We start from the raw sequence: 164,731 nt of genomic DNA on the forward strand, positions 1-164,731 counted from the left end.
AAATTCAGCTTTTTTTAAAATCTATTACACCTTGTTTCTGAACCTCCAACCACACCATTTCCTCCTTAGCGGTTGCAAATGTAATACCTTTTTTTATTCCTTTACAAACTTTTTAAACCTTTTTTTTGCCAATAATTTGAAGGTGTAAAACAACCTGCTGATTTTAAGTTAGTTATTTTAAAATATTTTTTTGGAGTTTTGTTTCCGAAAAAAGCGGACGACTAAATTAGCAGATTTTTTTTGATTATACAACGTTTTTGTTAAAAATAATTATTGTTTAATCTTTTTTAGGGATCTCGATTGGTTTAGCGCTCAATTCCAGATAATTAAAATTGAGTTTAGAAGGTTGTTCTTCTAAAACACCATCAATAAATGCTCTTTGTAGAATATCTTCAATTAAAAAATCTTCTTTATTATTTTCGGGGTCGTAAGTATCTTTTAAGGATAGTTTAAACAAATTTGCTGTTGTATTGTACCAAAACGCTTTCCATCCACTTCGTAAATCTTTTATTAGATCGAACGCAGTATGGCCCGTTTGCCTGTGTATTAGTTTTATTAAAATCCTTCCTTCTGTTCTGGTAAGTTTTTTTAACTGGTCTGTAAATTCTCCTTCTAAATAATTTTGAATGATTTTGATATATTGTTTCTTTTTTCGTTTAGACTTGATATTTTCGAGTCGTTTATTAAGTTCTTCTAGCCTTTCTGATGCAAGTTTTGCGTAAGGATATGCTTTTAGAGTTTTTTTTCGAAACCAATAATAATATCGTTTATCGTAACCTGAATTGAATTTCAGTTTTTTTAAAAGTTTAACTTCATCAAGTTCTATTAATAAAGTATCACCTTCAAAAACTATATATTGTTCAGTTAATGGTATTGAGTCTGTTTTATTTTTTTCTTGTGAGAATAAAAAATTACACATAAATATTAATGAAACAACTACAATGTATTTATAAATTTTAATCATTCTGTACACATCAATTTATAAGTGTTTCAAAATTACAATATTTTAATATACAATATATATAATATAGTATTGGTTAATGCTATTTTTTGCGTTAGGGGTTGAACGACCTGTTTGAGCTCTTTTTTAAGTGTTGGATAACACTTAAAAAAAGCGAGTAGTGAAAACCCGACCGACAGGGAACGCCCAAATATTTTTTTATAAATGCTAAAAACTTGTGTACATTTGGTGAAATTTTAATTGAACTATGAGTAAAACAAAATCTATATTGAATAAAAAGTCGTTATCTTTTTTAGAAAAATATTTAAACAATGCTTCACCAACAGGTTATGAGAGTGAAGGCCAAAAATTGTGGATGGATTATTTAAAACCTTATGTTGATACTTTTATAACTGATAGTTATGGTACTGCGGTTGGTGTTATTAATCCGGATGCTAAATTTAAAGTTGTTATTGAAGGGCATGCTGATGAAATTTCGTGGTATGTGAATTATATTACTCCTGAAGGTTTGATATATGTGATTAGAAATGGTGGTAGTGATCATTTAATTGCGCCTTCTAAAGTTGTAAACATTCATACCAAAAAAGGTATTGTAAAAGGTGTTTTTGGGTGGCCTGCCATACATACAAGATTAAGAGATAAGGAAGAAACTCCAAAGTTAGATAATATATTTATTGATGTTGGTTGTAAAAAGAAAGAAGAAGTTGAAGCTTTAGGAATACATGTTGGTTGTGTTATTACATATCCTGATGAATTTTTTATTTTGAATAAAAACAATTTTGTTTGTAGAGCTTTAGATAATAGAATGGGTGGTTTTATGATTGCTGAAGTTGCAAGACTTTTAAAAGAAAACAATATTAAATTACCTTTTGGATTGTATATAACAAATTCTGTACAAGAAGAAATTGGCTTGCGTGGCGCTGAAATGATTACACAAACCATTAAGCCGAATATTGCCATTGTTACCGATGTTTGTCATGATACAACTACACCTATGATTGATAAAAAGAAAGAAGGTGAAACAATTTCGGGTAATGGGCCTGTTATAAGTTATGCTCCTGCTGTTCAAAATAAATTGAGAGATTTAATTGTTGACACTGCTGAAGCTAAAAAGATTCCTTTCCAACGTATGGCTTCATCTCGTTCTACAGGAACCGATACAGATGCTTTTGCTTACAGTAATGGTGGAGTTCCTTCAGCCTTAATATCACTGGCATTACGTTATATGCACACAACAGTAGAAATGGTTCATAAAGATGATGTTGAAAATGTGATTAAATTAATTTACGAAACACTGCTAAACATTAAAGAAGGTGAAACTTTTAGCTACTTTAAATAAATTTTAAACAAAGCCCTTTCGTTTGAAAGGGTTTTTTAATAAAAAATAATAATCAATTTGTATTTTTAAAGTCCCAAACAGCTTACTATGAAAAACACTATTGCTGAACGTATTTTAGATTTTTTAAAAGATTATCCTCCTTTTAATTTGATATCGAAAACTACTTTGTTAGAAGTAGCTAAAAATGTGGAAATACTTTATTTTGAAAAAGATCAAATTGTGTTTAATCAAAATGATATTCCTCATGAACATTTTTATATTATTTATGAAGGAGCTGTTAGACTTTATAGATTTGGCGAAGGGAAAAAACACATAGTAGATATTTGTGACGAAGGAGATTTATTTGGTTTACGCCCTTTAATAATGAAAGAGAATTATTTAATGGGTGCTGCCGCTAATGAAGAAGCTATATTATATGGTATACCTATTAGTTTATTTAATGAGATTATTTTAAATTACCCAAAAGTAAGTCAGTTTTTAATTGCAAGTTTTGCTACAAACACACGCGATCCTTTTACCGATAAACATAAAGGAAAATTATTTGCAAACATATCTGCTATCCAAAAAGTAGAAAATAGTTATTCCGAAACACAATCGGCAAAATATAATAAGAATCCTATTACCTGCTCTCCGGAAACTACTGTACAGGAAGCTGCTAAAATAATGACTGAAAAATTAATCAATTCAATTGTAATTGCTGAAAATAAAATTCCGATTGGTATTATTACAGATAAAGACGTTCGTATAAAAATAGGTACTGGTCAATTTAAAATTACAGATAAGGTAAGAGATATTATGACAAGCCCGGTAATTACTTTTCCTGAAAATATTACTGTTGCCGAGGCTCAAATTACTCTTTTAAAACACAAAGTTTCCCATTTATGTATTACAAAAGACGGAACAAACAAATCTGAACTTGTTGGTATTTTAGCTGAACACGATTTGGTTCTAACACAAGGTAACAGCCCTATAATGCTTACCAAAGAAATAAAAAATGCCAAAGATGTTGAAACGTTAAAATATATTAGAACCAAAGCTTCCGACTTAACCAAAGGGTATTTAGAGCAAGAAATACCTATTTATTTTGTTACCAAAGTAATTTCAGAAATAAATACTGCCATTACAAAAAAAGCCATTCAATTATCAATTAATGAAATTGGAGAAAAACCTCCGGTTTCTTATGCTTGGTTAGCTTTAGGAAGCCAAGGACGTAAAGAACAATTATTAATGACCGACCAAGATAATGCCTTGGTTTTTGAAAATGTTGAAGAAGATCAATACGAATTGGTAAAAACCTACTTTTTAACATTAGCCGAAAAAGTAACCGAAAAATTAAATATTGTTGGTTTTGATTATTGCCCTGCCGGCATAATGGCTAGTAATACCAAATGGTGCTTATCATTACGTGAATGGAAAAATCAATTTAAAGAATGGGTAAAAGATCCAATAGCCGAAAAAATTTTATTAAGCATTATCTTTTTTGATTTTGAACTAATTTATGGTAATCAAGAGTTGTATTCTAATATGGCTGATGCTGTTTTTAGATATATTCAAAAAAATAAAATATTCTTAAGCTTTTTGGGTAAAGTTACTTTAGACAACCCGCCTCCATTAGGCTTTTTTAAACAATTTTTAGTAGAACAAGATGGCGAAAACAAAGATAGTTTTGACATAAAAAGCAGAGCTCTAAGACCTTTGGTTGATGCAGCCAGAATTTTTTCATTATTTCATAATTTAAAAATCAACAATACTATTGCCAGATATGAGAAATTGATGGAAGTTGAACCTCAAAACAAAGATTTATTTGAATCGTGCGCCAACGCATTTAAAATTTTACTTCAATTTAGAACTTTACAAGGTTTAACATATAATGACAGTGGTAAATTTGTTGACATAAGAACTTTAAGTAAAGCAGACAGGTTAAAACTAAAAAGTTGCTTTAAACCTATAAAAAATGTACAAGAAGCATTAAAACTTCGTTTCAATACCTCACAAATAACTCAAATATGATACCTTTTTTTTCAAGAAAACAATATCCTAAGTTTTGGAAAGATCATTTAGAGAAAGTGAACGGCAACAAAAAGTATGGTAATTATGAAAATATACGATTTGTTGTTATTGATACCGAAACAACCGGTTTTGATTTTTACAAAGATAGAATACTTTGTATAGGCGGTGTAGCAATTAAAAATAATAAAATATTAATTTCCGATTCTTTCGAGATTTATATTAAACAAGATGTTTTTAATAAGGAAACTGTAAAAATTCATGGTATAAGAAGAAATGGCGATGAAATTAAAGTAACTGAAGAAGAAGCACTTATTCAATTTATCAATTATTTAGATGATGCCGTAATTGTTGCTCATCATACTTCTTTTGATATTGGAATGATAAATCAAGCTTTAAAACGCTTAAATGTTGGTCCGATAAAATCCAGATTGTTAGATACTAATTATTTACATAAAAAATTATCGGGAACAAATCCTTATAAAAAATTGTATAGTTTAGACGATTTATGCGAAATCTATAATGTTAAAATGCACGATAGGCATACTGCTTTGGGCGATGCGCTTCTAACAGCTTATATTTTTTTAAAAATAACAAGTAAATTCAAAAAAAATAAAGCTGTTAACTTAAACGACCTGTTAGCTACCAATTATCAATTAAACAGATAACTGCCATTTTTTTCATTCACAAAATTTTGTAACTTTAATACATATCATTGTTTCAAAATTTTATGAAAAACACTATTGCAGAACGCATATTAGATTTTTTAAAAGACTTCCCTCCTTTTGATGTTTTAGAAAAAGAACAACTTTTTAAAATTGCTGAAAACGTAAAAGTTATTCATCTCGAGAAAGACAACTTCATTTTTAAACAAAACGAAAAACCTCATCTTAACTTTTATGTTGTAAAAGAAGGTGCTATAGGCTTATACCGAACCATGGATAACGATCAAATTTTAGTTGATATTTGTGATGAAGGAGATCTGTTTGGCCTAAGACCTCTTATACAAAACGATCAATACTTAATGAGTGCTAAAGCCAATGAAGAATCTTTATTATATGCCATTTCTGTCGAAATTTTGAAGGAAATAATTAAAACGAATGATAAGATAAATAAGTTTTTAATTGCAAGTTTTGCTACCAATATTAAAACACCTTATGCAAATAAAGATCGTCAATTATTTGATTATGAAGAAATATCTGACTCCAATTTATCTGACATTCAAACTGCCGATTACAGCAAAAACCCTATTACCTGCACAAAAAATACTTCAATAAAAGAAGCCGCTCAAATTATGAGCACTAAAAGAGTTGGTTCCATTTTAATAGTTGAAAATAAAAATCCTATTGGAATAATTACAGACAAAGATTTACGCTTAAAAATAGCTACAGGATTAATTTCTATTGAAGCCAAAGTTACTGAGATTATGAGCTCACCTGTTATAACATTCCCAATAAATATAACAACTGCAGAAGCTCAAATAGCAATGCTTAAACATAAAGTTACACATTTGTGTATTACCAAAAACGGAACACCAAATTCTAAACTTATTGGAGTTTTATCGGAACATGATATTGTTGTACTTCATGGTAATAATCCTTCAGTTTTGGTAAAAGAACTCAAACGATCCAAAAATATAAACACTTTAAAATACATACGAAACAAAACATCTAACCTTCTTAAAAGTTATATTGAACAACATATTCCAATAACATTTATTTCAAAAATAATTTCAGAAATAAATGATGTAATAACTAGTAAAGCAATCGAATTTTCTATTGAAGAAATGAAAAGCGAACCTCCTGTAAAATTTAGTTGGCTAGCTTTGGGCAGCCAGGGACGAAAAGAGCAATTACTTATTACAGATCAAGATAACGCTATTGTTTTTGAAGATGTTCCTGAAGAAAACTACAAAACAACCAAAGATTACTTTATTAAATTGGCAAAAAAAATAACTGAAAAGTTAAATTTTGTTGGTTATGAATATTGCCCTGCTGAAATGATGGCAAGTAACCCAAAATGGTGTTTATCTTTAAATGAATGGAAAAACCAATTTAATACGTGGATTACAAAACCAACAGAAGATGCCGTGATGTTATGCACTATATTTTTTGACTATTCCGTAATTTATGGTGATAAAAATTTAGTACATAAAATGTCTGAAAGCATTTTTAAATCCATCGAAAGCTACGAAATTTTCTTGAATTTTTTAGGCAGAAACGCATTAAGAAATCCGCCGCCGTTAGGATTTTTCCGTCAGTTTTTAGTTGAAAATAACGGAGAACATAAAGATCAGTTCGATATAAAAAGCAGAGCGTTAATGCCTTTGGTTGATGCAGCAAGACTTATAGCTCTTTCGCACAATTTAAAAGATAACAATAATACTATTACACGTTTTGAAGAAATTGCAAATGCCGAGCCTCAAAACAAAGACCTTTACTTAAACTGTGCCGACTCTTTTAAAATATTATTGCACTTTAGAACAAAACAAGGTATAGAAAATAATAGTTCAGGTCGCTATGTAAACCTTAATAAATTAAGCAAATCCGAAAAACTGAAATTAAAAGGATGTTTTAAACCTATTAAAGATATTCAGGATTTACTGAATATTCGTTATAACTTAGCTCAGATGATGTAATGATTTCATGGTTTTCACATAAAAAACATCCTGATTTTTGGAAGCAATATCTTAAAAAGTTCAAAAAAAAACTTCCTAAAAAAATTGAAACAACAAAATTTGTTGTTTTTGATACTGAAACTACCGGTTTAGATATTTCTAAAGACAGAATTTTATCTATTGGAGCAGTTACTGTTTTGAATAATACCATTGATATTGCTGAAAGTTTCGAAATATATGTAAACCAAGAAGAATTTACATCAAAATCAGTTGAAATACATGGCATTTTAAAAGAAGGAAATCTTCAAAAAATAACTGAGGCCGAAGCTATTGAGAAGTTTATTCATTTTATTGGAAACTCCGTACTTATTGCACATCATGCTGCTTTTGATGTTGAAATTATTAATGCAGCACTTAAAAGATTAAATCTTCCAAAACTCAAAAATAAATATTTAGATACCGGTATTTTATATAAAAAATTAGAAGGAAAAAAAGACAATCATTTTAATTTAGATGTTTTGTGTAACGAATTCAATATACCAAAACATGACAGACATACAGCTGCAGGTGACGCTTTTATAACTGCCCAATTATTTTTTAAAATAATAGCAAAATTAAAAACTGAACGTACTGTATATTACTCCGATTTATTTAGAGTGTCTGATAAAAAAGGCTTGATATAATAAACGCTCTCAAAAATTGAGAGCGTTTTTGGGGTTAATCTATTTAACCAATGATCCTTCCTTAATAGCTTCTACTACTTCAGGATTTAATAACGTTGAAATATCACCTAAATTAGAGGTTTCATTCTCAGCAATTTTCCTCAAAATTCTACGCATAATTTTTCCTGAACGGGTTTTAGGCAATCCGGGAACAAACTGAATTTTATCTAACTTGGCAATTGGCCCAATGGTACGTCCAATCAACTCATTGATCTCGTTGCGTAAAAAGTCTTCATTTTCAGGAGTTTCGTACACAATAACATACGCATACAACGCATTACCTTTAATGTTATGAGGATACCCAACAATAGCAGATTCAACCACGTTACTATGCTCATTTATCACATTTTCTATAGGAGCTGTTCCTAAATTATGGCCAGAAACTATCACAACATCATCTACTCTACCGGTAATTCTGTAATTACCTTCTAAATCTCTAAATGAGCCATCTCCTGTAAAATATTTTCCTGAAAAAGCAGAAAAATAAGTGTTTTTATATCTTTTATGATCTCCATAAATAGTACGTGCCATTGATGGCCAAGGATATTTAATACACAATCTTCCTTCTGCTGGATTGGTATTTAACTCTTCTCCTTTTTCATCAACTAAACAAGGTTGAATTCCAGGTAAAGGACGTGTAGCAAAAGTTGGTTTTGTTGGTGTAACACCTGCCAATGGAGAAATCATGATACCTCCTGTTTCTGTTTGCCACCAAGTATCTACAATTGGAGATTTTTGTTCACCAATTTTCTCGTTATACCAGTGCCAAGCTTCTTCATTAATTGGTTCCCCTACAGTTCCAAGAACTTTTATAGAACTTAAGTCGTTTCTTTCAATCAACTCATTTGGTTGAGCTGCTAAAGCTCTAATAGCTGTTGGTGCTGTATAGAACTGATTTACTTTATATTTTTCAACAATTTGCCAAAAACGTCCATAATCAGGATACGATGGAACACCTTCAAACATTAATGTTGTTGCTCCGGCTGCTAAAGGTCCGTAAACAATATAAGAATGACCTGTGATCCAACCAATGTCAGCAGTACAAAAATAAACATCACCATGTTGGTATTGGAATACATTTTTAAAGCTGTAAGCCGTGTGAACCATATAACCTGCGCATGTATGTACCATACCTTTTGGTTTACCTGTTGAACCCGATGTGTATAAAATAAACAACATATCTTCAGCATCCATTTCAACTGCTTTGCAAGTAGCATCCACTTTTTCTAACTCATCATGCCACCAAATATCTCGTCCTTCCTTCATAGTAACATCAGCATTTATTCTGTTTAAAATAATTGAAGTTTCTATAGTTGGGCACGTTTCAAGAGCTTCATCAGCAATGGCTTTTAAATCGATTGGTTTAGCACCTCTGTAAACACCATCGGTTGTTAGTAAAACTTTACACTCGGCATCATTTATTCTTGTTGATAATGCTACCGATGAAAAACCTGCAAAAACAACTGAGTGCACAGCACCAATTCGGGCACAAGCCAATACGGCAATTGCCAACTCAGGAACCATTGGCATATAAATACAAACTCTATCTCCTTTTACAACTCCATTGTTTTTAAGCACATTAGCAAATTTATTTACTTCAGTATGTAATTCGTTATATGTTAAAGTTCTATTTGCTTCATTTGGATCGTTTGGTTCCCATATAATTGCTAAATCATCACCTTTTTTCTCTAAATGACGATCGATACAATTCTCTGTTATATTTAATTTAGCGCCTTTAAACCATTCAAATTTTGGAGTTTCCCAATCGTATTCAACAATTTTATCCCATTTTCTACGCCAAGTAAACGTATTTGCAATTTGAGCCCAAAATCCTTCAGGATCATTCACACTATGTTGATATGATTTATAATATTTAATAAAAGAATCAACTTGTAAATCGTCTAAAGTTTCTTTTTCTTCTTCAGTTACAAATTCAAAAGTTCCAATTTTATGAAGCTTGAATTCGTGTTCAATTTCAGTAATAATTTCAGAATCATCAATAGTTGAAGGAACTGTATACTCAACACCGTCAGCAATATTTCTTAAAAGTTTACGCAGTATTTTTCCCGAACGAGTTTTAGGTAAACGTTTAACTATCAACACCTTTTTTAATGAGGCTACCGCTCCAATTACTTTTCTAATCTCTTGCTTTATATTGTATTCTAATTCGAAACTAGAAACATAATCTCCTGATTTTAATACAACTAAAGCTAAAGGAACTTGTCCTTTTAACTGATCTTCAATACCAAAAACTGCACATTCTGCAACTGAAGGATTAGAAGATACAACCTCTTCCATTTCGGCTGTTGATAACCTGTGACCTGCTACATTTATCACATCATCTACACGACCGGTTATATAGAAATAACCATCATCATCTACATAACCGCCATCACCTGAAAAATAGTAACCGTCATAACGTTTTAAGTATCCTTCAACAAATCTGTCAGTATTCCCCCAAATATTTAAAAGATTTCCGGGAGGTAATGGTAATTTGATAACTACAAAACCTTCTTCATTTGGACCAAGTACTTTTCCTTCTCTATTTAAAATTTGAATATTGTAACCACTAACAGGTTTTGCTGCTGATCCCGGTTTTACAGGCAAAGCTTCAACACCCATCATATTAGACAACATTGGCCAACCTGATTCTGTTTGCCACCAATGATCGATTACCGGAATTTGTAATTTTTCTTCCAACCATTTTAATGTAGCTACATCGCAACGCTCACCGGCTAAAAACTGGTATTTTAAGCAACTTAGATCGTAACCTTCCATCAACTCGCCATCAGGATCTTCTTTTTTGATTGCTCTTATAGCAGTTGGAGCAGTAAACATCACATTTACTTTATACTCACTTATAATTCTCCAAAATGTGCCTGCATCAGGTGTTTTAATTGGTTTTCCTTCAAAAATAACCGTAGTATTTCTGTTAATTAGTGGTCCGTAAACAATATAACTATGTCCTACAACCCAACCAACATCACTCGCTGCCCAATAAGTATCTCCTTCTTCAACTCCATAAATATTTTTCATAGAGTATTTCAGTGCAGTAGCATAACCACCACTGTCACGTAAAATACCTTTTGGTCTTCCTGTGGTTCCTGAAGTATATAAAATATATAATGGATGGTTAGACTCAACCTCTACACAATCGGCAGGTTCTGATTTTTCTACCAATTTTTTATAATCTACAAAGCGGTGCGTTTTTGTTAAAATTGCACCTAACCTACGCTGAAATACAATTACTTTATCGGGTTTGTGAGTTGCTTTTTCAACAGCTTCATCAACCAAAGGTTTATACGGTATCAATCGGTCAAATTCAACACCTGAAGTTGCTGTAATAATTACTTTTGGTTTGCAATCATCAATTCTAATAGCTAATTCATGAGGTGCAAAACCACCAAAAACAACCGAATGTATGGCTCCAATACGTGCACATGCTAACATACTAAATGCTGCATGCGGTATCATAGGCATATAAATAATAACGGTATCGCCTTTTTTTACACCTAAATCTCTAAGTCCACCTGCTAAACGCTCAACTTCACTTTTAACTTCATTATAAGAATAGGTAACTTTTCTTTGAGTTACAGGTGAATCGTAAATTAGTGCTGTTTGACTACCGTAACCATCTTCAATATGTTTATCTACCGCTAAATAACACACATTTAATTTTCCGTCATCAAACCAACGATCAAATCCATTTTCATCTTTTGACAAAATAGTAGTCGGCTGCTTAAACCATTTTATTTCATTGGCCTGTTCACCCCAAAACTGCTCAGGGTTTTCTATGCTGTAATTATAATGTTTTTGATAACTCATTTTATTTAGTTTTTATTTTTTTAAAAGTTCTTTTACCTCTTTTACTAATTTTTTTGTTGAAAATGGTTTAGAGATATATTTGTTTGCACCTAACTGCATTCCTATTTCAACATCTGATATTTTATTTTTTGCTGAAAGAATTATTACTCTAATATCGCTTAATTCTTCGCTTGATTTCAAATAATTAAGCACCTGATAACCATCTACTTTTGGCATCATAATATCTAATAAAATAATATCGGGGATATTATTTTCTGCAATTTCAATAGCTTCTGCGCCATCACGCGCAATAAACACTTCAAAATTCTCTTTCTTAAAAATGTATTCTAATGACATTACAATATTTGGCTCGTCATCAACAATTAAAATCTTTTTCATTATTAATCTGTATTTAATGGTAATGTAAATGTTAGTCTTGCTCCTTGAGGTTTTATATTCTCAGCCCAAATTTTTCCGTTATGACTTTCAATAATTTGTTTACTTATTGCTAATCCTAATCCACTACCTTCAGGCTTTACAATAGTTTGATTTTTAGATTGATAGAATTTATCAAAAATTGAAACAAGATCATCAACTTCAATTCCTTTTCCGTTATCTTCAACAGAAATTTCAATTTTATTTTGATTGATGTATGTAAATACCGAAACTGAACCATTTTCTTTATTTGAAAATTTTATGGCATTCGATAATAAATTAATAATTACCTGCTGAATTCTATCTTCATCATAAATAAGTTCAATATCTTTTACTCCTTCTTTATTAATCTTGATTCCGTTTGTTAAACTCAATTGACTAACTGCATCAATAGATTTTTGAATTGTATTTTTAATTGAATTTTGATTAAGTTCCAGTTTTTCTTTACCGGTAGCCAGTTTTTCTAAATCTAAAATGTTATTTATAAGCCTGCTTATTCGTTTACTTTCGCTTAAAATACTTTTCAAAAATTGTTTTTTTGTAGCTTTTTCAATATCATCGTTATCTAAAAGTATTTCAGAAAGTGCTCTAATTGAGGTTATTGGCGTTTTTAATTCGTGAGAAACTGTGTCTAAAAATTCATCTTTTTGTTTATCTCTCTCTTTTAATTCTTTATTAGATTCTTTGGTTTTTCTCGTTTCATCTAAAATACTTAACACTTCAGTTAAACTTATTTCTTCTTCTTTGGCAACTGATGAAATTAAAATTCTAGCAGAAGCACTTCCTATACTTCCTGTTAATAATTTTTCGGAAAAATTTACCAAACGTGCATCTGCCAATTTGTTTTTTTTATCTACTCCATACTTCATAAAAAACAAATTCAAAGCTCTTTCTGTTCTTTCTTCACCTAAAAAACGTGTTAAAACTTTTCTAATATCACTAACATAAGCCTCTCCCTTCCAAACGTAAGCATCTTCATGTAACGATGCATATTTGCTGCTATCAACAAACATTTCTGCAAAATTTCGTTCTCTATAACTGCTAACAATTCCTACTGATACCAATACGTAAACAATAGTATTAAAAAATAAACTCCAAAATACTGCTGAAGGTACAGGCTCAAAAATTTGTAATCCAAATAACTCATTTGGCTTTAAAAAACTGAGTCCGAACAAACCTTCCTCAACAAATGAAGTAGATATTGATTGAGAATCGATGGTAAATGGAACAACTAAAATATAAAAGGTTATAATAAAACCAATTATAATACCCAATTTAGCTCCAAGTGACGAGCCTCTTCTCCAAAATAATCCTCCAAAAAATGAAGGCGCCAATTGGGCAATTATTACAAAAGAAACTAAACCAATAGATACCAAAGAGTGGTCTAACGTAAAACTTTTATAGAAAAAATAGGCAATAATTATTAATGAAAATATAGCTATACGACGAATTTTTTTAATTGACCCGGTATTTTCTTCAGATTCACCTTCACTAAATTTTCTTAAAAATCCATAAGGTATAATAAGGTTATTACTAAGCATGGTTGACAATGCTAAGGTTGAAATAACCACCATTGATATTGCCGCCGAAAAACCTCCTAAAAAAACCAATAATGCTAAAAATTCATGATTGTTATTAAGTGGTAACATCAACGTAAATAAATCGGCATCAACTTCTTGATTTTCAAAAATTATATTACCGCCCCAGGCTATAAATATTACAAAAATATTGAACAACAGTAAATACAAAGGAAATAACCAAATTACCTTTTTTAAATACTTTTCACGATCATTTTCTACAACTGTAACCTGAAATTGCCTTGGCAAAAGCATTATGGCTATCATAGAAACAAAACTTAGTAAAAACCAATTAAATCCTCCTTCTAAACCATCAATACTTTGTTGAATTTTGAAATTTGGTAAACCTGAAGCTTTATCGTACACATCAGCAGGGCCATTAAACAGATAAAACGTTACATATACACCTATTACAAGAAAGAAAACCAATTTAATAATTGACTCTAAAGCAACTGCGGTTATGATCCCTTTATGACGCTCGGAAGCATCGGTATGCTGTGTGCCAAAAAAAGCAGCAAAAATTGCTAAAAGTATTGCAATATAAAAAGTAGTATCGTTTATAATATAATCTGTTGCAATATTATGATTTGTGATTACATTAAAAGTTTCTGAAATAGCTTTAAGTTGTAATGATATATAAGGTACAATTGCCAAAATACATACAACTGTTACCAAAGCACCTAAAAAGCGGTCGTTTCCATAACGTAACGAAATAAAGTCTGCTAATGATGAAATTTTATTTCCTTTTGAAATTCTAATTATTTTTTTCATTAAAATTATCCAACTTGGTATAATAATAATGGGTCCTATATAAATAGTTAAAAATTGTAAACCAGAGGTAGCTGCTAATCCAACACTCCCATAGTATGTCCATGCTGTACAATAAACTGCTAAAGAAAGTGTATAAACATAAGGATTATTTACCCACTTACTTTTTGAGTTTTTCTCTGCCCAATATGCAACATAAAAAATTAGGGCTAAATAAGCTATTATTATAAAAATCACTAAAAAACTACTCATAATACTTTTTTAGGATTATATATGATACAATAATACTTATTATCCAAATAAAAAAAATATAGAAATATATTAGTGGAAAACCTAAAATATTAAAGCTACTATTAAAAAGTAATATAATTGGAACATTAAATAAACACAATAATAGTAATGAAAGTACAATAAGCTTTTGTTGATGTCTTTTTTTCACTGTATCATAAATTAACCTTAAATATAGTAAAAACAGCACTAGTATATAATAGTGCTGTTTTTTTTTGACTAACTATTACCTAATGGGTCTGTGCATCACCAGCTCCTGATGGGATTCTAATATGTTCTACAATATCTTGTACTTCACTTGGTGGTTCTGCTGTAAATCTTGAAACAACAAATGAAACTATAAAGTTAAATACCATTGCTACTGTTCCAAAACCTTCTGGCGAAATACCAAACCACCATTCGCTTGGCGGAGGTGTTTCTCCAATCCAACCTAATTTAAATTTTGCCATGTAATAGGTCATTAAACCTAAACCTACAATCATACCCGAAATGGCTCCTTCTTTATTCATACGTTTATCAAAAATACCAAGTAGTATTGCCGGAAAAAATGATGCTGCTGCTAAACCAAAGGCTAATGCAACTACTGCCGCAACGAATCCCGGTGGATTGATACCAAAATAGCCTGCAATTAAAACAGCTACGAAAGCACTAACACGGGCCGCAATTAATTCTCCTTTTTCTGAAATATTTGGTTTGATCATTTTCTTTAACAAATCATGAGAAATTGATGAAGCTATTACCAATAATAACCCTGCCGCTGTTGACAAAGCTGCTGCCAAACCTCCTGCACCAACTAAAGCAACAACCCAATTAGGTAATTTGGCTATTTCAGGATTTGCCAATACCATAATATCTCGGTCAATTGTTAATTCATTAATAGAAGTATCTGCAACATATTGCACAACCCCATCACCATTTTTATCATCAAATTTTAACAACCCTGTTTTTTCCCAATTCCCAAACCATTCCGGTAATTCTTCATATTTTGCATTGCTAACAGTTTCAATTAAATTGGTTCTTGCAAAAACAGCTACAGCAGGAACGGTGGTATATAAAATTGCAATAAATAATAAAGCCCAACCTGCAGAAACACGAGCGTCTTTTACTTTTGGTACCGTAAAAAACCGTACAATTACATGAGGTAAACCTGCAGTACCTATCATTAAGGCAGCAGTTATTGCAAATACATCTATCATAGATTTACTCCCTGAAGTATATTCATGAAAACCAAGTTCTTTATGTAATCCATCTAATTTATCCAGTAAATAAACGCCATCTTCACCACTACCACCAAAACCTAATTGCGGTATCGGATTTCCAGTCATTTGAAAAGAGATAAAAATTGCCGGCACCATAAATGCAAATATCAATACACAATATTGTGCAACCTGCGTATAGGTAATTCCCTTCATTCCACCTAAAACTGCATAAAATAATACAATAAACATACCTATATAAACACCGGTATCAATATCAACTTCAAGATATCTTGAAAATACAATTCCAACACCTCTCATTTGTCCTGCTACATATGTAAACGAAACTATAAGTGCTGCTATTACTGCAACAGTTCTAGCTGTGTTAGAATAATATCGATCTCCTATAAAATCAGGCACTGTGAATTTTCCGAATTTTCGTAAATATGGAGCCAATAAAAGTGCTAATAACACATAACCTCCAGTCCATCCCATTATATAAACAGAGCCATCGTAGCCTGTAAAAGAAACAATCCCTGCCAATGAGATAAATGATGCTGCCGACATCCAGTCGGCCCCTGTAGCCATACCGTTTAAAATTGGCGGAACACCTCCACCTGCTACATAAAATTCTTTAGAAGATCCTGCCCTTGCCCATATTGCAATACCTATATACAATGCAAATGTAATTCCAACAAGTATCCATGTCCATGCTAATATTCCCATGATTTAATTATTTTTTAAGTTAAAATTATTCGTCTACTCCATATTTTTTATCCAGTTTATTCATCAACCATACATAGACGAATATTAAGATAACAAACACATACATTGACCCTTGTTGCGCAAACCAAAAACCTAATTTATAACCACCAAGTTTAATTGTATTTAATTGGTCTACTAATAAAATTCCAAATACATAGGAAACTAAAAACCAAATACTTAATAATATTGCTAAATATTTTAGGTTTTCTTTCCAATATGCTTTCATACTTTTTTCTGACATAATGCTAAGTTTTAAAATTTATAAATTGCTGTTGCTAATAATCTGAAATTGTCTACAGAATCTATACCTGTTGAAGATATATCGCCATTATTATCAATAGATCCGTATTGAGCATCGGTATACTCTCCTTCAATACCAATTTTTAAATTACCTGATTTCCAACCAACTCGAGGTGATATTCTAAACGCACTTTCAACAGTTCCTAAAAATCCGTTCACATAGGTTATAGGTTCTCCAAAACCATCGTTTTTTGTATACCCTCCAAATAAACCCCATTCCATAGTTTCAGAAAAATCTCCATTAAATTCTGTCCACATAGAAAACGTATCGTTATTTACATAATCTCCATCAGCTTCACCAAAACCACTTATCATAAGAACATCGGACATGTTTTGACCGTAAGTACCTTCAATTTTCCATGTAGCTTTTCCAAGTTTAGTTCTAAAATATCCTATAAATGCTGTGCTCGATAAGTTATCTTCTCCAAGAGCCGGTCGGGCAGTTTTTAAATTAAAGCCAACACCACCAACCGAATTAGCTACAGACCCAAATTGTAATTGCGCATGAAATTGTGGTATGCCCGACTGACTTACACTGGCTCCTCTGGTTTTAAAATCTCTTTCAGTAAATAACACACCAATAAATTTTACCTTTCCTTTTGTAGTTACACGCAATTGCGGATTTCTGGAAAAAGGTTGAAATGGAACACCTGTATTAAATGAGTAAGTACCTGGAAAAACAGCTGTAACAAACATTGGATGCCAGTATTGTCCCATCAAAATCTCAATTTTATCATTTGATAATTGAACAAAAGCATGTCTTAAACGCAGTTCACCTGTAGAAGCATCAGTATTACCAAAAAAAGCTCCTTCAATTACTCCGGAAGTTTTCATTCCAAAAAAATCAGGCCCGGTAATTGTTCCTTTTAAACGAGTTTGAATTGCCAAAATATTGAAATTGGATTGATCATTTAAATCATCTCCATCAACAATATTTTCGGCTGCCGGTAAAATATTAAAATGACCTTCTCTGGCATAAACTGTTTGACGAGTATCAAACATATAATCTGTTTTTACAAAGCCACTCCACTTTATTCCAAAGTTTTGTGCAGTTCCGTCAGACTGCCCATAACTATAATACGTTAGTCCTAAACAAAGCACTAACACAACTAAAAGTTGATTTTTCATAAGTAAAGTTTATTAATTATTAAGGTTTTTTTGCTAAAACATTAATTTTAAGCCTTTACAATATGAAAAGAAATCAAGTTGAAATAAAATTTAATATATATATATGGTAATTAGTATAGTTAATCTTTAAAACGTTCCCAACGTATCAACATATATTTATCACCAAGTTCGGTAACTATAACTCCTGCCCCGATTAAGTTTTTATTTTCAGAAAAGTATTTTGCAAGCTCTTTTTCATTTAAAATTTTATAAGTAGAATGATACTCAAAGCTATACGGACGTTTAATGTTATATTTTTTTACCCAATTAATAATGCTAACATGTGAAATTCCTAAGATACGCTCTATTTCTCTGTAGCTTAAACCTTCTAAATAAAGTTGCAAAGCTTTATTCACATAATAAGAATCTATTTGCTTACCTATTTTATTCACGGTAAAATAATATCCGCACTTTTTACATTTATATCGCTGTCTTTTTTTAACTACACCACTCTTAACATACTCATTAGAAGAACAATTTGGGCAAGACTCTATTTTCATATATATTTATTTTGCATAAATATACCTTTTTAGCATAATATACCAAAATAATAAAGAATTTTCTACTTATTTACCATCAATTTAGTAACTTTTAATTTTAATAATATTAAATTTTAAACTTAGTTTTTTAATGATTTTATTATTTATAACACAATAATTGTTTTAATATAACAATTATAACGATTTCGTTATTATATAGCATTTTCAACATATTTTTCTATATTTTTGTAAACATTCCTAAATAATTAATTAAAATGATAAAACAAGGTTTATACTTGCCGGAATTTGAAAGAGATAATTGTGGTGCCGGATTTATTTGCAATTTAAAAGGTGAAAAATCTAACAAAATAATTCATGATGCATTAGAAATCCTGATCAAGCTTGAACATAGAGGTGCTGTAAGTGCTGATGGTAAAACAGGTGATGGTGCAGGAATCTTAATTGATATACCTCATGAATTCTTTCATAAAAACACAACATTTGACTTACCCGAGCCTAAAGAGTATGCTGTTGGAATGGTTTTTTTACCAAAAAATGAGAACCAGCTGAATTTCTGTAAAAATATTTTAGAAACAGAAGTGAAAAATATTGGTTTAGAGGTTTTAGGATGGAGAAAGGTTCCTGTAGACAGAACACACTTAGGACAAATAGCCGCAAAAAATGAACCTGCAGTTGAACAAGTTTTTATAGGTAAAAATGGACAAGATTTAGACGAAAACAAATTTAATGCAAAGCTTTTTGCTGCTCGTAAAATAGCAGAACATGCTATTCAAAATTCTAAACTTTCAGATCGAAAAAAATTCTATCTGCCTAGTCTATCTTCAACAACAATAATATATAAAGGGTTATTGATGCCCGAAGATATCAGAAATTATTATACCGATTTATCAAACCCTGATTTGGTTACCAGATTAGCCTTGGTACACCAACGATTTTCTACAAATACATTTCCTTCATGGGATTTAGCACAACCTTTTAGATACATGTGCCATAACGGAGAAATTAATACGTTACGAGGTAATATTAACAGAATGAATGCTCGTGAAGAATTAATGAAAACTGATATTTTTGGTAATGATGTTAAAAAATTATTTCCAATAATTCTAGAAGGTAAATCTGACTCCGCTTCAATGGATATGTCGGTTGAATTATTATTAACAACAGGAAGATCTTTACCTGAAGTTATGATGATGATGGTACCGGAAGCATGGGAAAGAGATGACAAAATGGATGATAACAAAAAGGCTTTTTACGAATACAACTCGTGTATAATGGAACCTTGGGATGGCCCGGCTTCAATCCCATTTACCGACGGAAATTATATTGGCGCTTTATTAGACAGAAACGGATTAAGACCTTCAAGATATACGGTAACAAAAGATGGAAATGTTATCATGTCTTCAGAAACCGGTGTATTAGATATTAAACCTGAAAATGTTGTAAGTCATGGCCGTTTAGAACCGGGAAAAATGTTTTTGGTTGATATGAATGAAGGACGTATTGTAAATGACGAAGAAATAAAACAAAAAATTGTAAATCAAAGACCTTACAGACAATGGTTAAATAAAAACTTATTGCCACTAGCCAAAGTTCCATACACAGGCAATATGTGCCCAATAGAAGAAACTAAATTATTAGCAAGACAAAAAATATTTGGTTATACTATTGAAGAAGTTAAGAAAATTATTACCCCAATGGCATTAACAGGAAAAGAAGCTATTGGCTCAATGGGTAATGATACTCCTTTAGCAGTATTATCCGACCAACCACAATTGCTGTACAACTATTTTAAACAACTTTTTGCGCAAGTTACAAACCCTCCTTTAGATGGTATTCGAGAAGAAATTGTTACAGATTTTAGCTTGGCAATTGGTGGAGACAGAAACATTTTTGATATTTCTGAAGAGCAATGTAAAAAACTTAAAATTCAAAATCCGGTTATTTCTAACGAAGATTTAGATAAGTTAAAACTTATAGATCATCCCGATTTTAAAGCAATTTCTATAGATGCTCTATACGATATCACCAAAGGTTTAAACGGTATTGAGGCTGCATTAAAAAACATGGTGAAAGAAACCTACAAAGCTGTTTCTGAAGGTTGTAACATTGTTATTTTATCCGACAGACATGTAAATAAGCAATATGCACCTATACCAATGCTATTGGCTTGCTCTCATATAAATACACAATTGCATATTCTAAATAAACGCTCAAGTTTTGGTATTATCATAGAATCTGCCGAGCCACGTGAACCACATCATTTTGCAACTTTATTTGGTTATGGTGCAAGTGCCGTTAATCCATATATGATTAACGAAATTATCAGTCAACAGGTTAAAGAGAAAATAATCAAAGGAATTACAGAAGAACAAGCAATCTACAATTTCAATAAAGCAATTGCAAAAGGTGTATTGAAAATTATGAATAAAATTGGCATTTCAACATTACACTCTTACAGGGCTTCTCAAATTTTTGAAATTTTAGGGTTAAGTAGCGAATTTACCAACAAATATTTCCCAAATACTCCTTCAAGAATTGAAGGCGTTGGATTATATGAAATTGAAAAAGAAATCTACTTCCGTCATAGAACGGCCTATCCAAGAACTAAAATTCCACAAAGCCAAAGTTTAAATATTGGTGGTGATTATAGATGGAGAAGAAATGCCGAACGTCACATGTTTAATCCAACAACCGTAGCAAAATTACAACAAGCTGTACGAAGTAATAGCTACGAAAATTACGAAGTTTATGCTAAAAGTATAAATGAGCAAAGTAAAAATTTAATGACACTTCGTGGTTTATTTGAATTTAATAATTATGACCCTATTCCTATTGAAGAAGTTGAGCCTTGGACTGAAATTGTGAAACGTTTTAAAACCGGAGCTATGTCATACGGTTCAATTAGTCAAGAAGCTCATGAAAACTTGGCAATTGCCATGAATCGTATTGGAGGCAAAAGTAACTCCGGCGAAGGTGGCGAAAATAAAAACAGATTTAGAAAAGACTTAAATGGAGACAGCCGTAACAGTGCTATAAAACAAGTTGCATCGGGTAGATTTGGAGTATCCATAAACTACCTAACCAATGCGCAGGAAATTCAAATTAAAATGGCACAAGGTGCCAAACCTGGAGAAGGAGGGCAATTACCTGGTGAAAAAGTATTACCATGGATTGCCGAGTGTAGAAACTCAACCCCTTATGTTGGATTGATTTCTCCTCCACCACATCATGACATTTATTCTATTGAAGATTTAGCACAATTAATTTACGACTTAAAAAATGCAAATAGAAAAGCAAGAATCAACGTAAAACTTGTTTCAAAAGTTGGAGTTGGTACCATAGCTGCCGGTGTTGCAAAAGCGAAAGCCGATGTAATTTTAGTTTCAGGCTACGATGGTGGTACCGGAGCTTCTCCATTAACATCACTAAAACACACTGGTTTACCTTGGGAACTTGGTATAGCTGAAGCTCAACAAACTTTAGTTTTAAACAATTTAAGAAACAGAGTTGTATTAGAGTGCGACGGACAATTAAAGACAGGACGAGATGTTGCAATTGCTTGTTTATTAGGCGCTGAAGAATTTGGTTTTGCCACAGCTCCGCTTGTAGCTTCAGGATGTATTATGATGCGTGCATGCCATTTAAATACGTGTCCGGTTGGAATTGCAACACAAGATCCTGAATTGCGTAAAAACTTTAAAGGCACACCCGAACATGTTATCAATTTCATGTATTTTGTTGCAAAAGAACTGCGTGAAATTATGGCTCTGTTAGGTTTTAGAACTGTTAATGAAATGATAGGTCAATCTCAAAAAATAAATGCTTCTAAAGCAATAAAACATTATAAAGCTAAAGGACTCGATCTATCATCTATTTTACATCAACCAAAAACTGATAAAAAATTATATAATACAGAATCTCAAGACCATTGTTTAGATCATGTATTAGATTTAGACATTATAAGAATTGCGCATCCGGCAATATACCGTAAAGAAAAAATGGAACTAGAATTTCCAATAAGAAATACTGACAGAACTGTTGGGGCAATTTTAAGTAATGAGTTATCAAAAATTTATGGTGAAAACGGGTTACCTGAAGATACGTTAAAATTAAAATTTAAAGGTTCTGCCGGGCAAAGTTTTGGTGCTTTTGCAACCAAAGGTTTAACCTTACAAGTTGATGGTAATACCAACGATTATTTAGGAAAAAGCTTGTCTGGTGCAAAACTTATTATAAAAGCTCCAGACGAAGCAACATTTCCATCGCATGAAAATATAATAGTTGGAAACGTTTCGTTATATGGTGCAATAACAGGTGAAGTTTATATAAACGGTATTGCCGGAGAACGTTTTTGCGTTAGAAATTCTGGAGCAATTGCCATTGTTGAAGGAGTTGGTGATCATGGTTGCGAATATATGACAGGAGGCACCGTAGTTGTTTTAGGTAAAACCGGAAGGAATTTTGCTGCCGGAATGAGCGGTGGAATTGCTTATGTTTTTGATGATAAACAAAAATTTAGAAACGGTTTATGCAATATGGAAATGGTTGAATTTGATGCTATTACCGAAAACGATGAACAAACATTGAAACAACTGGTTAAAAATCATTTCAAGTATACCAATAGCGATTACGCTTATTCTATTTTAAATGATTGGGAAAACAGCCTGAAACATTTTGTAAAAGTAATGCCAACTGACTATAAAAAGGCATTACAAAGACTTGAAGATGAAAAAAATATTACTATAGAAACTGTTGCTTAATTATGGGAAAAATTACAGGTTTTAAAGAATTTGACAGAAAAGATGAAGGATATATTTCTGTAAAAGAAAGGGTTCAGCATTATAATGAATTTACTATATCATTAAAAACTGAAGAAATTGAAAAGCAAGGTTCTCGTTGCATGGATTGCGGTATTCCGTTTTGTCATAGCGGTTGCCCATTAGGAAATTTAATTCCTGATTTTAACGATATGGTTCATTTAGGTGAGTGGAAAAGAGCACTTGAAATTTTACACTCAACCAATAATTTTCCTGAATTTACAGGTAGATTATGCCCTGCTCCTTGTGAACAAGCATGTGTATTAGGTATTATTAAACCACCTATCACAATTGAAAATTTAGAAAAAATGATTGTTGAAAAAGGATTTTCAGAAGGTTGGATAGTTGCAGAACCTCCTATAAAAAGAACCGGAAAAAAAGTAGCAGTTGTTGGTTCAGGACCTTCAGGACTTGCTGCTGCACAACAATTAAACAGAGCCGGTCATTTAGTTACTGTGTTTGAACGAGATGATGCAATTGGAGGACTGTTGCGCTATGGAATTCCAAATTTCAAACTTGAAAAAGAAATTATAGACAGAAGAATTTCAATTTTAGAAGAAGAAGGAATTGAGTTTAAAACCAATATCAACGTTGGTGTTAACTACGCTGTAGAACAATTGAACGAATTTGATGCTGTTGTTTTATGTGGTGGCGCAACACAACGAAGAGAACTTGCAATTCCTGGTTCTAAAAGTAAAGGAGTTGTACAAGCTATGACCTTTTTAAAACAACAAAATAAAAGAAATGCCGGAATAACAATTACAAAAGAAGAAATTTTTGCCACAGATAAAAATGTGATTGTTATTGGCGGTGGAGATACAGGATCAGACTGCGTTGGTACTTCAAATAGACACGGAGCTAAATCTGTGACCAATTTTGAAATTATGCCCAAACCGCCTGTAGATAGAAGTGAGAACACTCCTTGGCCTTATTGGCCTTTAAAATTAAAAACTTCTACCTCACATGAAGAAGGCTGTAATAGAAACTGGCTAATTTCAACCAAAGAATTTATTACTGATGAAAACGGAAATTTAAAAGCCCTAAAAACAGTAGAAGTTGAATGGATTAACAAACCCGGACAAAGACCTGCTTTAAAAGAAGTACCAAACAGCGATAAAATTTGGCCTTGTGAATTGGTTTTATTAGCTCTTGGTTTTACGGGACCTGAAGCTACGTTAAGCGAACAACTTGGTTTAAAAACCGATGTTAGAAGTAATTATGAAGCAACCGATTATCAAACTAATGTACCAAATATATTTACTGCAGGTGATATGCGCAGAGGACAATCTTTAATTGTTTGGGCAATTTCTGAAGGAAGAGAAGCTGCAAGAAAAGTTGATGAATATTTAATGGGTTATACCAATTTACCAACTAAAGGTGACGGAGATTTACCAAGCGTTTAATTTATTACACTTCAAAAAAATAGTACTTCATAGTTAAACATTTCTAAAATCATCTTTTGTTACAAAAAGATGATTTTTGTTTTGTAAATTACATCTGTTTTAAATTACTTCAGAAAATGAAAAACAGAAAATTATTGATGATTCCCGGTCCAATTGAATTTGAACCAAAAGTTTTACAGGCTATGGGTGCAGTAACTACAAGTCATGTTGCCCCAAATTTTATCAACTCTTTTGGAAATTCTATAGAATTGATGCGAAAAGTTTGGTTAAGTCCAAAAGGACAACCTTTTATTGTTGCGGGCTCCGGAACATTGGCTATGGACATGGCTGCTGCAAACTTAATAGAAACGAATGATAATGTTTTGGTTATTTCAACCGGTTATTTTGGTGAACGCTACGCTGAAATTTGTAAAAGATATGGAGCAAATGTTACCATTTTAAAAACTGAAATTGGAGCTACTGTAAGTTTAACTGCTATTGAAAAAGAATTAGCTTCAAAAAAATACAAACTTTTAACTATAACTCATGTTGATACTTCAACCGGAGTAGTTATTAATCCGCAACCAATTGCCAAATTAGCAAAAAAATACAATGTTCTTAGTGTTTTAGATGGTGTTTGCTCTGTTGCAGGCGAAGAAATTAAACAAGACGAATGGGAAATTGATGTGGTTTTGACAGCATCTCAAAAAGCAGTAGGTGTACCTCCCGGACTGGCACTTTTAGTAGCTTCAGAAAAAGCAATGAAAACTTTTAAGAACCGAAAAACACTTGTAGGTAATTACTATGCCGATTTTACCAATTGGTTACCTATAATGAATGCTTATGAAAATAGAAATCCATCTTATTTTGGGACTCCTCCTGTAAATTTAATAGCTGCACTTGAAGTAAGTTTACAGTTTATTATTGAAGAAGGAATTGAAAACCGATTCAAACGTCATCAAAAAATGGCTTTAGCTTTTCGTGAAGCAATGTTAGCGTTAGAATTGCAACTTGTTCCAATTTCAAAAAATAATTCTTCCAATACATTAACTGCCGTTTATTATCCTGAAAATATAAATGGAGGTGATTTCTTAAAAAACATGTCTGATAACAATGTAATAATTGCAGGAGGTTTACTTCCTTCAATTAAAACAAAATACTTTAGAGTTGGACATATGGGAAGTGTTAATAGTAATGATGTTATTGCTACAATTTCAGCTATCGAAAAAAGTTTAAAAACATGTGGTTATCATTTTAGAAATGGTATTGGAATATCTACTGCTCAAGATATTTTAAGTTAAAATTTGATTATAACTGACTTTAATCATCATTTAATAAGAAATACCCTTTTAATTTAGTAAACGTATTGTTTATACAAAACAACTAAAAACCTAAAAATAAAAGTGATGAAAAATATCGTAATAATCTTAGCTATTCTATTTTCTTTTTATGCATGTAAAAAAGAAATAAAAAAAACAGCAGACACACAACAAACTGAAGTATCAGAAAAAATTGATATCCCAACATTAGCACTCAATGAATTTGATTCTAAAGCCGGAGATTTTGTAAATAAACAAGTTCTAGTAAAAGGCATTGTAGATCATGTATGCAAACACGGTGGTAAAAAAATTCTTTTAGTAACTGATGACGGAGATGTACATGTAACTTCCGATGAACGTTTTGATGAAGCATTAATGGGAAGCGAAATTGTTATTAAAGGTGTTGTTCTAGAAGAAAGAATTGATGAAGCTTACTGCTTAAAAATGGAAGACGACAATATAAAAAGCCATTCAGAAGGAAAATCAAACGAAGATCAATTCAAAGCAAAAAAAGAACACATTCAACAATACAGAGACCAAATGAAAGCTGAAAATACCGACCATATTTCAATATATTCTCTAAAATATGTTTCGCATACTGTAGTTGAGTAATTTCTGTTTTTTATGATGAAGAAAATTCGAAAATGGAGTAGAATACTTCATAGAGATATTGGTTTCTTTTTTATTGGAACTACTTTAATTTATGCCATTTCAGGAATTGCTTTAAATCATATAAGTGACTGGAATCCAAATTATTTTGTTGAAATTAAAAAATTTAATACTGATATAGACTTACAAAATTCAACTATTATCAAAGAAAATATCAGTAAGTTTTTAGATGAAATTGACAATAAAAAAAATTATAAACAACATTATTACCCCAACCAAAATACTCTTAAAATATTTTTAAAAGGTGGCTCATCAATTATTGTAAATACAACCACAGGAAATGCAAAAGCAGAATACTTAAAAAGAAGATCTGTTTTTTTTGAAGCAAATTATTTACATTACAATCCCAATAGAGTTTGGACATGGTTTTCTGATATTTTTGCCGGAGCACTCATTTTATTTGCCATAACATCATTATTTATGACTAAAGGAAAAAATGGAGTTATGGGAATGGGAGGTATTTATATGTTGCTCGGAATTATAATACCAATCTTGTTTTTAATCTTTTATATGTAAAACATATTTTAACAATCAGTATGATGAGATTCTGAAATAAGATTCCGACTTCGCTCAGTAACCTTTTAGAATGACGAGTTCTATACTATTTTAGACTTCCTTTTTATTTAACGTGAGTTCTATTTAGAAGCATCTGAGATAATTAATTTAATATGGTTTTGGTTGATTAAGAATCTGTCATTCTCGCTCTTGCAGAAATGACAAAAAAACACAACAACCTTGCCAACATATCAACTATTTTAATTAATATAACTCACGTTATTTAACAACATAAAATCAGCTAAAACCATAGCGGCTAAAGCCTCTACAATAGGCACAGCTCTTGGAACAACACACGGATCGTGACGCCCTTTACCATGCATTTCAACATTATTTCCATCTTTATCAATGGTTTGTTGTGCTTGCATAATGGTTGCTACCGGTTTAAAAGCAACTCTAAAATAAATATCCATTCCATTACTTATTCCTCCTTGAATTCCTCCTGATAAGTTTGTTTTTGTAGTTCCATCAGCATTAAAAATATCGTTATGTTCACTTCCCTTCATTTTAGCACCGCAAAATCCACTTCCGTATTCAAAACCTTTTACTGCATTTATTGAAAGCATAGCTTTCCCTAATTGTGCATGCAATTTATCAAAAATAGGTTCACCCAATCCAACAGGAACATTTTGAATTACACATGTAACTGTACCACCAATAGTATCACCTTGCTTTTTTATTTCAGTTATTTTAGCAATCATTTTTTTTGCAGAAACCTCATCAGGACAACGTACTACATTACTTTCAATCTTTGTAAAATCGACTTCCTGATACGATTTTTCCATAAAAATATCACCTACGGAAGACGTAAATGCATTAATTTTTATTGAAGAAATTACTTGTTTTGCTACTGCTCCTCCAACTACCCAATTTGCTGTTTCACGGGCTGATGTTCTACCTCCACCTCTATAATCTCTCACACCATATTTTTTATCATACGTATAATCGGCATGTGATGGGCGATACGAATCTTTTATATGTGAATAATCATTTGAACGCTGGTGCACATTTTTTATGATAAAACCTATGGAAGCACCTGTAGTTTTTCCTTCAAAAATACCCGATAAAAATTGCACTTCATCAGGTTCTTTACGTTGAGTTACAATTTTAGATTGTCCAGGTTTTCTTCTATTTAATTCATTTTGAATAGCTTCAAAATCTAACTCTATCCCTGCTGGGCAACCATCAATTACACCTCCAATTGCTTCACCATGAGATTCTCCAAAAGTTGTAAGCGTAAATATTTTTCCAAACGAATTTGACATGTCAATAATTTAAGTAACAAATGTAAAAAAAAGAATTTTATTGAAGGTTCTTTTTAATTTTTGAAATAAGTTTAAAAAAGCCACAATTTTATTGCCATAGCTATAACCATAACTATCAGAAATTTTTTCACAAGTGTATCTCCTTTTTTAACCGACCATCTACTTGCAAACCAACCTCCTAAAGAGTTTCCTATTGCTAGAACTAATCCTACTTCCCAGTTAATTTTGTCATTATATGCAAAAACTGCCACAGCAGCAATGGTATAAATTAAAATTACCACCACTTTAATTGCATTACTTTTAACCAATGAAAAATTATTTATTGACGACAAAATCAACAATATAATAAATCCAACACCTGCCTGTATAAAACCACCATAAATACCCACAAAAAAGAAAAGTACAATACTCAACCATAAATACTTACCCTTTACTTTTTCTTCTTTCATAATTTGAGTCGATTTTGGCTTAAAAACCATAAAACCAACAACCAAAATCATAATAACAGCTAAAATTTTATTAAAAGTTTCTCCTTTTATATCTACTGCTATTTGTGCACCTATTATGGAGCCTATTAATGCTGAAATTCCTATATAAATACTAAACGGGAACGTAGAAACACCTTTACTTTTAAAGCCTGCAGTATTTGAAATATTTTGAAATAAAATTGCAATTCTGTTTGTACCGTTGGCAATATTTGGAGGTAAACCTAAAAAAATAAGTATGGGTAATGTTAATAATGAGCCACCTCCGGCTATTGTATTTATCGACCCGGCTATAAAACCAATAAAAATAAGTGCTATTATTTCTAAAATGGAATTCATTTAGTTATTTGATACACAAAAGTACATTAAAATTTATTAGAAATTTTTAGAAAAAAAAGTTAAAAAAGTTTGAGCAAAACAAAAAAGGGTTTTATATTTGCCCTCGCTAAAGGAGAAATGGCAGAGTGGTCGAATGCGGCGGTCTTGAAAACCGTTGAGGGTCACACCTCCGGGGGTTCGAATCCCTCTTTCTCCGCTGAAATTTATTCAATTTCAAACAAAGTCCTGTAAACACTATGTTTACGGGACTTTTTAGTTTCTACAAAACATCAAAAAGTGTATTAAAAACCATTCTGTTGGTGACCTTTTGGGTGACCTTTTTAAAACCTTTTTTAGGTCACTTATTTGTTAATAACTGTTTATAAATCAATTAGTTAAACGCAAAATAAAACCTAATTATTTCGTAAATTAATGTATAATTTTAAAGGTCACCAGAATGAACAAAACATTTGGATTATTATTCTACTTGAAGAAAAGTAAGGTAGATGCACAGGGCAAATGCCCTATTTATCTTCGTATTACCATAGATGGTAAACGTACAGAAATCAGTACAAAACGCAGTATTGAAGTTAATAAATGGAACAGTCAAGGCAATAAAGCAATTGGAAGAACTGAAGACATAAGAGAGCTTAACGCTTATTTAGATTCCCTTACTACAAAAGTATATCAAAGTCAAAGAGACCTAATTCAAGACAATAAAGAGGTCACTACAGAAACCCTAAAGAATAAGTTTTTAGGTATTGAAGAAAAAGAGCGTACACTCATAACCATTTTTGAAAACCATAATACACAAGTAAAAAAGTTAGTAGGTAGAGAATTTTCAGCAGGTACTTTAGAGCGCTACAAAACCGTATGCAAGCATCTTAAAGAATTTATGCAGCATCAGTACAAAGTAAGCGATATAAGTATTAAGCGAGTAAACCACCAATTTATAACAGACTTTGAGTTTTACTTAAAAACCGTTAGAAACTGCGGACACAACAGCACCATTAAATACATAAAGAACTTCAAAAAAATAGTGCGTATTGCTCTGGCTAATGGTTGGATAGCAAAAGACCCATTTTTAAATTACAAAGTACGTTTAAAAGAAGTCGAGCGTCAATTCCTTTCAGAAGAAGAAATACAAACAATGCTCGAAAAAGAATTACACACCAAACGAGTAGAGCAAGTAAGAGACATTTTCATTTTCTGTTGCTTTACTGGTTTAGCCTATAGCGACGTTAAGAAGCTCTCAAAAGATAATTTGGTATTTGGTATTGATGGCGATAAATGGATTAAAACAAAGCGTACTAAAACCGATACACGCAGTAATATTCCACTACTTCCAACAGCTTTAGAGATTATAAAGAAATACGAAAACCATCCAGAGGCAGTAACAAAAGGTGTTTTACTTCCTGTATTAAGCAATCAAAAGTCCAATGCCTATTTAAAAGAGATAGCAGACTTGTGTGGTATTAATAAAAACTTAACCACACATTTAGCTCGTCATACCTTTGCAACTACGGTAACATTGTCTAATGGTGTTCCAATGGAATCAGTTAGTAAAATGTTAGGTCATAAATCACTTAAAACAACCCAACACTATGCTAAAATATTGGATAGAAAGGTGAGTGATGATATGGCTATTTTAAAGCAAAAGTTCGCTAATAAAAGTAATACAGAAGCATCCAAGCGATTAGCTAATTAGGAGATATAAACAATAGCTTTCAAAATTGACTATTAATTCAATACAAAACCCTTGTAAACGCCTATAAAATCAAGGGTTTTTCTGTTAAAATATAGTGCATAAATGTTAATAAGTTTGTTTTAACTAAAGCACAAAATGTAGTAAATTAACACAATATAAATTAGGCGTTTATGCCTTTTAATACGTTTTATTATAAAATGACATTTGAAGTAATTACAAAGGATGATTTAAAGACTCTTAAACAGGAAATCATCACGGAACTGAAGACAATTTTAGGGAGCCAAACGGAGCAAAAAAAGTGGTTAAAATCAGCAGACGTAAGAGAGATGCTTAACATCTCACCAGGTACGCTACAAAATTTACGTGTTAACGGTACATTACCCTTTACCAAAATGGGTAAAACAATGTACTATGAATATGAGGACGTAATCAAAATTTTAACCCAAAACAAAAGTGCCTAATGAGAATATACATACCGGAAAACTTGGATATATTCGAGTTAACGCACAATAACCCACCAAGTTTTAAGCCCTATAAATTAGATAAGCTATGTTATATCTTGCATTTAATAAATGCTATTCCATTGATGGATAAGGATATTCAAAGTGAAGATTTTGTGCCTATCAACGCAAAAAAATTGCAGGATAAAATTCAGAATTACAAAAAGTACCTCAACTATTTAGAACACGATTTGCAAATTATTGAATCTGACAATCACTATGTAGTTGGTGAAAAATCAAAAGGGTTTCGATTTGTTGAGGAATTTAGAACACCTGTAAAGTCTATGCAGGTTGAAGATTTTACCTTTAGAAACAAATTAAAAGCACATAAAAATCGTAAAGTCGAATCGGTTAAACATCTTGACTTTTTAACAAAGTGGTTTAATGATAAACTGCAAATTGATTATGATTATATAAATGACTTTTTAGTTGAAGAGCATAACCTAAAAATGAAAGATAAAGCATTTTGGGAATATGATAGAGTCCGTAAAAAATATAAGCATCCAACAAATCAAATGATACACGCTCAAATGAGTGCGCAGAGATTAAAATGGCAAGATTATAATTTGATGCTGGATGATAACGTGTATCGCTTTCATACCAATTTAACCAATATGCCAAGTAGGATTAGAAATGCTGTAACCTACGATGGCCAAAAATTAATTTCACTAGATATTAAAAATAGCCAACCCTATTTGAGTACTATTTTGTTGAGTCGAGACTTTTGGATTGTGCAAAAATTTGAGCCAAATAAAAACAACTCTTTATCAATTGCTTTTGATGAACCGCAGAGTCACTATTTTTCTTCTTTTAAACAAATAAATAAGGTTTTCAATGAAATAGAGAGTGATAAATTAAATATTTCACAAATAAACATTCATAACAATGATTCTTACATTATGTTAGGAGAAATCCCCCAATCCCTTATAGACAATGAGTTTCAGCATTATATTGATTTAGTAGTATCGGGTAAGCTATATGAGTTTTTAGCGAATGCCTTCAAACAGGAATTGGGTATTGAATTAAAAGACCGTAAAGAAGTTAAGGCAGCAGTATTTCAAGTGTTGTTTACATCTAATCAATTTAAGGGGCAAGCAGAAGCAGCACCAAAACGTTTATTTGAGCAAAAGTTTAAAGAGGTGTATGATTTATTTGCTAAAATTAAGAGTAAAGACAAATCACTACTTCCAAGATTATTACAGAGTATAGAAAGTCATTTAATGATTAACGTCATAGCAAAGCGTATTTCAGAAGAATATCCAGAAGCACCAATATATACCATTCACGATAGTATTTCTACAACCGAAGAATATGTAGATGTTGTTGAGCAGATTATGATGGAAGAATTAACCAAAGCAATAGGTCACCCACCTACAATTAAACAAGAAGTGTGGTGCATAAGTAATATGGTTAAGCATCTTGAAAAGCTAAAACAAAAAGCATTTGCTGTAGCTTCTTAATATAAATTACAAATATTGACTCTAATAAATAAACCCACTGGAAACAGCGGGTTTTTAAATTGTATAAAAATATATCGCATTGCATTATATTAATATCAAGTAAATACAATATATTTAGTGTTTCAATTTTCCCTTATGAATCGCATTAAAGAAGTTTTAGAAGAAAAAGGCATAAAACAAGTCTGGTTAGCTGAAAAACTAGGCAAAAGTTTTAATACGGTAAATGCTTATGTACAGAACCGTACACAGCCAAGTCTGGAAGTGCTGTATGAGATAGCAGAAATTTTAAATGTAAAGGTGGGTGACCTTTTAATAGAAAATTAATAGAAGTAAAATATGTCAAATATAGACCAAACAGACTTAACGTTTTTTACTAATGAAGAAGGTCATAGTTTATTAAGTAGATTCAAATCAACTTTACGTGATACACAGTTATTTGATGTGTTAGTTGGTTATTTCAGGTTAAGTGGTTTTCATAGATTATATGATTCCCTTGAACCATTAGAGAAAATTAGAATACTGGTAGGACTAAATGTAGATAAAGACTCTTACGATATTATTTCACATCACCAAGAAATGGCGATGTTGGATTTAGAATCACATAAGAGAACAAAGAAAGTATATCAAAAAAATCTACTCGAAGAAATTGAAGATACTGAAGAACCTGAAAACAAACTACAAGAGGGTATTGAAAAATTCATAGCGTTTTTAAACGCAGATTGTTCAGATCCCGAAATAGATAAAGCTTATCACGGTAATGGTAAGAAATTAGAAATTCGAGCTTATCCATCTAAAAACATTCACGCTAAAGTGTATATCGGAAAGTTTAAACCAGATGATAGAGACTACGGATTTGTTATTACAGGTTCAAGTAATTTCTCTGAATCAGGTTTAATTGCAAATCGTGAATTTAATGTAGAGTTAAGAACAAAACGAGATGTGTTATTTGCTGAAGACCAATTCAATAAACTATGGGCTGAATCTGTTGATATTTCAGAAGATTTTATAGATACTATTGAAAATAAAACGTGGTTAAGTGAAAATATCACACCTTATGAATTATACCTGAAATTAATTTACGAATATCTTGAAGAAGATATAAATCTAGAAGATGAGTTCGACCCATTTCTACCAGATGGGTTTATGAAACTAAAATACCAAAGTCAAGCAGCCATTCAAGCGAAAAAAATATTAGATAGATACAATGGTGTGTTTTTAGCTGATGTTGTAGGTCTTGGTAAAACATTTATTACAGCTTTATTATTACAACAACTATTAGGTAGAACATTAGTTATCTGTCCACCTGTATTAAAAGAATATTGGAAAGACTCTCTTTTTGATTTTGGTATTAGAAGTTTTGAGGTTGAATCATTAGGAAAGCTAACTCATATTTTAAAAAAGGGAACAGAACGATACGATTATATTGTGGTAGATGAAGCCCATAGGTTTAGAAACGAAGGTACACAAGCTTATGCAGACTTATTAGAAATTTGTAATAACAAAAAAGTGATTCTTGTTACTGCAACACCTCTCAACAATACCATTAACGATATTTTTGCGCAACTTAAATTATTCCAATCACCAAAAAACTCAACTATTCCTGGAGTAGTAAATCTTGAAAAATACTTTGCTGGTTTACGAACTAGATTAAATAAAGTTGATAAAGCAGACCCAGAGTACAAACATCTTATAAAGGAAATATCTGATGATATTCGTAACAATATATTACGCTATGTAATGGTAAGGCGTACACGTAATGATGTTATGACCTACTTTAAAAATGACATGCAAAAACAAGGCTTGGTATTCCCAATCCTTAAAGATCCAAGCAAAATTGTTTATCAATACGAAGGTAATTTAGAAGCCATTTTTAAATCTACCATTCAACAGTTATTAGAGTTTACTTATGCCCGTTATACGCCTTTATTATTTTACAAGGGGAATAAGCAATTAACGGAATTTGAAAAGCAACAACAACGTAACGTTGGTGGTTTTATGAAAGGCATTCTGGTTAAGCGTTTAGAGAGTAGTTTTTTTGCTTTCCGAATGAGTATTAACCGTTTTATTAAGTCCTATGAGAATTTTATCGATATGTACAAATCAGGCACTATCTACATTAGTAAAAAAGTAGATGTGTATGATTTATTGGAAAATGATGATATTGATAAATTAGAAGAATTAGTAAATGAAGATAAGGCTCATAAATACAAATCAGAAGATTTTACACAGAATTATTCGGACTTACTTCAAAAAGACCTCGATATTCTAAAAGGTATAAAAGAGTTATGGTCATCAGTTAATGAGGACCCAAAACTAGAAAAGTTTATACAAGACTTAAAAACAGATAATACACTTAAAAAAAGTAAACTTGTCATCTTTACGGAATCCAAAGAAACAGGAGATTACTTATATGAAGCCTTATTGCAAGAATTTCCTGAAAAAGTAATGTTCTTTTCTAGTAAAGGCGGTAGACATACTAACGATACCTTACTATCTAATCACAATGTGTCAAGAGATATTATCCAATGTAATTTCGACCCTAACCGAAAAAAGAAAGACCAAGTTAATGATATTCAATTTTTAATAACTACAGATGTTTTAGCAGAAGGTATAAACTTACATCGTTCAAATGTATTGGTAAATTACGATTTACCTTGGAACCCAACACGTGTATTACAACGTGCAGGTCGTGTAAATCGTTTAGGTAGTGCATTTGACTTTGTATATATCTACAACTTTTTCCCAACTACACATTCCGATGCGCATTTAGGACTAGAAGTAAATATCACGAATAAAATTCAAATGTTTCACGATATTTTAGGTGAAGATGCTAAATATTTAAGTGATGGTGAAGAGTTTGGTAGTCAAGAGTTATTCAACACCTTGAATAATAAAAAGGCTTATTCAGGAGAAGATGAGGTTGGTGATTCCGAATTAAAATATTTAGAAATTATTAGAAACATCAGAGATAACGAAGCAGACTTATTCGAGCGTATTAAAAAGCTACCAAAAAAGGCTCGTAGTGGTTTTAATAATAATGAAGTTGAATTACAGACAATGCTAACTTTTTTCCGTATTGGCAAACTCAAAAAGTTCTATCAGTTTCAAAGTGGTAAATCCAATGAGGTGACTTTCTTTGATGCTGTTCAAGAATTAGAATGTACACCAAAAACGCCAAGAGTTAAAGTCCCTGAAAACTTCTTTACAATGTTGCAAACCAACAGAGCAAAATTTACGCTCGATACCACATCAAAAGAAGAAACAGGTGGTAATAAAGGACGTTCTAATGCTAAATACATTGAAGACCGCATCATAAAAGATAAGCTATTTAAAAATTTTAAAGGCTTTACGGAAACTGATGAAGAATTTATTGCGGCAGTAAAGGCAACCCTTAAAGAAGGTAAAATGGCAAAGAAAACGGCTCAAATTGTAAAAAAAGAATTGGAAAAAGTGATAGAGCCTTTACAAGTATTGCAAGTATTACGCAAGTATGGTCGTATTCAGTTGGATATTACCAACAAAAACAATAAAAAATTTCAGAAAAGAGAAGTCATTCTTTCAGGATATATTACCAATAAGTAATTATGGATAAAAATTCAGCTATTAACCTAATTGATAAAACGTTTAATAATGCGTTTGATGAAGCACAGTTTACAAACTTCATACAAAACCTATTAAACGACTTTGAAATAAAACCGAATAAATATAGTGGCAATACCATTTGGGAAGACCAACGCGACCACGTAAGCTACTACAAACGCATTGGTAAATACATAGACCCAGAAGGCGAAGCTTTAGATGTCTTGATTGTTCAAGTAAAAAATGTTTCTAAACTAGAAAGAGCAAGAACAGCATTACGAAACTTTGTGATTAAACATCTTAACAATTTTGAGAAAGACTATGCTTTAGTAGCGTTTTACTCTAAAGAAGATGATGGGTTCGACTGGCGTTTTTCTTTTATAAAAATGGAGCATCAATCCTATTTAGATGAAGAAAAGCAAAAAGTAAAAATGCGTAAGGAGTTTACACCTGCAAAACGTTATTCCTTTCTAGTTGGTAAATACGAGAAATCGCATACCGCTAAAACACAATTATTACCGCTTTTACAAAACATTGCGAATAATCCAACCATTTCAGAGTTAGAAAAAGCGTTTAGTATAGAGCGTGTAACCGATGAGTTTTTTGAACAGTACAAAAGCTTGTACATTAAAGTTTATGAGTATTTTGAAAAACAAGATTTATCTATTTTTCAAGACAGCCAATTAGATGCTTCAGGCTTTACCAAAAAACTATTAGGTCAAATCGTATTCTTATACTTTTTGCAGAAAAAAGGTTGGTTGGGTGTGCCTAAAAATGAAAGATGGGGTGCTGGTAAAAGACATTTTCTGCAACAACTTTTTGATGAGTCTTTAGAAAAAAATAAAAACTTCTTTAAAGACTATCTACAATACTTGTTTTATGAAGCATTGGCAAAGGAACGTGATAACGATAATTCGTTTTACCCACGTTTCAACTGTCGTATTCCATTTTTAAATGGAGGGCTTTTTGAAGCACAATACGATTGGAAAAACGCCAACATTTCTATTCCAACCGATTTATTCCGTAATGACGAGAAAAACAAATCTGGAGACATAGGTACAGGTATTCTCGATGTATTTGACCGTTACAATTTTACCATTAAAGAAGACGAGCCTCTTGATAAAGAAGTAGCAGTTGACCCAGAAATGCTAGGGAAAGTCTTCGAAAATATGTTGGAGATTAAAGAACGCAAAAGTAAAGGAGCCTTCTATACACCTCGTGAAATTGTACACTATATGTGTCAAGAAAGTTTAATACATTATTTAGATAATGCTTTAAATGATGACAATAAAACAGTTGTACCCAAAGAAGATATAGAGCAATACATACGCGAAGGGCATTTAGCATTAGAAAACGATGTACGTGTGGCAGAACGTGGCGAAACCAAAACCTATAAGTTTTTATTACCAGAAACTGTACGTAATAATGCCGATGTTATTGATAAGAAACTAACCGAAATACGTATTTGTGACCCTGCTATCGGTTCTGGAGCATTTCCTGTTGGTTTGTTACACGAGTTGGTAACGGCACAATTAATATTAAAACCACATTTAAGTTACAATTACCTAAATAATAAATTAAAGGAATTTGATTTTCACGAACGAGAAAGCGTTAGCGAAAGCCGTTATGTCTACCGCTTAAAAAAACACATCATACAAGAAAGCATTTACGGAGTAGATATAGACCGCTCTGCTATAGATATTGCACGTTTACGTTTATGGCTGTCTTTGGTAGTAGATGAAGACGATTTAGAACCTATAGAAACCTTGCCAAACCTCGATTATAAAATTGTGTGTGGCAACTCTTTAATTGGTATGCCAGATGGTACAATGCGAGATTTAGAGGTTGAAAAAGAGTTAGAAACTTTAAAAGAAGAGTTTTATACGGTTACTAATGAGCAACGTAAAAAAACATTACGCAACAAGATTAACACAAAAATACGAGAGCTACTAGATACAGCCGAAACCTTTGCTGGATATAACATTGACTTTGACTTTAAACTCTTCTTTTCTGAAGTATGGAAGGAAAAAGGTGGTTTTGATGTGGTGATTGGAAATCCGCCTTATGTCAATGTGGAGAAGATTGATAAAAACATAAAGCAAATATCTAAAACTTTTAGAACAGCACATATGAAATATGATTTATATGTTTTATTTTATGAAAAGGGAATAGATATTTTAAAAGAGAAAGGAGTAATAAGTTTTATAACATCAAACAAGTTTTTGTCGCAAGGCTATGGTTTGAAATTAAGAGAGGAATTTTTAAAGCATTCAATAAAAGAAATAATCAATTTCAATTATGATATTTTTAGTACAGCGACTGTAAGAACTGCCATATGCCAAATTATCAAGATAAAACCTCACAAGGATGATATGATCAACATTATTGATGTTCATAGTATTGGTGATTCACAAAAATTTGAAAACTTAATGTATGAACATCTCTTACAAAGGATTTTTACAGAGACTGAAAATTTTAACTTTAGGATAAATCTAAACAAAAGCAAAATAAATGTACTTGAAAGATTAAAAGATAATACTCTTCAACTTGAAGAAATTTTCTCTGTTAATTATGGATTGAGACCAGTGCCTTTAGATAAAACAAAAGGGAAAGATTATTTTATTAAAAACGAATATCAGAAAGGATTGAGTAAATATTTTGAGGGTAAGGATTTAGGGTATTGGTCAATTAAAGAACATAAATATATAAACTATCTTCCTGATGAAATGTACAATCCGATGTTTAAGGGCTTATTCCTTAATGAAAATTTAGTGGGTTTATGTACCTTAAGTGATATTACAAAACTAAGATTTTGTTACACTAAAAATGATTATTTCACTAATCATTCAAATGCTTTATTAACATTTTGGTGGCAGCTAGAAAACGAAAATTATACTACAATTAAAAGAAATATTACTTCTAAAAGAATTAACAATTCTAAAAATTTTCAGTATAAATATGTCCAAGCAATCTTAAATTCAGATGTAATAAAATTTTATTTTAATGAGCTAATGTATGATGGTACACACTTTTATCCTAATCATATGAAAGCTTTACCAATAAGACAATTAGAGTCAAAATATCAAGAAGTTATCTCTTCAATTTCAGAGTACAATTATTATTTAGAATTTTCAGAATTTAAAGATTTATATGATTTTTTCTCTTTGCTGTCAAACTCAATCATTTTTGAAATTTATTTAGACTACGAATTTCAAACTACCGATAAATCCATTCTAAAACACCTTCCAGACCTCAAACCTATCAATGATAGTATGAGTGAAGAAGAAAAATTAGGTATTATACAAAGCGAGTACGAGCGGTTGTACCACCCAGACCATCCTGTACGCTTTGCAATAGAAACCCTAGATAGTATAGAAGAGGTGCGTATAATTAGAGAGGCTTTAAAATCGTAATCAATGAAATCTAAAATCACCTATTACGATTGGATACCTTATTTTAAAGCTATAGCTATTAAAATGTTTGAGATTAGTAAAGACAAGAGTAACCGTGACTCATTGTTACTCAATCTTGCTAATGAACTATTTGAGGAGGGCACAGCAATATTGAATTTTTCAATAACAGATCCGTTTTCAATTATTTATTCTATAGCTCAAAAAAACACAAAAAATCAAAGAAAATATATTTTTGAAAGCATTAAAGCGGTTTGTGGTTTAGAAGAAAATTTACCAACCGATTTTACTTTTCCAACGCCTACTCCTAATACAAAAAGTCTGTTTTTTTTTAATGGGCACTATGTAGATGGCGAAGGGATAGCTATTGGAAATGATTGTTTGTGGAATTTATTTCACCAAGTGTATAATGGGGAAGAAATAAATAACGATGATTTTTTAAAGGTATTAGCGCTTAAAAATGTTGGAGTAACAAAGCTAACACAAGCAATGTTTTTAATAAATCCAAACGAGTATATGCCCTTTGATACTCAAATGAATAAGCTTCCTGTTGATTCATTAGATAATTTAAAATTAATATCCTTACAAATTGAAGAAGATGGCGTATTGCCTTATTATGATGTGTTAAGCATATTAAAAAGTAACTTTCCAGGATGTTATTACTACGAAATTAATTTACTCAACTACCTACTTAATACAACCACAGGAGAGCAGTTAAGGGTTTCGAATACCTATTGTCAAGTAAGCAGTAATGCTCAAGGTCAAAACGAAGGCGATTATTTTGATGATTTTGTAGACAAAAATGGTGTTTATACTGGAAGTGCGTTTTTAAATGAACATACAAAATATCCTTTACAAGATTATAAGCCAGGTGACGTGGTTTTGGTAAGAAGAGGCACTAAACGACTAGGGGGTATTGGTTTAATAGTAAATAATGAGTACTTACCCAATGGCTATGATGACGATTTAATGATTAAAATTATATGGTTAGTTAAAGACAACCGTAAAATTCAATCTACAGCGTTAGGACAATGGGATGGTTTTAGTCATGCAACAGCTAATACTGTTGATAGGTTTAAAGAATGTTACCCCGAAACTTTCAAAATATTAGATTACACAAGAAATAAGCAAAAAACTATGGTAAATCATTCAGCAGTAAAGTTTAAGAATTTAATTCTTCAAGGACCGCCAGGTACAGGAAAAACAAGATTAGCCAAACAAATAGCAGAATGGTTAACTGATGAAACGTCAGATAAAGAAAAATCGATTCTTGAAGCAATCGAAAACAAGATGTTTAGTAAAGAACCAGAAGTTGAAGAAAACCCTTGTGTAGAGGTTATTCAATTTCATCCATCATACACTTATGATGATTTTGTTAGAGGTGTTAAAGTAAATGTTGTTGATGAAAAAATATCTTATGATGTTGAAAATAAAATCCTTGGTCAAATGGCTTTCGAAGCAGCTAAACCAGAAAATCAGGATAAAGCTTTTGTGCTTATTATAGACGAAATCAATAGGGCAAACCTAAACAGTGTGTTAGGTGAGTTAATTTATGCTTTAGAATATAGAGGTAAAATGGTAAACAGTATGTACAAAACAGAACAGGGTTATGGTATAACCATTCCTCATAATTTGTATGTAATTGGTACTATGAATACAGCCGACAGAAGTGTTAGCCATTTAGATTATGCAATACGTAGAAGATTTACCTTTATACCTGTGCCAGTAAATGATGAGGTGATAACTAATGTGGAGTCTAAAAAAGTTTTCAATGTTATTAGAAATATTGTAAAAAATAATATTTCTCCTGAATTTAATGTAGATGATATTCAAGTAGGACATAGTTATTTTTTAGTTGAAGGGAAAGACCTGTATTACAAAACAAAATATGAAGTTATACCATTATTAAATGAATATATTAACGATGGGATTCTGTTACCTTCTGCAGAAGATGAAATAAAGGAGTTATTGTCAAATAATTTTTAATGAATGCTAAAAAAATAAATATTAAAGAGCATTCGTATTCCTACGACTTAAATGAAGAGGAATTAATTGACTTATTAAAAAAACCAAATCAATTAATAGAAGAAATTAATCTTGAAAAAGGGGGTTTTAAAACAGGATATTTTATTGGTATTTCTAGGTTAGGTTCAACTCAAAATATTCTAAATGTAGCACCTAAATTAGACACAGCAACAACTAAAATCAATTACCTGTCCATGTTATCAAAAGGGATGCAACATCCTGAAATGACTAGTTTTGGTAAAGATTTGTTTTTTGTGGATCTGGATGCTAAACCTATAAAAGTTAAACAAGATCAAGATTTAATTACACCGTTAATTATTGTAAGCTTTTTACAGCTGCTTTCTATTATAGTAAAAAAAGGATTGAGGAAGAGTTATTATAAAGTCGAACAAAATATTTACGGAAATGTAAGAGGTAAAATATTGGTGTCTAAAACCATTAAACAAAACCTGTTTAGAATTAAGAATCTATATACCTTTTGTGCATATGAAGAATTTGGTGTTGACAGCCCTGAAAACCGAATTTTAAAAAAAGCATTATTGTTTTCAATTAAGTATTTAAAGTCATTCAACACCCTAGAAAATAAGTTTGAACCATTAATTAATTACATTTCACCAGCATTTAAAACAGTTAATTCAAGTATATCAATATCTGAAATTAAGCACTTTAAAAACGATAATTTTTTTCCGGAATACAATAGAGGTTTAGAATTAGCTAAAATGATTATAAAGAGGTTTGGTTATAATATAAATTCAATCTCTAACAATCAAGACGTAAATGTCTATCCATATTGGATAGATATGCCTAAACTATTTGAGTTTTATGTATTAGGTATATTAAAAGAAGAATTTGGTCGAAAAGATATAGTTTTTCAATTCAGTGCAAATTATGGAGAGTTAGATTATCTACGAATCACAGAAGGTAAAGAACTAGTAATTGATGCAAAATACAAGAATCTATATGTGAATAATAATTATGAAATTGATGATATTAGACAATTAAGTGGTTATGCAAGAGATAAAAAGACATTATCTAAAACCAATATAAAATCGGAGTTCTGGAAGTCAACTTTATTAAATTGTTTAATAGTTTATCCTGATCAAACGAGTGGTATTCTAGAAAGTTTTGAAAGCAAACTTTTTCTCAATCCAATAAGTCAGTTTGAAAATTTCTATAAAGTTGGTGTTAAAATACCAACAAAAGATATAATTCGAAATGAGCCATTATGAATATTAATACCAATCTAAATTACAATTGCAGAGTTTCAATTGATTAATAAAAATAAAATTTAAGCGTATGAAAATACAAAACATAACCATTAACAAATACAAAGCTTTTCAGCGTTCAGAGATACTTGCTATTGGTAGTAAAAATGTATTTATCTATGGTGAAAATGGCAGTGGTAAAAGTTCTGTTTATTACGCGCTTAAAGATTTCTTTCAATCGAGTGTTGAGAATATCAATATGGCAAATTTGCGCAATTTATACTTAACCGATGGGCTAACAGATTGCGCTATTGAAGTGGAATTTGACAATAATACAACTAATTCATTATCTGATTCTGGAAGAGATACAAATATTCCAAGCATAATAGATGCAAATCGTTTAAAAAGTTTCGTGACTTACAAACATCTTTTAGGTGTTCATAACGTAAAGTTGGATAATGAGCTAAATATTTTTGATTTAGTAATAAAAGGGGTATTAAAACATTATAAATCACAAACAGTTACAGGGGGTGTAGAGCTAGGTAAATTGTGGAGTGATTTGTTAGCAGAAAGTAAAATTCCTTATGGGAGTGGTAAATATTATCACGCAACTAAAAAACGTAAAGCTGTTGAAGTAAAAGCTGTTGCTTTCAATAATGCATTAGACAGATTGTTTTTTACAGGAGGTAGTGATTACTTGGGTCCTGTGGTAAATAAAATTTTAAATACTTTAATTCCTGGTTTAGAAATAAATTTTTTAAGACATCGAATAAATGTTGATCAGAAAGGTGAGTTAAGTAAACCTAAAATAGCATTACTAATTTCTTCTAACGGAACTTCTTTAGATACTCATTATCCTCATTTTTCATTAAATGAAGCAAAACTATCAGCTATTGCTATTAGTATATTTTTAGGGGCAATAGTACGTCAATCAAGTTTTTCACAAGACATTAAAATATTGTTTTTAGATGATATTCTTATTGGTTTAGATAATGAACACCGTTTAAAATTGATAAAACTTTTAAAAGAACCAGAGTTTCAAGACTTTCAAATTTTCATCACCACTTATGACAGGCACTGGTATGAAGTAGCAAAGCTTCAATTAACCGATTGGAAGTTTCTGGAGTTTTACAAGGGGGCTAATGGTCCGGCTATAATTGATAATGAAAAAGATGATTTAAAAAGAGCAAAAGATTATTTTGATGCTTATGATTTTCCTGCTGCTGGAAACTATTTAAGAAAGGTTTTAGAAAAAACGTTAAGAGACAAACTTCCTAAAACCTATACGCATAGTGAAGAAAAAAACGGTTCATTAAAGCCCTTAAAATTGGACACTATGATTGATAGGTTAAGATTATATTATTCAGATATTGAAGTAGAAGTTCCAATTCAATTAATTGATAGTATAAAAATTTATAAATCAATTCTATTTAATCCAATGTCGCACGATGATATTAAAAGCCCCATTTATAAAAATGATATAGAAGATGGATTTAAAGTTATTGATGAATTACAAAATCTACAGTTACCAATAAAGGATATTGTACTTGAAAAAAATAAAACATTCCAAATAGACTTACCCGATATTTCTTATACAGCAGAAGTTGTTGTTGTCGAAAACGTTTATAAAGTGGATAATAATAGAACAATTTCCTTTACATCTACGAAGTTCTCATTTAACCTGTGGACTAGAGAAACGATTGATTTTGCCAAAAGTACAGGTGCACCTATCGAGTCGTATAAGCCTGGAGATAGATTGGACAATATTTTAAAAGGACCATATGATTTAGAATGGATATCTAAAGCCATAAATCCAACTTATAAAGAAAAAGGATTAGCAGAGATCAATGTTGAAGATTTAAAAAACGCTATGACTTGTGATGGTAAGACACTAACACAATGGTTGGTATAAAGTATAATAATATCTTAATAGAAACTATTAAATAAAGTATTATAATAAGTAACATAAGAACTCTTTATACAACTCATAATAAAGAAGCTAATTAAATAACTATTAAACCTTTTGGTATAACTATTGCTCTAAATATTAATGTTAATATTCTTTTAAATAGTCATTTAAATACTATTTTATATCTTTGTATTAAGTATATGCTTATATACAAACTATTAAAAGGAAGAATAAAAGAAGTTTTGAATAGAAGAATAGACATATCTAAAGTATTCCCTAAATATGCATTTTGGGATATGGATAGTAGTAAACTATCTCTTAAAAGAGATAAGGATATTATTATTCCAAGAGCTTTATATGCTACTACCAAAGAAACTTTTCCTAAAGATATTAGTGTATTAGAAGCATATTATTCTAAAAAAGAAATTGTAGATATTTTAAAGCACACTAAAGAAAACATTAGTAATCAAGTATGCGAATTGGTAAGTAAACGCTACAATACAAAACCGTTTTACCGCTACGCTGTATAACGATGCAAGCGGTTTCTTCTGCACTTTTAAAAACCATTAAAGAATTACAGGCTTTACCAAGTTTGTCTAAATTTGCTTTGGCAGGTGGTACTAATTTAGCATTACGTTTTAATCATCGCATTTCTGAAGATATTGACCTATTTGCTACTGAAATAATAGGTATAAAAGGCTTTGAAAACATTGAAGCTGAAGTAAAGGCATTCTATGGCAACAATGTTATAAACATAGTATATCCCGTTAAAGAAAACGATCAGTTTGTATTTATACGCTTCTTTATTAAAAAAGGTGATGTCACCATTAAAGTAGATGTTATTCAAAATATGAAAGCACTCTACCCTTTTGAAACCATTAAGGCTGTAAGATGTTATAATGTAAAAGATATTGGTTTGTTCAAATTAGTAAGTTGTTCTAACAGACCTGCCAAAAAAGATATTTACGATTTAGAATACATTACAGAATCTAACAACCTAATTGATTTATATAATATTTTAAAAGAGAAGAAAGCAAAATTCAATAAAGATACTGATAGGAACATCTTTGATTTAGACGAAGACCCAGACCCAATAGACAATCCGCATTTACTACTACTTTTTGATAAAAGAATGGCAACCAAACAAAAAATGCGTCATTCACACGATAACATTTTAAATATTGAAGGTAGTAAATCGTGGCGAGAAGCAAGTATGTATTGGAGAATGAAGGTCAGACGCTTATATGCATCTATAGGAATTGAATATCCCAAGTTGTACACCATTTAAGAAAAACATTGAGAACAGAATTAAAATACATAGAATTAAAGAGCGGATTTTCGGATAATGGAACTGCTTGGATTGGACTCGTTTCATTCTCTAAAAGCGGAAAAACAGTTTATTTTGATGGTAAAGGATTTCAAAGTTTAAATGGAACTGGAGTTTCAGGCGGAAACTATTATGAAATTGAATCTGGAAATGAATACTGGATTTCTGGAGTTAAAAAAAATATGTCTGACCGACACAAATTTGGCGGAGGAAAAATCTTTGTGGAAAAACGGATTTTAAATGATTATCTGCAAACTATCGAAAAAACGGAATTGCCAAAATCTGGTTATGAATTGACCGAAGTAGAAACTGAAAAACCGACTGAAAGAATTAATGAATTAGAAAATTCTCAACTGGAAAAATCAGAAATTGACGAAAGTATTTATACAAAAACACCAAAGAAATTGACAAATTCCGAACTTGAATTTCTTATCGAAGAACTAATCGAAGACGAAAAGAATGCCAAGTATAATAAAGGTAGGAGAATGATTAAAAAAGATAGAATTGAATTAGAAACGGAACTTGAGAAACGTGAATAAAAACGGTGTACAACAATGTATAACCGCAATTGCTGCGGATTTTCCTAAGCGGAAAATCCTCGCGAACGCCAAAGGTTCCTGATTTTTAACTAAATTAGTACCAAAACCAACGCAACTGACGGTTATACGAGACCGTTATAAGTCCCCACAACCCAAAACCCGGATCGAGCGTTTAGAATCTATCCAGTGGATAGATTTAGCGAAGAGGCCAGCTGGCGTGGTGGCAATTAAACTATTTTCTTTTGTAATTCCCCACAACCCAAAATCCAGTTTTCTCGTACCTCAAAACCCTCTGTCTTTTGTGTTGTTCCGCTCACCCCTACAAGTTTAGCGTTTTTTTGTCTTTAAGGTAATAGCATATTACAGCTTTGGTTTTTCATAAAATCAAACCAAACTGCAATAAGCTATAATTTATTATTTTATCATAAAAACCCTAAACTCACCCAAGCTATGTTTACATAATGCGTAGTTATAACAACTGAAGCGTTATAACGGTCATTATGTAAAATATCCGCTTTTGCCCACGCTCAAAACAGAACTAAACAAGAAACATTCGTAAGTTATTTAAACCTCAAAGGATTTTTAATTAGGTAATCAGAAGCCATTTGTTCAATATCATCATTGGTATATTGTTTATGCTTAACTATCCATTCATTTATTTCAGCTTTTTGAAAATATAGACGTTTACCACGTTTAGAGTGAGGTATCTCTTTTGTGCTTGTTAATTTATAAATTGCAGATGGTGTTATACTTAAATAATTAGCAACTTCCTTAACATTCATTATTTCAGGTATGATAACACCTTTAGCTTTAGCGTCTTTAGTAGCATAGATATTTTGTAATAACTTTTCAATTCTATCTAATCTCTCATTAATAATTTCAAAAGGATTTTCCATAATACTATTTTTTATAGTGAAGTATGAAAATAAAAAAAGGTAGCAAATATAGGTAGCTACCTTGTGCCAATGCTCAATGCTATAAAGGTCAAGCCCTCTGGGTTTTGAATAAAACTTTTTAATCAAAATTGGTAAACAAGCATCAAGGTTTTAGCATAAAAAACTTTTATCCAAAAACCTTGACAGCATCACCCACGCTACCAAGACATCAGCTTTCTTTTTTTGTTTTCTTTTAAAAATTAATAGTAAAAGAAAAAGCCCTATGATGCAAAACCATAGGACTCTTTCAGCTTCAAAGGTCAGAATGAAACTTATGCCACTTCTACGATGTTTAAAACGTTATATGCGCCATTTTTAAGCGGATATTGAACACCGTTAATCTCTTGAAAGAACTCAACTAAAAGCAGGTAAATATCGTTTCCTGTACCTGTTGGCACACCTGCTGGAGTTAATGTTTGCGATGCAGAGGTCGAATCAATCGGAATATTTACAGTCGGACTGTATTCAATCGCATTTTCTGTAGTATCAAAATCAACTTTTAAGAAAGCCGATGTAAAACTAACGTGAGTTGCACCACTTGGATAAGAAATGTCGTTAGTAGGCGTTAAATTGGGGATTGAAATTTCACCAGTCAAACTATCTACAGTAAATGGAGCGAATAAAACAGCACTTAAAATAGCTCTATTATTGAAATCAAAGCCTTTTAAAGCAGCTTTACCCTCTGTAGTTGCTAATCCTGTAGCTACATTTCTTTCGCCTCTTATAGAGGTTGTATCGAAGTTCTTAATTTGCGTCATTACTTGCGTAACACGACTTGAAACTCGATTATCTTTTGCTCTAATCATTAAGTTTCTCGCAGAAGTTCTTAACAACTTACCAGAAGATGCAGAACTACCAAATTCAGAACCATTTTCACGAGTACGCTCAAACGCAGGATCGTTTTGAATACGCTCTTTTGAAACACCGCTTTTAGTCTTTACTAAATAGCCTTCTTTACCCTTGTAAAACGTCAAATTATCTAACGTTCCTTCGAGTTTAATAATACCTTTTAACTTTGCCATAACAATACGTTTTTTAATGATGAATAATCAAATATACGTGCTATAAAGCATCAATGTTTATAAGCACTTCCGTACTGTTTACAACTTGCCAAAACTTCCGAAATAGATAGTTTTTTCACTGCGATAATTGTCGTATATTGTATATAAGAGCTTTACAGCTACGGTATAGCTAAAGTATAGTTAGAGTATTAATTTTAAATTTTGAGCCAATGAGCAGAATCTGTATTTACCCTAAAGACGTGCAAGTGGTAACAGGTAAAAGTGAGCGTTATGGTAGAACTATAATCAGCAAGATTAAAGAGCACCTTAACAAAGATTCACACCAATTAGTTACTATAGATGAATTTTGCGACTTTATGGGCTTTGAAATCAGTAAAGTACGAGGATTAATCAAGTAAATTTCGTATCTTTAACACAAGGTTTTAAAGGTGACCTATTAGGTGACCTCATAATGGTACAGGACTGAAACATCAATAAATAAAGGCACTACGAAAGAGGTTCACTTACCTCTTTCTCCGCAAAAGGAAACCCATAATGAAAATTATGGGTTTTTTGTTTTTATCATTCATCTTAATAAAAAAAAATTTCTTAACCTTTATTCAAAATTATTCAAACTGACCAAAATCATTTTAGAATTAACCATTTGATGATAATTTAAACATTGCCAATATAGGTTGTCCTTATGAAGGAAAATAAAGAAGTGCATTGGTTTACATATATAATTACCATTACATTTGTAAGAATAAAATAATTCAAAAAATATCCATACCCATGAAAATAAAAACCATAATCACTCTTTTTATATTTACTATACTCTTCGGTTGTAAAACACAACAATCTCAATCTGAAAGCACTATTTCAGAAATTAAAACTATTCAAATTCCTGTTCGCGAATATTCGGTATTAACCGTACTTTGGCAACAACACGCAGCCGAATACAGGGCTCTTGCATATCAAGCATACAATACCGCTCAGCTTCAATTAGATAATATTTTACGTAACAGGAAAAATTATGAGAAACCACTTGCAATTGTGACCGACATAGATGAAACTGTTTTAAACAACAGTCCTTATAACGGCAAAATGATTGAATTGAATGAAGAATATTCTAATGCACGTTGGATTGAGTGGGGTAAAGAAAAAAAAGCCGAAATTGTTCCGGGATCTCTTGATTTTTTTAAGTATGCTGCAAGTAAAGGTGTAGAAATTTTTTATATCTCTAATCGTTTATTGGTTCAAAAAAGTGAAACTATTGAAAATATGCAAAAGCTTGGGCTTCCGTTTTTAGACGATGCACATTTTTTATTGAGAGAGACTGTTAGCGGTAAAGAACCACGAAGGTTACAAGTACAAAAAACACATGAAATTATAATGTTATTGGGTGATAATTTATCCGATTTTTCGGAAGTCTTTGACAACCAAAATACTGAAACAAGAAATTTTAAAGTAGATAGTTTAAAGGCAGCTTTTGGAAACAAATACATTGTATTGCCAAATCCAATGTATGGAGATTGGGAAACCAAAGGGATTTTAGAAGGGAAATATAACTGGACCGCTTCTCAAAAAGATTCTATCCGACACAGTAAAATAATATCTTATTAATCAAAAAACTCCGAAGTAAATTCGGAGTTTTTTGATATCAATTTTAATAATTTTAACCCGTAAAGTACGATAAAATTACAATTACAATAACAACCAATACTACTGAAAGTATAACATCTATTGCTGTATAGCTACCTTTGGTTTCTTGTTTGTGTTCTGCTGTTAATGTTCCGAATGATAAGCCTTTTATGGTTTCATAATTAGGTGCAGTAGTAGCTAAACTTACTGTAACACATAAAATAACTGAAAAAATAAACATAAAAATTGCCATATGCGCAAAGTTAACACTTGCAAAACCATACAATAAACCTGAAGCAATCTGTTCACCGGTTTCTTTAAAATGCACTATTGCCGGCTGATAATATATTTCTGAACCCAAACGCAGTATTAATAATCCTAAACCTGTTAATAATGTTGTAATAGCAGCAGTTGAATTTACACGTTTCCAAATTATACCCAATAAAAATACCGCTGTTACCGGTGGTGCAATATACGATTGTACATTTTGCAAATATTGATACATTACTCCTCCTCCAATTTTTTGCATTATAGGTATCCAAATTATGCCTAAAATTACAATAATACTTGTTGCTATTTTACCTACGTTTAGCAGTTTTTTTTCAGTTTCAAATGGTCTTAATTTTTTATAAATATCCATAGTAAATATGGTTGAACAAGAATTAAATACCGATGCTAATGAGCTCATTAAAGCAGCCATTAATCCACCTGCTACTAAACCTTTAAGTCCAACAGGTAATAATGTTTTTACCAGCATTGGAAAAGCTCTGTCAGCTTTTGCTACACTAAACACTTCTGGATTTTGCACGCTTAAAGCAAAGGCAATTATACCGGGTATTAAAAATATAAATATGGGCAATAATTTTAAATAAGCACCAAAAATAGCACCTCTACGTCCAATTTTAATATTGTGAGCAGCTAAGGTTCTTTGCACAATATATTGGTCGGTACACCAATACCATACACCTACTATAGTACCTCCAAAAAGTAAACCTGTCCATGGAAAATCAGGATCAGTCATTGGTCTCCACATATTGAAATGTTGCGGACTCGCCTCTCTAACAGTTTCAGTTAATTGTCCCCAGCCGCCTACTTCTTGCAATCCTAAATACGTAATTATAACAGAACCCATTATTAAAATAATTGTTTGCAAGGTTTCTGTATAAATAACGGCTTTCATCCCACCAACAATAGTATAAATTCCGGTAAAAATTACAATTCCGATAGCTCCATACCAAAAAGGAATTCCCAATAATTCAGACACTACAATTCCACCGGCATAAATAGTTACAGAAACTTTTGTAATTACATACCCCACCAATGAAAATAACGATAAAAACCAACGCGATCGGCTATCAAAACGTTTTTCCAAAAATTCGGGCATAGTAAAAGCACCACTACGCATGTAAAATGGTAAAAACAACCAACCTAACAATAAAACTATCCATGCATGTAACTCATAATGTGCCATTGGCATTCCTGTTTCATATCCTGTTCCTGCTAAACCCACAACATGCTCTGACCCAATATTTGAAGCAAAAATGGAAGCACCTATAACAAACCAGCCTACATTACGCCCTGCCAGAAAATAATCTTCTGTATTTTTGTTTTTTTGAAGTACTACCCATACCGCAACTCCTATAAGAGCTAAAAAATAAATACCTAATACAACCCAATCAAAACGTTCTAATACTGACTCCATAATTTTTTATGATTTAAATGCAAAAAACGCCTGAACTATTACTAGCTCAGACGTTTTTCTATATATAATTAAACTAATGAAAACATAATTTTAAATATACTGATTCACAATATTCTCAAACAATTCTTGTTTACCACTTTGCAATTCTAATTCTCCATTTTCCAACGCTATTTTATACAAATCTTTAAAGTCTAATTTTCCTGCTTCAAAATCTTTTCCTTTACCGGCATCAAAAGAACTGTATCTTTTTTCTCTTAAACTGTCGTAAGGTGATGATGTTATAATTTTATCAGCAATTAATAATGCTCTGGCAAAATTATCAGCTCCACCTATATGTCCGTGGAATAAATCTTCCAAATCCGTTGAATTTCTTCTGATTTTAGCATCAAAATTAATACCTCCACCTTGTAAGCCTCCTGCCTTTAAGAATACCAACATAGCTTCAGTTGTTTCTAAAAGATTGTTTGGGAATTGATCAGTATCCCAACCATTTTGGTAATCTCCTCTATTGGCATCAACACTTCCTAACATACCTGCATTTGCAGCAACTTGCAATTCGTGTTGCATTGTGTGTTGAGCTAACGTAGCATGATTTACTTCAATATTTAATTTAAAATCATCTTGTAAACCATATTGATTTAAGAAACCTACTACAGTTGCTGCATCAAAATCATATTGATGTTTTGAAGGCTCCATTGGCTTTGGTTCAATAAAGAAATTTCCTTTAAATCCTTGACTACGTGCATAATCACGAGCCATACCTAAAAAGCGTCCCATATGATCCAACTCACGTTTCATATCGGTATTTAACAACGACATGTAACCTTCTCTACCACCCCAAAAAACATAATTTTCACCATTTAACGCAATAGTTGCATCTAAAGCAATTTTAATTTGCGCTCCTGCTCTTGCAACCACATTAAAATCAGGATTGGTAGAAGCACCATTCATGTATCTAGGATTAGAAAAACAGTTTGCTGTTCCCCATAATAATTTTACACCAGAATCTTTTTGTTTTTGCTTTAAATAATCTACTACGGTTTTAATTCTTTTTTCAGATTCTGTTAACGTTGAAGCTTCATCAACCAAATCAAAATCGTGAAAACAGTAATAATCAAATCCCATTTTAGTGATAAATTCAAAAGCTGCATCAGCTTTATCGTAAGCAGCTTGAATTGGATCTGCAGCTGTTGACCAAGGATACACTTTTGTTCCCGGACCAAAAGGATCACCACCTGTGTTGCATAACGTATGCCAATAAGCTACAGCAAACTTAAAATGCTCTTTCATTGTTTTTCCTGCAACTACTCTATTTTCATCGTAAAATTTAAATGCAAGTGGGTTGTCAGATTCTTTTCCTTCGTATTTTATTTTATCAATACCTTTAAAATACTCTTTGTTACCTATTAGTGCCATTTTATTTTATTTTATTTATTTTATTAATTTATGTATTTGTTTTCTAATTCGTATTTCCATGCTTGATATGCGTCAACATAAGCTTGTTTTTCTTGTAACGGATGGTATGTTTGAACTTTTTCATTATCAGAAAAAGCATCACTCAACGTTTTAAAATCCCCATTACTAACTCCGGCAGCTCTTGCAGCACCAACGGCTCCTGTTGTTGCCAATAAATTTATTTCTGTTTCTACCAAAGTAGCTACAGTACTTGCAAAAATCTCTGAACGGAATAAATTATCATTACCGGCTCTTATGGCAGATAGATTTACGCCATCATTTTTTAAAATACCTATACCATATACAAATGAAAATGCAATTCCTTCAATTGCTGCTCTAAACAAATGTTCTTTTTGATGCAAATTGAAGTTTAAATTTAAAATTTGTGAACCCTTGTTTTGATTATTCAGCATACGTTCAGCTCCGTTACCAAAAGGAATAATTCTTAATCCGTTTGAACCCACCGGAACAGTTTCTGCAAGTGCATTCATTTCATTATAAGAATCTGTTTTATCGGCTATATTTTTTTTCATCCAACTGTACTGGATTCCCGCTCCGTTAATATTTAAAAGTTTTCCTATTCTAGGTTGTTCTTTTGTATAATTTACATGCGCAAAATTGTTGATACGTAAACTTTCGTTTGTTTTAGTACTCTCTGTTATTGCATAAACAACACCCGATGTACCTCCTGTAGCAGCAATTTCTCCCGGATGAAATGCATTTAACGATAATGCATTATTAGGTTGATCACCTGCTCTGTACAGAATTGGAATACCTGCAGGTAAACCTACTTCTTCAGAAGCTTTTTGAGTAATAGTTCCCTGATTTGAAAAAGTAGGAACAATGGTTGGAATTAAATCGGTTGAAATTTCCAGATACTCAAACAGCCAGTTTGCAGGAGTGTTTTGATTAAAATCCCACATAATTCCTTCAGAAAGACCAGAAATTGTGGTTGTTGCTTCTCCTGTAAGTTTTAAGGCTATAAAATCTCCCGGCAATAAAAATTTGTCAATTTTATCATAAATCTCAGGTTCATTTTCTTTTACCCATTTTAATTTTGACAACGTAAAATTTCCTGGAGAATTTAATAAACCAGATACACATTTGTCTTCTCCAACACCTTTAAAAGTTTGGTTTCCTATTTCTACAGCTCTACTATCACACCAAATAATAGATGGTCTTAAAGCATGTTGATTTTTATCTACAACTACCAAACCGTGCATTTGATATGCAATGCCTACTCCTTTCACTTTTTTGGGTGAAATTCCTGTTTTTCCCAATAATTTTTGAGTTACTTTACAAATATAACTCCACCACAAATCAGGATCTTGTTCCGCCCAACCCGGTTTTTCAGAGTGTATGGTCATTTCTTGCTCCGGATATTGTGTAACTCCAATTGATTTTCCTGTATTTGCTTCAACTAAAGCTGCTTTAATTGAAGAACTTCCTAAATCATACCCTATGTAATACATAATTTTATAATAATTCTCTTATAACGATTCTCTTAAAGTTAATTTTGTAGCCACATAACATTGCATCGGCTTTTCTTGTGTAATAAACTCAGCTGCTTTTGTTCCCATTTCTTTAAAATCAGTAGAGATTACTGAAATTCCTTTGTAGATAAATTTTTTCATAGGAGTTTCATTGTACGACAATAAACCTACATCTTCTCCGGGTTCAAAACCTTTATCTCTACATTGCTCTAAAAATGTACCTAAAATCCTATCACTTACACTTATATAAGCAATATCTTTTTGAATATCAAAATCTTTGGGGTTGGTTATTATCTGGTATTTAAAATTGTTTTTTTTACAATACTTTTTAAAATAAGTAACTGTTTCTAAAGGATGGTTTGTATACGTTGGGTATACAAAATTAATTTCTTTATATTTTTTAAATAATTCGGCAGCTTCAATTAAAGAACTGTAAAAGGATTGACCAAAATCTTGGAAAACATAATTATTTTCAGGTTTAGAAAGTACATTCCAATCAATTAACAATAACTTTTCATTACTTATTTTAGCTAATATTGATGGAATTTCTTTATGAGCAAAATTCATTACAACATACTTGTAATATTTACCTACACTGTTATGTATTATGGTTTTAAAATTATCAATATTATAATGATGAAACTGAACATCTGTAATAATATTTTCGGGCAAATTATTGATAAAAGAATGGTATAATACTTCTTTATATGCCTTAAACGTATCTAAAACCAACAATACTTTTTTAGTTTCAGTAGCTACATAATAACCTTTATTTGGGACAGATTCTATAACATTTTGTTCTTTTAAAATAGAATACGCTTTAAAAACAGTATCACGCGATAAATTATGTGTTTTACAAACGCTGTTTACTGAGGGAAGCATATCACCAATATGTAATATATCTTTAGCAATAGCATCATTAATAGCATCTAAAATTTGTTGATACTTTGGGATATCACTGGCATGGTTAATTTTAAATATAAAACTATTTTTAGACATTTTAACGTACTGTTCTGTTCCGGTATGCTAAATTAATAAATTTAAATGTAACAGACTAGTATTATTTTTATTTATTGTAATGAATTTTTTACTTAAAATGTTTGGATGATGTGTACATTGCTAAATAAGTTCCTACAAATCCTTTTGCTTCTTTGGTGCTTAAAAGAGAAGCATCAATATCTTTTGCCAATAACTTCCACTCATCATTTTCAGAAGTTTTATAGTAAAAATCGAAATAACGTGTTTTACCATCAATCCTTAAATACAAATCATCTGAATTTACATCTATATTTTGATTAGCAATAATAATAGGATTGCCTTTGTTTACTTTTAATTCTGCTTTTTCGAGAAAAACTTCAGTTTTACCTTCTGAATTTAAGCGCTTTCCTATAAATAAATACTGTTTTTCATTTTGAAAAGCCACTAATCCGGCAGTTTCGGTAGTATCTTTTAAATGAAAAGTAAGTTTTGTTGAGGCTTCAAAATTCAAATGCTGTTGTCTTCTTCCAATAAAAGAAAAATTAGTTTCTGTATGAATGGTTTCTTTTCTAGGTTTTATTAACAGTTTTCCTTCTTTAAGCTCGTACCATTTTTCTAACGGAGTTCTTATAAAATTCCATTTATAATCCAATTTATCTAAATTAAAATCATCTTTATAAATGTAATTTCCAGTTAATGGAGCTATATTTTCTGTGGAAATTGCCAAATTTGGCCGCTTATTTTTAAAAGGTAATGGTTTGTTTCCATCAACAATTGTTGGCCAACCATTTTTCCAAGCAACAGGCATTAAAAAAGTTTCTCTGCCAATATTGTAAAGGTCGTCTCCATAAGGTCTGCATCCTAAAAATACAGCCCACCAATCGCCATTAGGCAATTCAACAAAATCGGCATGTCCGGCTGTTGTAATTTGATTTTTTCTATTTGGATCTAAATGACGTTGCGTTAAAATTGGGTTATCTTCAAAAACCTCGTATGGTCCATAAACACTTTTACTTCTAAAAACTACTTCAGAATGATTGTAAGCAGTTCCACCTTCAGCACAAATTAAATAGTAAAAACCATCTTTCTTAAAAATATGCGGTGCTTCAATCCAAACCGGTTTTTTAGCCATATCAGTTCCTCCATTAATAATCAATTTAGATTCACTTGCTATTTTCTGATTTTCTAAATCATATTCAAACATATAAATAGCTCTATGCCCGTCGTGTAATGAAATATTATTTGGTGGTGGTCCATTATGAGTTATGTACAATTTTCCATCTTCATCAAAAAATAAATCAGGGTCAATACCATCAACACCCTTTATCCAAATTGGGTCAGACCAAGGCCCTTCAGGATTTTTAGCAGTAACAATAAAATTTCCTCCAGCATCTACATTGGTACAAATCACATAAAAAGTTCCGTTATTATAGCGTATAGTTGGAGCAAACATACCGCGAGAAACTCCCATTCCGCTAAAATCAGCTTGTTCTTTTCGGTCAATTACATGCCCAATTTGTTTCCAATTAACCAAATCAGAACTTTCAAATATGGGTATTCCTGGGAAATAGGTAAATGATGATGTAATTAAATAAAATTTATCACCTGCTCTACAAATACTGGGATCAGGGTAAAATCCTGCTAAAATAGGATTTAAATATTCATCTTTTGTCTTTGAAATAGTATCATAAATTACATCTTTTCCTTCATAATTAAACCACTCAAAAACTGCATTTTTTCCATACGCAACCGATTGCTCATTTTTAGAATTATTTTTACACGAATACGTTAACGTAACCAATAATATTAAAATTATAATATCGTAAATACTTAAATATTTGTTTTTTTGTTGCATTATTACATTTTTTAAAATAAGACAACAATTTACAACAGTTCGTTAAAGACTCAAAACTATTTAAGAAAAATTGTAACTTTTATATAATTTTCAACAAACCTTTAATTTAAGCTCAAAAAAATTCAAATTAAATTTAAAAAACCTTATTTTTGTTTAAAGAATTCTTTTTATAAATGAAAGATAAAAAAGACGTTACCATCTATGACATTGCTGATAAGTTAAAACTTTCAACTTCAACAATCTCAAGAGCATTAAAAGATCACCATAGCATAAGTGAAAAAACCATTAAAAAAGTAAAAAAAACTGCTGAAGAAATGGGGTACAGACCCAATACTTTAGCCGCAAGTTTACGAAGTAATAAAACAAAAACTATTGGAGTTTTGATTTCCAGAATTAACCGACCGTTTATTTCTTCACTCATTAGCGGTATCGAAATTGCAGCTCAAAAAGGTGGTTACAATGTTATTATAACACAGTCTCACGACTCGTACCAAGACGAAGTAAACAATGCTAAAACCCTCTACAACAGTAGAGTAAGCGGGGTTATTTGTTCGCTCGCAATGGAAACCATAGATACATCTCATTTTCAACAATTTATTGATAAAAATATTCCATTGGTTTTTGTAGATCGAGTTCCTAAAGATTTTGATACTTACAGAGTAATGATTGATAATTATTCGGCAGGTTATAAAGCTACAAAACACTTAATTGAGCAAGGCTGTAAAAGAATTGCTCATTTTGCCGGTTCTCAATTCAGAAATATTTACAGCGAGCGTAAAAGAGGTTATATTGATGCTTTAAAACATTATAATTTACCTATTGATGAAAATTTGATTGTTTATTTTACAACTATGAGTTTTCATGAAGGTGAAAAAGCAACCAATAACTTATTGGATATGCAAAATCCGCCTGATGGTATTTTTTCTTCAAACGATACAACAGCTGTAAGTGCAATTCAATATGCTAAAAAAAGAGGCGTTAAAATACCTCAGGAATTAGCAGTAATTGGTTTTAATAACGATCCTATTTCTCAAATTATAGACCCAGGGTTATCTACCATTACACACCCTGCAGTAAAAATGGGACAAACTGCAGCCGAAAAAATATTGAGTCATTTAAAAGATCCTTCCAATAAGGATGAAATAACCGAAATAACCTTTTTAAATACTGAAGTTTTGGTTAGAGAATCATCCAAAAGGATCTAGTTATTTATCATCTAACTCGGGGAAATTAAAATACGATTTTGCATTGTTATAGCAAATATCTTGTATTATTTTACCTATCCATTTTATATCTTTTGGAAGTTCACCGTTTTTAATATCATTCCCAAAAATATTACATAAAATTCGTCTGTAATATTCGTGCCTTGGAAACGACAAAAAACTTCTGCTATCAGTTAACATACCTAACGAGCAAGTTAAAAGTCCCATATTAGACAAACTGTTAATTTGTTTGGTTATACCATCTTTTTGGTCTAAAAACCACCAAGCTGTTCCAAACTGAACTTTTCCTCTAATTCCATTTTCACTAAAATTACCTGCCATTGTTGCAAATACATCGTTATCAGCCGGATTAGAATTGTATATTATAGTTTTTGGAAGAGCTTCTTTGTTATTTAACCTATCTAAAAATTTCGCTAAAGCTTCGGCTTGTTGAAAATCACCAATACTATCTACACCGGCATCAAGACCAACTTTAGTTAAAAGTGAAGTATTTGTATTTCTTATAGGTCCTAAATGCAACTGCATGGTCCAGCTTTTTTCTGCATACATTTTTCCTAAATAATATAATATAGCTGACTTGAATTTTAAAATATCTTCTTTTGTGATTAATTCACCCGATAACTTCTTTTTTACAATTGTATCAATTTCTGAATCAGTAAAATCTTCAGCATAAACATACGACAAACCATGATCGCTAAGTCTGCCTCCATTTTCATGAAAATAATCTATTCGGCTTTGAATAGCTGTTAATAACGACTCTAAATTAGCGATTTTTACTGCTGTTTTTTCAGAAAGTTTTTTAATATATTCTTTAAAATGAGTACTCTCAATATTAATAATACCATCAGGTCTAAAAGAAGGCAATACCCTTGTTGTAAGAGATGAATATGCTATTTCTTTATGATGCTGAAGATCACTTAACGGATCGTCTGTAGTACAAAGAATTTTAACATTCATCTTTTTCAAAAGCCCTTGCGTTGAAAAAGTGTCTTTTTTTAATTGTTTATTGCAAAATTTATATATTTCTGAAGATGTTTCCGGACTCAAAATTTCATCAATTCCAAAATAACGTTGAAGTTCTAAATATGTCCAATGATATAGTGGATTTCTTAATGTATAAGGTATTGTATATGCCCATTTATCAAACTTTTCTTCGTCCGAAGCATTTCCGGTTATATACTTTTCATCAATACCTAAAGTGCGCATTGCTCTCCATTTATAATGATCGCCGTCTAACCAAAGTTTTGTCATATTTTGATAGCTCCTGTCTTCAGCAATTTCATTTGGTGGCAAATGGTTATGATAATCAATTATTGGTTGATTTTTAGCGTACTCATGATAGAGTTCCTGAGCAATTTCTGTTTCTAACAAGAAATTTTCAGTGATAAAACTTTTCATATTGCTTAGTTTGATTAGTTTTTTAAATTTTTTAAGTAAAAACTTAACTTTTGTGCAGAAAAAACATCTAAAACTTTTATCTTAAATTTCAATGTTTTACTTTTACGCAACCGATTGCGAAGTTAGAAAATATTTACTAACTTTACAATAAATTTTAGAATAGATTACACCTAACGTATTTTTAAAATATCAGGTTTTTAAAATTTTTTTGAATACGTATTTTTAATGCTTATGAGATTAACATACAAAAGAAGTTTAATAATTACCCTTCTATTAATTTTTTCTATAAAATTATTAGCAAAAGATGGTTATAATTTATGGTTACAGTATGATAAAATAAAGAATGAAAATGTTTTGTCAGAATATCTTTCAACTATAAAAGAAGTTTCATATTCCGGCGATTCAGAAATTATTAATGCTGCAATATCAGAAATACAACTTGGACTTTCAGGTTTGTTAGGTAAAGAGTTTATTTCTCAAAAAAATAGTGATAGTAATAACTTACTGTTTCTAGGTTCAAAAGAACGTTTAAGCAAAAATCTTACTAAAAATTTAGAAGACGATTTTAAATTAATTAATAATGAAGGTTATATCATAAAAACAATTAACCTTAAAGGAAAAAATAGCATAGTTATTACCGGTAAAACTGATATTGGAGTTTTATACGGTGCATTTAATTTTTTAAAACTTTTACAAACTCAAAAATCAATCTCACAATTAAATATTATCGATTCCCCAAAAATTGATGTTAGAATGTTAAACCATTGGGATAATTTGGATAGAACTGTTGAACGTGGTTATGCCGGATTTTCACTTTGGAATTGGCATACATTACCTGATTATATTGACCAACGCTATATAGACTATGCACGAGCAAATGCTTCTATAGGAATTAATGGTACAGCATTAACAAATGTAAATGCCAATGCACTTATTTTAACACCTCAATATTTAGAAAAAGTTAAAGCTTTAGCAGATGTTTTTAGACCTTACGGTATAAAAGTATATGTAACAGCACGTTTTTCTGCACCTATTGAAATTGGAAATTTGACTACTGCCGACCCTTTAAATGAAGACGTTAAAAATTGGTGGAAACATAAAACTGAAGAAATTTACAAGCTGATTCCAGACTTTGGAGGATTTTTAGTAAAAGCTAATTCTGAAGGACAACCAGGTCCTCAAAATTACGGAAGAAACCATGTTGATGGAGCCAATATGCTAGCTGATGCTGTTGCTCCTTTTGATGGAATTGTAATGTGGAGAGCTTTTGTATATTCTGAACACGACACTACCGATAGAGCTAAACAAGCTTACAGTGAATTTGTACCTTATGATGGAAAATTTAGAGATAACGTTATCATTCAAGTAAAAAACGGTGCTATAGATTTTCAACCACGTGAACCCTTCCACCCAATGTTTGGTGCCATGCCAAATACACCTTTAATGATGGAATTTCAAATTACTCAAGAATATTTAGGCTTTAGTACGCACTTAGTGTATTTACCAAAATTATATGAAGAAGTTTTAGAAGCCGATACCTATAGAAAAGGAAAAGGTTCAACTGTTGCTAAAGTAATTGACGGAACACTTAACCATAAAAAACTAACCGGTATTGCAGGAGTTTCAAATATAGGAAATGATATAAATTGGACAGGACACCCTTTTGCACAAGCAAACTGGTACGGTTTTGGACGTTTAGCATGGAACCCTTATTTAAAATCGGAAACTATTGCCGACGAATGGCTACGCTGTACATTTTCAAATGATAAAAATTTTATACAGCCTATAAAAGAAATGATGCTAAAATCTCGAGAAACGGTTGTAAATTATATGACTCCTCTTGGTTTGCATCACATTATGGATACCGGTCATCATTATGGTCCGGGACCTTGGGTTAGTAATCTTTCTAGGCCGGAATGGAATCCTGTTTACTATCATAATGCCGATGAAAATGGCATCGGATTTAACAGAACAAGTACCGGAAGTTATGCAACAGAGCAATATGCCCCGGAAATTGCAGAAATGTATAACAACATAGAAACGTGCCCTGAAAAAGATTTATTATGGTTTCACCATGTTTCATGGGACTATACTTTAAAAAATGGAAAAACGCTTTGGGACAACATAGCTCTAAAATATCAAGAAGGAGTTAATGATGTTGAATACATGAGTACAACTTGGAATACCATGCAAAATTATGTAGATAAAGAACGCTTCAATCAAGTAAAAATGTTATTAAATATTCAGCTTAAAGAAGCAAAATGGTGGCGTGATGCCTGTTTGTTGTATTTTCAACAATTTTCAAAAAAAGAACTACCTATTGAGGTTAAAAAACCTGAACATACATTAGAATATTTTCAATCTTTGAAATTTCCGTACGCTCCGGGTATTAAACCCCAATGGTAACAAAAACAGATTTACAGATTTAATATAATACCAAATGAATAAAATAGCAATAGTGACCGGTGGTAATGCCGGCCTAGGTTATGCAACAGCAAAAAAATTCTGTGACAACGGAATTAAAACATACGTAATTGGAAGATCAAAAGAAAAGACAGAAAATGCTTGTTTAGAAATGGGAAGCAATGCTGTTCCTGTGATTTTTGATCTAACAAATTTATCGGAAATCCCGCAATTAATTGAATCAATTGGAAAAAAAGGGACAATTGATATTTTAGTAAACAATGCCGGAATAAACTTAAAGAAAGATTTTATAGATGTTACTGACGAAGATTTTTCATCAATAATACACACCAACGTTCAAAGCGTATTTACTATTAGCAGAGAAGTTGTAAAAATTATGAAAAATACAGGTGGAAGCATCATAAATATAAGTTCAATGGCTTCACAATATGGATTGCCAAAAGTAATTGCATATTCTGCAAGTAAAGGAGCAATTGAAGCTATGACACGTGCCATGGCTGTAGACTTAGCCTCTTTTGGAATTAGAGTAAATTGTATTGCTCCCGGTTTTATCGAAACAAAAATGTCTGCCAAAGCTTTAAATAATGATCCTGAAAGAAAAAATAAAGTACTTTCAAGAACTCCAATGGGCATTTTAGGTAAACCATCAGATATAGCTGATGCTGTTTATTATTTTGCGGGCAGTGAATCAAAATTTGTTACAGGTACCATTTTACCTGTAGATGGTGGAAATAGTATAGGATTTTAATTCTTATTTATAAATGATACGAATGCAACAAACAATGCGATGGTACGGAGTGCACGATGCTACATCGCTTATTGATATAAAACAATGTGGAGTTACCGGTATTGTTACAGCTTTACATGAAGTACCTATTGGCGAAATTTGGACAGTAGAAGCTATTAATGAACGTAAGCAAATTATTGAAAAAGTAGGTTTAGAATGGAAAGTAGTTGAAAGCCTTCCTGTACACGAAGATATTAAAAAACGAACAGGAAATTTTCAATTATATATTGAAAATTACAAACAAAGTTTATACAATCTTGCACAATGTGGTATTGAAATAGTTACCTATAATTTTATGCCTATTTTAGATTGGGTTCGTACGCATCACGATTATAAAAATAATGATGGAACAAAATCATTATATTTCCACAAAGATGCATTTGTTTATTTTGATGTTTTTTTATTAAAAAGACCAAATGCGAAAGCTAACTATACGCCAGATCAAATTAATAAAGCAGTTAACTATGGAAAACAACTTAGCAGAGAAGAAAAAAGAAAACTATTTAAAAATGTATTATTAGGACTTCCTGGAAGCGATAAAAATTTTACGTCTAAGAAAGTTCTTCAGCTTTTAGACGAATACCAACATATTGATGATAAAGCGTTACGACAAAATTTAGTCTTATTTCTTCGTGAAGTAGCTCCATTTGCTGAAAAAGTTGGCTTAAAATTAGCCATTCATCCAGACGATCCTCCATATTCTATTTTAGGATTACCACGAATTGTAAGTACACTAGAAGATTTAGATTTCATATTTAATGAAGTTCCTTTGAAAGCTAATGGATTATGCTATTGCACAGGTTCTCTTGGAGCACATCCTTCAAATGATTTACTTGAAATATTAAACAAAACTGCTTCACGAGTTCACTTTTTACATTTAAGAAATGTTGTTAAAGATAAAAATGGAAATTTTAAAGAATCTGAACACCTTTATGGAGATAATCAAATGCCTAAAATTGTAGAAAAAATTATTACTATTATGCAAGAAAGGCAAATTAGTATTCCAATGCGGCCAGACCATGGTTTTTTACACGATGTAGAAAGTCGTAAAAAATTGTATCCGGGCTATTCACTAATAGGTCGTTTAAAAGGACTTTCGGAACTTAGAGGATTAGAACAAGGAATTATATATAAAATAAAGTAAATTTATAAACAATTAAATTCAAATTAAAACCCATGAAAATAAACAAATTCTTAACAATTTTAATTACAACTATTGCTATTAGTTGTGGAGGTGATGGAGATGGTCCAGATCCGGTTGGGCCAATTATTGGAGGACCTACAACAGGTGGAGGAACTACAGGGGGCACAACAGGAGAAACTGAATCTTTAGTATATACACCAACAAAAACCCTAAAAGGAACTGCTGATTTTCCAATAGGAACTGTAGTCTCAGCAAATAAACTTAGTTCCAGCAGTTATTCAACATTCCGAACAATTTTAAACGGTGAATTTAATAGTATTACTGCTGAAAATGATATGAAAATGGCAAGTATGTTTACAGGACCTGATACGTACAATTTTAACAATGGTGATGCCATAGTAACTTATGCTAAAGATAACAGAATGCGTGTGTTTGGCCATACATTAATTTGGCATAGCTCTATACCAAGCTGGTTAAACAGTTATTCTGGTACTGATGAAGAGTTTGAAGCTCAAATTGAAGGTTATATTAAAGCAACGGTTTCTCATTTTGCTGAATTCAAAAACTCAAATGGCGAACCCGTTGTTGCCGGTTGGGATGTAGTTAATGAAGCTTTTACTGATGATGCCAACAACGCAGTATTCAAAAAAAGAATGGGAGCTGATTATGTTGCTAAATGTTTTAAATGGGCAAGAGAAGCAAATGCTGATGTTAAATTATTTTATAACGATTATAATTTAGAAAGCCAAACATCAAAAGTTACAGAAGTTGTAAATATGGTTAACCGATTTAAAAGCGAAAGTGTTCCAATTGACGGAATCGGTTTACAAATGCATATCGATTATAAAGATCCTGATGTAAATACTATTTCAAACAATCTAAATACATTGGTTGATACTGATCTTTTAATTCATTTTTCTGAAATGGACATGACAGTTAATAGAGATAAAGTTTTATCAGAATTAACTTATGAAAGAGCTGTTGAACAACAAAACAGATTTGAAGAAGTTGTTGCATTATACAATACAATACCGAATAATCAAAAATTTGGTATTACACTTTGGGGAATGAGAGACAGTGACAGTTGGTTATTAAATTTCCATAATAACCAAAATGAATGGCCTTTATTATTTAACGCTGATTATGAATACAAAATAGCCCATAAAGGTTTTATTGAAGGATTGTAATAGTAAAAATAACTCAATTTTTAAAAAAACTCTCGCTAAATAGTGAGAGTTTTTTTATTGTCGATACTAAAAAATAGTTATAAATAAACTTAATTTATAGTTATATTTTTTTTACTAATTGAAAACTCAAGTTAACAATTAATAATTTAAACAAGCTTTCAACAAGAGTTCGATGAATTAAAATAGTTAACTGTTAGTATTTATATTATATTTATTTCTACCTTCACAGGAATGACAAATTCTTAATCAGCAAAAAAATCTAATTAATTTATCAGATACTTTTAAATTAAACTCATGTTGCTAATAAAAAACAATTAAATCTTTAATAATTTATCGTTAAAATCAAATACATAGATATTTCCAAATAAGTAAGATTCTTATTACAAAAAAACCGAGAGTATTTACTCTCGGTTTAAATTTAACTTAATTCAAAAAATTTAAAGTAAATTATCAATTTAAATATTATTCACATGCATCATATTCAACAACTGCTACATCATCTACAAAAAATGTTTCTGTAGTAGCTCCCATATCAAATAGTAACCTATATACTCCTGAAGGAACTGCCGCTGCATTTACTATAAATGTGAAATACGTCCAATCTTCAGAAATTTCTAAATCTGATGAATAAAAGAAATCAGATCCATTTCCGTCATATTGAGACATAGAAATTCTAAATACACCATTTGGTCCAGCAGCTTTAGCCCAGAAACTGATTTTATAATCTCTACCTTCTATCATGTCCATAGGATCAGAAGCAATTTGTGTATCCCAAGGGTTACCACCTGCTCCAGTGGCTGTTAAAGATGCACCTCCAGAATGAAATTCAGAAGTAGAAACATCGTGAGTACCATTTAATGATTCCCAACCTGTTAATCCATCTTCAAAACCACCGTTCACATTTAATCCTGTCGGAACTTCATATTCTTTCACACTTATTGCATCTACAAAGAAAGTTTGTACAGTAGCCCCCATATCAAATAGTAATCTATATACACCTGAAGGAACTGCTGCTGCTTCTACAACATGTGAAAAATAGGTCCAATCTTCTGGAATTTCCATATCTGCTGAATAAAAGAAATCAGATCCATTTCCATCATATTGAGACATTGAAATTCTAAATACACCATCTGGTCCAGCTGCTTTAGCCCAGAAACTAATTTCATAAGTTGTACCTTCAACCAAGTCTAAAGGATCTGATGCAATTTGTGTATCCCAAGGATTAGCACCTGCTCCTGTGGCGGTCATAGATGTTGAACCACAATAGAATTCTGAAGTAGAGACATCATGAGATCCATTAAGTGATTCCCATCCAGTCAAACCATCTTCAAAACTTCCATTTACAAGTAATTCTGGAGCTCCTATAGAACCACCTCCTCCAGCAATTAAGGTAATATTATCTACAAAGAAAGTGGTTGTAGTTGCCCCTAAATCTAAAACAAATCTTGTTTCAGGAGAAGTAGCGGTAAATGCCCATTGTACCTGTTGCCATTCAGTACCTATATCATAATTTCCTGAGTATTGTGCTCCAGCAGATTCATTAGTAGAAAAACGCATGTTTCCTCCTGCTGCTTCAGCTTTAATCCACATAAAAGCAGTATATTCAACACCAATAATAGTTTCTACAGGATCACTTACAAACTGAGTTCTCCAAGCGTCTCCCCCAGCACCTATTGCTTTTAAAGATCTACCTACATACACTTCATTTTCACTTGTTGTTGCAGTCATTCCTTCTCCTCCATTCCATTTACCCCAATTTGTAAAATTATCACCATCACCTAATTCAAGTTCTCCATTTAAAATCAAATTCTGTCCTATATAAAAAATTGATTCTGATTTTTCTATACCATGTATCGTTTCAAGTTCTATTTCAGCTAAACTATTCTCAGGTAAACCATCTGGAACAATAAGTTTTAATTCTGAAGCTGTTGAAGACGCTTCAACTTCAGCATCGGATCCGCCTATTTTTGCTGCAACTATATTCCCTAAATTAACACCTTTAATAGTAACAATTTCTCCAGATTGTGCTGCACTTGGGCTAATTTTTTCAAATACAGGTGTTGGTCTTAATAATACTTCAAAATCTACACTTACGCGATAGTTTTCAGCCATTGCTAAAGTAACAGTTGTTATACCTGCCTCCGCTTTTGAAGGAACAACAAAATAAATTGTATCACCATCTAATTGAAATTCTGCTTGTAGATTTCCTACAAATACAAATTGTACTTCATTAAATCCGGTTCCTACAAGTGTAACAGTTTCATTAGGATATTCTGCTCCCGGACTAATACTAGCAATAGAAACATTTCCTGTTCCTTTTCCATTACCAGAAAATTCATCATCATCACAACTAACTATCGTAATCAATGTGAAAACTGCAATGAAACTAAATAAGAGTTTTATATATTTTTTCATAATTAAAATTTTAATAATTAGTTAGTAACCTTCGTTTTGAGAAACTTTAGCCAAATCAACAAAAGATTGAGGAATAGGCCATCTTACATGCTTAGGTTGAATGTTTGGAGCTGCATTTGGATTGTACATTTTTACTCTATCAACTAACAACCCTAAACGTTTTAGCATTGCCCATCTGTGTCCTTCATGTCCTAATTCACGTGCATGTTCTTCTAAAATAGTTTCTTGATCTAAACTTGTCAAATGATGAGTAGAATCACCATAAGCTCTATCTCTTATTGTGTTTATTAACTGTAATGCACGTCCTTCATCTCCATTTCTCCAATGAGCTTCAGCACCAATAATAAAAGCTTCCGCATAACGATATACAATGATATTTCTATAACCTTCTGCTTCACCTACAGTTCTTCCATAAGTACCATCTTCCCAATGTTTAGTTGTAGTTGGTTCAATATATCTACGCTGTATAGCATCAACACCAAATTGTTCAATAACATCTTCATCGGTTACAATATCTCCTAATTGTTTTCCTTCAGGTAAATTAGCTTCATCATCAAAATACCAATGCAGTTTATGCCAAGCTTCTAATCTTCCATCTTCTTCATCAAAAAGTGACCAATAATAATCTGATGGAGAAAGCCTTGACCAAGCTCTACCTCCTTGTTCCATAGTTCTTTGCACTCCACCTATTCTGTCATAAAGTGGTACATACATTTGAGATGTACGTTGAGCTCTATTACTTATTGCAGGGTCGAAAACCCAAGATAAAATAATTTCATTATTGCTTTCTTCTCCGGTTTTTCCTCCATCAGTACCAAAGATATTATCTAAAGGTTGAAGTTCATAAGATCCATCATTTACTACTGCATCAGCGGCTTTAGCTGCTTCAGCCCAATTACCTAAATCCATATATGCTTTAGCTAATAATAAATTAGCCAATCCTTTTGATGGCGCACCTACACCTGTTGTATTTGATCTAGGTTGTAACAATGGTATTGCTGCCTTACAATCTGAAATAATTAAATCATAAATCACAGATTTATCTTCTAAAGGTGCATCTGTAGTTGGCTCTTCGCCTTCAGGAAGTAATTTAGATAATGGAATATTATCCCATCTTTGTACTAATTCTAAATTCAAATAAGCTCTCATTGCGTAGGCTTCACCTATAAATCTTTGAATATTAGCTGCTTCAGCATCATCGTTTGGTACAATTTCGTTACCAATTACTCTATTACAATTAGCTAGTGATGCATAATAAGCATTCCAAATTTCTTCTATTTCACCACTTGAAGCAGATAATCCTGAATTATATTCATTCATACCTAACATACCTCCTGCATTAACGTCTACCAAATTGGTACCACTTTTTACAAGATCAGTTCCACATTGCTTATACATTGAAATTTGCATATTTTCATGTACGGCTCTTGCTCTTTCATATACTTGAAACATTGTTGCTTCCAACCCTTCTATATTGTTTAAAACTAAACTAGCAGGAAGTCCATCTCGTTGCTCAAGATCAAGAATGTCATCTTCACAACTCGAAAGTAGAAAAACTACTGAGAGTGATAATATTATATATTTTGTTAAATTTTTCATTTTACTCTATTGTTTAATTTAATTATTAGAAAGACGCTTTTACTCCAAAAGACCATGTACGAGTAATTGGATATGAACCAATAGAAGACTCTGGTGAGAATGCATCGTCATAATCAGTAAAATACTTTAAGTTATTTCCTCTTATAAATAAAGACAAATCGCTTAAAGGAGTATTGTCAAGATATTTTTTAGGTAATGCATATCCTAAAGAAACGTTTCTTAATGCAACAAATGAAGCATCTTGCACTTTAATTGCATTGGTGTAATTTCCTGAAGACATTGCTCCTCCAGTACCAACTCTAGGAAATTCATTGGAAGGATTGTCCGGTGTCCAATAATTTATATTGATAGCATTGTTTCTACCTGAATAGCCTCCGTAAAAATTATTAACTCTTGTAACTCCCTCAACAACTTCTACTAAAACTGATAATTCAAATCCTTTATATGTAAAAGTGTTGGTAATACCACCATACCAATCCGGTGTTGGATTACCTAAGAAAGTTCTGTCATCAGAATCAATTACATTATCTCCATTAATATCAGCAATTTTAGGGTCTCCAGGTACTGCGCCATATACTGCAGCAGCTTCTTCTTCTCCAAATTGCCAAACTCCTTTATATTTATAATCGTATATTTCTTGGATATCTTGTCCTATAAACCATCCGTTAGCGACGTTATCGATAGGTTTACCATCTTCATTAACATCTGCTCTACTTAATTTTACAATTTTATTTTTATCAGTTGCCCAGTTCACACTTGCATTCCAAGTAAAATCACTTGTTTGGATAATATTACCTTTAAGGTTAATTTCTAACCCTTTATTCTCAGTTTCTCCAATGTTAGATGGATAGAATTCAAAACCGCTGTTTGCTGCCGGTATTATAGTTTCAAATAATAATAAATCAGTTGTGTTAGTTTTATAATAATCAACAGATCCACTTAATCTATTATTAAACAACCCAAAATCAACCCCAACATTAAACTGCTTACTAGCTTCCCATTTTAAATTAGGGTTTGCAGCTCTGGTTCCAACTCCATAACCATTAAATAAAATTTCTTCACCGGTTTCAGGGTCTACTCCTACTCCAATTTGAATATTTTGAGTGCTGGCTCTATAATAATACGCAGGAAAGTTATCATTACCTGTTTCACCATAACTAAGTCTTAATTTTAATAAATTCAGCTTATTGTTTGGTCCCCAGAAATTTTCGTTATGAGCATTCCATGCAAAAGATGCTGATGGAAAGTTACCCCATTGTTTATTTGAACCAAACTTAGAAGAACCATCTCTACGAATTGTAAATGTTGCATTATATCTATTATCAAAGCTATACCCTACTCTTCCAATGTAATAAACTTTTCCACTTTCGTTTGTTTGCCAATCTGTCCTGCTATCACTCGATACTGCATCACCTAATGCATTATAACTTAATAAATTTGTTGGAATATTTTCTGCCTCAGATTGTAATTGCTCGTATTCATATTTTTGAAAACCATACACTAAAGTAACATCTAAATCGTGTTTTCCTAATTCTTTAGTATAATTTACGATATTATCTACTAAATATGAAACATTAGTATTTTTTCTAATTTGTGCAAAACTAGGTTTTTGATCATCGTATAAAGTTGATTGAAATTCACCATAAAATTCATCTCTGTTTTCAGCATAGGTATTTAAAGTATACTTTAAACCTTTCATAATATTGATATCCACATAAGGATTAATATAAGATCTGGTAACGTTTCTATCAATTACAGATTCTTTATATCTATGTAATGGATTTATTTGAAATCTATCATTACGTATAAACTTAGTTAAATTACCATCAGCATCATAAACATCTCCAAGAGGTGTGTTATTGCTTATTGGAATAAATGGCGCAAATCCTCCATCAATATTGAATTCACTAATTACATTACTAGTTTCATCAGCAAAACTTTTGGTTAACTGAACTCTAGCTCCAATTTTTAACCAATCTTTTGCTGAATAATCTCCATTAAAACGTACAGAATATCTCTTATAATCCGATTCAACAACAATACCATCTTCAGTATACATATCTCCACTTAAATAAAAATGGAACTTCTCTGTACCTCCTGAAGCTGTTAAGCTCAAATTATTTGAAATACCTGTTCTTAATAATACATCTTGCCAATCTACATCTTTACCTGCTATATAATTTGCTACTTCATTGGCATCTAATAATGAATTTACTGTCGCTGTAGTATTACCTGCAGCAACTTCAGAATCAAAACGATATTTTAAATATTGCTCACCATTCATCATATTCAGTTCGTTAGCTATATTAATCATCCCTACTGATCCTTTTACAGTAATTTCAGATTTTCCCGTTTTACCACTTTTAGTTGTTATTAAAACAACTCCATTCGCACCACTTGCACCATAAATTGCAGCTGACGCAGCATCTTTTAATATATTTACCGACTCTATATCATCAGGGTTTAATTCGGCTAAATTTCCTCCTACAATAGGTACACCATCAACTACAATAGTAGCTTGGTTAGCTTCGTCAACATTACCTCCTTCGGTAGTACCACCAAATGAGTTTGTCCCACGTATTTTAAAAGAAACTCCTGATCCCGGCTGTCCACTGGTTTTAGTTATACGCAACCCTGAAACCTGACCTCTTAATGCTTCAACAACATTAGGTACTGGAGTTTTCTCAATAGCTTCTACATCTACAGTAGTAATAGCTCCTGTAACGTTACCTCGTTCCATTGTACCATAACCTACAACCACTACTTCTTCTAAAGTTGTTGTTGATAAGTCTAGTTGTACATTAATAGTAGTTTGGTTGTTTACGGCAACTTCTGCAGTATTGTAACCCATAAAACTAAATACCAGAACTCCGCTAGATGGCACATTACTTATTGTGTAATTACCATCAAAATTTGTTGTTGTACCGTTATTAGTACCTTTTAAAACCACATTTACCCCAGGTATAGGCCCATCAGCATCAGAAACACTTCCCGAAACTGTTATTTGAGCATTCATACCTACCGTAAACATTAGAAATAAAATAAAAAACTCTAAACGTTTGAAACGTTTTGATTTACTTTTTATAAATAAATAATGAGTCATAGTTAATTGATTTAAAAAATTAAATTTGAATAATGTTCCTCAATTAGTTAATCGCCAATAATTTTTAAACTACTTCTTTTTTAAATAGCTTAAATAATAGTTTTGATAAAAAACTAATTTCTACAAATTTAAAAAAAATAATAATATGCGCAATCGATTGCGTTAATTTTTTTAAAAAACGAAAACGATTGAAATAGGATTATTTTAAACTAGTCTTATTAAGAGTCTTTAGTATTCTATTTTTTTAGTTTAATACTAAATTAAGTAAATAGTGGCTAAATAATTAAGAACTCATTAAGCAACATAAACCTCTTCACAAATAAAAAATATTTTATCTATTGAACTTAATTTATAGTTTTATGAAGTATTTTTCTAAAATTAGCAACTATAATTTTTAAAAGGGTTATTTATAAAAGTTACATAATCTAAATTCTGACGCTCATGTATATAAAACATACCTATAGTAATTGCATCTTCTTTAGAGGTCTTTTCATCACAATTAACTATTGTAATGTAGTTTTCTCTTCCTCTTCTTAATTCTTTTAAAACAGCAAACGTATTATCATTACTTCCATAATTTACAAAACAAAAGTGGTAATTGTTATTTGTATTTAAAAAAATTTGAAAATCATTATTTAACAATTCATATTCAACATTAAAACATGGTATAACCAATCCTTTTTTATTCCTCTTTAAACTTTGTGACTGATAATTTTTATGTCCATATAGATTTAATTCTTCTATTTTAAGTTTTGGTTTTTGCACTAAAATTTTCATAATTTTTTGCTTAAGTTTTTAAATACACTACTAAAACTATCTTTTTTGGAGTTTTAACTTTATATATTTTGTTAAACAGTACCTTTTTATAGTTAAAATGCTCATTTAATTAGACAAATAAAGTTATCTATCTAAAAATTATTTTCTCTTCTGAAAAAATTTGAGGTTATCTCTTTTTTGTATATTCTACTTAAAATTCAATAATTTTAAAATGATATTATTTAAGTAACTTGCACCGTCAAATACATTTTTGTGGAAAAAAACAACGAAAATTCAGTTAATTTAAATAAATACATCAGTAGTACAGGAATTTGCTCTCGGAGAGAAGCTGAAAAACTGATTATTGAAGGTAAAGTTACAATTAACAACAAACCAACTCAATTGGGAAATAGGGTTTTTGAAGGTGATATTGTTAAAATTAATGGTGAACTTTTAAAAACAAAACCAAAAATACTTTACATTGCTTTTAATAAACCTATTGGAATTGTTTGTACTACCGATAGTAAGGAACGAAAAAATATTATTAGATATATAAATCATTCCGAAAGACTTTTCCCAATTGGTCGTTTAGACAAGCCATCTCAGGGTTTAATTTTTTTAACGAACGATGGAGATATTGTAAATAAAATTTTAAGAGCCGGCAATAAACACGAAAAAGAATATATAGTTACAGTTAATAAAACTATTACAAACGAATTCATTAAAAAAATGAGTAATGGAATTCCCATTTTAAACACCATTACAAAAAAGTGCAACGTAATCCAACTAAATGAATTTACTTTTAAAATAATATTGACCCAAGGTTTGAACAGGCAAATTAGAAGAATGTGTGATTATTTAGATTATGAAGTTACCAAACTAAAACGTGTTAGAATTATGAATGTTAGTTTAGGTAATTTAGAAATTGGCCAATGGAGAGAACTTACTGAAAAAGAAATGCTACAAATAAACAATATGATTATAACTTCTTCCAAAACTGAAGAAGCTTCTAAAGACATTCATAAAAAAGGTAATACTCCTAAAAGAAAAGTTTCATTTCAAAATAAAAGAAAATATAGAAAATAAGTTTTATCATTAACTTTCAGAATTTCATTTCATAAAAATATCTCCATTTCTTAATAAAAATGACTGTAAATTAAACTTATATGGGAATATTATAACTTATTCCTAAAATCATGAAACACTTTATTTGTTAAAACTCCACACCTTTACACTATAGAAATTTAATAACTTTTTAATAGAAAAATTATGAAAACAAAAACTATAGGATTAGTAGCAATTGTAATAGGTATAATTATGATGGTATTTACAAGTATTAATTTTAAAACTAAAGAAGAAGTAGTTGACTTGGGTGCTGTTAAAATTAATAAAGAAAAAAATCACCCTGTAAAATGGTCACCAATTATTGGTGCTGTATTAATAATTGGAGGAATTGTAGTAGTTGCTACAGCTAAAAAAAGCAGTTAGAGTTAGTAAAGATTAACTAAAAATAGGTTATCTAACCTTTTCTTAAATTAATATAAAATCAGCTTTTAAAAAGCTGATTTTTTTTAGCTATTTCAACATAAAAAGATATAAAATTTAAAAAAGAAAAAGAATTAATAAGCTTCTCATATATTTTTTTTCAAACAAAACGTATTCTGTATCTTTGCCGCCTATGCAATTTGAATTAAAAACAACCGATGCTCAAAGCAAGGCAAGAGCTGGAGTAATAACAACTGATCACGGCGCAATTGAAACTCCAATTTTTATGCCTGTTGGTACTGTTGGTACAGTAAAAGGTGTACATCAAACAGAGTTAAAAACCGAAATAAATCCTGATATTATTTTAGGGAATACGTATCATTTATATTTACGTCCACAAACTAATATTTTGGAACAAGCCGGAGGTTTACATAAATTTATGAATTGGGACCGTAATATTTTAACTGATAGTGGTGGTTACCAAGTTTATTCATTATCGGAAAGAAGAAAAATTAACGAAGAAGGTGTTAAATTTAAAAGTCATATAGACGGCTCTTACCATACTTTCACACCGGAAAGTGTAATGGAAATTCAACGTTCCATAGGTGCTGATATAATTATGGCTTTTGATGAATGTACTCCTTATCCTTGTGATTACAGCTATGCAAAACGCTCTATGCACATGACTCATCGTTGGTTAAAGCGTTGTGTTACACATTTAGAAAAAACTCCTTTTAAATATAACTATAGCCAAGCTTTATTTCCTATTGTACAAGGAAGCACTTATAAAGATTTAAGAATACAATCGGCAGAATTTATAGCTTCTGTTGGAGCTGATGGTAATGCCATTGGTGGACTTTCGGTAGGTGAACCTGCTGAAGAAATGTATGAAATGACTGAAATTGTTACAGATATTTTGCCTAAAGACAAACCTCGATATTTAATGGGAGTTGGTACACCTATTAATATTTTAGAAAACATTGCCTTAGGAGTTGATATGTTTGATTGTGTTATGCCAACTCGTAATGCTCGTAACGGAATGTTATTTACAGCACATGGTACTATAAATATAAAAAATAAAAAGTGGGAAAATGATTTCTCTCCTATTGACGAAATGGATATAACTTTTGTTGATACTATGTATTCAAAAGCATATTTACGTCATTTGTTTACATCGAGAGAATTATTAGGTAAACAAATAGCTTCAATTCACAATTTAGGTTTTTATTTGTGGTTGGTTCGTGAAGCCAGAAAGCATATATTAGCAGGAGATTTTACTGAATGGAAAAACAAAATGGTAAAACAAATGGACAAAAGGTTATAATCAACACTTTTTATTTTACATTAATCTATTAATTTGAGAATATTAGATAAATACATATTAAAAAAATATTTAAGCTCTTTTGCCTTAGTATTAACTTTATTAATACCCATTGCCATTGCAATTGATGTATCTGAAAAAGTTGATAGATTTTTACGCCATACAGATTTATCTTTAGGTGAAATTATTCAAGATTATTATTTAAATTTTATAGTAATTTATGGCAACACTTTTATGCCATTGGCTTTGTTTATTGCTGTTATTTTTTTTACATCAAAATTAGCAGGTGATACTGAAATTATTGCAATCCATTCAGCTAAAATTTCATTTACAAGATTTTTAAGACCTTACTTTATTGGTGCAACTCTTGTAACTTTATTTGCTTTAGCCATGAATCATTTTGTTGTGCCAAGAAGTAATAAAATTTTTGATGAATTTGACAGAACCTATTTAAAGAAGAAACAATTAAACACCAGTTATTTAACCAACATCAACCTTCAATTAGGTCCTAACGACTATATTTTCTTTAAAAGTTATAATACTGACAGAGATATTGGCTATAATTTTTCCTATGAAAAGTTTGAAGGAAACAAATTGAAATATAAACTTTTTGCCAATAATATTAGATGGATCGAGAAAGACAGTGTTTTTAAATTAATCAATTATAAAAAAAGAACCCTTTTAGAAGATAAAGATATTATTGAATCTGGCTCAAAATTAGATACAGCTTTTAGTTTTACACCTAAAGATTTAATAAATGTTGATTATTTGGCCAAAGAAATGAATTCTTTTAAATTAAAAGAATATATTGAACAAGCCAAACACAGAGGTATTAGCAATTTAAACGCTTATTTAGTAGAATATTATAAACGAACCAGTTTACCTATTTCATCTTATATATTAACATTTATAGCTGTAACACTATCTTCAAGAAAACGAAGAGGTGGAATGGGAGTTAATTTAGCTATTGGTATTACTTTAATGTTTATTTATGTATTTTTCTTAAAAGTTGCAGAAGTGTTGGGTGCAGGAGCCGAAACAAATGCTTTTATAATGGTTTGGCTGCCTAATTTAGTTTTTGGTGCTTTAGCCATTTATCTATACTTTAAAAATGCCAAAAACTAAACTAAAAAACTACCTACATCTCCATTTATTAGTTTTTATTTGGGGTTTTACAGCAATTTTAGGTGCTTTAATTAGTATTGATGCTATTCCTTTAGTTTGGTATAGAATGCTTTTTGCCGTTATAATTGTTTTTATTTACTTTTTAATAAAGAAAAAATCATTAAAAATTCCACCAAAAGCAATACTGAAATTTTTAATTTCAGGTATAATAATTGCTGTACATTGGATTTTCTTTTTTTTGTCGATTAAAGTTTCTAATGTATCTGTTGCACTTATTGGACTTAGCACAGGAGCCTTATTTACTTCATTTATTGAGCCTTTATTTTTTAAAAGAAGACTTATCTTTTTAGAAATATTTTTTGGTTTAATTGTTATATCGGGCTTATTTATCATCTTTAATGTAGAAAGTGGTTACACATTAGGTATTTTATATTCATTAATAGCCGCTTTTTTATCAGCTTTATTTTCGGTTTTAAATGGCTTATTCATAAGACAACATAACGCGGAACAAATTTCATTTTACCAGTTACTTTTTGGTGTTGGTTTTATTACTATATATGTACTGGCTACTACCGGTTTTACAAATAAAGATTTTACGCTAACCAGCTCAGATATCATCTATTTATTAATTTTAAGTAGTATTTGTACTGCTTATGCATTTATAGTTTCCGTAAAAATTATGAAGTATCTATCGCCTTACACAGTAATGCTAACCGTAAATTTGGAACCCGTTTATGGTATTATTTTAGCGGTTATTATTTTTGGTGAAAAAGAAAAAATGAGTCCACAATTTTATATAGGAGCATTAATTATACTCCTCACAGTTATTATTAATGGAATACTAAAAAATAAAAAAAGTTAATATCTTATCATTAAAAATTGATAAGTTACTATATTTGTAGTTAGATCCAAATTTAAAAAAACATGGAATATTTAGATTTTGAATTACCAATTAAAGAGTTAGAAGAACAACTTGATAAATGTATTTTAATTGGTAAAGAAAGTGAGGTTGATATGACTGAAAGTTGTAAAAACATTGAAAAGAAATTGCTGAAAACAAAAAATGATATTTACAAAAACCTAACAGCATGGCAACGTGTTCAACTTTCGCGTCATCCAAATAGACCGTATACATTAGATCATATAAATGCATTAGCTGGTGATACATTTATGGAGCTACACGGTGATAGAACAGTTAAAGACGATAAAGCCATGGTAGGTGGTTTAGGTAAAATTGGAGACCAATCTTTTATGTTCATCGGTCAACAAAAAGGGTACAATACCAAAACTCGTCAGTACAGAAATTTTGGTATGTCAAATCCTGAAGGTTATCGAAAAGCTTTACGTTTAATGAAAATGGCCGAAAAATTTAGAATTCCGATAGTAACTTTATTAGACACTCCCGGAGCTTATCCAGGATTGGAAGCTGAAGAACGCGGACAAGGTGAAGCTATTGCCCGAAATATTTTTGAAATGACACGCTTAAAAACTCCAATTATTACAGTAGTTATTGGTGAAGGAGCATCAGGTGGTGCAGTGGGTATTGGTGTTGGTGATAGAGTTTATATGATGGAAAATACTTGGTATACAGTTATTTCTCCTGAATCATGCTCTTCAATTTTATGGAGAAGTTGGGAATACAAAGAAGTTGCTGCAGAAGCACTGAAACTTACTGCTGAAGATATGAAAAAGCAAAAGTTGATAGATGGCATCATAAAAGAACCTTTAGGAGGTGCTCATTACGACCGAGAAACTGCCTTTTTAGAGGTTAAAAAAACAATACTTAAAGCTTTTAATGAATTAAAAGATTTATCTGAAGAAGAACTTGTTAAACAGCGTATGGAAAAATACGACAATATGGGTGTTTATAAAGGATAAAAAATTAAATATAACTATTAAACCTCTCAATTTAGAGAGGTTTTTTTATTAATTTTATTGTTATGTATATACTCTCTCCAAAACAAATATCATTAGCTGATAAAGCAACAATAGAAAATAACAATATTGCTTCCATTGATTTAATGGAACATGCCGCAACACTTTGCTTTCAATGGTTACACAATAGGTTACAAGGTCAAAAAATCAAAATACATATTTTTTGTGGTATTGGAAATAATGGCGGTGATGGTTTAGTAATGGCAAGACTTCTTTATCAACACGACTACAATGTACAGTGTAATGTTGTTAATTTTAGCGAAAAACGGACCGAAGAATTTTTAACAAACTACAACAGATTAAAGGAATTAGGAGAATGGCCTAATGTAATTACAAATAAAGAAGAATTTCCTGAAGTTGCTTACGGTGATATTGTGGTTGATGCTATTTTTGGAAATGGATTAACCAGAAAACCTGAAGGTTTTACTAAAGAATTAATTCAGTACTTAAATAATACTGAAGCATTTATTCTTTCCATAGATTTTCCGTCCGGTTTATTTGGTGATAAAACTGTTGTTGATACAGATTCTGTAATTAAATCGAATCATATTTTAACATTTCAATCACCTAAATTGGCTTTTTTACTTCCAGAAAATAAACAATATGTAAATACTTGGGAAGTAATTGATATAGGTTTAGACGCCAATTTCATCAATAGTTTAGAGCCTGAAAATCATTTAGTTACAAAAAATGAAATTTTAGACATTTATCAACCTCGAAATAAATGGAGCCACAAAGGCACTTATGGTCACTCATTAATTATTGGTGGTAGTTTTGGGAAAATTGGAGCAGTTACTTTAGCCACAAAAGGAGCTTTAAAAATTGGAAGCGGATTGGTTTCTACTTACTTACCAAAATGCGGATATGATATTTTACAAATTTCAGTACCTGAAGCAATGGTTGAAGTTGATGATGATACTGCTTTAGAATATTTTAATATTAAAACCAAAGCAACTGTAATTGGTGTTGGACCTGGAATGGGAATTGCCGAAAAAACGGCTTTAGGATTCGAAAATTTTATCAAAGAAAATAAACTTCCTTTGGTTATTGATGCCGATGCAATTAATTTATTGTCACAAAATTTAGATTTAATAAAATATTTGCCAAAAAACTCTATTCTTACTCCACACCCAAAAGAGTTGGAAAGATTATTAGGCACTTGGAAAAACGACTACGATAAAATTGAAAAAGCAACTAACTTCTCGAAAGAAAATGACGTTATTATTGTTATAAAAGGAGCAAATACGCTTATTATTGATGGAGATTATAAATATTTCAATTCAACAGGAAATCCGGCCTTAGCAACCGGTGGCAGCGGAGATGTTTTAACCGGAATTATTACCGGACTAATAGCGCAAGGTTACAAACCCAAAAATGCAGCTATTTTAGGTGTTTACTTACACGGTAAAACGGCTGATATTGCAATTCAGGAAACCGGATACGAAACTTTTACAGCTTCTTCCATTTTAGAGTATTTACCTGATGCTATTTTAGATTTATTCAGACAAGAAAACACAACTCAAACTGATACTCAAAATCAACCTTCACAATAAAAAAATAGAATAAAAAAAGCGTTGAGATTTTCAACGCTTTTTTTATATTCAACTATAGGATTAAACTCCTAATTCGTTTAAAAATTCTTTAAGTTTAGGATCTGAAGGTCTGTAAACATCAGCATCAACAATTTTTCCGTCAGGATCTAATAAAATAAATCTTGGTATAGCATTAATTCCATAAGCAACAATAAAATCCGATTCAAAATTATTATCTGCAAATAATTGAACTCCTTTTAATTCTTTTTCTTTAACCATTTGTTTCCAAGTTTCATAAGCATTATCCTTATCTACCGAAATACTTACGAACTCAATATTTTTTCCATTGAATTCACTTTCCAATTCTTTTAAATAAGGAATTTCAGCTTTACAAGGTGCGCACCATGTTGCCCAAACATCAATATAAACATATTTTCCTTTTAAATCGGATAATGACGTTTTACCTCCTTTAAAATTTTCATAATTTTCAAAAATAGGAGAAACTGTACCTTTAGCCAAACGCTTTAAAGTTTCGTGCATTTTATCGTAATTAGAATCTAAATAACCAAAAAACATTTTTTCATTTCTATCATACATCATTTCAACAATAGAATCTAAATCAACAGCTTTCTCTTTATAACTTGCTAACATAGATTTTGCTTCACTAATTTTGTTATCATATTCCTCTTTATCTAAAATAAAATATGCTTTTGGATCTCCATGATCACCTACAAAAAAAGATCGTTGATTATCCATAAAGTTATTCGTTTCGGCTCCTTCGCCTTCAAAAGAAATACCTTCAGAAATTTTATTTCCTTTAAAATTTAAAACCAAATCGTAACCATTCTTTAAAAATATGTTAGTTCCATCAGCTCCACTTCTTAAAGCATGTAAACCGTCTGTAACTTTTAACGTATCAGAAAAAGTTCCATCGTCATTTACAGCTATTTCTTTTGAAAAACCGTTACTTTGAATGGTTAATTTTTCAATATCAGACGTGTTAAGTTTTCCTTTTAATGTAACATAATCCTTACTTTCATTTTTACATGAAATCATTAAAATTACACAAAAAAATAATATTATTTTTTTCATTGTTATCTATAGATTAATTAATAATTTCCAAAGATAAAATTTATTATACAATAAAATAAAAATAGGTTTACTTTAACAAATTATTTGCATATATTGGTTTGATTATTGAATTTTGAAATTCAAATTTTATACATGAACAACCTACATTATATTGACCATAAATTATTGGATTTCGAAACTTTAAACGAAATCATTTCTACAGGTAAAAAATTAAAGCTTTCAATTGAAGCAATTGAAAAAATTGAAAATTGCAGAAAGTATCTTGATAAAAAGATTAAAAATAACACCTCTCCTATTTATGGTATCAACACAGGTTTTGGCTCTTTATGTAATGTAAAAATTAATAACGAAAATTTACAATTATTACAAGAAAATCTTGTTATGAGCCACGCTTGCGGTACGGGTAGTGAAGTACCTCAAGACATAGTAAAAACAATGTTATTGCTTAAAATTCAATCTTTAAGTTATGGACATTCAGGTGTACAACTTAAAACAGTTGAACGTTTGATCGATTTTTACAATAACAATATTATTCCGGTTGTTTATACACAAGGTTCGTTAGGTGCTTCGGGAGATTTAGCTCCACTAGCCCATTTATCTTTACCTTTAATTGGCAAAGGTGAAGTTTATTATAAAAATAAGAAAACCAGTGGTGAAGCCATTTTAAAAAAATTCAACTGGGAAAAAATTGAATTAAAATCTAAAGAAGGATTGGCTCTTTTAAATGGTACGCAGTTTATGAGTGCTTACGGAGTACATCTTATTTTAAAATCATTAAAACTGTCTTATATGGCAGATTTAATAGGAACCCTTTCTTTGGAAGCTTTTGACGGTAGAATTTCTCCTTTCAATGAATTAATTCACTTTATTAGACCTCATAATGGACAAATTAAAACTGCAAAACGCATTAAAGAATTTTTAGAGGGAAGCGAACTTATAAGCCAGTATAAAGAACACGTTCAAGACCCTTATTCATTTAGGTGTATGCCTCAGGTACATGGAGCCAGTAAAGATGCTTTAGAGTATTGCAAAAAAGTATTTTTAACAGAAATCAATTCAGTAACCGATAATCCAAATATTTTTATTGAAGCCGATGAAATTATTTCGGGAGGCAATTTTCACGGACAACCTTTAGCTTTAGCATTTGACTTTTTAAGCATTGCAATGTCCGAAATTGGTAGTATTTCTGAAAGAAGAACTTTTCAACTTGTATCCGGTCAACGAAACTTACCACCTTTTTTGGTTAAAAATCCAGGATTAAATAGCGGTTTTATGATTCCTCAATATACTGCTGCCAGTATTGTGAGTCAAAACAAACAATTTGCTACTCCGGCTTCTGTTGATTCAATAGTTTCAAGTAACGGACAAGAAGACCATGTAAGCATGGGCGCTAATGGTGCCACAAAAGCTAAACAAATAGTGGATAATATTGAGACCATTTTAGCTATCGAATTGCTAAATGCATCACAGGCTTTACATTTTAGATTACCTGTTAAAACCTCTCCTTTTTTAGAATCATTTTTAAAAATATTTAGAAGTGAGGTTCCTTTTGTTGAAAATGATACCGTTTTAAGTTTAGAAATAAAAAAGACTATTTCATTTTTACAAAATATAAATATTGATGTTGAAGAAATTTTTGGATAAAATTAATTGCTTAATAACTAAAAAGCGATGGGTATGCCCATCGCTTTTTTAATTCAAATAATTTTACAATGTGTTTTGTTTAATCTTATATCTAATATTTTATCAATTATTATTCTTAATTTTTCACAGCTAAAAAATCCAACTTTTATTTAAAGTATTATTGATTTTTTATACTACGAATATACAAAAAACTTCACTTTCTAACAAAATTATAATTATGTATTTAATATTATTTTAACACACAAACAACTAATATTTAAAAAATTGTTAAATTAAAAACCTATTTTTTAACACTTATTTAATATTTATAACAAACAAGTATTAATTACAAGTAAATATTATTTAAAATATTATTCCATTTATAAATCTAAAAAATTAAGTATTTTTATTTTTTACAATAAATATTATGTCCTATGAAAAATTTAATTTACTTCGTTTTATTACTAATTACATTAACAGCTTGTTTTCAACCTAACAAAAACATTTCAAAAACAATTGAAAATGAAAAGAGTTACTATAATGAAGAATTAGCTAAAAAATATGGTGCTGATGAATATGGAATGAAAAAATATGTGATTGCTTTTTTAAAAAGAGGTCCAAACAGAGATCAAGATTCAATAACGAAGGCTAATTTACAAAGAGCACACTTAAACAATATAGAAAAATTAGCTAAAGAAGGTAAACTTGTTTTAGCTGGTCCTTTTTTTGGTAATGACGATTTAAGAGGGATTTATGTTTTTGATGTGCAAACTATTGAAGATGCAAAAAAATTAACTGAAACAGATCCTGCAATACAAGCAGGTTCTTTAATAATGGAATTGAAAGAATGGTATGGATCAGCAGCTTTAATGATGGTAAATGATATTCATAAAAAATTAGCAAAAACTGAAATATAAAAAAGCCGAACTCAATGTTCGGTTTTTTTATTCTATTCAAAAATTAATAAATTCTATATTTTAAACCCAACATAACATTCCCTTTTGGCATTGGCACTAAATTGGTTTCAGTATATTCAGCATTAAAAATATTATTTGCTTTAAGTGAAACTTCGAATTCTTCTTTTAAATTAGCTACAATACTTGCATCAACAACATTATAACTCTCACCATCGGTTCTTTCAACATATTTATAAGAGATATATTGACTTAAAACCGAACTAAACTTAGTACTAAAACCAGAGGTAAATTGATGTTTAATACTATTTAATGAATAACGTGTGTATTCCACATTGTTATCTTTAATATCATCATCAATAAAAGTATATCCAAAATTTAATTTTTGATTGTATTTACCTAAATTAAAATTATATGTAAAGGAAGTTTCAACACCTTGAGTAATTACCTCACTAAAATTTCTTGTTTCCCATTTATCGTCAACATTATCTTTAGTCCAGTCAATTAAATCATCAGATTTTCTATTAAAAGCAGCCACATCAATTTGAAAATTAGTTGAAATATATTTAAATCCTAATTCTTCAGATAATGCTGATTCCGGCTCTAATTCAGAGTTTCCTATTGTTGTTGGACCAACATAATATAGATCTGTAAAAGTTGGCACACGATAGGTATATCCTATATTTCCATATAACTTTATTTTATCGGAAAACTTATAGCCAATATCTAATCCCGGGAATGCTTTTGTGTCAAAATCAGAATAATAACCAATAGCTATACCGGGAGTTATATCTAACTTATTATTAAGTAATTCCAGGCGATGTTCTAAAAACCCTGTAATTGCAGTTCTATTGTGATTTCCTAAATTATTACTTACTAAAAATACTCTGGAAACATCTAAACCAACACCGGTTTTCCCAAGTTTAGAATTCAAAACAATATTAGTTTCTGCTCCTATTTTATTTGAAATATGTAAATTTCGGTAATATGAAGGTTCATCTCTTATAAGTAAATACGTATCTTGATTTCTTCTCCAATATAACCGTGGCTTTATTATGGCATTTGATAATAAATATTTTGAAGATATAGCAACCAAACTGGTTTGCATTTCTTCATATTGATTTTCATAACTAGGACTGGCATAAAAACCATTTGCACCAAATTTACGTTCAGTATATGTTGAAGTTAAATTGTAATTATTAAAATCTGCTTTTATTAAAGTTGAGAAAGTTGAAAAATCGGTATTAAATCTATACCCATCAGATTCCTGATAATTAACTGAAGCTAAAATACTATTTTCGTTAAGCTTTTGAGTAACTATAATTCCTCCTTTCTTATTTTCATAAGAGCCATAATTTAAATTTAAAGCTAAAGAATTTACTTCAACCTTTTTGGTAATTATATTTATTGCTCCAGTAAAAGCATTTTGACCATAAATACGAGCTGCAGGACCTTTAATAATTTCAATTCTTTCTATATTATCAAGTGATAGTATAGCATTCATTGTATGATGTCCTGTTTGAGCATCATCCATTTTAACTCCATCAATTAATAACAAAGTTTGGTCAAAATTACCTCCTCTAATATACAAATCAGACTGCATTCCATCAATTCCTCTTCTTCTTATATCAATTCCTGTAATATTTTGCAACAAATCTGTTGTATTAGTTGCTGCTGATTTAATAATATCATCAGATGTTATAACTGTAATTGTTTTTGAAATTTTTGAAAAAGGTAGTGTAATTCTATTCGATGTTACTAATACTTCTTTTAATTTTATGGTATCATTCTGTGCTTTTACTGATAAATTCAATGTTAATAACACAATAAGTAATTTAAGGCCTAATCTCATTTATTTAAAATCATTTTTAATAAGCCGCAAATCTAAAAAATAAGAATGTAATTTAGGTAGTGTTTGTATAAAAAAAAGCGTTGAACTTAAGTTCAACGCTTTTAATTTTATGCTTCTCCAGCTGGTCCAAAATTCATTGGAATTGGAGGTTGTTCATAGTCTTTTATTTCACCATGACTTTTCTCAAACCTACTTACATTGTCTGCCAAAGCCTTTACCAAGCGTTTTGCATGTTGCGGCGTTAAAATTATTCTTGATTTTACTTTAGCCTTTGGTTGCCCAGGCATAACACTTATAAAATCAATAATAAATTCAGAAACCGAATGGTTAATAATTGCCAAGTTAGAATAAGTTCCTTCAGCAGTTTTATCATCCAATTCAATATTTATTTGCCCTTCGTTTTTAGGTTTTTGATTACTCATAATTATAAATTTGAATCCATTTCTTCTTTAGAACCAACAATAATATTATCGTATATTCTCATTCCTGTACCTGCAGGTATACGTTTACCTACAATTACATTCTCTTTCAATCCTTCTAAATCATCAACTTTACCACTAACTGCAGCTTCATTTAATACTTTAGTAGTTTCCTGGAATGATGCAGCCGAAATAAACGACTTAGTTTGTAATGACGCTCTAGTGATACCTTGTAAAATTTGCTCAGCTGTTGCTGGTTTGGCATCTCTAGCTTCTACTAAAACTTTATCTTCTCTACGTAAAACTGAATTTTCATCACGTAATTGACGAGGAGAAATAATTTGTCCTTCCTTTAAATTTACAGAATCTCCGGCGCTTTCCACAACTTTCATTCCATAAATTTCATCATTTTCTTCAATAAAGTCATTTTTATGAACCAATTGATTTTCTAAGAATAATGTATCTCCAGAATCAATAATTCTAACTTTACGCATCATTTGACGTACTACAACTTCAAAATGCTTATCATTGATTTTTACACCTTGTAAACGGTAAACTTCTTGAATCTCGTTAACTAAATATTCTTGTACTCTTGCAGGTCCTTCAATATTTAATATATCATCTGGCGTAACAGCACCTTCAGATAAAGGCATACCGGCTTTTATAAAGTCGTTTTCCTGAACCAAAATTTGGTTAGAAAGTTTTATTAAATATTTTTTAACTTCACCTAACTTAGACTCAACTATAATTTCTCTATTACCACGCTTAATTTTTCCGAAAGACACAACACCGTCAATTTCAGATACAACCGCTGGGTTTGATGGGTTACGAGCTTCAAATAACTCTGTTACACGTGGTAAACCACCTGTAATATCTCCTGCTTTACCTGATTTACGAGGAATTTTAACAATTACTTTACCAGAAGTAATTTTATCTCCATCTTCAATAATTAAATGAGCTCCTACAGGTAAATTATAAGATCTAATTACATTGTCATTATCATCCTTCAATAATAATGTTGGAATTGTTTTCTTATTTTTAGATTCGATAATAACTTTTTCTTGGAATCCGGTTTGTTCATCAATTTCAACAAGATAATTAACACCTTTTTCAATATTATCAAACTCGATTGTGCCTGCAAATTCAGAAATAATTACACCATTAAAAGGATCCCATTGACAAATTAAATCGTTTCTCTTAAGTTTTTGTCCATCAGCAACAAAAATTGTAGAACCATAAGGAATATTGTTTGTACTTAAAGTAATTCCAGATTTTTCATCAATAATTTTAATTTCAGATGTTCTTGAAATTACAATATCAATATCATTACCATCATTATCCTTACCTTTTACAGTTCTTAAATCTTCAATCACAGCTTTACCTGCAAATTTAGAAATCAAACTGTTATCTTCAGAGATATTACCTGCAACACCACCCACGTGGAACGTTCTTAATGTTAACTGCGTACCCGGCTCTCCAATTGATTGAGCTGCAACAACTCCAACTGCCTCACCAATTTGCACCATTTTTTTACTTGATAAACTTTGTCCGTAACATTTTGCACAAATACCTTTTTTAGCTTCACAAGTCAATGCTGAACGAACTTCTACACTTTCAATCTGAGAATTTTCGATACGTGCAGCAATTTCTCCTGAAATTTCTTGTCCTGAATGTACTAAAACTTCATCTGTTAATGGATCAATTACATCATGTAAAGACACACGCCCTTCAATTCTTTCACTCAAAGTTTCTACAATCTCATCATTCTTTTTAAGTGGTTGTACATTTAAACCTCTTAAAGTACCACAATCATCCTCATTAATAATAACATCTTGAGAAACATCCACTAAACGTCTGGTTAAATATCCTGCATCGGCTGTTTTTAAAGCTGTATCTGCCAAACCTTTACGAGCACCGTGAGTAGAGATAAAGTATTCAAGAATTGATAGTCCTTCTTTAAAGTTCGATAAAATTGGGTTTTCAATAATTTCTCCACCGCCTGCTGTAGATTTTTTTGGTTTTGCCATCAATCCACGCATACCTGTCAACTGTCTAATTTGCTCTTTAGAACCCCTTGCTCCAGAATCTAACATCATAAATACTGAGTTAAATCCTTGTTGGTCTTCACGTAAGCGTTTCATTGAAAGTTCAGTTAAACGGTTGTTAGTAGAACCCCAAATATCAATTACCTGATTGTAACGTTCTTTGTTAGTTAACATACCCATATTATAGTTTGCTATAATAGAGTCAACCTGTTCGTTTGCATCAGCAATCATTTTATGTTTTTCCGGTGGAATAATTATATCACCTAAACTAAATGATAATCCGCCTTGGAATGCAAACTTATATCCCATATCTTTAATATCATCAAGGAATTTACCTGTTGTAGGTACATCAGTAACTTTTAATATTTTACCAATAATATCTCTTAATGATTTTTTATTTAATACCTCATTTATATAACCTGCTTTTTCAGGTACTACTTCATTAAATAAAACTCTACCAACTGTGGTTTCTATTATTTTAGCAACCAATTCACCATCTTCATTAAAATCTTTAGTTCTAACTTTTATACTGGCATTTAAGTCAACCGCTTTTTCATTAAAAGCAATTGTTACTTCTTCAGGTGAATAGAAAGTTAATCCCTCTCCATTTACTTTATGTTCCGGAGTAGATTTACGTTCCTTTGTCATATAGTACAATCCAAGTACCATATCTTGTGAAGGTACTGTAATTGGAGCACCGTTTGCAGGATTCAATATATTATGAGAAGCTAACATTAATAATTGAGCTTCTAAAATTGCCTCTGGTCCTAAAGGTAAATGCACTGCCATTTGGTCACCATCAAAATCGGCATTAAATGCAGTACACACCAATGGGTGTAATTGAATTGCTTTGCCTTCAATTAATTTAGGTTGAAATGCTTGAATACCTAAACGGTGTAATGTAGGAGCACGGTTTAATAGTACTGGATGTCCTTTTAATACATTTTCTAAAATATCCCATACAACCGGTTCTCTTTTATCTATAATTTTCTTTGCAGATTTTACTGTTTTAACAATACCTCTTTCAATTAATTTTCTAATTACAAAAGGTTTGTATAATTCAGCAGCCATATCTTTTGGCAATCCACACTCGTATAATTTTAATTCAGGCCCAACAACAATTACTGAACGTGCAGAATAATCAACACGTTTACCAAGTAAGTTTTGACGGAAACGTCCTTGTTTACCTTTTAATGAATCTGATAATGATTTTAAAGGACGGTTAGATTCTGTTTTTACTGCTGAAGATTTACGCGTGTTGTCAAATAATGAATCAACCGATTCTTGTAACATACGTTTTTCATTACGTAAAATTACTTCAGGAGCTTTAATTTCCATCAATCGTTTTAAACGATTGTTTCTAATAATTACTCTACGATATAAATCATTTAAATCTGAGGTAGCAAATCTACCACCGTCTAATGGAACTAATGGGCGTAATTCTGGTGGTGTTACCGGAATTACCTTCATAATCATCCATTCCGGACGATTTTCTCTATTTTTATTTGCATCTCTAAAAGATTCAACAACGTTTAACCTTTTTAATGCTTCTGTTTTACGTTGCTTAGATGTTTCTGTGTTTGCTTTATGACGAAGTTCATATGATAATTCATCTAAATCTAAACGATTAAATAAATCAATTAAACACTCAGCTCCCATTTTAGCAATAAATTTTTCTGGGTCAGAGTCATCTAAATATTGATTTTCAACCGGGAACGTTTCAAGAATATCCAAATATTCTTCTTCTGTTAAGAAATCCATTTTTTGTAATGGTTCTCCTTCTGCATTTTTAGCTCCTGCTGGTTGAATTACTACGTAACGCTCGTAGTAAATAATCATATCTAATTTTTTTGATGGTAAACCTAAAAGGTATCCCATTTTATTTGGTAATGATTTAAAATACCAAATATGAGCAACAGGTACAACTAAATTAATATGTCCTACTCTATCTCTACGTACTTTTTTCTCTGTTACTTCTACACCACAACGGTCGCAAACTATACCTTTATAACGAATTCTTTTGTATTTACCACAGGCACATTCATAATCTTTTATAGGTCCAAAAATTCGCTCACAAAACAATCCATCTCTTTCAGGTTTATGAGTTCGGTAATTTATAGTTTCCGGTTTTAAAACTTCTCCGTTTGATTTCTCAAGAATTGCTTCTGGAGATGCTAAACCTATTGAAATTTTATTAAATTTTTTTACAGTGTATTTATCGGTTTTTCTTGCCATAATAATATTGATGGATTCGAATTTAAAAATGTAAAAATATATTTATCGAAAGGAGATTTCTCTCCTTTCGATTTTTTTAATTGTTATTCCTCTAATCTAACGTCTAATCCAAGACCTCTAAGTTCATGCATTAATACGTTAAATGATTCTGGTAATCCTGGTTCAGGCATTTCATCACCTTTCACAATAGATTCGTATGTTTTTGCTCTTCCTAAAACATCATCAGATTTTACTGTTAATATTTCACGTAAGGTACTTGATGCACCATAAGCTTCAAGAGCCCAAACCTCCATCTCACCAAAACGTTGACCACCAAATTGTGCTTTACCACCTAATGGTTGTTGAGTAATTAATGAGTAAGGACCTATAGAACGAGCGTGCATTTTGTCGTCAATCATATGTCCTAATTTAATCATATAAATTACACCAACTGTTGCAGGCTGATCAAAACGTTGTCCGGTTCCACCATCATATAAATAAGTATGTCCAAATTCAGGTACACCTGCTTCATTAGTCAATTTAGTAATTTGATCAATAGTTGCACCATCAAAAATAGGTGTTGCAAACTTCTTGTCAAGTTTTTGACCGGCCCAACCTAATACGGTTTCATATATCTGACCAATATTCATACGAGAAGGTACACCTAGTGGATTCAATACAATATCTACAGGAGTTCCATCTTCTAAAAACGGCATATCTTCTTGACGAACTATACGAGCAACAATACCTTTGTTTCCGTGTCGTCCAGCCATTTTATCTCCAACTTTTAATTTACGTTTTTTAGCAATATAAATTTTAGCTAATTTTAAAATCCCTGCAGGTAATTCATCTCCAACCGAAATAGTAAATTTTTCACGTCTTAATGACCCTTGTAAATCGTTTACTTTAATTTTATAGTTATGAATTAACTCAGCAACAAGAACATTAAGATGATCATCAGTAGTCCAAACACCTTTAGTTAAATAACTAAAATCAGGTACAGCATTTAACATTTTTAATGTAAACTTTTTACCTTTTTGAAGAATTTCCTCTCCAAGATCGTTCATAACACCTTGCGATGTTTTTCCACTAATTAGTGTAAACAATTTCTCAATTAATTCGGAGCGTAATTCTTCAAATTTCGCAGTAAACTTACTTTCCAGATTAGCGATACTTACTTTATCTTTTGCTCTCTTAGACTTGTCTTTTACAGCGCGTTCGAATAATTTTTTATCAATAACAACTCCTCTTAATGAAGGTGAAGCTTTCAATGATGCATCTTTTACATCACCGGCTTTATCTCCAAAAATTGCTCTTAATAATTTTTCTTCTGGTGTTGGGTCAGATTCACCTTTAGGTGTAATTTTACCAATTAATATATCACCTGGTTTCACTTCAGCACCAATACGAATCATTCCATTTTCATCTAAATCTTTAGTAGCTTCTTCTGAAACATTTGGTATATCGTTTGTTAATTCTTCAGCACCCAGTTTAGTATCTCTAACTTCAAGAGAATATTCATCAATATGAATTGATGTAAATATATCTTCTCTTACCACTTTTTCAGAAATTACAATCGCATCCTCAAAATTATATCCTTTCCAAGGCATAAAAGCAACTTTCATATTTCTACCTAAAGCTAATTCTCCACTTTGAGTTGCATAGCCTTCACAAAGTACTTGACCTTCTTCAACTCTATCACCTTTTTTTACAATTGGTTTTAGGTTTATTGAAGTTCCTTGATTTGTTTTTCTAAATTTAATTAAGTCATATGTTTTACTATCTCCATCAAAACTCACCATTCTTTCTTCATCAGTTCTATCATACTTAATTATAATGGTGTTTGCATCAACATATTCAACAACTCCTGCTCCTTCTGCATTCATCAAAATACGTGAATCTTTTGCAACTCTACGTTCTAAACCTGTACCTACAATTGGAGACTCTGGTCGTAACAAAGGTACTGCCTGACGCATCATGTTTGATCCCATTAATGCACGGTTTGCATCATCATGCTCTAAGAAAGGTATTAATGATGCTGATATAGATGCTATTTGATTAGGAGCTACATCCATATAATTGACATTTGTAGGTTCAACTACAGGATAATCTGCTTCTTCACGAACAATAACTCTATCACTTGTAAAATTACCTTCATTATCCAAAGGAAGATTCGACTGAGCAAATTTCATTCCTTCTTCTTCTTCAGCACTTAAATATTTTGGTTCATCAGTAATATTAACTTTACCTTCTGTAACTTCTCGATATGGTGTTTCAATAAATCCTAAGTTATTAACTTTTGCAAAAACTGCTAATGAAGATATCAAACCAATGTTTGGACCCTCTGGAGTTTCAATAGGACATAAACGACCGTAGTGAGTGTAGTGAACGTCACGAACCTCAAAACCTGCTCTTTCTCTTGATAGACCCCCTGGTCCTAATGCAGATAATCTACGCTTATGGGTAATCTCTGCTAATGGATTTGTTTGATCCATAAATTGAGATAACTGATTGGTTCCAAAGAATGAGTTTATTACAGATGACAATGTTTTAGCATTAATCAAATCAATAGGTGTAAACACTTCATTATCACGAACATTCATACGTTCACGAATGGTACGAGCCATACGAGATAAACCAACACCAAATTGACTTGCTAATTGTTCACCTACTGTACGTACACGACGGTTAGATAAGTGGTCAATATCATCAACTTCAGCTTTTGAGTTAACTAACTTTATCAAGTTTTTGATAATAGTTATAATATCTTCTTTTGTTAAAACTTTTTCGTCAATACTAACATTTAAGTTTAATTTTTTATTCATTCTGTAACGTCCAACTTCACCTAAGTTATAACGTTGTTCAGAAAAGAATAATTTATCAATAATACCTTTTGCGGTTTCAAAATCTGGCGGTTCAGCATTACGCAACTGTCTGTAAATATGTTCAACAGCCTCTTTTTCAGAGTTTGTTGGATCTTTTTGCAGGGTATTATGAATTATGGCATAATCTGCCATTTGATTATCTTCTTTATGAAGTAAAATAGTTTTTGAACCAGATTCTACAATTTCTTCTATTTGATCTTTTTCTAAAATTGTATCACGGTCAAGTATAATCTCGTTTCTTTCTATAGATACTACTTCTCCAGTATCTTCATCAACAAAATCTTCAAACCATGTTTTTAATACACGTGCAGCTAATTTTCTTCCTAAATATTTTTTTAGCCCACTTTTTGAAACTTTAATCTCTTCTGCAAGATTAAATATTTCAAGAATATCTTTATCTCTTTCATAACCTATTGCTCTAAATAATGTGGTTACAGGTAATTTTTTCTTTCTATCAATATAAGCATACATTACTTGATTGATATCTGTAGCAAATTCAATCCAAGAACCTTTAAAAGGAATTACTCTGGCTGAATATAATTTTGTTCCATTTGCATGGAACGATTGCCCAAAGAACACACCCGGAGAACGGTGTAGTTGAGATACTACAACTCTCTCTGCACCATTAATTACAAAAGTACCGCTATGTGTCATATAAGGAATTGTACCTAGATAAACATCTTGTACTATTGTTTCAAAATCTTCATGTTCCGGATCGGTACAATAAAGTTTTAAACGAGCTTTTAAAGGAACACTATATGTTAATCCTCTTTCAATACATTCTTGAATTGTATATCTTGGTGGGTCAACAAAGTAATCTAAAAACTCAAGTACAAATTGATTTCTAGTATCAGTAATTGGGAAGTTGTCGAGGAAGGTTTTATATAATCCTTCGGTACTTCGTTCGTCAGCTTTGGTTTTTAATTGGAAAAAATCTTGAAACGATTTTACTTGAATATCTAAAAAATCAGGATATTCAGTTATTAATTTAGCTGATGCAAAGTTTATTCTTTCGGTGAATTTTTTTGTGGCCAATGGACAAAAACTTTAGGTTAAAAAAACTATTAAAATATAAGAACGAATATATACGCAAAATGGTTTAGGTCTAAGGATTGTACCCAGACCTAAACCTAAAATTGTTTTAGATATTAAAGCTTACTTAAGCTCAACCTCTGCTCCAGCTTCTTCTAATGAAGCTTTTAATCCTTCTGCTTCGTCTTTAGAAATTCCTTCTTTTATTGGTGCTGGTGCGCTATCTACAATACCTTTAGCTTCTTTTAATCCTAAACCAGTTAATTCTTTAACTAATTTAACAACTGCTAATTTAGATGCTCCTGCTGCTTTTAAAATCACATCAAATTCTGATTTTTCTTCTTCTGCTTCTGCTGCTGCAGCTGGACCTGCAACTGCTACTGCTGCTGCAGCTGGTTCAATACCATATTCTTCTTTTAAAATATTAGCTAACTCGTTTACTTCTTTAACTGTTAAGTTAACAAGTTGTTCTGCGAAATCTTTTAAATCTGCCATTTCTCTTTGTTTAAATTTTATTATTTAGTTTATTAGTGCACTTAATTATTTCTCTGATAATGTTTTAAGAATACCGCTTAATTTATTACCTCCAGACTGTAATGCTGAAACAACATTTTTAGCTGGTGATTGTAATAAAGTAATAACATCTCCAATAAGCTCTTCTTTAGATTTTATATTTACTAAAGCATCTAATTGGTCATCACCAATATAAATTGCCTCTTCAACATAAGCTCCTTTTAATAAAGGTTTCTTAGATTTTTTACGAAATTCTTTAATTAATTTTGCTGGAGCATTCCCTGTTTCTGAAAACATTAAAGAAGTATTTCCTTTTAATGTTGTTGGTAATTCTCCAAAATCTTTATCAGATTTTTTCATTGCTTTTTCAAGCAATGTATTTTTAACAACTGCTAGTTTGATATTTGCTTTAAAACACGCTCTACGTAAATTAGATGTTTCTAATGCATTTAATCCTGATATATCTGCTAAATAGATAATACTACCATCAGTTAACTGCGTTGTTAAAGCTTCTATTACTTGTGATTTTTCTTCTCTCGTCATAATTACTAAGTTTTAACTTTAATTAAACTGATTTTGTATCTACACCTATTCCAGGACTCATTGTACTAGATAAGTAAATACTTTTAATATATGTTCCTTTTGCAGCAGTTGGCTTTAATTTTATTAAAGTCTGTATTAATTCATTTGCATTTTCAGCAATTTTATTAACGTCAAATGATGCTTTTCCAATTGCAGCATGTACTATTCCTGTTTTATCAACTCTAAAGTCAATTTTACCAGCTTTTACATCTTGAACTGCTTTTGCTACATCCATAGTTACCGTACCTGTTTTTGGGTTTGGCATTAAACCTCTTGGCCCTAAAATACGACCTAAAGGACCTAATTTACCCATAACACTAGGCATTGTAATAATTACGTCAACATCTGTCCAACCTTCTTTAATTTTTTGAAGGTATTCATCTAATCCAACATAATCAGCTCCTGCTTCTTTAGCATCTGCTTCTTTATCTGGAGTTACTAATGCTAATACTTTAACATCTTTTCCTGTTCCGTGTGGTAATGTAACCACCCCTCTAACCATTTGATTAGCTTTACGAGGATCTACTCCCAACCTAACAGCTATATCAATAGATGCATCAAAATTTACATTAGTAATTTCTTTTACTAAAGCAGAAGCATCTTTTAAAGAATATGCTTGATTTTTATCAACCTTAGCATGTGCTTCCTTTTGCTTTTTAGTTAATTTTGCCATTTTTAAATAACTGTTTTATTGTTTTACTGGAGCTTCTCCACTCACTTTAATACCCATTGATCTTGCTGTACCTGCCATCATTAACATAGCAGATTCGATAGTAAATGCATTCAAATCTGGCATTTTATCTTCAGCAATTGCTCTCAATTGATCCCAAGTTACTGTAGCTACTTTCTTACGGTTTGGTTCAGATGAACCTTTTTTTACTTTAGCTGCTTCTAAAATTTGAACAGCGGCTGGAGGAGTTTTTACAACAAATTCGAAAGATTTATCTTTATAAACAGTAATTGCTACTGGTAAAACCTTTCCTTGTTTATCTTGAGTTCTTGCATTAAATTGCTTACAGAACTCCATAATATTAACTCCGGCAGCACCTAAAGCAGGTCCAACTGGTGGTGATGGGTTTGCAGCACCTCCACGTACTTGTAATTTTACTACCTTACTTACTTCTTTTGCCATTTTTTAATCTTAAATTAGATATTACACATAAATTGGAAGCAAACATGTAATATCATTTATTATATATGTAACAATTATGAAATCTTTTCTACTTGCATATAACTTAGTTCTAATGGTGTTTTTCTTCCAAAAATCTTAACCATAACTTCAAGTTTACGCTTTTCTTCATTTATCTTTTCTATAGTACCGTCAAAACCATTAAAAGGTCCATCAATTACTTTTACTGTTTCGCCAATTACATAAGGAATAGCAACATTATCATTCTGTACTGATAATTCATCAACCTTACCTAACATTCTGTTGATTTCTGACTTTCTCATTGGCACAGGATCTCCTCCCTTAACTTCACCTAAAAAACCAATAACCCCTGGAATTGCTTTAATTATATGAGGTAATTCGCCACTTAAATTGGCTTCAATCATAACATAACCCGGAAAATAAACACGTTCTTTATGTATTTTTTTTCCGTTACGTACTTGAATAACTTTTTCTGTAGGCACCAATACTCTATCAACATAATCAGTCATACCTAAACGAGCTATTTCATTTTCAATATAAGTTTTAACCTTATTTTCTTGACCTCCAATAGCCCTAACAACATACCATTTTTTTACAGAATCAGTCATATACTTTAATTAAAATAGTTTAAAATATTCACTTAAACCTGTTTGAAAAACTTTATCTACCAAAAAAACTGCTAATGCAAATAATACAGTAAATACAGCAACAACTACCGTAGATTTTTGTGCTTCTTCCCAAGAAATCCAAGATACTTTATTACGCAACTCTTCAAATGAGTCTTTTATATATTTAACTAAATTCATTTTTTCAAATTTTGCACGGGTGGAGAGACTCGAACTCCCGACACCTGGTTTTGGAGACCAGTGCTCTACCAACTGAGCTACACCCGTAAAGACAAGGTGCTCCTCTAAATAAGAAGCACCTATTTTATTATATTATTAGGTGTAAATTAGTCTAACAATTCAGTTACCTGACCAGCACCTACTGTTCTACCACCTTCACGAATTGCAAAACGCAAACCTGCATTTAATGCAATTGGCTGATGTAAATCAACAGTAATTGTTAAGTTATCACCTGGCATTACCATTTCAACTCCTTCAGGTAAGTTAATAGTACCTGTTACGTCAGTTGTACGTACATAGAACTGTGGACGGTAATTGTTATGGAATGGTGTATGACGACCACCCTCTTCTTTTTTAAGAATATAAACCTCAGCTTTAAATTTAGCATGTGGAGTAATAGAACCCGGCTTACAGATTACCATACCTCTTTTAATATCAGTTTTATCAATACCTCTTAATAAAAGACCTACGTTATCTCCTGCTTCACCTCTATCTAATATTTTACGGAACATTTCAACCCCAGTAATAGTAGAAGTTAATTTTTCAGCACCCATACCAATAATATCTACAGCATCACCTGTATTAGCAACACCAGTTTCAATACGTCCTGTAGCTACAGTACCACGACCAGTAATTGAGAATACGTCTTCTACCGGCATTAAGAATGGTTTGTCAACATCACGTTGTGGTAATTCAATCCAAGTATCCACAGCATCCATTAATTCCATTATTTTTTCCATCCATTTAGGTTCTTTATTTAAACCACCTAAAGCAGATCCTTGAATTACAGGTGTATTATCTCCATCATACTCATAGAATGATAATAAATCTCTAATTTCCATTTCTACCAATTCTAATAGCTCTTCATCATCAACCATATCCACTTTATTCATGAATACAACTAATCTAGGAATACCTACTTGACGACCTAATAAGATATGCTCTCTAGTTTGTGGCATTGGACCATCTGTTGCAGCAACAACAATAATAGCTCCGTCCATTTGAGCAGCACCAGTTACCATATTCTTAACATAATCCGCGTGACCTGGACAGTCAACATGAGCATAGTGACGATTAGCTGTTTGATATTCAACGTGAGCAGTATTAATTGTAATACCTCTTTCTTTCTCCTCTGGAGCATTATCTATTTGATCAAAGTCTTTTATTTCTGAAAGACCTTTCTCTGCTAATACAACTGTAATAGCTGCAGTTAAAGTTGTTTTACCGTGGTCTACGTGTCCAATAGTACCAATATTTAAGTGTGGTTTGGAACGATCAAAGATTTCTTTTGCCATGATTATTTAATTTTAATTTTTAAATCTTAGTTATATATAGTGTTAAATTCAATTCTATTTTGAGCCAATGACGGGAATTGAACCCGTGACCTCTTCCTTACCAAGGAAACGCTCTACCCCTGAGCTACACCGGCCAAAAAAAAGAGCGGGAGACCGGGCTCGAACCGGCGACAGTCAGCTTGGAAGGCTGAAGCTCTACCAACTGAGCTACTCCCGCAATATTTTTTTCAATTCCTCGTTAATTTACATTTCTATAAATTAAATTTGTGGTGAGAGGAGGATTCGAACCTCCGAAGCTTGCGCAGCAGATTTACAGTCTGCCCTCGTTGGCCACTTGAGTATCTCACCATTGTTTCAAAGATCTGAGCCGATAGAGGGACTCGAACCCACGACCTGCTGATTACAAATCAGCTGCTCTAGCCAGCTGAGCTACATCGGCAATTTGCTCCACAAAAGAAGCCCGCTATTTCTAACGGACTGCAAATGTATTAAAGTTTTTATTTTTATACAAAACTTTTTTAAGTATTTTTTATTTTTATTTTGCTCTTACTTTTTCTTTTGTTTTAGTTAGTTGTCTTTTTAATGAATCTACAGCCAACATTACACCTTCTTCAAATGTTTTACACTGCTTTTTTACTACCATTTCGTTACCCGGTACATTAATTTTTACATCAACCAATTTATTTTCCTTTTCGCTTGTTTGTTGAACCTTCAAAAACACTTCAGAATCAACTATTTTGTCATAATATTTTTCTAAACCATTTACTTTTTTCTCAATAAATTCAATAAGACCTTTGTCTGCATTAAAATTAACAGATTGCACAAATACTTTCATAATAAATTAGTTTTTTCGGCTCCTTGGGTGAGCTTGGTTATATACTTCTTTTAATTTACCCAAACTACTATGGGTATAAACTTGAGTTGACGCTAAACTAGAATGCCCAAGTAATTCTTTAACGGAGTTTAAATCTGCGCCTTCGTTCAATAAATGAGTCGCAAAAGAATGCCTAATAACATGGGGACTCTTTTTAACTTTTGACGACACTGTACTAAAATAATTATTTATTACTCTATAAACAAGTGTATCGTACATTTTTTTACCTTTTTTTGTAAGTAATAAATATGGTTGATTAGTTTGTATATCAACCCTGTTTCTAATATATATTTTTAAAGTTGATTGAACCGATTTTAATAACGGTATGTATCTTTCTTTATTTCGTTTTCCTAAAACTTTAATTGTTTCATTTCCAAAATCTACATCTATTAATTTAATATTGATTAATTCACTTCTACGCATTCCTGTTGAATATAGTAACTCAACAATTAATTTATTTCTTATGGTTTCAAAGTTACTTTCTTCTTCAATTATATTTAATACACTTAATATTTCTTTTTCAGAAAAAGGAACTTGAACCTGTTTTGCTACTTTTAAAGCTTTATGTTTAGCTAATGGACTTACATCAATCTGCTTTGTTTTTTGCAAAAACTTATAGAACGATTTTAATGAAGATACTTTTCTGTTTATTGAACGGTTTGAAATATTTAAATTAACCAAACTTACTATCCAACTTCTAACTTGAGAATAATTTACGCCTACAATACTTTGATTATTATATTCGTTATTACAAAATTCTTGAAATGAAATTAAATCATTTTTATAAGCAATTGCTGTATGCTTAGAATATTTTTTTTCTAGTACTAGGTAATCTAAAAAAGAATTTATAGGCATAAAAAAACCGTTAGTATACAAACTTACGAATTGTTATTTGTAATTACTAACGGCTAAATTGTTTTTGGCTAAAAATTAACCTTGCTCTTCTTCTGTTCTTAATTTTTGAACATACTGAGCTTTTATATTTTGTGCACGCTTTGAAACTGAAGGTTTTGTGAATTGTTTACGGTCACGTAAAGTCTTCATTGTTTTTGTACGATCGAATTTTCTTTTGTAACGTTTTAACGCTCTATCAATGTTTTCTCCGTCTTTAACTGGTATAATTAACATATTTTAGCACCTCCTTTCAAACTGTTCTATTTTTAAATTTGGACTGCAAAGATACAAATTTATTGATTATCAACAATAAATTATTAAAAAATTATTTTAGTATATCTCTCGCTATAACAAGCTTTTGTATTTCTGTAGTACCTTCTCCAATAGTACATAACTTAGAGTCTCTATAAAACTTCTCTACAGGAAAGTCTTTTGTATAACCATAACCTCCATGTATTTGAATTGCTTCACTTGCAATTTTAACACAAACTTCAGAAGCATACATTTTAGCCATTGCCCCAAGTTTGGTTATTCTTTCTCCTTTATTTTTTAAATACGCAGCTTTATGTAACAATAATTCAGATGCCTCAATTTCTGTTGCCATATCTGCTAATTTAAATGATATAGCTTGAAACTTACTTATTGGTTTTCCAAATTGTTCACGTTCTTTAGAATATTTTAAAGAAGCTTCATACGAGCCTTTTGCAATACCTAACGCTAAAGCTCCAATAGATATTCTTCCACCATCTAAAACTTTTAAAGCTTGTACAAAACCTTCTCCTTCTTCACCTAATAAATTATCTTTATGAATCCTACAGTTGTCAAAAATCATTTCTGCAGTTTCTGAAGCTCTCATCCCTAATTTATTTTCTTTTTTACCGGATGAAAATCCTTTAGTTCCTCTTTCAATTACAAAAGCTGACATTCCATGTGAATCTCCTTTTTCACCTGTACGTGTCATAACAACTGCTATATCGCCACTTTTACCATGCGTTGTGAAATTTTTAGCGCCATTAATAATGTAGTAGTCTCCATCTTTAACTGCTGTAGTGCTCATACCTCCGGCATCAGACCCTGTATTATGTTCTGTTAATCCCCAAGCTCCAATCCATTCTCCTGAAGCTAGTTTTGGTAACCATTTTTGCTTTTGCGCTTCATTACCAAACTCTAATATATGATTTGTGCACAATGAATTATGCGCTGCTACTGATAACCCTATTGATGAATCTATTTTTGAAATTTCATCAAGAATAACAATATAATCATGATAATCTAACTCTGAACCTCCATATTTATGTGGTACTAACACTCCCATAAATCCCATTTCACCTAATTTTCTAAATAATTCAACCGGGAAAGTTTGTTTTTCATCCCAATCCATCATATAAGGTTTAATATGCGTTTCACCAAACTTTTTAATACTTTCCGCAATTAGCTCTTGAGTTTCAGTAATGTCAAAATTCATACGTAATTTATTTAGCCTCCAAATATAAGGCTATTCTATTAAATTTTTCTAGTGGAAATCCATCAATTTTTTTCAATTCTTCAATTGTCTGAATTTCAATAACTTCATTTTTATAATTGAATATCCTCTTGGTAAGCTCATAATCTATATAAGGAATAGCTAAAACTTGTTTAAATGTAGCTTGGTTGATATTAATTTTCTGAATTATAGGAAGATTTTTTACTTCATAGACTTCTAAAATTCTATTTGCAACTTCTTTATCTAAATACCAAACCTCAAAAATTTGATTATTTTCAGAAAATCCTTGCAACTTGGTTCTGTAATTAACAATTCTATTGGCTAATTTCTCACCTACTCCTTTAATTTTTTCGAAATCTTGATTGGTAGCTGTATTAATATCTTGTTTTGCAATTACTTTTTTTGAATAAACTTGTTCTTTACTTTTTAGATTATCCTTCTTTAAATTTACCCAATCAGGAAATTTAAAATAAGGACTAATATTATTTATTAAACTATCACTTACTTGAGTAACATCTTGAAATTGTTTAATAGAATTAATAAATTTTCCTTCTTTACGAAACTTATGTAACCTATCAATTTCTTCAACACTCATCCCTAATTGATACCCTTTAAAATCTGTTATATAATTAGGATTAAAGGAATAAATTTTAAGTTTTGTATTTTCTAATTCCACCGAATTTAATGAATCTATTTCAGAATTAAAAGCCTCAAAATCACTATTAGTAAGAGTTGTTGTTTCTTTTGAAGAAAAATCACTTAAGAAAAAAAATAATTGGAGAGATACAATAATTATAACTAAAAATAAAATCCCACTTCTTTGGCTTTTATTGTACCTGAAATGGGATTTAAATACGTTCATGTCAATAAAAAATCTTAGCTTTTTTTAACTTTTATTGCTTTTAAATATTTGTTAAGTTCTTGTCTAATTTTTGGTGTTAACAACACTGCTCCTATCATATTTGGTACTACCATTGCAAAAATCATAGCATCAGAAAAATCAATTACAGCTCCTAAACTTATACTAGAACCTACAATTACAAAAAATAAGAATAATATTTTATAAACTAAATCGGTAAATTTTCCTTTTCCAAATAAAAATTTCCAGCCTTGCATTCCGTAATAAGACCAAGAAATCATAGTAGAAAAAGCAAATAAAATAACCGCAATTGTAAGTACTATTGAAAAATGAGGTATCACAGAGTCGAAAGCCGTAGCAGTTATTTCTACACCTTGTTTAATTTCTACACCATATTCAAAAAATCCCCCTTTAATATTTGTAATAACTAAAACTAAAGCAGTCATAGTACAAATTACAACTGTGTCAATAAAAGGTTCTAATAAAGCTACTATACCTTCACTAGCCGGATATTTTGTTTTAACCGCCGAGTGTGCAATTGCTGCAGAACCTACACCTGCTTCATTTGAGAAAGTTCCCCTCCTAAATCCTTGGACTAAAACACCTATAAAACCACCTCCAATACCCATTGGAGAAAATGCACCTTCAAGTATTAATTTAAAAGCATCAGGCACCAATTTAAAATCTAGTATTATAATTACTAATGCAGCACCTACATATATAATTGCCATAAATGGAACAATTTTTTCGGTTACAGATGCTATTCTTTTAATTCCTCCAATAATTACAACAGCTACAATAACTGCCATTATAATTCCAAAAAACAAACCGGCATTTTCATTTGTTATAGCAAACAGTTCTACAAATTGAGCAGCAGCTTGATTTGCTTGAAACATATTCCCGCCACCAAAAGAACCTCCTACAACCATAACTGCGAAAAATACTGCTAAAACCTTACCAAAACCACCCATACCTTTTTCTTTTAACCCTTTGGTTAAATAGTACATTGGTCCACCATAAACGGTTCCGTCAGAGTCTACATCACGATATTTAACACCCAACGTACATTCTGCAAATTTTGAGGCCATACCTAACAATCCGGCTAAAATCATCCAAAATGTTGCGCCAGGACCTCCAATAGATAATGCAACTGCTACACCTGCAATATTACCAAGACCAACTGTAGCAGATAAAGCTGCAGTTAATGCCTGAAAATGTGATACTTCACCATGGTGACCTTCAACTTTTATTGTTTCAGGTAAATCTCCATCAATCATAGTTAAATCATCTTCCGATGGATGTACATCCTGAGCGCCCTTCTTATCAATTGTATCATAATCTCCTTTAACTACTTTTATTGATGTTTTTAATAATCTGATTTGTGCAAAATTAAAAGTCAGTGTAAAATAAATTGCTCCCCCAATAAGTACAATTAAAACCCATGGTATTTGAACAGATTCTGTAAATGGTATTGCGTAAAATATTGCTTCAACAAACCAACCCGTATAACTTCTAAATGTTTCATCAATTATTTGAGAAGTACTTTGATTTTGTGCTAAAGTTATAAACGGTGTTGCTAATAATAATAGGAGGAGTTTACTCTTCATAATTTGGATGTTTTATAAAAATCGTCGCAATATGGTGAAAAAATGAGCATACAGCAAGTATTTAACATAAAACTTATTATTTAGTTATCTAAACAAATAATTTATTATGTTATAAAATTTTATGTAATTTTTCTATTTGGTTTGCTCTTCCCAAAATAATCAAATGCGATCCGGGAGTGAGTTTTGTAGTTGATTCAGGATTTATAATATACTCATTATCAATAGTTTTAAATCCTATAACGGTACAACCTGTTTTTTTACGTAAATCTAAATCCAATATAGTTTTATTCAAATATTCTGAAGGTAAATCATCAATAGAAATTTCTTTTAAATTTGTTGATTTTTTATCTGAAATGGTCAATCTTTCTGAAAACTCAACCAAATCCGGAGTTACAACCAATGATGCCATATGAGCTCCCCCTAATTTATCAGGCATTATAACATTAGTTGCTCCTGCAAACTTTAATTTTCCGTATGATGTTTCATTTGAAGCTCTACTTATAATAGTAAAATCTTTATTGTACTGCCTTGCAGTTAATACTACAAATAAATTATCAGCATCAGATGGTAAAGCGGTAATTAAACTTTTAGCCTTATCTAACGATAATTTAGTTAAATCATCATCGTTGGTAGCATCACCTTCTATATACAATATGTTATCCCTTTCTAAATCGGCTATTTCATCTTTTCTTTTTTCAATTACCACACAAGGCTGATTGAATTGTTTGAGTTTTGCTACTGCTTGTTTCCCATTTCTACCATAGCCACATACTATGGTATGATTTTCTAATTGATCAATTCTTTGTTGCACTTTTTTAATTTTTAATTTTTCAAAAAAATCACCGCTTGCTATATATTCGGTTAAAATACTTACAGTAAAACCATAAGTACTAATGCTTATAATAATTAGAAAAATAGTAAATAATTTTTCTACTTCACTTAATGGATGCACTTCACCAAAACCAACAGTTGTCATGGTAATAATTGTCATATATAAAGCATTGATAAATGTATCTCCTGAAAGATACATATAGCCAATAACTCCAATTGCAATTACAATTAGTAATAATACAACTGCTCTGTATAATCTCGGTCTTAAGTATAAATTCATTTATAGATCAAAAACAGATTTTCTTTTAGTATATACCATATCTTTTAAACGCAATAAAAAAGCAAGAGTTAAATATATTCCAAACGAAAAACCTAACGTTACAAAAGATATATAAATAAAAAATAATCGAACATCAGAAGCACTCATTCCTAATCTATCTGCAAATCTGGAAGAAACAGCAAAACCATGTTTTTCAAAAAAATGACGTAAAGAATCTATCAACTTCATAGAGTATTATTTTTAACGCAATATACTAATTTTCAAAATAAGATATTATTCTATATTAAATTTATAGCTACATTTTTTTAACTTTGCAACTTTCCTAAAAACCAATGGCAAAACAAGAAGAGTATATTGAAGTTCTTGGAGCACGAGTTCATAATTTAAAAAATATAGATGTTCGTATTCCAAGAGAAAAATTAGTTGTAATTACAGGTCTAAGCGGAAGCGGTAAATCCTCTTTGGCTTTTGACACTATTTATGCTGAAGGCCAACGAAGATATATTGAAACTTTCTCAGCGTATGCCAGACAATTTTTAGGCGGATTAGAAAGACCTGATGTGGATAAAATTGAAGGATTATCACCGGTTATTTCTATTGAACAAAAAACTACCAATAAAAGTCCAAGGTCTACTGTAGGAACAATTACTGAAATTTATGATTTTTTACGATTATTATATGCGCGTGCTGCCGATGCTTACTCATATAATACGAACGAAAAAATGGTGAATTATAGCGATGAGCAAATTAAAGAGCTTATTTTAAAAGAATTTGATGGTAAAAAAATAGTTGTTTTAGCTCCTGTAATTAAATCGAGAAAAGGGCATTACAGAGAGTTGTTCGAACAAATTTCAAAACAAGGTTTTTTGAGAGTTCGTGTTGATGGCAAGATTAGAGAAATAGAAAAAGGAATGCGACTTGACCGTTATAAAACTCATGATATTGAGATAGTTATAGACCGACTATTAATTAATCAATCTTCAGAAAAAAGGTTAGAAGAAACCATAACAACTACATTATATTCAGGCGATAATATTCTAATGATTTTAGAGCATAATTCAAACTCGCCCAGATATTTTAGTAGAGATTTAATGTGTCCAACAACAGGCATATCTTACCCAAGTCCCGAGCCCAATAGCTTTTCATTCAACTCACCTAAAGGAGCTTGCGAAACATGTAACGGTTTGGGTAAAATTAACAAGGTAAATATTAATAAAATAATTCCTGACACCTCCGTTTCTATCAAAAATGGAGGTATTACACCCATTGGAGAACAAAAAAATAGTTGGATTTTTAAACAATTGCAATTAATTGCAGAAAGATATAAATTTCAATTAAACGACCCTATTTCTAAAATTCCTACTGAAGCTTTAGATATTATTTTAAATGGTGGTAATGAAAAATTTGAAGTTGTTTCAAAAGCTATGGGCATAACCCGCAATTATGAGATTGATTTTGAAGGAATTGTGAATTTCATTGAAAATCAATATAAATCAAACGACTCTACTTCTATAAAACGTTGGGCTAAAGATTTTATGGATGAGATTGATTGTGAAACCTGTCACGGAAAAAGACTAAAAAAAGAAGCTTTATATTTCAAAATAAACAATAAAAATATATCAGAATTAGCTCAGTTTGATATATCAGAACTTGAAAATTGGTTTTCAAAACTTGAAGACAAATTATCAGAAAAACAGCTAAAAATAGCTTCAGAAATACTAAAAGAAATTAGAACAAGAATACAGTTTTTATCAGATGTTGGCTTAAATTATTTAACTCTCGATCGCACATCTAAGTCATTATCAGGTGGCGAAGCGCAACGTATTAGATTAGCCACACAAATTGGCTCGCAATTAGTTGGTGTTCTATATATTTTAGACGAACCGAGTATTGGTTTGCATCAAAGGGACAATCAAAAACTGATAAATTCTTTAATAAATTTAAGAGATGTTGGCAACTCGGTTATTGTTGTTGAACACGATAAGGATATGATTGAACATGCCGATTTTGTACTCGATATTGGTCCGGGAGCCGGTATACATGGAGGTGAAATTGTAAGTGAAGGAACCTACGAAGAGTTAAAAACACATAGCACTTTAACAGCCGATTATTTAAACGGAACCAAAAAGATTGAAATCCCTAAAAAGAGAAGGCAAGGAAACGGCAAAAAAATTGTTTTAAAAGGGGCTACAGGTAATAATTTAAAAAACCTTACCGTTGAATTTCCCTTAGGCAAACTGATTTGTGTTACAGGAGTATCTGGTAGTGGAAAATCAACTTTAATAAACGAAACACTCTATCCTATTTTAAATAAACATATTTATAACGGTGTAAAAAAACCAATGCCTTATAAATCCATTGAAGGATTAGAACATATTGACAAAGTTATTGCTATTGATCAATCACCTATCGGAAGAACTCCTCGTTCAAATCCAGCCACTTATACCGGTGTTTTTGGTGAGATAAGAAGCTTGTATTCAAAAACTAACGAAGCGTCAATTAGAGGTTATAAACCCGGCCGTTTTTCATTCAACGTAAAAGGCGGAAGGTGCAAAACATGTCAAGGCGGTGGAGTTCGTGTTATTGAAATGAATTTTTTACCCGATGTACAAGTTGAATGTGAAACCTGCCAAGGTAAAAGATTTAATAGAGAAACATTAGAAATTAGATATAAAGGAAAGTCAATTTCTGATGTTTTAAATATGACCATTGAAGAAGCTACCCAGTTTTTTGAACATATCCCAAAAATATATCGCAAACTAAAAACAATAAATAATGTTGGTCTAAGTTATATTACATTGGGGCAGCAATCTACAACTCTTTCTGGAGGTGAAGCTCAACGAATTAAGCTGGCATCTGAATTATCTAAACGTGATACAGGAAATACTTTTTATATTCTGGATGAACCAACAACAGGGTTGCATTTTGAAGATATTAGAGTATTAATGCAGGTAATAAATAAACTAACAAATAAAGGCAATACCGTTGTAATTATTGAACATAATTTAGATGTAATAAAATTAGCTGATTATGTTATAGATATTGGGATGGAAGGCGGTAAAAAAGGCGGTGAATTAATTTGTTTTGGCTCTCCGGAAGAAGTAAGTAAGCATAAAAAAAGCTATACTGCACAATTCTTGAAAAAAGAACTAAATTAGCCGACCAGTTTTTCAAAAAACTGATCTTTACTAAATTAATAAAAAAATTATCAAATATAAATGACACCCAACGAAGACAGAAAAATACGAGAAAAATTTAAACAAAAAACTTGGAATGAAATTAAAACAAACGACTCTTGGGCTATATTTAAAATTATGGCAGAGTTTGTTGAAGGTTTTGAACGTTTAAGTAAAATTGGACCTTGTGTAAGTATTTTTGGTTCAGCTCGAACAAAGCCAAACGATGAATATTATAAACTAGCAGAAAATATTGCCTACAAACTAACCAAACATGGATATGGTGTTGTTACCGGAGGCGGTCCCGGTATTATGGAAGCAGGTAATAAAGGAGCGAATAGAGGAAAAGGAACTTCTGTTGGTTTAAATATTGAATTACCATTTGAGCAACATGATAATCCGTATATTGATCCTGATAAAAGTTTAGATTTCGATTACTTTTTTGTTAGAAAAGTAATGTTTGTAAAATATTCTCAAGGTTTTGTAGTAATGCCCGGAGGTTTTGGAACCTTAGATGAATTATTTGAAGCCATAACATTAATCCAAACTAAAAAGATTGGAAAATTCCCAATAGTTTTGGTAGGAAGAAATTATTGGTCCGGATTATTTGATTGGATTACAAATACCTTGCTTAAAGAAGGTAGTATAAGTGAAAAAGATTTAGATTTAATATCATTAGTTGATACAGAAGATGAAGTTTTGGAAGTAATTGATATTTTCTACAAAAAATATAGTTTAAGCCCTAACTTCTAAAAAAATAACTGTTTGAAAAAGTATGTATTTTTATTATTGGTATGCTTATTATTTGTTTCGGCTGTAAACTACAGTCAAACCAACAATATTAAAATATCCGCAATTTTAAATACTGAAAATAATGAACTTAAAATTCAACAAGAAATTGATTTTTTTAATAATTCAAATAAAACACTTAATGAAGTCTATTTTCACAATTGGCCAAACTCTTTCAAAGATAAATACACACCACTAGCTAAACGTTTTGTTGAAAATTACTCCAAAACATTTCATTTTGCCAAAGAAGAAGAAAGAGGTAGCACATATATTTCTAGTATTTCTGCCAACTACGAAATTTCAACATGGGAAATAACCGATAAAAATCCTGATATTTTAAAAGTTAGCCTCAATCAACCTCTAAATCCAAAAGATTCGGTTAAAATAATAGCTACTTATTCGGTCAAAATCCCTAAAGATAAATTTACCAAGTATGGAGTAAATAATACCACTTATAATTTACGTTATTGGTATTTAATCCCGGCTGTAATAGATACCAAATGGCATTTAATGAATAATTTGGACATGGATGATTTGTATGTAGATTTCACAAATTATACTATCGATATAAGTATTCCAAATGATTTTATATTGGCAAGTGATTTAGATACACAAGTTCTTCCTTTCAAAAACTTTAATAAATATACACTCACAGGAAAAAATAAATTTGATATTGAATTACATATTTGTAAACAAAACGATTTTATAGAGTTCAATCCAATTCCGTTCAAAATTATCACAAATTTAGATTCGGATAAACTTGAAATTGATGTAAAAACTGATATACTTAACAGGGAATTGCTGTTTATAGAATCCTATTTAGGTGAATTTCCTTCAGAAAAATTATTAATCAATAAAATTGAATACGACAAAAATCCGGTTTATGGTTTTAACCAATTACCTTCATTTTTAGCCCCTTTTAATGATGCTTTTGAGTGGGACATTAAAATGTTTAAAATTCTTACAAAAAAATATATCGATAATTTATTCTTATACAACCAACGAGAAGATTCTTGGTTAACCAGCGGTTTACAAACCTACTTAATGATTAAATATGTTGAAACATATTATCCTGAAAAAAAGGCAATAGGAGAACTTTCTAAAATTTGGGGTGTAAGAAGTTTTAATTTAGCTAAAATTGATTTTAATGGTAAATATCCTTATGTTTATCAATTTGCCGCTAGAAAAAACTTAGATCAAGCTTTAACCACACCTTTGGATTCATTATCTAACTTTAACCGAAAAATTGTAAATAAATACAAGGCAGGTATCGGATTACGATTTTTAGAAAATTATTTAGAAAAAGATGTTTTAAAAAAGGCTATCGTAAATTTTTCAAAAAACAGTTCAGGAAAAAAAATATACAGCAATTACTTTTTCGATTATTTGGAAACATCAAAAGATTTAACATGGTTTAGAAAAGACTTTGTAAAAACCAATAAAAGAGTTGATTATACTATTAAAAAAGTAGTAAAAAAGAAAGATTCTGTTGATGTTACCATCCTCAATAAAAGGAATATGACTACTCCTATTCAACTCTACGGAATTAATAAAAAAGAAGAAATTATTTTTAAAAAATGGCTGACAAATATTGACTCTTCAAAAACAATAACGGTTCCAAAAAAAGGAGTTGACAGATTATCATTAAATTATGAGTTAGATTTACCCGAATACAATTTAAGAAACAATTGGAAAAATGTAGATAAATTTTTATTTAACAGACCATTACAATTTAAATTTTTTAAAGATATTGAAAACCCTTATTACAACCAGCTGTTTTATACTCCTGTATTTAGATATAATTATTATGATGGTGTTGTTTTGGGAGTTTCATTATCCAACCAACCTATTATAAAAAAGAATTATAATTATAAAATTTCTCCTTCATACAGTACAAAAAGTAGAAGTTTGTCCGGCTCATATTCTTTTGCTTACGAATATTTACCCGAAAATAAAAAAGTGAATTTAATTTCTGCCGGTATAGCAGGAAGTAATTATCACTATGATGAAGATTTAACTTACAGTATGATTACCCCTTTTGCTTTAATTGAATTCAAAAGAAAAAGTTTAAGAGATATAGAAAGCAAAGCAATTTCGGCTTCGTACACAATGGTTAACAAAGAAAAATCTCCTACACAAAAAGAACATCCTGAATCAAATAAATATAAAGTCTTTAATTTAAATTTTGGCTACACAAAACCCGATATTATTGAAGATATCCATTTTTCAACAGGATTACAAATTGCTGATAAGTTTAGTAAAGTTTCACTTACAGGCCGTTACAGAATACTTACCGACAAAAACAACAGACAATTTGATTTTAGGTTTTTTGCTGGCGCATTTATAAATAACAATACAAAAAGTAATTACTTTAGTTTTTCTTTAGACAGACCTACAGATTATTTATTTCAATATGATTATATAGGTAGATCAGAAACCACCGGTTTTTTTAGCCAACAAGTTATTATAAATGAAGGTGGTTTTAAATCAAAATTACCTGTAGCCTACGCAAACCAATGGATGTCTACAATAAACACCAATATTGGATTATGGCGTTGGTTAGAAATTTATAACGATGTTGGATTTGTAAAAAACAGAAATGAAAAAGTTTATTTTGCACATGACAATGGTATACGACTAAATTTTATACAAGATATTTTAGAAGTTTATTTTCCGCTTTATTCAAATAATGGTTGGGAAATTTCTGAACCAAGTTATGCTTCTAGAATCAGATTTGTGTTAGTTATCAAGCCAAAAAAGATCTACAATTTTGTAAAAAGAGGCTTTTATTAATCATTATTTTGATTGAATATTTTAAATAAAATAGTAGAATTTCATCTACCTTTTTATATACCGTATAAATTTATACCTTTGCATAGCTAAAAATTTCGAAAATATGCATGTAAAATCTTCATCTGCAAATCAAGATCAACTTTCATTCGCTCAATTTAAAAAAGAAGTTTTACACGACTTTAAAGTTGCTGTAATAAGTAGAGAATGTAGTTTATTGGGTCGTAGAGAAGTATTAACTGGTAAAGCAAAATTTGGAATTTTTGGTGATGGTAAAGAAGTACCTCAACTTGCCATGGCAAAGGCTTTTAAAAAGGGAGATTTTAGATCGGGTTATTACCGAGATCAAACTTTTATGATGGCAATTGGAGAGCTTACTCCTCAACAATTTTTTGCAGGTTTATACGCTAATCCTGATATCAATGCAGATCCTATGTCGGCAGGCAGACAAATGGGCGGACATTTTGCCACTCACAGTTTGGACGAGAACGGAAAATTCAAAAACCTTACCGAACAATACAATTCGAGCAGCGATATTTCTCCAACAGCCGGGCAAATGCCTCGTATGCTTGGTTTAGCACAAGCTTCAAAATTATTTAGAGAAGTTCCCGAATTTAAAAATCAAAAATTTTCTAATAACGGAAATGAAATTTCATGGGGAACTATTGGAAATGCCAGCACATCAGAAGGTATATTTTTTGAAACATTTAATGCTGCAGGCGTATTACAAGTTCCTTTGGTAATTAGTGTTTGGGATGATGATTATGGCATATCCGTTCCGGCAAAATTTCAAACAACAAAAGAAAATATTTCTGAAATATTAAAAGGATTTCAACGTGATGAAAATGGAAATGGGTACGAAATTTTTGTTGTTAAAGGTTGGGATTATCCGCAATTAATTGATGTTTACAATAAAGCAGCTAAAATTGCTCGTGAAGAGCATGTTCCGGTTTTAATTCATGTTAAAGATTTAACGCAACCTCAAGGTCATTCAACTTCCGGTTCCCACGAACGTTACAAATCTAAAGAACGATTGACTTGGGAAAAACAACACGACTGTATTGCTAAAATGCGCGATTGGATTATTGAGTTTGAATTGACTGGTGAAAATAATAACTCATTACGGTTTGTTGATTCGGAAGAAGAGTTAATTAAAATTGAAAAAGAAGCCAAAAAGGAAGTACATCAGGCAAAAAGAGACGCTTGGAACGCATTTTTAAATCCAATTAAGGATCAAAAAAACAAACTAACTCTTTTACTTGAAAATATAGCATTAAAAAGCCATAACAAAGCTTTTATCATCAAACTGAAAAATGATTTAGCTTCTATTATAGATCCTTCCAGAAAAGATATTCTTGCTATTGCAAGAAGAGCTATTGTGTATACTAGAAATGAAAGTTCAAAAGAAAAAGTTCAACTTCAAAACTGGATTACCGGCTATTTAAATTCTGAACAATCTAAGTACAGTTCTTATCTAAACAGCCAAACCGACAAAAAAGTTAGTCATATAAAAGAAATTTTACCAACTTATAATGAAAATGCTGAATTGGTTGATGGACGAATTATTATTAGAGATAATTTTGACATTCTATTTTCAAAAAACAACAAACTGTTAATTTTTGGAGAAGATTCTGGTAATATTGGTGATGTTAATCAAGGCTTAGTTGGCCTTCAAGATAAATATGGAAAACTTAGAGTTTCCGATACCGGAATTAGAGAAGCAACCATTATAGGACAAGGTATAGGATTGGCATTAAGAGGATTACGCCCTATTGCCGAAATTCAGTATTTAGATTATTTATTGTATGGACTTCAAATTTTAAGTGATGATTTAGCAACACTTCATTATAGAACCGCAGGCAAACAAAAAGCTCCTTTAATTGTTAGAACACGTGGTCACCGTTTAGAAGGTATTTGGCATTCCGGTTCACCTATGGGAGCAATTATTCATTTACTAAGAGGTATTAATATTTTAGTTCCAAGAAATATGACAAAAGCTGCCGGTTTTTATAATACCCTATTAGAATGTGATGAACCGGCGTTGATTGTAGAAAATCTGAACGGATATAGATTAAAAGAAAAACTACCTAACAACTTAGGAGAATTTAAAACACCAATTGGCATTGTAGAAACTATTAAAGAAGGTAGTGATATTACCGTTTTATCATACGGTTCTACTTTAAAAATTGTTCAAGATGTTGTGAATCATTTAAATGAAGTAGATATTGATATTGAAATTATTGATGCACAATCTTTACTACCGTTTGACATTACTAAAGATGTTGTAAAAAGTATTGAAAAAACAAATCGCTTGATTATAATTGATGAAGATGTGCCCGGAGGAGCTTCAGCTTATCTATTAAACGAAATTCTCGAAAAGCAAAATGCATATATGTATTTAGACAGTAAACCTGTTACACTTACAGCTAAAGCCCATCGCCCTGCTTATGGAACTGATGGAGATTATTTCTCAAAACCAAATGCAGAGGATATTTTTGAAACAATTTATAGTATTATGCACGAAGTAAACCCTTCGAAATATAAAAAACTCTATTAAAAATTAAAATAACTTCATCAAAAAACATAAATAAACTCCTGTATTGGCGTCTTTTTATGTGCAACTCTCCTATTACACTAAAATATCTAAAATAAAATGACAATTATCATTAATTGACAATTATCATGCTTTTTATAAAAAAATAGGTTTAACTTTGAGAATAACAGAATTATAAGTTATTAAAAACCTATAAAATTATCAAAATGGCAAAAGTTAAAGGAGCTATCGTAGTAGATACTCAAGCATGTAAGGGTTGCGAAGTATGCATACCTGTATGTCCTGAAGATGTTATTGGCATGACCAAAGAAGTAAATCGAAAAGGATACCACTATGCCTATATGAAAAATCCTGAAGCTTGTACCGGTTGCACCAATTGCGCAATTGTTTGTCCAGACAGAGCAATATCTGTGTACAGAGTTAAAGTTTCAGTATAACTAAATTAAAATATTTGTAATGTCAGAATTAAAATTAATGAAAGGTAACGAAGCATTGGCTGAAGCAGCTATTAGAGCCGGCGCAGATGCTTATTTCGGTTATCCTATCACACCACAATCAGAAGTTATAGAATATTTAATGAGTGAACGCCCGGAACAAAGAACCGGAATGGTTGTTTTACAAGCTGAAAGCGAAATTGCAGCCATTAATATGGTTTATGGAGCTGCCAGTACAGCTAAAAGGGTAATGACCTCATCATCTAGTCCCGGAATTTCACTTAAACTGGAAGGAATATCGTATTTAGCAGGAGCAGAATTACCTGCCGTAATTGTAAATGTTGTTAGAGGTGGACCTGGTTTAGGTACCATACAACCATCACAAGCAGATTATTTTCAATCGGTAAAAGGTGGCGGACATGGAGATTATAAATTATATGTTCTTGCTCCGGCATCGGTACAAGAAATGGCAGATTTTGTTGAAGATGCATTTGAAATGGCTTTTAAATACCGAAATCCGGTATTAATTCTATCAGATGGATTAATTGGTCAAATGATGGAAAAAGTGGTTTTAAAAGATCAGAAAAAAAGATTAACAAACGAAGAGATAATTGAAAAATATGGCAGTTGGGCTGTAACAGGAAAAAAAGGAAGAGAGCGTAATATTATAACATCTTTAGACCTTCAATCTGAAAAAATGGAAGCACGTGTTCATAGATTAATGAAAAAATATGAACAAATGGAAAAAGAAGATCTTCGGTATGAAAAAATACTTTGCGATGATGCCGATTATTTAATTGTAGCCTATGGTTCAAGCGCCCGTATTTCTCAAAAAGCTGTTGAATTAGCTCGAGAAAAAGGCATAAAAGTTGGTCTTTTACGCCCTATAACTTTATTCCCTTATCCTAAAAAACCTTTATTCGAATTAGCAGATCAGGTTAAAGGAATTTTAAGTGTTGAACTGAATGCAGGTCAAATGGTAGAAGATGTAAAATTAGCTGTTGAACACAAAGTACCTGTAGAACATTTTGGTAGAACTGGTGGTATTATTCATACACCTGAAGAAATTTTAGAAGCTTTAGAACAAAAAATTATAAAAAATGGAAGTGTTAGATATCATAAAACCCGAGAATCAAGTATATTGTAAAACTCCATTAATGACGGATGCAACCTTGTCGTATTGCCCCGGTTGCGGCCATGGAACAGCTCATAACTTAACTATGGAAGTTATTGATGAATTAGGTATAGCAGAAGATACTATTGGTGTTGCTCCGGTTGGTTGTTCGGTATTGGCTTATGATTTTATGAATATCGACATGACACAAGCTGCACACGGAAGAGCTCCTGCTGTTGCTACAGCTATTGCAAGAACTTGGCCTGAAAAATATGTTTTTACCTACCAAGGCGACGGAGATTTAGCCGCTATTGGTACCGCAGAAACTATTCACGCTTGTAACAGAGGCGAAAACATTGTAATTATATTTATAAATAACGGTATTTATGGTATGACAGGCGGTCAAATGGCTCCAACTACTTTAGAAGGTATGCGTTCATCAACTTCACCTTACGGAAGAGAAATCAAAACTATGGGATCTCCTATTAAAATGACTGAACTTATCGCAAATCTTCCGGGAGTTTATTACGCAACAAGACAAGCTGTACATACACATAAACATGTGAGAAAAGCAAAAAAAGCAATTAAAACTGCTTTTGAAAATGTAAAAAATAAAAAAGGATTGTCTTTTATTGAAATTGTATCAAACTGTAATTCCGGTTGGAAAATGACACCTAATGATGCAAATATTTGGATGGAAGAAAATATGTTTCCTTATTTTCCTTTAGGTGATATTAAAGTGAACGGAAAACTAAAATAATAAATTATGACAGAAGAAATTATTATAGCAGGCTTTGGCGGACAGGGTGTTCTTTCAATGGGGAAAATTTTAGCATATTCTGGCATAATGCAAAATCAAGAAGTTAGCTGGATGCCCTCTTATGGTCCGGAAATGCGTGGAGGAACTGCAAATGTTACCGTAATTTTAAGTGATGACAGAATTAGTTCTCCTTATTTAAAAGTGTACGATACCGCTATTATTTTGAATCAACAATCAATGGATAAGTTTGAAGCATCGGTTAAGCCCGGCGGTTTATTAATTTACGATCCAAATGGTATTAGCAGTCACCCTAAAAGAACCGACATTAATATTTATCAAATTGAAGGAAATAGATTAGCTGCAGAAATGGGCAATAAAAAAATATTCAATATGATAGTTTTAGGAGCTTTCTTAAAAATAAAACCTATTGTTAAATTAGAAAATGTTATTGAAGGATTGAAAAAATCGTTACCGGAACGTTATCATCATTTAATACCTTTAAACAAAGAAGCTATTACAAAAGGAATGAATAACCCAATTCCTTTTGAAGTGGAAAAAGAAATTTTTCATAATTGATTTAAATCGTTCTTAATTTTAAAAGTTCGGTTATTTTTTAGTATTTTTTACTATTCAATAACCGAATTTTTATATGGCAACAGTTTTAGTAACAGGAGGTACAGGTTTAATAGGCAAAAATCTTTGCAAATTACTTCAAAATAAAGGTTACAAAGTTTTTATCCTCAGCAGAAATAAAAATAATACAAACAAAAATAGTTTTTATTGGAATATTGATAGTGAGTACATTGAGCCGGACGCTATAAAAAATGCTGATTATATTATTCACTTGGCAGGAACAAATATTTCTGAAAAAAGATGGACTAAAAAGCAAAAAGACTTACTTATAAACAGTCGCGTTAAAACAGCAAACCTGTTATTTAAAAACGTTCAAAAATTCAATCCTAATCTTAAAGGGTTTATTGCCGCATCGGGAATTGGTTACTATGGAACAATTACTTCTGATAAAATTTTTAATGAAAATGATAAAGCCGGAGCAGATTTTTTAAGCAAGGTATGTGTTTTATGGGAAAATTCATCACAACAATTCAACTCATTGAACATCAAAACCGTAATTTTTAGAACCGGTGTTGTTTTATCTGAAAAAGGAGGTGCATTAGCTAAAATAAGTAAACCTGTTAAAATGGGATTTGGAAGTCCAATTGGCAGTGGAAACCAATATATGCCATGGATTCACATTAATGATTTATGCGAAATGTATGTAAATGCTATTGAAAAAATAGAAATGAAAGGGATTTACAATGCTGTTGCTCCTGAGCATATAACTAACAAAAATCTTACAAAAACTATTGCTAAAAAACTTAATAAAAGAATTTGGCTTCCAAACACACCTTCATTTGTGTTAAAATTACTATTTGGTGAAATGGCAAGTATTTTATTAGAAGGAAGCAGAGCTTCTTCAGAAAAAATAACTGATACAGGTTTTAAATTTGAATTTAAAACCTTGAATGATGCTTTAAATAATTTATTAAATTAAAGATCCTGACTTGAAAAAGAATCTTTATTTTTTCTTTTAAAAGGCCTTATAATTAAGCGTGTTTCCCTATCAAAACGAATGTAATTATATACCCAATTTAGAAAAACGATGGCTTTATTTCTAAATCCGATAAGTGAAAATAAGTGAACAAACATCCATACAAACCAAGCAAAAAATCCTTGGAAACGGACTTTTTTTAAGTCAACTACTGCTTTATTTCTCCCAATAGTTGCCATAGAGCCTTTATCGGTATATTCAAAAGATTTTAAAGGTTCATTTTCAATAATGGCAATTATATTTTTAGCTAATTGTTTTCCTTGCTGTATTGCCGGTTGTGCCATCATTGGATGTCCTTTTGGATATTGTTCAGTATTCATACAAGCAATATCTCCAATAGCAAAAATATTTTTATACCCTTTTACTTTATTAAATTCATCAACTTTAAAGCGTTCTACACGCTCAATAACACATTCATTTTCTAATCCATTTATTTTTGCTCCCTTTACTCCTGCAGCCCAAATAACAGTTGCTGATTCAAATTTCAAATCTGTTGCGGTACTTACTATTTTACCATCGTAGTTGGTAACCTTAACATTTTTCCATACACTTACACCTGCTTTTATTAAAAAATCTTCTGCTTTTTTTGAGGCAATTTCACTCATACCTTTCAATAAACAATTACCTCCCTGCACTAAGTTAATTTGCATTTTTCGAATATCTAAGTCAGGATAATCTTTTGGTAAAATTTCATTTTTCATTTCAGCTAAAGCTCCTGCCAACTCTACTCCTGTTGGACCTCCACCAACAATCACAAAATTCATAAGTGCATTTCGTTCTTCATAATTAGAGGTAAGTAACGCATCTTCAAAATTTTCAATAATTAAACTTCTGAGATTTAGCGATTGTGGCACCGATTTCATCGCCATACTAAATTTCTCAATATTTGTATTACCAAAATAATTAGTTGTTGAACCTGTTGCAATAACTAAATAATCGTACTTTAAATTACCAATGGTAGTTTCAATAGTATCATTTTTACTATCAATATTGGTAACTTCTGCTAATCTAAAATAAAAGTTAGGTAAATCTGCAATCACTTTTCTAATAGGAAAAGCAATAGAATCAGGTTCTAAACCACCAGTTGCAACTTGATATAATAAAGGTTGAAATGTATGATAGTTATGTTTATCAATTAAAACTACTTGTAGTTCTAAATTTCGTAATCCTTTTACCAAAGTAATTCCGGCAAAACCTCCTCCAATTATAACAACTCTGGGGAAACTTGTAGTAGGTATATTCATATATTAATTTTCTTTTTCCAGTAATATGCGTTGCATAAAAACAACGTCTAACCATGTATTAAATTTATAACCAACTTCCTTTAACCTGCCAACTTCTTTAAAACCAAGTTTTTTATGAAATTCTATGCTTCCTTTATTTTTGGCATCAATACCGGCAATCATTGTATGAAATCCTTTTTTGGTTGCAATTTTTATCAGCTCTTCCAATACTAATTTCCCTACTCCTTTTCCTTGAAAACCTTTAGCAACATATACTGAATGTTCAACTGTATATTTATAACCAATTCTTGGTCTAAAATAATCAAATGTACCATAACCTATCACTTCACTTTCGTATTCAGCAATAATTACCGGCATATTTTTATCCATTTTCTGCTGAAACCATTCTACTTGCTCTTCCTTTGTTTTTATTTCATAATCATAAACTGCAGTTGTATGTAAAATAGCATCATTAATTATGTTTAAAATACTTGAAATATCTTCTAAAGTTGCACCTCTAATTTTCATTTGCTATTTGATAAACGGCTAATTTACAAATTTGAAAATACACTATTACAAAAATGTTTTACATAAAAAAAACCTCCATTTTGGAGGCTTTTTTTATTATTTCAACTAAAAGTTAGTCTTCTTTTACTTCTTCAAAGTCAACATCTTCTACATTATCTCCTTCGCTTTTTGGTTGTGCAGTTTCTGCTTCACCTGTTGGAGCTCCTTGTGCTTGTGCTTCTTGTTGTGCTTTGTACATTTCTTCACTTGCAACTTTCCATGCTTCATTTATCTTTTCCATTGCAGCATCAATTTGTGCAAGATCTTTTGATTCATGAGCCTTTTTAAGTTCTTCAAGTGCAGATTCTATTGGAGCTTTTTTATCAGCTGATAATTTATCTCCAAATTCTTTCAATTGCTTTTCTGTTTGGAAAATCATTGAATCTGCTGCGTTAATTTTTTCAGCAGTTTCTTTAGCTTTTTTATCTGCATCGGCATTTGCTTCAGCATCAGCTTTCATTTTCTTGATTTCATCTTCGGTTAAACCGGAAGAAGCTTCAATTCTGATGTCTTGAGATTTTCCTGTTGCTTTATCACTTGCTGTTACATGAATTATACCGTTTGCATCAATATCAAAAGTTACTTCAATTTGAGGTACACCTCTTGGTGCCGGTGGTATTCCGTCTAAATGGAAACGTCCAATTGTTTTATTATCAGCTGCCATTGCACGTTCACCTTGTAATACGTGTATTTCTACAGAAGGTTGATTATCGGCTGCTGTAGAGAATACTTGTGACTTTTTAGTTGGAATTGTAGTATTAGCTTCAATTAACTTAGTCATTACATTCCCCATAGTTTCAATACCTAATGAAAGTGGTGTAACATCTAACAACAATACATCTTTTACATGACCAGTTAATACACCTCCTTGAATAGCTGCACCTATTGCAACAACTTCATCCGGATTTACACCTTTTGATGGTGCTTTACCAAAGAATTTTTCAACAGCTTCTACTACAGCAGGAATACGAGTTGAACCTCCTACTAAAATAATTTCATCAATGTCAGAAGTTGTTAAACCTGCTGCATCTAGAGCAGTTTTACAAGGTTCAATAGTTCTTTTAATCAAATCATCAATCAATTGCTCAAATTTTGATTTTGATAAGTTACGAACCAAGTGTTTTGGACCACTTGCAGTTGCTGTGATATAAGGTAGGTTAATTTCAGTACTTGCAGAAGATGATAATTCAATTTTTGCTTTTTCAGCGGCTTCTTTTAAACGTTGTAATGCCATAGCATCTTTACGTAAGTCGATACCTTCTTCAGCATTAAATTCTTCAGCCAACCAATCAATAATTTTTTGATCAACATCATCACCACCTAAATGTGTATCACCATCAGTAGACAATACTTCAAATACACCATCACCTAATTCTAAGATTGAAACATCGTGAGTACCACCACCAAAGTCAAAAACAACTATTTTTTGATCGTGTCCTTTTTTATCTAAACCATATGCTAACGCTGCAGCAGTAGGCTCGTTGATAATACGACTTACTTTTAACCCGGCAATTTCTCCGGCTTCTTTAGTTGCCTGACGTTGAGAATCGTTAAAATATGCAGGTACTGTTACAACAGCTTCAGTTACTTCTGTTCCTAAATAATCTTCAGCAGTTTTTTTCATTTTTTGAAGTACCATTGCTGAGATTTCTTGAGGAGTATATAATCTTCCGTCAATATCAACACGTGGTGTATCGTTATCACCTTTAACTACTTTATAAGGTACTCTTTCTGCCTCCATTTTAGATTCAGAATACTTATTACCCATAAAACGCTTAATTGAATAAACTGTTTTTAAAGGGTTAGTAACTGCTTGCCGTTTTGCAGGATCACCAACTTTACGCTCGCCTCCTTCAATAAATGCTACAATAGAAGGAGTAGTTCTTTTTCCTTCAGCATTAGGAATTACAACTGGCTCATTTCCTTCCATCACAGAAACACAAGAGTTGGTTGTTCCTAAATCTATTCCTATAATTTTACTCATAATTATATATTTTATTTTTGTTCTTAATTTTTTTAAACTCTCATGTTCAAATAGTCAATGATTGTGCCATTAGAAAAAATATGTCAAGATGTCATAAATAACAGCACATATCTATTAATTTGTCATTTAAAATATGAATAATTTATTTTAAAAATGAAGTTTCTCTTTTCTCAAAAGCATATATTTATACACTAATTTTTATATAAAAATTTAATGGAGTGTATTTCGGTTTTTGATATGTTGAAAATTGGCATTGGACCTTCAAGTTCACATACTTTGGGACCTTGGCGTGCTGCCGAAAGATGGATAAATCATCTTAAAAAAGAAAATATTTTTGATAGAATTACCGCTGTAAAGGTGGATTTGTACGGTTCACTCTCGTTAACCGGAAAAGGACATGCTACAGATTTAGCCGTAATTTTAGGTTTAGCAGGCACTGATCCGGAAGATATCCCAACAAATGAAATCTCAACTTTAGTCAACTCAATTCAAAAAAGCCATAAAATTAAATTTGGAAATAATCATTTCATAAATTTTAACCCGGAAAATAACATCATTTTTAATAAAGAATTTTTACCATTCCATGCAAATGGTATAAAATTTACCGGATTTAACGATACTGCTGAAATTTCTTCAGATACTTACTACTCTATTGGTGGAGGTTTTGTTGTTAGAGAAGAACTTATTCATGCAAAAGAGAATATAGAAATTCATAAAACATTTCCATACCCTATCCAAAAGGCAAAAGAACTTGAAACCTATTGTACACAAACTAATTTAAAAATATCGGACATAGTACTTGAGAATGAAAAATCGTTAAGAACGGAAAATGAGATTGATTTTCAGCTTCAACGAATTTGGGACACCATGTTAGAGTGCATGTATATTGGCTGCCATACTGAAGGAACTTTACCCGGAGGTTTAAATGTTAGAAGAAGAGCTTTTGATATTCATCAAAAATTAAAAGGAGATCTACCTTATAACTCACCAAATGAATGGTTAAACACCATTAGAAAGACCGAAGTTAAATTTCGTCAAATACTAAAATGGGTAAGTTGTTTTGCTTTAGGTGTAAACGAAGTTAATGCTTCATTAGGCAGAGTTGTAACTGCTCCAACAAATGGAAGCGCAGGTGTTATACCTGCTGTTTTAATGTATTATATGGTTATTGAAAACCATGAAGCAACTTTTAAGCATATCAAACAATTTTTATTGGTTGCCGGTGAAATTGGCAGTATTTTTAAAAAAGGCGCTACTATTTCTGCTGCAATGGGTGGTTGCCAAGCTGAAATTGGAGTTTCATCTGCAATGGCAGCAGGTGCTTTAACGGAATTACTTGGAGGTACACCTGAACAAGTTTTAATGGCTAGCGAAATTGCTATGGAACATCATTTAGGTTTAACTTGTGATCCTATTGCGGGTTTAGTGCAAATACCTTGTATTGAAAGAAATGCTATGGGTGCCATAAAAGCTATTAATGCTGCCGAATTAGCTTTAGAATCTGATATTAAAAATGCTAAAGTTCCTTTAGATAAAGTAATATCAACCATGTGGGAAACTGCAAAGGATATGAACTCTAAATATAAAGAAACCTCCGAAGGCGGTTTAGCTGTTAGTGTAAATATCTCAGATTGTTAAAATAAATTTATTTTAACAAAAAATATTTCTTTATATTTGATACAAAAGAATTATACTAATAATAAAAAAATTCGTTACCTATGAGTAAATTTGATGAAAAAATAGCACTTTACAAAAGTGAAATGGAAAAGTTAGGATTAAGTTATAATGCTGAATTGCTAACAGCTGTAACAAAAGGTTTAGGTCCTTCAATTTACAAAGCTGACGCTGAAACCGTATCTGGTTCAGATGAAAAAGAGCTTGAAACAGTTAAAAAGAATTTTCTAATAAAAAAATTAGGTTTAGCTGATGGACCTAAATTAGATGCTGCTATTAGTTCAGTTATTGAAAAAATTGGAAAATCAAACAGAAATAAATATCGAGCAATTTTTTACTATTTATTAGTTAAAGAATTGGGACAAGAGTCTAAATATTAATTTATCATTCTTACTAAAAAATAAAACCCGCTTAAAGCGGGTTTTATTTTGATTCTACATTTAATTTAATCTTCAATATCTTCGTCTGGTATTTCTTCTAAATCAGCATCATTATCATACACCTCGTCAAAATTATCTTCATCAGCATCATAATCTTCCATAGTCTCTTCCAATTTTAAGCTTATTTTAACTAGGTACACAGTATCATCTGTTCTAACTTCAACAGCTCTAACTGTTTCGTCTTTTGCATTTTTAAATGTAATTATATCTCTATAACCGTAACCATTTGGGTATTTTTCTACTAATAAATTTAATATTTCGCTAGTTAGTTTACTATAGTCTACAATAACTCTTTTCATAATATAATTACATGTTTAATAAATAAGCAAAAATTAGAGGAGCAACAATTGTTGCATCAGATTCAATAATGTATTTTGGTGTATCAATATCTAGTTTACCCCAAGTTATTTTTTCATTTGGAACAGCACCTGAATAGGAGCCATAACTGGTTGTTGAATCTGAAATTTGGCAAAAATAACTCCAAAATGGTGTATCAGTTCTTTCCATATCCTGATATAACATTGGTACTACACATATTGGAAAGTCACCGGCTATACCACCTCCAATTTGGAAAAACCCAATTCCGTTCTCTGAATTTTCGGTATACCAATCAGCTAAAAAGGTCATATATTCAATACCCGATTTCATTGTACTTGCTTTTAACTCACCTTTTAATACATAAGAAGCAAAAATATTTCCCATAGTACTATCTTCCCAACCCGGAACTACCATTGGTAAATTAGCTTCGGCGGCGGCTATCATCCAACTATTTTTAGGATCAATCTCATAGTATTGTTCTAAAACACCCGATAGTAACATTCTGTACATAAACTCATGAGGAAATAACCTTTCACCATTATCTTCTGCATCTTTCCATATTTTGTAAATATGCTTTTGCAAACGACGAAACGCTTCCTCTTCAGGTATACAAGTATCTGTAACTCTATTTAATCCCTTTTCAAGTAGCTCCCACTCTTCTTTAGGTGTTAAATCTCTGTAATTTGGTACTCTTTTATAATGAGAATGAGCTACCAAATTCATTATATCTTCTTCTAAATTAGCACCTGTACATGAAATTATTTGCACTTTATCTTGTCTGATTATCTCGGCAAATATTTTTCCCAATTCTGCTGTACTCATTGCACCAGCAAGTGATACCAACATTTTTGAACCAGAAGCCAACTGATTCTCATATTCTTTAGCTGCATCAACTACTGTTGCAGAATTAAAGTGCAAATAATACTTTTCAATAAATTGGGAGATTGCTCCTTTTTTAGTCATAATCTTCGTCTTGAAATTTTGATGTTTTATTATTAGGCTCTATGTAACCGTCTTCATTTTCATAATCGTCATCTTCACTATTATCAAATTTATAGCTTAACATTTTATAGTATAATTTTGCTGCAAGCAAATCAGATGATTTATCATTTTTATTAGGGCAAAGTTCTGCAATATCAAAACCAACCACATTTTTTTCTTTAAATATTCTCTTTAAAAAATCCAACGTTTCGTACCAGAATAAACCTCCAGGCTCAGGTGTGCCGGTTGACGGTACTATTGACGGATCAAAAGCATCTAAATCTATGGTTATAAACACATTGCTTGTCATTAAATCTATTGCATTATCCATCCAATAATCATCTGTTGCTAAGTCATGAGCAAAGAATACTTTATCGTAGTCCATAATGGTTTTTTCAATACTATCCATACTTCTAATACCAACTTGAATTAGATTTGTAGTTTGACTTGCTTCATATACAGTACATGCATGATTAAATTTTGAACCGTTGTATTCTTTACGTAAATCGGCATGTGCATCAATATGTACAACTGTTAAGTTATTAAAACATTCATTAAATGCTCTAATTGAACCAATTGACATTGAATGTTCACCTCCAAAAAGCGTTACAAATTTATTTTTTTTTATATATGTTTTTGCAATGCTGTGAACTGCTTCTACCATTTTTTCAGGTGATGAATTCTCAGTAATAGCATCAGCCAAATAAATTCCGTTTTTATAAACTTCTGAATCAGTTTCTATGTCGTACATTTCCATATTTTCAGATGCTTCTAAAAAAGCATCCGGACCTTTATCTGCTCCTTTTTGCCAAGTACTTGTTCCGTCATAAGGAACTGGTATTAAAACCACTTTTGAAGTCTCCAGTTTTGTGTATTGATCAGGTATTCCTGCGTAAGTTCTTTTATTCATAACCTAATATTTTTAAAAAATCGCTTGCTATTTGTTTTTCTTTAAATAATTTATATTCTAATTTTCCTTCATTATTTTTTGAAATAATAATATGCTTTGGTTGCGGAATTAAACAGTGCTGCAATCCGCCATAACCACCAATTGTTTCTTGGTATGCTCCTGTATTAAAAAATCCAAGATACAATGGTTTATCTTCTTTATATGTTGGTAAATAAATGGCATTAATATGCTGTTCAGAATTATAATAATCATCACTATCACAAGTTAAACCTCCCAATAATACACGTTCGTATGTGTCATTCCATCTATTTAAAGGTAACAATATAAATCGTTTATTTATTGCCCAACTATCAGGTAATGTAGTAATAAATGACGAATTAATCATATTCCAATTCTCTCTGTCATTTTGTTTCTTTTGATATAAAACTTTATATAAACTACCTCCGCTTTCCCCAACAGTATAACTTCCAAATTCTGTAAAAATATTTGGTGTTTGTACTTCGGCTTCATCACATGCACTTTTAATTTGATATATGATTTCTTCAATCATATATTGATAATCATAATTAAAAGCCAATGAATTTTTTATTGGAAAACCTCCACCAATATTCAAACTGTCTAAAGTTGGACAAATACGTTTTAAATTTATATAAACTTTTAAACATTTATTTAATTCGTTCCAATAATATGCATTGTCTTTAATTCCGGTATTGATAAAGAAATGCAACATTTTTAAACTTACTTTTTTGTTGTCTTTTACTTCTCTTCTATAAAAATCGACAATATTTTTATAACCTATTCCTAATCGAGATGTATAAAATTCAAATTTAGGTTCTTCTTCAGAAGCAATTCGGATACCAATATTTATTTTTTTTCGTAATCCTTTAGTTAATAAATCAATTTCTTCATAATTATCAATTATAGGTATGCAATTTTTATGTCCTTCATTTATTAACCTTTGAATATTTTCAATGTATTCATCTCTTTTAAATCCATTACATAAAACATAGGTTTTATCGGTAATTTTACCTTCTTTTTTAAGACTTTCAACTATATCTATATCAAAAGCTGATGATGTTTCAATATGTATATCATTTTTTAAAGCTTCGTCCAATACATGTTTAAAGTGTGAACTTTTAGTACAATAACAATAGTGGTATTTTCCTTTATACTTATTTTTACGCAATGCTTTAGTAAACATTTCTTTAGCATTTTGTATGTTTTCACTAATCTTAGGTAAGTATGTGAATTTTAAAGGTGTTCCAAATTTTTCTACCAGCTCCATTGTATCTATATCATGGAAATGTAAATTTTTCTTTGAATCAACTTCAAATTCTTCTTGTGGAAAATCAAAAGTTTGATTTATTAAATCAATATATTTTGTGTTCATTTAGTATTAATATGAATAAATTTTAAAATTAAGTGTTCTATTTTATATGGGTCTAAATTTAAGTTAGATCAAACTCTTAATACTAAATAAATATTTTGATTACTTATAACTTTTAGGCTGTTATAAGCATTTAAAATGAAGGTGTTAAAAGAAGTTATTTTTTCTTTAAATTTTTCGGTGTACTTCCGAAGCACTTTATAACTTATAAACCTCTTAACAAATAAGTTATAATCGAAAAAACATATATTTTTCATCGTTAATAAAAAATAACGAGACAAACATATATAAAAAATCAATACAATTTAAAAAAAATTAAAATTTATCGTGTAAAAACTAATTCTTTATCTGTTGAAATGTTGCTATCAAAAGCGTAGCCGTCGTAATTAAAACCTTTTAAATCTTCAATATTCTCAATATTATTATCAATTATATAACGAACCATTAAACCTCTTGCTTTTTTAGCAAAAAAACTGATAATTTTTAGTTTTCCGTTTTTGTAATCTTTAAAAATTGGAGTTATTACAGGTACTTTTAATAATTTAGTATTTACCGCTTTAAAATACTCGTTACTGGCTAAATTCACAAAAACTTCATCACCTGTTAATTCTTCATTTAAAGCTTTCGTAATTTTATCTCCCCAAAATTCATAAAGGTTTTCTTTTTTACCAATGTTAAGTTTGGTTCCCATTTCTAAACGATAGGGCTGCATTAAATCCAGAGGTTTTAAAATACCATATTGACCGGAAAGTATTCTTAATTTATTTTGAAGTTGTTCAATTTTATCAGAAGGTAATGTATTTGCATCTAAACCTATATAAACATCTCCTTTAAATGCATAAACAGCCTGTTTTGCATTTTCTAAAGTGAAAGGCAAACTCCACTCCTGATTTCGTTGCCAATTCAACTCTCCTAATTTATCTGAAATACTCATAAGTTCCGATATTTTTTTTGGAGATTTTTTCTTTAGCACTGTATTTAATTTTTGGGCTTCGTTTAAAAAAATTCCTTCCGTAAATTGCTTCGTTGGAGCACTTGATTCAAAGTCTAAAGATTTTGCCGGAGATATAACTATTTTCATCTTTTATATTTTATTTGATTAACAAATAACGTTAATTCTATTCTTATTTTATGTATGTAAAATTACAATCTTTCACTTAAAAAAACTCTATATTTTAATACTATAAGATTATTTTAAAATAGATAAAATTTATTTTAACTCTAAAATATATTGACGCATTTTATCAAACAATAAAGCAACATGATATCCATCTGCTAAGGCATGATGAGCTTCTATTGAAAAAGGTATTTTTGTAACACCATTTTCATCAAAATATTTACCGAAAACAATTTTAGGAATTCCTGTATCTCGTTCATTTCCTTTACGTGCATGTTTAATTCCTGTAAATGAAATCCAAGGTACTGTAGAGCCATGAATAATTGACAAATCTTTATCATTCGATTCAAACTTTACTCCTTTTTTATGATTTTCAATTACAATTTTACCCACTTTATCAAATTCAAAAATTGAGGTTTGATGATTAAAGTAACAAAATGAAAAAGAGTTGTCTTCATTCAAAATTGTAGAACCTATATGTACCGTATCACATACATATACCTTTCCGTTTTTTATACGTAATTTAAACTCAGTAATTTCATTTATAGCCTTTGTAACAATATATAAACACGCTAATGAAAACGATAAATTATGTTGTTTGCAATAACTTAACAGCTTAGAAACTTCAATATTGGCTGTAATATTAAAAAAAGGATCTTCGTAATTTTTAAAATACTCGTATTGGAATTTTCTGTTCCAATTTTCAACATTAAATTCTTTCATTTAAACTATTTTTTAAGGCCCTAAAAATACAACCAAAAAAAATAAATAGCAGTTTAATAAACTATATAGTTTGCTTTTTAACTTAAAAAAAATGAAATTCGCCTATCAACCTATAAAAACAATTAAACCTAACTTTATCTAAACGTTTATTTTTAAAACATTTGGAAGGTGCCAATTGCTAAAACATGTTAAATTATGAAAAGATATTATAAATTAATTTTAAGTATATTATTGTTATTAATAATTGTTTCAATTGAGCCAATACTAGGTTGGATATCTAAATTTTCTGGAATTGATTTTTCATTTTTAATTGCGCAAAAATCTAATTTGATTTTAGCCAGTATTTCATGGTTAATTATAGTTTTAATACGGTGGATAAAATCAAATATTTTAAAAAGATATGATATTTCTAAGGAAGATAATCTTGAATCCAGAAAATTACATACACAAATTAATATCATAGAAAAGGTAGTTGTATTTATAATTATCCTTACTACCATTGGCTTAATATTACTTTCATTTGAGAATATAAGAAAAATTGGAATTGGAATATTTGCTTCTGCCGGATTAGCTGGAATTATAATTGGTCTTTCTGCTCAAAAAGTTGTGGGCGCTTTATTAGCCGGTATTCAAATTGCAGTTACGCAACCTTTTAGAATTGACGATGCTGTTTTAGTAGAAAATGAATGGGGCTGGATTGAAGAAATAAATTTAACGTATGTTGTGGTTAGACTTTGGGATAAAAGACGCTTAATATTACCTTCTACTTATTTTTTGGAGAAGCCATTTCAAAACTGGACACGAACTAATGCAGATATTATTGGTAGTATTTTTTTATATACTGACTACAGAATTTCATTTGAAGATTTAAGGAACGAATTGACCAGATTATTAAATAATACTGAATTGTGGGATAAAAAGGTAAATGTACTTCAGGTTACTGACTCTAAAGAATCTACTATCGAAATAAGAATACTTGTTAGCGCCAAAAATTCACCAACAGCATGGGATTTAAGAGTTTATATCCGTGAGAAAATGATTGAGTTTATCCAAAATAATTTTCCGGAAAGTTTACCAAAAACAAGAATTATTATTGATCATAATGAAAGTACGAAAGCATAAAACCTCAAATAATAAATTACATATTATCTGAAACTTAGATAATTTAGTTTGCTTTTTTAACTTCAAAACTTGAAATTAGCTTATTATTAATTGATAAACTCAATTAAAATTGACTTTGTCATACTTTAGCTACCATTTGAAAAAGAGATTTGAACATCTCAAAATTTGATTAAAAAGGCTACGAAATTTATTATTTAAACAAAAAAGCAAATTATGCACATTATCGACATTTCAATATTTATAATCTATATGCTTGGCATGCTTGGCGTTGGCATCTATTTTATGAAACGCAATAAATCGCAGGAAGACTATTATGTGGGAGGTAGAGAAATAACTTCCTTTCATATAGGCTTATCTGTTGTTGCCACAGATGTTGGTGGTGGATTTTCTATAGGATTAGGTGGTTTAGGCTTTTTAATCGGTCTATCAGGTAGTTGGATGCTGTTTACAGGCCTAATCGGAGCATGGATTAGTGCTATTTTTCTTATTCCTATTATATACCCTCTGGCAAAAAAACATAATTTTTTGAGTTTTCCTGAAGTTCTTAATCACTTCTACAATAGGAAAGTAGCCATTTTAGCCGGTATCATATCTTTGATTGGTTATATTGGATTTACCAGTTCTCAGGTATTGGCAGGAGCTAAATTAGCTGCAGCAACTTTTCCCTCAATAACTATTGTTGATGCCGTATTATTTATGGGAGTTGTAGTAATTGGCTACACTGTACTTGGTGGGCTTAAGGCTGTTATTTTTACAGATACAATTCAATGGATGATACTCATGGTTGGTTTAATACTAATTGGTATTCCTTTAGGCTTCATAAAAGTTGGAGGGTGGGAAGCTATTCAGGTTTATTTACCGGATAACTTTCAAAGTCTTACCAATATTAGTTTTGTTCAATTTATTAACTGGCTTATTACAATTGTTCCAATTTGGTTTGTTGGTATGACCCTGTATCAAAGAATTTATGCTTCAAAAGATAAAAAAACTGCAAAAAAAGCTTGGTTTATAGCCGGCTTGTTTGAATGGCCTGTAATGGCTTTTATGGGAATTACTTTAGGATTATTGGGCAGAGTTGCCTTTGAACAAGGAATGTTTACTGAATTTGGATATGCTCCCGGAAGTCCTATAGATGCGGAAATTGGCTTACCTTTACTCCTAACGCATATTTTCCCAATTGGCTTGATGGGACTGTTAATGTCATCTTATTTTTCGGCAATAATGTCAACAGCTGATAGTTGTTTGATGGCCGCATCAGGTAATTTTACAACAGATATATTAAGACTTTCAAAACAAAACACCAAAAGTATTCGGTATTCGCAATTAGCTACATTAGTCATTGGAATACTCGCAATTCTTCTGGCAACCAAAATGCAAAATGTACTTGATTTGATGTTATATTCTTATGCCTTTATGGTTTCCGGACTATTTGTTCCTGTTTTGGGTTTTATGTTTTTGGAAAAACCATCTGCAAAAGCAGCAATGTATTCAATGCTTTTTGGAGGAGGAACTACTTTGTTCCTTATTTTAACCGAAATAACATTACCTTTTGGTTTAGATGCTAATTTCTTTGGTATTACATTTTCAGCAATCGTTTTTATAATTATTCAATTGTTACATAAAAATAAAATTTAAGAAAATGCACTCCGGAATATTTTACTTGTATTCTGAATTATCGAATTAATTCAAAAATCCATTGTTCCAGTGGGTAACAGGAATAAATGCTAAAGGAAGAAAATTAAAAATTTGATAGATATAAAGCCTTTCTTTTAAATAACCAAATCCAGACGACATCTGTAAAAATAAGGAAAACCTTTTAAATGAAAACCTACGTTCTGATGAACAGTTTAAATATTAATGCTAAAACTATTTAGTTTGTTTCTTAACTTAAAAAATTTGAAATTAGCTTATCAAACGATAAACTTAATTAAAACTAGTTTTATTTAACTGTTGAGCACAATAAAACAAGGCATTTGTTTAAAATAAGTAACATTGATATGAAAAAAATATTTTACATAATAGGACTGACCTTTGGAATATTAAGTTGTGATACAAATGATGACTTAATTGATTATGATAAGATAGAATTAAAATCATACATCATTGATAATTATTATAATGATGCCAAGCAACTCTATTTTAATGAAATAATTCAAAATAGAAATCACAACAATTTTAACAACCCTATTCTTGACAATAGAGAGATTAATAAAATTCTAAAAATAATTCAAGCGGTATATGATTCTGATTCAACTGAACGAGATATTGTTTTTGATTTTTATCAGATTCATGGGTATTATTGCTATAGTTTTAACTCTATAAGTTTAAAAGTAGAGACAAACAAACCTGAGATTGAAAACTTATCCAAAGGAATTATTCCTACAGGCAAAGCTAAATTAGACAATCTTTTAACTTCTTACGATTTTGACTCGGTAAGAACATCATATAGTTACCCAGATTTTCCATGGTTAACAATTTACACAAAAGATGAGTATAACATGATACCAATTGAGAGAGAATTTGAAGCTATTGAATCTGTGCTGATTGCAGAATTTAGTAAAGGTTGTGTTGGAGATGGTAACAACATCAGTTTGACAAGAAGTAATTCATCTGCTACGATAACTTTTAGTATCGGAAGTGGAGATTGTCCAGCAGGTTGTATTTACCATAAATATTGGGAATTTAAAGTTTCTAATGGATATGCCAAATTTGTTAGAACATATGAAGATTAATAATTACTGCTCCCAACACTGTATAAAATTTATGCTTAAGTTAGTACAAAATTGAAAACAAAAAAATTATAACAAACTCGATAAACGTAACTGCTAAAACCCTACTCTTTTTGGTTTACTGTATAGGTTCTCCACTTTTCCAAGCAATCTAACATATCCTGCGGAATTTCAGAATCAAATTGTAAAAATTTGTGTGTTGTAGGATGCTCAAAACCTAATGTTTTAGCGTGTAATGCTTGTCGCGGTAAGATTTTAAAACAATTCTCTACAAATTGTTTGTATTTGGTAAAAGTTGTGCCTTTTAAAATAGCATCTCCACCATAACGTTCATCGTTAAAAAGAGTATGACCAATATGTTTAAAATGCGCTCTAATTTGGTGTGTTCTACCTGTTTCTAACTTACACTGTACCAAAGTAACATAATTAAAACGCTCCAAAACTTTAAAATGAGTAATTGCCGGTTTTCCAAATTCTCCGTTTGGAAAAACACTCATTTGAAGACGGTTTTTTAAACTTCGACCTATATGTCCTTCAATTGTACCTTCATCTTCTTCTATATTACCCCAAACCAACGCATAATACAAACGTTCGGTTGTTCTGTCAAAAAATTGTTTGGAAAGGTGCGCCATTGCAAATTCAGTTTTTGCAATAACCAATAATCCGCTTGTATCTTTATCAATTCTATGAACCAAACCGGGACGTTCGTTTGAATTTGTTGGTAAATTTTCGATATGATGAATTAAACCATTTACCAAAGTTCCGCTGTAATTTCCATGACCTGGATGTACTACCATTCCTGCCGGTTTATTCACAACAACTACCTGATCATCTTCAAATAAAATATCTAACGGAATATCTTCTGCAACCAATAAATTTTCGTGTGGCGGATGTGCCAATACAACACGCACCACATCTTTTGGTTTTACTTTGTAATTTGATTTGACAGGAATATCATTTACTAAAATATTACCAGCTTTTGCAGCTTGTTGAATTTTATTACGAGTAGCATTTTCAATAAAATTCATTAAAAATTTATCAACCCTCAAAGGTACCTGACCTTCATTGGCTACATACCTAAAATGCTCGTAAAATTCTTCTTGCTCTAGTTCTTCAGTACTCATTAATGCTATTCCTCAGAAGTTTGTGAAAATCTACCTGCTCCATTCCCATCACCTAATTTTAAAATAATCAATGAGTTTTTTGGCACTTTATCTCCCGCTTTTAAATCTTTGCCATTAAATTTTAAACCTCTAACAACATCTTCTGCGATATCTGAAACATACATAAAATCGTCACTAATTCTAAATCCTATTGCTTTTAATTGTGATATTGCCTGACGTTTTGTTTTTCCGTAAAAATCAGGAATTTCAACATCAGCATAACCGGAAGGATTTAGCGTTAAATAAATTTTTCTGTTTTCTTTTACAAAATCGCCTGCTTCCGGACTTTGTTCTATCACAGATTTTTTTGGAAAACTTGGATTATACGTGGTTGAGTCAATAACAACATAATTTAAGTCTAAATCATCTAACTTATTTTCAACCTCATCTATACTCAAACGTTCCAAATTTGGAACTTCAATTTTTTGACTGTGATTGGTTGAAATATTTAACCATTTCATTACAATAAAAGCAACTACTATTAAACCAATTACTGCAAAAAGTAATTGCTTTAAAAATGTTTTAGATTTAATAAATTGAACAAGACTCATATTTCTTTTTAATTTTTTGTGCAAAGATACTTTATATATATCAACTAACAAATTACTATATCGCAGTTTAGCTATTTAATTATTATGCTTTCAAACTTTTCAACTTTCAACTTTAAATTTCTATATAGATTTTATGTAAGTTTGTAATTAAACTTATAAACTTAAAATGAAAAAAAATATTGCCATAATTATGGGCGGCTACTCTTCGGAAGTTGAAATTTCGTTAAAAAGTGGCGCTGTTGTTTATCAACATATTTCAAAAGAAAAATACAATACTTATAAAGTTCATATTTTAAAAAATAAATGGGTAGTTGTAGATGATGAAAATAACGAATATGATATAAACAAACATGATTTCTCAGCAAATATAGATGGCAATACAATTAGTTTTGACTGTGTTTTTAATGCAATACATGGCAATCCGGGAGAAAACGGTACTATTTTAGCGTATTTTGAATTGATTGGACTAAAGCACACATCAGCTCCATTTTATCAAATGGCTTTAACTTTTAACAAGCGAGATTGTTTAAGTGTAGTTAAAGAATATGGTATAAAAACAGCCACTTCATTCTACTTAAATAAAGGCGATAGTATTGATATTGATAAAATTATTGCCAAAGTTGGTTTACCTTGTTTTGTAAAACCAAATAATGCAGGTTCCAGTTTTGGTATCTCTAAAGCAAAAACCAAAGAAGATATTTTACCTGCCATTGAAAAAGCTTTTAAAGAAGATTCAGAAATTTTAATTGAAGAATTTTTAGACGGAACTGAGGTAACAATTGGGGTAATAGAATTTAACAACAAGGTTAAAGTATTGCCTATGACAGAAATTGTGAGCGAAAATGATTTTTTTGATTATGATGCCAAATATTTAGGTAAATCACAAGAAATTACACCTGCCAGAATTTCTGATGAACTTCATAAAAAATTAGAAATAACAGCAAGTAAAGTTTATAAAGTATTAAATATGAGTGGTTTTTCACGTTCAGAATATATTATTGTGAATAACGAACCTTATTTTTTAGAAATGAATACTGTGCCCGGTTTAACCGCCGCCAGTATAGTACCGCAACAAGCTGCTGCTGCGGGTATTGGTTTACCAGAACTTTTTCATAACGCCATAGAAATGGCTTTAAATAAATAAAAAATGAAACGAGCAATTTTTCCGGGATCATTCGATCCTATAACTTTAGGACATTACGATATTATTAAAAGAGGCATTAAACTTTTTGATGAATTAATTATTGCCATTGGTATTAATACCGAAAAAAACTACATGTTCTCTTTAGAAAAACGCAAACAATTTATGGAAGAAGCTTTTAAAGATGAACCTAAAGTTAAAATTGTTACTTACAAAGGATTAACGGTAGATTTTTGTAAAGAAGTTGATGCTGAATTTATATTACGAGGCTTACGCAATCCTGCCGATTTTGAGTTTGAAAAAGCCATTGCGCACACCAACAGAAAACTTTCTAAAATTGAAACCGTGTTTTTGCTAACTTCATCAAAAACATCATTTATCAGTTCAAGTATTGTTAGAGATGTAATAAAAAATAAAGGGAATTACAGTTTATTGGTTCCTGAAAATGTTAAAATTGAATAACCTTTTTAAATGAATAAATTATTTTCTCTTTCACTTGTTTTTCTTGTATTTATTTCATGTTCTAAACATCAAAAAACTGAGCAAATCGACTTTACAACAAAGTTCGAAAAATCTAACGGAGCCGAAACAACTACCTATTTTGAAACTATAGAATATTATAAAAATTTAGCAAATACATTTCCTGAAATTTCTTTACTTGAAATGGGCGAAACCGATAGCGGTTATCCTCTTCATTTGGTTGTTTTTAACAGCGATCAAGAATTTGATTTCAATAAAATTAAAGACAGCAACAAAAATGTTATTTTAATAAATAACGCCATACATCCCGGCGAGCCTGATGGCGTTGACGCATCAATGTTATTGTTTAGAGATATTGTTCAAAATAAAAATTACATCAAAAAATTAGAAAATATTGTTTTAGCTGTAATTCCTATTTACAATATTGGCGGTGCTTTAAACAGAAACAGTACCACACGCGTAAACCAAAACGGACCTAAAGAATATGGTTTTAGAGGTAACGCCCGAAACTTTGATTTAAACAGAGATTTTGTGAAAGCCGACACTAAAAATGCAAAAGCTTTTGCTGAAATTTTTCATTTGGTAAATCCTGATGTTTTTATCGATAACCACGTTAGTAACGGAGCTGATTATCAATACGCTATCACACATTTATTTACACAATACAATAAACTGGGAAATGATTTAAGTGAGTTTTTAGAAACTACCATGAAACCTTATATTGAAACTTCTTTATTAAAAAAAGATATTATAATTACGCCTTATGTAAATGTTTGGGGAACAACACCTGAAGCCGGTTTTAGCCAATTTTTTGACTATCCGCGTTACTCAAGCGGTTATTCAACGTTGTTTAATTCTTTAGGAATTACAGTTGAAACACATATGCTAAAGCCGTACAAACAACGTGTTGAACAAACGTACAGTTTTATGGAAAGTGCTATTGACTTTACTATTGAAAAAGGTAGTGAAATTAAAAAATTAAGAAATAATGCAGTTGCAAAAATTTTAGAGAAAGGCACCTATCCTATTTCTTATGAATTAGATAAAAATACCTTTACTACACTTCAATTTAAAGGATATGAAGGAACATATATTGACAGCAAAGTAACTACCGGAAAACGTTTGTTTTACGACAGAACAAAACCTTACACAAAACCTATTAAATACTACAATCATTTTAAAATTACTCAAGAAATAAATATTCCGAAAGCTTATATTTTAAAACAAGGTTGGTGGACTGTTTTAGAGCGTTTAAACAGCAATAATATTGAATACAAAGTATTTGAAAGTGACACTACTTTTGTTGTAAATGAACAACATATAAAAAATTACGAAACAAGTACCACTCCTTTTGAAGGGCATTATATGCATTTTAATACTGAAGTAGAAATTACCAAAAAATCGGTTACATTTAATAAAGGTGATATTTACATTCCTGTAAATCAAAATGGAGCTCGTTACATTATGGAAACACTTGAAGCATCAGCAACCGATTCCTTTTTTAACTGGAATTTTTTTGATACCATTCTTCAACAAAAAGAGTATTATTCAGCCTATGTTTTTGAAGATATTGCTGAAGAATATCTACGCAACAACTTTATTCTGAAACTTAATTTTGATGAGAAAATGAAATCTGATTCGGAGTTTGCTAAAAATCCAAGAGAACAACTGGATTATGTATATAAAAATTCTCCTCATTATGAAAAAGCTTACCTGAAATTACCCATTTATAAAGTATTTTAATTTTTAAACCGTTCAGTATGTGGATTTAAACGCAAAAAACATACAGTTACAATATCAAGGTTACTTAAAAACTCCATTGTTATGGAAAGGTGATGCTGTATTTCAATTAAAACAATTAGAACTTAAAAAAATTGATACAACTACTTTTGAAGGCTCAATTTTAGAAAATATAAGATTAGGAAAACGTGTTGAACGTTTTGTTAGTAATGAATTAAAATGTTATTCAGACATCACTGTTTTAGCTGAAAATATTCAAATACAAAATGGCACAACAACTGTTGGTGAAATTGATTGTATTCTAAAACAAAACCACAAACCCATTCATTTAGAAATTATTTATAAGTTTTATTTATATGATGAACGTGTTGGCACAACAGAATTAGACCATTGGATTGGACCAAACAGAAGAGACAGCTTAGTTTCTAAACTTACAAAACTTAAAGAAAAACAGCTTCCTCTACTCTACAATTCTAAAACAAAACCATTATTAAAAAAACTAAATATTCAACTAGAAGATATACAACAACAAGTGTGTTTTAAAGCACAATTATTTATTCCTTTTAAAATAAAAAGCACCTCTTTTAAATTATTAAATAAAGAGTGTTTACAAGGGTTTTACATTGGTTTTAACGAACTAGAGATGTTTACTGCCAATAAGTTTTACATACCCACAAAAGCAAATTGGTTACAAGAAATTCAAACACATACTAATTGGCTAACTTACCATCAGTTTTTACTAAAAGTTGAAAGTATTCTCAAAAAACAATCAGCGCCACTTTGTTGGATGAAACAACCCAACGGAGAAGTACAAAAGTTTTTTGTGGTTTGGTGGAACTAAATTCGTTTTTTATCAACAAAATAAGCTATTGTGGCCAACAAAAAATAAGCAAACAACGCTGAAACTGTTAAAGCAACAATATTATTATCAGAAGGTAATACATACATATTCAAATAATTGATTGCAATCAAAAAAAGAACAAATACAATTGCTATGTATTTTCCCGATTTTGTAATTGATCTAGTTCTTCTTAAATAATATTGTAATCCTAAAACCAACAACGCAGCTTCAGTAAAAAAAGTTACCGCTTTGTTTTTCCATAATCCAAATCCGAACTTTGGTTTACCGTTTATTAAAGGAAGATCGGGTGTGTGAACTATCAAATCTGCAAACCAATGCGAAAGTACCGCTAACCCCATAACCAATGCAACATTTTTCTTTTGCATCTTTTTTTTAGAAAATACAAAAAGATACAGAACATAAAATAAAGCTGCCCAAAATAAAGAACCCAATAAACCATGCGTAAACGGATAAAAATCCATATTAAAATCATTTACAGCAGTAAAACCTTTTTCAAATTTTAAGTTTTCAATTCCTAATAAAACAAAAGGAAAAAACAATATATCTACAAATTGTGTGGCAATAAAAAGCATTGCCAACGAAGTGTTTTTTTGTTTCCCTTTTAAAGCAAATGCCGCTGCGTAATGACCTACAAACATAATTTTGAATTTATTTTAGTTGTATTTTTTAAATAGAAATGGAATTTCAGTATCCTTATCAGATATTTTAGCAATTAACACTTCACCATCTAAATAATATGTTATTTTTTTAGGAAATTCATTCATTTCATTTTCAGAAACAAATCCGTTTTCAGTTAAATCGGTAATTAAGAAAACAGTTGAATTCTCATTAACTCCGGTAACTTCAAAACTCCATTTTTCATCTATTTTAATAATTCTCATGTTCTCTTTAAAAATAGTATCACCATTTTTAACAGTACACCCTAAACCAATATACTCTTCAGACGATTTTTTGCTCCAATATTCAAATGTACTTTTATTTGCATCTTCATTTGTTCTAACCCAACTTCCAAGCATCCAATCAAATTTTTGAATTGTATTATCTTTACATGAAAAACACAGTAAAACGATTAAAATAATCAATATAATCCTCATAAACAGTTGATTTACTGTCAATAATACATAATTTTTTTTAAATTAATAACCAAAAACGAAGTTTAACAGCAATAATTTTAAAAATGTTTCTGTTTATTTAAAACCTTTTTACCAACAGTCCTAAACTTTTTATATCTTTAATTATAAATAAGCTTTTAATTAATTATGAAATTCAATAAAATAGCATTTACAGATATTGATGGTGTGCTTAGGGGCAAATATATTAGTACTACTAAACTCAAAAAAAGAAAGATTGGTTATTGTGATGTGGTATTTGGATGGGATATAAATGATAATGTTTATTTGCAAGATAGTGTAACAGGATGGCATTCCGGTTTTCCGGATGGTATGCTTACAATTGATACCAATTCTGAAAGATTAATACCTTGGGAAAATAGTTGTCCTATGTACCTTTCCGATTTTTCTGATGATGAAAATTTAAAGAAAGTTTGTCCGCGATCGTTATTAAAAGATATTGTTTCTGCATACCATAAATTAGGTATATATCCTAAAGTGGGTTTTGAGTACGAGTGGTTTAATTTTGAAAAAACATCAGAAACATTAGAAAATCCTCAAAAAAACACTATTACTCAAGGTATGTTTGGGTATTCATTATTGCGGTTACAGGAAAGCAAAGATTTTGTAAAACAATTATTGACTGATTTACCTTCTTTTAATATTGACATTGAAGGATTTCACACTGAAACCGGTCCTGGAGTTTACGAAATGGCTTTACAATATAAAGATGCTGTAAATGCAGCCGATGATGCCATTTTATTTAAACAGTCAGTTAAAGAAATAGGATTGCAACATCAAATTATTGCCTCGTTCATGGCAAAATGGAATACAGACCTACCAGGTTGTGGGGCTCATATTCATGTAAGTTTACACGATAAGGAAGGTAAAAATTTAATGAACTTAAATACTATTGAAAATACTCATACTATTTCTACTCAGTTTTTAGAAGGTATTATGTTGGGTATTGCTCCATTGCTTCCTTTGTATGCGCCAACAATTAATAGTTACAAAAGATTAACAGAAGGTTCATGGGCAGCAACATCCGTAAGTTGGGGTTATCAAAACAGAACAACTGCTGTACGTTTAATAACAGATTATCCTGAAAATCATCATATAGAAATGCGTGTTCCGGGTTCCGATACTAACCCTTATTTAGCCTTATACGCAATTTTGGCTTCGGGTTTATATGGAATTACGCAGCAACTAAAATTGCAACATAAAGAACAAAAAGGAAATGCCTATGAAAACGATGCACACATAAAATTACCGAAAAGCTTGGAAGAAGCCGTTAAATTAATGGAAACAGACTCATTTCCTTCAAAAGTATTAAACAAAACATTTTTAGAACATTACTTAATGACTCGAAAATGGGAAGTACAGCAATACCAAAAATCAGTAACAGATTGGGAATTAAAGCGTTATCTTGAAATAATATAAATATGCGATTTATAGATTATACAACAATTATCCAATTAGCTTGGAGTAAATTCAATCCGCACAAGCATATTTCTACTATTGAAGACATCAGTGCCAAAGTATCTACCAATCATGTGTTTAAAGTTACTTTTAAAAATGGTGGTTTTATTATTGCAAAACTTTCTTATTTTGGCAGACACGAGTATTTTGTTGAAGATCACAAAATAATCAATGTACTAGCTAACAATCTGTTATATCCTTTCGATCAATTTTTAGCACGCTCACTTACAAAAGACAAAGAAATTTATACATATCGCTACCAGCGTTCCGGTGTTGATGTATGGGTAATTTTTTACAACCCAATACGCATTGATAAAAAGGTTCCTAAAATTTTAAATGAAAATCAAATCCAAAAGTTTGGAGAACAAATGGCGTTTTTTCATTTGGCCTGCCAAGATATTTTAGATGAAGTTCCTAAATCTTCCAAAACAATGGCTTCCGATATTTTAGAATTTAAAGAAATATTAAATACGGAAGAAGGAAAAATTACGTATGGAAGTTATACTGATGTTATTATAAAACAATGCGATTTATTTTTAGAAAACAGCAAACAATTAGGGTATGATAATTTTGAAAAACTACCTGTTTTTATAGATTGGAACATTGGTAATTTTTCAATTGATGAAAATTTTAATTTTTATTCTCGTTGGGATTATGATTGGTTTAGAATGTGTCCACGCTCAATGGATTTCTATTTTTGGGCTCGTGTAGTTAGGGCCGAAGGTGATAAAACAGTGTTCAGCTACCTGATTGATCCATATATGGAAGATAGATTTTTTATTTTTCTGAAAGCCTATCATGCTGTTTTCCCGCTTACCGAAGCTGAAATTTTGTTTATCAAAGAAAGCTATCGCTTTTTTATTATTAACTACGTAGTAAAATTAGGTAATTATTTCTTTTTAAGTCATTTTGCTAAAAAACTTATTGCTGAAGCCTTTACCATTTATTTTCCAAATATTGATACTTTTAAACCTGATAAATTACTAAAATTAGTACATTAAATTTATGAGACAAATAGATTCCTTTATTGAAATTGCCAAAAATTATAAAGCTATTTTTTTTGATTCGTTCGGAGTTTTTAAAAATTACGATGGCGTAATACCCGGAGCAGAAAAAACGTTAAATAAATTAAGAAATGAAGGAATTGATTACATTATTTTAACTAATGACGCTTCTAAAAGTCCGGAAATGTTGGCTAAAGATTATTTGAAACTTGGGTACACAAACGTACCTGCCGATAAATTTGTTTCTTCGGGAATGTTAGCTAAAGATTTTATAAAGAATAAATTAACCAGTGGAAAAATTGCATATTTAGGCACCGAGCAATCTGCAAGTTATATTACTAATCATAAAATGAGTGCTATACCAGTTGAAGAATTAAACTTTAACAATGAAGCACTAAACAGTATTAAAGCCTTGGTTTTTTTAGATGATGAAGGATTTCATTGGAAACGTTCCATAAACAATACTGTTAACCTGTTACGTGTTAGAAACATACCCGTAATTGTAGCAAATACCGATTTAATTTATCCTGTAAACGAAAATGATATAGCTGTAGCTTCCGGAGCAATTGCCGATTTGGTAGAAAAAATTGTAGGCAAGCATTTTATACATTTTGGTAAGCCCGACGTACAAATATTTAACTATGCTTACGAACACATAAACCCAAACCGATTGTACGATAAAAAAGATATATTAATGGTTGGAGATACCTTAACTACCGATATTATTGGCGCTAATAAATTTGGTATTGATACAGCTTTAGTATTAACAGGAAATACCATACCTGATCAAGCAGAATTTATGATCAAAACTTTAGGTATAATACCCGATTATATCTGCGAATCAATTTCCAGTTAAAGAGAATTATTTACTTTCTATTTTGTTCTAAATATCCTAAAACATATACAGCTGGAGCGTTCCAGTTTAAACAAACTTCGTTTGAAGCATAACTTGGTTGCACATCCATGTATGATTTTGCAGGAAAATCTGACTCATAGGTAACTTCGGCACTATCTTGCCTATCTTTATTTGGTCCACCGGCAATAAAACCCGGAATTGGATTTTCTATACCATCGGAATGGCTTGGACGATGGTGAGGGAATAGCACTTTTTTAGAACCAAAACCTGTTAAAAAACAATATCCTGTAGCATTTTTACCAAAAATATAATCGGTAATTTGTTCTGCTCCTTCAATATACTTTTCTTCTCCGGTTAACCTGTGTGCTATACATAAAATCATAGCCTGATTTAAAACATCACTGTTTGAACCCCATTCAAACAAATTCAACCCAATTTTATAAGGATTTTTTGAAATTTTCTCCAAAATATCATCTGCCAATTTTAAATGGTCATTTGTTAATTCATTAGCAAAATCTTCCGCTAATACGTCTTTATTTTCTAACAATGAATGAAATCCCATATTTCTTACAAAAAACTTCCAACTGTTTGTAAGTTGATGAATATAAGGCTCTTTATTTTCTTGTAAATAGGTTAAATACTTTTCATTTTTTGAAGAGATATACAATTCTGCTGCCGCCCAATAAAAATCATCTGAAAATTCAGCATCACCATACTCTCCTGTTTTAACATCATCGGGATTCGCAAACGGAACATTGTTATTTTTCACAGCCCAATCCCAAGCTTTCTCTGAAACATCCAAAGCTTTTTGAGACCAAACCGAATCTATATTTTTATATAATCGTGAAGCTTGTGCTAAAACAGCTGCAAAATTTAAAGTTGCAGCAGTACCTTTTCCAATAATATATCTGTCTAAATTATAATCTTCCGGCGAAATAAAACCGCTAAAGTTTTTACCTGTAAGTTTATGGTAAACACCACCATCAGTATCTTGCATGGTTAACATCCAATCCAATTCATATTTTAACTCATCCCATAAATCACTAATACCGTTTCCACTTTCAGGAATATTTAAAGCGCTATCTTGCACAACTGTTGGAAATTGTTCCAACAAATTAAGCATTTGACCTGTAGAAAGTGCAGCATTTACAATATATTTTCCATAATCTCCTGCATCATACCAACCTCCAGGAGAGTTTAAAGTTCCTTCATTTTTTCCTGATGAAGGATGAAATAAACATGTATCGTCAAGGTGACCGACATTTCTTTTATAAATACCTCCGTATTGTTCTTCAATAGGCATTGAAGCTCTTTGAAAATAGAAACTTTTTATAGAAGCCTTGAACGCTTCATTATAAATCTCTTGTTTTATTTCAAACGGATACGATTTCTCTTTTTTATCTACTACTATAACATAAGTACCAACTTTGTTGAAACTACTAAAATCTCCTAAAAAAACATGTTCTCCCGATTGTTCCCAAATACCATTATCTTGAAATTTACCTTCAAAAACAACTTCTCCTTGTTCATCTAATACTTCAAAAGAAGTAGGAATTGAATCTACCACAACAAATTGTTTTATTGAATTTGGGTAAAATCCTATTTGATTGATTCGAATTGATTCACTAACAGGAATTTTCTTTTTTTCTGATGTACATGAAACAATTATTAACAATGAAAGAATGCTAAAAAGAATACCTTTTTTCATAATATTGGCTTTTAAAGTTGCTGTAATTCAAATTTAACTAACTATTTCAAACTGTTTTAATACTATTTTGTCATAAACACATCAGAAATAAAAACACAACACAAATCATTAATCTTTACCACTACAAAAATCTCTTAAAATTTAGTACTTTGCACCTCTTAAATTTTTTGTATAAATGAAAGTATGTATTGCCGAAAAACCAAGTGTTGCACGTGAAATTGCAGCTGTTTTAGGAGCAAATACCAAAAGAGACGGGTATTTTGAAGGAAACGGTTATGCAGTTACATACACATTTGGTCATTTATGTACTTTATTTGAACCTAACGATTACAAACCGCATTGGAAAAGTTGGGATTTAAACAATTTACCAATGCTTCCTGAAAAATTTAAAACCAAAGTTGTTTCTAATTCAGGAATAAAAAAGCAATTTAATATTGTTAAAAGTTTATTTGATAAAGCCGACGTTATTATAAATTGTGGTGATGCCGGACAAGAAGGAGAATTAATTCAGCGTTGGGTAATTGACCAAGCAAATTATAATGGAGAAGTTCAACGTTTATGGATTTCATCCTTAACTACCGAAGCTATTAAAGAAGGATTTGAAAACTTAAAACCTTCTAAAAATTACGATAATTTATACTATGCCGGATTTTCAAGAGCTATTGGCGATTGGTTGTTGGGAATGAATGCCACTAGATTATATACTGTAAAACACGGCGGTTACAAACAAGTACTTTCCATTGGTCGCGTTCAAACACCAACCTTAGCAATGGTTGTAAATCGGTTTAAAGAAATTGAAAATTTTAAACCACAACCTTATTGGGAGTTACAAACAATGTATAGAGACACCTTGTTCAATTGTGAAGAAGGAAGATTTTTAAAAAAAGAAGAAGGAGAAATATTTGCCAATAAAGTTAAAGAAAGTGATTTTGAAATTGTTTCAATCACTAAAAAGAAAGGAACTGAATACGCTCCAAAATTATTCGATTTAACTGGTTTGCAGGTATATTGCAATAATAAATTTGGTTTTTCTGCCGATGAAACGTTGAAGATTGTTCAAAAATTATACGAACAAAAAGTGGTAACTTACCCAAGAGTTGACACTACTTTTTTACCCAATGATATTTATCCAAAAGTACCGGGAATTTTAAAAAACTTAACAAATTATAGTGTTTTAATTCAACCTTTATTGGTTAAAAAAATTAAAAAATCTCCAAAAGTTTTTAATGATAAAAAAGTAACAGATCACCACGCAATTATACCAACCGGAGTTCAAATAAATTTGCAATACAATCAGCAACAGGTGTATGATATTATCACCAAACGTTTTATTGCTGTTTTTTATGATGATTGTTCTGTTTCAAATACCACAGTAATTGGAAAAGCGGATGATGTATCTTTTAAAACTACAGGAAAAGAAATTTTAAAAAAAGGGTGGCGGGTTGTTTTTGACACTTCGACTCCGCTCACCACAAGTACTTCGACTCAGCTCAGTGCAGGCTCAAATTCTAAAGAAAAAAAAGAAATAGGAATACTACCGACTTTTATAAAAGGTGAAAAAGGACCGCATGAACCTTCATTTATAGAAAAAGAAACAAAACCTCCTAAACATTTCTCTGAAGCTACGCTTTTAAGAGCAATGGAAACTGCCGGAAAGCAAGTTGATGATGAAGAAATGCGTGAGTTAATGAAAGAAAACGGGATTGGACGTCCATCAACTCGTGCTAACATTATTGAAACATTGTTTAAACGCAAATACTTAATTAGAAACAAAAAACAGATTTTACCAACACACACTGGTATCCAATTAATTGATACTATTCAAAATGAATTGTTAAAATCTGCCGAGTTAACAGGTTTATGGGAAAAACAACTGAAGGAAATTGAAAAAGGAACCTTTAATGCCGCAAATTTCATCCATAATATGAAAAAAATGGTAGAAAATTTGGTGTATGAAGTTAGATCTGAAACTAAAAGAGCTAATATTTCTTCCGCAATAAAATCTCCAAAAACTCTTTCTTCTTCAGAAAAAACAAAAAAAATAACAGGAATTACTTCAAAAAAATGCCCAAAATGTAAACAAGGAATCATATTAAAAGGTGATGCTGCTTATGGGTGTAGTAACTATAAAAATGGCTGTGATTTTAGGCTACCTTTCCGTTTTCTTGATAAAAAAATATCTGATAATCAATACACTAGACTACTTCAAAAAGGCTGTACCGTAAATTTAAAAGGTTTTAAAACAGAAACAGGTAAAGCTGAAGGTTTAATTCGTTTTGATGAAAATTTCAACTTAAAATTGGAAGAGAACACTTCGACTCCGCTCAGTGCAGGAACTTCGACTCCGCTCAGTGCAGGAACTTCGACTCCGCTCAGTAACCAAACAGAAATGACAAATAAAGTTCCTGATAAAATTTTATGTCCTAAATGTGGTAAAGGAACCATTTTAAAAGGAAAAACCGCTTATGGATGTAGCGAATATAAAAATGGTTGCGATTTTATTTTCAGCTTTAACGATATCAGAAAAAAAGCAGCAGGACAAACACTTACAAAAGAACTAGTTTACGCAATTTTAAATGGAACAGCATAGCAACCAACATCAACATTTTCTTATTTTTAAACCTTATGGCTATTTAAGTCAATTCGCTAATAATGATATAAGTAAACACAAGAAAAAATTGCTTGGTGAACTTTATCCTTTTCCTGAAAATATAATGGCAATTGGCAGGTTAGATGAAAAATCGGAAGGTTTATTATTACTAACTACTGATGGGAAAACAAGTGAATTTATTAGAAGCAGTAAAGTTGAAAAAGAATATTTTGCACAAGTAGACGGTGACATTACTCCAAAAGCCATTGAACAACTAAAAAATGGTGTAAAAATTGGATTTGGAGGAACAACATATATAACCAAACCTTGCAAAGCTTTTAAATTAAATCATATCCCTAAATTTCCCGAAAGAGGTAAAAAAATTAGAGATGAACGTCATGGCCCTACCAGTTGGGTTTCTATTACTTTACGTGAAGGAAAATTTAGACAAGTACGCAAAATGACTGCAGCAGCAGGTTTTCCAACTTTACGATTGATACGAGTCAGAATTGGCACAAACCACTTGAACAATATGAAAGTAGGTGAAGTCCTAAAAACAAACAATTTTATTGATTAAATTTACTTTCTAAGCCTATCCAATTATCGTTAATATTCTGTTAATTAGAAATATCATAAAATAACATTTAAAAAAAAATAACTAAATTGTTGGCTAATATAACTACTAACTAACAACTTATATTATGATTACACTTAACGTTAATGGAGAAAAACAAACAATTGATGTTGCTCCTGAAATGCCTTTACTTTGGGCAATACGTGATATTGTAGGGCTTACCGGAACCAAATATGGATGTGGAATTGGGCTTTGCGGTTCGTGTAAAGTTTTAATGGATGGTTCTCCTGTGCAATCGTGTATGATTCCTGTTTCAGCTGCAGAAGGGAAATCAATAATTACTATTGAAGGTGAATCTGAAAATTTACAACTACTGCAACAATCTTGGGTCGAATTAAATGTTGCTCAATGCGGTTTTTGTCAACCCGGACAATTAATTGCTGCTGCAGCTTTGCTTGATAAAAATGAAAATCCGACAGAAGAAGAAATTAACGAAGCTATGATTGGCAATATTTGTCGATGTGGAACTTACCAACGCATAAAAAAAGCGATATACCATACAGTTGAACTTAAAAACAAAAGCGTATCATGAGTACCATAAGAAATTTAAGCAGACGAACTTTTGTTAAAAGTATAGGTTTAGCATCAGGCGGATTAATTTTAGCGTGTAATACTTCTATTTTTTCTGATAAAGAAAAAGAAGAAATTAAAAATTTAACAGAATTCAATCCAAATTTATTTGTTCAATTAAATTCTGACGGAAGTTTAATTTTAGTTGCATCACGTTCCGAAATGGGGAATGGTGTTAGAACTTCATTACCGTCAGTTATTGCTGATGAAATGGAAGCCGATTGGAAAATGGTAAAAATTCAACAAGCTGTTGGCGATAAAAAATATGGAGATCAAAATACCGATGGCTCTCGAAGTATTCGCTATTTATACGAAACTATGCGGCAAATGGGTGCTACCGTAAAAGCAATGCTAATCACTGCCGCAGCACAAACTTGGAATGTACCTGAAAGCGAGTGTGTGGCTGAAAATCATTTTATTGTACATACAAGTGGCAAAAAGATTGGTTTTGGTGACTTGGTTGAAAAAGCTAAAACATTAGAAGTGCCAACTGAAGTAGCCTTAAAATCACCTAAAGATTTTAAATATATCGGTAAACATTTAAGAAGTGTTGATGCTGAAAATTATGTGAACGGAAGTGCCGTTTTTGGTTTAGATAAGCGCTTACCAAACATGAAGTTTGTAGCAATTGAACGTTGCCCTGTAACTTTTGGTACTGTAAAATCTTTTGACAAAACCGAAGCATTAAAAGTTGCCGGTGTTGAAGCTGTTATTGAAATTCCCAGAATAACAAAACCTTTTGGTGCACTTGGTGGAGTTGCTGTAATTGCATCAAATACTTGGGCGGCTTTTAAAGGTAAAGAGGCTCTAAAAATAGCATGGGATTTTGGTGATAATAAATCATACAACTCATCAGAATTTATGGATTCAATGACCAAAAATGTACATAAACAAGGTAAAGTTGCTAAAGATATTGGTAGTATTTCCAAAGCTTTTAAAAATGCCGATAAAATTATTGAAAGCACTTATCAATTACCTCATTTAGCCCATACTCCAATGGAAGTTCCCAACGCAGTTGCTTGGGTACAAGGCGAAACTTGTGAAGTTTGGGCTCCAACACAAGCACCACAAAGATCAAGAGAGGAAGTTGCTAGTTATTTAAATACCTCAACCGATAATGTCACTATAAACGTGACTTTATTGGGAGGTGGTTTTGGAAGAAAATCAAAACCCGATTACATTGTTGAAGCTGCCATAATTTCGAAAGAAGTAAATGCACCTGTACAAGTAGTTTGGACACGTGAGGATGATGTAAAACACGATTATTTTCATACTGTAAGTGCACAATACATGAAAGCTTCACTTGATAAAAACGGAAATGTAACCGGATGGCTACATCGATTTGCGCTTCCATCAATAACATCAACATTTCAACCGGGTGTTGATTATGCTGCCGGTTGGGAAATCTCAAGTGCTTCTAATGTGCCTTTTGACATTAAAAATATGAAAATTGAAGTTGGCCAAGCGCCTGCGCATGTTAGAATTGGATGGTTACGCTCTGTAATCAATATTCCTCACGGATATTCAATCAATGTTTTTGCTGATGAATTGGCTGCTGCTGCAAATAAAGATCCGTTGGAATTTCGATTGAATTTAATTGGTGAAGATAGAATTGAAGAAACCGAAGATCCTATAAAATACAATACAGCACGCCTTAAAAATGTACTTAAAATTGCTGCCAAAAATGCTGAATGGGGAAAAGAATTACCTGAAGGACACGCTTATGGTTTGGCTGTTCATTATAGTTTTTATTCATACGTAGCCTCTGTTGTAGAAGTTTCAGTAATTAATAATAAGGTAAAGGTTCATAATGTTTATACAGCTATTGATTGCGGAACGGTTGTAAATAAAGATACTGTAAAAGCTCAAATGGAAGGTTCTGCTGTATTTGGAATGTCATTAGCTTATTATGGAAAAATTACTGCTAAAGAAGGAGCTATAGAGCAAAGTAATTTTAACGATTTTAAAATGATTCGCATACATGAAGCTCCAAATGTACATGTAGAAATTGTTGAAAGTACCGAAAGACCAACCGGTGTTGGTGAACCCGGCGTTCCTGTTATTGCTCCGGCAATTATCAATGCCATTTATAAAGCAACCGGAAAAAGATATTATAATTTACCGCTTTCTGATTATGGTTTGGTTTAGTTGTTTTTTAGGGTAAAATATTTTAATTGACTTTAATTATTATAAATTTTGCGTCATCCAAAACCTGCCTGCCGACAGGCAAGCTTGTTTCAGTATCTCATAATAATAGTGAAGTGAGTCAATATAATGGGATGCTGAAATAAATTCAGCATAAAGTGTTTGACTAAGAGTAAAATAGAAAGTTTACGAATTCATAAAAATAATTTGATTAAATTTAATCCACAAAAAAATCCAAACTATTAAATCTTTATAAATGAATAATTGGATTGAATTACTTCTAAATTTCAAAAATAAAAACGAATCGGTTGCATTAGTAACTGTTACTAAAGTTTTGGGCTCTGCACCTTGTAAAGTAGCTTCTAAAATGATTGTTACCCAACAAAAAGAGATTTTTGGTACCATTGGCGGCGGAAAATTGGAATTTAAAGTAATTGATGAAGCTGTTATTGCAATTAATGAACATAAAATTAAAGAATTTTCTTACACTTTAGGTCCTGAATTTGAACAATGTTGTGGCGGGAAAGTGGAATTAATTATTGAACCTATGAACCAATTTCCTGAATTATACGTTTTTGGCGCCGGACATATTGGTGTTGAACTGTGTAACATTTTAAAAGACACTCCTTTTAATATTACATTGCTTGATACCCGAAAAAACTGGCAAACAACTTTTGATGTAGATAAAACAATTACTTACAGCGATATTGATTTCGATTTATACAAACAGTATATACACTGGGGACCAAATTGTTATATTGCAATTATGACGCACGACCATAAATTGGATTATGAAATTACCGCATTGGCACTTCATTCTAAAACTAAATATATTGGATTAATTGGAAGTAAAACCAAAAAGAATAAATTCAACAATATGCTTAAAAAAGAGTTAAATTTTAAACCCGGAATTTCTCCTGTGCACTGCCCTATTGGGTTAGATTTGGGTGGAAATACTCCTAAAGAAATAGCTATAAGTATTGCCTCAGAACTTTTGAAAGTATATTATGAAAAATAATACGGTTTTTGTGCTTTTAGCCGGTGGAAAATCGGAAAGAATGGGCATTGCCAAAGGTTTATTAAAATACAATGATTCTTTTTGGATTTTAGAACAACTGCATCGAATTTCAAAAACAACAATTTCTAAAGTTTATATAGGTTTAGGTTTTAATTTTGAAGATTATTTTAAAGCGATTCCTTGGCTGGAAAAAGCAGTTACTAACTTTGTCAATTATAAAAATTTACAAATCAAAGTTTGTGTAAATTCATCTCCGGAATTTGGAACTTTTTCTACACTACAAACTGTTTTAAAGCAATTAAATAAAGCTTCAAATATTCTATTAAATCATATAGATATCCCGATTTTAAATTCAATAGAACTCACCAAAATACTTGAAACTGAAAATACAGTTGTTATCCCTTCTTTCAATACTAAAAAAGGACATCCTGTAAAACTAAGTGCAGAATTTTGTCAATCTTTAAAAACTATTCCTGTTAAAAATGAAAATGCTCGGCTGGATTTTCAAATTAAAAAATTAAGTTCTGCCAATATTTCAATTATTGAAGTGAATGACAGCGTTATTCTATATAATTTAAATACTCAAAAAGAGTGGATTTCTTTTTTAGAAAATGCTAAATTTAATTAGACACCTACCTCCGCAGGTATGACACAATTGAAATTAAAACAATAACTTTTTAGCCTACTTACTTGTCATTCTTGTGAAAACAGGAATCTTTTATGCTATTTAACCAATAATTTCTTTTTAATACCTGATATACAATTCAAAAAATACTGTAGCTACAACATAATTATTTTTCAAAAAGACCTTTTGTAAATTCTTCCGGATTTGCAGCTAAATGATAACGAGGATCATCAATATCTTCAATAATAACCTCTTTAAATTTTGGATTTGATTTATTAAGCAAAATTTTACATTCTTCACTTAAATGTTTTAAATGAATTGTTTTTCCGACTGCTTCGTATTTTTCAACTAAATTAAATATTGCTTCCAATGCTGAATGATCACTAACACGAGATTCTACAAAATCAATTTCAACTTTATCTGGATCATTTTTCACATCAAACTTTTCATTAAAAGCACTTATTGAACCAAAAAATAAAGGTCCCCAAATTTCATAAATTTTTGTTCCATCATCTTTCATACGTTTACGTGCTCTAATACGTTTTGCGTTTTCCCAAGAAAACACCAACGCACTAACAATAACACCTGCAGTTACTGCAATAGCTAAATCAAAAATAACGGTTAGTGCTGATACTAATATCAATACAAATAAATCGGCTCTTGGAATTTTATTCATTATTCTGAAACTGCTCCAAGCAAATGTTCCTATAACTACCATAAACATAACACCAACCAATGCTCCAATTGGAATTTGTTCAATATATGATGAACCAAAAAGTATAAATAACAATAATAAAACTACTGCTACAATACCCGATAATCTTCCTCTGCCTCCACCATTTATGTTGATGATAGATTGCCCAATCATAGCGCAACCTCCCATTCCTCCAAATAAACCTGTTACAATATTGGCACTACCTTGCGCAATACATTCCCTGTTTCCATTACCACGAGTTTCAGTTAAATCATCAATTAAATTTAAAGTCATTAACGATTCTATCAAACCAATAGCAGCTAATATTAAAGCATACGGAAATATCAATTTAATAGTTTCTACTGTAAATGGAACTTTTGAAAATGTTTCTAATTGTAAGGTTGGTAAACCTCCTTGTAAACCACTACCGCCACCATCTCTAATGAATGAACCAACAGTTGCAACATCAAATTTTGCTAAAATTGCTATAGTACTTACTACTAAAATTGCAATTAAAGCTTCCGGTAATTTTGAAAGTGCTTTTATTTTTGGTAAGCCCCACATAATTAACATAGTTAAAGCCACCAAACCAATCATTAAATATAGCTGATTGCCTTGTAACCAAACTTTTTCACCGTTTACTGTTCTTTTAAACATTCCTAATTGAGAAAGAAAAATAACAATAGCCAAACCGTTTACAAAACCCATCATTACCGGGTGTGGAATTAAACGAACAAATTTTCCAAGTTTTAAAACTCCTGCCAAAACTTGTATAAAACCCATTAAAATAACAGTTGCAAACAAGTAATACAATCCTAAATTTTCTCCTGGATTACCCATTGCGTTACCTTGTGCTACTAGTGTAACCATAACTACTGCCAAAGCACCTGTTGCGCCCGAAATCATTCCCGGTCTTCCTCCAAAAATAGAAGTAATTAACCCAACCATAAATGCTGCATACAGTCCAACCAAAGGATCAACTCCTGCCACAAAAGCAAATGCAACAGCTTCAGGAACAAGTGCCAAAGCAACTGTTACTCCTGAAAAAATATCGTTTCTAACATTGGATACTCGCTTTCTAATAAATTCAGTCATTGGTAGTTATTTATAAAAAGCGGCAAAGATAAGATTTTTATTTATAATGAATTTTTGGTAATATTATTATTAAAACAACAACTTTATGTTTTCATAAGTATTGGCTAATGCTTCTTTAATTTCCTTTTTATCTTTAAAAACAACCTTTTTAATATCTTCTTCCAACTGTGGTATCAAATTACCATTGTAACTGGTTTCCATTAAAAACCAATAGGTTATTTTTAAAACAAGTTTCTTTTTGTATTTAAAGATATGATATGTTGTAGGCAGCTCTTCTTCAATTTTAAGGTTAGAGACTCCACATTCTTCTTCTACTTCTCTAACAGCGCAATCAGTTATTGACTCTCCTTTTTTTAATTTCCCTTTAGGTAAATCCCATCTATTAAATCTATAAATAAAAAGCACTTCATTATCAGAATTTATCACTTTACCTCCAGCAGCTTTATGAATTTTAAAATATGATTGAAATTTTTGCCAACATTTTTCTACATCAGCGCATAGCAAATAAATTCCTTCTAAACTATTATTAAAAAGGTCATCAACTATTTCTAAAATTTTAGCACTTTCAAAATTAACAACATCAAAATTTGTTAAAATATTCTTATTTTCTGTCAAAATTATTGGACAGTCATTCACAAAAACTTTATACATTTGCATTATGATTATGAACAAAGATACAGCAAAAAAAACTGCTGAACTACTATTACAAATTAAAGCCATAAAACTTCAACCGAACAATCCTTTTACATGGGCTTCTGGTTGGAAATCTCCTATTTATTGTGACAATAGAATTACGCTTTCATTTCCAAAAATAAGAAATTATTTGAGAGAAAACATAGCTGACATTATTGAAAAAGAATATGGCAAACCCGATATTATAGCCGGTGTAGCTACAGGTGCCATTGCTTTAGGTGTATTAGTGGCACAACATTTGAACTTACCCTTTATATATGTAAGACCAGAACCAAAAAGCCATGGCAGAAAAAATCAAATTGAAGGCTTGCTGGAAAAAAATAAAAATGTAGTAGTTATAGAAGATCTAATCAGCACAGGAAAAAGCAGCTTAAATGCTGTTAAAGCTTTAAAAGAAGAAGGTGCAGATGTAAAAGGGATGGTAGCAATTTTTTCTTATGGATTTAAAAACGCACAAGAAAACTTTGAAAATGCCAATATTAAATTAACTACATTAAGTGATTATGATCATTTGTTAGAACAATCACTTGATAGTAATTATATTTCTGAAAAAGAATTAACAATTCTACAAAACTGGAGAGAAAATCCGGATAAATGGAAACAATTATAACAATAATATGAATTTAGAAAGTAAAAAATCTGTAATTAATAAATCTCAAAAAGAATTTTTTGAATTTTTAACTGATCTCAATAATTTTGAACAGTTAATGCCTGAAAATACCGATAAATTTGAAGTTGATGGTGACTCTTTTTTGTTCAGCTTAAAAGGTATGCCTGAAATTAGATTGGTAGTAAAAGAAAAACAAGAGTTCAGTAAAATTGTATTTGGTGCGGCAAGCAGTAAATTAAACTTTACATTAACAACTAATATCAATGAAGTTACTGATAGTACTTGTGAAACTCAACTTTTATTTAATGGCGATTTTAACCCAATGATGGCAATGATGGTTAAAAGTCCTTTACAAAAGTTTATTAATACACTTTCAGAAAACGCTGAAAAGTTATAATACACTCACTTATTATTTATTCGCAAATTTAATTTCCTTCAAATTAAATTTGCGAGTTTTTTCATCTTCTAGTTCAACAACAAGTTTACCATCTTCAAAAATATCAACTATTTTTCCTAAAAAAAGAATTCCTTTATTGTTTTCAAACATTGCCGGCACATTATATTTATATAGATACGTTAAATACATCTCTTTTAGTTTATCAAACTCATTTTGTTCAATATAAACTACGAAATTCTTAATTTCATCAATAATTTTTTTTAATAAAATATCTAAATCAATAGTATTTCCAGTTAATTTTTTTAATGAAATAACTTCCCCTGCACTTTTAGGAAATTTTTTTTGATTTACATTTAATCCAATTCCTATTACTGATTGTTTGATTGAAGTACCACTAAGAATATTTTCAATTAAAATGCCAGCAATTTTGTCTTTTCCTGCCAAAATGTCGTTTGGCCATTTTATATATAACGAAGTTTTAACATAAAATTGTAAAACCTTTAAAATAGCCAAAGAAATAGCCATACTTAAATAAAATTGATGTTTAATTTTAAAGTCACTAAACTTAATCAACACACTAAATGTAAGGTTTTTACCCTTATCGGACACCCAAACAGTACCCATTTGACCTCTGCCGGCTGTTTGATGATTTGCTGTTACAATAGTATAGCTTTCAATATTATTTTTAGTTGCAAGTTTCTTTATGTAAGAATTGGTAGAATCAATGGCATCAAGTTTGATTATATTCATATATAAATTAGTAATTTTAACAAAGTTACTTAAAACATAATTTATTATAAAAAAATAATAACTTTGTAACAAATTAAAAAAAAATTAATGACAAAAAGAAATGTAAGCGCAGACGACTTGATAGCAGCAATTTTAAAAGCTATAGATGAGGTTAAAGGTGTAGATGTTCAAATTTTAGATTTGAGAGAAATTGAGAATACGGTCTGTGATTATTTTGTAATCAGTTCAGGTACTTCAAATACACACGTTAATGCCATTTCAGGTATTGTGCAAAAACAAGTAAGCAAATTAACGAAAGAAAAACCGTGGCATGTTGAAGGTGAAAATAATGGTGAATGGGTTTTATTAGACTATGTAAATGTTGTAGTGCATGTATTCCAAAAACATGTTAGAGAATTTTACGACATTGAAAGTTTATGGGGAGACGCCAAAATCACAACAATAGCAACGGCAAATTAAAAAATTTATCAATTTATCGAAAAAAATAAATGAGTCAAAATAATAAAACATCAAGTAATAAAAATATTAAGCCCCCAAAATTTAACTTTTATTGGGTATATGGAATCATTTTTGCTTTAATTATTGGATATCAATTCTTTAGCAGTGGTAGTTTATCAACTAAAAATTTGAGTCAAAATGAATTCAAAACAATTCTAAAGGATAATGATATTGAAAAAATTGTTATTGTTAATAGAGATATTGCCAATATATATATTAAAAATGAAGCTTTAGAAAAAGAAAAGCATAAAAAAAATAAGAGTTCCTTATACACAGGCAATACTCCAATGTATTTTTATGATTTTGGAGATTTACAAAACTTTGAAAAAGAGTTAAAAGCCGACAAAGAATCGTACAGTTTAGACTTTGATACCACCAATATAGAAAAAACAAACTTTTTAGAGCAAATATTTATTTACTTACCATTTATATTTTTAATTGGTTTGTGGATTTATTTTATGAAAAGAATGTCTGGTGGCGGTGCAGGAGGTGGCGGACAAATATTTAATATTGGAAAATCCAAAGCTAAATTATTTGATCAAGATCAAAAAGTTAAAACAAGTTTTAAAGATGTAGCAGGATTAGAAGGTGCAAAAGAAGAAGTTCAAGAAATTGTAGATTTCTTAAAAAGCCCGGATAAATACACAACCCTTGGAGGTAAAATTCCAAAAGGTGCTTTATTAGTCGGTCCTCCGGGTACAGGTAAAACATTATTAGCTAAAGCCGTTGCAGGTGAAGCTAATGTTCCTTTTTTCTCACTTTCAGGTTCAGATTTTGTTGAAATGTTTGTAGGTGTTGGTGCATCGCGTGTTAGAGATTTATTTAAACAAGCTCAACAAAAAGCGCCTTCAATTATTTTTATTGATGAAATTGATGCCGTTGGTAGATCTCGTGGAAAAAATAATATTACAGGTGGTAATGACGAACGAGAAAACACCTTGAACCAATTGTTAACCGAAATGGATGGTTTTGGTACTGATACTAATGTAATTGTACTTGCCGCAACTAACCGTGCCGATGTATTGGACAAAGCCTTATTACGTGCAGGACGTTTTGACCGTCAAATTTATGTGGACTTACCTGATTTAAAAGAACGCGCTGAAATTTTTAAAGTTCATATAAAACCTATAAAATTAGCTAAAGATGTTGATTTAGATTTTCTATCGCAACAAACTCCAGGTTTCTCAGGAGCCGATATTGCTAATTTATGTAATGAAGCTGCTTTAATTGCTGCAAGAAATGGTAAAAAAGCTGTACATCATCAAGACTTTTTAGATGCTGTAGATAGAATTGTAGGAGGACTTGAAAAGAAAAATAAAATTATTGCACCAAAAGAAAAGAAAACTATTGCTTTCCACGAAGCTGGTCATGCAACAGCTAGTTGGATGTTAGAACACGCTGCTCCACTTGTAAAAGTTACTATAGTACCGAGAGGACAATCGTTAGGGGCTGCTTGGTATTTACCGGAAGAACGTCAAATTGTGCATACTGACCAAATGTTAGATGAAATGTGTGCAACACTGGCTGGTAGAGCTGCAGAAAAATTAATTTTTAATAATATTTCTACCGGTGCTTTAAATGATCTTGAAAAAGTAACCAGACAGGCAAGAGCTATGGTTACTATTTATGGTCTAAATGATAAAATTGGAAATATAACTTATTACGATTCAACAGGGCAAGCTGACTATAATTTCACTAAACCTTACAGTGAAGAAACTGCCCTTATAATTGATAAAGAAATTTCAGAAATAATTGAGACTCAATACCAAAGAGCAATTCAAATTTTAAAGGAACATAAAGATAAACTAACTACTTTAGCCGAATTATTACTCGAAAAAGAAGTTATTTTCAAAAAAGACTTAGAAGTTATTTTTGGTAAAAGACCATTTAATAAAGAAGAAATTACAGCTGATGAAATTGTTGATGAAGATACTAATATTGATAATTCATTAGAAACACAAGAGTAAATTGATTTCTTTTTTATAATTTTGAATTCATTCAAAATAAAAAATGAGTTTTTTAAAAAAATTTTTTAATACACCTAAACCGAAAGAAACTAAAGAACCGTCTTTAGAGTCACAAAATTTACCTATTGACCAGATATTTGTTCAAAATTTCTTAAAAAATAATGGTAAATTTTTGTACTGTACATCTTTGGAAGAAATTACATTGAATTTATCGAATATAATTGAAGAAAATTCATGGGAAAATATAGTTTGTAATGATACAGATTTGCTTAAACTTATAAAAACTATTAATATTAAAACAACCAAAAACTATACTAATACATATCCTATTTTTGTTGGCTGTGAACATTTAATAGCCGAAAATGGTAGTATTTTATTCTCTTCAAACCAACTAAAAGAATTTAAAATTTCTGAATTAGCTGAAGATTTTATAGTTTATGCCACAACAAGTCAAATAGTAAATACTAAAGGAGAGAGTTTAACAGGAATTAAAACTCGCTATAAAGGAAATATCCCAAGCAATATTAGTGCAATAAAAAATTACAACACAAACATTAAAAATATAGACTTTATGAGTTATGGTAATACCAATACAAAAAACTTATATTTGTTATTGTTTGAAGATTTATAATCAATGAAAAAACTTTTAAGGCGTGCACTATCCGGATTCATTTTTGTAAGTGTTTTAATATTTTCAATTTTATATAGTAAAACAACATTTATTAGTCTGTTTTTTATTTTAATGATGTTATGTTTATTTGAATTTAAAAGAATTATACAGTTAAAAAGTATTTTTCCTTATTTAATTGGCACACTTATTTTTATTTTTGGAAATGTAATGACAGCTGAAAATGAGCACTCTAGAACAATATTTGAATATTTTGGAGTAGCTTTATTCTTAACTGTTTTTATAACATTTGCTTCTATATTGTTTGCTAAAAAAGAAGAAGTGGTAAGTCATCTTGGTAAAATATTTTTATCAATTATTTATATAGTAGTTCCATTTACATTAATTGTTCAAATTCCATTTTTAAATGTAACATTCAATTATGCTAATACTACTATTTTAGGAGTTTTCATTTTAATATGGACAAATGATACTTTTGCATTTTTAGTAGGGAAAAGTTTAGGAAAACACAAACTTCTAAAACGTATTTCTCCAAATAAAACTGTAGAAGGCTTTATAGGCGGTATGGTGTTTACGTTTATTGCAAGTTTAATTTTACCAAGTCAATTTAATACATTATCAAGTATACAATGGGTTGTAATTGCAGGAATAGTTAGTATCTTTGGAGTGTTGGGAGATTTAATAGAATCAATGTTTAAAAGACAAGCAGGCGTAAAAGACAGTAGTAATTTTATACCCGGTCATGGTGGGTTTTTAGATAGATTTGACAGTGTAATTTTTGCTGCTCCTTTTATATTTATATACTTACATTTAGTTAAATAATTATGTTTCATAAAGAAGGATATAAAATAATTTTAATTGCCACTTTTATAGTAGGTATTGGAATAATTTTAGTTGAGAATTTTGTTGCTGTAGAATGGTTAAATAAATTATTAGCTATACTTTTACTTGGTTTTTTTATTTTTATTATACAATTTTTTAGAAACCCAAAAAGGAATACGTTTTTAAACGATCATAGCATTATTGCCCCTGTTGATGGTAAAGTTGTTGTAATTGAAGAAGTATTTGAAAAAGAATATTTTAATGACAAACGCCTTCAAATTTCTATCTTTATGTCACCTCTTAATGTACATGTAACAAGATATCCTGTTGGTGGTACTGTAAATTACAGTAAATATCATCCGGGGAAATATTTAGTAGCTTGGCATCCAAAAGCATCAGAAGATAATGAGCGTACAACAGTTGTTGTTGAAAATAGCGTGATAGGAAAAGTTTTATACAGGCAAATTGCTGGTGCGCTTGCAAAACGTATTGTAAATTATGCCAAACCAAATATGCAGGTTGTTCAAGGTTCAGATTGTGGTTTTATTAAATTTGGATCTAGAGTTGATATACTATTACCTTTAAATGCGAAAATAAATGTTAATCTAAACGATAAAGTAAAAGGTGGTGAACAAATTATAGCCACTCTTTAAAATTTAATAATTTTGTTGTTATGGATGAACAATTAGATATAAAATTTCAAAAAGCTTATGAAATTTCATCTAAAACAGACAGAAAACTTCCTCCAGATGTTATGCTGAAAATTTATGCATATTACAAACAAGCAACCAGAGGAAATAACTATAGTGAACCCAGTGGAGATGAAGAACTTCGAAATGCGTTTAAATTAAATGCATGGATTCAACTTAGTCATTTAACTGAAGATGAAGCAAAACAAGAATATATAAACCTTGTAAATAAACATTTAAAATAACTACTAATATTATGAAAAAAATCTATTTCTTTAGTATTCTACTTTTAACAGTAGTTACATTTCATTCTTGCAAAAAGAATGAAAAAAAAGCGCCTGTTGAAACTGAAAAAAGTTATGTTGTTGAAACTAAAACAACATCTATTAATTGGACAGCATATAAAACAACCAGCAAGGTACCAGTTAAAGGAGTTTTTACAAAACTAACCATTGATAATCCTAAAAAAGCCTCAACTGCTTTAGAAGCTCTAAATGATTTAAAATTTAGTATTCCTGTAAATAGTTTATACACTAAAGATACAATTAGAGATCGTAAATTAAAAGAATTCTTTTTTGGCAGTATGGAAAACACATCGAATATTACTGGTACAATACATATGAACAATGAAACTTCAGGCACTGTTGATTTAACTTTGAACGGAATTTCACAAGTACTCCCTATTACCTATGTAATAAGTGATCAAATGGTTACTATTGAAGCCATTATGGACTTAGATAATTGGAAAGCACAAGCAGCTTTAGAAGCTTTAAATGCTGTGTGTAAAGATTTACATACCGGAGATGATGGAATTTCAAAAACATGGAGTGAAGTTAAAATTGATATAGCCACGTATTTAAAATATGAATAAAAAAAAGCCTGCTAAATAGCAGGCTTTTTTTAGCACTATCTCATAAACTGTGTAAATAAAAATATCGGGGGTTGCAACCCCCGATATTTTTTTGTTTAATTTTAAACTTTTACACAGTCATGAAGAAAGAAGATTTATTAAGTAATGATTTTCTGAAGCAGTTTACATCGGGCGAAGAGCTCAATGATTTTCTAAAACAGATTCAGAAACGTGGTATTGAAAAGATGCTTGAAGGCGAGC

At 30.9% G+C, this 164,731-nt stretch carries 133 protein-coding genes and 6 tRNA genes; 75 read left to right on the forward strand and 64 right to left on the reverse strand.

Features of this window, described 5'->3' with window-relative positions; genetic code table 11:
• Positions 1–277 precede the first annotated feature (277 nt).
• The gene (locus HGB55_RS04695; RefSeq protein WP_371807804.1) at positions 278–964 is read right to left on the reverse strand and encodes a DUF4294 domain-containing protein; all 687 of its coding nucleotides are present in this window, start codon (positions 962–964) and stop codon (positions 278–280) included.
• A 244-nt stretch (positions 965–1,208) separates the two neighbouring features.
• Between HGB55_RS04695 and HGB55_RS04700 the strand changes: the two genes are divergently transcribed.
• The 5 genes from HGB55_RS04700 to HGB55_RS04720 all read left to right on the forward strand — a co-directional run bounded on the left by HGB55_RS04700 (position 1,209) and on the right by HGB55_RS04720 (position 7,607).
• Positions 1,209–2,300: a M42 family metallopeptidase gene (locus tag HGB55_RS04700; RefSeq protein WP_168815141.1), complete on the forward strand. Its 1,092-nt coding sequence runs from the start codon at positions 1,209–1,211 to the stop codon at positions 2,298–2,300.
• Between the two features lie 87 nt (positions 2,301–2,387).
• A complete protein-coding gene (locus tag HGB55_RS04705) occupies positions 2,388–4,310 on the forward strand; it encodes a DUF294 nucleotidyltransferase-like domain-containing protein (protein ID WP_168815153.1) in 1,923 nt (640 codons plus the stop codon).
• Positions 4,307–4,975: a PolC-type DNA polymerase III gene (locus HGB55_RS04710; protein ID WP_168815155.1), complete on the forward strand. Its 669-nt coding sequence runs from the start codon at positions 4,307–4,309 to the stop codon at positions 4,973–4,975. The genes HGB55_RS04705 and HGB55_RS04710 overlap by 4 nt, the downstream gene beginning before the upstream one ends.
• Positions 4,976–5,037: 62 nt before the next feature.
• Positions 5,038–6,945: a DUF294 nucleotidyltransferase-like domain-containing protein gene (locus HGB55_RS04715; protein ID WP_168815161.1), complete on the forward strand. Its 1,908-nt coding sequence runs from the start codon at positions 5,038–5,040 to the stop codon at positions 6,943–6,945.
• The gene (locus HGB55_RS04720; protein WP_168815162.1) at positions 6,945–7,607 is read left to right on the forward strand and encodes a PolC-type DNA polymerase III; all 663 of its coding nucleotides are present in this window, start codon (positions 6,945–6,947) and stop codon (positions 7,605–7,607) included. The genes HGB55_RS04715 and HGB55_RS04720 overlap by 1 nt, the downstream gene beginning before the upstream one ends.
• A 39-nt stretch (positions 7,608–7,646) precedes the next feature.
• On the opposite strand, the gene acs is transcribed toward HGB55_RS04720, so the two are convergent.
• From acs to HGB55_RS04760, 7 genes are all read right to left on the reverse strand, one after another.
• On the reverse strand, positions 7,647–11,471 hold the full coding sequence (gene acs / locus HGB55_RS04725; protein ID WP_168815163.1) for an acetate--CoA ligase: 3,825 nt from the start codon (positions 11,469–11,471) through the stop codon (positions 7,647–7,649).
• Positions 11,472–11,483: 12 nt separating this feature from the next.
• Positions 11,484–11,849 carry a response regulator transcription factor gene (locus HGB55_RS04730; protein ID WP_168815164.1) on the reverse strand — a complete coding sequence of 122 codons (366 nt, stop codon included), beginning with the start codon at positions 11,847–11,849 and terminating at the stop codon, positions 11,484–11,486.
• A gap of 2 nt (positions 11,850–11,851) precedes the next feature.
• The gene (locus HGB55_RS04735; RefSeq protein WP_168815165.1) at positions 11,852–14,482 is read right to left on the reverse strand and encodes a sensor histidine kinase; all 2,631 of its coding nucleotides are present in this window, start codon (positions 14,480–14,482) and stop codon (positions 11,852–11,854) included.
• Between the two features lie 266 nt (positions 14,483–14,748).
• On the reverse strand, positions 14,749–16,440 hold the full coding sequence (locus HGB55_RS04745; RefSeq protein ID WP_168815167.1) for a sodium:solute symporter family protein: 1,692 nt from the start codon (positions 16,438–16,440) through the stop codon (positions 14,749–14,751).
• Positions 16,441–16,465: 25 nt separating this feature from the next.
• Entirely contained in the window at positions 16,466–16,720 is a 255-nt protein-coding gene (locus HGB55_RS04750) for a DUF4212 domain-containing protein (protein ID WP_168815169.1), read from the reverse strand.
• Between the two features lie 11 nt (positions 16,721–16,731).
• Positions 16,732–17,907 carry a hypothetical protein gene (locus HGB55_RS04755; RefSeq protein WP_168815171.1) on the reverse strand — a complete coding sequence of 392 codons (1,176 nt, stop codon included), beginning with the start codon at positions 17,905–17,907 and terminating at the stop codon, positions 16,732–16,734.
• 119 nt (positions 17,908–18,026) lie between these two features.
• Positions 18,027–18,446: a helix-turn-helix domain-containing protein gene (locus HGB55_RS04760; RefSeq protein WP_168815174.1), complete on the reverse strand. Its 420-nt coding sequence runs from the start codon at positions 18,444–18,446 to the stop codon at positions 18,027–18,029.
• 254 nt (positions 18,447–18,700) lie between these two features.
• On the opposite strand from HGB55_RS04760, the gene gltB reads away from it, so the two are divergent.
• From gltB to HGB55_RS04785, 5 genes are all read left to right on the forward strand, one after another.
• Positions 18,701–23,206, forward strand: a complete 4,506-nt coding sequence (gene gltB / locus HGB55_RS04765; RefSeq protein WP_211047345.1) for a glutamate synthase large subunit — start codon at positions 18,701–18,703, stop codon at positions 23,204–23,206.
• Positions 23,207–23,208: 2 nt separating this feature from the next.
• Complete coding sequence (locus tag HGB55_RS04770; RefSeq protein WP_168815176.1) at positions 23,209–24,666, forward strand: glutamate synthase subunit beta; 1,458 nt, start codon at positions 23,209–23,211, stop codon at positions 24,664–24,666.
• 116 nt (positions 24,667–24,782) lie between these two features.
• A complete protein-coding gene (locus HGB55_RS04775; protein WP_168815178.1) occupies positions 24,783–25,946 on the forward strand; it encodes an alanine--glyoxylate aminotransferase family protein in 1,164 nt (387 codons plus the stop codon).
• A gap of 105 nt (positions 25,947–26,051) precedes the next feature.
• Entirely contained in the window at positions 26,052–26,576 is a 525-nt protein-coding gene (locus HGB55_RS04780) for a hypothetical protein (RefSeq protein ID WP_168815180.1), read from the forward strand.
• 12 nt (positions 26,577–26,588) lie between these two features.
• The gene (locus HGB55_RS04785; protein WP_168815182.1) at positions 26,589–27,149 is read left to right on the forward strand and encodes a PepSY-associated TM helix domain-containing protein; all 561 of its coding nucleotides are present in this window, start codon (positions 26,589–26,591) and stop codon (positions 27,147–27,149) included.
• Between the two features lie 239 nt (positions 27,150–27,388).
• Here HGB55_RS04785 and aroC read toward each other — a convergent pair whose 3' ends face one another.
• Positions 27,389–28,453, reverse strand: a complete 1,065-nt coding sequence (gene aroC, locus HGB55_RS04790; RefSeq protein ID WP_168815188.1) for a chorismate synthase — start codon at positions 28,451–28,453, stop codon at positions 27,389–27,391.
• Between the two features lie 71 nt (positions 28,454–28,524).
• Positions 28,525–29,277, reverse strand: coding sequence for a sulfite exporter TauE/SafE family protein (locus HGB55_RS04795; RefSeq protein ID WP_168815189.1), 753 nt, complete (start codon positions 29,275–29,277; stop codon positions 28,525–28,527).
• A 111-nt stretch (positions 29,278–29,388) separates the two neighbouring features.
• On the opposite strand from HGB55_RS04795, the gene HGB55_RS04800 reads away from it, so the two are divergent.
• From HGB55_RS04800 to HGB55_RS04860, 13 genes are all read left to right on the forward strand, one after another.
• Positions 29,389–29,473: transfer RNA gene (locus tag HGB55_RS04800), tRNA-Ser, on the forward strand.
• Between the two features lie 240 nt (positions 29,474–29,713).
• Positions 29,714–30,964: a site-specific integrase gene (locus HGB55_RS04805; RefSeq protein WP_168815190.1), complete on the forward strand. Its 1,251-nt coding sequence runs from the start codon at positions 29,714–29,716 to the stop codon at positions 30,962–30,964.
• A gap of 197 nt (positions 30,965–31,161) precedes the next feature.
• On the forward strand, positions 31,162–31,425 hold the full coding sequence (locus HGB55_RS04810) for a helix-turn-helix domain-containing protein (RefSeq protein WP_168815191.1): 264 nt from the start codon (positions 31,162–31,164) through the stop codon (positions 31,423–31,425).
• The gene (locus HGB55_RS04815; protein ID WP_168815192.1) at positions 31,425–32,924 is read left to right on the forward strand and encodes a hypothetical protein; all 1,500 of its coding nucleotides are present in this window, start codon (positions 31,425–31,427) and stop codon (positions 32,922–32,924) included. Before HGB55_RS04810 ends, HGB55_RS04815 begins: the two co-directional genes overlap by 1 nt.
• A gap of 135 nt (positions 32,925–33,059) precedes the next feature.
• Entirely contained in the window at positions 33,060–33,248 is a 189-nt protein-coding gene (locus HGB55_RS04820) for a helix-turn-helix transcriptional regulator (RefSeq protein WP_168815193.1), read from the forward strand.
• Between the two features lie 12 nt (positions 33,249–33,260).
• Positions 33,261–36,506, forward strand: coding sequence for a helicase-related protein (locus HGB55_RS04825; RefSeq protein ID WP_168815195.1), 3,246 nt, complete (start codon positions 33,261–33,263; stop codon positions 36,504–36,506).
• A gap of 2 nt (positions 36,507–36,508) precedes the next feature.
• Positions 36,509–39,916: an Eco57I restriction-modification methylase domain-containing protein gene (locus HGB55_RS04830; protein WP_168815197.1), complete on the forward strand. Its 3,408-nt coding sequence runs from the start codon at positions 36,509–36,511 to the stop codon at positions 39,914–39,916.
• Between the two features lie 3 nt (positions 39,917–39,919).
• On the forward strand, positions 39,920–41,899 hold the full coding sequence (locus HGB55_RS04835; protein ID WP_168815199.1) for an McrB family protein: 1,980 nt from the start codon (positions 39,920–39,922) through the stop codon (positions 41,897–41,899).
• Entirely contained in the window at positions 41,899–43,167 is a 1,269-nt protein-coding gene (locus tag HGB55_RS04840; RefSeq protein ID WP_168815201.1) for a hypothetical protein, read from the forward strand. The genes HGB55_RS04835 and HGB55_RS04840 overlap by 1 nt, the downstream gene beginning before the upstream one ends.
• A gap of 67 nt (positions 43,168–43,234) precedes the next feature.
• The gene (locus HGB55_RS04845; protein ID WP_168815203.1) at positions 43,235–45,055 is read left to right on the forward strand and encodes an AAA family ATPase; all 1,821 of its coding nucleotides are present in this window, start codon (positions 43,235–43,237) and stop codon (positions 45,053–45,055) included.
• Between the two features lie 197 nt (positions 45,056–45,252).
• A complete protein-coding gene (locus HGB55_RS04850) occupies positions 45,253–45,582 on the forward strand; it encodes a hypothetical protein (protein ID WP_211047346.1) in 330 nt (109 codons plus the stop codon).
• Positions 45,583–45,584: 2 nt separating this feature from the next.
• The gene (locus HGB55_RS04855) at positions 45,585–46,340 is read left to right on the forward strand and encodes a nucleotidyl transferase AbiEii/AbiGii toxin family protein (protein ID WP_168815205.1); all 756 of its coding nucleotides are present in this window, start codon (positions 45,585–45,587) and stop codon (positions 46,338–46,340) included.
• 8 nt (positions 46,341–46,348) lie between these two features.
• Positions 46,349–46,918, forward strand: coding sequence for a hypothetical protein (locus HGB55_RS04860; protein ID WP_211047347.1), 570 nt, complete (start codon positions 46,349–46,351; stop codon positions 46,916–46,918).
• A gap of 560 nt (positions 46,919–47,478) precedes the next feature.
• On the opposite strand, the gene HGB55_RS04865 is transcribed toward HGB55_RS04860, so the two are convergent.
• Together HGB55_RS04865 and HGB55_RS04870 are read right to left on the reverse strand one after the other, a co-directional pair.
• A complete protein-coding gene (locus tag HGB55_RS04865) occupies positions 47,479–47,814 on the reverse strand; it encodes a helix-turn-helix domain-containing protein (RefSeq protein WP_168815207.1) in 336 nt (111 codons plus the stop codon).
• A gap of 311 nt (positions 47,815–48,125) precedes the next feature.
• Positions 48,126–48,875, reverse strand: coding sequence for a hypothetical protein (locus tag HGB55_RS04870; protein ID WP_168815209.1), 750 nt, complete (start codon positions 48,873–48,875; stop codon positions 48,126–48,128).
• 209 nt (positions 48,876–49,084) lie between these two features.
• Between HGB55_RS04870 and HGB55_RS04875 the strand changes: the two genes are divergently transcribed.
• Positions 49,085–49,273 carry a hypothetical protein gene (locus tag HGB55_RS04875; RefSeq protein WP_168815211.1) on the forward strand — a complete coding sequence of 63 codons (189 nt, stop codon included), beginning with the start codon at positions 49,085–49,087 and terminating at the stop codon, positions 49,271–49,273.
• Between the two features lie 373 nt (positions 49,274–49,646).
• A complete protein-coding gene (locus HGB55_RS04880; RefSeq protein WP_168815213.1) occupies positions 49,647–50,477 on the forward strand; it encodes a 5'-nucleotidase, lipoprotein e(P4) family in 831 nt (276 codons plus the stop codon).
• 52 nt (positions 50,478–50,529) lie between these two features.
• Here the strand turns inward: HGB55_RS04880 and HGB55_RS04885 are convergent, their stop codons facing one another.
• The 5 genes from HGB55_RS04885 to HGB55_RS04905 form a co-directional block, all read right to left on the reverse strand.
• Positions 50,530–52,197: a sodium:solute symporter gene (locus HGB55_RS04885; RefSeq protein ID WP_168815215.1), complete on the reverse strand. Its 1,668-nt coding sequence runs from the start codon at positions 52,195–52,197 to the stop codon at positions 50,530–50,532.
• Between the two features lie 90 nt (positions 52,198–52,287).
• The gene (gene xylA, locus HGB55_RS04890; RefSeq protein WP_168815217.1) at positions 52,288–53,613 is read right to left on the reverse strand and encodes a xylose isomerase; all 1,326 of its coding nucleotides are present in this window, start codon (positions 53,611–53,613) and stop codon (positions 52,288–52,290) included.
• Positions 53,614–53,636: 23 nt separating this feature from the next.
• The gene (locus tag HGB55_RS04895; protein ID WP_168815219.1) at positions 53,637–55,124 is read right to left on the reverse strand and encodes a xylulokinase; all 1,488 of its coding nucleotides are present in this window, start codon (positions 55,122–55,124) and stop codon (positions 53,637–53,639) included.
• Positions 55,125–55,142: 18 nt separating this feature from the next.
• Positions 55,143–56,144 carry a GntR family transcriptional regulator gene (locus HGB55_RS04900; RefSeq protein WP_168815221.1) on the reverse strand — a complete coding sequence of 334 codons (1,002 nt, stop codon included), beginning with the start codon at positions 56,142–56,144 and terminating at the stop codon, positions 55,143–55,145.
• An 88-nt stretch (positions 56,145–56,232) separates the two neighbouring features.
• Positions 56,233–57,978, reverse strand: a complete 1,746-nt coding sequence (locus tag HGB55_RS04905; RefSeq protein WP_168815223.1) for a glycoside hydrolase family 43 protein — start codon at positions 57,976–57,978, stop codon at positions 56,233–56,235.
• A 173-nt stretch (positions 57,979–58,151) separates the two neighbouring features.
• Here HGB55_RS04905 and HGB55_RS04910 point away from each other — a divergent pair, with 173 nt between their 5' ends.
• Positions 58,152–59,183 (forward strand): LacI family DNA-binding transcriptional regulator, encoded by a 1,032-nt coding sequence (locus tag HGB55_RS04910; protein ID WP_168815225.1) that lies wholly within the window; start codon positions 58,152–58,154, stop codon positions 59,181–59,183.
• Here the strand turns inward: HGB55_RS04910 and uxaC are convergent, their stop codons facing one another.
• Complete coding sequence (uxaC, locus tag HGB55_RS04915; protein WP_168815227.1) at positions 59,184–60,599, reverse strand: glucuronate isomerase; 1,416 nt, start codon at positions 60,597–60,599, stop codon at positions 59,184–59,186.
• Between the two features lie 231 nt (positions 60,600–60,830).
• Here uxaC and HGB55_RS04920 point away from each other — a divergent pair, with 231 nt between their 5' ends.
• From HGB55_RS04920 to HGB55_RS04935, 4 genes are read left to right on the forward strand one after another with little or no spacing between them, the layout of a single operon-like run.
• Positions 60,831–63,005 carry an alpha-glucuronidase family glycosyl hydrolase gene (locus tag HGB55_RS04920; protein ID WP_211047348.1) on the forward strand — a complete coding sequence of 725 codons (2,175 nt, stop codon included), beginning with the start codon at positions 60,831–60,833 and terminating at the stop codon, positions 63,003–63,005.
• Positions 63,006–63,039: 34 nt separating this feature from the next.
• Positions 63,040–63,771: an SDR family NAD(P)-dependent oxidoreductase gene (locus tag HGB55_RS04925; protein WP_168815231.1), complete on the forward strand. Its 732-nt coding sequence runs from the start codon at positions 63,040–63,042 to the stop codon at positions 63,769–63,771.
• A gap of 13 nt (positions 63,772–63,784) precedes the next feature.
• On the forward strand, positions 63,785–64,954 hold the full coding sequence (gene uxuA, locus HGB55_RS04930; RefSeq protein WP_168815233.1) for a mannonate dehydratase: 1,170 nt from the start codon (positions 63,785–63,787) through the stop codon (positions 64,952–64,954).
• A gap of 32 nt (positions 64,955–64,986) precedes the next feature.
• On the forward strand, positions 64,987–66,141 hold the full coding sequence (locus tag HGB55_RS04935) for an endo-1,4-beta-xylanase (protein ID WP_168815235.1): 1,155 nt from the start codon (positions 64,987–64,989) through the stop codon (positions 66,139–66,141).
• A gap of 462 nt (positions 66,142–66,603) precedes the next feature.
• On the opposite strand, the gene HGB55_RS04940 is transcribed toward HGB55_RS04935, so the two are convergent.
• From HGB55_RS04940 to HGB55_RS04955, 4 genes are all read right to left on the reverse strand, one after another.
• On the reverse strand, positions 66,604–68,556 hold the full coding sequence (locus HGB55_RS04940; RefSeq protein WP_168815237.1) for a carbohydrate binding domain-containing protein: 1,953 nt from the start codon (positions 68,554–68,556) through the stop codon (positions 66,604–66,606).
• Between the two features lie 21 nt (positions 68,557–68,577).
• Positions 68,578–70,155 (reverse strand): RagB/SusD family nutrient uptake outer membrane protein, encoded by a 1,578-nt coding sequence (locus HGB55_RS04945; protein WP_168815239.1) that lies wholly within the window; start codon positions 70,153–70,155, stop codon positions 68,578–68,580.
• Between the two features lie 25 nt (positions 70,156–70,180).
• Positions 70,181–73,258, reverse strand: a complete 3,078-nt coding sequence (locus tag HGB55_RS04950) for a TonB-dependent receptor (RefSeq protein WP_168815241.1) — start codon at positions 73,256–73,258, stop codon at positions 70,181–70,183.
• 378 nt (positions 73,259–73,636) lie between these two features.
• On the reverse strand, positions 73,637–74,035 hold the full coding sequence (locus HGB55_RS04955) for a hypothetical protein (protein WP_168815243.1): 399 nt from the start codon (positions 74,033–74,035) through the stop codon (positions 73,637–73,639).
• A gap of 252 nt (positions 74,036–74,287) precedes the next feature.
• Here HGB55_RS04955 and rluF point away from each other — a divergent pair, with 252 nt between their 5' ends.
• The 7 genes from rluF (at position 74,288) to HGB55_RS04990 (ending at position 81,433) form a co-directional block, all read left to right on the forward strand.
• Positions 74,288–75,100, forward strand: coding sequence for a 23S rRNA pseudouridine(2604) synthase RluF (gene rluF, locus HGB55_RS04960; protein ID WP_168815245.1), 813 nt, complete (start codon positions 74,288–74,290; stop codon positions 75,098–75,100).
• Between the two features lie 183 nt (positions 75,101–75,283).
• Complete coding sequence (locus HGB55_RS04965) at positions 75,284–75,502, forward strand: hypothetical protein (protein ID WP_168815247.1); 219 nt, start codon at positions 75,284–75,286, stop codon at positions 75,500–75,502.
• Positions 75,503–75,692: 190 nt separating this feature from the next.
• Complete coding sequence (tgt, locus tag HGB55_RS04970) at positions 75,693–76,823, forward strand: tRNA guanosine(34) transglycosylase Tgt (protein WP_168815249.1); 1,131 nt, start codon at positions 75,693–75,695, stop codon at positions 76,821–76,823.
• A 33-nt stretch (positions 76,824–76,856) separates the two neighbouring features.
• Positions 76,857–77,945: an LptF/LptG family permease gene (locus HGB55_RS04975; RefSeq protein WP_168815251.1), complete on the forward strand. Its 1,089-nt coding sequence runs from the start codon at positions 76,857–76,859 to the stop codon at positions 77,943–77,945.
• On the forward strand, positions 77,932–78,807 hold the full coding sequence (locus HGB55_RS04980; RefSeq protein WP_168815253.1) for a DMT family transporter: 876 nt from the start codon (positions 77,932–77,934) through the stop codon (positions 78,805–78,807). Before HGB55_RS04975 ends, HGB55_RS04980 begins: the two co-directional genes overlap by 14 nt.
• A gap of 62 nt (positions 78,808–78,869) precedes the next feature.
• Positions 78,870–79,823 carry an acetyl-CoA carboxylase carboxyltransferase subunit alpha gene (locus HGB55_RS04985; protein ID WP_168815255.1) on the forward strand — a complete coding sequence of 318 codons (954 nt, stop codon included), beginning with the start codon at positions 78,870–78,872 and terminating at the stop codon, positions 79,821–79,823.
• Between the two features lie 62 nt (positions 79,824–79,885).
• On the forward strand, positions 79,886–81,433 hold the full coding sequence (locus HGB55_RS04990) for an NAD(P)H-hydrate dehydratase (RefSeq protein ID WP_168815257.1): 1,548 nt from the start codon (positions 79,886–79,888) through the stop codon (positions 81,431–81,433).
• 60 nt (positions 81,434–81,493) lie between these two features.
• Here HGB55_RS04990 and HGB55_RS04995 read toward each other — a convergent pair whose 3' ends face one another.
• Positions 81,494–82,504, reverse strand: a complete 1,011-nt coding sequence (locus HGB55_RS04995) for a TlpA disulfide reductase family protein (protein WP_168815259.1) — start codon at positions 82,502–82,504, stop codon at positions 81,494–81,496.
• A gap of 132 nt (positions 82,505–82,636) precedes the next feature.
• Between HGB55_RS04995 and hutH the strand changes: the two genes are divergently transcribed.
• Positions 82,637–84,148 (forward strand): histidine ammonia-lyase, encoded by a 1,512-nt coding sequence (gene hutH / locus HGB55_RS05000; RefSeq protein WP_168815261.1) that lies wholly within the window; start codon positions 82,637–82,639, stop codon positions 84,146–84,148.
• A gap of 413 nt (positions 84,149–84,561) precedes the next feature.
• The gene (locus tag HGB55_RS05005) at positions 84,562–85,044 is read left to right on the forward strand and encodes a YciI family protein (protein ID WP_168815263.1); all 483 of its coding nucleotides are present in this window, start codon (positions 84,562–84,564) and stop codon (positions 85,042–85,044) included.
• Between the two features lie 43 nt (positions 85,045–85,087).
• Here HGB55_RS05005 and HGB55_RS05010 read toward each other — a convergent pair whose 3' ends face one another.
• The 24 genes from HGB55_RS05010 to HGB55_RS05125 form a co-directional block, all read right to left on the reverse strand.
• Positions 85,088–86,893, reverse strand: a complete 1,806-nt coding sequence (locus HGB55_RS05010; RefSeq protein ID WP_168815264.1) for a TonB-dependent siderophore receptor — start codon at positions 86,891–86,893, stop codon at positions 85,088–85,090.
• 107 nt (positions 86,894–87,000) lie between these two features.
• Positions 87,001–87,315 carry a DUF3467 domain-containing protein gene (locus tag HGB55_RS05015; protein ID WP_168815265.1) on the reverse strand — a complete coding sequence of 105 codons (315 nt, stop codon included), beginning with the start codon at positions 87,313–87,315 and terminating at the stop codon, positions 87,001–87,003.
• Between the two features lie 2 nt (positions 87,316–87,317).
• A complete protein-coding gene (gene rpoC, locus HGB55_RS05020) occupies positions 87,318–91,592 on the reverse strand; it encodes a DNA-directed RNA polymerase subunit beta' (RefSeq protein WP_168815266.1) in 4,275 nt (1,424 codons plus the stop codon).
• An 83-nt stretch (positions 91,593–91,675) separates the two neighbouring features.
• Positions 91,676–95,491: a DNA-directed RNA polymerase subunit beta gene (gene rpoB / locus HGB55_RS05025; RefSeq protein ID WP_168815267.1), complete on the reverse strand. Its 3,816-nt coding sequence runs from the start codon at positions 95,489–95,491 to the stop codon at positions 91,676–91,678.
• A 120-nt stretch (positions 95,492–95,611) separates the two neighbouring features.
• Entirely contained in the window at positions 95,612–95,983 is a 372-nt protein-coding gene (rplL, locus tag HGB55_RS05030) for a 50S ribosomal protein L7/L12 (protein ID WP_168815268.1), read from the reverse strand.
• A 45-nt stretch (positions 95,984–96,028) separates the two neighbouring features.
• Positions 96,029–96,544 carry a 50S ribosomal protein L10 gene (gene rplJ / locus HGB55_RS05035; protein ID WP_168815269.1) on the reverse strand — a complete coding sequence of 172 codons (516 nt, stop codon included), beginning with the start codon at positions 96,542–96,544 and terminating at the stop codon, positions 96,029–96,031.
• Positions 96,545–96,566: 22 nt separating this feature from the next.
• Complete coding sequence (gene rplA / locus HGB55_RS05040; RefSeq protein WP_168815270.1) at positions 96,567–97,256, reverse strand: 50S ribosomal protein L1; 690 nt, start codon at positions 97,254–97,256, stop codon at positions 96,567–96,569.
• Positions 97,257–97,271: 15 nt separating this feature from the next.
• On the reverse strand, positions 97,272–97,715 hold the full coding sequence (gene rplK / locus HGB55_RS05045; RefSeq protein WP_168815272.1) for a 50S ribosomal protein L11: 444 nt from the start codon (positions 97,713–97,715) through the stop codon (positions 97,272–97,274).
• Positions 97,716–97,789: 74 nt separating this feature from the next.
• Positions 97,790–98,341, reverse strand: coding sequence for a transcription termination/antitermination protein NusG (gene nusG, locus HGB55_RS05050; protein ID WP_168815274.1), 552 nt, complete (start codon positions 98,339–98,341; stop codon positions 97,790–97,792).
• 9 nt (positions 98,342–98,350) lie between these two features.
• The gene (gene secE, locus HGB55_RS05055; protein WP_168815276.1) at positions 98,351–98,539 is read right to left on the reverse strand and encodes a preprotein translocase subunit SecE; all 189 of its coding nucleotides are present in this window, start codon (positions 98,537–98,539) and stop codon (positions 98,351–98,353) included.
• A 14-nt stretch (positions 98,540–98,553) separates the two neighbouring features.
• Positions 98,554–98,626 (reverse strand) — tRNA-Trp (locus tag HGB55_RS05060).
• A 59-nt stretch (positions 98,627–98,685) separates the two neighbouring features.
• Positions 98,686–99,873 carry an elongation factor Tu gene (tuf, locus tag HGB55_RS05065; protein ID WP_168815279.1) on the reverse strand — a complete coding sequence of 396 codons (1,188 nt, stop codon included), beginning with the start codon at positions 99,871–99,873 and terminating at the stop codon, positions 98,686–98,688.
• Positions 99,874–99,935: 62 nt separating this feature from the next.
• Positions 99,936–100,007 (reverse strand) — tRNA-Thr (locus tag HGB55_RS05070).
• A gap of 10 nt (positions 100,008–100,017) precedes the next feature.
• Positions 100,018–100,090 (reverse strand) — tRNA-Gly (locus HGB55_RS05075).
• A gap of 50 nt (positions 100,091–100,140) precedes the next feature.
• Positions 100,141–100,221: transfer RNA gene (locus tag HGB55_RS05080), tRNA-Tyr, on the reverse strand.
• 17 nt (positions 100,222–100,238) lie between these two features.
• A tRNA-Thr gene (locus HGB55_RS05085) sits at positions 100,239–100,312 on the reverse strand.
• A 96-nt stretch (positions 100,313–100,408) separates the two neighbouring features.
• Entirely contained in the window at positions 100,409–100,708 is a 300-nt protein-coding gene (gene hpf / locus HGB55_RS05090; RefSeq protein ID WP_168815281.1) for a ribosome hibernation-promoting factor, HPF/YfiA family, read from the reverse strand.
• A gap of 6 nt (positions 100,709–100,714) precedes the next feature.
• Positions 100,715–101,602 carry a tyrosine-type recombinase/integrase gene (locus tag HGB55_RS05095; protein WP_168815283.1) on the reverse strand — a complete coding sequence of 296 codons (888 nt, stop codon included), beginning with the start codon at positions 101,600–101,602 and terminating at the stop codon, positions 100,715–100,717.
• Positions 101,603–101,677: 75 nt separating this feature from the next.
• Positions 101,678–101,875: a 30S ribosomal protein S21 gene (gene rpsU, locus HGB55_RS05100; RefSeq protein ID WP_168815285.1), complete on the reverse strand. Its 198-nt coding sequence runs from the start codon at positions 101,873–101,875 to the stop codon at positions 101,678–101,680.
• Between the two features lie 91 nt (positions 101,876–101,966).
• On the reverse strand, positions 101,967–103,106 hold the full coding sequence (locus tag HGB55_RS05105; protein WP_168815287.1) for an acyl-CoA dehydrogenase family protein: 1,140 nt from the start codon (positions 103,104–103,106) through the stop codon (positions 101,967–101,969).
• 7 nt (positions 103,107–103,113) lie between these two features.
• Positions 103,114–103,986, reverse strand: a complete 873-nt coding sequence (locus tag HGB55_RS05110) for a ComEA family DNA-binding protein (RefSeq protein WP_168815289.1) — start codon at positions 103,984–103,986, stop codon at positions 103,114–103,116.
• 14 nt (positions 103,987–104,000) lie between these two features.
• Entirely contained in the window at positions 104,001–105,590 is a 1,590-nt protein-coding gene (locus HGB55_RS05115) for a sodium:alanine symporter family protein (protein ID WP_168815291.1), read from the reverse strand.
• 109 nt (positions 105,591–105,699) lie between these two features.
• Complete coding sequence (locus HGB55_RS05120) at positions 105,700–106,701, reverse strand: TrkA family potassium uptake protein (protein ID WP_168815293.1); 1,002 nt, start codon at positions 106,699–106,701, stop codon at positions 105,700–105,702.
• The gene (locus tag HGB55_RS05125) at positions 106,702–106,929 is read right to left on the reverse strand and encodes a PspC domain-containing protein (RefSeq protein WP_168815295.1); all 228 of its coding nucleotides are present in this window, start codon (positions 106,927–106,929) and stop codon (positions 106,702–106,704) included. It abuts the gene before it with no gap.
• A gap of 104 nt (positions 106,930–107,033) precedes the next feature.
• Between HGB55_RS05125 and uvrA the strand changes: the two genes are divergently transcribed.
• The 9 genes from uvrA (at position 107,034) to HGB55_RS05170 (ending at position 119,870) form a co-directional block, all read left to right on the forward strand.
• On the forward strand, positions 107,034–109,859 hold the full coding sequence (uvrA, locus tag HGB55_RS05130) for an excinuclease ABC subunit UvrA (RefSeq protein ID WP_168815297.1): 2,826 nt from the start codon (positions 107,034–107,036) through the stop codon (positions 109,857–109,859).
• Positions 109,860–109,919: 60 nt separating this feature from the next.
• On the forward strand, positions 109,920–110,630 hold the full coding sequence (locus tag HGB55_RS05135; RefSeq protein WP_168815299.1) for a TIGR00730 family Rossman fold protein: 711 nt from the start codon (positions 109,920–109,922) through the stop codon (positions 110,628–110,630).
• Positions 110,631–110,642: 12 nt separating this feature from the next.
• Positions 110,643–113,459, forward strand: coding sequence for a M1 family metallopeptidase (locus HGB55_RS05140; RefSeq protein WP_168815301.1), 2,817 nt, complete (start codon positions 110,643–110,645; stop codon positions 113,457–113,459).
• A gap of 103 nt (positions 113,460–113,562) precedes the next feature.
• Positions 113,563–116,013: a thiamine pyrophosphate-dependent enzyme gene (locus HGB55_RS05145; RefSeq protein ID WP_168815303.1), complete on the forward strand. Its 2,451-nt coding sequence runs from the start codon at positions 113,563–113,565 to the stop codon at positions 116,011–116,013.
• A gap of 203 nt (positions 116,014–116,216) precedes the next feature.
• Entirely contained in the window at positions 116,217–116,447 is a 231-nt protein-coding gene (locus HGB55_RS05150) for a ferredoxin family protein (RefSeq protein ID WP_168815305.1), read from the forward strand.
• Positions 116,448–116,466: 19 nt separating this feature from the next.
• Positions 116,467–117,591, forward strand: a complete 1,125-nt coding sequence (locus HGB55_RS05155) for a 3-methyl-2-oxobutanoate dehydrogenase subunit VorB (protein WP_211047349.1) — start codon at positions 116,467–116,469, stop codon at positions 117,589–117,591.
• A complete protein-coding gene (locus HGB55_RS05160) occupies positions 117,545–118,318 on the forward strand; it encodes a thiamine pyrophosphate-dependent enzyme (RefSeq protein WP_168815307.1) in 774 nt (257 codons plus the stop codon). Before HGB55_RS05155 ends, HGB55_RS05160 begins: the two co-directional genes overlap by 47 nt.
• Before the next feature lie 6 nt (positions 118,319–118,324).
• Positions 118,325–118,894: a 2-oxoacid:acceptor oxidoreductase family protein gene (locus HGB55_RS05165; RefSeq protein ID WP_168815309.1), complete on the forward strand. Its 570-nt coding sequence runs from the start codon at positions 118,325–118,327 to the stop codon at positions 118,892–118,894.
• Between the two features lie 73 nt (positions 118,895–118,967).
• Complete coding sequence (locus tag HGB55_RS05170; protein WP_168815311.1) at positions 118,968–119,870, forward strand: TIGR01777 family oxidoreductase; 903 nt, start codon at positions 118,968–118,970, stop codon at positions 119,868–119,870.
• Here HGB55_RS05170 and HGB55_RS05175 read toward each other — a convergent pair.
• From HGB55_RS05175 to dnaK, 3 genes are all read right to left on the reverse strand, one after another.
• Positions 119,867–121,171: an NAD(P)/FAD-dependent oxidoreductase gene (locus HGB55_RS05175; RefSeq protein WP_168815313.1), complete on the reverse strand. Its 1,305-nt coding sequence runs from the start codon at positions 121,169–121,171 to the stop codon at positions 119,867–119,869. The genes HGB55_RS05170 and HGB55_RS05175 overlap by 4 nt on opposite strands.
• A 3-nt stretch (positions 121,172–121,174) precedes the next feature.
• Entirely contained in the window at positions 121,175–121,678 is a 504-nt protein-coding gene (locus HGB55_RS05180; RefSeq protein ID WP_168815314.1) for a GNAT family N-acetyltransferase, read from the reverse strand.
• A gap of 112 nt (positions 121,679–121,790) precedes the next feature.
• Positions 121,791–123,701 carry a molecular chaperone DnaK gene (gene dnaK, locus HGB55_RS05185; protein WP_168815316.1) on the reverse strand — a complete coding sequence of 637 codons (1,911 nt, stop codon included), beginning with the start codon at positions 123,699–123,701 and terminating at the stop codon, positions 121,791–121,793.
• 213 nt (positions 123,702–123,914) lie between these two features.
• Here dnaK and HGB55_RS05190 point away from each other — a divergent pair, with 213 nt between their 5' ends.
• Together HGB55_RS05190 and HGB55_RS05195 are read left to right on the forward strand one after the other, a co-directional pair.
• Positions 123,915–125,339 (forward strand): L-serine ammonia-lyase, encoded by a 1,425-nt coding sequence (locus tag HGB55_RS05190; protein ID WP_168815317.1) that lies wholly within the window; start codon positions 123,915–123,917, stop codon positions 125,337–125,339.
• An 80-nt stretch (positions 125,340–125,419) separates the two neighbouring features.
• Positions 125,420–125,755 (forward strand): DUF2853 family protein, encoded by a 336-nt coding sequence (locus HGB55_RS05195; protein ID WP_168815318.1) that lies wholly within the window; start codon positions 125,420–125,422, stop codon positions 125,753–125,755.
• A gap of 65 nt (positions 125,756–125,820) precedes the next feature.
• On the opposite strand, the gene HGB55_RS05200 is transcribed toward HGB55_RS05195, so the two are convergent.
• The 6 genes from HGB55_RS05200 to HGB55_RS05225 all read right to left on the reverse strand — a co-directional run bounded on the left by HGB55_RS05200 (position 125,821) and on the right by HGB55_RS05225 (position 131,251).
• Positions 125,821–126,114, reverse strand: a complete 294-nt coding sequence (locus HGB55_RS05200) for a hypothetical protein (protein WP_168815319.1) — start codon at positions 126,112–126,114, stop codon at positions 125,821–125,823.
• A 7-nt stretch (positions 126,115–126,121) separates the two neighbouring features.
• The gene (locus HGB55_RS05205; protein ID WP_168815320.1) at positions 126,122–127,096 is read right to left on the reverse strand and encodes a deoxyhypusine synthase family protein; all 975 of its coding nucleotides are present in this window, start codon (positions 127,094–127,096) and stop codon (positions 126,122–126,124) included.
• Entirely contained in the window at positions 127,089–128,024 is a 936-nt protein-coding gene (speB, locus tag HGB55_RS05210; protein WP_168815321.1) for an agmatinase, read from the reverse strand. The genes HGB55_RS05205 and speB overlap by 8 nt, the downstream gene beginning before the upstream one ends.
• Positions 128,017–129,414, reverse strand: coding sequence for an arginine decarboxylase (locus tag HGB55_RS05215; RefSeq protein ID WP_168815322.1), 1,398 nt, complete (start codon positions 129,412–129,414; stop codon positions 128,017–128,019). Before HGB55_RS05215 ends, speB begins: the two co-directional genes overlap by 8 nt.
• A 319-nt stretch (positions 129,415–129,733) precedes the next feature.
• Positions 129,734–130,492 (reverse strand): peroxide stress protein YaaA, encoded by a 759-nt coding sequence (gene yaaA, locus HGB55_RS05220; RefSeq protein WP_168815323.1) that lies wholly within the window; start codon positions 130,490–130,492, stop codon positions 129,734–129,736.
• Between the two features lie 129 nt (positions 130,493–130,621).
• A complete protein-coding gene (locus HGB55_RS05225) occupies positions 130,622–131,251 on the reverse strand; it encodes a CatA-like O-acetyltransferase (RefSeq protein ID WP_168815325.1) in 630 nt (209 codons plus the stop codon).
• A 195-nt stretch (positions 131,252–131,446) separates the two neighbouring features.
• Between HGB55_RS05225 and HGB55_RS05230 the strand changes: the two genes are divergently transcribed.
• From HGB55_RS05230 to HGB55_RS05240, 3 genes are all read left to right on the forward strand, one after another.
• Positions 131,447–132,373, forward strand: coding sequence for a mechanosensitive ion channel family protein (locus HGB55_RS05230; protein WP_168815334.1), 927 nt, complete (start codon positions 131,447–131,449; stop codon positions 132,371–132,373).
• A gap of 213 nt (positions 132,374–132,586) precedes the next feature.
• The gene (locus HGB55_RS05235; RefSeq protein WP_168815336.1) at positions 132,587–134,008 is read left to right on the forward strand and encodes a sodium:solute symporter; all 1,422 of its coding nucleotides are present in this window, start codon (positions 132,587–132,589) and stop codon (positions 134,006–134,008) included.
• A gap of 338 nt (positions 134,009–134,346) precedes the next feature.
• A complete protein-coding gene (locus HGB55_RS05240; protein ID WP_168815337.1) occupies positions 134,347–135,105 on the forward strand; it encodes a hypothetical protein in 759 nt (252 codons plus the stop codon).
• A 101-nt stretch (positions 135,106–135,206) separates the two neighbouring features.
• On the opposite strand, the gene HGB55_RS05245 is transcribed toward HGB55_RS05240, so the two are convergent.
• Together HGB55_RS05245 and HGB55_RS05250 are read right to left on the reverse strand one after the other, a co-directional pair.
• Entirely contained in the window at positions 135,207–136,226 is a 1,020-nt protein-coding gene (locus tag HGB55_RS05245) for an RluA family pseudouridine synthase (RefSeq protein WP_168815339.1), read from the reverse strand.
• Between the two features lie 5 nt (positions 136,227–136,231).
• Entirely contained in the window at positions 136,232–136,816 is a 585-nt protein-coding gene (locus HGB55_RS05250; protein ID WP_168815341.1) for a PASTA domain-containing protein, read from the reverse strand.
• A 166-nt stretch (positions 136,817–136,982) separates the two neighbouring features.
• On the opposite strand from HGB55_RS05250, the gene HGB55_RS05255 reads away from it, so the two are divergent.
• Genes HGB55_RS05255 through HGB55_RS05270 form a run of 4 tightly spaced genes read left to right on the forward strand, consistent with a single transcriptional unit; the run spans position 136,983 to position 141,018 of the window.
• Positions 136,983–137,960 (forward strand): D-alanine--D-alanine ligase, encoded by a 978-nt coding sequence (locus HGB55_RS05255; RefSeq protein WP_168815343.1) that lies wholly within the window; start codon positions 136,983–136,985, stop codon positions 137,958–137,960.
• A 3-nt stretch (positions 137,961–137,963) separates the two neighbouring features.
• A complete protein-coding gene (gene coaD, locus HGB55_RS05260; protein ID WP_168815345.1) occupies positions 137,964–138,419 on the forward strand; it encodes a pantetheine-phosphate adenylyltransferase in 456 nt (151 codons plus the stop codon).
• A gap of 9 nt (positions 138,420–138,428) precedes the next feature.
• A complete protein-coding gene (locus HGB55_RS05265; protein WP_168815347.1) occupies positions 138,429–140,180 on the forward strand; it encodes a M14 family metallopeptidase in 1,752 nt (583 codons plus the stop codon).
• A gap of 19 nt (positions 140,181–140,199) precedes the next feature.
• Entirely contained in the window at positions 140,200–141,018 is an 819-nt protein-coding gene (locus tag HGB55_RS05270; RefSeq protein ID WP_168815349.1) for a DUF1853 family protein, read from the forward strand.
• Here the strand turns inward: HGB55_RS05270 and HGB55_RS05275 are convergent.
• Positions 141,015–141,677 (reverse strand): hypothetical protein, encoded by a 663-nt coding sequence (locus HGB55_RS05275; RefSeq protein WP_168815351.1) that lies wholly within the window; start codon positions 141,675–141,677, stop codon positions 141,015–141,017. The genes HGB55_RS05270 and HGB55_RS05275 overlap by 4 nt on opposite strands.
• A 15-nt stretch (positions 141,678–141,692) precedes the next feature.
• Positions 141,693–142,133: a DUF6265 family protein gene (locus tag HGB55_RS05280; protein WP_168815353.1), complete on the reverse strand. Its 441-nt coding sequence runs from the start codon at positions 142,131–142,133 to the stop codon at positions 141,693–141,695.
• A 165-nt stretch (positions 142,134–142,298) separates the two neighbouring features.
• Here HGB55_RS05280 and HGB55_RS05285 point away from each other — a divergent pair, with 165 nt between their 5' ends.
• Genes HGB55_RS05285 through HGB55_RS05295 form a run of 3 tightly spaced genes read left to right on the forward strand, consistent with a single transcriptional unit; the run spans position 142,299 to position 145,487 of the window.
• Positions 142,299–143,588 carry a glutamine synthetase family protein gene (locus tag HGB55_RS05285; protein ID WP_168815355.1) on the forward strand — a complete coding sequence of 430 codons (1,290 nt, stop codon included), beginning with the start codon at positions 142,299–142,301 and terminating at the stop codon, positions 143,586–143,588.
• Between the two features lie 2 nt (positions 143,589–143,590).
• A complete protein-coding gene (locus tag HGB55_RS05290) occupies positions 143,591–144,628 on the forward strand; it encodes a hypothetical protein (protein WP_168815357.1) in 1,038 nt (345 codons plus the stop codon).
• A 4-nt stretch (positions 144,629–144,632) separates the two neighbouring features.
• Positions 144,633–145,487, forward strand: coding sequence for a TIGR01459 family HAD-type hydrolase (locus tag HGB55_RS05295; protein WP_168815358.1), 855 nt, complete (start codon positions 144,633–144,635; stop codon positions 145,485–145,487).
• A 10-nt stretch (positions 145,488–145,497) separates the two neighbouring features.
• Here the strand turns inward: HGB55_RS05295 and HGB55_RS05300 are convergent, their stop codons facing one another.
• On the reverse strand, positions 145,498–147,195 hold the full coding sequence (locus tag HGB55_RS05300) for a glycoside hydrolase family 9 protein (RefSeq protein WP_168815360.1): 1,698 nt from the start codon (positions 147,193–147,195) through the stop codon (positions 145,498–145,500).
• A 175-nt stretch (positions 147,196–147,370) separates the two neighbouring features.
• Here HGB55_RS05300 and HGB55_RS05305 point away from each other — a divergent pair, with 175 nt between their 5' ends.
• The 6 genes from HGB55_RS05305 (at position 147,371) to HGB55_RS05330 (ending at position 154,780) form a co-directional block, all read left to right on the forward strand.
• Positions 147,371–149,785 carry a type IA DNA topoisomerase gene (locus HGB55_RS05305; protein ID WP_168815362.1) on the forward strand — a complete coding sequence of 805 codons (2,415 nt, stop codon included), beginning with the start codon at positions 147,371–147,373 and terminating at the stop codon, positions 149,783–149,785.
• Complete coding sequence (locus tag HGB55_RS05310) at positions 149,772–150,362, forward strand: pseudouridine synthase (RefSeq protein ID WP_168815364.1); 591 nt, start codon at positions 149,772–149,774, stop codon at positions 150,360–150,362. Before HGB55_RS05305 ends, HGB55_RS05310 begins: the two co-directional genes overlap by 14 nt.
• Positions 150,363–150,486: 124 nt before the next feature.
• Positions 150,487–150,951, forward strand: a complete 465-nt coding sequence (locus HGB55_RS05315) for a (2Fe-2S)-binding protein (protein WP_211047350.1) — start codon at positions 150,487–150,489, stop codon at positions 150,949–150,951.
• Entirely contained in the window at positions 150,948–153,137 is a 2,190-nt protein-coding gene (locus tag HGB55_RS05320; RefSeq protein WP_168815366.1) for a xanthine dehydrogenase family protein molybdopterin-binding subunit, read from the forward strand. Before HGB55_RS05315 ends, HGB55_RS05320 begins: the two co-directional genes overlap by 4 nt.
• 253 nt (positions 153,138–153,390) lie before the next feature.
• A complete protein-coding gene (gene xdhC, locus HGB55_RS05325; RefSeq protein WP_168815368.1) occupies positions 153,391–154,152 on the forward strand; it encodes a xanthine dehydrogenase accessory protein XdhC in 762 nt (253 codons plus the stop codon).
• Positions 154,142–154,780: an NTP transferase domain-containing protein gene (locus HGB55_RS05330; protein WP_168815370.1), complete on the forward strand. Its 639-nt coding sequence runs from the start codon at positions 154,142–154,144 to the stop codon at positions 154,778–154,780. Before xdhC ends, HGB55_RS05330 begins: the two co-directional genes overlap by 11 nt.
• A gap of 163 nt (positions 154,781–154,943) precedes the next feature.
• On the opposite strand, the gene HGB55_RS05335 is transcribed toward HGB55_RS05330, so the two are convergent.
• On the reverse strand, positions 154,944–156,566 hold the full coding sequence (locus HGB55_RS05335; protein ID WP_168815372.1) for a SulP family inorganic anion transporter: 1,623 nt from the start codon (positions 156,564–156,566) through the stop codon (positions 154,944–154,946).
• 69 nt (positions 156,567–156,635) lie between these two features.
• Complete coding sequence (locus tag HGB55_RS05340) at positions 156,636–157,217, reverse strand: NUDIX hydrolase (RefSeq protein WP_168815374.1); 582 nt, start codon at positions 157,215–157,217, stop codon at positions 156,636–156,638.
• A gap of 7 nt (positions 157,218–157,224) precedes the next feature.
• On the opposite strand from HGB55_RS05340, the gene pyrE reads away from it, so the two are divergent.
• Both pyrE and HGB55_RS05350 read left to right on the forward strand, forming a co-directional pair.
• Positions 157,225–157,869: an orotate phosphoribosyltransferase gene (pyrE, locus tag HGB55_RS05345; protein WP_168815375.1), complete on the forward strand. Its 645-nt coding sequence runs from the start codon at positions 157,225–157,227 to the stop codon at positions 157,867–157,869.
• 7 nt (positions 157,870–157,876) lie between these two features.
• Complete coding sequence (locus HGB55_RS05350; RefSeq protein WP_168815377.1) at positions 157,877–158,266, forward strand: SRPBCC family protein; 390 nt, start codon at positions 157,877–157,879, stop codon at positions 158,264–158,266.
• Positions 158,267–158,278: 12 nt separating this feature from the next.
• On the opposite strand, the gene HGB55_RS05355 is transcribed toward HGB55_RS05350, so the two are convergent.
• Positions 158,279–159,016: a biotin--[acetyl-CoA-carboxylase] ligase gene (locus HGB55_RS05355; RefSeq protein WP_168815379.1), complete on the reverse strand. Its 738-nt coding sequence runs from the start codon at positions 159,014–159,016 to the stop codon at positions 158,279–158,281.
• A gap of 87 nt (positions 159,017–159,103) precedes the next feature.
• Here HGB55_RS05355 and rsfS point away from each other — a divergent pair, with 87 nt between their 5' ends.
• The 7 genes from rsfS to HGB55_RS05390 are packed head-to-tail and all read left to right on the forward strand — an operon-like array spanning position 159,104 to position 164,491.
• The gene (gene rsfS / locus HGB55_RS05360; protein ID WP_168815389.1) at positions 159,104–159,475 is read left to right on the forward strand and encodes a ribosome silencing factor; all 372 of its coding nucleotides are present in this window, start codon (positions 159,104–159,106) and stop codon (positions 159,473–159,475) included.
• Positions 159,476–159,504: 29 nt separating this feature from the next.
• A complete protein-coding gene (ftsH, locus tag HGB55_RS05365; protein ID WP_168815390.1) occupies positions 159,505–161,481 on the forward strand; it encodes an ATP-dependent zinc metalloprotease FtsH in 1,977 nt (658 codons plus the stop codon).
• Positions 161,482–161,524: 43 nt separating this feature from the next.
• Entirely contained in the window at positions 161,525–162,112 is a 588-nt protein-coding gene (locus HGB55_RS05370; protein ID WP_168815392.1) for a hypothetical protein, read from the forward strand.
• A 3-nt stretch (positions 162,113–162,115) separates the two neighbouring features.
• A complete protein-coding gene (locus HGB55_RS05375; RefSeq protein WP_168815394.1) occupies positions 162,116–162,931 on the forward strand; it encodes a phosphatidate cytidylyltransferase in 816 nt (271 codons plus the stop codon).
• A 2-nt stretch (positions 162,932–162,933) separates the two neighbouring features.
• The gene (locus HGB55_RS05380) at positions 162,934–163,584 is read left to right on the forward strand and encodes a phosphatidylserine decarboxylase family protein (protein ID WP_168815396.1); all 651 of its coding nucleotides are present in this window, start codon (positions 162,934–162,936) and stop codon (positions 163,582–163,584) included.
• A 20-nt stretch (positions 163,585–163,604) separates the two neighbouring features.
• Positions 163,605–163,865 (forward strand): acyl-CoA-binding protein, encoded by a 261-nt coding sequence (locus HGB55_RS05385; protein WP_168815398.1) that lies wholly within the window; start codon positions 163,605–163,607, stop codon positions 163,863–163,865.
• Positions 163,866–163,876: 11 nt separating this feature from the next.
• A complete protein-coding gene (locus HGB55_RS05390; protein ID WP_168815400.1) occupies positions 163,877–164,491 on the forward strand; it encodes a YceI family protein in 615 nt (204 codons plus the stop codon).
• Positions 164,492–164,731: the final 240 nt, after the last annotated feature.

The organism is Lutibacter sp. B1 (genome assembly GCF_012524075.1).
GTDB lineage: Bacteria > Bacteroidota > Bacteroidia > Flavobacteriales > Flavobacteriaceae > Lutibacter.

Coding starts and splice junctions, on each gene's coding strand:
- HGB55_RS04695 (WP_371807804.1), bottom strand. CDS start 964: ATGATTAAAATTTATAAATACATTGTAGTTGTTTCATTAATATTTATG.
- HGB55_RS04700 (WP_168815141.1), top strand. CDS start 1,209: ATGAGTAAAACAAAATCTATATTGAATAAAAAGTCGTTATCTTTTTTA.
- HGB55_RS04705 (WP_168815153.1), top strand. CDS start 2,388: ATGAAAAACACTATTGCTGAACGTATTTTAGATTTTTTAAAAGATTAT.
- HGB55_RS04710 (WP_168815155.1), top strand. CDS start 4,307: ATGATACCTTTTTTTTCAAGAAAACAATATCCTAAGTTTTGGAAAGAT.
- HGB55_RS04715 (WP_168815161.1), top strand. CDS start 5,038: ATGAAAAACACTATTGCAGAACGCATATTAGATTTTTTAAAAGACTTC.
- HGB55_RS04720 (WP_168815162.1), top strand. CDS start 6,945: ATGATTTCATGGTTTTCACATAAAAAACATCCTGATTTTTGGAAGCAA.
- acs (WP_168815163.1), bottom strand. CDS start 11,471: ATGAGTTATCAAAAACATTATAATTACAGCATAGAAAACCCTGAGCAG.
- HGB55_RS04730 (WP_168815164.1), bottom strand. CDS start 11,849: ATGAAAAAGATTTTAATTGTTGATGACGAGCCAAATATTGTAATGTCA.
- HGB55_RS04735 (WP_168815165.1), bottom strand. CDS start 14,482: ATGAGTAGTTTTTTAGTGATTTTTATAATAATAGCTTATTTAGCCCTA.
- HGB55_RS04745 (WP_168815167.1), bottom strand. CDS start 16,440: ATGGGAATATTAGCATGGACATGGATACTTGTTGGAATTACATTTGCA.
- HGB55_RS04750 (WP_168815169.1), bottom strand. CDS start 16,720: ATGTCAGAAAAAAGTATGAAAGCATATTGGAAAGAAAACCTAAAATAT.
- HGB55_RS04755 (WP_168815171.1), bottom strand. CDS start 17,907: ATGAAAAATCAACTTTTAGTTGTGTTAGTGCTTTGTTTAGGACTAACG.
- HGB55_RS04760 (WP_168815174.1), bottom strand. CDS start 18,446: ATGAAAATAGAGTCTTGCCCAAATTGTTCTTCTAATGAGTATGTTAAG.
- gltB (WP_211047345.1), top strand. CDS start 18,701: ATGATAAAACAAGGTTTATACTTGCCGGAATTTGAAAGAGATAATTGT.
- HGB55_RS04770 (WP_168815176.1), top strand. CDS start 23,209: ATGGGAAAAATTACAGGTTTTAAAGAATTTGACAGAAAAGATGAAGGA.
- HGB55_RS04775 (WP_168815178.1), top strand. CDS start 24,783: ATGAAAAACAGAAAATTATTGATGATTCCCGGTCCAATTGAATTTGAA.
- HGB55_RS04780 (WP_168815180.1), top strand. CDS start 26,052: ATGAAAAATATCGTAATAATCTTAGCTATTCTATTTTCTTTTTATGCA.
- HGB55_RS04785 (WP_168815182.1), top strand. CDS start 26,589: ATGATGAAGAAAATTCGAAAATGGAGTAGAATACTTCATAGAGATATT.
- aroC (WP_168815188.1), bottom strand. CDS start 28,453: ATGTCAAATTCGTTTGGAAAAATATTTACGCTTACAACTTTTGGAGAA.
- HGB55_RS04795 (WP_168815189.1), bottom strand. CDS start 29,277: ATGAATTCCATTTTAGAAATAATAGCACTTATTTTTATTGGTTTTATA.
- HGB55_RS04805 (WP_168815190.1), top strand. CDS start 29,714: ATGAACAAAACATTTGGATTATTATTCTACTTGAAGAAAAGTAAGGTA.
- HGB55_RS04810 (WP_168815191.1), top strand. CDS start 31,162: ATGACATTTGAAGTAATTACAAAGGATGATTTAAAGACTCTTAAACAG.
- HGB55_RS04815 (WP_168815192.1), top strand. CDS start 31,425: ATGAGAATATACATACCGGAAAACTTGGATATATTCGAGTTAACGCAC.
- HGB55_RS04820 (WP_168815193.1), top strand. CDS start 33,060: ATGAATCGCATTAAAGAAGTTTTAGAAGAAAAAGGCATAAAACAAGTC.
- HGB55_RS04825 (WP_168815195.1), top strand. CDS start 33,261: ATGTCAAATATAGACCAAACAGACTTAACGTTTTTTACTAATGAAGAA.
- HGB55_RS04830 (WP_168815197.1), top strand. CDS start 36,509: ATGGATAAAAATTCAGCTATTAACCTAATTGATAAAACGTTTAATAAT.
- HGB55_RS04835 (WP_168815199.1), top strand. CDS start 39,920: ATGAAATCTAAAATCACCTATTACGATTGGATACCTTATTTTAAAGCT.
- HGB55_RS04840 (WP_168815201.1), top strand. CDS start 41,899: ATGAATGCTAAAAAAATAAATATTAAAGAGCATTCGTATTCCTACGAC.
- HGB55_RS04845 (WP_168815203.1), top strand. CDS start 43,235: ATGAAAATACAAAACATAACCATTAACAAATACAAAGCTTTTCAGCGT.
- HGB55_RS04850 (WP_211047346.1), top strand. CDS start 45,253: ATGCTTATATACAAACTATTAAAAGGAAGAATAAAAGAAGTTTTGAAT.
- HGB55_RS04855 (WP_168815205.1), top strand. CDS start 45,585: ATGCAAGCGGTTTCTTCTGCACTTTTAAAAACCATTAAAGAATTACAG.
- HGB55_RS04865 (WP_168815207.1), bottom strand. CDS start 47,814: ATGGAAAATCCTTTTGAAATTATTAATGAGAGATTAGATAGAATTGAA.
- HGB55_RS04870 (WP_168815209.1), bottom strand. CDS start 48,875: ATGGCAAAGTTAAAAGGTATTATTAAACTCGAAGGAACGTTAGATAAT.
- HGB55_RS04875 (WP_168815211.1), top strand. CDS start 49,085: ATGAGCAGAATCTGTATTTACCCTAAAGACGTGCAAGTGGTAACAGGT.
- HGB55_RS04880 (WP_168815213.1), top strand. CDS start 49,647: ATGAAAATAAAAACCATAATCACTCTTTTTATATTTACTATACTCTTC.
- HGB55_RS04885 (WP_168815215.1), bottom strand. CDS start 52,197: ATGGAGTCAGTATTAGAACGTTTTGATTGGGTTGTATTAGGTATTTAT.
- xylA (WP_168815217.1), bottom strand. CDS start 53,613: ATGGCACTAATAGGTAACAAAGAGTATTTTAAAGGTATTGATAAAATA.
- HGB55_RS04895 (WP_168815219.1), bottom strand. CDS start 55,124: ATGTATTACATAGGGTATGATTTAGGAAGTTCTTCAATTAAAGCAGCT.
- HGB55_RS04900 (WP_168815221.1), bottom strand. CDS start 56,144: ATGTCTAAAAATAGTTTTATATTTAAAATTAACCATGCCAGTGATATC.
- HGB55_RS04905 (WP_168815223.1), bottom strand. CDS start 57,978: ATGCAACAAAAAAACAAATATTTAAGTATTTACGATATTATAATTTTA.
- HGB55_RS04910 (WP_168815225.1), top strand. CDS start 58,152: ATGAAAGATAAAAAAGACGTTACCATCTATGACATTGCTGATAAGTTA.
- uxaC (WP_168815227.1), bottom strand. CDS start 60,599: ATGAAAAGTTTTATCACTGAAAATTTCTTGTTAGAAACAGAAATTGCT.
- HGB55_RS04920 (WP_211047348.1), top strand. CDS start 60,831: ATGAGATTAACATACAAAAGAAGTTTAATAATTACCCTTCTATTAATT.
- HGB55_RS04925 (WP_168815231.1), top strand. CDS start 63,040: ATGAATAAAATAGCAATAGTGACCGGTGGTAATGCCGGCCTAGGTTAT.
- uxuA (WP_168815233.1), top strand. CDS start 63,785: ATGATACGAATGCAACAAACAATGCGATGGTACGGAGTGCACGATGCT.
- HGB55_RS04935 (WP_168815235.1), top strand. CDS start 64,987: ATGAAAATAAACAAATTCTTAACAATTTTAATTACAACTATTGCTATT.
- HGB55_RS04940 (WP_168815237.1), bottom strand. CDS start 68,556: ATGAAAAAATATATAAAACTCTTATTTAGTTTCATTGCAGTTTTCACA.
- HGB55_RS04945 (WP_168815239.1), bottom strand. CDS start 70,155: ATGAAAAATTTAACAAAATATATAATATTATCACTCTCAGTAGTTTTT.
- HGB55_RS04950 (WP_168815241.1), bottom strand. CDS start 73,258: ATGACTCATTATTTATTTATAAAAAGTAAATCAAAACGTTTCAAACGT.
- HGB55_RS04955 (WP_168815243.1), bottom strand. CDS start 74,035: ATGAAAATTTTAGTGCAAAAACCAAAACTTAAAATAGAAGAATTAAAT.
- HGB55_RS04965 (WP_168815247.1), top strand. CDS start 75,284: ATGAAAACAAAAACTATAGGATTAGTAGCAATTGTAATAGGTATAATT.
- tgt (WP_168815249.1), top strand. CDS start 75,693: ATGCAATTTGAATTAAAAACAACCGATGCTCAAAGCAAGGCAAGAGCT.
- HGB55_RS04980 (WP_168815253.1), top strand. CDS start 77,932: ATGCCAAAAACTAAACTAAAAAACTACCTACATCTCCATTTATTAGTT.
- HGB55_RS04985 (WP_168815255.1), top strand. CDS start 78,870: ATGGAATATTTAGATTTTGAATTACCAATTAAAGAGTTAGAAGAACAA.
- HGB55_RS04990 (WP_168815257.1), top strand. CDS start 79,886: ATGTATATACTCTCTCCAAAACAAATATCATTAGCTGATAAAGCAACA.
- HGB55_RS04995 (WP_168815259.1), bottom strand. CDS start 82,504: ATGAAAAAAATAATATTATTTTTTTGTGTAATTTTAATGATTTCATGT.
- hutH (WP_168815261.1), top strand. CDS start 82,637: ATGAACAACCTACATTATATTGACCATAAATTATTGGATTTCGAAACT.
- HGB55_RS05005 (WP_168815263.1), top strand. CDS start 84,562: ATGAAAAATTTAATTTACTTCGTTTTATTACTAATTACATTAACAGCT.
- HGB55_RS05010 (WP_168815264.1), bottom strand. CDS start 86,893: ATGAGATTAGGCCTTAAATTACTTATTGTGTTATTAACATTGAATTTA.
- HGB55_RS05015 (WP_168815265.1), bottom strand. CDS start 87,315: ATGAGTAATCAAAAACCTAAAAACGAAGGGCAAATAAATATTGAATTG.
- rpoC (WP_168815266.1), bottom strand. CDS start 91,592: ATGGCAAGAAAAACCGATAAATACACTGTAAAAAAATTTAATAAAATT.
- rplL (WP_168815268.1), bottom strand. CDS start 95,983: ATGGCAGATTTAAAAGATTTCGCAGAACAACTTGTTAACTTAACAGTT.
- rplJ (WP_168815269.1), bottom strand. CDS start 96,544: ATGACGAGAGAAGAAAAATCACAAGTAATAGAAGCTTTAACAACGCAG.
- rplA (WP_168815270.1), bottom strand. CDS start 97,256: ATGGCAAAATTAACTAAAAAGCAAAAGGAAGCACATGCTAAGGTTGAT.
- rplK (WP_168815272.1), bottom strand. CDS start 97,715: ATGGCAAAAGAAGTAAGTAAGGTAGTAAAATTACAAGTACGTGGAGGT.
- nusG (WP_168815274.1), bottom strand. CDS start 98,341: ATGACTGATTCTGTAAAAAAATGGTATGTTGTTAGGGCTATTGGAGGT.
- secE (WP_168815276.1), bottom strand. CDS start 98,539: ATGAATTTAGTTAAATATATAAAAGACTCATTTGAAGAGTTGCGTAAT.
- tuf (WP_168815279.1), bottom strand. CDS start 99,873: ATGGCAAAAGAAATCTTTGATCGTTCCAAACCACACTTAAATATTGGT.
- hpf (WP_168815281.1), bottom strand. CDS start 100,708: ATGAAAGTATTTGTGCAATCTGTTAATTTTAATGCAGACAAAGGTCTT.
- HGB55_RS05095 (WP_168815283.1), bottom strand. CDS start 101,602: ATGCCTATAAATTCTTTTTTAGATTACCTAGTACTAGAAAAAAAATAT.
- rpsU (WP_168815285.1), bottom strand. CDS start 101,875: ATGTTAATTATACCAGTTAAAGACGGAGAAAACATTGATAGAGCGTTA.
- HGB55_RS05105 (WP_168815287.1), bottom strand. CDS start 103,106: ATGAATTTTGACATTACTGAAACTCAAGAGCTAATTGCGGAAAGTATT.
- HGB55_RS05110 (WP_168815289.1), bottom strand. CDS start 103,986: ATGAACGTATTTAAATCCCATTTCAGGTACAATAAAAGCCAAAGAAGT.
- HGB55_RS05115 (WP_168815291.1), bottom strand. CDS start 105,590: ATGAAGAGTAAACTCCTCCTATTATTATTAGCAACACCGTTTATAACT.
- HGB55_RS05120 (WP_168815293.1), bottom strand. CDS start 106,701: ATGAATTTATACTTAAGACCGAGATTATACAGAGCAGTTGTATTATTA.
- HGB55_RS05125 (WP_168815295.1), bottom strand. CDS start 106,929: ATGAAGTTGATAGATTCTTTACGTCATTTTTTTGAAAAACATGGTTTT.
- uvrA (WP_168815297.1), top strand. CDS start 107,034: ATGGCAAAACAAGAAGAGTATATTGAAGTTCTTGGAGCACGAGTTCAT.
- HGB55_RS05135 (WP_168815299.1), top strand. CDS start 109,920: ATGACACCCAACGAAGACAGAAAAATACGAGAAAAATTTAAACAAAAA.
- HGB55_RS05145 (WP_168815303.1), top strand. CDS start 113,563: ATGCATGTAAAATCTTCATCTGCAAATCAAGATCAACTTTCATTCGCT.
- HGB55_RS05150 (WP_168815305.1), top strand. CDS start 116,217: ATGGCAAAAGTTAAAGGAGCTATCGTAGTAGATACTCAAGCATGTAAG.
- HGB55_RS05155 (WP_211047349.1), top strand. CDS start 116,467: ATGTCAGAATTAAAATTAATGAAAGGTAACGAAGCATTGGCTGAAGCA.
- HGB55_RS05160 (WP_168815307.1), top strand. CDS start 117,545: ATGGAAGTGTTAGATATCATAAAACCCGAGAATCAAGTATATTGTAAA.
- HGB55_RS05165 (WP_168815309.1), top strand. CDS start 118,325: ATGACAGAAGAAATTATTATAGCAGGCTTTGGCGGACAGGGTGTTCTT.
- HGB55_RS05170 (WP_168815311.1), top strand. CDS start 118,968: ATGGCAACAGTTTTAGTAACAGGAGGTACAGGTTTAATAGGCAAAAAT.
- HGB55_RS05175 (WP_168815313.1), bottom strand. CDS start 121,171: ATGAATATACCTACTACAAGTTTCCCCAGAGTTGTTATAATTGGAGGA.
- HGB55_RS05180 (WP_168815314.1), bottom strand. CDS start 121,678: ATGAAAATTAGAGGTGCAACTTTAGAAGATATTTCAAGTATTTTAAAC.
- dnaK (WP_168815316.1), bottom strand. CDS start 123,701: ATGAGTAAAATTATAGGAATAGATTTAGGAACAACCAACTCTTGTGTT.
- HGB55_RS05190 (WP_168815317.1), top strand. CDS start 123,915: ATGGAGTGTATTTCGGTTTTTGATATGTTGAAAATTGGCATTGGACCT.
- HGB55_RS05195 (WP_168815318.1), top strand. CDS start 125,420: ATGAGTAAATTTGATGAAAAAATAGCACTTTACAAAAGTGAAATGGAA.
- HGB55_RS05200 (WP_168815319.1), bottom strand. CDS start 126,114: ATGAAAAGAGTTATTGTAGACTATAGTAAACTAACTAGCGAAATATTA.
- HGB55_RS05205 (WP_168815320.1), bottom strand. CDS start 127,096: ATGACTAAAAAAGGAGCAATCTCCCAATTTATTGAAAAGTATTATTTG.
- speB (WP_168815321.1), bottom strand. CDS start 128,024: ATGAATAAAAGAACTTACGCAGGAATACCTGATCAATACACAAAACTG.
- HGB55_RS05215 (WP_168815322.1), bottom strand. CDS start 129,414: ATGAACACAAAATATATTGATTTAATAAATCAAACTTTTGATTTTCCA.
- yaaA (WP_168815323.1), bottom strand. CDS start 130,492: ATGAAAATAGTTATATCTCCGGCAAAATCTTTAGACTTTGAATCAAGT.
- HGB55_RS05225 (WP_168815325.1), bottom strand. CDS start 131,251: ATGAAAGAATTTAATGTTGAAAATTGGAACAGAAAATTCCAATACGAG.
- HGB55_RS05230 (WP_168815334.1), top strand. CDS start 131,447: ATGAAAAGATATTATAAATTAATTTTAAGTATATTATTGTTATTAATA.
- HGB55_RS05235 (WP_168815336.1), top strand. CDS start 132,587: ATGCACATTATCGACATTTCAATATTTATAATCTATATGCTTGGCATG.
- HGB55_RS05245 (WP_168815339.1), bottom strand. CDS start 136,226: ATGAGTACTGAAGAACTAGAGCAAGAAGAATTTTACGAGCATTTTAGG.
- HGB55_RS05250 (WP_168815341.1), bottom strand. CDS start 136,816: ATGAGTCTTGTTCAATTTATTAAATCTAAAACATTTTTAAAGCAATTA.
- HGB55_RS05255 (WP_168815343.1), top strand. CDS start 136,983: ATGAAAAAAAATATTGCCATAATTATGGGCGGCTACTCTTCGGAAGTT.
- coaD (WP_168815345.1), top strand. CDS start 137,964: ATGAAACGAGCAATTTTTCCGGGATCATTCGATCCTATAACTTTAGGA.
- HGB55_RS05265 (WP_168815347.1), top strand. CDS start 138,429: ATGAATAAATTATTTTCTCTTTCACTTGTTTTTCTTGTATTTATTTCA.
- HGB55_RS05275 (WP_168815351.1), bottom strand. CDS start 141,677: ATGTTTGTAGGTCATTACGCAGCGGCATTTGCTTTAAAAGGGAAACAA.
- HGB55_RS05280 (WP_168815353.1), bottom strand. CDS start 142,133: ATGAGGATTATATTGATTATTTTAATCGTTTTACTGTGTTTTTCATGT.
- HGB55_RS05285 (WP_168815355.1), top strand. CDS start 142,299: ATGAAATTCAATAAAATAGCATTTACAGATATTGATGGTGTGCTTAGG.
- HGB55_RS05290 (WP_168815357.1), top strand. CDS start 143,591: ATGCGATTTATAGATTATACAACAATTATCCAATTAGCTTGGAGTAAA.
- HGB55_RS05295 (WP_168815358.1), top strand. CDS start 144,633: ATGAGACAAATAGATTCCTTTATTGAAATTGCCAAAAATTATAAAGCT.
- HGB55_RS05300 (WP_168815360.1), bottom strand. CDS start 147,195: ATGAAAAAAGGTATTCTTTTTAGCATTCTTTCATTGTTAATAATTGTT.
- HGB55_RS05305 (WP_168815362.1), top strand. CDS start 147,371: ATGAAAGTATGTATTGCCGAAAAACCAAGTGTTGCACGTGAAATTGCA.
- HGB55_RS05310 (WP_168815364.1), top strand. CDS start 149,772: ATGGAACAGCATAGCAACCAACATCAACATTTTCTTATTTTTAAACCT.
- HGB55_RS05315 (WP_211047350.1), top strand. CDS start 150,487: ATGATTACACTTAACGTTAATGGAGAAAAACAAACAATTGATGTTGCT.
- HGB55_RS05320 (WP_168815366.1), top strand. CDS start 150,948: ATGAGTACCATAAGAAATTTAAGCAGACGAACTTTTGTTAAAAGTATA.
- xdhC (WP_168815368.1), top strand. CDS start 153,391: ATGAATAATTGGATTGAATTACTTCTAAATTTCAAAAATAAAAACGAA.
- HGB55_RS05330 (WP_168815370.1), top strand. CDS start 154,142: ATGAAAAATAATACGGTTTTTGTGCTTTTAGCCGGTGGAAAATCGGAA.
- HGB55_RS05335 (WP_168815372.1), bottom strand. CDS start 156,566: ATGACTGAATTTATTAGAAAGCGAGTATCCAATGTTAGAAACGATATT.
- HGB55_RS05340 (WP_168815374.1), bottom strand. CDS start 157,217: ATGTATAAAGTTTTTGTGAATGACTGTCCAATAATTTTGACAGAAAAT.
- pyrE (WP_168815375.1), top strand. CDS start 157,225: ATGATTATGAACAAAGATACAGCAAAAAAAACTGCTGAACTACTATTA.
- HGB55_RS05350 (WP_168815377.1), top strand. CDS start 157,877: ATGAATTTAGAAAGTAAAAAATCTGTAATTAATAAATCTCAAAAAGAA.
- HGB55_RS05355 (WP_168815379.1), bottom strand. CDS start 159,016: ATGAATATAATCAAACTTGATGCCATTGATTCTACCAATTCTTACATA.
- rsfS (WP_168815389.1), top strand. CDS start 159,104: ATGACAAAAAGAAATGTAAGCGCAGACGACTTGATAGCAGCAATTTTA.
- ftsH (WP_168815390.1), top strand. CDS start 159,505: ATGAGTCAAAATAATAAAACATCAAGTAATAAAAATATTAAGCCCCCA.
- HGB55_RS05370 (WP_168815392.1), top strand. CDS start 161,525: ATGAGTTTTTTAAAAAAATTTTTTAATACACCTAAACCGAAAGAAACT.
- HGB55_RS05375 (WP_168815394.1), top strand. CDS start 162,116: ATGAAAAAACTTTTAAGGCGTGCACTATCCGGATTCATTTTTGTAAGT.
- HGB55_RS05380 (WP_168815396.1), top strand. CDS start 162,934: ATGTTTCATAAAGAAGGATATAAAATAATTTTAATTGCCACTTTTATA.
- HGB55_RS05385 (WP_168815398.1), top strand. CDS start 163,605: ATGGATGAACAATTAGATATAAAATTTCAAAAAGCTTATGAAATTTCA.
- HGB55_RS05390 (WP_168815400.1), top strand. CDS start 163,877: ATGAAAAAAATCTATTTCTTTAGTATTCTACTTTTAACAGTAGTTACA.